This is a genomic window from Sporacetigenium mesophilum DSM 16796 (assembly GCF_059569055.1).
Genome location: NZ_JCANUR010000002.1, coordinates 57,672 through 220,364, shown reverse-complemented (window position 1 = coordinate 220,364; position 162,693 = coordinate 57,672). Strand labels below are relative to the sequence as shown.

Genomic DNA, 162,693 nt, shown 5'->3' with positions numbered 1-162,693 from the left:
CCAACTAGCTAATGGGACGCGGGCTCATCTCATACCGAAATTCTTTGATTAAGAAATGATGCCACTTCTTAATGTTATCTCGTATTAGCATACCTTTCGGTATGTTATCCGTGTGTATGAGGCAGATTACCCACGCGTTACTCACCCGTCCGCCGCTAGGACAAAAGTCCTCGCTCGACTTGCATGTGTTAGGCACGCCGCCAGCGTTCATCCTGAGCCAGGATCAAACTCTCATGATAAACTTGGCATTACTTTATAAATAAATGGTGTGTTAATTGACCTACTGTTTAATTTTCAAAGTTCAATACTTTTTCGCCCCTTTTCGAGGACAAATACTATCTTATCATTTTAAATTTCTTTTGTCAACTTTTTTTCTAAACTTTTTTATCCACTTTCGAGGACAAGTAATAATATACCATGCCATTTTATATACGTCAACACCTTTTTTTATATATTTACAAAAAAACTCACATGGACAATTAGCCCTGTAAGCTTTTTAATTCATATTTGACTGTGCCTTCCAATCTAAAAGTTGGAGATTATAACTTCTTATTACAGATATAAGTGTATCTGCATATATCTTTTCTCCAGTTTCGTTTTCTTTTGTACTATATCCAGCTTCTTCTAATGACTGAGCTTGTTGTGTATAATGACTTCCATTGAACAAGCCGTTATCTTCATATCTTTTATTTTCTATTAGAAACTTAGCATGATCTTCTAAAGAATCTTTTTTATTATTATATGCTCTAAAAGTCGCTATAGCTTTTTGGTTGTTGTATTCAGTGGTATCCATTTTAACAGTTTTTCCACTCCACCTTTTATCTGCTTTTATACCAAATAGGTTGTTTCCCTTTAGGCTTAAGTTAGATTTACCCCATCCCGATTCTAATATGGCCTGACCTACAGTTATAGAAGGCAATACTCCATAGTCATAATAATTTTCTATAGCTTCATCTGACAATTCTTCTATAAAGTTACTATAATCGGAGTTATTACCTAAAGAAACCTTTGACAATGATACATATTTTAAATCATCTACATATTCATGTACCTTCTTTTTATCTTTATATTCAAATTCCATTTTATCTAATACATAATCTAAACTATTAAGTTTATATCCACTACTTGCATCACTATTTTTATCTATAAACATATTAGCCAGTTCTAAGGTACCTTTTTTATTTACCCTGGTAAAGTCTTTTTCATATCTAACTGCATCAATAGCTGCTAAGTGCTGCCAATTAATTTGAAGTTTATCCATACTTACAACATCAGCATTTTCTATATAAAAAGCTACATCTAAATCATTTGAGTCTAAATGCGAATATAAGTCATATATATTTATAGCTAAATTGAATATCCCAACTAAAACTCCCAATACAAAAATCAATTTAAATGTATTTTTGAAAGTGTATTTACTTTTTTTTCTCTTTTTTAATCGCCCTATTTTTTTCCTTTTCATGAACTTCCCCCTATATAGTATAAAATATAAGTACTATATTTATATGATATCTATTATATAATAGGGCAAAGTTTATAAAAATAAAATACTAAAATATAATGTTTATTTTTGTATTACATTTAGGACATATATTATTTGAAACTAATGGTATGGCAGTGTACATTTCTCTATTTATTAATAGTTCATTACATTCATGGCAATAGGTGTTATTATCTACACCTGATACATTCCCAACATATACATAATTTAAGTGTTTTTTGGCAATTTCCATTCCCTCAATTATTTTATTTATCTCTGTAGGTGGATTTTCCATTTGGTAATTAGGGAAATATCTAGATAGATGAAGAGGAATATCCTTATTTATATTGCCTATAAATTTTGCTATATCTTCAATTTCTTCACTAGAGTCATTTTCTTTGTCTACAACTAATGTTGTTATCTCAACATGACAATACTTAGATGCAATTTCTATAGTTTTCAATACAGGATTTAATTTTGCTCCACATAATTTATTATAATAACTTTCATTAAATGACTTTAAATCTATATTCATAGCGTCTATATAGGGTAGTATATTTCTTAATGGTTCTTCATTTATATATCCATTAGTTACTAAGACTACTGATATTTCTTTATTGTATTCTTTAATTTTTTTGGCAGCTTCATATATATATTCATACCACATAAACGGTTCATTGTAAGTAAAGGCTACTCCTACGTTATTTTCCATTAAATCTATAGTCTCTATAAGTTTTTCTATATTTATATACTGAGTTTCTGGCTTATATTGAGAGATACTATAATTCTGACAAAAACTACAACTCATATTACATCCAAATGTACCTAGTGAAAATATATTATTTCCAGGTTTATAATGATATAGTGGCTTTTTTTCTATTGGATCAATAGATGCTGATGTTACCTCTCCATAGTTTATGGCCACGATTTCATTATTTTCATTTTTTCTAACTTTACATACTCCATATTGATTTTCTTTTAAAGTGCAATTATGAGGACAAACTCTACATCGAAGTTTATCACCCTCATTTTCCCAAAACATAACTTTATAGTTACTCATATTCTACATAACACCTTCTTTATATCTTATAACTTCAAATTTTTCTATATTATAATCATCATTTGGGTCTATTCCTGCCTTTTCACATGCTATTTGTAGTTGATAATCTACAGTATCTACCCCCTCTAAATCAGGAAGTAGTAGTCCTTTTCTCATCCCTTTAGATACTATAACTCCATATTTTTTAGGATTTAGTTCGTCCTTTTTAGCAGGTTCTGGGTCCGTTAGTACATCCACTGAAATATCTATATCTATTAATTCATGTTCTTCTACAGGATCAAACCTATAATCTCTTGTAGCTGCTTCTATTGCATTTTTAATGATTTCTTGTGCTACAGAGTCTGTAGTTGGATATATAGTACCTATACATCCTCTAAGTTGTCCATCTTTCTTCAAGGAAACAAATACTCCATGTTTTTCGTCAGTTATTTCCTTAGGTAAGTTGTCTGGAATCATTATATGTCTTTGATGTGTATAGTAATAATGTAGATTTTCCCTCGCTAATTTAGCATAAGGATTTGAATTTTTCATTTTATTATTCAACCTTTCAATTTTATCTTTAATAATTTCTTCTAGAAAATCTATATTTTCATTTCCAACATTAAATTTCATAATTCCATAACCTACTCCAAATGTACCTTCATAAGATAAAAGTTCTCCTTTTATGTCTTTTCCATTTAAAGATCCTAAAAGTATATAAATAGATCTAAGTCCACATTCTGCAGCTTCTTCAACCATACATTTATCCATGGCAAATACATCTTTTACATTTCCTTCTTGTAATAAATTTATTAACTCTTTATCAAACTTTTCTCCTTCTGGCGAATAAGAATATGGGCCTTCCTCTTTTAGCTTATGGGATAAATCTCCGCTAGCAATTATTACTGATTTTTTGTTTAGTTTTGATATAGATTCTTTAATTATCATACCAAACTTGTATAACTCTACATCAGAAAGCATTCCATATGTAATATGAACAATTTTATAATTAGTGTAATTTTTATTTATAAAATAAAGAGGAACCATAGCTCCATGATCTAGTTCATACCTTCTGTTATACTTTCTTAATATAGGAGTATTTAATCCTACAACTGGTATATCTTTTTCTTGTGATGTATTTATAATTTCTTCAGTAAGTTCTAAATCTATATCTATGTCCATAGTAACATCACTTACACCAAATTTACTAAAATTTCCACTTATATCACTTTCATTCGAAATAGATATAGCATCGCTAAACAACATTCCGTGAGGAGTTATTAATACTATAGTTTCTGGCTTTATTCCACTTATTTCTTTACTTATATTCATAAAAGAATCCAGAGTATCTTGTATCTTTTTTTCTTCTCCTTTTCCGACCTCAGCAATAGCAATAGGTGGATGTGGCATTAAATAATAGCCTAATATACTCATAAAATCACCTCTTATTTTATAATAATCAAAAAATCTCTTGCTCATAATTCTAATTTTTCTAGCAATCAAAAGAATCGTACTATTATGTACGATTCTTTATTATTAAGGTTTTAAAATTACCTTTATACAATCTTCTTTCTTGCCATCAAATATTTTGTATGCATGCTCTCCTTGGTCTAAGGATAATTTGTGAGTTATTATATCTGTTGGATCAAACTTTCCTTCTTTTATAAGCTTTAATATAGGTTGTACATATGAGTGGGCTGGACATTGTCCCATTTTCAAAGTAACATTTCTTGAGAAAAAGTCTCCAAGTGGAAAAAGGTTATATTTTGCTCCATAAACTCCTACTAAACCTACAGTTCCACCTTTTCTAACAGCTTGAGATGCAATTTCAATTGCAGACTTAGAGCCACCCTGTAACTTTAATACACTTTCTATTTTTTCTATAGTTGACATTTTACCATCCATACCAACACAGTCTATTACTGAATCTGCTCCACCACGGGTTATTTCCTTTAGATATTCCCCTGTATTGTCATGATCTTCAATATTAACTATTTCAACTTTATTGTGTTTTTTTGCATGGTTTAATCTATAGTCTAATGCGTCAACAGCTATTACTCTTTCAGCACCTTTGTAATACGCCCATTTCTGAGCCATTAATCCTATAGGTCCACTTCCTAGTACGACAACTGTATCTCCCGGTCTAACATTTGATATTTCTGTTCCCCAATATGAAGTAGGTAAAACATCAGTTAAAAATAATACCTGTTCATCTGTTAACTCTTCTGGAACTACCACTGGTCCAAAATTTGCATATGGAACTCTTAAATACTCAGCTTGACCTCCATCATATCCACCAAAAGTATCGCTATATCCATATATAGATCCTATTTCTCCATGTTCATTTGAGTTATCACACTGACTAGTTAAATCATGGTCACAAAACCAACAGTGACCACAAGATACAGGAAATGGTACTATTACCCTATCTCCTTTTTTTACATTCGTCACATCTTTTCCAACTTCTTCTACTATTCCCATTGTTTCATGGCCTAATATTGATCCTTTTTTCAACTTAGGTATAAATCCATGAATTAAATGTAAATCAGAACCACATATAGCTGTTGATGTAACCTTCACTATAATATCATCGCTTTTTTCTATTTTTGGATCTTCAACTTCTTTGTATTTTACGTCTCTTATTCCTTGATAAGTTAGTGCTTTCATATAGTTCACCTTCTTCATAAAATTTCTAATTCTAACATTATGGTGAACATATTTCATAGTAATTATTCCAAAAAAAATAAGAGAAGTCGAAGACTTCTCTTATATATTATACTTATGCATTTTTCTTACGAGACGATATATCAACCCATACAGCTAGTAATAATACTAATCCCTTAACTACTAGTCTTTGAGTTGTTGGAACATCTAAAAGTAACATTCCATTATTTAATGTAGACATTACAAGAGCTCCTACTATAGCTCCTATTATAGTCCCTTCTCCTCCTAATGTTGATGTTCCACCTATTATAGCTGATGCTATTACATCTAATTCCATACTTTGCCCTGCTGAAGCTGCAGCAGATCCTACTCTAGCTGTATATATAAGTCCACCTAGTGCACATAGTATTCCAGATGATATAAATATCCAAAGAGTTCTTTTTCTTATATCTATACCAGATAATTTTGCAGCTTCTTTGTTTCCACCAATAGCATATACATGTCTTCCGAATGTAGTTTTAGTTGTTAGATATGAATATAATCCTCCAATTGCCATTAGTATTAAAATAGAATATGATAATCCTAAATAAAGTGCCATTATTGAGAATACAATTCCAATTAACAATACAATTAAGCCTGTTTTAAGTACAAATAAATTTGTAGGTAGTACTTCAAATCCATAATTTATTCTAGATTTTCTCTTTTTAATTTCATAAACTAAGTAAGCTATTATAACTATAGCCATTATAATAATAGTTGTGTCATGAGGCATCATATCTTTTGGCATGTTTTCCATAAATAAAGTAGGAACATATCCTTGACCCATTAAGTTGAACTCACTGCTAGTTGCTATAGTTTCTCCATTTGTTATTCCAAGTAACAACCCATTAAATATCATCATTCCAGCAAGTGTTACTATAAATGCAGGTACATCTTTATAAGCAACCCAAAATCCTTGCCATATTCCAATTATAGCTCCTACTCCCAATGTTATAATAATAGTAGGTACTACTGAGAATCCCATTTTAGCTTGAAGTATAGCTGCAACAGCTCCTGTAAATCCAACAACAGCTCCTATAGATAAATCTATATGACCTGCAACTATAACAAGAACAACACCACATGTTAATATTGCTATATGAGCAGTTTGTAAAAATAATGTAGATAAGTTTCTAGGTGTAAGGAACTTATCGTTTAATGCAGTAAATATTAACATTATCCCAATTAATGCTATAAACATCGTATATTGTTTCATATTACTTCTTAGTGATGATTTTATTATATCTAATGTACTTTTTTTAGATTGAGTTTGAGTTGTCATTTTTTACCCTCCTTTAATGCTTCGTAGTTGATAAACCAGTTCCTCCAGTTGCATAGTGCATTATTATTTCTTGACTTGCATCTTTATAATCAAGTTCTGCATTTATTTTCCCTTCATGCACAACTAATATTCTATCGCTCATACCTAGTATTTCAGGTAACTCTGATGAAATCATTATAATACTTACTCCCTGATCTACTAAATCATTCATTATGTTGTATATTTCATATTTTGCCCCTACGTCAATTCCCCTTGTAGGTTCATCTAAAACTAATATTTTAGGCCCAGCCATTAGCCATTTTGCAATAACTACCTTTTGCTGATTCCCTCCACTTAAATTCCCTACTTTTTGTTCTATTGAAGGTGTTTTTACCTTTAGTACTTTTACATAGTCATTTGCTATTTTTATTTCTTCATTTTCGTTTATACCTTTAATACTTGATATTTTTTGTAAGCTTGCAAGAGTTGTGTTTTCTTTTATATCCATATTTAATACTAATCCCGTTTTTTTACGGTCTTCTGATAAATAACAAAGGCCTTTTTCTATTGAATCCTTTGGACCTTTTATCTTTACTTCTTTTTTATCTATATATATTTGTCCTGATTTGTTAATTCCATATGCTCCAAATAAACTCATCATAAGTTCAGTTCTTCCAGCTCCCATAAGGCCTGCTATTCCAAGTATTTCCCCTTTTCTAGCAGTAAAGCTTACATTATCTATAGCCTTTTTATCTGGAAGTTCTGGATTGTGTACAGTCCAATTTTTGACTTCTAGAACTACATCTGCAGGATTATGTTCTTTTCTAGGGAATAATTGAGTTAATTCTCTACCAACCATTCCTGTTATTATCTTATCTTGGTTAACACTTTCATCATTTTTATAACTATCTATTGTTTGACCATCTCTTAAAATAGTTATAGTATCTGCAATAGCTTTAACTTCTTTAAGTTTGTGAGATATATATATACAACTGATACCTTCTTCTTTTAACTTTCTTAATATGCTCAATAAATTTTCACTATCATCTTCATTAAGAGCCGCTGTAGGTTCATCTAGTATTAGTATTTTTACATTTTTAGATAATGCTTTTGCTATTTCTATTAATTGTTGCTTTCCTATTCCTAGGTTTATTACTTTTGTATCAGGCTTATCATCTAAACCGACTTCTTTTAAAAGTCTAGCACTTTCTTGCATTGATTTATCCCAATCAATAATTCCATTCTTTGAAAATTCATTTCCTAAAAATATATTTTCACATATATTCATTTGTTTAACTAATGTAAGCTCTTGATATATTATTCCAATTCCTACTTTTTCACTGTCTTTTATATTGCTAAACTTTTGTTCTTTTCCATCTAATATTATTTGACCTTCATATGTTCCATTTGGATATACTCCACTTAGAACTTTCATTAGAGTTGATTTCCCTGCTCCGTTTTCTCCAACTAAAGCATGAATTTCTCCTTTTTTAACCTTGAAATTTACATTATTAAGAGCACGAACTCCAGGGAATTCTTTAACTATGTTGCTCATTTCTAAAATGTGTTCACTCACCTAGGATACCCCCTTCTAAAACACCGTTAGACAACTTGAGGAATAACATAAAGTTATTCCTCAAATTTTAACAGTTTTTTATTTTAAATCATCAGCGCTCATATATCCGCTTTCAACTAATACTTTTTCTAAGTTTGCTTTAGTAACAACTTCTGGAGTTAATAATACTGATGGTACTTCAAACTTACCGTTATCTACTTTACCATTAGTTTCTATAGTTTCTCCATTAGCTAAAGCTATAGCCATTTTTATAGCTTCTTCACCTAATTTTCTAGTATCTTTGAATATTGTCATTGATTGAGTGCCTTCCATTATTCTCTTAGCCCCTGCTTTTTCAGCATCTTGACCAGTTATTGGCACTTTTCCTGCTAAACCTTGTGCAGATAATGCTTGTATAGCAGCTCCAGCAGTTCCATCATTTGGAGCGAGTATTGCATCTACTTTATTGTTGTTTGCAGATAATGCAGCTTCAACTATTTTTAAAGCATTTTCTGGAACCCAGTTTTCAACAGCTTGATCAGCTATAACTTTTATTTTTCCTGAGTCTATAAGAGGTTGTATGTGTTTCATAGCCCCTGCTTTGAATAATTTAGCATTGTTATCTGTAGGAGCTCCAGCCATTAATATATAGTTACCTTCTGGAACTTCTTTAGTTATAAATTCACCTTGTAATTCTCCAACTTTTTCGTTATCAAATGATAAATAATAATCTAAGTTTTCAGTATTAGTTATTAATCTATCGTAAGATATTACAGGTACTCCTTCTTGCTTAGCTTTATCAACTAATGTTGCAGCAGCTGCAGCATCATGTGGAGCTAATATTAAAACATCTATTCCTTCTGTTAATAATGATTCAACTTGAGTTATTTGTTCTTGCATGTTAGCATCTGCAACTTTAACTATTAACTCTACTCCTAGTTCTTTAGCTACAGCTTCCATCTTTTCTTTATCTTTAACCCATCTTTCTTCTCTTTGAGTTGGTAGAGAAAGTCCAATCTTTATCTTCTTTTCTCCACTATCTGATGAGTTATCACCAGTGCTAGTACATCCAGAAAGAAGACCTAGAACTAATAAAAAAGAACATAATAATGACAAAATCTTAATCTTTTTCATTATAAATACCTCCTATTTTTTATTTGTTACATACTATAATCGTTTTCCTCATTAAAATTGTACTACACTAATACTTTATATAATACGCTTATGTTCTGTAGTATTTTTTTATTATCTGAATAATTTTAACCTTCTATCTTATTTAGGTTTAATATATAGCAATTTTTTAATATAAAAAAATACTATATATTAAAAAAGCCTTAATATATTGCAACAATGCAATATATTAAGGCCTTATTTATTTCTATAAACTTCATTTTTCATGTGAAACCCATCTTTTATTATAGTTTCATCTATGTTATTTATATCTACTGGTATTGGTTGAATTACATAATACGGTACATTATATCTTCCGTCATATATAGTATCTTTAATATTCATCTCTTCACCTTTAGCCATAGCCATAGCCATATTAGCTGCTGCAAAAGCAAGTTTTTCTATTGGCTTATATACAGTCATAAGTTGAGTTCCTTCTACTATTCTTTGGCACGCAGCAAGATCTGCATCTTGAGCAACTACTTTAACTTGACCTGCCAATCTATGTTCTGATAGTGCTTTAATAGCCCCTCCTGCTAAACTATCATCTCCAGCTATAATGGCATCTATTTTATGTTTTTCTTGAATAAATTCATCAGTAACATTAAATGCATATTCAGTCATCCAATTTTCTGCCCATTTTTCACTTATAATATTTATGTCCTTATTATTTATTAGAACTTTATCGTATCCATTTTTTATAAGTGTTGTGTTATTATCAGATTTAGCTCCATTAATTATAAGATAATTCCCTTTGGGAGCATTATTTACTAGGCTAGTTGCCATAAGTTCTCCGACTTTTACATTATCAAATGATATATATAAATCGACATTTGAGTTTAGTATAAGCCTATCATAGGAAATAACCTTTATTCCATTTCTCTTTGCTAATTCAACGGCTTTAGAAGCTTTTTCTAAATCATTTGGAACAATTATAAGTACATCAATACCCTCACTTATAAGATATTTAACTTGCTGTAGTTGATCTTCGTCGTTGTTATTAGCATTTTGAATTAAAACATCCCCACCAAGTTCAGTTAATTTTGCCATTAATATATCTTTATCCTTGATCCATCTTTCTTCTTTTAATGTTCCAAGGGAAAAACCAATTTTTATTCTATTATCTACAATGTTTGAAACGTTATTATCATCTTTTTTTATACTAGTATATAGATTGTAATTTTTTATTGTAAAATAAGATAAAATTATAAGTACAATAAAAAGAACTACAGTTATCGCTAGCTTAATATATTTTTTCATCCTTACACCTCTTAGATTATATTATACTTGTTCTGTATTCAGTAGGTGTCATTCCCGTTGCTTTTCTAAATATCTTACTAAAATAATTAGGATCGTGGTATCCTATTTCATAACATATTGATTTAATACTTATAGTGTTGTCTTTTAAAAGTTCTTTTGATTTCTCTATTCTTAATTCAGTTAAGTAGTCAACAAAATTTTTCCCAATTGTATCTTTGAAAAACTTACTAAAATAATGATAGCTCATATTTAATTCTGTGGCCACATCATCTAAACTTATATCTTTGTTATAATTCTTAGTAATATAATTTATCGCTTCACTAATAATTCCGCTTAATTTGCTATTTTTAAAATTTTCAACATTTGATACAATGGATTTTATATAATTTTTAAAGGTGACTTTTAAACTATTTATATCATTAGATTCAATAATGTTTGTTATATATATTTGTTCAAATATACCATCTTCACTTATATGTGAGTTTATATTTCTTTTTATAGCTATTAATAATTCTAATAATTTTGCCTTTGTTTTATTTATATCATCAGAATAATTTAATGATAACCAATAAAATATTTCATCTAATATATTTAATGCTCCATTTAAATCTCCCATTAATGCTTTTTGAACCAAAGTTTCATCTTTGCTCTTAGGATATATATCTAAATTATTTAAAGATAGTAAAATATCTTCATAATGAGTTACTATTTTATCACTTGAAATTGACGTGGCAATATAGGCTTCATTATAAGACTTCAATAAATTTTCTACCCCATAAGTTCTTCCTATTCCTAATCTATAATTTATATTTACATTCATCTTTATTTTTTTGCTAACCTTATTTGCTATTTCAATAGATAAATCCTTGAGGCTATTATCATCCATAAATTCATCTATAATTACATATGATATTATTCGGTCATTAAGTGGCAAACTTACTATACAGTCAGTTATACTTTTTAAACTCAATGTAAATGTTTCATAAAAATCCTGTTTTTTTAGGTTATCTTTTATCTTGTCTACCTTAACACTTTCATTGTCATCTATATATGCCATTAAAACATATCCCGTATTTAATTTAACACCAAATATATCCTCATAAAATTCTGTATTAGCAATTTCTTCATCATCTATAATTTTTGAATAAATAAATTGATTTTCCATTATAGGTATCACTTTAGTAACTTTTTCTTTCATTATTATCTCTTGTTTAATAATTTCTCTTTCTTTTTGTATTACTTCATTTAATTCGCTTAAAGTTTTTATTATTTTACTTTTAGTTAACGGTTTGAGTATATAATCATGTACCCCTAAATTTATAGCTTCTTTGGCATAGTCAAAATATTCATAAGCTGTAATCATAACAAATTTAGTATTAGTGTTTATATTTTTAATTTGTCTAATTGCTTCTATTCCATTTATCCCCGGCATTTTTATATCCATGAATATAACATCAGGCTTTAATTGAACAGCCTTTTCTATAGCTTCTCTTCCTGATTTGGCAGTACCTACTATTTCTATATCTTCAACATATTTATCTATAATAAGTTTAATAGATTCTATAGATAGATACTCATCATCAGCAATTAAGAGCTTTAGCATCAATAACAGCCCCCTTATCATACGGTATTTTTAGTGTAACATTAGTCCCACTTCCAATTTCACTTTGTATATATACAATATCTTCTGTATTGTATATGTTATAAAATATCTTTAATCTATCTATTACATTTTGCATCCCTATACCAGTAACATGACTCTTAACTTCATTTGAAATTTTATTATTAGAAAGAATGGACTTTATTTGTTCTTCACACATTCCAGACCCATTATCTATTACCTGGATTAAAATATTGTTTTCTTCAATTTTAACAATTAATTTTATTGCTCCATCTCTCTCAAGGTCTTCTAATCCGTGGATATATGCATTTTCTATTATAGGTTGGATTATAGTACACGGAATTTGTATATCTAATATCGATTCATCTATTTCTTTTGTAAATTGAATTCTTTCTCCAAATCTAGTTTTTAGTATATACATATAAGTCGTTGTAATTTCTATTTCATCTCTTATAGTTACAGGTTCATCTATTTTTCTTAGGTTGTACCTAAATAAATCAGAAAATTTTTGTATAAATTCTGAAGTCTTCTCTGCATCTTCTATTAATGCAAGCTGAGATGCTACATTCAATGTATTAAAAAGAAAATGAGGATTTATTTGAGATTGAAGAGACTTTAATTCTGCATCCTTTAATAAGGTTTTAATTTTAAAGTTTTGCATTTCTTGTTCTTTTAATCTTTTTTCTACCTCTACCTGATCTTTTATCTCCTGTATATAATTTTTTATACTTTCTATCATGTTATTAAAAGCTTTTCCTAATATACTTATCTCATCATTTGTATTAACAACTACAGGGTCTATGTTAAGATCTCCCTCTGATACTCTTTTAGCTGCATTAGAAAGTTCTATTATAGGTTTTGTTATACGATATGTTATATAAACAGCTGTTATGGCGCTAAAAATTATAGAAAATAGTATAATAAATATATTTAATAAATTCATAAATTGCATCTTACTATATATAACGTCGTATTCATTTGAACTATCTTCTAGTTTACTGTTTAAAAGATCATTTACATATAGTTTTATATAACTATTTATTTCCTTTGCCCTTGTAAAGTGAGCAATATATTCACTGCTCGTTCTTCCACGTTTTGCTTGTACTGCTTTATCACTTTCAATTAATAAATTACCTATCATACTCCTAATATCTTTTAACATAAGTCTATCAGTATCACTTACAACTTCATTTGATATTTTCAACGAACTTTCTTGTAATCTATTGTATGTTTTATAATAACTTAATAATGATTCCGATGACTTAGTGCTAAGATATGTTTCTACTTGTGTTTCTAGTAAGTCTATATCATTGTTCAAATCATTAAGATATACATAGTCTGAAACTATAGAGTTCAAACTATTAGAGCTATTTACTGCATTCTTATATGAATAAATAGCTGCACCTGAAAATAAAATTAACATTATTAAAAAAAACAAAATAAGCTTTTTTCTTATACCTTTAAAATAAAATAACTCTTTATTCATATATTTAGCCCTCTATTTGATGTCTTTTTTTATTGTCATTTATCCTGTATAAATTATCCTTCGTTATTACTTTTAATCCAGTATCTATTTTACTAGAAACAACTTTATTTTCTTTTATTTCACTTAAAGCCTTTATACTCTCATAGCCCATTTTATAACCGTCACTTACTACAGTCCCATATACTATGTTTTTATCTATGTATCTTAATATCTCATCTGTATCTCCATATCCTATTAATTTTATATCTCCTGCTTTATTAAAATCAACTATAAGTTGCGCACTTCCTAAAGTATCTACTGATGTAGTTGTATAAATTGCATCTATATTTTTATTATCAGTAATTATAGACTGAGTTATTTCTTCAGCACTTAATATCCCCATTTTCGAACTATAAACGTTTTCTAGCTTAATGTCTGGATATCCCTTTATAGCACTTAAAAAACCATTTATTTTTAAATTGTGACTAGTTGAATCGTAATCATTATTTATAATTATAGCTATATTTGCCTTACCACCTGTAGCCCTTGCCATTAGTTTGCCTGCTTCTAATCCAAGCATATAACTATTAGCGCCTATGAAAGATTTTCTATCACTGTTTTCACTATCATTATCTATAGTTACTACAGGTATTTCTTTGCTGTAAGCTGTATTTATTAAATTTGTAAATTCCTCATCGTTATAACCATGTGTTACAATTCCATCTACATTGGAAGTTGTAGCTATATCTAGATACTGAAGCTCTTCTTGCTTATTTGTAAATTTAGGAAACTTAAACTCAACTGCAACGTTATAATCTTTAGCTGCATCTTCTGCCCCCTTTTTTATTTCATTCCAAAAAGGGTCTACTGAGTTTTGCCCTATAAAGTAAAAATGGTATTTTAGGTTTTTGACTGAAGTAAATTGAACTTCTTTATTTAATTTGTACAATGACACACTAAGAATTGTTATTGCAATTAATAATATAATTATTATATTGTCTTTTATCCATTTCATTTGATGACTTTCTCCTCAGGTGGTATTTTAGTTTAATATAATTATAACAAATAATTACATAATTAGTGATTTATTTATATTGCAATAAAAAAGAGCAATTCTGATTTATGCAGAAAAGCTCTCTATCTTTATATAAATTCATATAATTTTAATCATTCTCATCTAACCATTTAGTTAAAACGTCTATATATTTTTCATTTTCTTCAACAAATGGCATATGTCTCGAATATTGGAATAGTTCCCATTTACTATTAGGAATTTTATCATACATAGTTTTTGAAATATATGGTGAACTTAGATCTATCGCTCCGCTAGTTATTAAACAAGGTTCCTGTATTTCATGTAACCTATCTGTAAACTCATATCCAGCAAGAGTACCTGTAGGAGAAAACTCATTATGCCCCCATCCTACAATATATGCTTCAGAACCAGATTTTTTAGGTCTTCTTAAGCATTCTGGAGAATCTTCAGTCACCTTACCTGCAGCGTACATTTCCATAAATTTTTCTAATGCATCATTATACCCCTTACTAGAATAATCTCCAGTATTTACTGCATCAAGTAAAGCCTTTTGATCAGCTTCATTCATATACGATATTCTTCTTTTTTGCTCTTCTTCCCAAAGTTTTGCAGAAGAAAGAGTAGATGAAAGAATATACGATTTGATCCCCTTTGGTTTATGTTCAATAGCATACCAAATAGCCTGCATACCTCCCCAAGACTGACCTAATAGATGAATTTCTTCAAGTCCTAGATATTTTCTTAGTTCAATAAGCTCTTTTATCCAAATGTCAGCGTTAAATAACTCAGGATGGCCTTCCACAAATGAATTCCCACAGCCAATTTGGTCATACATTATTACCTGTCTACCACTTTCAGCTATCTTATCTAATACCTCAAAATAATTATGTGTAGAACCTGGTCCTCCGTGAAGTAATACTAATGGTTTCTTTCCTTGTGTTGCTTCACCTACTATACGGTAATAGGTTTTGAAACCTTCAAAAGGCATATATCCTTCAGTTATTTTCATATTTACCCCTCCAATTATTCCTTAAGAGAATTATATTCAATATGTACTTTAATCTTTATACTCATTACATAAATAGTATAACATAAAATTAACAATCTTTATTGTAAGCAATCACAAAATTAATTAAATATGTGTATTTGGCATTTCTTCAATAAAAAAGGTATTGACTATAAAGTCAATACCTAATTCATGGTTTTAATGGTGGAGGCGAATCGCAGGAATAATACCCACGATTATATATACTATAACATTTCTCTGATTAACCATTTGTCCCCATCGAATTCTACTATATATGTAGCATTAAATTCTTTTACATCTTCTTTACCCTCTTTTATTATACCTATTTTTTCATACACCTTGACTCTACATTCTCTATCATTAATTTCTTCTATATTCTGTACTTTAGCTTCATATAGAGTTTCACTTATTCCTCTCTCATAGTAATCATATATATTTTTTGAATGATCTTTATATAGTTTACCGTTATATACTAAGTGAGGAGTCACTATATAAGCATCGCCACTATTCACTGCTTTTACATAATCATATTCGTAATCTTGTATGAGATTTTTTATTTGATCTTCTATATCTCCTGATCCTCTGTTTGAATCTTCATTTAACGAATCCGTAGATATGTTAGTTTCAGCAGTTCCATTTATTATACTATTTGCCTCTTCTTTAGATATTTTAACTGCTGGACACTCCTCCGCAGCATCAATTACTACAGTTATATTATTCTCATCATCCCTTGCTACACTAATAAGTGAACCTTCATAATCTCCTTGGGCTGTAGCAGAAAAATAATCTTTTTCACTAAAACTTATTTTATAATTAATAACTTCCTTGTTTCCTTCTGAGAAATAACGTATCAGCTTATTAGATCCACTAAATTCTAATATATACTCTCCATCCATTTCTGAGTTTACTTTCCAAAATCCAGCTACTTCATAAGGCTCTAAAGTATTCGAGAACAAAAATTGGTCTTCTAAATATATTTGCGAATAACTTTTAGCATCACTTATCTCTACTTTATCTTGTTTACTTTTTATGTTGTAAGAATGTATTTCTTTATTTTTTGTTACATATGCTACAATTTTAGAATTACTTACATAATTTAGTACTTCAGTAGCTATTTTATCTTTCCCCCTGAATAGCTCATTATCTTTCATAAGATATACTATTTCATTATCATCTACTATACTAATCTTATCAGTATCCATTATATTATTACCTATCTTCACAGCTTCTTTATTATTTTCTTTAGTATAAATATCTCCGTCTTTATTTATATATATAATTCCATTGTCAATAAGTATTATATCTTGTACATCTGATGCTATTGTAGTTGATTTATCTTCATTTATCATCTTTTCACATAAAACATCTTCTGAATTTATATAATAAAATTTATCATCTATTCTTCCATATAACTTAATATCTGAAGCAATTTTAGATTTGTCATCTTTTTTAGGATATATATATAATTCTCCCTTTTCACCATTATAGTCATTTAGATAAGTAATGCTATCATCATCATAGAAGCCCACTGAGTAAATATCGATAGCACCTGAATTTATCTTGATTTTTTCATCAGAACCTATATTTTTTGTATATAATATCTCGTCATTAGTTAAAAAGGCAACCTTTTCTCCACTATCAGATATTATAAACGACTGTACATCACTTGATATTTTATTTTTCTCTCCTTTATTATCATATACATATAATTCATTTTCTAAATTTAAATAATATAAATAATTACCAGTATTATCTACCTCATAATAATAAACACTACTTGCAACTTTTTCCTTATCTTTATTTGGATACTTTATATATAGTGATTCATCTGATGTTATATATGCTATTGTTTCATTATTTGAAGATACTTCATATGGAGTAGTATCTGTTTCTGAAATGGATAATATCTCCATTAAGTCAGTTCCTATTTTTTCTTTATCTCCATCGCTAGAATATTTGTATAAATTATTCTCTTTATCTTGCATAATTATAGAATTATCACCTTCTAAGTACTCTCGAATAGAATCTCTATATATGCCTGATGCTATTTTTTCCTCATCTTTTCCTTCATATTTTATATAAACATCTGAGGTATAATAGGTATCATCTTCACCACTAACATCCTTCAACATTACAAAAGTATTATCTGCACCCTTTACTTGACTATCATTTCCTTTAGTATTTGAACATCCTGCAAGTAGCATTGTACAAATTAATGGTATAAAAACGTATTTTTTTAACATATTTGATTTCTCCCTTCTAGTATTAAATCCCATATCTATCTTATACTATACACATTGTAAAAATTTGTAAAAACTTGTCTAAACTTTTATTTTTTCTCTCTGTACATCAATATGCAAATCGTAAGCTATTTTATCATCAATCAAAGAAAAAACCACGTTGAATATCACTTCAACGTGGTCTTTATATACTAAAACTTCCTTAACATAGTCACCTATAAATTTTTTGCATTCGGGTAAGTTTCTAGTCATTACAAAATCTTTAAACTTAGAAAACATTACTCTTATTTGTTCTTCTGTTATACTTACTGTATCTATACTATCATTTTCTATCTTTAGTTCATTTAATTTTACACTCAGGTTAACCTTTACTTGCTCTAATTCATCTAACTTGTCTTTCAGCATATTATTGACAATTCCATTCATTATAGCATTTAATATATTACCTACCTCTTTGTTGACCTTCTCTAGCTGTAATTCTAAGCTCTTTAGCATCTCATTATTATTTTTATTTTTTGATTTTAACCTTTCATTTAGATCTTTGCTTAATAAAGGTATTGCCTCATCATTAAGTACATGCTTTTCAAGTTCAGTTAAAATGAACTCTTCCAAGTAGTTTCTATTTATCTCTCTGTTATTGCAATCTCTTTTTTGTTTTCTACACCCACACCTATATGAGATATAGTCATTTTCATATTTATCTTTTCTCTTATTACCTTGCATAGAATGTCCACATTCACCACATCTTATTATTCCTGTTAATAGATACAATGTCGTAGCCTTATGTGCTCCAGGTGCTTTCTTTCTCTTATTTAACATTTCTTGTGCTTGTTCAAATGTTTCCTTATCTATTATAGCAGGCATTCCCCCTTCTACCTTTATTATTTCTTCTTCAGTTTTGGTCTTATGACTATTTCTTTTCCCCCCTACTCCTTTTCTTTGAGCTTTGTTAAACACATAAACGCCTGTATATTTTTCATTATTCAATATACCATTTAAACTATTCTTCCCAAACTTATTGCCTATTTTAGTTTTGTATCCTAGGTCATTTAGTTCATCAATTATCTTGCTATATGGATATCCACTAATGTATCTATCAAATATAAGTTTAATTGCTTGCGCTTCTTGTTCATTTATTATATATGTCTTATCATAAGCTAAATCATATCCTAAAGGAGGTAGTCCTCCAGTATGTTTACATTGGAGAGCAGTCTCTTTCATTCCTTTCATCACTTCTCTAGCAAGATTTGCTGAGTAGTACTGAGCCATCCCTTCAATGACTGATTCCAGTATTACAGATTCAGGGCTATCATCTAAGTTTTCTAGCACACTTACTACTCTAGCTCCATTAGCTCTTAGCTTATTTTTATATACCGCTGAATCGTATTTATCTCTAGAAAAACGATCTAGCTTGTGTACCAAAACCATTTGAACTGTTCCTGATTCACAGTACTTTATCATCTTTTGAAACTCTGGTCTTTTATCAGATGTGGCAGATTTAGCCCTGTCTGTAAATACTTTTTCAATTGATATCTTATTCTTCTTAGCATACTCTTCTATAGCTCTTATTTGAGCATCTATTGATTCATCTCTTTGATTATCTGAACTAAATCTTGCGTATACTACTGCTTTTACTTGTGCCATAACCTTACCCCTCCCTTAGTTTTTAGCATTTTAAAGGAATTGCATATTTTCTTACAATCCCTTAGATTCAATTAATTTGCTTCGTCAAGTATCTTGATTAGTACTTCTATTAAGCCTTTGCTAATATATGTTTTACCCTTTACTGCTTCCCCTATATTTTCTTCCTTCTTTGCTGACTTAGAATATAAGCTTTTCCGACTGATATTGACTCTATATTCTGGTTTCATAATTATATCCTTCCTATATATAATATATATTTGTAAGCTAAGTTTCTTCGAATTAGGTATCTATTGATACTACACTCTATTTTTTTAATTGATTCTATATATACAACTTGTCTATGATTTCATATTCAACGGGAAAATGGGGTTTCCCGTTTTCCCGTATTATTTTCACTTAGCATCTCAAACAAATTATTTTTAAGATACTTGTGTAAGCTTCTCTAGTATATTTACTAGATACTTTACTGCTGTGTCAGACTCCAAAGTATTAGCTATATTACTTATCTCTTCTATATTTAGTGAATCTATAATTGCATCTCTTTTTTCTAATCGGCTTAGCCAATGATAATATTCCGCCTCTTCTTCATAACTTTGGTCATTAAATATTGTCATATCTTCATTTTCGATATCTTGTCTATATTCAAGTTCTGCATTAACTCTACAATCTTCAAATATTGCATATTCATAATCATACTTGTTATATTCCATCTTTATTACCCCCTAAGTATTTTATATTTAATATGAAAACTGCCTTTTTTCTTATAACACTTACTTACCTTTTTATCCGCTATTATTTAGGTATTTTTATAACATATACCTTAGTTCGCACGCCTACATCAGTCTTTCTTTCTCTTGTATATCTATCTGCTTCACAATCCAATTCTCCAGTAGATTTAAGTTCTTTTAGAACTGTTCTGCTAGACTCGAATCCACCTTCTTTAATCATATTGTCAAAATGATCCGTTAGAATCTCTAATTCTATATGTTCATCTTTTTCAATTAACCTTCCCCATGAATTCGTTGAATTATATTTTGGGGTTGGAGAATGTCCTCTTAATCTAGCAATCTGAGTAAACTTGCTTTTATTTGAACTTACATATTGTATTATGTAATCCATAGCAGATTTATTAAAGTTTCTATTTTTAATTGATTCTTTTTCTACATCAATCAATATATCTAATATTTCATTTCTTTGCATTTTTACACCAACTAGCTCTTCAAATAATTTCATTGTAGTTAGTAATATTGCAAGTTTTTTTATTCTTCTATCTGTAAAATTATCTTTAACTTGTTCTCTATCAAATGCAATATTCAGCATTCCTTTATGTCTTTCATATAACTCTTTTATATGTTTTCTTCCTTTTTCAATTACTAGTTGTGCAAATTCTATTCCAAGGTGTCCGTAATTTTCTAGAATTACTTGATTTATCTTTTCTGCATTTTTAGCATCTTTAGTCCACGTTAGGTTGCTTATTTCAATTACTCTTATCTGTATACCTGCATTTTTATTAGCAGATTCTATCAACGATCTTTCCCCTGTAGACAATATCGTTGTCAGCCATGAATCTTTTTGACTCAATTCTGAATCCTTATTTAGCCTGGCCTTATCTGTACCATTAGCAAACTTATATATGGTATCTGTAAAGTTATTTATTTTAGAGATGGATATTTCATCAAATGCAAAAGGAACCCCCTCTATACCTGTTAATTGCTTTATCAAAGCATTACCAGTTGCATTATATGTTGAAAACAAGCCATCTTTTTTAACATCAGGGTAACCAAACAACGATATAGCTAGCTTTACAGCCGTAGATTTCCCTGTAGTTGAATTTCCTTCTAGATGCACAATTGTTGTGTCTAGACCAAGTTCTTCACCTATATATCCTAATATTACAGATGACAATCCTAATATTATAGCAAACTCAAGTGGTGCATGGCCTAAAACCTCTTCATTAAACATCTGAATCCACTTATCTCTTTCGCCCTTAGGCTTCATCTCCATGTTTCCACTATACTTTGAATCAATTCCTACACAGTTGTATAGTTTATATATTTCTTTCCCTTTGTAATTGTCAAATCCAAGTCTTGAATGACAAAACTCTTTATTTGCACGATCTTCTTCATTTCTTAAATGTTGCGTTATTATATTTGAATTATTTTTCATAATATCTAATCCATATTTCTGAAATCGCATAAGATTAGTAGGATTCAAATATTCATCTCTTTCAAGTTCTAACTCATTTTCAGAATTAATTCCTATATATTTAATTTTAGCTTTAACTTCGTTTGTATCTATATTTGTTCTAATAGAAGATATCCAAATTTTATTGGATACCTTCTCTTGTTTGCCTTCATTACTTACATATATCCCATCATTATTTAATAATATATTGGGATATGGAACTTTTATAATATTGCTCTGTGACATACCAATCGCCCCCTTTTTAATAGTTACATATAATAGAAATTCATACCTTCATTATCTGAATAACCCACATTACCTAATCCATGTAAATCTAAATCATCCAAATCTAAATACTCATCGTCATCAATATATAAGCAATATTCTTCTGGCTCATAAGGTATTATATTTTCTATAGCCAAGACACCACTTTTGCCTTTTTTTACACTGATAATAATTTTTTCACCAATCACGTCGTCATAACAATATATAGCATCTATTAATTGGTTCACTAACTTACTATCTTGATGAATATCAAAGCTTCCTATATAGTTATAGTCAACACTCACTAATGAAAGTTTTATCACTTTCGTACCATCTTCCATCATTAAATCATTAATATCTAGTATTATCCCTATTTTAAAACTTGAACAGCAACTCATACTTTACTCCTCCTTGAATATTAAATTTAGTATTTCTTTAAAAAAGCTTTGTGCCCCCTTTTTGTGTTTTATTATCTTTTGCAAATACTAGTATAACTTTTTTTGTTTTAATCGATAATAGGACATTGCTTTTGAGAAAAAAAATGCCCCTAAACGCGTAAAGCCTAGTTATTTCAATGCTTTAAATGCCTTTTTTTACTTTATAAACTATTAAACACAAAAAAAATAACTCATTTTAGAGTTATTTTTTTTCGTCATTTTCTATGAAAATATTTATTTCTGTATTTTTTATTCTTTGATTGAATGAAGTACCTTTTAAAAGATTATCAATTTCTTCCTTACTCATATATGTTTTTTTATCTTTAACATTATATTTATTTTTACAATCCTCTTCATATATATTAATAGCTTCAATAATATTTTTTAAATCACCTAGTTTATCTTTATCATCTGCTTTATCAATATTAATATCTGATAATATATTGGATACTTCATTTAATTCATTCAATAAATCTTCTATTTTTTGCTTATATATTAGTAATAATGCAGTACTTTCCATAGGGCTTATCCATTTAATCGGATCTTGGTATTTTAAGCCATCTGTATATTTACTTTTTTCTAGATCTTTTAATGATCCTGTTACGCCACTTTGTAAACTTCCTCTTATATCTTTAAAAGGCTTTGCTATAGATTTACATACTGATCTATATATAGCTTCGCTCATGTTTTTATATAAATATTGATTATTATTCAAAAATGCCCCTACTTTTTCCTCAATTTTTTTAGGATCATAATAAAACTCTTTTATCAATATCGAAAACATTTCTATAAAAAATTCTTCTTTCAGTTTTTCAATTTTTTTATCATTCTCATGTTCATTATATTTGTTTTTTTCTATTTTTCTCAGCATTTTTAAGTATGCAGATGTTGAGTATTCTCTTAACCAAAGTTTAATTATTTCTTTTTCATCATTTGGAATATAATATTCTACGGGCTTCTTTTTTACATCTTTTCCAACTTTTCTTTCGACTTCATATTTTTTTTTATCAATTCCTAATAGATTTATTATACTCTTAAAATTCTCACGTTTATTCTTTATATAATTGATTTCATAATTCACATAAGCTTTACTAAATTCTTCTTCATATAATTCTTTTGCTAATTCAGCAAAGACAATACAATTCTTTTTTTTCATAGTAATTTTACCTCCTAATACTTGTTTCTTATACTCATGTAACTATTATATTTCTTTTATACATAAAAATCTAATATTGAAATATATTTTTTGTACTAAGAAGCATATATAACTTTTATAAAGTAATATTAATTAGTATTACATTAAACCCTAGATAGCCTGGTTTTTATAATTTAATCTACGACCTTCTTCAACGCTTGTCGAAAACTATTATCTAAAACATCCGATTTTATTCCTTTAAGAATTAGCTCTAACAATTTCTCCTCACTTAAATCTACAGGTCTAGCTATTAGTTTTTGTGGCCTATCTAAACAATCTTTATAAAGGCATAGTCTTATTTCTTCTCTATCAAGAGATTTTACATATATTCTTTCTAATGCGAAGGTTTCGCCCCCATCTTCTACAGTCACACTTTTCATTATTTTGCAATACTTTGTCTCCTTCTCACACAAATCCGTTTTAGTAGTTTTTCTCATATTATATTCTCCTTATCTTATTTATATTTACTAGGTATTAAGTCCCAGAGTTTATTCTTATCTACTCCACTATACGTAGATACTTTTGTGACAGCTTCTCTAGCTTTTATGCCACTAATTATTAAATCTATTATTTCTGCAATTAGTTGTAATATTTTGGTCATAATTATCTATCCTTTCTATATATGAATATATAATTGTAACTATCAGTTGTAGGGGTTAGCTTTACTGCATAGTCTGCTTCTTCCATAGATATATACAACGTCTTTTCAAAAGAATAACCTTGTCCACCAACTATGGAGACAAGGTTTTTAAAATTTTTTATTATATCAAACTGTATGATATTAACTTCTTCTTGTATCTTCTTTAAGGATATATCCCCTGTCTTATCTAACTCATATATAAGATCTGATGGAAAAAATTTATTTGAAGGTCTTTGTAAACTATCGTAAAAATCAAAACGTAAATTTCCTAACCACTTATCTTTGCTTATCTCAAACAATTGTTCCTGTACTAACTTGTATTTCATATGTTATCTCTCCTATTCTATTTAGTATTCTTCTGCCAATAGCATTGTTGAATGTGAAACTTCATCTATTACAAATATCTTCATATCTCTTTTTATATCTTTGCTTTTTACTATTATTATTTGTTTATATTCTGGTATCTCTTGATTATGTTGTATTTCAATTACCCCTAACTCTCTATCTTTTATTGATAGCTTAAATACTTGCAAATAGTCCAACTCTATAGGAGATTTCCTTATACTATCTATTTCAGACCACATTAATATCTGAATATCTATAGGAACTTAATCCACTATTCCTTTTGTAGAATATCTATTTTCCTCATTAAACATGTGTATCACTCCTTTTAGTTTTAGTACTTATTTAGACTCTTACTTACCTGTTATCATATATAGAGATATATCAAAAAGACCTAGTTTTTTACAAAACTAAGCCTTCTCTTGTGTTGTTATATCTTATTGTGTTCTTTAAAACTATAGAATAAGTCATTGCTTCCCACTATTATATGGTCAACTACTGGTATACCAAGAACCTCACCGCATTCCTTTAATCTTAATGTCATATCTTCATCTTCTCTACTAGGATTACAATCGCCTGTTGGATGATTATGGAAACAAATTATACTCGATGCATTACTTAATACAGCCACTTTAAATATTTCTCTTGGATGAACTATTGTCGCACTTAGATGTCCAATACTAGCTGTTTGAATACTAACAGGTTGTTTTTTTACATCCAAGCATAGTACTAAGAATTTCTCTCTATCACTATCTTTCAAGAAATTTTTTACCAAATTATAGGCTTCAGTTGGATTATTTATTCGTCTATTTGCATATAGAAACGATTTTTCTCTTACTATTTTTAAGGATACAATATCAACTCTTTTAGCTGATATTTTCTTTTGTTTTTCCATATTAATCCTCCTATATTTTCAACTAAATAAAAATAAACATCCATACATAATCGTACAGATGCCTATCGTAGTAATTCATCAGTTACTTCATTTTTAGATATTACGATAATACTATAATCAGAAGATAGTAAATACAAGGCATTGCTGTATATTTGGTCTTCTCTTGTTGATATCTTGTCAACATATTCTGGTAATATGCCTTTTATAATATTCTCTTTTAGATAGATTGCTTCTTCTACATCCTCAACTATACACACATATCCCCCTAAATCTCTACTAACATCTCTATCTTCACCATAATTCTCATTTAATATTTGAATAGATTCATCCACAATATTCATAACCTCTTTAGGATACTCTCTAATAAGATTTATATCTTTCTTTCTCCATAGATTTAACATACTTTCACATCCTCCTTATTTTTAAGTACTAAAAAAGGAATATTGCTCTTTTGCAATATCCCTTAAAGTTTATATGTACCTATAGAAATTATCTATCTAGCATAGATATTCTTCATTTATATAATATATATTTATTTTTTTAATTGTTACATTAGATAGCTTTTGCTTTAACGTATTATTAAACACTAATCAGATTTTACCTTAAATAGTATTACTTTTGTTGTTAGTGCGCTGATAAATTTTGTAGTTAGTTCATTGAATATTTTGCAGTTAGCTAGGTTATCACTTATTCTTCCCACTGAATACCTATTTCTTCAAATGATACTCTACTTTCATTTAACCCCTCTTCATCATCACTCTCAATCAAACTAATCTCCTCTATTGAAAGAGTTAAGACTGAATATGGATTATTTACTTTACGTTTATATACAGATTTTAGCAAATCACATTGCTGCTTTGACATATTATAATATTCTTTCCAAGCTTCTATTGCTTCATCCAAATCCATAACTTGTCTTGCCAAAAGAAATCCACCATTTCCAATCATTTCATTGCAGGTATCTGTAGAAAAAAGTTTGTTGTTTTCTCCCCAAAAAGCAGTTGTAATAGCAAGTATTACCCTTCCGTTCACGTTTTTTAGTAAGTATTAAAGTGCCTCAACTTCGGCTAATTCAAGATTATCTTGAGAAGCACCTTGAAAATATTTATGTACTTCAGAAAAATTGCTTGTAGAAATTCGCGCACTGTTATAGTCTCGGAAAAACTACGCAATTAGTAGTCTTGCAAAAAATATTCACCAACAAAATTTACTATAAATATGATCAGCTTTCCCTTTAGAAATTGTTGCACTTCTAAGTCTATTATACTTACCGATTTATAACCTATTGTATATGTATTGTTATTTCTATTTAAAAACAAGGCTACCTCACAAGAGATAACCTTGTTAATTCTTATTTTTATTCAATGTATATTTTCTACATCTCTTCTGAATCCCATGCTAATTCAAACTTAAAACCCGTTAGACTACTTTCTAGAACTTTATTTCTAAACTCATCAGATACAAATGCTCTTCTTCTAGGTTCGTCTATAATTTTAAAAATATGCTTTTCTTTTACAGATTCCTTTATAAATACATATTTTTCGAATCTCATAATTCGGCCTGAACTTTTAAAACTTATATATTCTGATTTATCATAGTCTATGCAATCTAAAATATTAATCACATTTATAGCAAAGAATTCTCCTTTATTACAATTTAAAGATAAAATTTCTACACTATCATTGATAAAAGCATCTAGCACTTCTAGTGCTTTCTTATTAAATACCGGAATACCAGGTATCAAACTCAAACATGTTACATCACTTAATGGTTTACGTCCATATATCTTTACATTCATAGGTTGCCATATGTTAGATTTACTATTACCATTGAATTCAAGACTTTCCAAATCTTCTTCGTCTTGAACTATTAAATTATTATACTCATCTACTTCAAAATCTAAATGCCAAATTTTCACTCTCTTATTCCTCCTGTTCTAGAATTTACCATTTCTTAATTGACTAGCAATATCATTAAGTATTTCTATTGCTTCTGATCTAGAATTAGCTTCTCCAAGTAAATCATTTACTTTTGTATAGTAGGCCTTAGTATGTAGTCGACTATGATATGATTTCGATAAAAACGCCCCATTGTATGCAGAATTTATGTCAATACTATACTTTTTTAGTATTAATCGAGCTTTTTTTGATCCCACTGCATTCCCTGCTACTATGTGATGTGCAGCATTAGCAAACCCAGGTACCTTTTTTCCCGCCTCAATCAAACTTTTTCTTAGTTTTGTTGAGCTTGACTTAGCTGTACCTTCTAAAGATCTATCTATAGCACGTAATAATTTAAGTGTAACCTTTTGTCCTGGTTTTGCCAACTGCCCCAGTCCAGTAGCTCCCGGTACAAGAACTCCAACAAGGTCTAGCGCAGCCGCTAAATAGTTCCTTCTCGCTATATTCATGGCTATAAATTGTAAATCTTGTTGTGTATCCGGTGAGGATGCAATGCTACAGGCATACATATATGCAGCAACAACTACAGCAGGAGCAATAAATCCACCTTCATCTGATTGATTAACAGGATTATTGATACAATACGCAAACACATTATGAGATAGCAAAACGCCTCTTGAACCTGCAATGTTATCTGCATTAATAAATCTACCCCATTCAGCGTTATAGTATCTACTTTGTAGGTAATATAATCCTGTTTCAGTATCATACCTATATCCCCTATATCTATATGGATTCTTTATACCTAATGTATCTTTTAAACTACCTTCTATTGATATGAGTTTACCCCATGAATCATAAGTGTAAGTTACAACTTGAGTTCCATTACCATCTATAAGGCCTATTATATCTCCTTGTACATTTCTTACATAGTAATATTCTACTCCATTTAACTCCATACTTACAAGATTATCATTACTATCATAAGTATAATAAATATTATCTGATCCATTAGTTTCAAATGTTACCTTATCACCTGCAACATGATACTTTGTCGTAACTTCGCCTACTTTTTTCTCTGTTCTAATTCCATCAGAGTTATATTTGTATAATATATTTAATCCATTTCCACTTAGTCCTGCTAACTGTCTTCCTTCTTCCCAATTATATGTCCATCCATTGTATGTTAATGGATTCCCTATTTGATCATAAGTTATTTCCCTACCATCAAAGTTAGTTAACTTATCCTTCCAGTTTGAATCATTATAGTTATAATCATTATAGTTATAATCATATGTTTTAGTTGGATTTGATGGTGTACCTGTTGTGTATGGATATTCTATTTTAGTTAAGATATTTCCTCCAACATCATACGTATAAACTATTGTTTTATTTAAAGCCTGGTTATCTTCTCTTTTTAGTTCATTTAGCTCATTATAGTAATACTTTATCACTTTTCCATTTTCTGTTATAGTTTCTATATTACCATTTTTGTCATATGTATAGGAAATTTTCTTTCCTCCATTATCAATAGACTCTACCTTAGTTGTTGTAGCTCCATTTATTCCACTTTTGTAGGTGTAGTCAGTTTTATACTGTATACCTGTGTCTATTGTACTATAGTCAATTCTTCCTATTGGGTCATATATATAACTCGTTGTTTTTCCTTTAGGCGTTATTAGATTTGTAGGTCTATTGTCTTTATCATATCCATAGCTTGTTGTATATGTATTGTTATTTACTTTTTCTACAACCTTGCTGTTATTGTTGTTTTTATCATACTCATAAGACACTGTATTCCCATTTGACTCTTTTATCTTAACAAGCCTATCTGATAAGTCATATATATATCTATAGCTTAATCCATTTACTAAATCTTCATGGTATCCTACATTTCCACTTGCATCATACTCATATTTATATCTTTCATGTGTATTATTTGAACTGTCTATATATTTTTCAGAAATAACCCTATCTTCGTTATCGTAAACATAGCTTATTCTTTGGTTATTTCCATATTTAGACTCTAAGAGTTTACTTGTTCTTGCTTCGTATATATTTGTTATTAAATTTTGAGTTCCAACTGAAACAGTTGTATTATTTCCTAAAGAGTCATAACCAAAGTTATAGCTAAATCCATTATGCGTTATAGTTTTTAGTTTATTATTTTCATATGAATAACTATTAGTTATATTAACTCCATCTGCAACTTTAGATACACTTTCTAGTCTATCTATATTGTCATATGAATAAGAAGTCGTTTTTCCGTTTACATCTACTAAACTATCTAGGTTCCCCTTAGTTTCATCGTAATTATAAGTTACAATATTTCCTTCTGAATCTGTTAGTGTTTTTGTATAGTTTCCATTTGCAGTATAAGTTGATGATGAATTTATAAATAAAGTATCATCTCCCACTTTAGCTGTTAAAGGATTACCATAACTATCATGTGTAAATGAATATACAACATTTTCAGCAGATGTTGCATTTAATAAGTTATGCTTTGAGTCATATGAATAATTAAAGTTATTTCCCTTAGGGTCTGTTGCCTTGATTAAATCGTTATTAGTGTTATATTGAAACTGTGATTGTTGCTTTGCTAAATCCTTAGTAGATATTATATTACCATTTGAGTCATATTGATAACTCTCACCAAATTCTTCTTTATATAACTGCAGTCCATCAAAGTATGCTGAATTTGCATTATTATAATACATTGGCTGAATTAATATTTTAGTATAATTACTATCAGCAACAACTACATTAGAAGTATATTGCCACTGATTTGAATCTTCATTAAAATGGGCTGCAACCCATTGGAAACTTCCATCTGTTCTTTTTATTCCGATTTCTAATGCGAAGTATCTTCCTGTGCTTTTAGTCGAAGGTACAGATTCCCCTTTTGCCCATCCTCCAAAAACAAATGTATCACCTGCATTTCCTGAAATATCGAATGTTTGATAAATAGTTTTATGCTTCTCTGCAACTCCATTGATTTTAAAGACATTACTATCTAGTGATAAAGGCTGTCCTGTAACAGTTGTTAGTGTATCTGAAGCATCAGATTCACTATTTTTATACCAGAAAGTTGGAATACCTGTACCATATTTTAAGTCAGGATTTTCTACTAAGTTATATCTATTTGCTATAGATCCATCTTCAAGCTGTAAATTATCAAAGTAAGCTATTCCTGTCTCTCCATTAATACCTGCCTTTACTCTTACCTCATTAGTCATTGCATCTGCTGGTAATGTAAACTTTACTTCATATCTATCCCAATTTTTTGTTCCAGTTACATAATCAGAATATACATGCATCCATGTTCCATCGCCTGCTTGATAGGTAATATATATAGCTGCTCCTTTATTACTTACATTTGAGATATTATTTGTCTTCATATATCCTGAGAGTGTATACGTTTTGCCCTTTTCTACAGCCAATGTCTGATAGTAGTTGTGGTCCCCTAACGTATTTGTTTTTTCAATCTTTAGAGATTGATTTCCTATATACTTCTCTTCTGTAGTAAAACTTATATTAGCGGTTGATCCCCAATAACTAAATTCGTACCAATTACCACTTTGTTCAATATTATGGTTAATTATATAATTTGAAACTGTTTTTTGTAGCTTTGATTGACTACTAAGTTTGTTTTTATTCCCACCATCTTCAAGATACTTATAATATTGAGCATTTCCATTATGATCCTGGATACTTACTGTATTTCCTTGATCATTAAATTGATATATATTTTTTCTTCCGTTATAATCTGTAAACGTAGTAGTATTATATCCATAAACTATATCTAATTTCTCACCTAAAGTTCCATTTGTATGTTTTTCTTCTATATTTTTAATTCTATATGGTGCAACAGAATAATATGAGTAAGACATTTTATACCCATCAGCATTTATTGCTCCTATTAAGTTGTTACTTGCTGTATACTCATATATTGTATATTTATTATCTGGATAGGTTATTTTATTAAGTTGATCTGATGTATATGAAAAAGTAGTAGTTCTTCCACTTGGATCAATGATACTTGAAAGTCTATTGTTTGCATCTATTTTTAATTCTGTAACTCTACCCGATCCGTCAGTTACTTTTGTTAAAATATTATTAGTATACTCTAAAGTTATCTTATTTCCATTATTATCTGTAATATAAGTTAAATAACCCGCTGAATTAAAACTTAATTGATTTCCACCCTTATCTTTTAGTTTATACTTTTCCACTGTAGTACTTGAATCTATAGTCATCGTTAAGTCAAGTCCAGATTCATCTTTATATACTTGGCTTACTGAATCATATGCTAAATAATGTTTTGTTGCATCTTCATCGGTATATACATAGTATGTTGTACCATTAATTACTTGATAGTTAATTGTTTGATTTAGGTTTAATCTCCATCCAAATCCATATCCTATATTGCGTTCTCTATTATTACTATTAAATACATGATTTAAAGAAATAGGCATTCTGTTTCCATTCATTTCTAAATCATCATGAACTAACACAAGATTTCCATTATAATCATTTAAATAACTAGTTCCAGCTCTTCCTAAATCTTGAGAATGATATGTCCAATAACTTTCAAGTCCTGAGTTATTTACATAATCTATTGTGACTTGTGGTCTATAAATCTCATATGCTAATGAAGTATTTGCTGAAAAATATTCATTATATCCAACGCTTTCATCATGATTCTTTAGCATTAATCCATAGTTATTTCCTGTTGAGTACCATTCTTTTACTATACTTGTTATATTCCATGAAAAAAATTGGCCTGATGTACCTTGTACAAGTTCATATTCATCAATCTTAGAGTTATATGAAGGCTTGTTGTTCCATGTTAAAGTCGATAAATCCCATGATCCTAATACCTTATGAGCATCTATTTGAACTTTATTAGAGTTAGTTGTATATAAAGCTAAATCTAAATTAGCATTAGTAATTAAATCTCCTGTACTCATCCCTGGTAATACGAAGGAAATATACGACCTATTTATACCTGAACTTGCACCCTTCCCTGTTTTTAACATCACACTATCCTTATAATTTGTAGTTGGATAGTTCTGAGAAACATGCGCATCATATATTTTACTTTTATCTAATGAAGTACTTACTGATGGGTCAATAACAACAGGATAAGCTCTCTCACTACTATTTATCCATTCATTATTTGGTGTTATAGTAAGTACATATCCTTTTTCATCTTGTTGTATGCTTACTTGTATATCTTTAGTTTCCTCTCCCTTAGCATCATACATAAATGGAGCATCTAAAGAAAATACTTGCTTACTTGGGTCATTTATATCATAAAATACTATACTATTATCTTCTAATAGCTTTGGAAGTATATTTTTTAACTCAATGTTAAATTTAAATATTGAATTCTCTATTTTATCTTTAATTATTATATCTTCTTTAACATCTTCGCCTGCAATGTTATATCTAAAGTCTACATTTTGATATACATCCTTAAAATCAACAATCGAATTAATATTATTTAAAGTCTTTTTCTTGTCATCTTCTGATAATGAATTTATATAATTACTATCTTTTGCTTTAACTTGACCAGTTGAATCTAGAGCATTATCAATACCCCAAGATAACTCATAATTATCCTTTTTAATCTTAACTAACTTCTTAGATTTTGTGTTCTTTGCCAGTTTTACTTTAAAGCTATTTTGTTTATTCTCTAAAACACCTTGATTATCTTCTTCAGAAACGCTTTCAATTAAAGAGTTGTCTATATCTTTCCATTCATTGCCTTCTTTATAGTGGACTGCTCTTGGATAAACAGCAGCCTCATAGCTACCATCTTCTTTTAAGAATCTTTTTACATTTTTTTCTCTTTCTTCTACTATTTCCCCAATTATTTTAGCTTTATTTTTTTCGGGTAATGTTGAATTTTGAGTTCCTCTAGGTTCAGGTAACTTAGATTTAGTCTCTTCATTTAATGTAGCATTTTCAATTGTATCATTTGCAGATACATTGTTTATTTGTTCTGCCATCACCTGCATTGGAAGTGATGTTATTAAAACTGTAATAACTAATATGAGTGCTAATAGCCTCTGATACTTCTTCAAAATACATCCTCCTTTTAGTCCCAATTAAATACAATTTAAATGTTAGTAATACTTTGTGTTTTTTGATATAATTTCTTTATTTTTTCCTTTTTCTAGTACGAGCCCACTTACATGATTTTACCATGCAAAACTCGACATTAAAATATGTTATGTGTGTAATTAGTCAATTTTTTAACAACATTTTTCGACATTATTTATCTTTTTACTCCTTATACAATCTAAAATTAATTATCAAAACTAAAGACCTATAATTTTTTAAATATCAAGTCCAATTTTTAATAATAGCCATATTTAGATGTATATTACACTAAAGTTTCTCTCAAAATACATATTAATTTGTATTTCTTCAAAAACAAAAAAAGGTATTGACTTTTTAGTCAATACCTAATTCGTGGGTTTCAATGGTGGAGGCGAGGGGAGTCGAACCCCTGTCCGAAAAGCTTTCACTTGCCTTACTTTTCCAGTTATATCAATGCTTGTAGCAATTATTATTTACAAGTCCCATTCGGAGTATCCGATTTGCTGTTACTTTTCATTTTATCATAACATAAACTTGGAGTAAACTAATAGGTGCAAAAATGTAAATATAGCAGACCTAATAGACTAACGGAATTCATATAAACCCCCTACTATCCGTAAAGCTAGTTAGCAAGGCTATTTTTACAATTTCTATATATCCTAAAGCTATTCTAATATTCTTTTATTCTTGTAAGAATCTCCATCTCATGCCCAATGCATTTATCCAAGTCCCTTCAAAATCTTTCTGTTCTGAATTTACCTCATCATCGTAAAACAGAATAGTTTTATCCTTTAATAAAATAGTTGCTGAAAACAATTCAGAAGTATAATTATCCTTTGCAGGTCTCAAGTTAAGTGCCAACATTCCTTCAAAAATAATTTCAATACTATCCGACCATTGACTATCAAATATCATTGAAACTCGCCTAACATTATCTAATACCAAACATCCTTCTTCATCTTTTTCATGACCACTTACGTAGTTTAAAGTCCTTAACACTGAATCATGGAATCCACCAAATGTTTTCATTATGTTATGTATATCTTCCTCAGACTCTACGTAATTCCATCCAGTTAACTTTGTGCAAATCTGTTTCTTGTATCCAAGCATCTCTTCAAAAGTTACTTTATTTCCAATAAATAATTCAATTAATAATTCTTTTTGTTCAAAAACGAAAGCATACCCTCTATAGCCGTAAATACCTTTATATTTATCATTAGTATTAAGTTTATCCATAAAATACTTCAAGTCAGGTTCTGTTTTATATATCCACGGTTCAGGTAATTCATTAGAACTTATAACATTAATATTTACTGGAAAATGTGGCCCACCATTTGATTTATCCAAATAATCAAACATCCTAAAATATCTCTTGCTATCTATTTCTTCAAGTACAAGATATTTTTCATAGTATCCAGTATTTATTATTGCATATACTTCCGAAACAAAATAATTATTAACGTCTTTATCATATACTCTAACTCTCATAAACAAGCACCATCCTTTCTAGCTATTAACGGATAGATTTTTCACCTATAGTATGTAATTCTACCTTGATGCTATATATTATATCAAAATGTCTGTTCATAATAAAAGATTCATGCAAACACTTATTTATAAGTTCATAATACAACTTTAAATAAACACATTTACATTACTTTAGTATACTTGTTATAAGTACACTTCTAATAAACAATTTACTGCTATACAACATTATATGGTTCAAAGAATAAGTAAGGGTTGGGGATGCCTAAGGATAGTTTTAAATCGGAATTAGGTGTTAAACAATATCACATACTCTGCTTCTATTTAAGGTTTCAATTTTTTGTTTTTCCGTATCTTAATTAAGGGTTCTTTCCTTTACAAGTCCCTTTGCTGTAATAATCTCCAATAATGCTTTTGTTCTTGCTACTTCTGCCTTAGTTGTTGGCATTAATGGGTACTAAGTAATCTATTATTAGTTGTCAGTAGGATAACCTATTTCTATAATATCATCTCGGATATCCTCTAAGGTTACCTCGTTATTTAAACTATTTATTATAACTTGGCTTAAAGGTTTGAGATTAAAAATATCTTTTACGATACCTGAATCAATATCAGTTTCATAATACTCTTCTGCCCACTTAGCATAACCTTCAGCACCTTGCTTAAGAATATTCAGTAAGTACAATTCCTCTGAACTATACTCTTTTCCCGAATGCCAACCTTTTTCATTATTAATAGTCCATACACAAAAGGAAGTTTCACCAGTAATAAATGCAGGTTCTTGCACAAATTGTTCAAACTCTTTAGGTATATTTCTCAATATTTTTGTATCTACCTTCCCCGTTTGTTGAAACAGTCTACCATGAGTTGAATAGTGTTCTAATCCTTTTATTATAAGTCCATATTCATTAAAAAGTGCAAAGTAATGCTGACCACTACCATCCCTCATTGATGCCATCATTTCATTTGTGTACCACTTTGAATTAAAGGAGTAATATCGATATTCCCATTCAGGCATAATAATTGCGTCTAACATAGCAATAGCTTGAAATATTCTCTTGCAGTCATCTATACTTGGTAAGTTATCTAATATTGTTCTATTCTCCATCATTTTTAATCTCCTAGTTATATTTTGAGGTTACTACGAAAAATTTTACAAATGTACATTCATTCAATTATACATCATATAATTGCATAATTTCAAATATCCACTAATTAATTGTATTCGGTAAACTCTTATAAAAATTCTTTTACCAGATGTCCCACTCTGGATATTTATCTTGTTATAAGAATAGGACTACTTTTATTAGGAATCCCTTAAAAAATCAAAAATGAGGAGAAGAGGAAAATGACAAAGGAAAAGAAAGAAGTTATGGGATTCATTAATTTTAAGTTAATGAAAGAGTATCAGCTAAAGGAAGTAGATTTAATAGTGTACTCACTTTTAGTAACAAGACTTCAGTATGTAAGTATGCTGAGGTTTAAAGGTAACGCAATTGAGGGTTTCAATATTGATGAGAATGGGTTCGGTAGAGTTTCTATGACATATGATGAAGCTTATGAGGATTATGGAATAACGAATGCAAGATTCACTAATGCAATCCGTTCTCTAAATACTAAGGGTCTTCTCTATTATAAGTCTATCCCAAGTACTAGAAAGCAAAACACAGAAGTTAACGTCTTCTATCCTGTAATAGCTGAAGGAACATTAGATTGGGTACAATGGGCATTCAGAGTTTGTAAGCCACATGGGGAGTTTCTTGAACCATCCTTAGAAGCAAATGAATTTACGATTGAAGATATACTTAACAAGGTTAATCACGATGAAGAGTTCTACACACCTATACCGATGCCTGAGATTTAATTCTAGTTTTCCACCCCTAAAACAGGGGTAAGGTATTAAGGTATTAAGGTAATATGGTATAAAGGTATATTACAAAACACTAACCTACTACGTAGGTATCTCACTTACGTTCGATAGTATATTTAATATAAGATACTTATTATATTATAAGGGATATGACGGAATGACTTGTATTAATAAAAGATGCAATTGAAAGTAGATATACGCCCCATCCTTTCCGAACTATCACCTTTAACGTATAGTAGTAATCCAAATGAAGCAAAATAAAGATATTAAAGGAGAGTAACTTATGAAAAAACTATTTAAGCCATCTGTTAATATAGAACACTTAATTGAAAAGTCAATACAACAACAGGATACTATCAATAAGCTAAAAAACGACGTAGAGTATTACAACGATTTTATAGAAAGGATACTGGAAGAATTAAATAAATTTGACACTAGCGACAATGAGTTTCTACAACAACTAAAAAAAGATTATTCCGATGCTGGTGAAATATTGGATAAAATTAAAGGGATTGATGAATAGAAATCATCTTTACTACAAATAAAAAAGTGGTAACAATTTTAGAAAATTCACCTAATGTCAAACACAAGTAAAAAAAGTAGAACCTAAAGTAACATAAGAAAAGAAAATGATTGATATTTATGGAACTGTTTCTTTTTAAAGGGAGGGGGATGCTTAAAATTCCTCCCTTTTATATCATTGGTATGTGTACATAGAAAATTTACGGATTTGTATTTAAGCAAAGTCCTATTTTTGCCCTTATAAAATCAACCCAATCCCCCTCTAGAATGAGTATTCCCAATGATTTTATATGTGTCAATATATGTCATCAAAACTCTCTTATATATAGTAATATCAAAAGTAAAAAAGTGGTGAGGAAATAAAATCCTTAACCACTCTTTTTTATGGCTTTTATTGAACTATAAATCAGATAAAGTATCTTTTTGTATAGCCTTGTGCAAATCATTTATATTGTTATGGTAGTATGCCATGGTTATTTCTAAAGAAGAATGCCCTGCTATTCTACAGACATCTAACGGATTACTGCCATTCTTTAACATATTGGTTAATGCTGTATGCCTTAACTTATGTGGTGAGGTACTTTTATCTAACCCTGCCTTCTTTCCGTACTCTATCAGTCGACTCTTGATATGAGATAAGGCGACCTTACTGTATGATACACTTGATAAAAATAAATACTCGCTGTTAACACCATTAGCAATTTCCACTAGCTTCTTAACATATGGTTGTAACTTATTGTTCAATGGTACAATCCTTTGAGTCCTATTCTTTGCAGTTTCTCCGTTTATGATTATATACTTATCCTTTAAATTCACATCTTTAACCCTTATATTGACAGTTTCATTTACCCTTGTACCCACGGATAGCATGAGAAGTATTATAACATAATCCCTCAATCCTGCATATGAAGTCATATTGATTACTTTGAGTAACTTCTTTATATCACTTTGAGTTAAAGGTTGTTTCACATTCTTAACTTCCCTAACCTTTTTTACCCTTTCATTTATTCTATCTTTAATATATCCTTCATCTTCCAAAAAGGCTAAATATACCTTTAAATATCGTATTCTGATATTGGTAGTGTTAGGACTAACCTTCTCTAGCATATAAGCAATGTACCCTCTAATCAGGGTAATGTCGTATCGAATTGTGGTGTCCGAATAATACTCATTTATATAATTATTCATGTAAAGAAAAGCCCTGTCGTAATCGTACAAAGTCCTTGTAGACAAGTTTTGGGACTTCTTATAGATGAGAAAATCTTTCTGCTTTTCAATAAAATCCAATACGGAGAAATGAGTTGCTGTTACCTCCTTATCAAACCGCATCGGAGTAACATTTTTTGTTAATTGTAGTCTTTTAGCCATTTTAACACCTCAAATAAAAAAGATTACAGGTATCGGACACAGAAGAATTTCTTCCGAATCGAACTTGTAATCTTAATCGTTAAAGTGCTGTAAACCATTGATAATACTAGGTATTGGTGGAGGCGAGGGGAGTCGAACCCCTGTCCGAAAGTCTTTTCCCCGGAACGTCTACATACGTAGCTACTATATTTAGTATCTCGTATCACACAACGCCTAGCAGCGGGCTTTGTGATCAACCAGCCTTAATTATTCCATCATTTAGTCAAGGCACCCTAAAGATAGTTCCCCGTCTAGATGACGCCCTAGCTTACTCCGCGGGAAGAGTAAGGAGGACGAGCAGCTATATTAAGCCGCTAATGCGTAATTATCGTTTGCGTTTGTTTTTTTTCTCCAGTTTTTACGTGACCCAGAGTAACACGGCACGCAGCCCCGAGTTCCAAACCCCCGTCGAAACCTTTACGCCCCCATGTTATATATTAAGTTCTAGTATTTGCCAGACATTTCTCTTTGTATACGTCTATCGGCATCTTTTTTAGCTAAATCATGTCGTTTATCGTATAACTTCTTACCTTTTGCTAAAGCTAGTTCAACTTTAACTTTTCCATTTTTAAAATACATACTTAAAGGTATAAGTGAAAAACCTTTTAAAGTCGTTGCACCTATTAGCTTTCTTATTTCATGTCTGTGAAGTAATAATTTTCTAACTCTTAAAGGATCTACATTGAATATATTTCCTTGTTCATATGGGCTTATGTGAACTTGTTTTAAGAATACTTCTCCATTGTCTACAGATGCAAATCCATCAGATAAATTTATCTTTCCTTGTCTTATAGACTTAACTTCTGTTCCTCTTAATTCTATTCCTACTTCATATACTTCTTCTATAAAGTATTCATGTCTTGCTTTTCTGTTTGTTGCTAATATTTTTTTACCTTCACCCATAAGATTCACCTTCTAACAACATTATATTGTATAAAAATATACCATATATCTAACAATAAGTCAAGGCTAATCACATAGACCTTGACTTACTGTTATTAATATTATTCTTCGCCGTCTTCTTCTACCAATGCAAAATCTATCTCTTTAAAATCAACATTTACATTATCTACTTTGATTTTAAGTTTATCTCCTATTTTATACATCTTCTTAGTTCTTTCTCCTATTAAAGTATATGATGAATCATCGAAAATATAATAGTCATCATGCATATTTACCACTCTTATTAAACCTTCTACTGTGTTATCAAGTTCTACGAATATACCAAATGATGTAACACTAGATATAACACCTTCAAAAACTTGACCTACCTTATTATACATATACTTAGCTTTAAATATATCGTGAACATCTCTTTCAGCTTCATCTGCTGCTCTTTCTCTTGTAGATGATTGAGTGGATGCATAATCTACTATAGCTTTAAGAGCGTCACTTCTTTTTGGAGTAATTTTGTCATTTAAAAACTCTTTAATAATTCTGTGTATTTGTAAATCTGGATATCTTCTTATAGGAGATGTAAAGTGGCTATAATACTTCGCTGCCAATCCAAAGTGACCTAAAGATTCTGGTGAATATTTAGCTTGCTTTAAAGATCTTAGCATAATAGTATTTATAGCTCTAGCTTCAGGTTTACCATGTAATTTATGAATTATACCTTGTAGGGCCTTAGGCTGAATATCTTCCAAATCTCCTTTTATATGATATCCAAATGTAGATATAAATTTACTTAACTGCTCCATTTTTTCTGCGCTTGGAGTTTCATGTATTCTATAAACAAATGGAATATTAAGCCAGAAGAAATGTTCAGCTATAGTTTCATTACTTATAAGCATAAATTCTTCTATTATTTTGTTTGATATTCTTCTTTCATATTTCTTTATATCTACTACTTCGCCTTCTTTATTTAAAATTATCTTTGCTTCTGGGAAATCAAAATCTATAGCTCCTCGAACTTCTCTTCTCTTCATTAATATTCTAGCTAACTTTTCAGAGTTCTCAAAGTCCTCAACTAGATTTGCAAAAGTTTTCATTAATTTTTCATCTTTATTTTCAAGTATGTCAGAAACTTCAGTATAAGTCATTCTAGCTTTAGAATTTATTATACTTTCTACTATTTCATAGTTAAGTACCTTTCCTTTATCGTTTATTTCCATAAATATAGATAATGTTAACTTATCTTCAAATGGATTTAAACTACAAACTCCGTTAGATAATTGTGGAGGAAGCATCGGCACAACTTTATCTACTAAATAAACTGAAGTACCTCTTTTTATAGCTTCTTTATCTAGTTTGTTATGTTCTCTAACATAATGAGTAACGTCAGCAATATGAACGCCTAATTTATAATTGCCATTAGGAAGTACTTCTATCGATATTGCATCATCTAAATCTTTAGCATCTTCACCATCTATAGTGAATATAGTCATATCTCTTAAATCAACTCTTCTATTTATTTCTTCTACAGGTATTCCCTCTGGTATTGAATCAGCTTCTTCTAATACCTTTCTTGGGAATTCCTCAGGTAATCCGTGTTGTCTTATTACAGATAATATATCAACTCCACGTTCACCTTTTTGACCTAATACTTCTATTATTTTTCCTTCTGGGTTTCTTCCAGGAGATGGCCATTGCGTTATTTCACAAACAACCTTATCTCCGTCTTTAGCCTTATTAGATAAAGATTTTGGTATATATATATCTTTATTAAACCTTTTATTGTCAGGAACTACAAATCCAAAATTTGAACTAGATTCATAGGTACCTACTACTTCTTTTATAGCTCTATCTATTATTTCAATTATTTCGCCTTCTGCACGTTTATTTTCAGTTCCTATTAAAGTTATTTTGGCCATAACTCTATCGTTATGCATAGCTCCATTCATGGAATTTGCAGGTATAAATAAATCCTTGGCTCCAACTTCATCAGATATTACAAACCCAAATCCTTTTGGATGAGTTGTTAGTTTTCCTACAAATAAGCCTACTTCGCTTGGAAGAACATATTTACCTTTTTGAGTTTTGTATATATACCCGTCTTGGTATAGTTCATCTAAAAAGTTATAAAACATTGGCATTTCAGTTGAATGTATATCAAATATAAGGGCTAATTCTTCCTTTTTTAGGGGATTATATCCTTCTTCTCCCATAAGCCCTAATACCTTTTCCTTTAATCCCGGTACCATAAGATTGTCCTCCTAAAAAAATTTATTTTATATAAAACCTATTAATTAATAATATGTTTGTTATATTTCATTATATCCATTATTTTTATAATCTCCATTTTTAACTTATTACATTATAATATATTAACACATTTTAATGGTAAATATTGGTTAAAATGTGAAATATAAAAAATAAGACAATCAGCATTATATTAACGCCAATTGTCTTAATAATATTTTGATTATTAGTTTTTACATGAAATTAGATATTATTCCTCCGAATCTCACGAATACAGGAGCAAATACTAACGATACTATTGTCATAAGTTTTATTAATATATTTATAGAAGGTCCAGAAGTATCTTTAAATGGATCTCCTACTGTATCTCCAACTACAGCAGCCTTATGAGGTTCGGAACCTTTACCCCCATGCTCGCCACTTTCTATATATTTTTTAGCATTATCCCATGCACCACCAGCGTTTGCCATCATTATAGCAAGTAATACCCCTGATACAAGAGATCCTGCCAATAACCCGCCTAATCCTTCAGTTCCTAAAATAAGTCCCACAGCGATAGGGGAAACTATAGCTAATATTCCCGGTATTATCATTTCCTTTAATGCTGCTCCAGTTGATATATCAACACATTTAGCATAATCAGGTTTTGTTGTTCCTTCCATAATACCTGGCATCTCTCTAAATTGTCTTCTAACTTCTTCTATCATTTGGAATGCCGCTTTTCCAACAGCCTCCATTGTCATAGCCGAGAATAAGAATGGAAGCATAGCTCCTATTAACATCCCAGATATAACTGTTGGTTGAGTTAAATCTATAGACTTAAGTCCTACCGCTGCAGTATAAGAAGCAAATAATGCAAGTGCTGTTAACGCTGCAGATCCTATAGCAAATCCTTTACCTATAGCTGCAGTAGTATTTCCTACTGAATCCAGTTTATCAGTTATAGCTCTTACTTCTTTTGGAAGTTCTGCCATTTCTGCTATACCACCAGCATTATCAGCTATTGGCCCATAAGCGTCAACTGCAACTGTCATACCTGTTGTCGATAACATTCCTACTGCTGCTAATGCTATTCCATACAATCCTGCTACTCCATAAGCAAACAATATACCAAATGCTAATAATATTACAGGCCATCCAGTAGACATCATACCTACTGCAAGTCCTGATATTATATTTGTAGCTGGTCCTGTTTCAGATTGAGAAGCTATTTTTTTAACTGAAGCATAATCTCCAGATGTATATATTTCAGTTAACTGTCCTATTGCTATACCTACTACTAATCCTATTACAATTGCCCAGAATGCACTTAAATCTCCAATTAATTGTTTTGATAAGAAGAAAGCTACTGCTATAGTTATAATTCCGGCAACATATGTACCCATTTTTAATGCTTTATGTGGATCTGAATTTTCATCACCTTTAACAAAGAATGTACCTACTATAGAACCAATTATTCCAACTCCAGCTAATACTAGAGGGAATATTGCACCTTTCATTCCAAAAGCTACTATTCCTAATGTTACAGCAGATATTAAAGAACCTACATATGACTCAAATAAGTCAGCACCCATACCTGCAACGTCACCAACATTGTCACCAACGTTATCAGCTATAACCGCTGGGTTTCTTGGGTCATCTTCAGGTATACCAGCTTCAACTTTACCAACTAAGTCTGCTCCAACGTCAGCAGCTTTTGTATAAATACCACCACCAACACGTCCAAATAATGCAAGTGTTGATGCTCCAAGACCAAATCCTGTTAATATATTAGCTGCAGTTGCTGGATCTTGTCCTGTTGCTAATAAAGTTAAAAATATTTGAGCAACACCTAGTAATCCTAGCCCAACTACTACCATACCCATTACTGCTCCACCAGAGAAAGCTATGCTTAATGCTTTGTTCATTCCACCTTCTCTAGCTGCATTGGCAGTTCTTACATTTGCCTTTGTTGCAACTTTCATTCCAAAGAATCCTGCAAGCGTTGAGAACGCTGCCCCTATTAGGAAACATACAGCTGTTAACCAGTTGATACCAAGGCCTAAAACAACAAATAATATACTTATAAATACTACAAGAGTTTTATACTCTCTCATTAAAAAGGCCATGGAACCTTCCTGGATATAGGTTGAGATTTCTCTCATTCTGTCTGTTCCTACGTCGACTTTATTTATCTTGTTTGCTAGTATATAGGCAAATACTAATGCCGCAATTCCAGCCAGTGGCGTGAAATAGATGTAGTTCATTTACTACTACCCCCTCTTTAGTTTTAAATATTTATATGAAGGAATATAAATTCCTCATACGCTAAATACTAAATCCTACACTTAAAAAAATAAAAAATAAAAAATAAAAAAATTAAATTTTAAAAATCTTCAGAATCTTAAAATTTTTATCAAAAAATCCCAACTATTTAGGTGGGATTATGTCATTACTGAAGAGCTACTAATACTATAGCGTTTATGAAATATAATATAGCTGATATTTTAGTTATTCTAGAAAGTATTGCTTCTTTTCCTTTTGGCTTAAAGTAAGCTGTTGTTTGGCTGCTACCTCCCATTATTGCTGCTGATCCTGCACTAGCTTTAGTTTCTTGAAGTAAAACACTTACTATTAAAACTAAAGTCAATATTAGTTGTACGCCCATAAATACGTTATTCATCTGTAATCCTCCTGCGCAGTTGTTTCTTACATAAATTAGTCTAACATATAAAAATATCATATTCAATATATAAAAAGAATAAAACTTTCTCCTTTTTCTTTTAAAAAATGACCATTTTATCACATAAAATACAAAAGCCCCCAGCATTATTTATCACTGGAAGCTTTGTCTACAAAATATTATTTTTTTAAGTTATAGAAAGATTGTAATCCACAGTATCTAGCACTGTCTCCTACCATTTCTTCTATTCTTAATAATTGATTGTACTTAGCAACTCTATCTGTTCTTGATGGAGCACCAGTTTTTATTTGTCCAGCATTAACAGCTACAGCTAAATCAGCTATTGTTGAATCTTCTGTTTCACCTGATCTATGAGATATGACAGCAGTATAACCTGCTCTTTTAGCCATTTCAATTGCATCTAAAGTTTCAGTTATAGTTCCTATTTGGTTAACTTTTATTAATATTGAGTTAGCAACTCCACTACATATACCTCTGCTTAATCTTTCTGTATTAGTAACAAATAAATCATCACCAACTAATTGAACTGTATTCCCTAATTTATCAGTTAGTAATTTCCATCCATCCCAATCTTCTTCATCCATACCATCTTCTATAGTGATTATAGGGAAGTTAGCTACCCAATCAGCATAAAAATCAACCATATCAGCTGGAGTTAATTCTTTTCCTTCACCAGCTAAAACATACTTACCTTTCGCTTTGTCATATAATTCAGTAGCAGCAACATCTAGCCCTAACATAACATCTACACCTGGAGTGTATCCAGCTTTAGTTATAGCTTCAACTATTAATTCTAAAGCTTCTCTATTTGACTGTAGGTTTGGCGCAAATCCACCTTCATCACCTACACCACAAGCTAATCCTTTAGCAGCTAAAACTGATTTTAATGAATGGAATACTTCAGCTCCCATTCTTAAACCTTCTCTAAAAGAAGCAGCTCCAACTGGTAATATCATAAACTCTTGTACGTCAACGTTATTATCAGCATGAGCTCCACCGTTTATTATGTTCATCATAGGAACTGGTAATTGTTTAGCATTAACTCCACCTATATATTGGAATAATGGTAATCCTAACTCTTCAGCAGCAGCTCTAGCTACAGCCATAGAAACACCTAATATAGCATTAGCTCCTAATTTACTTTTATTTGGAGTTCCATCTATTTCAAGCATCAGTCCATCTATACCAGGTTGATCAAAAGCATCCATACCTTCTAATTCAGGAGCTATTATTTGATTTACATTATCTACAGCTTGAATAACTCCTTTTCCTAAGTATCTTGTTTTATCTCCATCTCTTAATTCTACAGCTTCAAATGCTCCTGTAGATGCTCCTGATGGAACAATAGCTCTTCCTACAACTCCACTTTCTAAAACAACTTCAACCTCTACAGTTGGATTTCCTCTTGAGTCTAGAACTTCTCTAGCATAAACTAAATCTATTAATGACATTTTTATTTCTCCTTCCATCTTATGTAATTTATATAAATATTTTTATCTAACAATTAAACTATGACCACTCATCTCTTCAGGTTTTTCAAGTCCCATTAAGTCTAGTATTGTAGGAGCCATATCGCATAGTCTTCCATCATCTTTTAACTTAATATTCTTTATATCATCTCCCACTACAATAAATGGAACAGGATTAATTGAGTGTGCAGTTATTACACGGTGAGTCTCAATATCTTCCATCTCTTCAGCATTACCATGGTCAGCTGTTAATATAGCTCTGCCGCCTTTTGACAGTATTTTTTCAACTACTTTTTCAACACATGCATCTACTGTTTCTACTGCTTTAACAGCTGCATCAAATACACCTGTATGGCCTACCATATCAGGATTTGCATAGTTTACAACTATAAAATCGTACTTATCTTCATCTATTTTTTCTAATAACTTATCAGTTAACTCATATGCTGACATCTCTGGTTGAAGGTCATAAGTTTCAACTTTTGGAGATGGTATTAACATTCTATCTTCTCCATTATGTGGTTCTTCTAACCCACCATTAAAGAAAAATGTTACGTGTGCATATTTTTCAGTTTCTGCTACTCTTAATTGAGTTTTATTATTATTAGACAAATATTCACCTAATGTGTTTTTTAATGATTGAGGACAAAAAGCTATTTCTACATTAGGTATTGTTATATCATATTCTGTCATACATGCAAAGAAAGTTTTCATACAAGGTCTTTCAAATCCTACGAATTCATCGCAAACTAAAGCTCTTGTTATCTGTCTTGCTCTATCTGGTCTAAAGTTAAAAAATATTATAGAATCATTTTCTTTTATAGACCCTAAAGGTTTTTCATTTTCTATTACTACAGTAGGCAATATAAACTCATCGTTTTTGCCTTGATCATATGATTTTTTAACTGCATCAATAGCTGAGGTGCAAGTATTTCCTTTTCCATTTATCATTACATCATATGCTAATTGTATTCTTTCCCATCTTTTATCTCTATCCATAGCATAATATCTACCAGAAATAGTAGCTATCTTACCTACTCCAACTTCCTTCATATAATCTTCTATTTCTTGGACGTATTTTATGGAACTTTGTGGATCTGTATCTCTTCCATCTGTAAAAGCATGAACATAAACATTTTCTAAATTATTTGTTTTGGCCATTTTTATTAATGCTTTAAGATGATCTATATGAGAATGTACTCCACCATCTGATAATAATCCCATTATGTGAAGAGACTTATCTTTTGCATTATTCATAGCTTTTAATAGTATATCATTTTCAAAAAAATCGCCGTCTTTTATAGACTTTGTTATTCTAGTTAAATCTTGATATACTATTCTTCCAGCACCTATGTTAGTATGCCCAACTTCAGAGTTACCCATTTGACCTTCAGGTAACCCTACATCAAGGCCACTGGCCTTTATTAGTGTATTTGGATACGATTTTACTATTTTTTCTAAATTAGGAACCTTTGCAGATGATATAGCATTTCCTTGAGTTAAGTCGCTACATCCATATCCGTCCATTATAATTAAAGCTATTGGTTTTTTCAAAGTCTCAACTCCTTAGAAATTAACAAGTTCAACATAGTCTTTGGCTACTAAACTAGCTCCTCCAACTAATGCTCCATCTATGTCACTTTCATTCATTATTTCAGATACATTACTTGGTTTAACACTTCCACCATATTGTATTCTAACTTCTTCTGAGATTTCTTCATTATATAAATCTCTTACTACTTCTCTTATATAAGATATAACTTCATTAGCATCTTGACTACTTGAAGTTTTACCTGTGCCTATGGCCCAGATTGGTTCATAAGCTATAACTATATCTTCAACTTTATCACTAGCTACATTTTTAAGTGCCATTTCAGTTTGAATTTTTACAACTTCTTTAGTTTTATTACATTCTCTTTCTTCCAAAGTTTCACCAACACATAATATAGGTTTTATATCATGTTCTAAGGCTTTTAATATCTTTTTATTTACAGTTTCATTGGTTTCATTAAAATACTGTCTTCTTTCTGAGTGGCCTATAACTACATAATCCATACCTAATTCTTTTAACATTAACGGAGACACTTCTCCAGTATATGCTCCATTTTCTTCAAAATGCATATTTTGTGCGCCTATTTTTATATTAGTATTTTTAGTTACATCTTTTAAGTCTTTTAATAATGTAAATGGTGCGCATATAACTGCTTCTACATCCGTATTATTAACCCTATCTTTTACTTCATTCACAAACTCTATAGCTTCTTTTATAGTTTTATGCATTTTCCAATTTCCAGCTATTATAGGACGTCTCATATATATCATTCCTCTCATATTAAAAAGTAATATTATTTATTATCTAATGTAGCTATACCTGGAAGCTCTTTTCCTTCTAAAAACTCAAGAGATGCTCCTCCGCCTGTAGATACATGAGTCATTTTATCTCCAAATCCTAATTGATTAACAGCAGCAGCACTATCTCCACCACCTACTATTGTTGTAGCATCTGCATTTGCCATAGTTTTTGCAACTTCTAAAGTACCATTTGCAAAATTTGAGAATTCAAATACTCCCATCGGCCCGTTCCATATTACTGTTTTAGCATCTTTTATTGCATCGACATAAGTTTCTGTAGTTTTTGGCCCTATATCAAGTCCCATATATCCAGATGGTATGTTAGCATCATCTGTAGTTACAGGAGTAGCATCTTGAGAAAACTTATCAGCAACTATATTATCTACTGGTAATAACAAATTAACACCTTTAGATTTAGCCTTATCCATCATTTCCTTGGCATAATTTACTTTATCTTCTTCAAGTAACGAAGTTCCTATTTCATATCCTTGAGCTTTTAGGAATGTATAAGCCATTCCTCCACCTATTATTAATGTATCCACTTTATCTAATAAATTTTCTATAACAGCTATCTTATCAGATACTTTAGCTCCACCTAATATAGCAACAAATGGTTTTACTGGCTTTTCAACAGCTTCACCTAAGAATTTTAATTCTTTTTGTATTAAATACCCACATACATTTTCTTTAATATGTTCTGAAACACCAACTGTTGAACAATGAGCTCTATGAGCAGTTCCAAAAGCATCATTTACAAATACTTCTGCTAAAGATGCTAATTCTTTAGAGAAATTATCTTCATTTTTAGTTTCTTCTTTTCTATATCTAGTGTTTTGTAATAATACTATATCTCCATTTTGCATTTTTTCTACGGCATTTTTTGCATCTTCACCAACTACATTATCATCAGCTGCAAATACAACTTCTTTATTTAACATTTCTGATAATCTTTTTGCTACTGGAGCTAATGATAATTCTGGCTTAGCTTCACCTTTTGGTTTTCCTAAGTGGGAACATAATATAACTTTAGCACCTTTATTTAATAAATAATTTATAGTAGGTAGTGCTCCATTTAATCTATTTTCATCAGTTATTACACCATCTTTTAAAGGTACATTAAAATCACATCTTACTAAAACCTTTTTTCCTTGTACATTTATATCTTCTATTGTTTTCTTATTATATGTAGGCATTTTGTAGTCTCCCTTCAAATTGAGCATTTATATTGTATTTTTTAAAAAAGGCCCTGAGCCCGTAGTATACACTACAAACCCGGACCTTTTAGGATTTTATCTTTTAATACAATTTACTTTGAAATATTTGCAATATATTGTAAAGTTCTTATTAGCTGAGCTGTATATGACATTTCATTATCATACCAAGCAGCAACTTTAACTAATTGCTCTCCATTTACTTCCATTACTTTAGTTTGAGTAGCATCAAATAATGATCCATAATGAATTCCTATTATATCAGATGATACTAATGGCTCTTCAGTATATCCAAGAGTTTCATTAGATGCTGCTTTCATAGCTGCATTTATTTCTTCAACAGTAACTTTCTTTTCTAATGTACATACTAATTCAGTTATTGAACCAGTTATTACTGGAACTCTTTGTGCTCCACCGTCTAATTTACCCTTTAATTCAGGTATAACTATTCCTATAGCTTTTGCAGCTCCAGTTGAGTTAGGAACTATATTAGATGCTGCTGCTCTAGCACGACGTAAATCTCCCTTTGCATGAGTTGCATCTAATGTATTTTGATCATTTGTATAAGCATGTATAGTAGTCATAAATCCTTTTGCTAAACCAAAGTTGTCTTGTAATACTTTAGCCATTGGAGCTAAACAGTTAGTTGTACAAGAAGCTCCTGATACTACTGTTTCAGATCCATCTAAAATTTCGTGATTTACATTGAATACAACAGTTTTTAAATCTCCAGTTGCAGGAGCTGATATAAGAACTTTTTTAGCACCAGCTTTTATGTGTGCTTCTGATTTTTCTTTCGAATTAAATACTCCTGTACACTCAAGAACTACATCTATACCTAGTTCTCCCCATGGTAAATTCTCTGGGTTTCTATCAGAAACTATTTTTATTTCTTTTCCATTTACTTTAAAAGATTTTTCCCCTGTAACTTCTACTTCTCCATTAAAACGACCTTGAGCTGAATCATACTTAAATAAATGAGTTGAAGTCACAGCATCTTTTGAGTGATTTATTGCAACAACTTCAAATTCTGGGTGATCTACCATTAATCTTAGCGCTAGTCTTCCTATTCTACCAAAACCATTTATAGCTACTTTTATCATTTTAAAACCCTCCTATTATGTAAATAAAATTTAAATCATAGTAATTATTTTTCCAACATATCTAGTATTTTATAACATGTACTTTCATCTGTAATTAATACCATATCTGACTTTAATTTGGATATTGCTATAGCAGCTTCTGCTTTGTTGCTTCCAGCAAATATTGCTATTGTTTCTTTTATAGATTTAAAAGTTTCTAAATCTATTCCTACAGTATTTATTTCATGAACTATATCTCCATATTTATTAAAGTAATAACCAAAGGCTTCTCCAACAGCTTCCTTAGATATTATTTCATCTATTTTTTCTTGAGGTAATTTTCTTCTATGTGCCATTTCATCGGCTTTACCAATTCCAAATACCAATATATTTGTATTTTTGATATAATCTAATGTAGTTTTTATTTCTGGTTCTTCAGATAAAGTCTCCATAGCTTCTTTTCCTAAGATGTCAGGAATATGTAATAAGCTATAATGAGAATTTAACTTTTTACCTATACTAGCTACTATATTATTAGATTGTGTTTCAATTTCTTTACCGACACTACCTCTAGCAGGGACTATTCTAACATTAGGATACTTTTTATCAATTTTTAAGTTTTGAGCAAATTGTAACATTGTAGTTCCACCAGTTATAGCAACTATATCTTTATCCTTGAGTATATCTATAAAATACTCACAAGCACTTTTAGCTATATCTTTTAATAATGTTTCATTTTCATCATAATTACCAGGAACTACAATAACTTTTTTTACTTTAAGTTTTTCTTTTACTTTTTCTTGTAACCTAGATATTCCATTTATGCTATTCATAGCGTCTTTTAAATTATCAAGTAATATTAATCCTTCATCATTTATTACCATACCTGATACATCTACATTTATTAAACCTTGATTTTTTAAAAATTCAGTTTCTGATCTTATTATTCTTTCACTTATTCCTAATATATTTGACAATGACCTTCTACCTATAGGTTCACTTAAAGATATCTGCCTAAGTATACAATATCTCTTCTCCATTATTTCTAACACTTGTGGAATTAGTTTTTGTTGAATCTTTATAAGATTTTCCATATTCTTCTCCTTGGTACCCCAAATGTCCCTATGTTCACTTAATGTCCCAAACAAATTAAAATTCAGGGACATTAAATGACCCTATGTTCATTTTAAGTCCCTCAAGATAATTTTATTGTATATGAATGTTACACTATTTTCAATACTTTTTTGGTAATATTTTATATTTATTACCCGAAAACGTTTGCTTTTTACATTTTAATTATACACTAATTGCATATTAATTGTATACTAATTGTGGCATTTTTGAAATTATCCTATACTAATTCTATATTAAATCATTGTCATATACTAATTATATATTAATTCTGAGTTAATATTCCTTTCTTTTACTTGATGATGGTATATTTAATTCTTCTCTATACTTAGCTATTGTTCTTCTTGCTATTTTAATACCCTTTTGTTCTAATATATATGATATTTTATCATCGCTATAAGGTCTTTTTTTATTTTCCTCTTTTATTATCTCCTCTATAAACTTTTTTATGCTTGTAGAAGCTGTTCCTTCATCACTACTATATGACCCACTACTAAAAAAATATTTAAGCTCAAATACACCATAAGGCGTTAGCATATATTTTCCATTTACTCCTCTACTTATAGTGGATTCATGGAATCCTATATTTTCAGCTATATCTTTTAAAGTAAGAGGTCTTAAATGTTTAGACCCTTTTTCAAAAAAATCTTTTTGCTGATTAAGTATCTCTTTGGATATCTTTAATATTGTACTCTTTCTATTTTCTATATTCTTAATTAAGTTCATTGCTGAATTTAATTTTTCTTTTATGAATTCCTTAGCTTGATCATCTTTTTGAGAATTTTTTAATACTTCCTTATAAAAGTTATTTATTTTTATATTGTAGGTGTCCTTTTCATTTGTATAAACTATATATTCATTATCTATTTTTTCTACAATAACATCAGGAACTATATATGAATTTTTTATATATGAATACTTTAATCCAGGTTTTGGCTCTAGTTTTTGAATTTTACTTGCAAATTGTACACATTCCTCTAATGATATTTTATACTTTTTGCTTATTTCTTTATATTTTTTTAAAGCTAACAATTCTAAGTCATTTTTTATTATATTTTCTAGTAATTCATCTTTTATATTCATATTTTCTAATTGTATTAACAAACATTCTTCTAGATTTCTTGCTCCAACTCCACTTGGCTCTAACTGCTGAACAATCCTAATGCTTTTTTGTGCTAAATCTTCCTCTACATTAGTTTGCTTTATAATTTCATCTATATGCAATTTCAAATAACCATTTTCATCCAAGCTGTCTATTATGTACTCACATACTTCTCTTTCTTTGTTAGTTAACTTATAAAGACCTATTTGAAATTTTAGATGGTCGTATAAGGAGTCATAATGTCTTACCATATTTTCTAAATTATAATCTTCATTTTCATTATGATAAGAAGAGTTATCATAATTATGACTATTGTCCATATTCTTTATATATTTTTCCCAATCAATTTCGTTTGATTTGTCTATTTCAATAATAGGATTTTCTTCAGCTTCTCTTTTTACTTCTTCTTCTAACTCTATTACATTCATATTTAATATTGATAGCGATTGCTTTAGCTCAGTTGTTATAGCAAGTTTTTGAGTCTGAGTTAACTGTAAATTTTGATTTAAATTCATGTCAGCTTCCCCTTTATTTTTTATACTATATTTTAATTATATCAAAAACCTTCTATATATACTTAATTAAAAACAAAATAAAAGCCTATGATTTAATCACAGGCTTTATTTTATATTTAATTATGCTGTTACTGTAGCATATTTTTCATTAATTTTATCTAATCCTTCTTTTAAGTCAGCTATTATATCATCTACATTTTCTAAACCTACTGATAATCTTATTAAACCATCTTCTATTCCAGCCGCTAATCTTTCTTCTCTAGTATATGGAGAGTGAGTCATTGATGCTGGATGTTGTATTAATGTTTCACAGTCACCTAAGCTAACTGCTAATACACATAAGTTTAATCCATTTAATAATTCTTTACCAGCTTCTACTCCACCCATTACTTCAAAAGATATCATACCTCCTGGAAGAGACATTTGCTTTTTAGCTAACTCATATTGTGGATGACTTTCAAGACCTGGATAGTACATTTTTTCAACTGCAGGGTGATTTTCTAAGAATTTAGCTACTTCCATAGCGTTTTGGCAGTGTCTTTCCATTCTTATTTCTAAAGTTTTCATACCTCTCATTATTAAATAAGCATCAAATGGACTAAGTACTGCACCAGTCATATCTTTAACACCAAATAATCTAACTTGAGTCATGAACTCTACACTACCTACAACAAAACCTGCTATAACATCTCCATGTCCATTTAAATATTTAGTTGCAGAGTGAACAACAACGTCAGCTCCTAATTCTATAGGTCTTTGTATAAATGGAGTACAGAATGTATTGTCAACCATTACTAAGCAACCTTCTTTTTCATGAGCTATATCAGATATAGTTTTTATATCAACTATTTTTAAGTTAGGGTTAGCTGGAGTTTCTAAGTAAACAACTTTTGTGTTTTCTTTCATTGCTTTTCTAACATTTTCAGGATCAGTTGCATCTACAAAGCTTACTTCTACTCCAAATCTTGTTAAGCCATGGCTAAGTAATGCATAAGTACATCCATATAATGTTTCATCTGCTATTACGTGATCCCCTGCTTTTAATGCTGTCCATAAAGCTGAAGATATAGCTCCCATACCAGATGCCATAGCCATACAAGCTTCTGCTCCTTCTAATGCAGCTAATTTTTCTTCTACTTGAGTTAATGTTGGGTTTCCTAATCTTGAATATATGTAACCGCCTTCTTCTAGTGCAAATCTTCTTCCACCTTGTTCAGCACTATCAAATACGAAAGTTGATGTTGCAAATATAGGAGTAGTTAAAGCTCCTGATACTGGGTCTTTATGATGTCCTGCATGTATTGCTTTTGTTCCAAATCCCTTTTTTTCTAGATTATTCATATAATCTCCTCCTATTATTATGTTGTATCATTATTTAAAGCAAATACTATGCCAACTTTTTAACAATAGAAATTATATTTTTTAGAATAGAGTTTTTTCAATAGGTTTAATTATATTATATTTAATTAATATTAAATGTTTTTTAAACAAATAAAAAAATGGCAACTAAAATTGCCATTTCGCAATAGTTTTGTGGAAATATTTATTTCCAATGGTTTTTTTTATTTCCAACATATATTGTATTTTTTTATTTTATTTATTAGAGCTGTATGTGATACCCCTAACTTTTTAGCTGCCTTTCTTATAGAATCACTTGTGGATAATACCTTTTTTATAGTGTCTTTTTCCACATTTTCAACAACTTTTTGTAAGTTAATAACAGTTTCTTCATATTCTTTTATATTTATAGGCCTATTTTGCCTAAAATTTAACATTAAATTGTTTATATTCAACAATTTTCCATTACATAAATTCATAGATCTTTCTATAACATTTTCGAGTTCTCTTACATTGCCTGGCCATTCATAGTTCATCAATTCATTTATGAACTCACTGTCAAATCCTATTATATCTTTATTTATTTTTTTATTTAATTTATCTATAAAAAACTTAACTAGAAGAGGTATATCTTCTTTTCTTTCTCTAAGAGTTGGGATATATATAGGTATTACATTTAATCTATAATATAAATCTTCTCTAAACTTTTCATTTTTTATCATATTCTCTAAATCTCTATTAGTTGCAGTTATTACTCTAACATCTACAGTTTCTTCTTTAGAACTACCTATTTTTCTTACTTTACCTTCTTGTATTACTCTCAAAAGTTTGGCTTGCAGTATCATAGAAAGTTCACCTATTTCATCTAGAAATATTGTTCCACCATCAGCTTCCTTGAACAAGCCTACTTTACCACCTTTTATGGCCCCAGTAAAACTACCTTCTTCATATCCAAACAATTCACTTTCTATTAAATTTTCAGGAAGAGCAGCACAGTTTATAGTTATCATTTTTTTATTTTTTCTATCACTTAAATTATGAATTGCTTTTGCAAAAACTTCTTTTCCAGTTCCACTTTCCCCTCTAAGGAGTACTGTAGAATTCCCCTTTGATATCATTTTTATAATATCTTTAACATTTTGTAATTCCCTGCTATTTCCTATTATACCTTTAAATACATCTTCACCTTTGTTATATAAAACATCTACCATTTCTTTTACTTCGTTAATATCCCTTAACGAAGCTACTGCACCAACTATATTCCCTTCATCATCTTTTATACTTCTTCCTGTAGTTATATATTGTTTCTCATTATTAGAAGTAGTTTTCATTTTTATATTGTCATATTCTTCTCCATTATTTATTAAATTCAATATAGGAGCATCCTCTTGTATATCTAGTACTTCATCTATTTTTTTACCCAAAACTTCTTGTTTTTTACGATTAAATATATTTTCACAATAGCTATTAAATATTTCTATTTCTTTATTTTTATTTATAGCTATTATCCCGTCCTCTACAGAATTTATAACTGCAAATATTCTTCTTTCATTTTCTTCAAATGGCATTAGTTCGCATTCTTTTAGACCTATAACCTCTGATAATTTTGATATATTATTTTTTAATATATTTATTTTATCATCTACTATTTTTTCAGTCTTAATATAAACCTTATTTGGAAAAACCTCTACAGACGCTATATTTGTATCTAAATTAGCAACTTCTTTTAATATATCTAATGCCATACCAATTCTATCGTGAGTTTTTATTTCTAGTCTTAGAGATTTTTCCATTTTTATTCTCCCCTACATTTTTTCAAGTATTTTCTTTAAGTCTTCTTCATCAAAATTATATTTAACATTACAGAAATGACATCCTATTTCAGCACTTTTATCTTCTTCTAGTATCTCTTGTATATCATTTTTGCCTATAGTAATTAAAGCTTTCTCAAATCTTTCTTTACTACAATCACATTCAAATCCCACTTCATGTTTTTGTAGTATCTCTGGATTTAATCCTTCTAAAACTAAATTTAGTATCTCTTCTGGAGTCTTACCAGCTTCTATAAGTTTAGACATAGCATCTATTTTGCCTATATTTTCTTCAAGCTTACTTATTACTTCTTCTGTAGCATCTGGCATTAATTGAATAATAAATCCCCCTGCAGCTTTTATAGTTCTATCTACATCCACTAAAACTCCCAGAGCTACTGCAGATGGAGTTTGTTCTGAAAATGTAAAATAAGATGTGAAATCTTCAGCTATTTCTCCATTTACAAGTGGATATGAGCCGTTATATGGCTCTCTAAGTCCTAAATCCTTTATTACTTTTATACTACCATTATTGCCTACAGCTGCTCCCACATCTAGTTTTCCTGCATATTTTAGAGGAACATCAACATCTGGATTAGTTACATATCCCTTTACCATTCCCTTTGAATCAGATGTTGTAACTATACTTCCAATAGGTCCTCCACCTTTTATTATTATAGTTACCTTATCATTATCATTTTTCATCATAAGCCCCATAATAGATGTCGCTATTAATGTTCTTCCTAAGGCTGCACTAGCCACTGGGCTTGTATTGTGAAATGTTCTAGCTAATTCAACCATATTTGTTGTAGCACCAATAAACGCTCTTACTTGCCCATTTGAAGCAGTTGCTCTTATTACGTAGTCTCTCATATAACTACCTCCTTGTATTTTAAAAACCCTGACGCTAGTCAGGGCTATCTTGTCGTTACTTTATACATACAAAAAATACTCTTTCACCTTTACCGTTATCTTTCTCAAATGTGAAGTCTTTATACAGTTTAATATTTTCAAAACCAGAACTGTTTAACATATTAATTATATCTTCATTTTTGTATGCTCTTTGATAATGGGTTTCTTCAAATCTAGTAAACTTTTCACTTTCATTTTCTTTTGTAAAGAAGGCTAAGTCCATCTGAACTATATCGTCTTCCTCGTCAAAGAAATTTTCCCATAAATAAGCTATATCATCCCTATTTTCACCATATACATTCTGTCCAAGTATATTTGATAGCTTATAATAAGAGCTTATATCAAATATAAAGATACCATTTTCTTTTAGCAGATTATATATTTTATTAAATGCACTTTTAAGGTCATTTTCTTCTAATATATAATTGAACCCATCACATGCACATAATACACAATCTAAATCGTATAAGTCAAAATCCAAATAGGCTATATCTTGATTTAATAAAACTAGATCTATACCTTCTTTTTGGCTTTTTTCTCTAGCTATCATCAACATTTCTTCGGATATATCTATTCCAGCAATATCATATCCTTTTTTAGCTAAAGGTATAGTGATATTTCCAGTTCCACATGCTAATTCCAATATATTTTTTACTTTTATATTTTCATTTTCTATTATTTTTTCTATATAACTTACCCAAGATTCATAGTCTACTTCATTCATTAATTCATCATATATAAATGCAAAATTCTTATACTGATCCATCTTGTTTGTTTTGTGCCTCCATCATTTTTTTCTTTTGTTTTTTTCGAGAAGTAAGTACTCCTCCTATTTTTCCTGCCTCTTTAGCTGTAAGCCCGCCCCATCCAAGTTCACTTACTTTATCTAAAAGACCTAGCTCACCAGCTATCTCATATTTCATTATATCATTATCTGTCAATATTTTTTTCCTTTTTTCCTTTTTTTGTCTAGGTTTATTTATATCTATTTCTTTTAAATTTATATCTTTCATATACTACCACCCCTTCTTTTTTGTATTGTTGTCATGTATAAGATTTTTATACATGAAGGGGTAATCCAAAATCCAAGTATTTAAGATATACAGTTTTTATGTTTTAACAAAGTAACATAAGCATCTATGCCATTTAATAAAATATTTTCATCAAAATTAAAATTTATATTGTGAAGTCCGTTTATGTAACCCTTTTCTTCATTTCTAGACCCCAACATAAAAAACAAACCAGGAACTACTTTTTGATAATAAGAGAAATCCTCAGATATCATAAGAGGATCTAATATTACTATATTTTCTTTTCCAACAGCATTTATGAATTCTTCATATAAGTTTTCGTCATTATTTACAGCAGGATAATCATCTTTTATATTCACTTCTATTTTGCAGTCGTATGAATACTCATAGCCTTTAGCTATATTATTTATTCTTTCTTTTATTTTGCTATAAACTTCTGGTTTAAATGCCCTTATGGTTCCTTCAAGCCTTACATGTTCTGCTATTATATTTCTTCTCACACCACCATCTATTTTACCTATAGTAACCACTGCATTATCAATAGGTCCTATATTCCTTGATACTATAGTCTGTAAACTACTTATGAAATTTGAAGCTATTACTATAGAGTCTGTACCCTTTTGAGGCATAGCTCCGTGTCCACTTTTCCCTATTATATCTATATCTATTTCACCCGTCTGAGCTAAAAAATAGTTTGGTCTAACACCTATATATCCTTCATTTAATTCGGGGTATATATGCAGCCCGTATATTTCATCTATATTGTATATTTCAAATATCTTTTCTTTTATAAGTGGCAAAGCTCCCCCAGGACCTTCTTCAGCTGGTTGAAATATAAATACTATATCATCATTTAAGTTTTCTTTATTTTCATTTATATATTCTATAAGCCCTAGTAATATACTCATATGGCCATCATGACCGCATATATGAACAACTTTGCCATCCTCTGAACTAAGACCATCTATATCAGATCTAAAAGCTATTGTTTTATTTCCTACTCTTCCTTTTATCTTTCCTACTATTGCTGTTTCTAAATATGTTTCATATGTAACATTTATAGATTCTAAATAACTTTTTATATATCTTGATGTATTGTATTCTTCCAATCCTATCTCTGCTATAGAGTTTAATTTTTTACGATGATTTTTAATCTTATCTTCTAAATATAATACACTCTTATTTTTTATCATAACAAGCCCTCCACTTTTATAAATTACAGTCTTTACCACGCACCATTACTTTGCTATACTATTTAAAATACATTGCAGTGTATTCCTATTTTTTACTTTGTATACTATAATCATCCATATCATATATATATATATAGAATATATCATAATTTAGTATACGTCACTATATTATAGAGGAGGGATTTGTATGAAAAAAATCAATGTAGCACTAGTTGGTGCCACAGGTATGGTAGGAAGAACCTTTCTTAAAATTTTAGAAGAAAGAGATTTTCCAATAGACAATCTTTATCTATTTTCATCTAAAAAATCAGCTGGATCTAATGTTAATTTTAAAGGAAAAAACTATATAGTCGAAGAACTTACAGAAACTTCATTTGATAGAGATATACAAATAGCTTTATTTTCAGCTGGTGGAGATACTAGTACTCAATTTGCACCTATAGCTGCATCTAAAGGAGTTATAGTTGTAGACAATTCTAGTGCTTGGAGAATGGATCCTAACGTTCCATTAGTAGTTCCAGAAGTTAATCCTGAAGAAGTTAAAAATCACAATGGAATAATCGCAAATCCAAATTGTTCTACTATACAAGCTGTTGTTCCTCTGAAACCACTTCATGATGCCTATACTATAAAAAGAATTGTATATTCAACTTACCAAGCTGTTTCAGGTTCAGGAATGAAAGGTACTAAAGATTTGGAAGAAGGCATAAAAGGAAATCAAAATACATTCTACCCTCATCAAATAGCTTATAATTGTTTGCCTCATATAGATGTATTTACAGAAAATGGTTATACAAAAGAAGAGATAAAAATGATAAATGAGACAAAGAAAATATTAAATGATTATAATTTAAAAATAACAGCTACTACAGCTAGAGTTCCTGTTTTAAATAGTCACAGTGAATCTATAAACGTTGAGTTTGAAAAGGAATTTGAACTAAATAATATAACAAAAATACTTGAAAATTCACCTGGTGTCGTAGTTGTAGACAATACATCTAAAAATGAATACCCTATGGCTCTAACTTCTAGTGGCAGTGATGATGTATTCGTCGGAAGAATAAGAAGAGACTTCAGTGTTGATAATGGAATAAATATGTGGGTAGTAGCTGACAATATAAGAAAAGGTGCTGCTACAAACGCAGTTCAAATAGCGGAATTACTTATGAAATATGATTTAGTATAAATTATCTAAGATTAAATTTATAAAAATAATATATTATATTTGTGAAAGGGTGATTTTTATGTTATTTAAAGGTTCTGGAGTTGCTTTAGTTACACCTTTTAAGGATGGTAAAATTAATTTTGATAAGCTAGGGGATATAGTAGAATATCATATAGAAAACAATACAGATGCACTAATAGTATGTGGAACTACTGGGGAAGCATCTACTATGAGTGATGAAGAGCAATTAGCTACTATAAAATTTGTTATAGATAAAACTAACAAAAGAATTCCAGTTATAGCTGGTACAGGTTCAAATAACACAGCTCATTCAATACATCTAAGCCAAGAAGCAGAAAAACTTGGAGCAGATGGATTATTAGTTATAACTCCATACTACAATAAAACTACTCAACCTGGTGTTATAGCTCATTTTGATGCTATAGCTAAAAGCGTAAATATACCTATAATAGTCTATAATGTTCCTGGAAGAACTGGAGTAAATATAAAACCTTCTACTTTAGTAGAATTATCCAAAATTAAAAATATAGTAGCTGTTAAAGAAGCTAGCGGAGATATTGCCCAAATAGCAGAAATAGCTAGATTGGTTCCTAATGACTTCGCTATATATTCAGGAAATGACGATATGATACTACCTTTATTATCACTTGGAGGCAGTGGTGTTATATCTGTTGTAGCTAACATCTGTCCTAAAGATACTCACGATTTAGTAGATAAGTTCTTCAAAGGTGATTTAGAAGGTTCTAGAAAGCTACAATTAGATATGAAAGCTTTAATAGATTCGTTATTTATAGAAGTTAACCCTATTCCAGTAAAAACAGCTATGAATTTATTAGGCTTTGAAATGGGAGAATTAAGACTTCCTCTTGTTGAAATGGCTCCTAATAATTTAGAGATATTAAAGAAAGAATTATCAAACTACGGATTTAGATTATCATAGGAGGAAATACTATGTTAAAAGTTATAGTTAATGGATCATTAGGAAAAATGGGAAAGGTTTTAACTAATTGCATCAAAGAAGATTCTAACCTAGATCTAGTTTGTGGTGTTTCTAAGTACTGTGCAGAAAAAGTAGATTATAAGTTTTATAAAGACATGTTAGAAGTTGAAGAAAACTGCGATGTTATAATAGACTTTTCTCATCCATCTTCGCTAGATTCAGTCCTTGAATATGCTACAAGAACTAAAACTACCTTAGTAATTGCTACTACTGGATATAATGAAGAAGAATTAGATAAAATAAAAGAGGCATCAAAAGAAATAGCAATATTCCACTCTTCTAATATGTCATTAGGAGTTAATGTATTGTTAAAGTTAGTTAAAGATGCAGCTAAGGCTTTAGATGGATTTGATATAGAAATAATAGAAAAACATCACAACAAGAAAGTAGATGCCCCAAGTGGAACTGCTTTAATGATAGCAAATTCTATAAAAGAAGTTTTACCTCAAATAGAATATAACTATGGTAGATATGGCAGAGATGCTAAGAGAAAAGAAAATGAATTAGGAATACACGCAATTAGAGGTGGCACTATAGTTGGAGATCATGATGTTATATTTGCTGGAAATAACGAGATAATAGAAATAAGCCACAAAGCTCAGTCTAAAGAAGTATTTGCTCAAGGAGCAATAAAAGCAGCTAAATATATAGTAACTAAACAACCTGGTTACTATAATATGAATGACATGATTAGCGAATAACATAGGAGGTTTTAAACAAATGATAAACTTAAACGATTCATACGAAATAGCAAAATTTATAAAAGAAGCAAAGAAAAAAACACCTGTTACTGTTTATGTAAACGGTAACTTAAGCTTTAGTAATAGAGATAATATAAAAATATTCGGTTCAAATGAATCTTATATATTAATAGGAGATTTTGAAGAAATTAATAAAGTATTAGAAGAAAATAAGTCAAATATAACTGACACTCATATTGAATACGACAGAAGAAATTCTGCAATTCCTTTATATAACTACTTAAATGAGCATGCTAGAATAGAGCCTGGAGCTATAATAAGAGACATGGTATCTATAGGAAACAATGCAGTTATTATGATGGGAGCTGTAATAAACATAGGTGCTGAGATAGGCGAAGGCGCTATGATTGATATGAATGCTGTAGTAGGCGCTAGAGGGATAATAGGCAAAAATGTTCATGTTGGAGCAGGTTCCGTTGTTGCAGGTGTCCTTGAGCCGCCTTCTGCTACTCCAGTTATAATAGAAGATAACGTTTTAATCGGAGCTAATGCCGTTATATTAGAAGGTGTTAAAGTTGGAGAAGGTTCTGTTGTTGCAGCAGGGTCTATAGTAACAACAGATGTTCCTTCTGGTGCTGTCGTAGCAGGTTCTCCTGCTAAAGTAATAAAAATGAAAGACGAAAAAACGGCTGATAAAACTAAATTAATGCAAGGACTAAGATCTATAGATCCAGATGAAAATAAGTAGCAAAAAAATGATGGCATTTTAAATGCCATCATTTTCTATTTACAACATATAATTTTGAGCAACGGACCTGTCTCTCAAGGTCGTTGGCGACATGAGCAAAGCGAATTTTATCTTTCTTCGTCTGTAACAACGAAAACGTATGGTATGTTTCTATAATAATCTCCAAAATTTAACCCATATCCAACTACAAATTTATCTTCTATTGTAAATCCACAGTAGTCTGGAACTAGTTCATTCTTTCTTCTACTTGGTTTATCTAGTAATACACAGCATTTTACGCTTGATGGATTTTTAGTTTTTAAGTGATCCATAACAAATTTCATAGTTAATCCTGAGTCTGTTATATCATCTACAACTAATACATCATAGCCTTGAATATCATCTGTTATATCTGATAACATACTAACTTGTCCTGATGTTTGCTCTCCATGACCATAGCTAGATGTAGTCATGAATCCTATTTTAACAGGTATATCCATATTTCTTACTAAGTCAGCTGTAAATATAAAACTACCCTTTAATAAAGATATAACCATCAAGTTTTTATTTCTATATTCTTCTGATAGTTGTTTTCCAAGCTCTTTTAGTCTGTTAGCTATATCTTCTTCAGAACATAAAACTTCCCATTTTCTTGTTTCTATATCCATAGGTGTTACCTCCGTCAATTTAATTATATTAACTCATATTTTATATAAAAACATCACTTTTTGCAATATGTTTTCCTTATGTAGACTAAATGAAAATAAATAATACAATATATATTATTTCCATACTGCATAATATATATTGTACTATTTTATAATAACTATATAATTTTATTCATATCATCCATAATATTTATAATTACTTTATCAGTTATAGTCATACCTTGAGAACTTATTTTTCCTAAATTTATTATGCTCTCCTCAACTCTATTTCCAACTATTCCATTCATCGGTGGAACTACACAGTTGTATTTAGATATTATAGCGCTTTGTACAGCTGCCGATGCTGCTGATGCAAGTTTAAGTGCACACCCTGATTTAGCACCGTCACAAATCATTCCACTTAAATTTGCTATCATATTTTCTATTGAACCTTCTATTTGCTTATATTCTCCTTCCATAAGCCAAGTTATAGCTGCAGCTGCTCCTGTTGATGCTGCGACTCCGCAACCGCAAACAGCAGATAGTCTACCTGTATAATTTTTTATATAAGCAGTAACTAAGTGGCTTATAGCTAACGATTTAGCTATTTTTTCTTTAGTCTGAGGATACTTTTTATTATAAGCTATTATTGGCACTATAGCTGTTATTCCATGATTGCCACTTCCATTAGAACTCATAACAGGCATTTTGATTCCAGCCATTCTCGCATCTGATGCAGCAGCTGTCAACATCATAGCACTATTTATAAGGTCATCCCCTAATAAGCCATCTTCTATAGATTTTTTTAGTCCATATCCTACACCTATACCTATTTTTTTATCTAATCCATAGTTTGCTATTTTTTCATTCATGTTCATACCATCTAGCAAAAACTCTATATCTTCCAATTCCATATTTTCTATTTCTTGAATTAATTCTCTTATGCTCATTTTTTCTAATATGTTTTCTTTTTCAGTAGTTAAACAAACTTCTTTAATAATAAAATCTTCATTTAATAAAATTTCATTATTCTTAGATATATATACAAATTTATCGTGTTTATTTCTTATTATAGTTTTAACTGTATTATTATTTCCTTTTAACACAACTTCTATATAAATTTTTTCTTCAGTATCTAATGGATTTATCTTTATTATATTTTTATTCATATATTCTTCTGATATTTTAACTTGATCTTTATCTAAAGATTCTAATATTCTCAAACCATATTCAGAGTCTCCACCTATAAGCCCCATAGATGCAGCTACTTTAAGTCCTAATTTATCTGTTCCTGGTATACCGACACACATTCCATTTTTATATACATTAGGGCTAAGTAATATATTACAAGCTACAATATCTTCTTTTAATAACTCTCTAGCCTTAGAACAAGCAAGAGCTACAGCTACAGGCTCAGTACATCCCAAAGCTGGCTTTACCTCTGATTTTAATAAATCTATTAGATATAACGAATTCTTTGTATATGATTTTATCATTTTAAATACCTCCTAAAAATTTTATCTATTATACCTTATAGCAAAGTCCATGCCATAAATTTCTTTTAGATATACGAAGGCTTCAGCACATTGGCGAATAAAAATATAGTGTTTTTGTGTCAAATATAAAAAAAATAGTCTCAAAATGAGACATAGGTATCATTTTGAGACTATTTTATATTCCTTTAACTTTCTATACAAAGTTGCTTTAGATATACCTAAAGCTTGTGCTACTCTTTCTTTATCTTTCTTATAATCCTTGTATTTATGCAATGCTTTTAGTATTTCTATTCTTTCTAATTCATAAATAGGAGTTATAACTTCATTATTTCTAATTTCTATTTTATTAATATTATTTTTAATTTTATTTGGAATATCTTCATATCTTATTATTTCACCTACAGACATATTTACACTATACTCTATAATATTTTGCAATTCTCTTATATTGCCCGGCCAAGAATAGTTTATTATAACTTCTAACGCTTTATCTTCTATATCATATACTTTTTTATTTAGTTTAATTGAATAATTACTTATCATATTTTCTATTAACAAAGATATATCTTCTTTTCTTTCTCTTAAACTTGGTATATTTATAGGTATTACATTTAATCTATAATATAGATCTTCTCTAAATTGACCTTTTTTAATCATATCTTCAAGATTCTTATTAGTAGCAGCTATTATTCTAACATCTATATGTGTATTATCTTTTGCACCTAACTTGTTTACTTCTCTTTCCTGCAAGACTCTAAGTAGCTTTGCTTGAAGATGCAAACTCATATCTCCTATTTCATCTAGAAATATAGTTCCCTTATTAGCAATTTCAAATTTCCCCAATTTACCACCTTTTTTGGCCCCTGTAAATGCTCCTTCCTCGTACCCAAACAATTCACTTTCCAATAAATTATCCGGTATAGCAGCGCAGTTAACTGCTATAAATGGTTTAGCTGCTCTTGAGCTACTATTGTGAATTGCTCTCGCAAACAATTCCTTACCAGTTCCACTTTCACCAGTTATAAGAACGGTAGATAGTGAATGAGAAGCTATTAGTGCCTCTTTCTTGACCTGTTGCATACAATTGCTAGAGCTAATTATATTATCAAAACTTATTTTATAATCGCTATTTATTTGATTAAAGTTTTCTATGGCTACATTTTTATCTATAAAGTCAAATACATATCCCTTTAATTCATTATTCACAATTATAGAATTTATATTATAAACACCCTTTAATTCATAATTTTTTATTTTATATACAAAGCTATCACTCTTATGTTTATTGCTTATATCCATATCCGATATCTTTATGAAAAACAATAAGTCAAGTATATTTTTAATCTTTATATTTAATTGTAATTTAAACATATTTTTAAACTTTTCGTTGTATTTGTCTATATTTCCATATATATCTGTAGATACTACAGCCTTGTCCATATTATTTAATAAAGTCTCTAGTTTCTTTTTTTCTATAATTAGCTCTTCGCTTTTATTTTGTTCTTTTACCTTACTAGATATTAGATCTGCCATTTTTCTTAAAAAATCCATAAGATTTTTTCTCTTATTTTTTATGTAGATTCCTTGCTCATCGGTAAATGCAATAAGACCTATTACCCCATAGGATATACCATCACATATTATTGGACAACATACCTCTGCAACTTCCTTACAGTTTTGCTTTTTGTAACACATATTGCATAACTTATTAATTTTTGGGTCCTCAATTATAAATTCTTTTTGTTTTATTAAAGATTCCCTAAATGCCGAGTAATTATCTACTTTATTTCCTATCTGATGTGAATATTCACCTGTTCCTGCTACTCTAATGAGATTATTGTCTACTATAGTAACATCTATATCTAAAACTGACGATATAGCTTCAGCAATATTTTGAATATCTTCTCTTATCTTGGATAAATTTACCATATAAATCATTCCCTAGTCTTAGTTTTGGATAGCGTATTTCGTATATCTTTTAATACTACATATATTTTATTTAATGTATATTGTATTGACATTAATATTGTTAAAAACACCACAATCAAAACCCATTCATAATGTATGCTCATAAATTTCTCCTTATATATTTTAAATCTTTAGTATATATATATATTATTAAAAGACTAGGATTAATCCTAGTCTTTTTTGATTTAAATATTTTTTTATCTATATAAATATGTCTTTTATTTTTTATTTTTAAGATTTATTAAAAATAATTTATACTTATTTAATCATTTTCTTTAATATATAGTCATGAAATCAACTATACATATATTCAACATACTTAATTTTATAATTAATATATTCTTATTTAACGTTGTTTTCAGATAGTTTCTTTATCTTTGATATTGAAACCTCATAAGCTACTTTCTTTTCAACTTCTCCATTTTCTAATTTTTTTTCATATTCTCTACTTTGTACTCTTCCCCACATTTGGATTCTATCTCCAATTTTTAAATTTTTAGCAAACTTAGCATTTCTTCCCCAAACTATAGATGGTATGTAATCTGATTTATTATAAGGTCTGTTTATTGCTACTAATAAATCTGTTATTTCTCTTCCTAACGGAGTTTTTCTATATATAGGATCTTTACATATATATCCATCTAAAAATATATTATTTGGATCTTTAGATTCCTCTTCTGCACATACTAACTCTCTAGCGAATATAGTTAGTACAAGTTTATTTCTTCCATCTATATTTTTATTATAAGATCTTAGTTGGCCTGTTAATTCAACTACCTTAGCTTCGTCTACATTTATTTCTCCTATTAATCTTTCTGATATAGTTATAGGTAATGTATCACAAGACTCACTTAATCTATCTATTTTTATTTGAGTAGTATAAAATTTCTCACCGAATATTTCGTGGCTAAATTGTAATTCTCCGTTTAGTTCTCCTCTTAAACTTACAACATTAGTATCTTCTTTTAGTGTTATCATCCTTATTTCTCCCCCCATAATTAGTATTTCTTATGTTTTTTAGTTTTGTTTCTATATAATAAATATATTATTATGGGACGAGATTTATTCTTAAAATGAACAAATAATAAAAAAGCTCATTGACAATTCAATGAGCTTTTTTTATATTATTGGCTTATTTCTTCTTTATTTTTAGCAGCTGATCTTAACATTGTTACAGAAGTATAAGCTATAACGCCTATAACTAACCATGTTAATATGTTAAGTGGTAAAGATTTAACTATATAAGCAGCTATTATAACACCTATGATACCACCTATAGTTATTCCCATAGAAGTTTTTCTATCATAAGATGCTTCCTTTACAAATCTAACTCCAGCAACTGGCATTAAGAATGCACATGAACCCATCATTATTGGGAATGCAACGTCAGGAGACATTCCTAAGAAGTATATAAGAGCCATACATGGAGCATATAATCCTATACCTGCTGTCATAAGTGCACCTAATATAAAGTTACCAACTACACCTATAACTAATTTCATTCCTGTTAGTCCTATTGCAGTTCCACCACCAGGCATTACACCTAATTTGCTCAATAACATTATTATTGCAGTTGCAGCTAATGCCACACCCATAGTTACTTGTATTTTCTTTTCTGGTAATTTAGATATTATACCTGCACCTATCCATGCACCAACTACTGCAGCTGCAAGTAAACTTATTAAAGTTACAGGTTCAACTGATATAACTGTTATAAATATAAATGCTTCCATTACAACCGGTACTGTATGAGAAACGTTTAATGTTCCTGGTATAAATTTGTCAGCAGTTTGCTTTGTAAATTTTAAAAGTGCTGTCGTAGGTGCAAAAGACCCTATTCCTAATGTATCGAAAAAGTCAGTTACAAAACCTATACCTAGCGCTTTTCCAAAAGAATTGTCTTCTAAGTTGTTTTTATTTGCCATATAATCCTTTATAAATACAAAAGCGAACCAAATTGTTAAGATACCTAAAACACCTAAAATAGCTGTAATCATAATTTTTACCCCCTATTATCATAGTTTATTATTTAACAAATATTATGCCTCTGCATAATATTTTATTACTAGGATTTTGTTTATTTATTATCAATATTATACATTTTTTTACACAATACTACAATGTTATTTTTAGGAAATTTCTGAAATTTTAAAACTTTTTAAAAGTGCAACTAAACTTTTTATATTATTTAGTTGCACAGTGGCTTATTTTAATATAAACCCATATTTTACAGGATCTTCTGGATCTATAACAAAGTGATTAAATCCAGTTATAAAGGCAGCTCCAGTTATTTCAGGTATTATAGCATCATAATCTGCTATTTTATCTTTTCCAACTATTCTTCCTTTAAATAATGTTCCTAATATACTTTCGTATACAAATAATTCTCCTTCTTTTAACTCACCTTTAGTGTGTAATGTTGCAAGTTTTGCACTTGTTCCAGTTCCACAAGGAGATCTATCAACTTGACCTTGACCAAATATAACTACATTTTTGTAAGTAGCTTCTGGATGAGTAGGATCATCATATACTTCAACTAAATCTACTGTTTTTATATGACTTAAAGTTGGATGTTCTATTTCTATAGTTTCATTTATTATATCTCTCATTTTTAATGCTATTTCAGTTAACTTTTGAGCATTTTTAGGCTCTACTTTTAATCCAAATTGGCTTGCATGCACTATTGCAAAGAAGCTTCCACCAAAAGATATATCAAAAGTAACTTTTCCTATTTCAGGCATTTCTATTTGAACATCTCTTTTATATAAAAAAGCAGGAACGTTTATTATTGAAACTTCTCTTACTTTTCCATTTTCAACTTTAGCTTTAGCTCTAACTATACCAGCAGGAGTATCCATAACTACATCTGTATATGGCTCTACAGCATTAACCATTCCTGTTTCTATAGCAACTGTAACTGCACCTATAGAACCATGGCCACACATGTTTAGGTATCCTCCGCCATCCATGAAGATTATACCGAAATCAGCTTCATCATTACATGGTTGAGTTATTATAGAACCAAACATATCGTTGTGTCCTCTTGGTTCTAGCATAGTAGCAGTTCTTATATGATCTAAGTTATTTTCTAAGTGTTGTTTCTTTTCAGCCATTGTTTTTCCTGGTATATTAGGTATTCCACCTATAATTATTCTAGTAGGTTCTCCCATAGTATGAGAGTCTACAGCGTGTATACTATTTGTAATAAACATTTAAACAACCCCCTTATTTTTTATTTCTCATTTTTAGTTTAAGAAAAGCTAAAGCTTTTCTTGCATCTATTTCTGCAACAGTGTTTTCTCCAACAACTTCTGTTTCTATGCCTTTAGTAGATTTATTAAAATCTACTATTGTATCCATATATTTATTAGTTACAACAAATTTGGCTTGAGTTCCTACAAAACTAAGTCCTACTACAGGTATTCCTCTTTTTCCTATTTCTTCTATTGTATTTGCATAGTCTACATGAGAGTTACCCCATCCATCTGTAGATATTATAACTCCATCAGCTCTCATAGCCTCTAGCCATGCTGCTGTTCTTTGCCCTACAAAATACTTTTCTTTGTTATCTTGAGGAGTACCTACTACTATTATTCCCATTAAATCTATATCAGTATCATTACTCACTATATCAAGCAATGGATCTCTAAAATGATGTAGTGAAGTTTCTTTTGTCGATGGTCCTATACCCATTATATCACCACCTTAAGTCATAGCTCTTAGTGCGCCATCTCTATATTCATTAGGAGATATTATCATTGGGACATTTCCTATATCTATTATTGACATACCTCCAGAAAGTCCACTAGGTTCACTTGAAAATAATTGATTGTCATACATAGCACCTTGCCCTGCTATTTGCTTTACTATAACTACCTTTTTAGAATTAGATCTTATTTTATCGTGGAATTCATGAAATTCAGTTGCTTCTCTTCCATCTTTTTCTTTTAATAATTCTCTTATGTTCTGGATAAAATTATCACAGGCTCTAAACGCTGATAAAGGTAATTTTCTTTCATATGGCAAACCACCTTTTAAGGTTACATCAAAATGTATTATATAGTCATTTTTAGATGGAGTACCAGCTCTTCCAAATACCATTTGTTCGCTTAATATTCCTTCTGATGATCCAAATTCATGCATTTGCTTTCCTTCTGTATCAGCTCCTGTTAACATTACATAAACTCCAGTTAAAGTATGAGTTATACCTTCACCTAAATCACCTAAAACCTTTGTAGATATCGGAATTATATCCATTATTGTGTTTATTTCTCTATTGTAATCTCCAGGTTTTATTATATTAACTTCAATATTTTCAACAAGGTCTTCGTGTTTCACGATATCGTTTGTTAATTGACTATCAATAGTTAACATTCCTTTTTCAACTGAGAATTTATTTCCTATTTCTACTTTACCTATATGAAAGGACTTTATAACTAGTCTTCTTAATATTTTCTCTTCCATATAACCACCTATTTTTTTAAAACCCTTCTTTCTAACCGAAAGAAGGGTTTATTATTTTTTATACGTTTGCTACATACTCATATGGTAATGGAACTATTTTCCCAGCAGACGGTATTGCTATTAATTGTTTTAATGTATCTCTTAATATATTTGTTTGCATTTCTATGTTGTTTGGTTCACCAGCATTTGCACCCATTGGCACTAATGGAGCAACTGCTCTAGGAGTACCATTTTGTCTTACTACTGGAGGTAGAGCTGCTACTATTATTGTAGGTATCCCAGCTTCCTCTATTGCTCTCTGCACGATCACGGCAGATCTATGGCAAGTACCTCAGCCAGCAGTTAAGACACAAGCGTCTACGCCTTCTTCTTTTAATTTTCTAGCTATTTCTGGACCAGTTTCGTTAGTAAACTTATCTTGGTCTCCTCCACCACCCATGAAACCAAAGTGCATTGGAGCAACTTCTTTTATAAATCCTGCTTGAGCTAACTCTCTTAATCTATCTATAGGGAACATACAGTTTATATCTTTGTTAACATCCCCATTATCATACCCACCATGAGATACCATCATTTCAGATACCGGAGCATCTCCTGGTATTTCTCTATATGAGAAATCTCCTGCTAAGTTAAATCTCTTGTCGCTTTTTAAATGAACACCAGCAGCTGTAGCTAAAGCTATTTTCATATCTTTCAATTCTTTAGTCACAGGAGTCCATACTGGCGGAGGTGTTATTGGAACAAATATTTCTGATTGAAGTCCTTTTATTGTTGTAAGACTCATGATTACATCTCCTTCCTGTATTATTTATTATTTTGTTCTTTACGTCTATTGTTTTCTTCTATTATATCAGCGTATTTCTTATTTGGTTCAGGTCCTAGAACCTCAGGATAACTCATTACAAATCCAACTTCTTGACCAAGCTTTAATTCATAATCAGTTATAAGCATTCTCTTAGGCATCTTGAATTGTCCAAGTCTACCCTTAAGGTCTATAGTTACTCCACCATCGTTGATTTCAACTATAACGCCTTCATACATTCTTTCAGTTGATATATATTTTAATCTATCCATAAAGTATCACCTGGTTTCCATTAGCTTATTATTTATTGTCTTTTTCGTATATCTCTTTTCTCTTTTTACTCATTGGTAATACTTGCTCATTTTCAACTAATTCTATTTTTGAATCAGTTGCTTTTTCTATTAACTCTACGTTGTTTAATTTAACATTGCTATTCCATTTTCTTTCTGCAGGCTTAACTTCTTCTCCAGCCATAACAGATTTAACCATAGCTAATGCTCTTATAGCATCTTCTTTACATAATGTGTTATTTGATAATACTTCGTTTTCTATACCGTACTTAGACTTATTGTTGTCTACCATATACTTCATGAATTCATTACCAACAACTAGTGCACCTTGAACAGCAGAGAAACTCATACCAACAACAGCTATATGTCTCTTTCCTATTTGCTCTATATGAGAAGCAAAATCTATATGGTTATTACCAAATCCTTCTGTAGTAACTATAGCACCATCAACGCCCATAGCTTCTATCATCATACCTAATCTCTTAGATACATAGAATTTTTCAGAGTTAACTTGAGGTGATCCAACAAATATTACTCCTACTAAATCTATCTCAGGATCATTCATAGCTTCTATTACTAATGGCTCTCTATAGTAATGTCTAGAGTTTTCTTTAGAAGCAGGTCCTATACATGTTAATGCATGTATACCACCATCTAATACTTCAAGTGGAGATAACACAACTGGAACGTTTCCTAAGTCAACGTTTGGTTTAGCTCCTAATGTACCTACAGGTTCAACTGGTAATATTAAGTTGTCATGCATTGCGCCTTGACCCATTATTTCTTTTACTACTACTACTCTCTTTTTACCTGGTCTTCTGTATTGTACTATTTCTTCAGTATCTACTACTAAAGATTCTTCAGCTTGTTTTAAAGCTTCTCTTATTTCTTGAGTTATATAATCTGAAGCTTTGTGAGCAGCTAATGGACCTGGTCTTTCCATGTTAGTACCAGCTTTTATTATTACTTCAGTCTTTATGAATATATCGCCTTTATCAGGAGCACCTGGTCTTCCCCACATTATATTTGTATCTAATTCACCTTCAGATGAACCAAATTCTCCTATTTGAACTCCATTTTCATCTGTACCTGTTACCATCATTATAACGCCATCTACTACTCTTGTTGTTCCTTCTCCTAATTCACCTACTTCTTTAGTAGCTATAGGTTGAACATCCATTATAGTTTCACTATAAGTGTTGTATTTATCTGGAGTTATTATTTCAACTTTCATACTTACTACTAACTCTTCTGAGTCAACAGCTTCTTTGCATATTTCTTCAGGATTTCTTACATATAAAGTAGTTCCTTCTATCTTTGTTTGTGGGCCAAATTCTACTTTTTCTATTTTGAAATGTTTTTTAACTAAGTTTCTTATTGGCTTAGCTATTTCATTTTCTACTTTAACTTCATTTGAAACTTGTGCTGGAGTCGCTATAGGTGCACCTACTTGTGGAGTTGCTATTCCCATAGCTGGAGCTATAGATAAAGGTATTTCTAAGTTTATATCTCTTCCTTCACCTATATGTATCTTTATAGTTTGACCTCCAAATGATGCCATTGGTGCAACTGGTGCTACAGGAGCAACTGTATTTACCATTTCTACCATATCACCATTATCTACTTTTGCTTCTTCTTTAACTTCTTCAGTTCCTTGTACTGCATCTAAATATTCAGCAGTAAATGGAGTTAGAGCGTCTATAGTTTTCACTAACTTAGCACCTAAAACTTGACCTATCTTTAATCCATTATCAGGTATTTGTAATAAACCAGAATCCTCTAAATCTGGGAATATAGCTGGATCTTCTAGATTAGATGCATCTAATGTTATTCCAGCTTCAAATCTACAGCAAGACACGGCTGGATCTTGAGCGTGAGCCTTAGCTGTTTCTGCAGTTATTGACATATGATTTACCTCCTTGTGCTATTTTTTTCTTCTATATAATTTATGTCCGGCAGCTCTTAACACATGGTCTGTGCTGTGATATACAGGCATCCCTAACCTAGGGGCCACATTCATGACTGTGTTAGTTCAGTCCTCACAACCACCCATAATTACTGCCTGAGCTCCCTCACTTTTTAACTTGAGACATTTTTCAGCTTGACCAGGACATATCCCCGGCTGATCGCATCTATATCTCCCATTTACTTCTACCATTCTCTTACATTTTGTTTCCGATACTACTTCTGCACCCATTGAATGTGCTATTTCTCTTAATCTTTCTTCTTGAGCTCCACATTCACATGCAATAATTCCTATTTTTCTTATTTCATTTGGGAACGGCATAGCTACAAGTATTCCACCTAGAGTTTTAGTTATAGGGCTTTCTTCTTCACCATGTCTTCCAGTAAAAGGTCCACCTAAAACTATCTCTCCATGTGGCTCAACATAACCACCACATTCATCTATATAGTGTTTGATAGACATGCCTATTGGTACATTTTTAAATACTTTACCATTGTTTTCTGCACCCTTAACTCTTCCACCTATTGTTATATCTTTTGTTATAACAGGTTTTCTATCTTCTATAGCTTCAACTATATTTTTTATAGTTTCAACGTTAGATACAACAGAGTTTGCTTCTAGAGGGAGTTGCCCTGGTTGTAATGTTATTCCTAACAATTCTCTTATGATAACTCTTTCATCTCCAGCAGGATACATATCTGACAAGTATTTTATTTCTATGTTACTTTCATTTTTAGAAGCTTTTCCTAATGCTATTATTGCTTTTTTATACTTAGGCTTTATAGCTATATAAGCTTTAGAAGCATTGGTTATTTCCATCATATATTTTAATCCCCTTACTACTATTTCAGGGTTTTCTTCCATTACTACTACATTGTGATTTAAAACAGGTTCACATTCAGCAGCATTTGCTATTATGCATCCACCTTTTAAATCTACACTTAGTTTGACATGTGTTGGAAATCCAGCTCCACCAGCACCTACGATACCAGCTTCTTTTATTGCTTCTAGATAATTTTCTGTTTCTTTTATCTTTATATATTCTTCTGGTTGATTTTTATCAGCTTCTATAGTTATTGCACTTTCATCTATATTTACTACTTTCCCATATACACTTGCATGTATATTTGCTCCTAAGCCCTGAGGTTGTGCTATAAGTTGACCTTTTTTAACACTATCGCCTTCATTAACTATAGGAGTACAAGGTGCGCCAACATGTTGTTTTAATTGTATTGATACTTTCACTCAGTTCACCTCCTATCACTTTGGTTTACACTATATATATTAGCAACTCTCATGCCAACTTTAGTTTTTTTGTTATTTTTTTATAAAAGTTTTTTTGAATAGTTGGCATTACTTCTATAGAGTGTGTCTATTTTTAAGATTTTAAACTATAAATTTTAATTTTAATTTTTGGTATTTTTATTATTTTGTCAGATTACTGACACCTTTTCTCTTGTATACAGTATGGAATTTGTTATTTTTATGTCGAATTGTGTAATTCTCAATTGTCCATTTCTAAATTTTGTTAAAAATTTATTGCGTCGATTTTTAGACAGATGTCAGTTATCTGTCATATAATTTTATATAGCTCCATTTTGTAATACAATGTACTTCTAGGAATATTTAAGATTTTAGATGCTTTAGCTTTATTGCCTTGTGCAATTTCTAAAGCTTTCTTTATTCTATCGGTTTCCAATTGTTCTATTGCCTTGTTTAAATCCAGTGGATATTCTTTATCAGAACTTACATCTTCTATATTTTTTAGTATATAACTTGGTATAAGCTCTTTTGTTATAGTGTCTTTGGTACATAATACAACTAGATGTTCTATCGTGTTTCTAAGCTCTCTTATATTTCCCTTCCATTTATAGTTTTCCAATATATCTACAACTTTATTATCAATTTTTAACATTGGTTTATTATTTTGGTTGCATATTTCTTTTAAAAAGTTATGAATTAATATTCCTATATCTCCTTTTCTTTCTCTTAAAGGAGGTAAATCTATTTCTACAACATTTAATCTGTAATATAAATCTTCTCTAAATTGTTCATTATGTACTAGTTCCTCAAGATTTTTATTTGTAGCCGATATTATTCTTACATTTATAGGTATAGTTTTTTCTCCACCGATTCTTCTTACTTCTTTTTCTTGAAGAACTCTCAATAATTTAGCTTGCATGTGTAGAGGCAAATCTGCTACTTCATCTAAAAACACAGTTCCTTCACTTGCAAGTTCAAATATACCCATTTTCCCTTTTTTATTAGCTCCAGTAAAAGAACCAGCTTCATATCCAAAAAATTCACTTTCGAATAGTTCATTTGGAATTGCACTGCAGTTTACAGCTATAAATAAGCCCTTTCTCTCACTATAGTCATGTATAGCACGTGCAAAAACTTCTTTTCCTGTTCCACTTTCACCATATATAAATATACTGCTAGTAGTTTTTGATATTTGTTGAGCTATTTCTATAGACTTTTTTAAGCTTTGACTTTTACCTAATATATTACTAAAGCTATTATTTGATATTTTTTTCATTTCATTTTCTAGAAACTGTAACGTATTATTAGCTTTTTCTAATTCATTTGTTAATTTTGTAACCTCAGTAACATCTAACTCCGTACAAACAGCCCCTAAGAACTCACCATCTATAAATATAGGGCTTGCACAAACTAAACTATCTATATCTTTTCTTGGAGATTGAAATACATCACTAACAGGTTCTTTAGTTTTCAGAGCTTTAAGAGATATAGCATTGCCAAAAAATTCATACATAGACTTGCCGACTATTTCGGACGATTTTATACCGTACATATTTTCCATTACCTCATCCCAAAATACAACTACCCCATCGCTGTCAATAACACAAACTCCTTCTTTCATACTTTTTATTATATTGTTAAGTGCTTTACTAGTTCGCTCTAATCCCATATAAAAATAGTCTCTTATATGATCTTGCCTTATAACGCCTATTATTTCACCATTTTCTAATATAGGAAGAATACCTATTTGATGTTCCATCATTATATTTCTACATTCCATTAAATTAGCAAGTTTATCTATAGATATTACTTTATTTATCATAATATCTTTAATTAAAGTTTTATCTTTTTTTTCATCCTTCTTATATTTAGATATATCTGTCATTGACAATAATCCTATTATCTTGTTATATTCATTTACTACAAATATTTCTCTTAAATTATTTGTAAGCATCTTTTCTATTGCACCTTCTATATACTCATTTTTATTTATTGTTATATATCGTGTAGACATTATATCTTTAACTATTTTTTCATTAGTTAGAAATAACATAATTAATCAACCTTCTTTCTTAAATGGTTTGTATTAAGTAAAATTATAACACAATTAATTGCACAATAAAAAAGTGCCGATAATTAAATTATCGGCACTTTTTATTTATATTGTTTAATAATTGTTGGGGTTTCATAATCATCTATAGTATAGCTTTGCTTATTATGCTTTTTACTCCATAAAAACAAAGACCTAGTGTTATTAATGATATACACAGTAGTAATAGACTCAAAATTATTCCTTTGGTTTTATACATAAAAAATTTCATATTTAACCCCCTACCCATAGTCCATTGCAGAAATAAATTCTTACTAAAAATCTATTTTTAATTTTTTCAAAAAATTACTACAAAATTAAATTTATTAAATGGGCAGATTATTATTAGGAGGTGATTTATATGTCAATTATAAGAAGTAGTTATGACAACGTAAATGGAAAGCGAACTGAAACTGGAAGAGTTACTATAAAACTTGATACAAGAAGTTATTGGAGAGAAGCTCATAATATACATGAAGGTGTAAGAAAAGATAAAAAATTAAAATTTACTAGAAAAGTCAAATAACATATGTAAGGCTTCCTTTTATAGGAAGCCTTACATTACCTTTTTAATACATTTTTTCCTTTAGGACAGTTTTTTATACATATACCACAAACAGATCCTCTTCCTATATGGTAATAATGATTGTTCATATGAGAAGAACATGCTCTAGGATCATACAAATCTTCTCTAGTTTTAGTTGTGTCCCAGTTAACACCTTTTATCGCAAATGCTGGACATAATCTTGTACATATATTACATTCTCCACATTTGGATTCAGAAATAGGGTTATCATAATCTAATGGCATATTAGTTAATATTGTTCCTAGCCTAATTCTAGGTCCAAATTCTTCAGTTACAAGTAATGCGCTTTTTCCTACATATCCTAGACCAGATAATGTAGCTACCATTTTATGAGACAAAAGAGCTTTATATTCTCTTTCTTCTTTGTTATCATTTATAGATTGAGATGAAGGGATAGCTATAGCTAAATATCCCATTTGTTGAATTTTCATAGTTATTTGCAAAGTTATTTGATCTATAAAAGTATTAACTGTTCTGTAATGATGATAATAAGTATGAGTTGGCTCATTTTTTATATGACTGATAGTCTCATCGGACAATCTAATAGCTATACTTATACCGCTATCTAAATGCGATAGTTGATCTGGTAAATGACCTGATACATTTGCAAATCCAACTTTAGAAACTCCTAGATTTAATATATATTCTTTTAATTCTACGCTTTTATTCATAATATCACTTCTCCTTTTATAGTCAAAGGTAAACATAAATTATATTATATATGTTTATTGACAATAATAGAAATAATTTTTTATAATCTTCCTAAAATTTCCTAGAATTTTTACGTATAGATACTTACAATGAGGTTATATTAATATTAACAACATCAAAAGGTGTTGTTAATAAAAAAAAGACATCCACAAGGAGGCGTTTACTATGGCAAACAGAAACCAAAAAGTTGTTCCAGAAGCTAAAGCTGCATTAAATCAAATGAAGTTAGAAATAGCTAATGAATTAGGTTTATCTAATTATGAACAAGTAGACAAAGGTAACTTAACAGCTAGACAAAACGGTTATGTAGGTGGATATATGACTAAAAAGTTAGTTGAAATGGCCGAAAGACAAATGTCTGGAAAATAGTAAATAGACACCTATGGATTATCGCAAAAAGAAAGGCTGCCCTCAGGGTAGCCTTTTTATGTGCATAAAAATACATAAAAACCCACTTTCAATTTTATAGATTATAGTTTAATATATACATAGATACAATTTAGAGAGGATGATAGTATGTTTGAAAATTCATCTGAAGAATTAGCTTCCAATAAGCTTTTAATTTTATATATATTAGATAAGGTTAAAATGGATTTAACTAATTCTCAAATAACGCAATTTATTATGGAAACAGAACTTATGAATTACTTTTCTCTTCAAGAATTTTTATCCCAACTTATAGAATCCAATTTTGTTCAAATTTTTAGTGAGTCTAATAAAGAATTTTATTGCCTAACAAATAAAGGTATTCAAGCTTTAGAATATTTCTTAGGAAGAATACCTCAAGATATAAAAGATAAAATAGATGTATATACAGTAAAAAATAAAGATCAAATTCTAAATGATACTCAAGTTAAATCAGATTTTATTAAAGTAAGTGATAACGAATTCATAGTAAGTCTAAAAGTTATTGAAAATCAAACAAATCTTATAGACTTAAACTTAAATGTTTCTTCTAATAAACAAGCTAAGCTTATATGCGATAACTGGAAGAACAATGCTTCACACTTATATTCCGATATAATACAACTTTTAATTAGTGCAGAGTAAGAGCTTACATACATATTATTGTTGTAGGCTCTTTTCCCACTTTAATACTTTTTACAAAATTATAATTTTCAGTTTCAAATACCTTTATATCATTTTCTAGTGTATCAGATACAAATATATATTTTTTGTCTTTAGATATTTCAAGTCCTTGTGGATTTCCACTTATACCCATCTCATATTTTATATTATATGTGTCACAATCTATTACTTTTATATTTTTGTCTAATAAATCTGTAACATAAATTTCATTTTTATTATTGTTTAAACATATCTCCACAGGAAATCTAAACTTATCTATTATTTTTTTCAAATTCAAATCTTTTTTATCTAATACTACTATTTTCCCGTCTAATGTAGATGCATATATTAAATCATTTAATTCGTCTATTTTTATATGCCATGGTTTAAAGTTAAACTCAACTTTTTTATCTACAGCTTTATTTACTACATCTATTGATAATATAGATTTATTACAAGGCACAAATAACCTATTTGTACTTTTATCAAATGCAAAACCATGAGGCATATTGTCAACACAAATTACTCCTACAGGAAGTAGATTATCTTTATCTACTATATAGATACTATTAGAATCCTCATTAGATATAAATATCTCATTATTACATAAGGCTATCTGACTTAAATTTCCTCCTATCGATACACTATCTACTATTTTAGATTTATTTATATCTAATATGTATAAAATTCCATTAAATGAGCTTGGAATATAAAATAGTTTATCATTAGGATTAATGCAGAAATGGTGCGGATAAATACTTTCATCTAAGAATACTTCTTTCTCAACTTCTAGTTTTTCATAATTAATTACACTTATACTCTTAGACGCATAATTAGAAACAAATATTCTCAACTTTCCATCCTCCCCTCTCAATATGTTAAACTATATGTACTATACTAATATATTAGATATTGAGCTTGTTTAATTCTCTTTTTATTAATTTTTTTTGCAATTAAATAGAGCGGATAATATCCGCCCTACTTATTATTTATTCTTTATAATACTTCTAATTGTGCCTATCATATATAAAGATCCTGCACTTATTATAACTTCATCTTTATGTGAATTTTTTAATGCATAATCTACAGCTTTTTCTATACTATCTAACGCTATAACTTGTTTATTGTATTTTTGTATTTTTTCTTTTAATTCTTCAGGACTTAGAGCTCTTGGATTATCTGGTGTAGTAGTTATAGCCTTACTACATCTAGGTATAAGTATTTGCAGTACAGAATCTACATCCTTATCCTTTAACATACCAATTATTAATGTTATATCTTTATCTTTAAAATGTTTATCTATAGATTTTGCTAAAGAGTTAGCACCATCCTCATTGTGAGCACCATCTATTATAAATACAGGATTATCCTGTAATTTTTCTATCCTTCCAGGCCATCTAGTTTCATTCAATCCCTTAAGTACATCATCATCAGATATTTTTAAATTATATCTATCTTTTAATACTTCTATTACATTTAGCGCAACTACAGAGTTATTTATTTGATGTTCTCCTATTAAGCATATTTCAAGATTATTATATTCTTTTTCTAATACTTTACAAGTAAATATTTGAGATTCAATTGTAGATTTTGCAATTTCTACACTTCCAGTGTTCGCCATTATATACTCTGCATTTTTTTCTTTGCAAACTTCAAGTATAACACTTTGAGCTTCTTCTTCCTGTGGATGTATAACTACTAAACCATTTTCCTTTATTATTCCAGCTTTTTCATAAGCTATTTTTCCTATTGTATCTCCAAGTGCATCTATATGGTCTAAACTAACAGGAGTAATAACGCTTACTAAAGACTTATTTATAATATTAGTAGCATCATATCTTCCACCCATTCCAACTTCCAAAACAACATAATCTACTTTTTGTTTGTAATAGTAATAAAAGGCCATAGCTGTAACTATTTCAAATTCAGTAGGATAACTGTATCCTTCACTTACCATTTCATCTATTTTAGTTTTTATTAAAGTAACTATAGATGCTACTTCTTCTTCAGGGATATTATATCCATTTACCCTTATTCTTTCTGTAAATGTTTCAAGATAAGGAGACGTATATAAGCCTACATTATATCCAGCAGTTTGTAATATTTTTGTTATGAAAGAACAAGTTGAACCTTTCCCGTTAGTTCCAGCAACGTGTATTATATTTAAATTATCTTGAGGATTTCCCAACATCTCCAAAAGCTTTGATATATTTTCAAGACCTAATCTTATTCCAAATTTATGTGTTTCCTCTATATACCTTAGTGCATCTTCGTAAGTCATCATAAAAAAACCTCTCCCCCATTTTAAAAAGTGAATATACAGCTATGCCATATATTCACTTTAATTATATACTATTTTAGCTTAGATTTTAAGTTATCTAATCTCTCAATCACAGAATTCATCATTTCCTTGTACTTTTCTTCTTTAGCTTTTTCTTCTTCTATTAATTTATCTGGAGCCTTAGCTAAGAATCCTTGGTTAGAAAGCTTTCCGCTAACTCTTTTTAATTCTCCTTCTAGCTTAACTCTTTCCTTTTCTAATCTTTCTATTTCTTTTGCAAAATCAACTAATTCATCAAGTGGTATATATATATTAACTCCTTCTATAACAGTACTTACTGCATCTGAAGGTATGTTAGAGTCATCACTTGCTATTTCAACATTTGAAGCAGAAGCCAATGTTACAAAATAGTCTCTACCTTGTTCTATAGTTTCTAATTTTTCAGGTGTTGGAACTATTATAACTTTTGCCTTCTTAGAAGGTGGAACATTCATTTCTGCTCTTATATTTCTTATATTTCTTATACCTTCCATTAATAATTCCATCATAGACTCTTCTTTTATCATATTATCAGACTCTATGTATTCTGGCCAAGAAGATATAACTATGCTTCCATCTACAGTTGGAAGATGATTGTATATTTCTTCAGTTATAAAAGGCATATACGGATGAAGTAATTTCAATATTTTTTCAAGTACATAAGTTAATGTATATAATGCAGTCGTTTTAGCTTCTACATCATCTGAATATAGTCTAGGTTTTACCATTTCTATATACCAGTCACAGTATTCAGACCAAGTAAAATCATATACCTTTTGAAGTGCCATACCAAGCTCGAATTTTTCCATATTTTCAGTTGCTTCTTTTACAACATTATTAGCTCTTGATATTATCCACTTATCAGCTAAAGTTAAGTTATTAGATACACTTTCTCTATCTACATTTTTTATTAGTTCTTCATCTATGTTCATAAATACAAATCTAGATGCATTCCAAAGTTTATTTGCAAAGTTTCTAGCTGACTCAACTCTTTCCATGTGGAATCTCATGTCATTTCCTGGAGAGTTCCCTGTAGCTAATGTGAATCTTAACGCATCAGCTCCATAAGCTTCTATTATTTCTAATGGGTCTATACCATTTCCTAACGACTTACTCATCTTTCTTCCTTGAGAATCTCTAACTAAACCATGTATTAAAACATGTTCAAATGGCATTTCATCCATACAGAACGTTCCAGCAAATACCATTCTAACTACCCAGAAGAATATTATATCGTATCCAGTAACTAATACATTAGTTGGATAGAAATATTCAAGTTCAGGAGTTTTATTTGGCCAACCTAAAGTTGAAAACGGCCATAATGCAGAACTAAACCAAGTATCTAGTACATCTTCATCTTGTTTAAATGAATTGCTATTACACTTAGGACATTTATCTGGTCTTTCTCTAGATACAACTATTTCTTCACAGTCTTGGCAATAATATGCTGGTATTTGATGGCCCCACCATAATTGTCTAGATATACACCAGTCTCTTATATTTTCTAACCAATGTAGGTATGTCTTTTCAAATCTTTCAGGTACAAACTTAAGTTCACCCGACTTAGCTACTTCTATTGCTGGCTTTGCTAACTCATCCATTTTTACAAACCATTGTTTTGATAATCTAGGTTCTATTACTGTATGACATCTATAACATTCTCCAACATTGTGATTATGATCTTTTATATTTAATAAGTACCCTTGTTCTTTTAAATCTTCTACTAATTGCTTTCTACAATCATATCTATCCATACCTTTGTACTTACCAGACTTTTCGTTCATTGTTCCATCTTCATTCATAACGTTTATTCTTGGTAAAAAATGTCTTTGAGCTATTTCAAAGTCATTAGGGTCATGTGCAGGAGTTATTTTTACTGCGCCAGTCCCAAACTCCATATCAACATAGTCATCTGCAACTATTTCTAATTCTCTTCCAACCAATGGTAGTATAGCATTTTTACCAATTAAATCTTTATATCTTTCATCATTTGGATTAACTGCTATTGCAACGTCACCTAACATTGTCTCAGGTCTTGTTGTTGCTACTTCTATATATTTATCGCTATCTTGTATAGGATATTTTACATGATAAAAGTTACCTTCGTGTTCCTCATGTTCAACCTCTGCATCTGATAAAGTTGTTTTACAGTCTGGACACCAGTTTATTATTCTATTACCTCTATATATATGTCCCTCTTTATATAACTTCACAAAGAATTCAGTAACGGCCTCATTACATCCTTCGTCCATAGTAAATCTTTCTTTTGACCAGTCACAAGAGTCCCCTAATTGTTTCATTTGGTCTACTATTTTTCTACCAAATTCATTTCTCCAGTCCCAAGCTCTATTTAGAAATTCTTCTCTTCCTAATTCATACTTAGACTTTCCCTCTTGTTCTCTTATTCTTTCAACTACTTTAACTTCTGTAGCTATACTTGCATGGTCCGTTCCAGGTTGCCATAAAGTCTCATAACCTTCCATACGTTTCCATCTTATAAGAACATCTTGTAAAGTATGGTCCAGAGCATGACCCATATGTAATTGACCTGTTATATTTGGTGGAGGAAGCATTATAGTAAAAGGCTTCTTATCTTTATTTACATTTGCCTTAAATAAATCTTTTTCCAACCATTCATTATATAATCTTTTTTCAAAATCTTTAGGATCATAGGTTTTCGGTAAGTTCGTTTTCTCCATAGTAATTCTCCTTTTAAATAGATTTTTTCCAATAAAAAAGAGCCTTTCGCATCATTAAGGACGAAAAGCTCGCGGTACCACCTTATTTCCAGCAAAACTGGCTCTTGAATAGATTTAACGACTCCCGCCGTCTAAGCCTACTATTATTTCAACTTAGAAGCTCCAAAGCTACCTTCTGTAAATCATTACTTAGAAAATCTTCCACCCTAGGATTTTCATCTCTGTAAGTTGTATTTACATACTCCTCTTTTTCATAGCTTTTAAATATTTTTATTTATATAGATTATATATATCCTGATTATTATTGTCAATATTAATTATTTTTAAAACTATTTAGCCAATAATTTTGAGGAATATCTTTTTCGTTTATTTTCATAAGTACATATCCTTTAGATTTCAGATATGTTATCATTTGATCTAATGATTGTACTGTTTGATCTTTTTCATGCATTAATAAAACTACATCATCTTTTCCATTTAAATGATTTTTTACGTTATTTATTATATCCTCTGAACTAGCTTTCCAATCTTCAGTGTCTAAATTCCAATCCCAAATTTTATATTCTAATTCTACAAGAGCCTTATATGAATCATTTGGCATATATGGTTTACTTCCATAAGGTAGCCTCATAATATTGCTCTTAACCCCTGTTATGTTGTATAGGGTTTCCTTACATGTATCAAACTCTTCTACAGTGTGTTTCGAACTTTTATAAATTTTATGTATATTATGGGTAACACTATGAAATGCTGGAGTATGTCCACTATTTACTATGTTTTTTACTTGTTCTGGATAGCTTTTCATATTCCCATCTATCATGAAAAATGTTGCTTTTACATTGTGTTTTTCTAGTATTTTTATAATTTCATCAGTATATTTTGAAGGTCCATCATCAATTGTAATATATGCTATCTTTTCAGGTCTAGGTTTTGGACCTCTTTCATCAATCTCACTAGATTCCTTTATTAGTCTTGTTAATGTATTGTTAGCTAATTGCTCATCATTTATATTATAATTATCGTATGATAAAGAATAGTTTTTTGCTATATAGAATAATACAACAAAAGTTAAAAGAAAACTTCCTATTATTTTGATGTTTTTTCCCATACTACTGCTCCCCCTAAATATATTTCATAAATAATACGACAGTATTAGCTTACCATTTCCCCCAACAATCGACAAGTTACAGTTTTGTAAGTAGCCTTATTAAAATATAAAAAGCTAGATAACTTAGTATCTAGCCTTCTATATTTTTTTATTTAGTTATATGAATTTTCTTCTAAATATATCAGATACATTTTCTTTCTGATTATACGAATCTAAGAATTCTATTTTCTTTATGCCCAATGATGTTAAAAATTGAAGTACATTTATATTATCAAATGGAGTTTTCATGGAAGTTTCATTAGAGTACTTGTCTACATTTCTAGTACCCTCTTCTACACTTAAATTCCTTCTAGGTCCACCTACGCAGCCACCTATACATCCCATGCCTTCTATAAATGTAGCGTTAACTTCTCCATTTATTAGTTTTTCCAATCCCTCTTTACATTCTTTTGTGCCATTAAATGCTATAGCCTCAAATGGTATGTCATTACCCAGTGTTTTTACTGAAATTTCTATTGCTTTACTTACTCCCCCTACCCTTGCATAAGTTCTTCCAGCAAAGGAAGCTTCTACTCTATTATCTTCTTTCATATTCTTTACATCTATTTCTAATGCATTGAATATCTCTTCTATTTCTTTAAATGTCAAAACAAAATCTACTGCTCCTTTTATATCATCTAAGGTAATTTCTTTCTTTTTAGCTGTGCAAGGTCCTATAAATACAACCTTAGCAGTAGGATTTATTACTTTTATAGCTCTTCCACATGCTATCATAGGTGATACTGAAGGTGATACATTTTCTACTATTTGCGTATAATTCTTTTGTATCATACTTACCCATACTGGGCAACAACAACTAGTTATAAAATATTTTCCTTCATTAGTTTTCATATGGTGGTAATATTCATAGGATTCCTTAGCAGACAGTATATCTGCAGCTAGTGCTACTTCTATCATATCAGTAAATCCCATATGTTTTAATGCTGCTCTTATCTTTCCTGGACTAGCATCATGGCCAAATTGACCTACGTATGCTGGTGCTACTATAGCATAAACAGGGACTGTTTGATCTTTTAACATATTTATAATAGGAACAAACTCTACCTTATCTGATATAGCACCTAAATTACAATTATTCATACAGTCTCCACAACCACTGCAATTATTATTTTCATTACATTGCATATGTTTATCTCTTACATTACACTGTTCAATTCCATCTTCACTTATAGCTAATTCTGAACAGTTTTTACAAGCGTCAGTTATAACAGTTATTATAGGGTCTGATATTTCATTTAACCCTCTAGCCTTATTTACTATTTCCTTTAAACTTTCGTCTTTATATAAGTTGTTTATAGGATCTAAACCCATAACTACTCTTATAAAGTTTTTTAGTATAGCTCGCTCATTTTCATTTTTTACATCTTCCCCTAATATCTTGTCTGGCAATTTATCTATTTCTTCTATATTATCTTCCCAAATTAGCTTAACAATATGGTTAAATATTTTCATTTTATATTTTTCTAGTTTATTATCTATTATTTGAGACATATAAATTCCTCCTGTGTACCTTATTTCATTGGTTAAATTTCTAGTGTTGAGTCATCGATCCAATTCCATTCTTTTTTTAATTCCTTTATATCTTCTACTAATCTATATAATGCTAAGTCTTTTTGCTTAGCTTCTATCATCACATCATAATCTCTATTTAGTTTTTTCGTTTTTTCAATAAAGTTTATAAAATCATGAGGATTAATATAATCTGAATGTCTTTTATCTTTTTCTCCATCTTTTGGACTAGAGAAATGTATTTTAGGAGGTAGTATGTCATTTTTCCAAGTATTGAATATAGCTTCGATTAAGTCTTCTAGTTCATCATCATTACTATTACATACATGATGGTGAACATCTAATACCATAGGACAATTTAATTTTTCACATATGTACATAACTTCTTTTGCAGTAAATAATTTATCATCATTTTCAAGAATTAATTTTTCAGTTATGATTTTTGGAAAGTTATTAAAATTATGTATAAATCTATTTATAGATTCTTCTTTGCCACCTTGACCTCCGCCTATATGTATAACCATTTTTCCTTCTGGATAGTTTATATCTTCAAACAAGTTTATATGAAAAGATAAATTTCTTATAGTGTCCTGTACTACTTTTTCATTTACGCTATTTATAACATTAAATTGGTCAGGATGAGTATCCACTCTTAGATTACTTTTTCTTATTATTTTTCCTATATACTCAAGGTCTTTTTTAAAATACTTTCTATAATCCCAATTTACATCAGGATGAGTTGCAAGAGGTATCAAATTAGACGTTATTCTATAAAAGTGTATATTGTTTTCTATATTGTACTCTAATATTCTTTGTAAATCATTTAAGTTAGACAAAGTTACTTCTTTTAATTTTCTTAATTTTTCCTCTTCAGATATCATTTTTGAATATCTGGAATAAGTAACTGTACTTGATGATGTAACTTTAGGTAGTTTTAAAGCAATAGCTACGTACCCTAATCTTATGCGCATATTCATGTTCCTTTCATAAGGTTTATATCTATTTATTGTTCTCTAAAATTTCTACTTTATTCCATTATTTCATTTGAATTGTGTATTATACCTATTTCCTTAATTAACATACCTAGGTGATAATTAAATACAGGGCTTTCTTCATCGCCAATATCTCTTTTTAAATCAAATTTTTTATATAGCTTTTTTAATTCGGTATAATTCTTGTTACTTAAATAACATTTTTCATTTAATAAAGTTATAGATTGTAAGTGAAAGTATATTTCTCTACACACATCTATTGTTTTTCTAAGGTTTTCTATTTCTATATCATCATTTCTATATTCAAGTTCATCTGTAAATCGTTGATATGTTAATTCTAATTTTATTATTTCTTCATTAAAACTATCTATATCAATATCATTATCATATATTATTTTTTCTTTTATTAATTCCATAGATTTTTTTTCTATTGTCTTTAATTCACTTAACACATCTTTTAAATAATCCGGTCTAATAATAAAGTAGTTTACAACTAAAGCTATTATTATCCCTGCTGCCGTATCTACAGTTCTATTTATTGAATACAATAATACGTTTTGTTCACCAACACCTAGTAATATAGAACAAAATACTACAGATGCTATAGATACGGATTTTTTTATATTAAGCATATTACATATATATATTAAAGCTATTATACCTACACCAGTTAATATAGGATCTCCAGGATGTATCAATGCAAATAAGTATCCAATTATAGCCCCCACTACAGTTCCTTTTATTCTATTTGTACCTGCTTTTAATGAACCTTTTACTGTGTTTTGCATAGTCACTACACATGCTATAGCTGCATATAGTGGGTTTTGTAGTATTCCTATGGTTCCAACTAAAACAGATAAGGATACACCAATTCCTGTTTTTATAGTTCTCATTCCTATTTTCTGTAACTTCAAGCCATAACACCCCCTACTTATATTTTCTATATTATGATACCATTAATTTGAAATTTTTATAACAATATAAAAAATTCGCTTTGCTCATGTCGCCAACGACCTTAAAAAACAGATAAATTATAATTTCCTTAAATATAAAAAAGCCTTTTAAAAAGGCTTTGTATATTAATAAAAATATGGATAATTTTTATACTTTTTTCTTCTTTTTAAAATTTCTTCAATTAAAAGTATTTTAATAATATCTTTAAGGAGATAGTCTTCATAATATCTATAATAGCCGGCCGTATCTTCACCTTCATTTACTTTACGATAAAATTCTCTTGTATATGACTCATGAATATTATCTACCAATTCTTTGAATTTATCTTGTGTAGGAAATGGATACATATATTTATTTTTATCACACTCTTCGCAAATGTTTTTTACATGCTCAGTTAATATAGTATATATTTTCGGGTAATAGTTTTTTGATATAGTCTCACAGTAATCATAATAGTTATACATGTCCAAGCCTCCTCTCCTGTAGTACTATAGTATTTTATGATTTTTAAAAATATTTTGTTACAAAACTAATAAAAATTCGCTGTAATTAAAAAATAACCGTTGATAAATTATCAACGGCATATTGAAATATTTAATATTAATATCCAAAATATCCAGGGTAACCATAACCAGGATATCCATATCCAGGATAACTATATCTTCTTCTTCTTCTTCCAAGAAGTCTTTGTAGAAGAAGTATTAGACCTAAATCTCTAACAAATCTACGTCCATATTGTCTAGTTAATTCATCTTCTTCTTCTATTGATCTGTTATTATCTCTTTCATATCTATCCATTATCATATCAGTCATTTCTTCTATTCTTTCATCGCTAGGAAATGGATACATATCTTCGTTTTGATCATATCTATCACAAACATATATTACATGTTGTACTAAAACTCTATATACCTTTGGATAGTGCCTATTAGCCATTTGTTCACAGTATTGATAATAATTATATTGCATTATCTTACCCCCTGATGTCAATATATACTAGATATAAATTGTACAAATTATATCTAGTATATATTATGTTCTCTATATGTTTATTGTTAATAAAAAATAAAAAAGCTGGCATTTCTACCAGCTTAATCGAATTCTATCATTTCTCCACTAACAGTATATATTATACTTTCGCATATATTGGTTATGTGATCTCCAATTCTCTCTAAATATCTTCCAACAGCTAATAATTTAACCCCTTGATTGATATTTCTACTATCTCTGTGCATAGCAGCTAATGCATCTATATATACATCATGGTATAAATTATCAACTATATCATCTTCTAAAGCTATTTGGTATGCTAATTTGTCATCACCTAATATTAGTGCATCTTTAATTCTTCTTAGCATATCTGCACATATATCACTCATTTTAGGGATATCTATAAGAGGTTCTACATGTTCTTCATTTCCTATTTTTATAGTTTCCATAGCTATATTTACAGAATAATCGCCGATTCTCTCTAAGTCCAAAGCTATCGTACCTAAAGCATATATAGTTCTTAGATCTTTAGCCATTGGCTGTTTTAATGCTATAAGCTCTATGCTTCTTTCTCTTATATAGTCCCTTAATGAATCTATTTCATCATCTTTTTTAATAACTTCTCTACATGCATCTAAATCCTTGGCTACCATAGCCTCTACAGATTTTATAACTAATTCTTCACACTTCTCAATCATTTTAATTGTATAGTTTTTAAGTGTCTCTATATTTAAATCTATACCTTTTTGTTCCACTTAGATTACACCCCTATTCTATAGTTTTTATTATTATTCTATATCTTAGCCAAATCTTCCTGTTATATAATCTTCAGTTCTCTTATCTCTTGGAGCAGTAAATATCTTTTTAGTCTCATCAAGCTCTATTATTTCTCCCATTAAGAAAAATGCTGTATTATCTGATATTCTAGCTGCTTGTTGCATTGAATGAGTAACAATAACTATTGTAAAATTCTTTTTAAGATTTTCTACTAATTCTTCTACCTTTGCAGTTGCTATTGGATCTAATGCAGAAGTTGGTTCATCCATTAGTATTACCTCTGGTTGCATAGCTATAGTTCTAGCTATACACAGCCTTTGTTGCTGACCTCCTGATAAAGCCCAAGCTGATTTATCCAATCTATCTTTAACTTCATCCCAAAGTGCTGCTCCTCTTAAACTTTTTTCTACTATTTCATCTAATTCCTTTTTATTATTTATACCATGTCTTTTTGGTGCATACACTATATTTTCATATATAGATTTTGGAAATGGATTTGGCTTTTGAAATACCATTCCTACCCTTTTTCTTAATTCTTCTACCTCAATGTCTGAAGAATATATATCTTTCCCATCTAGTAGTATATTTCCATCTACTTTTGTTCCTTCTATTAAATCATTCATTCTATTTAAAGTTCTTAGAAATGTCGACTTACCACATCCTGAAGGACCTATAAATGCAGTTACCTTATTTTTTTCTATATCAATATTTATGTTTTTTAATGCCTTAAAATCCCCATAATAAAAATCTAGATTATTAACTTTTATCTTCGTGTTAGACATAATCTTGTCCTCCTTAACGTTTTATTCTATCTTGATATTTATTTCTTAATAATATCGCTGTTAAATTTGTCAGTATTAATAATCCAAGTAATAATATTATCCCAGCAGAAGCAACATTTTGAAACTCCGCCTGTGGCTTCCCAGCCCAAGAATATATTTGAAGCGGTAGTGTTGTAAATTGATCAAGTGGAGATGAAGGTGAGAACCATATAGCTGCTGCTCCACCTACAAGTAATAATGGTGCAGCTTCTCCTAATGCCCTTGATATAGCAAGTATTGTACCTGTAAGTATTCCTGGCATAGAGTAAGGAATTATAACTCCCATTATAGTATCCCATTTGCTAACACCTAAACCATAAGAAGCTTCTTTTAAATCTCTTGGAACTGTTTTTAATGCTTCTTGAGAAGATACTATTATTAAAGGCAATATTAGAAGTGCCATTGTTAACGATCCAGCCATAATACTTCTTCCTAATCCAAGTAATCTTACAAATAATGTTAGTCCAAATATACCATATACAACTGAAGGTATACCTGCTAGATTATTTATATTAACTTGTATTAAAGATGTAAATTTATTTTTTGATGCATATTCTTCTAAATATAGAGCTGTTCCAACTCCTAGAGGGAACGCAATTATTATTGTAATTAATATAACCCATATAGATCCAGCAAGAGCTGCAGCAACGCCTGCTTGAGATGGTATTCTAGATGTATAATTAAAAATAAATTGTGGCGTTAAATGAGAAATTCCATCTACAATAACTCTACCGAACAATGCAACTAATATACTCAATGAAAATAGTACTGAAAGTATTAATATGCCGTGGAATATATTATCATTACGCTTACGTGCTTTTATATTTGAATGACTCATTATTAATATTCCTCCCTCATTTTATTAGTTATATATCTTGCCAATATATTCATAGATAAAGTTAACAAGAATAACACTAAGCCAACTACATATAAAGTTTGAGATTCTATAGAACCTTGAGCTATATCACCTTGACTTACTTGGGCTATAAATCCTGTCATTGTCTGTATACTTTCAAGAGGATTTAAGGTAAGTTTTGGATTAGACCCAGCAGCTAATGCAACTATCATTGTTTCACCTATAGCTCTTGATATAGCCAGTATAAACGATGATATTATACCTGATATAGCTGCAGGTAAAACTACTCCTCTTACAGTCTCCTGCTTTGTAAGACCAAGTGCATACGCAGCTTCTCTTAAGCTACTTGGCACTGCTTGCATTGAATCTTCACTTAAAGATGCTACCATTGGTAGAGTCATTACTCCTACTGCTATAGCAGCACTTAATGCATTATATATACTAGTTTGAGGGAATATATTTTGTAAAACTGGAGTTATAGTAGTTAATGCGAAAAATCCATATACTATAGATGGTATACCTGCTAATATTTCTAATAAAGGCTTTATAAACTTTCTAACCCTTTTATCTGCATATTCACTTAAATATATTGAACTTAAAAGTCCTATAGGTATAGATATAAGTGATGAAAATACTACAATTAAAAACGTACCTGATAATAAAGGTAATATACCATAGTGTTTTGGATTTAATAAAGGAGTCCATTGTTTAGAAAATAAAAATTCTGTTAATGGAACCTGTTTAAAAAATGCTAAACTCTCATATATTAAGATTAAGAATATACCTATTGTAACGAGTACAGATATACTTCCAAAAGTTGCAAGAATATATTTAATTATTTTTTCTTTAGTCTTCTTCATCCCATTTCCTCCTGATATTTTGCATTGTTTATCTTAATTTATTTTACATCCTTAGATTAACACTCCTATATTTAATTTTTGTTAAATAGGCGTTATGTATATGTTAACTTTGTTAAGTGTATGTTAATTCAATATATTTTTTCTATAATTAGTTTGTCGTTTTTATTTTGTAATATACTATATTAAATTTGAACACTAGTAAATAAGAAAGGATACCCTAGGGTATCCTTTCTTATTTACTAGATGATATTTCTTTTAATTGCTTATCATAATCTTTATCTGGTAGTGCAACATAACCCGTGCTTGGAACTATTTTTCTACCTTCACCTAGATAATATTCAATAAAACCTTTCATCAAAGGCTTTTTATTCATATTATCTACATTTATATATAAATATAAAGCTCTTGATAAAGGAGCATATTCTCCACTTTGTATAGTTTCTTGAGTTGGTTCTATACCATTTACCTTAACTGATTTTAACTTATCAGTATTTTCGTAGTAATAAGCAAATCCAAAGAATCCTATTGAATATTTATCTCCTTGTACCCCAGTCACTAGCACATTATCATCTTCACTTGCCGTATAATCCGTTCTTATAGCTCCAGCTTCTCCTGTAATTTCTTCAGTGAAATATTCAAATGTTCCAGACTCGCTACCTGGTCCATATAATCTTATTTCTTCATTAGGCCATTCAGGTCTTACATCACTCCAATTTGTAACTTTACTATTTGGTTCCCATATCATTTTTAATTCTTCAGTAGTTATGTCTGTACACCAGTCATTTTGTTTATTAACAGCTATAGTTATTCCATCATTAGCTATAACTAGTTCTTTAATATTTGTATTAGCTTTATTTGCCTTTTCTAATTCTTCATCTTTTATATGTCTAGATGCATCGGCTATATCGATTTCGCCTTTTATTAATTTTTCTATACCTGCCCCTGTACCTCCAGCTCCTATAGTTATCTTAACTCCTCTATTTGCCTTTGAATATTCCTCGCCTATAGCCTCCGTTATTGGAAATACCGTACTTGACCCATCTATAAATATGGATTTTTCATTATTTTTAGAACATCCAACAGTTAAGCCACTTAATAACATAATCGATAGAGATATTACCAATAATTTTGTTATATTTTTTTTGAAATATCTATTGTTTTTTGCCATAAATTACACCGCCCTGTAAATATAATATACATTACTATAAATTCATTTTTTACTATGAGTAAATAATTTATACTCATACAATTTTTATATTGCTTTGAAATATCAGCATACATCTTATATGTTAACTAAAGATTAAGGTTATGTTAGAAGTATGTAAAGAATGTTAATAAAATGTAAAAAATCGCGTTCTTCATGTCTACAGCAGCTTTAAAAGTTAGAAATCTTGCTTAAGCTTATGTTTTAGATATCCTTGTAATTAAAAAAAGACTGCATTTATGCAGTCCTTTCTATACTCTTATTTAGGTTATTTTACCTCTTGAACTTCTTCTAACATTTTTGTATATTCAGAGTCGGGTAAAGCAACATATCCAACTTGAGATGCTATTTCTTTTCCAACTTCACCTAAATAGAACTCAACATAAGCTTTAACTTCTGGTTTTTCTAATAATGCTTTTTCACTTACATATATATATAATGGTCTAGATAATGGAGCATAAGTTTTGTTTTGTATTGTTTCGTGATTTGGAGCAACTCCGTTTACTGATACCGCAGCTAACTTATCTTGATTTTCATAGTAGTAAGAATATCCAAAGAATCCCATAGCATTTTTATCACCAGCGACACCTGTAACTAATACGTTATCATCCTCACTTGCTGTATAATCAGTTCTTATAGCTGCCTTTTCACCGTTGATTTCTTCAGTAAAATACTCAAATGTTCCTGATTCACTACCTGGTCCATATAATTTTATTTCTTCCTTTGGCCATTCAGTTCTTACGTCACTCCACATTTTAACTGTACTGTTTGGCTCCCATATTTTCTTTAACTCATCTGTTGTTATATCTTTGGCCCAAGTATTTTGTGGGTTTATAACTATTGTTATACCGTCATATGCAACTTCTATTTCCTTATATTTTATTCCGGCTTTTTCAGCTTCAGCTTTTTCCTCATCTTTAATTCCTCTTGATGCATCAGCTATATCTATTTCCCCTTTTAAGAATTTTTCAAAGCCTCCACCAGTACCAGACGTTCCTACCGTTACGTTAACTCCTTGGTTTTGTTTTCCAAATTCTTCTGCAACACCTTCAGATATAGGAAATACTGTGCTTGATCCATCTATTATTACCGTTCCTTTTAAATCAGAAGTATTTCCTCCTTGGTTGGAACTTCCACACCCTACCAATATACCTGCTGATAAAACTCCAACTAAACCTAATGAAACTAATTTACTCATGTTTTTCTTTAAAGACATAGTAATTTCCCTCCATATATTCTTAAGTTTTTATTTTACTTTCTTATTTGCTACATCATTAGAATACAGCTTGCATGTTAAGTAAAAGTTAAGGTAGAGTTATGTGTATGTAAAAATTGTTAATAGAGTGTAAAAATTCGCTGCACTCATGTAGCCAACGACCTTAAAAGCAGAGACCTTGCTCAAGAAGTTGTTGTTTCCTTAAATATAAAAAAGAGACGTTTTTAACGTCTCTTTTCATCTTCTAATTCATCGACTAAGTTTTTGAACACCTCTAAGGCACTTTCTATGGATTCTTTTTTCTCCATATCTACTCCTGCTTTTCTTAATTGGTTTAATGGATAATCAGATCCTCCACTTTTTAGAAACTCTAAATATCTATCTACTGCTGGCTTTCCTTCACTTAATATCTGTTGGCTTAAAGCGCTAGCTGCTGAAAAACCTGTAGCATATTTATATACATAGAAATTATTATAGAAATGAGGAACTCTAGCCCATTCTAAACCTATTTGTTTATCTACTTCCATACTATCTCCATAATATTTTTTATTTAAATTATAATATATTTCATAAAATTCATCTGATGTTAAAGGTTCTCCACCTTCTGCTTTTTCATGAGTGATTTTTTCAAATTCAGCAAACATAGTTTGTCTATATACCGTTGTTCTAAACTGCTCTAAATAGTAATTTAACAGATAGAAACGTTCTTCTTTTGATTTTGCATTTTCAAGCATATAGTTCATAAGTAACAATTCATTTAATGTAGATGCTACTTCTGCAACAAATATCTTGTATCCTGAATATAAATAAGGCTGACTAGTTTTTGAGTAATAACTATGAAGAGAGTGACCTAATTCATGAACCAATGTAAATAATGAATTTAAATCATCTTTATAACTCATTAGTATATACGGTACTGAATCGTAGCTTCCCCATGAATAAGCGCCGCCTTGTTTGCCTTCATTTTCATATACATCTATCCAACGCTCAGAAAAAGCTCTTTTTAAAACACTAATATAGTCTTCTCCTAAGGGTTTAAGAGCTTCTATTATTATCTCTTGAGCTTTTTCATAAGGTATCTTCATGTCTAACTGAGAAGCTAAAGGAACATATAAATCATACATATGGAATTCTTCTAATTCAAGAAACTCCTTTTTTAAGTTTAAGTATTTATTAAAAGTATCTAAACTTTCAGACACTGCATCTATTAAGTTATTATATACAGATACACTTATATCGTCTTTAAAAAGTGACGACTGAAGTGCAGACTCATATTTTCTAGCCTTTGAATAAAAGATCTCTTTTTTTATTCCGCCATACAATGTAGATGAAAATGTGTTTTTGTATGATTCATATGTTGCATATACATTTTCAAATGCATCTTTTCTAACTCTTCTATCTTTACTTTGAAGCATTTTAGTAAAGTTTTGATGAGTGAGCCTTACGATATCTCCATTTTCATCTTTTATTTCCGGAAACTTCATATCTGCAAAAGAAAACATTTCAAATACCTTGTCTGGAACAGATGCTATATCACCAACTGCAGCTAATAGTTCTTCTTCCTTTTCAGATAATGTATGCGGTTTTTCTCTTAATATATCATCTATGGATTTCTTATAAAATTTAAGCTTTTCATCCTTTAGATATTCATTTAGCTTGTCTTCATCCATAGATATTATTTCTGGAACCATATATGATACAGATGTAGACAACTGAGTAGCTAACATATCAGTTTTAGTAGCCCACCCCTGATTTGCATTTATTCTGGTATCTTCATGTTGTTTCATGTGAGTATATACGTATAAGCTTTGTAATATTCTAGACGCTTTCTCAGATAAGTTTAAGGCATTATATAAATTTTCTTTACTATCTGCTAGTTTCCCTTTATACTTTTGTATTTCCCCTATTATATCATTAACTTTTTTTATATCAGAATCTATCTTTTCTTTATCCGAATACATAGAATCTATATTCCATTTATATTTTTCTTCTATATTACTTCTCTCTATTCCCATATTATCTTTCTCCTTTTTTAAGAGTTAATTAAAACTTATAAGAAGAGCCCCTTCAGCTGCATAAGTTCCTATTATAGGACCTATTTCACTCATTAATATACTTTTGAAATTGTATTTTTCTTCTATCATACTTTTAAGCTTTAAAGCCTTTTCCTCACAATTTCCATGAGCTATACCTATTACTTTATTAGGTATATCAGTTATATGTTCCTCCATAATTTCTAATAATTTTCTAATACTTTTCACTTCACCTCTAGCTTTATCATGTGTCTTTACTAGACCATCTTCAACTTTAACTATTACTTTTAAGTTTAGGGCATTTATTATTTTTCCTGCAAAAGCATGGACTCTTCCACCTTTAACTGCATTTTCTAGTGTATCTAACGCTACATATACCCTTATATTTTCTTTTTCTTTTTCTATTATACTTACTATTTCATCTAAAGGTTTTCCTGAATTTATTAGCTCTGCTGCTTTTAAAACTAATATACTTATTCCCAATGATCCACTTAATGTATCTATTACTTCTATTTTTTTTGAAGAATTGCCTTCTAAATACATATTTTTAGCAATTAATGCATTATTATACGTACTAGACAATTTAGAGGATAAACATATTACTAAAATCTCTTCTTCTTCGCAATCAAACTTTTCTAAAAATCTGTCAGGAGATGGGCTAGAAGTCTTAGGAAGATTTGTGCTATTTTTCATTTTTGAGTAAAAAGTTTCATTGTCTATTTCAACTCCTGATACAAAACTTTCTTCTTCAAATAAAACATTTAGTGGAACTACATGTATATTATTCTCTTGTAATAAATTATTAGGTAAATCACAAGAACTGTCAGTTACTAATCTTATTCTTTTGCTCAATTTATACACCTCAATCTTATTTTTTTAATCATGTATTAATTTAATATTTTATAATAGTTTACTCTAAATAGTCTATACTAATTATATTTTTTACATCATCTAATTCTTTTATTAGCTCATTTAATACTATTCTTCTATCATGTAATATTGTAAAATTTATATTTCGTTTGTTATCTTCTGTTTCTGTTATATTCATATTTTTAACTATTATACTGTTTTCCTCTAATATTTCAAATATTAAAGGTACTATTGCTGTACTGTAAGTTTTAACAGTAAATACAGTCAATTTTCTTTTAAACAGCTTTCTATCTAGATATTTCAATATATATAATGTTGTCATTACAAATAACCATGCTAGTATACTTAATTCATAATATCCAAAACCTACCGCTATACCTATACAGGCTGTAGTCCATATACCAGCAGCTGTTGTAAGGCCTCTTATTCCATTAGATGTTTTTAGTATAGCCCCTGCTCCTAAAAAACCTATTCCTGACAACACTTGTGCAGACAATCTAGCTGGGTCTATATTATATTTATAACTAAATTCAGTAAACAGCATTATAGATGTTATAGACGATATGCAAGACCCTACTGCTACTAATATATGCGTTCTAAAACCAGCAAATTGATGAGATCTCTCTCTTTCTATCCCAGTCATCCCCCCTATTAAAAGTGCAACTAACAATCTTAATGCCATTTCTTTTGTAGACATCACATTCCTCCTTAATCCACTTTTATTTATAATATTTGTATATTTATAAAATAATGCATATTAATTAGTTTTATATTAAAATATAGATAGTGCTTATATTATATGATTACGAAAGTACAATAGGAGGTATGCATATGAATAAAAAAATAGGATTCATAGGATGCGGAAATATGGCTCAATCTATAATAGGTGGGATTTTGTCATCTAATTTAGTTAATAGTACAAATATAATGGCAAGTAACCCAACTGATACTAAACTTCAATATGTAAAAAAACAATATAATATTCTTACAACTAATAATAACATAGATGTAGCTAATTTTTCAGATATATTATTTTTGGCTGTTAAACCAAATAAATATACCGATGTAATATGCGAAATAAAAGATTATGTAAAACAGGATGCAGTTATTGTAAGTATAGCTGCTGGTATCACTATAGAATCTATAGAGAACCACTTTTTAAAGGATATTAAGGTAGTTAGAACCATGCCAAATACCCCTTGCTTAGTAAAGGAAGGGATGTCAGCTATAAGTTTTAACTCCTCAATAAATTGTGAAGAAAAAGATATAATATTAAGTATATTTGGATCTTTTGGAAAAGCAGAAGTTATAGATGAAAAACTAATGGATGTTATTCCTGCTGTAAGTGGTTCTTCGCCAGCTTATGTATATATACTTATAGAAGCTTTAGCAGATGGAGCAGTTCTTCAAGGAATGCCTAGAAATCAGGCTTATAAGTTTGCATCTCAAGCTGTTTTAGGTGCTGCTAAAACGGTATTAGAAACTGGAGAGCATCCAGGATCATTAAAAGATAAAGTCTGCTCTCCAGGTGGGACTACTATTGAGGCGGTATATGAGCTTGAAAAAAATAATTTTAGAGCTAGTATAATCTCAGCTATGCAATCATGTACCAAAAAAGCTATAGAAATGAGCAAAAAGAGCTGTTAATCACAGCTCTTTTCTTGTACATAATCACTATACCCACTGTATAATATGTTTACATTTGTTGGGTATGCAACCTTTATTCCTTTTTCTCTAAAAGTTATCAATATTTGTAGCCTAGCATCTTTTAATACATCAAAATACTTAAAGGGTTCTATTGAGCCTGTTATAGTATATTGTACTCCTACTGGAACATCTACTATATCGGTTACCCCATATACAGTAAATGGCTCTGATGGTTCATTCATCATGTTTTTGATTAAAAATTGTTTGTATTTTTCATTTAATATGTTACATACCTCTTCTAGTACCTCTATAATATAAATTGGGTCTTCTTCATAAGAAACCCTTACGTGAGCTACAGCTCTCATTTTGTTTCTACTGTAATTTCTTAATGATGTTATATTTCCATTTGGTATAGTGATTCTTCTTGAGTCCCAATCTCTTATACTGAGACTTCTTAGTCCTATTTCTTCTACTGTTCCTCTAAACTCTTCATTTATTATTACAAAATCTCCAACTTTCATCTGTTTCTCAAACAATATAAAAAATCCATTTAGTATATCTTTTAGAAAACTTTGAACTGCTAAACCTGCTATTAACCCTACTATACCCGCTCCAGTTACCAATGTTTCAAATTTATTAAAATCTATTATTTTAAATTCTCTCAAAATTAAGGTAACTGTTACAATAAATATGACATAATAAGAAAATGATATTATTATACTGCTCAAAGTTTTTTCATATTGTCTATCAAATCTAGTTATATCAAATACCTTAGAAGTTATATACCTTATAACTTTTAATATTGCATAAGCACCAATAATTATTATTATTGATTTGAACAAACTATATAGCAACATACAACTCACCTTTTAAATATGTATTTATAGCTATTTAGGATTATTGACTATATATTTTAATAGTATGCAGTTTTGGAAATAAAAAAAAGCCTTTAAAAGGCTTTAGTCTCTTGACAATTCTACATATTTATTTATTAATATATCTATTTTTTGGCTAGTTTCAACTAACTCTTCTTTAAATATATCAGGATACTGTATATATCTGTTAATTTCTTCTCTTAGAGCTTCTATTTCGTCTTTTATTTTATCTAAATCAACTTTTATCATGTTAACCACCATTAAATGTTTTAGTTTTAGTACTGTTTAGTAATATTTTACCAAAGTTAATTATAGTATGTCAATAAACCTTTTGCTGCATCTTAGATAAGTTGTTTAAAGTAAATTTTGATACTATACCAACGAAAATTCCAGTTGGTACAGATGCTATAAGCATATACGGCAGATAAGTAAAAATAAGTCCACTTTCTATTATCAAAGATGCCACCATAAGTTGCCCTATATTATGACATACAGCACCTACAATGCTTACACCTACAACCGAAAAACTTTTTATCTTCAGACATAAACTCATACCTAATAAACTTAAATAGGCACCAGATATACTAAATAATAAAGCCGATACAGGTCCCGCGAACATAGATGATAATATAACTCTAATAGTGATTATTATAAAAGTATCTTTAAATCCTAACAAAGATAATGATACTAATGTAATAATATTTGTAAGGCCTAGTTTAGCTCCTGGAAATAAAGCTATTAGCGGATTTGGTATATAGCTTTCTACTATATACAAAACTAAACTATATGCTATAAGCAAACTCATATGAGTTAACTTTTTAGTTCTCATAATCATACCCCTTTCAAATATCTTATGTCTACATTATAATACAAATTCTTTATTAATGAAACTAATTTCGTGAGTATTTTTATTCATTAATATATTAATAAAAAATTATTAATATATTATTATAGCAATCATTTAAAGATATTAGGATATTTACTACTATTTTTATATGTTTACTATATTTTTACAGTGTTAAACATTGACTTACTAGAGAATACGTGATATATTTTAAATGAGAATGAAATTCATTAGGAGGTATTAATGATGACTGTTTACGATTTGAAAATAGGCCAAAGTGGTACTATTAATTCTATAAAAGGTAATGCAAGATTAGCAAAAAGATTATTAGCATTAGGGTGTGTTGAAGAAACAGAAGTTAAAGTAACAAAAGTTGCACCATTTGGTGATCCTATAATCATAAGATTAAGAGGCTTTGATTTGGCTATAAGAAAAGATGATGCTAAAAATATATATTTAAAATAAGGAGGATACTACTATGACTACAGTAGCATTACTTGGTAATCCTAATGTAGGTAAAACTACAGTATTTAATGCTCTTACTGGTTCCAAGCAATATGTTGGAAACTGGCCAGGAGTTACAATAGAGAAAAAAGAAGGATTTGCAACCAATGATATAAAGGTTGTTGATTTACCTGGGATATATGCAATGGATACATTTTCTAACGAAGAAAAAGTTTCTAAAAATTTCTTGGAAAGTGGAGATGTTGACGTTATAGTTGATATAGTAGATGCATCTAACTTAGTTAGAAATTTATATCTAACTACTCAATTAGCTCAGTTTAATAAACCTGTAATATTAGTGCTTAACATGATTGACGTGGCTGAGTCTAAAGGTATACATATAGACTATAACAAGTTATCTAGTGAACTCGGGGTAACTGTTATACCTATAGTAGCCAGAAAAAATGAAGGAATAAATAATATTATAAGCACAATAGAATCAAATAACTTTAATAAAACCTCAATGAAAAAAGATTTTGGAAATGAAGATCAAACTTATAAGTATTTAGAAAAGCTTGTTTCAAAATGTACTAAGCAAGATTTTAGTGAAAAAGAAAGTATAACTGAAAAAATAGACAAAATAGTTTTAAACCCATTACTTGCTTATCCTGTGTTTTTAGGATTATTATGGTTAGTATTTGAATTTACCTTTAAATGGTTCGGCCAACCAATAGCTGATATGCTAGATGTATATGTAGCCGAAATCTTAATGCCTGCAGCTTCAAATATATTAAGTGGATCAAGTCCTTGGTTTGCTTCACTAATAGTTGATGGTATACTAGGTGGAGTTGGATCTGTTATAGTATTCTTCCCTATAGTATTTGCATTATTCTTAGGGTTATCTTTATTAGAAGATAGTGGATATATGGCAAGATCAGCGTTTTTAATGGATAGCTTAATGAGAAAAATAGGTTTATCTGGTAAAGCTTTTATTCCTCTTGTAATGGGATTTGGTTGTTCTACTCCAGCAATAATGGCTGCTAGAACTTTAGAAAGTGAAAAGGACAGAAAACTTACAGCTCTTTTAGCTCCACTTATGTCGTGTAATGCTCGTTTAACTGTTTATGCATTATTTGCTTCAATATTCTTCCCTGAAAAAGAATCTTGGGTAGTTTTATCACTATATATATTAGGTATAATAATTGCTGTATTAGTTGGCTTAGTATTAAAAAATACTTATTTTAATAAACAAGAAGAACCATTTATACTAGAACTTCCAGAATATAAAATGCCTCAACCTAAGAGTATAATAAAACATACATGGGAAAAATCTAAAGGATTTTTAGTAAAAGCAGGTACAGTAATATTCTCTATGTCTATAGTTATATGGTTAGTTTCATTCTTTAACTTTTCAGGATATACAACAGATATAAATAATAGTTTCTTATCTATTATAGGTTCTGTAATTGCACCTATATTTGCACCACTTGGATTTGGAACATGGCAAGCATCAGTATCATTGCTTACAGGTTTAGTTGCTAAAGAAGTTGTTGTTGGTAGTATGGGTGTTATATACGGAGATTTAACTACAGTTTTACCTCAACAATTTACAGCATTAACAGCTTATACATTTATAGTGTTTGTTTCATTATATACCCCATGTATATCTGTTTTGGCTACTCTGAAGAAGGAATATGGAAATAAAATGATGTTTACATCATTTATATATCAGCTTGTATTAGCTTGGGTAATATCATTTGTTGTTTATACTATCGGAAGTATATTCACAGGATCATTTGAAGTTTCTAGATTTATAGAATTAGCTGTTACAGCTGGAATACTGGCAATAGCATTTAAAATACTTTATGGAAGATTTGGTCCAAAATCTTCAGGTTGTTCAAGTTGCTCTGGTTGCCCTCATGAAAATAACTGTAGTACGAAACCAGAAACTACAGTACAAGAATTAAACAAAAAAGAAGCATAAATATATAAAAGAGATAGCCTAGGCTATCTCTTTTATATATTTATTTATTAAATACAGTATTTAAATTTTTTATATTTCCATTTCTATTTACAGTAATATTAACCTTATCCCCAAGTGAGTATTTATATAACACTTTGTTTAAGTCACTCATAGAACTTATATTATCATTTTCTATATTTTTTATTATATCTCCTGCTTTAATTCCTGATTTATAAGCAGTACTATTTTTTACTACTTCTACTACATAAACACCTTCATTACTTTGTAATTTCTCTCCTGTCGCTGCTTCATAAGTTTGAACATCTACACCCTTTATTCCTAACATAACCTTTTCAAAATCACCATTTTCTATTATTTGATCTATTATAGGTTTAGCAGTATTTATAGGTATAGAAAACCCTAATCCTTCTCCTTGAGCTGCCTTGGCTGTATTTATACCTACAACCTCACCTTTTGAATTTAACAACGGCCCTCCACTATTACCTGGATTTATACTAGCATCAGTCTGCATAAGCCCAGTCATAGCTGCATTTTCGGTTTGTATGCTTCTATCTAACCCACTTATAATACCTTGAGTAACACTTCTTTGAAATTCAAGTCCAAGGGGATTTCCTATAGCGATTGCTATATCTCCAATTTGAACGTTATCACTATCTCCTAAATCTGCTACAGGTAAATCAACTTTATCTACCTTTACAAGTGCTAAATCCATTTGAGGATCATTCCAAAGTACCTTGCCTTGAGAAGTATTTCCGTCATTAAAAAGAACCCCTACATCTACAGCTTCCCCATCTGATACAACATGTGAGTTAGTAAGAATATATCCATCAGAATGTACTATGACTCCCGTTCCAACCCCTTGTAACTCCTGAGGTAGTGAAAATATATTACTTCTATCTATTGTTACAGTAGTTATACCTACAACTGAAGGCATAGATTTTTCTGTTACAGCACGATATATATTTTCAGATTTTCCATCGCCTTGTACTACTATTTTTTGCTCACTATTATTTGTATTAGTTTGCTTGTCATCAATTATTATAGGTGCGGCATATAAAGTAATTGCACTTCCTATTACAGCTCCTAATATAGCTGCTATAAGTATTTTAGCTATACCTCTAAACAATTTAATCCATCCCTTTCTTATATGTACTTATCTTTATTTTATTTTGATAATATGAAGATAATATGTAGATAATATAAAAAATCATAATATTTTTTGAAATTTTAAAAAGAGAGATATATAGATATCTCTCTAAATTTAACTATATATTTAATCTTTTTTCTAATTCTTCTTTTTCCTTTTCATATCCTGGTTTACCTAGCAATGCAAACATGTTTTTCTTGTAAGTTTCTACTCCTGGTTGATCAAATGGATTTACACCTAAAATATATCCACCAATTGCGCATGCCTTTTCAAAGAAATATACTAAATACCCAAAGTTATACTCATCAAGCTTTGGTATATTTATTATCAAATTAGGTACATTTCCATCTGTATGTGCAAGTAATGTTCCTTCAAAGGCCTTTTGATTTACAAAGTCTACAGTTTTTCCAACTAAGTAGTTTAATCCATCTAAGTCCTGCTCTTCTTTTTGTATTTTTATTTCTTTTCTCGAAGTTTCAACATTTAATACAGTTTCAAATAGGTCTCTTCTACCTTCTTGGATATATTGTCCCATTGAATGTAAATCTGTTGAAAAGTCTACTGACGCTGGATATATCCCCTTGTTATCCTTTCCATCACTTTCTCCATATAATTGTTTCCACCATTCACCTATAAAGTGTAGGTGCGGCTCATAGTTCACTAATAATTCTATATTTTTTCCTTTTCTATTAAGAATATTTCTGACTATAGCATATTGGTAACAATTGTTTTCTTTTAAATTGTCTACTTTAAAATCATCATGTGCATCTTGTGCACCTTTCATGATTTCATCTATATTAAACCCTGCTGCAGCTATAGGCAGTAATCCCACTGCAGTTAATACAGAATAACGTCCTCCTATATCATCAGATATAACAAAGGTCTCATAACCCTCAGACTGAGATAGATTTCTTAGTGCTCCTTTACTAGAGTCAGTTGTAGCATATATTCTCTTACTTGCTTCTTCTTTCCCATATTTTTTTTCTATGTATTCTTTAAATATTCTAAATGCTATAGCTGGTTCTGTAGTAGTGCCTGATTTAGATATGACATTTATTGATATATCCTTGTCTTTTATTATATCAATTATATCCATTATATAAGTTGAACTTATATTATTACCTACAAAGTATACCTCGGGACCTTTTCTTTCTTCTTTAGATAGATTATTTCTTAAAGAATGTCCCATCATTTCTATAGCAGCTCTTGATCCTAAATAAGAACCCCCTATGCCTATTACCAATAAAACATCAGAGTCATTTTTTATCTTCTCTGCACACTTTTTTATTCTTTTAAATTCTTCCTTATCATAATTATAAGGTAGTTCAAGCCAACCTAAAAAGTCATTTCCTGGACCAGTTTTATTATGTAGCATTTCATGGGCAACTTTAACAAAAGGTTCCATATAATCCAATTCGTGTTGTTCAAAAAACTTTATCGCTTTAGAATAATCAAAATTTATCTTACTCATCTATTTACCTTCCCCTAATTGTAAAATTTTACTTTTGTAATTTTTATTATATCAAATTTATAAATTTTTCTTCAATATAAGTTTAATTCTTAACTAAATTTACTACATTATATATATCAGTCCTTCTATGTTTTAGTATTGGAAGTTCCTCTCTAACTTCATCTAAGTAGTCCAAGTCAACATCACAATACATAATGCCTTCTTTTTCATCCAATTCCCCTAATGTCTTTCCATATGCATCGCAAACTTTGCTATGACCATATACTATATATTTTTCATTGTAGTTTCTAGCTGGACTTACTGCAGCAACATACACTTGATTGTCTATAGCTCTTGCTTTTATTAGAGTGTCCCAGTGAGAACTTCCTGTAACTGTATTAAATGCTGCAGGAACTATTATTAAATTGGCTCCTTTATCTACCATCATTCTAAATATCTCTGGAAATCTCATATCATAGCATATTGCAAGACCTATTTTGCAAAATTCTGTATCAACTACTGTTATATCGCTTCCACTCGATATTGTATCAGATTCTTTTATTTTTAACTTGTCTTTTATATCAACATCATATAAATGAATTTTTTTATGTTTTCCTATTATATTTCCTTCTCTGTCAAAAGCATATGATGTATTATAATATTTGTCACCCTTTTTTTCACATATAGATCCAGCAAATACATATACATTATTTTCCCTAGCAGCTTCTGATATTCTTTGTAATGTATAGCTATTTGCCTCTTCTTCAGCATTTTTAATAAATAAAGATGTCCTATATGGCGTATTAAACATCTCACCTAGACATATTATATCTGAATTGTTTGCACTTGCTTTTTTAATAAATTCTACAGCTTTATCAACATTATATTTCTTATCTTCTTTAGTTAAAGTTTGACATAATGCCAATTTAAATTTATTTTTTTGATACATATTTATTCCCCCTAATATAATATCTCCATAAGAAATCTTTAGCTTCTTCTGCATAGTCTATATTTATTCTTTTTGAATGGACAATATCCTTTTCTTCTAGATTTTCTCCCTCTAATATATATATGCAACTGCTAGTACATAAATCTTCTCCATATAAACTTTTATTTATATTCATTGCAATACATAATTTTCCCGGTCCATTTGTTAAATCCTTCATTTTTTTGTTATTTATTTCTTTAAATCTATTAACCATCATATATTCTATTCCTTCTATAGGCTCAACTGCCCTTACTAAAACAGCCCCACCACCTCCCTTTGGCCCACCTACAACATTAAAACAATAATACATTCCATAAATTAAATAAATGTAGGCATGTCCCCCTTCTTCAAATATTATTTTTGTTCTTTCTGTTAGTTTGTTATTATTTGCATGAGCTGCTTTATCTCCTTGAGTCTTATAGGCTTCTGTCTCTACTATTTTACATACTATCTTTTTATTATCATATTCTCTAATTAGATACTTACCCAATAAATTTTTTGCAACTATTTCTGTATCATCTAAATAAAATTCTCTATTTAACTTATTCATATAAAATCCTCCGTAATTTATAATACTACAAAAAAGAGTTCTATATTATTCTTCATAATATAGAACTCTTTTATTACATTAACATTATTTTTTTATTAAATTACCGGCTTTTATAACTTGTTGAGCTATATTTACTGAGTGATCTGATACTCTTTCTAAATTGCTTATTAAGTCTAAGAATATAACTCCACTATCTACACTACATAAATTATTGTTTAATCTGTGCATATGGTTAGATCTACATGATTTTTCCATTAAGTCAACTTGCTCTTCCATTTTTATGACTCTATATGCTAAATCTATATCTCCATTTTTCATAGCTTCTAAAGAGTATTTATACGTTGATATAACCTTATTATAAAGATCTCTAAGCTCTTCAACACCTTTTTCAGATAACTTAACATCTTTTTCTATAGCTCCTTGGGCTAATTCAGCTATATTTTCTGCATGATCGCCTATTCTTTCTATATCATTAACTGTATTAAATAATTCATCAACAACTTCTCTAGCAGTTTCAGATAAAGGAGCCTTAGATAATTTTAGCAAATAATTTAATAAGTCTTTTTGTAATTGATTTATTAACTTTTCTGTTTCAAAAGTTTTGTTAACTTTCTCATTTGATTTTTCAAATAAACTATCCATAGAAGTTTCTAGAGCTTCTTTTGCTTTTTTACCCATTCTTAAAACTTCTTTTACTGTGTTTCCTAATGCTATTTCAGGTGTTTCTATCATTCTATCATCTAAATATTTAGTAGGTTTAGATTCATTTTCATCTTCTTTAATCGGTAGAATTTTCATAGATAGTTTAACTAATAACCCTGCAAATGGAAGTTGTATTATAACATTTATTAAATTAAATAAAGTATGCGAGTTTGCTATTTGTCTTGATATATCATTAGGATCTAGTGATGTAACTAAAGCCATTATAGGTCTATTTAACAACAGCATAAATAATATAGTCCCTATAACGTTAAATGATAAATGCATTATAGCTGCTCTTCTAGCGTTTTTGCTAGCTCCTATACTTGATAATAAAGAAGTAACACAAGTACCTATATTATCCCCATACAGTATAGGCAATGCTGCTGCTAATGGTAGGAGTCCTTGAGATGCTAAAGCTAATAGCATACCCATAGAAGCACTTGAGCTTTGTACTATTGCTGTTATACCAAAACCTGCTAAAACGCCTAATATTGGATGTTGTCCAAATCCTACTAAAGTATCTACAAACCCTTGATATTCTCTTAAAGGTTTTACTGCATCTTTCATAAATTCCATACCAGTAAATAATATACCAAATCCGATAAATATTTCAGCTATATGCTTTGTCTTTTGCTTAGATGAAAATAAGTACATAACTACACCTATTCCTAAAGCCACTGGAGCCATTCCTTCTAAATCAAATGACACAAGTTGGGCAGTCATAGTTGTTCCTATGTTAGCACCCATTATAACACCTATAGCTTGAGATAAATTCATTATTCCAGCATTAACAAATCCAACTACCATAACTGTAGTTGCACTACTACTTTGTATAACTGCTGTAACTAATGTTCCTATAAGAACCCCCATTATACGATTGCTAGTTAAAAGTTCGATTATTCTCTTTAATTTAGCACCCGCTGATTTTTGTAGTCCCTCTCCCATTAAATGCATACCATATAAGAAAAGACCCAATCCGCCTATTATGCCTAATGCTATTTCCACTTATAATTTCCTCCTTCAAATTTTAGAAATTTGTCTAAATTTGTTGCCAAAATTATTGTATCAAAAAAATAGAGTCAAAATGTTAAATCCATGTTAAATTTGTTAATTAAGTTAAATAAAAGTTAATTTTTTATGATTATTTACTTTTATATAGAGTACTTTTCTATTATTTTTTCCGCACATTTTATACCATCAACGGCAGCAGTTACTATACCTCCGGCATATCCTGCTCCTTCTCCACTAGGGTATAAATTTTTGGTATTTATTGACTCTAAGGTACTTTCATCTCTTACTATTCTAAGTGGCGCAGATGACCTAGTTTCAACTCCAGTCAATACAGCATCATGTAGGGCAAATCCTTGAAGTTTTTTATCTAAACTCAATAATCCTTCCTTCATAGTTTGCACAACAAATTCTGGTAGACATTCCCTTAAATCTGTAAGTGTATATCCCGGGTTGTAAGATGGTTTAATATTTCCAATACTACTTGATACTTTATCATTTAAAAAATCTCCTACTAACTGTACTGGTGCATTATAGTTTTTTCCCCCTAATTCAAATGCAAGTTTCTCATATTTTTGTTGAAAATGAATTCCCGCAAGAGGATGATTGCTTTCAAAATCTTCAGGTGATACATTTACTAAAAATGCACTATTAGCATTTTCTTTGTCCCTTGCATGTTCACTCATTCCATTAGTCACTACTTCAAATTCATCTGATGCAGATGCTATAACACTTCCTCCAGGGCACATACAAAATGTATATGCAGTTCTTTCATTAGATGCTTGATGTATAAGTCTATAGTCCGCAGCTCCTAATCTTGGATGATTATAAAATTCTTTGTATTGTGATTTATTTATAAGTATTTGAGGATGTTCTATTCTAGCACCTATTGAAAATGGCTTTTGTATAATCTTTATATTATTTCTATATAACATTTTATATGTGTCTCTAGCACTATGGCCTATTGCAAGTATTACTGCCTCTGTTTGTATTTTCTCATTTTCATTTGTAATTACTCCTTTTATGCAATTATCCTCTAAAATTATATCTGTAACTTGAGAGTTAAACCTTACTTCCCCTCCAAGTCTTATAATTTCATTTCTTATATTCTTAACCACGTTTTTCAATATATCAGTTCCAACATGTGGTTTATGCGAATAAAGTATTTCATCTGGTGCTCCAAATTTTACGAACTCTTCTAATATCTTACCAACTCTTAAATCCTTTGTTCTAGTAGTTAACTTTCCATCTGAAAAAGTTCCTGCTCCACCTTCCCCAAATTGAACATTTGAATTTTTTTTCAAAACTCTATTATTCCAAAATTCATTTATATCATTAGTTCTGTTATCTACATCCAAACCTCTTTCTAACATTAGTGGACTATAGCCCCTTTGTGCTAGTAACAATGATGCAAATAATCCTGCTGGTCCGCTACCTATTACTACAGGCCTATTTTTAAGTTTTTTCTCTCCCATATCAACATTTTTGTACTTAAAATCTGGAGTCATTGCTATATCTTTATCTTTTATTTTTTTTAGAGTGGATTCTTCATTTATAACTTCAACATCTATAGTATAAACAAAATCTATCTTTCCTTTTTTACGTGCATCTACTGATTCTTTGTATATATGGTATTTTATAAGTTCTTTTTCGTTTAATTTTAGCTTTTTTAATATATATTTTTTAAGTATGGATTTATCTTCATCAATATTAAGTTTTATATTTGATATTCTTATCATCTAAAAAATCCTTTCTATATTTATAATAATTTAACAACAAAAGCTAGGCTTGATAACCTAGCTTTTTATAAATTCTATATCTATATTTTCTCCGATAATATCTAAAAATAACAGTTCTTCTAAAATAAAATCTGTTATACCTTTCTTTAATTCGTCTACACTTATGTCTGTATTTAGATTACTTACAAGCGCTATAGCTTTTGACTTATCAAAGCCTTTTTCCAGGTATATCTCTTCTGTATTTAAAACTATCACCTTAAGATTACAAATAAAGCTATCTTTATTTCCTAATTCTATCTTATCGTCATATCTATATAGTTTGTACTCATACAAGTCATTATACGGGTTTATCTCTTCTAAACCTATAAACCTCATTATCTCAACTCCTAGTCTCTCTTAGTTATAAGCCCTCTTATTACCTTCATATTATTAAATACTTTTTCTAAAAAGCTTTCTGCTTCCTCATTATCAAGTAAATTTATTTCTCCGTCTTTTTCTATATCTATATTTTTAGACTCACAATACACCTTAGCTAAATCAATTAAATTCTGTTTTTCATCTTGTGATAGTTCATAATTTTTATAATCTATTATTATGTATTGTTTTGTTTTTTCACCTTGTTTTTCACTATATCCTATTTCTATATGGTAGATTACAGCATATAAATTTTCTGGTGATTCTACACCATTATAGATAGGTACTGCAGGATTTGATTTTATATAAGTAGTAGAAACTGCTATCTCTTTTCCTAAGCTTAAATTCATTACTATCCCTCTTTCTATATTTTTTATACATCTACTATTGTGTACATTACCGCATATATTAATCCATTAAATTATAGACTTTAAATCTTTATATCTTTTTCCTAGAGTGCTTGGACTTACATTGTATTTTTGTGCTATTTGATTTTGAGTTGTGCTTTCACCTTTTTCCTTCTTAATAAAGTACTCAATTGCTGAAGCCCAACCACTTTCAGAACCTTTTATATTTGAATTTATATTTTTTAACTTTTTCCATGTATCCATAGCTACTTCTAAGTATTCTTTTTCTATATTATTATTTAATAGTTCAGTTATTTTACATTTATTTTCTACATCTTTGTCATCTATTTCTTGCGTAATTGCAACTTCAGATTTTCTTGATTTTAAACATTCTCCAACTTTAGGCTCTAATAATTGTTGTATATACTTATATAAAATGTGTGTATGATATAATAAGAATGTTTTCATATTTTTATATACATCTATATATTGATTATAGAAGTATTCTATATCATTACATATAACATTTCTTATTGTTTGCGAAATACTTACAGTAGTATCTAGTAATATGCTTACTCCATTTACATTTACTATTCTAGCTATTACTATATCCCCTAATTTTAAATCTTGTAGTAAATTAATATCTTCAACACAAACCGTATCTTTTAACAAAATGTCATTTAAAAACACCTTTCCATCTTGTATTTCTGATATTTCATACAAACTAACGTAAGATTCAAATAAGTTTTTTAGTATATTTATTTCTACTTTATTTAAGTTATGTTTATTTTCTTCATAAAAAGCTGCAGTTATAACTTTGTTATCTGCCATTATATGATCTTGAATATAATAGGTATTAAAAAACTTATCAAATTTTTTGTTTAATTGTTCATCATCTAGTATATAAAACATTTCTTTAGCCTTTAAATATTCATCATAAAATTTGCTCTGTCTTGAATATTCATGTAGCTTCGAATACAAATCAACATAATCCTGTTGTGAAAGCTCAATCTTTCTATTTGCCCTTTCAACTACTATATCTTTATTTAAGCAGCACTTTTTATATTTTTTGCCACTACCACACGAACATAAATCATTTCTCCCTAACATTGTAACTTTCACTCCCTTATTACTAAATTAAAAATGCAATTATTAATTATATCACTTATTGGATAATTATACTATATTTAGACAACTATTTCATTATTCTTCCATATTTTGCTAGTTACCTTGAATATTACACCATCCCATATTCCATCTTTATTTTTTTGTATGCAGTCTTTTATTAAAATATCTTGTACAGTTTGATAAATTGTATCTAAATCGCTACTTAATAATCCTTTTAGCACTTCATATATTCTTTCTTCACAATAGTCTCTTATTGTATCACTTATATACTCTTGATGAAGATTATTATTTATTTCTTTATCCATATATACTTTATATCCCTTTATGTGCCTACTTCTCATAATATCGCTTATATGTATCTTTGTCTTATTTTTGTCTCTTAGTACAGCCTCACATGTTTTACTAAATTCATTATTTAAGTAAAAATTTGTATAACCAAATACATATCCTTGTATATATCCATATGTTACTATTCTTTGTCTTTCTTCTTGAAGATTTTCTACTATTTCTTTAGCTATATTACTTATATCTTTAATATTAGATAATTTTTCTTTTATCTTTTCTTCAAAAACGTCAGTTATATATAGTTTCCAAAAATATTTGCTCCATTTATCGATATCTACAGAATATAGCCTTTTGCAAAACTTAATATATTTCTTATTTCCACCATATAGGTAATCTAACTCCATTTGGTTTATAAAATTGTCCAATACTAAAACATTATTCTCTTCCACTAATACCAACCCCTAATGAAACTGTCTTTAATATTAACGTTCTATACAAAAATAAGAATTCCTCTGTAGTTTTACAAACTATAAACCATTAAACAAAGAGTGCAAATATCATAACCCTTAGTACTATCTAACATTATTGATTTTGTATATATACTTATACTAGAATTTTCTATTCTTTGTATACCTTGTAATATATCATTAATACTTCCTAATACTTGTATTTCTATATTTATAAATTTATATTTTTCAGTATATTCAACTTCCTGAAATTTTATTGAGTTAATTGTAGCGGATTTAGGAAATACATTTGAAAGTATATTTATTATTGTTTCTTGATTTAAATCTTTTAAAAGCATTTTTTTATTTTGACTTATTGCTTCCATTGATTTATTAGATTCTTCTTGTTTTTTTATAATTTTTAAATTATTTATCTCATTAGTTTTGGGTTTATATATATAGATATGATAGGTAGAAATTACAAAAAGGCTTATAAATACATTTATTAATACTCTCTCTCTTATATTTAACCTCATATTTGTTCTTCCTTTAATGTACATTTTATTTCAAATTGATTTATGTTTGTGGGATGGGCCGTTTTTATATTATCAATAAAAATGTTTTTAAATAATTTTGTTTCCTCTAGTTTTTTAGAGTATTGAGATATTAAATTTAAACTATTAGAACTACCTTTTATGTACATATAATTTTCATCTGAATATACTTCATCTATTTTTACAATGTTACTTTGATAGTATATCTCTTTAATTTGATTATATGATACTGTGGATTTGAGATTGTTTATTATGTTAGATTCTTCAGATTTGCTAATTGTTTGGAATATTTTATATTCATTATATAAAATATAGTTGTTTATATAAGTAGCACCTATATATATAACCACAATAATGAATATACTACTATGAATGATATTTTCTTTGTCTTTTTTAGATTTATTTTCTTTAAAGAAATTAAATTCTTTGTAATTTTTCATATGCTCAACATCAATCCTATATTATTTATATACCTATTTATATTTATTTCTTTGTTATATGTTATGTTATTAAGTTCTAAATTTTCAATTTTAAAGCTCTTAGCTAACTCTGATTTAATAAAATTATCATCTTCTCCATAAACATATATATTTTCAATTTTATAGTTACTATATTTATGTATCTCTACTATTTTTTCTATAATATTATAGTCTATTATTAAGGTTGTACTTATTTTCAATATACCTTTGGAAAATATACTTACACATACATACTTATCCCTAATCTCTATAGTCATAAAAGATTGTTCTTTTTTTATGTTGAAAAAATTGTTTGCGTATAGTTTATTTATATTATTTGTACCTGTGTCTAAAACTATAGGCTTTAATTTTAGCTCTTTTATTAAAGTCTTATAAAATGATGCAATATTTTTTGGAAATAATACAACATTTAGATTTATATTTTTACCATTGTCATCTTCTACTATTTTTTGTACTTTATACTGTAGTATATACTTTTCTAGATCAACAGGCATATATTGACTTAATTGAAACTTAATAACGTCTATTATATCTTTTTCTTTTTTTATATATGGAATCTCTATATTTCTAAATATTATATTTTCATTTTGACTACTACAAGATATATTTTTAATTTTTATTTTGTTTAAACTTAAGTACTCTTTTATAGAAGTACTTATTGATTTTTGATTTTGTATTTTAATCTCTTCTGTACTTAATACTTCTATGCTTCCCTTTTTTATCTTTGACGTCGCTAATCTTATATACTCATCGTCAATATCTAGAGTTATTAGTCTCTTTGTTAACACTTTATCCTCCTAATTACTGATTAGTGGCTGTTTGTTCTGTTGTAGGTGCTGGTTTTGGATAAAATACTGTTCCATCTACTTTTACAGTTATATTTTTTCCATCTATATCTATTACAAATTCCCCCTCTACACTTTGGGGTTCCAAAATCCCTTCCAAATAACCTTTATTTTGTAAAACCTTCAAATCTGTAGTTTCAACCCCAGCTTCTTTTGCCAATTTTGCTGCATTTGCTATATTGCTTGCTGCTACATAATCTGCGTTTACCTTGGCATTTTTTTGTACATCAGTAAACTTAACTAAAGCTACACTGGATAAAATCCCTAGTATCCCTACTACCATAACTAACTCTATTAATGTAAATCCTCTTTTAACTTTTCTGTTTTTTATTTTCATATTTTTTCTCCTTTTGTTTATTTTTCTCTTTTTACTTAAACGTAGTCATTACATCAAACATAGGTAACATTATAGACATAACTATACCTCCTATAACCAGACCCATAATAAGTATGATCATAGGCTCTATAAGACTTACTATCTTATTTAGCTTACTTTCTAGCTCAACTTCATAAAAATCCGAAATACTGCTTAATATATTATCTAGTTTTCCACTTTCTTCTCCTATGTTTATCATAGATATAAACATATTAGGAAATACGTTACATATACTAAGTGATTGATATAAACTATTTCCTAATTTTATATTCTCTTTAGATTTGTAAAGCATATCCTGAACTACCTTATTTTCTATTGTTTTTGCAGAAATATCTATTGCATCTACAACCTGTACCCCGCTTGATATTAATATGTAAAATGACCTACTAAATCTACAAGTTGTAATAAGATTTACTAGTTTATTTATATATGGTATTTTTAATTTTAGATTATCTATAAAATACCTACCTCTAGGATTCTTATTTATATACACATTCACTGACAATATAATAATCATCGGTAGAACAGATATTATGTACCAATGCTCTTTTATAACGTATGACATGTTTACTAATATTTTCGTTATAAATGGAGGTTGTATATTATTTTGACTGAATATATTTATAAAATTAGGTATTACATATACAATTAAAAATAAAGTTACACTTAAGGAAACTATACTCAATATGAATGGATAAACTAGAGAGGCTCCTATCTTACTTTTTAGTTTATTTTCTTTTTCATAGTAAATACTTAACTTGTCCATTACATAGTCTAGATTTCCACTAGCTTCTCCAGCTACTATCATATTTACTAAAAAGTTTGAAAATAGATTTTGTTTTTTCATAGATTGTGATAATGAATTACCTTGTTGGAGTTCTTTTTGAATAGATGATATTGCAGACTTTAGTTTATTATTGACTTGATTTTGTATTATATGAAGTGAATTAGTGAGGGTGCATCCTGAGCTTAATAATATATTTAGCTGTCTGCAAAATATATGCAAATCCTTACTACTAGGTTTTGAAAATACATATCTTTTATCTTTAGTGTTATCTTTTATATCTATAGGATAGTAATTATTGCTGTTAATAAAATCTACAAGATCATTTTGTGCTTTAGCTTCATAATTTCCTTTTATTTTTTTACCCCGTTTATCAAAAGCAGTGTACTTATATACCGGCATTTAATCCTCCTTTAATCATCTATATAGGATATAGCCATAAATTCTTCAACTGTAGTTTTTTTATTTATTACTAGATTCTTACAACTATCTTTTAAATTTGTCATTCCATATTTAATAGCTTCATTTTTAAGTTCATTGCTGCTTTTTGATTTTAATATCATATCTCTTATGCTAGAATTTATATTTACTATTTCGTATATAGCAGTTCTTTCCTTATATCCTTTATTATCACAGTTTCTGCACTTTTTAGTTCTAATTAATTTAATATCTTCTTTTATATCTAGTATTCTCTTTTCTTCATTTGATATATCATACTCTTCGCAACACATAGGACATGGCTTTCTAACCAACCTCTGAGCTATGACTCCTATTAAAGACGCTCCTAATAGATAAGGCGGTATATCCATATCTATTAATCTGTTTATTGCAGATATGGCATCATTAGTATGCATAGTGCTTATAACCAAATGACCTGTTATCGCTGCTCTTATAGCTATTTTTGCAGTTTCTGAATCCCTTATCTCTCCAATCATTATTATGTCTGGATCTTGTCTTAATATTGACCTTAGACCTCCTGCAAAAGTTAGTCCTATTTTTGTGTTTACTTGAATCTGATTTATTCCTTTTAGTTTATATTCAACAGGGTCTTCTATAGTTACAATATTTTTATCTAGATTGTTTAAATCCTTTAGGATAGAATATAACGTCGTAGTTTTTCCACTACCAGTAGGTCCTGTTACTAAAATTATGCCGTTGGGCTTTTTTATTATCTTATTTAATAACAATAAGTCATATTCGTCAAACCCTAGCTCTATTTTATCCTTCAAAAAATTTCTTCTATCTAGTATTCTTATTACAGCCTTTTCACCTATTACAGTGGGGATAGTAGATATTCTCAGATCCACAATATTATCATCTATATTTATATCTACTCTTCCATCTTGTGGCAACCTTTTTTCAGCTATATCCATTTTTCCTAATATCTTTATTCTAGCTATTAATTGATTATAAATATCATGTGAGTGTACTAATATTTCTTTCAAATATCCATCTACTCTTATTCTTATACTTACATTTTTCTCTTGTGGCTCTATATGTATATCACTGGCCTTTTCTATAATAGCTTGTCTTAAAATATTATCTAAAATTTCAATTGTATGTAAAGTATTATCATCTTGCTTAACATAATTTTTATAATAATAAATTATTGCTTCTGATAATATATCTTTATTATATTTTTTGAATTCTATATTCATATTTGTAGCTAACTTGAAATCTTGTAGGGCATATATGCTCTCACATTCAATTGCTACAATTAACTTTCCATCTTTTATATCTATTGGAATTGCATTGTGTTTTTTGGCTAAATTTTCAGATACTAAGAGTGGGATTTTTTCATCACATACAAAATTATATACATTATTCACTCTTTATATATTTAAACTCCTTTTCTATTTGTATTTTAGGTATATCTATAGAAGAACTCTCTGTTATATTAATGTACAACCTGTATTCTTTATTAATATGTTTAATAAATTCATTATCCTTAGATATATTTTTAGATAACATATTTCTATTTCCTATAACCTTTATTTCATAAGGAGGTGCTATAGGGGTAGCATTTATATTTATATGATTTCCAGCTAATACTATATCCGAATACTGATTTAATGTTTGATTATTTATAGATATTACCTCACCTCCATTTATTTTTAATTCATTTACTAAATCCACTAGTATATTTTTTGATTCTATTAAGTTAGCTAAATTCATCTCTTCTTCTACCGAGGAATCTATATTTATTATTATTCCTTCTCCAGTAGTATTTCCATAAGATAAAGTCGATTTAATACTATTTATATGATTTTGGTCTTTTTTATCTATATGTTTTTCTTGAAGATTCTTTAGTTGTTTTTCTATTTTTTCTTTTTGTTTAGATAACTTAGAAACTTCTTGTTCTTTAGAATCTAATTCGTTGTTTAGCACAGTATCTGTGTATACTAATGAGTTATTATTTTTATATGCACTTTTACTCATTATGCCTATTGTTATTCCTAGAATAGCGCTAATTGATATTATTAACATGTATCCCTTTTTCATACAGCATTTCTCCTTAATGTTATATTTTTTATTATAAGTATTATAACTTTCATTTCAATATTATATATACTTCAAATTATATAGTATTTTTATATTTCTTAAAAGAAAAAAGGAGCTTTTAAGGCTCCTTAATATTATTAACAATGACTTATTAAATATTATTTATTTGCATAGCTTAATATTCTATTTAATATAGTGTTCTTTATCTTTTCATTATTATCAAAATTCATATTTGGGACATAGTATGTTTCTAATATATCATGTTGCGCTTTAGCTCTTTTAATATTAAATAAGCCGTAACTTAGTAATTCGTCTAATATTTTCTTATCATATTCTATTTCATCTAAATATTTATCTATTTTATCTTTACAAATATATTGGTTTAAATCTATACTTTTATAATTTTTTTCTTTAAATAGTTTACTAGTAGTTATGGCTACCCCTAGACCTTCTATTACTATAGTCTCTATTTTATTTGGAGGTAGGAATGGAGTATGGTATATCTCAACATCTAAGCCTAACTCTAATGCTTTTTTATATATATTTGTCATTAATGTTGATTTTCCAGTTCCTAGTTCACCCTCTACAAAATAAATATTTTTTATACCTTGTAGTATAGTATTAGTGTGTTCTACATGTCCAACAGGAGTTAATGCACTTCCAAATAAGTGTCTTTCTTTAGGAATATTTCCTGAAGGTTTTATATCTTTTAATATTTCTTCTGCTAAGTTTACAGTTAAAGTATTAATACTTCCAAAGTCCATAGAATTTTTGTACTTTTCTTCTATACTTCTAACTATAGGATCACAAGCCGTTAGATATTTATATGCTCTAGCAAATAATCTCCCAACTTCTTTGTTGCAATCTAATATTTTCTGTCTATTTGCTTCCATTTTATCTATATCCCAAGATTCCCCTAAATTTATTATTTCATCTACAGCACCAGGATTTTTAGGATCTACTATATGAGGAGCCGTACCATCTACCATAGCTATTCTTAACTTTGGAACTACTATTCCATCTATTGAATTTTCGTCTGATGAGCAATGATGAAATTCAACATCATAGCCCATGTTTACTAAAGCATGACCTATTCTTTTCATCATAGAAGATTTTCCCACGCCCGGTCCACCTTTTAAAACAAAAAATCTATTTGCATCCAACTCTATCATATAATCATAGAATGAATAAAACCCTTTCGTAGTATTTCCACCTGGGAATACTCTTTTAATTTTTCCTGCCATAAAAAAACACTCCTTTTGAAATTAATATACTGCATATACAAAGTTTTTACCTAATAATATAATATTAATCTAAAATTTTTTTGTGATTAATTATTTAAATTAAAAAGAGCCTTGGTATGCACCAAAGCTCTCTGACTGTATATTAAGCATTTTTCTTTTTCATATATGAATAAACAGGCAATCCTAAAAGCGTTATAGCTAATCCTGCTAAAGCATTTACAGGTTGCGTCATTAATGTATTTATAACTACATATGTTCCACCTACTATAGCCACTAATGGTACTATTGGATATAATGGTACTTTATATGGTCTAGCTAAGTTTGGTTGATCTTTTCTTAACTTAATAACACCAACGAAAATCATTATATAAAATATCCATACTGCGAATATTGTTAAGTCTGCTAGTAAATCAAATTTTCCTGATAAAGCATATAGCGAAGCTATTATAGCTATTAACCAAGTAGCATTAGCCGGAGTTCCATTTTTGTTTAATTTAGATAACCATTTGCTTCCTGGGAACATTCCTTCCGTAGCTAAAGCATAAGGTATTCTTGATGCAGTTAATCCATATCCGTTTAATGCGCCAAATACTGATATTAATATACCTACTGTTATTAATTTACCACCAACTGGTCCAAATATAACTGTAGCAACAGCTGCAGCTGGAGTTTCAGTCATCATTAACTCATTAGCTGGCATAACCCATAAATAAGCTAAATTTATTAATAAATATACTGCCATAACTATTGATAAACCACCAACTATAGCTCTTGGTAAGTCTTTACCTGGATTTTTCATTTCCCCAGCTATAGCACCAACGCTTATCCATCCGTCATAAGCAAATAATGTAGCTATTAACACCTGACCTAAAGCTGTTCCCATGCTCACGCTTTCCCCTATCATAGGAGACATTATAGTATTACCATCACCTTTAATAAATCCAAATATTATTATTAATGCTAATGGTATTAATTTCCCTGCAGTAGCTACAGTTTGTATAGTACCACCCATTTTTGAACTTATTGTATTTATGAAGAATAAGAATAATATTGTAGCTATACCTATACCTACTTTTGCAGTAGTATTATCTGCTCCAAATCCTAATAAAACAGATGCTTGAGTACCAAATATAACTGCTAATGCAGCAGTTGTTCCAGGCAAGTATAAAGTTGTTTGCATCCAACCTGTTAAGAATCCCCATTTCTCTCCGTATATCTCTTTTAGATAGATCATCATACCGCCAGTTTTTGGTATAGCTGCAGATACTTCAGCTGCAGTAAGACCACCAGCTATTGTTATAATTCCACCAACTATCCAAGCTATTATTCCTAATCCTGGTGCTCCTCCTGTGGCATTATAAAGGGCATAAGGTTTGAAAAATACTCCTGAACCTATAACCATACCTACAACTGTAGATAAAGCAGCGGCAAAACCTATTGTCTTTTGTAAGCCTTGAGATTGATTACTTGTTTTTGCGCTCATTTACCGTTTTCCTCCATGTCATTATTATAATTATAATTTCGCGTATAAGGTAATTCCTTATGTATTTACTTCCTAAAAAACGCTGTCTTTCGACATTTTTTTATTTTAGCATGTAAAATTATAATCTGCAATATCAATATTATTTTTCAGAATATTTGATTTTACCTGAATAGATATTATATTTATTCCAAAATTTGATAAAAAAAAGGCCTTAGGATATTTTCCTAAGGCCTTCATATTTTATATTACTTTAAATTTTCTGGATTTAAACATTCTAGCTCTGGTATAACGAATAAACCATCTTTCCTTATTAATACATCATCAAAATATATTTCTCCTCCGCCAAATTCAGGAGTTTGTATACATACCAAATCCCAATGTACAGAAGATCTATTTCCATTATCAGCATCTGAGTAGCTATTCCCAGGTGTAAAGTGGAAACTTCCTTTTATTTTTTCATCAAATAACGTATCTTTCATAGGTTTTTCTATATAAGGATTAACTCCTATAGCAAACTCACCTATGAATCTAGCCCCTTCATCTGTATCAAATATCTTATTTATTCTTTCACTATCATTAGAAGTAGCATTTACTATCTTGCCATCCTTAAATTCTAAAACTATATTTTCAAATACAAATCCGTTATAAGGACTTGGAGCGTTATATGATAATATTCCATTTACGGAATTTTTTACTGGAGCAGTGTAAACTTCTCCATCTGGTATATTCATTTGTCCATCACATTTAACAGACGGTATATCTTTTATTGAAAATTCTAAATCAGTTCCTTGACCTACTATTCTAACTTTATCTGTCTTATCCATTAATTTTATTAAGCTATCCATAGCTTTGCTCATTTTAGAGTAATCTAAATTACATACGTTGAAATAGAAGTCTTCAAAAGCTTCTATAGAAGTTCCAGATAATTGTGCCATAGAAGCATTTGGCCATCTCATAACACACCACTTAGTATTAGTTACTCTTTCCTTAAAGTGAACTGGTTGCATAAACTTTTCCATAAATAACTGCATCTTATCAGATGGAACATCTGATAATTCATTTGTGTTTTCACCAGCTCTTACAGATATATAAGCATCCATATCCTTCATTCTTTCTAGTTCATACTTAGCCATTAAGTTTATCTGTTCTTCACTTGCTCCCATAAGTAAAGCTCTTCTAACACTATCATTTTTTATAGATACAAATGGAATTGCCCCTACTTTATGAACTTCCTTAACAAGTTCAGTTACTATAGGTAGCTCTAAACCAAATGCATCTATTAGTATTTTTTCTCCTGGTTTTAAACTAACAGAATAGTTTATTAAGTTTTTAGCAAGTATCGTTACTCTATTATCTATCATAATATTCACCTCTTATATGTAGTTAATAAATATATTTTTCACATATATTTTACAACTATTTACATATATTTACAAATACTTTTTAGTATTATTTTATTAATCTACAGTAATTTCATACCCTCTATGTTCATATTTAGTTATTATTTCTTCCCATAATTCATCTACGCCAGTCTTTTTAAGAGCTGATATAGGTAATATCTTTTCGTCTTTAAGTCCTAACTTTTTTCTTATTATACTAAAATGCTTTTGATATTGACCTCTAGATATTTTATCAGATTTAGTAGCAATTACTACACAGTCACATCCAAAGTGTTTTATCCAATCGTACATCATCTTATCATCGTCTGAAGGTTCGTGTCTTATGTCCACTAGCAAAAATATAGTGCATAATTCTGGTCTACCTTTTAGGTATTCCTCCATTATTCCGCCCCACTTAGCTTTTTCAGTCTTTGATATTTTTGCATATCCATAACCAGGTAGATCTACAAAGAAAAACTCTTGGTTAATTAAATAAAAATTTATAGTTCTAGTTTTTCCTGGAGTTCCACTTACCCTAGCAAAGTTTCTTCTATTTAATAATGTATTTATTGTAGATGATTTCCCTACATTAGATCTTCCAACAAAAGCTACTTCTGGAAGACCTTCATCTGGATACTGACTTCTACTTACTGCACTCATTACTATTTCTGAACTTCTAATCTTCATTTTGTTCACCATTCCTTACTAATGCATGTTCCAAAACCTCATCCATATGTTCAACTAATACGAATTCCACTTGTTTTTTTACATTTAATGGTATTTCATCTAAGTCAGATTCATTTTCCTTTGGTAATAATATCTTAGTTATTCCAGCTCTATGAGCAGCTAACACTTTTTCTTTTATTCCGCCAACTGCTAAAGCTCTTCCTCTTAGTGTTATTTCTCCCGTCATAGCAACATTACTATATACAGGTATTTTAGATAAAGCTGATATCACAGCTGTAGCCATAGATATACCTGCTGAAGGTCCATCCTTTGGAACTGCACCTTCTGGTAAATGTATGTGTATGTCCATTTCTTTATAAAAATCAGGATTTATATTAAAATCCTCTGCTCGCGATCTTATATAAGATATACCTGCTTGAGCTGATTCTTTCATAACATCTCCAAGTTTACCTGTTAATACTATTTGACCTTTGCCTTTTAGTACATTAACTTCAACAGTTAATGTTTCTCCTCCAACAGAAGTCCATGCAAGTCCAGTCACAGTACCTATTTCTGGTTTTTTACCTGCTAATTGATATCTAAACTTAATTTTACCTATATAATTATCTAAGTTTTTCTTTGTTATAACTGTTTGTTTTAATTCCGGATTTTCAACTAATTTTTTAGCAACTTTTCTACATATCTTAGCTATAGTTCTTTCTAAGTTTCTAACTCCGGATTCTCTAGTATAATGACTTACTACATGTTTTATAGTTTCCTCATTTATTTTTAGGAAGTTTTCTTTTAAAGAATGCTCTCTTATTTGTTTTGGAAGTAAATATTTCTTAGTTATTTTAACCTTTTCTTCTTCTGTATAGCCTGATACATTTATAATTTCCATCCTATCAAGTAATGGTCTAGGTATAGTACTTAAGCTGTTAGCCGTAGTTATAAATAATACCTTAGATAAATCAAAAGGAAGTTCTAAATAATGATCTACAAAGTCTTTGTTTTGTTCTGGATCTAGTACTTCAAGCATAGCTGAAGCTGGATCTCCTTTATAATCTGACGCCATTTTGTCTATTTCATCTAATAAAAATACTGGATTTTTTGATTTAGCTTCTTTAATCCCATTTATTATTCTTCCAGGTATAGCTCCAACATATGTTCTTCTATGTCCCCTTATTTCAGCTTCATCTCTAACTCCACCTAATGATATTCTTACAAAGTTTTTGTTTAGTGCTTTAGATATAGATTTTGCTATAGATGTTTTACCAACACCCGGGGGACCTACTAAACATAATATTGGACCTTTCATAGAATTAGATAATTGTCTTATTGCTAAATACTCTAATATTCTTTCTTTTACCTTTTCTAATCCGTAATGATCTTCATCCAATATATTTTTTGCTTCTTTTATATCTACTTTATCTTTAGTTTCTTTATTCCATGGTAATGAAAATATTGAATCTAAATAGTTCCTACTAACTGATGAATCAGGAGACATAGGAGACATTCTAGCAAACTTATCGATTTCCTTAGATATCTTTTCTTTAACTTCTTTAGATAATTTAAGCTTTTTTAGTTTTTCTCTGTATTCTTCAGCTTCTGAGCCTACATCTTCTTCTTCGCCTAACTCTCTTTGAATTGCCTTTAGTTGTTCTCTAAGATAGTATTCTTTTTGTATCTTGTTCATTTGTTTTTTAACTCTTAGTGTTATCTTTTTTTCTATTTTAAGTATATCTATTTCCTCTAGAAGAATTTTATAAACAGATTCTAATATAATTTTTGGATTAAATTCTTCTAATAATTCTTGTTTCTGAGATGATTTTAAATACATATTGGAAGCAATAGTATCTACAAATCTACTTGGTTCTTCTATATCAGCTAGAGATATTAATATCTCAGGAGATACTCTATTTCCAATATTTATGTATTCTTCAAAGGAATCAAATACATTCCTCATAAGAGCTTCTACTTCTGGATCATTCTTTATATCTTCATCATAAACAATTTCTTCTAATGAAGCTCTAAAATAGGGCTCTTCTTGTGTTATTTCTTTTATTTTAGCTCTTGATATTCCTTCTACCAATACCCTAACAGTATCTCCAGGTAGTTTTACCATTTGCTTAACTTTACATATTGTTCCTACATGATAAAAATCTTCTGTAGTAGGCTCGTCTATTTCTGCTTCTTTTTGAGACGTTAAAAATATTATCTGCTCGTTAAGCATGGCTTCATCTAAAGCTTTTATAGACATTTCTCTTCCTACATCAAAATTTAAAATCATATATGGAAACACCGCTAAACCTCTAAGAGGTATAAGGGGTAATTCATGTTCTATAACATTATAGTTGTTATCCACTAACACCACTCCTTAAAAAATGCTAGATATTTTACATGTTTTTGGAAATTAATACTAACACATTTAACTATTATATATTTACATAGCATAATTTTCAATAACAATTAATTTTAATATATGTTATCATAAGTCATATCTTCTTTGTTATTATGGTATAATATTAATACTTGTATACTTAAAATTAAAGTTCGTAGGTGATTTTTATGCTTAATTTATTTTTAACCTTTTTAAAAATAGGAGCTTTTACATTTGGCGGAGGTTATGCCATGGTTCCACTTATTGAAGATGAGCTTGTACATAAACAAGAACTTATATCTCAAGATGAATTTCTAGATTTCCTATCAATAGCTCAAAGTTATCCAGGTGCTTTGGCTGTAAATATATCTGTACTTCTGGGTTATAAACTTTATAAACTTCGAGGAAGTATTATATGTTTACTTGGGTCAATATTGCCATCATTTGTAATAGTTATAATACTATCATACTTGTATTTTCAAAATAGAAAATCAAAAATACTAGATTCTTTTTTTTATGGAGTTCGCCCTGTTGTTGTATCTCTTTTATTATATACCTTTTTTAATATGTTTAAAAACTTAGAAAAGACAAAAATTAATATAATTCTTTTATTAGTATCATTTTTATTAGTAGGAATATTAGGTTTAAGTCCTTTATATTTAATATTAGCTGGAGGAATATTAAGCTTATGTATAAAACATTAATTTTATTTATAGTATTTTTAAAAATAGGTATGTTCAGCTTTGGAGGCGGATATGCAATGCTTCCATTTATACAACAGGAGTTTATCCATAAATACAACTGGATAACAACTAACGAATTCTTAGACTTATTAGCTTTATCTCAGTCTACGCCAGGTCCCATAGCTATAAACAGTGCTACATTTGTAGGTTATAAAACAGGAGGAATATTAGGTTCTGTACTTGCAACCCTGGGAGTTGTTTTATTTTCTCTAGTAGGGTTGTCTCTTATATCTCGTGCATTAGTTAAATTTAAAGATAATCCTTATATTACTAAACTATTAAAGATTTTGAGACCTATAACTTTAGGATTTATACTAGGTGCTGGATATTTAGCATTGGGTGATATATCCTGGGATTTATATTCTATATTAGCTCTTATAGTATCATTTATTTTACTATATACAAAGAAGCTAAATTCTATATCTATAGTATTTGTATTTGGAGTAATAGGAATTTTCATAAATGCAATATAAAAAAGGAGCTTTCATAGCTCCTTTTTAAAATCATATTAAGCACTTTCTTCTTGGTCTTTTAGAACAAGTATTGGCTCTTTTTCGTTGTCGATAGTTTCTTTAGTTATTATTACTTTTTTAATATCTTCTCTAGAAGGAACCTCATACATTACTTCTAGCATAACATTTTCAACTATACTTCTAAGACCTCTTGCACCAGTACTTCTTTGTATAGCTTTTTTGGCTATCGATCTAAGTGCTTCATCTTCAAATTCTAATTCTACACTATCCATCTCCAATAGTTTCTCAAACTGCTTAACTAATGCATTTTTAGGCTCTTTAAGTATTTTTATTAATGCTTTTTCGTCTAATAAATCTAAAGTAGCTATAACTGGTATTCTTCCTATAAATTCAGGTATTATCCCAAATTTCAATAAATCTTCAGGTTGAATCTTAGCATATATCTTCCCTAAATCCATTTCTTTTTTACTTTCAATTTTAGCTCCAAATCCTAATGTTTTTTCATCAGTTCTTTTCTTTACTATTTTGTCGATACCATCGAAGGCACCACCTACTATAAATAATATATTAGTAGTATCTATTTTCAAGAATTCCTGATGAGGATGTTTTCTTCCACCTTGAGGAGGAACATTAGCAATTGTACCTTCTAAAATTTTCAGTAATGCTTGTTGAACTCCTTCTCCACTTACATCTCTTGTTATAGAAGGATTTTCAGACTTTCTAGATATTTTATCTATTTCATCTATGTATATTATACCTCTTTCGGCTTTTTCAATATCAAAATCTGCCGCTTGCACAAGCTTAAGTAGTATGTTTTCAACATCTTCACCAACATATCCAGCTTCAGTTAAAGATGTAGCATCAGCCATAGCAAATGGTACATTTAGTGTTCTAGCTAATGTTTGAGCAAGTAATGTTTTACCTGATCCTGTAGGTCCCATTAGTAGTATATTACTTTTTTGTATTTCAACATCTTTATTTTTGCTACTTCCTTTAGATTTTCCATATATTCTTTTGTAATGGTTATAAACAGCAACAGCTAAAGATTTTTTTGCTCTTTCTTGACCTATAACATAGTCATCTAGTGTTTGAACTATTTCAGCTGGCTTTGGAAGTGATCCACTATTTTCTTCAAAGTTATCTTCAGTTTCTTCTTGTATTATTTCATCACATAACTCAACACATTCATCACATATATAAACATTTGGCCCTGCGATTAATCTTCTAACTTGATCTTGATTTTTACCACAGAAAGAACACTTTAAATGTCTTTTATCATCATTTTTTGACACTCTTAACACCTCTCTTGGCTAAAGCCTTTTAGTAATAACTTCATCTATTAACCCATACTCTTTGGCTTCATCTGAACCCATAAAGTTGTCGCGTTCTGTATCCATTTCTATTTTTTCTAATGATTGCCCTGTTCTCTCTGCTAATATCTTATTTAGAGTTTCTTTCATTTTCAATATTCTCTTTGCATGTATCTGTATATCTGTAGCTTGACCTCTAGTTCCACCTAGTGGTTGATGTATCATTATCTCACTATTCGGTAGTGCGAATCTTTTTCCTTTTGCTCCTGAAGCTAGTAAAAATGCTCCCATAGATGCAGCCATACCTATACAAATAGTAGATACATCAGGTCTTATATATTGCATAGTATCATATATAGCCATACCAGCAGTTATACTTCCGCCTGGTGAGTTTATATATAAGTGTATATCTTTATCTGGGTCTTCTGCCTCTAAGAATAAAAGTTGTGCTACTACTAATCCTGCAGTAGTATCATTAACTTCATCACCTAAAAATATTATTCTATCTTTTAATAATCTAGAATATATATCGTATGATCTTTCTCCTCTTCCTGTTTGTTCTACAACTACAGGTACTAAAGCCATGGATTATACCCCCTCTTTGTGTTATAAATTTATTCTGTATATAATTTACAGTAGCCCAACTGGGCTACTGTAATATAATTAAGCTATATTAGCACTATTAACTATTAAGTCTATAGTTTTTCTTATAGCTAATTGTCCTTTTATATCTTCTATGTCTGCATCTCTTAAAGAAGATTTTAATTGTGCTACTTCCATATTATACATTTTACCCATTTCTTCGATTTCTTTTTCTAGATCTTCATCTGATACTTCAATATTTTCAGCTTTAGCTATAGCTTCTAATATTAATGAGCTCTTAACTAATTTTTCTGCTTCTGGTTTTCTTTCAGTTTTTAATTCTTCTATAGTTTTACCACTCATTTGTAGTAATTGTTGTAAGTTTAACCCTTGCATTTGTAATTGATAATCAAGTTCCATTAACATATTATCTATTTGAGTTTGTACCATAGCTTCTGGTACATCCATTTCAACAGTTTCAGCTACTTTATCAACAACTCTATTTCTTAATTCGCCTTCTGCTTTTTTAGAATTACTTTCTTCTAAATTTTTTCTAACATCTGCTTTTAATTCTTCTAATGTTTCAAATTCGCTTACATCTTTTGCAAACTCATCATTTAACTCTGGTAATTCTTTTACTTTTATATCATTTACTTTTACCTTAAATACAGCTGGCTTTGCAGCTAAGTTTGGTGCATGATATTCTTCTGGGAAATTAACATTTACATCTACTTCTTCACCAACATTAACTCCTACTAATTGTTCTTCAAATCCAGGTATAAATGTTCCTGAACCTATTTCTAAGCTGTAGTTATTTCCTTCTCCACCTTCAAAAGCTTCACCATCAACAAATCCTTTGAAGTCTATAATAGCTGTATCTCCTTCTTGAACAGGTCTTCCTTCAACAGTTACTAATCTAGAATTTCTATTTTTCATATCTTCTAATCTAGAATTTACCTCTTCATCAGTTACATTATACTCAACTTTTGATACTTCTATACCTTTATAGTTACCCAATTTAACTTCTGGTTTAACAGCTACTTTAACAACCATAACTAATCCGTTATCTTCGCTTAATTCTTCTATATCTAACTCTGGTCTATCTACAGGTTCTATGTTTAACTCCTTTAGTGCTGCTGGATATACTTCTGGGAATAACATATCTATAGCATCATTATAAAATACTCCCTTACCATATTGAGCTTCTATTATCTTTCTTGGAGCTTTTCCTTTTCTGAATCCTGGAATGTTATATTTTCCCTTGCTTTTGTTGTAAGTCTTATTAATAGCTTCTTCAAATTGAATATTGTCTATAGCTATTTTCAAAGTAACATCATTATTTTCTCTTTTTATAAATTCTGCTTTCATTAATTTATTCCTCCTAAGTTTTCTTTTTATGTAATAAAATTTATTTACATTTCTAAAATTTAACTATCTTATTATACCATATAACTTTTTTTATTTACAAGTAACTACTATCTCATCTTATTTCTTAAAAAGTATCCACCTTTAACAGTTTTAACATCCGATATAGTTACAAAGCACAATGGGTCGTAGAAATTTATGCATTTTTCAAACTTATCCAAGGCTTTCCTATCTAAAACTACTTGCAATATATGTTTTGTTCCTTCTTTACCTCTTCCTTCTACAACAGTGACTCCAAATTCATGGTTTCTTAAATACTCTGAGAAATCCTCTACATCCTTACCAGTAAATATTTGAGCTGTTATAAGACCTATAGCAATTCTAGATTCAAGCATTATACCCAAAACATTACCCGTTGCAAATCCTAAAGCATAGGATAATACATTACCAAAATTATCCATATTGCTTAATACTTTGTTTATGGCAAAAAGATATATAAGTATTTCTACTATTCCAATAAGAAATGAAAGTGCTTTTTTACCTCTTACCACAAAGAGAGTCCTTATTGTAGCCAATGTTATATCTGCACATTTGGCCGCAAATATAAATAAGTATCCTAACATGTATTCCATAAATATTTCTCCTACTATACAACTCTATAATTTTATTTTTTCTATTTTTATATTATTATTTTCTATATTTAATATTAGAAAACTTCTATAGCTAACTTCTCTTGGCAATGAGACACTTCCTGGATTTAAAAATAGTATATCATCTTTTGTTATATTAGCAGGAACATGAGTATGCCCAAATATAACTATATCTGCGCCTATATTTTTAGCTTTATTTTCTAAGTCTATTAACCCATTGTTTACGTTATATTTATGTCCATGACATACAAATATATTATATCCTTCAGTTTCAAATAAAATTTCATCTTCTACATTTTCAATATCACAATTTCCTTTTACCCCTATTACTCCTACTTTAGTCATTTTATGTATATATTTTGAGTCTACAAAATTATCTCCAGCATGAATTATAAGATCGCAATCCCTAAGATACGTTATGGCTATATCTATATACTCAGTAATTTTATGTGTATCACTTAAAACTCCGATTTTCATTATCTTGCTCTCTTTATGAATTCTTCTCTCATTTTTTGCAGAGAATTTGCTCTATGACTCATAGAATTTTTTATACTTGATGGTAATTCTCCAAATGTTTTATTGTATTTATCTACTATAAATAAGGAGTCATATCCAAATCCATTATTTCCTTTTTCCTCAAATCCTATTTTACCTTCACATGTTCCTCTAACTACGAACTCATTTCCATTAGGCATTACAACTGCTATTGCTGATACAAATCTTGCTGTTCTCTGACTCATAGGCTTATTTCCTAACATTTTTAACAGTTTTTTTCTATTGTCTTCATCACTTGCATTTTCACCTGCAAATCTAGCCGAATAAACTCCAGGCTTCTTGCCTAATGAATCTACTTCTAATCCTGAATCATCTGCTACTGATATCATTCCTGTAATTTTTGATACTTCTCTAGCCTTTTTAAGAGCATTTTCTTCAAACGTATTTCCATCTTCCACTATTTCCATTCCTTCTAAGTTTACATCTTTCATAGAATGAATTTCATAATTAAAATCTTTAAGTATGTCTGATATTTCATCTAGCTTATGTTTATTAGATGTAGCTATAACAACTTGATTTGTAGAAATAGGCCCTAATATTAAATCTGCTACTTCTCCTAAAGCTTTTCTTTGAGCATTTAATAATTCTTTATTTCCTATTTCACCTAATTCTAGTAATTTATTTAAATCACTTCTTGTGAAGGGAAATTCTTCTCCAGTTCCTTGAAGTTCAACGAATTCTCCTTTGTCTGTCATTATAATGTTCATATCTACCTGAGCCTTTGAATCTTCCTCATAGCATAAGTCTAGTAAATATTCTCCATTAACTATACCAACACTTATAGCAGATACAAAATTTCTTATAGGAATAATAGACATGTTTTTTGATTTGGACAGTTTATATAATGCATCTACTACAGCTACAAATGCCCCTGTTATAGAAGCAGTTCTTGTACCGCCATCAGCTTGTATAACATCACAGTCTATCCATATAGTTCTTTCCCCTAGTTTATCTAACTCTATAACAGATCTTATAGCTCTTCCTATAAGTCTTTGTATTTCTTGAGTTCTTCCATCTATTTTTCCTCTAGCAGCTTCTCTAATCTTTCTTTGGTGAGTAGATCTTGGAAGCATAGAATATTCTGCACTTATCCAACCTGTACCACTATTTTTAAGAAAAGGAGGAACCTTTTCTTCTATTGATGCTGTACATATAACCTTTGTCTCTCCCATTTCTATTAAAACAGAGCCTTCTGCATATTTTGTATAGTTTCTAGTTATTTTTATATCTCTTATTTGATCACTTTTTCTTCCATCAATTCTAGTCATGCTATCAATCCTCTCATATAAATATACTCCCAATGATACCATATGTAATATTATACTAACTATATTACTTTGTAAAGTTCATCACTTTCAGGAGGTTTTATTTCATGCACCCCTAAATTATTTATTAATAATTTTGTATTATTATCAGTTAACTTACCTATGATAGAATATTCAATTCCCTCTTTTCTAAAAGACGTTTCTAGTATATCTAATTTTTCGCCTTTAACTCCTATGATCATAGATCCACTAGATATCAACCTTAAAGGATCTATATTATAATGTTTACATATAATTTTAGTACTATTATGTATATTTATTTTATCTTCGTATATCTCACATCCTAATTTTTTAAGATGACATATTTCCCATATAGCCCCTAGTATACCACCTTCAGTTACATCATGCATAAATGTTGTACCTATTTTTCCTGCTATTATTCCTTCTTTGACTACACTTATATTATTTAATAAACTTTTTCCATCTTTTATTAATTCTTCTCCATATACATTTTTTAATTCATCTTCTTTTTCAAAACATATTATTCCTGTACCTTCTATGCCAGCGCCTTTAGTTAATAATATGTAATCTTCACTTTGTGCCTTTTCCATATTATTTAATTTACACTTAGGGGCTTTACCTACTCCTGTTGAAGAAATTATTATTCTATTTACAGCTGTAGTTATTTCAGTATGCCCTCCTATTATATCTACATTTAGTTTTCTTGCTTCATCAGATATATCCTTCATAATTTTATTTATTTCATACTCAGTAGTTCCTTCTGGTGCCATTATAGTTATCATTATTCCTAATGGCTCTACCCCCGTTGTAGCTATGTCATTACAAGTTATGTGTACTGCAAGCTTTCCTATTTCTTCTGATGTTCCTGTTATAGGGTCTGTACTCATAACACATATTTCTTCACCAAAATCTATTACAGCACAGTCAGCTCCAATATCAGGATTTACTATAACTTCATTTCTATTATTTTTTATATTTGAAAATACTAATTTTTTTAATTGATCTATTGTTAGTTTACCTACTTGCATAATTTCCTCCAAGCGATACGTTTTATATACAAATAAGACTGTCGATATAATCAACAGTCTTATTTTACTTAAAATAACTACATATTATTTATAACTTCCATTACTAATTTATTAGCCATTTGAGGATTAGCCTTACCTTTACTTGCTTTCATAACCTGTCCAACTAAGAAACCTATAGCTCTATCTTTACCATTTTTGAAATCTTCTACAGACTGCATGTTTACTCTAAGAACTTCTTCAACTATAGATTTTATAGCTCCTTCATCTTGTATTTGAACTAATCCTTGATCTTTTATTATATCATCTGGATTTTTGCCAGTTTCAAACATTTCTCTAAATACTTTTTTACCTGCATTATTATTTATCTTACCTTCAGATATAGTTTTTAGAAGATTTGCAAAATCTTCTTTAGAGAATTTAACTTCATCTATAGTTATTCCTTCGTCATTTATTCTTCTTAGTAGTTCAGTCATTATCCAGTTACTTATCATTTTTGGGTCATTAAATAATTCAACAACACCTTCAAAATAATCAGCTATTTCTCTATTTGATATTAATATATTTGCATCGTATTTTGGCAAGTTATATTCTTTTAGGAATCTTTCTCTTTTTTGTTGTGGTAATTCTGGCATATTTTCTTTTATATAATCTATAAATTCTTGATCAATCACTATATCTACAACGTCTGGTTCTGGGAAGTATCTGTAGTCTTGTACAGATTCTTTACTTCTCATAGATATGGTTGAATTATTAACATCATCCCATCTTCTAGTTTCTCTTACAGTATTTTCACCATTTTCTAGAAGTTTAGCATGTCTTATTTCTTCAAACTCTGCTGCTTTTTGAGCACCTCTAAATGAGTTTAGGTTTTTAAGTTCTACTATATTAGACTTAACTCCATCTTCTCTTATTATATTTACATTTACATCACATCTAAGAGAACCTTGTTCCATTTTAACATCAGATATTTCTGTAAATAATAATGTCTCTTTCAATTTTTCTAAGAACAAGTATGCTTCTTCAGGAGAATTCATATCTGGTTCTGTAACTATCTCAATTAGTGGAACTCCACTTCTATTAAAATCAAGTAACGTATCTCCAGTAGTATCATGTAGAGATTTGCCTGTATCTTCTTCAATATGTATTCTTCTTATTCTTATTTCCTTAGTACTTCCATCTTCTTTTTCTATTTCTATATAACCATTAGAACATAATGGTATATCGTATTGAGATATTTGATATCCTTTAGTTAAATCTGGATAAAAGTAATTTTTTCTATCCATCTTTGTATGTTTAGCTATTTCACAATTAAATGCAAGTCCTGCTTTTATTCCGTACTCTAATACCTTTTCATTTAGTACAGGTAAAGACCCTGGAAGACCTAAACAAATAGGACAACAATTTGTATTTACATCTGATCCAAATTCATTTTTACATCCACAAAATATCTTTGTGTTAGTAAGTAGTTCTGCATGTATTTCAAGACCTATAAGAGTTTTACTATTCATATCTTCACCTCCAACTATAAACTAGCTCTTTGTTTACTAAAATCTGTAGCAGATTCAAAAACATGAGCTACATTTAATAATGTATTTTCATCGAAGTAATTTCCTATTAATTGCATACCTATTGGTAGTCCATTTTTAAATCCACATGGTATAGATAGTCCTGGAAGTCCTGCAAGACAAGAAGGTATAGTACAAGCATCTTCCATGTACATAGCTAGTGGGTCATCAGTTTTTTCTCCAAGCTTGAAAGCTACATTAGGAGCAGTTGGAGCTATAATTATATCAACATCATTAAACGCCTTAACAAAATCGTGTTTTATTAACGTTCTAACTTGTAATGATTTTTTATAATAAGCATCGTAATAACCTGCGCTTAATGCATATGTACCTAACATTATTCTTCTTTTAACTTCTTCTCCGAATCCTTCACTTCTACTTTTTATGTATAATTCCTCTAATGAATCGTATTCAGATGCTCTATATCCATATCTTATACCATCAAATCTAGATAAGTTTGAACTTGCTTCACTAGGTGCAACAACATAGTATGTTGCTATTGCATATTCAGTATGAGGTAGGGATACTTCTTTAACTTTAGCCCCTAAAGATTTTAAAACTTCTATCCCACTTAATACTGCTTTTTTAACATCAGAATCTATACCTTCTCCGAAGTATTCCTTTGGAATTCCTATTTTTAAATTTTTTATACTTTTATTTAAATTTTTAGTATAATTGCTAACTTCTACATTTGCACTAGTTCCATCCATTTCATCTTTTCCAGCCATTTCATTTAAAACTAATGCACAGTCCATAGCACTTTTAGTAAATATACCTACTTGGTCTAATGATGAACCAAAAGCTATAAGTCCATATCTAGATATTCTTCCATATGTAGGTCTAAGTCCTACTAAACCACACATTGATGCAGGTTGTTTAACAGAGCCCCCTGTGTCAGAACCTAATGAGTAATAAGCTTGTCCTGATGCTACAGCTGAAGCAGATCCACCTGAAGATCCACCAGGAATTCTTTCTATATCCCATGGATTCTTAGTTTTCTTAAATGCAGACGACTCTGTAGATGAACCCATTGCAAATTCATCCATATTTGTTTTTCCAACCATGACAGCGCCACTGTTAAATAATCGATCTACTACAGTTGCATTGTATGGCGGAACAAAATTTTCTAACATTTTAGATGCGCAAGTTGTCTTTATCCCATCTGTACATATATTATCCTTAACGGCCATTGGAACTCCTGCTAATGGAGATAATTTTTCTCCTTTAGCTCTTTTTTCATCTATAGCTTTAGCCTGTTTTAGCGCTAACTCTGATGTTAAAGTTAAAAAAGAATCTACTTTTGGTTCTACTTCATTTACTCTATTTAATATTTCATTAGTAAGCTCTACTGAAGTTATCTCTTTTTTAGATAATTTGTCACTTACCTCTTTAAGTGTTAAATCATATAAATTCATACTTTCACTCCTTTCAAATCTTATTCTAAAACCTTAGGAACTTTGAAACATCCCATTTCTTTTTCCGGTGCATTTTGAAGAACGCTTTCTCTATCTAGAGAATCTTTTATTTCATCCTCTCTTAATGCATTAGTTAAGTTTATTGTGTTATAAGTTATACCTATATTTTCAGTATTTACACTTTGTAGTTGATCTACATACTTTAATACATCACCTATTTTATTAGATATTGCATCCATTTCATTTTCTTTAACTTCTAATCTAGAAAGATATGCAATATGCTTTATCGTTTCTTTATCTATCATGAGATTTCACTCCTTTCAATTTGATTCATAACTGTAATATTAAACATTATAAATAAGATTATACATTTTTTACAATAAATAGTAAATTGTACATACTATATTTTAGATAATATCTCTTCTATTTCATCTTTAGAATTCATTTTAGTAAGCTCAATAAATTTCTCTTCATCTATTACCTTTATGCCCAGGTCATTTGCTTTTTCTAGTTTTGAACCAGCTTCTTCTCCAGCAAGTACAAATGTAGTTGATTTACTTACACTTGAAGTAGCCTTGGCTCCTAATTTTTCAATTATATCTTTTGCATCATTTCTCTTAAGAGTAGGAAGGGTTCCTGTAATTACTATTTTCATACCTTCAAATACTTTGACTAAATCATTTTCCTCTACTTTTAAGCTCTTAGTATTCACCCCTACATCCTTAAGTTTCTTTATTATATTTAAATTTTTTTCTTCCTTAAAGAATTCAACTACACTTTCTGCCATGGTTTTTCCAAATTCATCTAAGTTTATCAAGTCATCTATATTAGATTTTGATATATTGTCTATATCTTTAAAATTATTTGCTAGTATTTTGGCGCCCTTTGAACCTATAAATTTGATACCTAGCCCATGTATGAGCCTTGAAAGGTCATTGTTTTTAGACTTTTCTATTGAATTTATAAGATTTTGAGCAGATTTATCTCCCATTCTTTCAAGATTTATAAGTTGATCTTTTTTTATATAGTATAAGTCTGCTACATCTTTTATAATATTTTGATTTAACAATAAGCTAACTATAGATTCACCAAGTCCCTCTATGTTCATTGCATCTCTAGAAACAAAGTGAATTATCCCCCTCCTTATTTGTGCAGGGCATAACATATTTATACATTTAACCGCTGCCTCTCCTTCTACCCTCATAGTAGGCTCTCCACATACGGGACATACTTCTGGCATTTTAAATTCATTTTCATCACCTGTACGTTTTTCAAATACAACTTCTACAACCTGAGGTATTATATCTCCAGCTTTTTGAACTATGACAGTATCTCCTATTTTTATATCCTTTTCTCTTACATAATCTGCATTATGAAGAGTTGCTCTACTTACTGTGGAGCCAGCAAGTCTTACTGGTTCAAGAATAGCAGTAGGTGTTATAGTTCCAGTTCTTCCAACTTCTACTATTATATCTTTTACCTTAGTTTCTTTTCTCTCAGCTGGAAACTTATAAGCTATTGCCCATCTTGGACTTTTAGCTGTATACCCCATTTCTTCTCTTTGAGATAAATTGTTTACTTTTATAACCATTCCGTCTATATCAAAATCTAAATTTTGTCTGTTATCTGTCCAATATTTTATATAATCTATAACCTCATCAATTGATTTACACACTTCATAATTTGGACTTACTGTAAATCCCAAATTGGTTAGATACTCCAAGCTTTCGCTATGAGTTTTAAATTCTTTATTATCTATATACTCTAAATTAAAAATGAATATATTCAAGGGTCTTTGTGATGTTATCTTAGAATCCAGTTGTCTAAGAGATCCTGCTGCTGCATTCCTTGGATTTGCAAATAAAGATAATCCCTGTTCTTCTTGTTTTTCATTTAATTTTTCAAATTGTTTTCTAGGTATATAGACTTCACCTCTAACACCTAGTGTATCTTTTTCAATTAGCTTTAATGGTATAGTTTTTATTGTTTTTAGGTTTTGAGTTACATCTTCTCCTAAAACTCCGTCACCCCTAGTTGCTCCTTGGACAAACTTTCCATCTTTATATGTAAGACCTACAGATAATCCGTCTATTTTAAACTCAACTACATATTCAATATTGATGTTAGATATTTCTCTTGTTTTTCTATCAAACTCTCTTAAGTCATTTTCTGAATATGCATTTGATAAACTAAGCATTGGCATTTTATGTATTACTTGATTAAATTTGCTAAGAGGTTTACCCCCAACTCTTTGTGCAGGAGAATCTTCCCTTTTATATTGAGGATTTTCTTCTTCTAATTCAATTAATTCTTTTATGAGTTTGTCATATTCATAGTCTGATATTTCTGGACTATCTTCTATATAATATTTGTGATTATGGTGATTTATTAAATCTATTAATTCATCTATTCTTTTGTTTATTTCCATATTTCCACCTCTTATATATGTCTTTCGGTATTATATCTTTATCTCTTAATATATAATAAATTTTCAAGTTATATCAAGGGTCTTTGTCTATATTGTGTAGTTTTTATAATTTTATTTATTTCCTTATAATTAAAAAACAGGTGCATTAGCACCTATTTCTAATATCCTTTATTTAAATTTACAACATTTATTAATTCTTCATTATTTATATATCTTCTTAAATTCTCGTATATTAAGTTAAATCTTCTTTCATTTCTATATTCTGATATCCAACAATTATGAGGAGTTATTATAACGTTATCAAAATCCCACAAAGGGCTATCTTGAGATAAGGGCTCTTCTTCAAAAACATCAAGGGCTACCCCTCTAAATTTACTTATATTGTTTATAATATCTGTTTCATTTAATATGTTACCTCTTGCTACATTTATTAGAACTGACCCATCTTTCATAAGCTTTAATTTTTCATCATTTATTAAATATTTAGTAGTTTCTGTAGAAGGAATTGTTATTACAATTACATCACACATTTTTAATACCTCATCTAATTTTTCCATTGGGAAACACTTGTCAAAATATTTTGTATCTCTTCCATTGGTATTAACTCCATATATTTTCGTTTCAAATCCTTGAAGTCTTTTAGCACCTTCTAAAGCTAATGTTCCAGTTCCTATAAATCCTATACTCTTCCCATATACTTCTAATATGGATGTGTCCACTTTCCATTTTTTATTTTTTTGATTATTGTAAAGCTTCGTAGTATTTTTATATATTTGCAGTATATTCATTACTATCCATTCACCTATAGGTATACTATAACCGCCTTTGTTGTTACAAAGTACAACGTCACTATTTTCTACGCATTTAGTTGGTACTTGATCAATTCCTATACTAGACAATTGTATAAGCTTTAGATTTTTCATTTTGCTAATATCTAAATTACCAAATGGATTATAACAAGCTAATACGTCTATATCTTCATTTTCTATATTATTACTTATATTTCTTTCATCTTGATATATAACTTCATAACCAAGTTCTTGTATCTTATTCATTTTTTCTTTTCCATAATCATAGGTAAATAATACTTTCATACAACTCATCTCCTATATATTTTTATTTATATTATTTTATTTACCCAAAAAAATCAAAAGTCCTCTAATTTTCATTAGAGGACTTAATCTATTTTAAATGAATGTATGATAGATTAATACTACATGTAGTTTTTTAATATAATGATTTATAATCTATACATTCATTTGTATATATAGTATCCTAGATTTTATAAAATTATTCAGTTTAAATATAGTCTAATTTTCATATATATAGCTTATCATATCTTTATAATTATGTTTTGCATCTTCATAACCTATCTCATATAATTCTCTTAATGCAGTTTTGTTTTTTCCAAACATATCTATTTTAATATCTTTAGATGGCTCTATTATAAAAGCCTTTCCTTGGTGCTTATAGTCCTTTACCTCATCTATTACTTTATTGTAGAATTCATGATAATTAAGCAATATTTCTAGCATCTCCTTATGCTCATTATACATACTTGAGGCAACCCATTTTAATATACGATCTATTTTAGCCTTTTTCATATATTTCAGGTTCTCTGTCATAACTACTATGTTTTTTTTATTCCCATCTCCTATAGACTTTTTTACCGGTATTGGATCTGATACTCCTCCATCTAGCAAATGCATATCATTTACTATTACTTTTTTAGAGACTACAGGTACACTACTTGATGCCCTTAATACATTTTGTATATCACTACAGTTGTGTTTTTCTAAATATATAGGCTTTCCTGTATAACAATCTGTAGCTACAGCTATGAACCTTTCATTAGCATTCATAAGTGTATCTGTATCTAATACATTGTGTTTTTTAGGCATTTCATCAAATATAAAATCCATATCAAATATGTTTTTAGTTTTAATTAAATTTCTAAAACTTAAAAAATTAGGTCTGTCAACAAAATCTAATATGGACTTTTTACCATACTCCTTTTGTCTAGCTATATATGCACTTCCATTACACGCTCCAGCCGACACTCCTATTACATAAGGGAAATACAAATCATTTTCTATAAAATAGTCTATAACTCCAGATGTATATATACCTCTCATGCCTCCGCCTTGTAATATTAATCCTGTTTTTTCCATAGCTTCACCCTCAACCATACAAGATTTATATATTACAAGTTTGTACATTTTATAGATATAAATACATATTTTTATATAATAAATATAAACTTTGTTACTTTAATCTAGTGCTTATATGTCCATCTATATACTTTAATTTTGCTCTGCAACAAGCACTTATACTGTTTTTAAGTAAATTATCTACCCTACTTTTTCTTTGCGCAACTGCTACTAATTTATCACAGTTACTACAAAGTATATGATATTCTTTTTTATCGAAATCACTTAGCTCATCTATAACAGAACATGTACCCCAAAACTTAGAGGATATTCCAAGGTTAGAACACACCCTTTTAAATCTATCGTTATGACCATTGTTTTGTTGATCTACAATAGTACAATAAAAATGTGCAAATTCGTGACCTATAATATGTCTAACCGTATCCTCTTTACATGTACCATTTAATAATCTATCAGAAAATACAAATTCTACTGGAGTAAATATAATTTTCTTATCATTAAGTTTCCTAGAAAATTTGAAAATACCCAAACTCCTAGTCATTTTTTTACTTATTCTAATAGGAATACTATCTATATCCCACTTTTTATAATTTAAATTTGCTATCTTAGAAAACTTTAATAGCTCTAACCTTATGTCTTCTTCTTTCCATATTTTAAAATTTGAATTCATAAAATTTAATTTACCTTCCTTTAATGTTTATATTATATTTTATCAGAATTTTTGTACTCAACAATAAAAACTAATATATAGATATAATTAAAAAGCTTATAGAAAAATCCTATAAGCTTTTTAATTATATCTATATATTCTCGCTTCATATGGTCTTAGTACAAAGCTAGTTATACTATTGTGTTGCTTAACATTATAGTTTGATAACATCAACTTATTATATGATAATTTTATATCATTGTATTTGTAATTTGCTTCACGATCTGTTAAATTACATATAATAACAACCTTTTCATCATTTAAAATACGAGTGTAAGCATAAATTTGCTTATGGTCTTCTAATATCAAATAATATAATCCATAAGTAAATACATCATTTTCCTTTTTAATAGAAATCATTTTTTTATAAAAATTAAGTACAGAGTTTGAATCTTTTTCTTCATTTAAAACATTTATATATTTGTAGTTTTCATTTATTCCTATCCACGGCTCGCCAGTTGTGAAACCTGCGTTTTTAGACCCATCCCATTGCATAGGTGTACGAGAGTTATCCCTAGAAGTTGCCCATATCTCTTCCATTATTTCCTCATGTGAAATTCCCTCTTCTTTTTTAATTTTGTACATGTTTTTAGTCCTTATATCCCTATATTCTTCAATATTTTTAAATTTAATGTTAGTCATACCTATTTCTTGCCCTTGATATATAAACGGTGTTCCTTGCATTAAAAAATACATAGTTGCTAAAGCTGTTGCACTTTCGCGCCAATATTTTGTGTCATCACCTAAAGTAGATACTGAACGAGAAATATCATGATTTTCAATATATAAAGCATTCCATCCTTTGTTTTCTAATCCTTTTTGCCATTTTGTTAATATATTTTTTAATTCTAAAATATCTAACTCTTTACTGTTTCTTGTATTCCATAAGTCTAGATGCTCAAATTGAAACACCATGTTAAACTTACCTTGTTTTTCTCCAACCCAAATATCTGCATCTTCTACTTTTACCCCATTTGCTTCTCCAACAGTCATTATGTCATAATTGGAAAATGTGTTCATTTTTATATCTTCAAGATATTTATGAATTCCTACTACATTCATATGTTTATTAAATGAAGGCACATACTTTAATTCCTCTGGATTAGGCATGTCTTCTAAACCTTCTTCTTTATTTATATGACTTATAGCATCTACACGAAATCCATCGATACCCTTATCTAACCACCAATTAATCATATTATATATATTATATCTCATATCCTCATTTTTCCAGTTCAAATCAGGCTGTTTCTTTGAGAACAAATGCAAGAAATATTGTTTTGTTTTTTCGTCGTATTCCCATGCGGAACCTCCAAAAATACTTTCCCAATTGTTAGGTTCTTTTCCATTTTTACCACCACGCCATATATACCAGTCTCTTTTTGGATTATCTTTAGAAGAACGAGATTCAATAAACCATGGATGTTCATCACTTGTATGATTTATAACTAAATCAATTATAAGCTTCATATTATATTTATGTACTTCATTTAAAAGGTCATCAAAGTCATTCATTGTGCCAAATTCATTCATAATATCTTGATAGTCACTAATATCATACCCATTATCATCATTTGGAGATTTATACATTGGACAAACCCATATAACATCTATTCCTAAGTTTTTTAAATACTCTAGCTTTGATACAATACCCCTTAAATCTCCAATTCCATCTTCATTTGAATCCATAAAGCTCCTTGGATATATTTCATATACAACTGATTCTTTCCACCATAACTTTTTCACCCTAATATTCCCCCCTTTCACCCTAACTTAAAAATAATATACATATTATTTTTATAAATAAAAGCTTGAAGAAAAATTTCTCCAAGCTTTTATTTAATAATATTATATTATATGCACAATCTAGTTTTAATTTGCTAATGTAAAGTTAGTATCTGTTAAAACAAAATTATCTTTTAATCCAGAAGTTATATATACTTTATCATCTTTCGTTACAAATACAACTTCTACATCTTCAAGTGTTTCAGCCTTTTTTAAACCTTCTTCAACGCCTAGTGAAAATAAAGAAGTAGATAAACCATCGGCATCTATAGATTTTGTCGTAATAATAGAAACTCCTGCTATAGAATTTTCAATAGGATACCCTGTAAAAGGACTTAAAATATGATGATATTTTTTGCCATCTTGCTCAAAAAATCTTTCGTATATACCAGAAGTTACAACGGTCTTATCTTCTACTCCTATTATTCCTATATATTCACCTCTACTAGTATCAGGATTTTGAATACCTATTTTCCATGGTTCTCCAGTTGTCTTACTTCCCATAGTAAGTATATTACCACCTAAATTTATAATAGCATGCTCTACTCCATTTTCTCTTAAAACCTCAGCAACAGAATCTGCACTATACCCTTTTGCTATTCCTCCAAGGTCAATTTTCATACCTTTTTCTTTTAACTTAATTTTTTTATTAGATTTATCAAAGAGAATATCCTCATGATTTATTAAAGACTTTGCTGATTCAATTTCTTCTTTAGAAGGTACTCTAGGATTTTCTCCTGCAATGTCCCATAACTGAACTAGAGGGCCAACTGTGATATCAAACTTTTCATCTGATATCTTAGAATAGTAATTACCTCTTTCTATAACATTATAAGTTTCATCAGAAACCTTAACATAATCAATTCCTGCTTTTTCATTAATCTTATTTACTTCACTACCTTCTATATTAAGGCTCATTTTATTTTCTATTTCTCTTATTCTATCTAATGCTTTGTCTAATACCTTTTCAGATACTGAATCATAAATTGTAATAGTAACTACAGTTCCAAGTAAATATTCGGTCTTTGCAATAGGTTCTGATGACCCTGACGTTTCTTCTTGTTTTGCACAACCAGAAAGCCCTAAAACTAATAATACAAAAACAAGTAAGATGCTCATCTGTCTTTTGATTTTTTGCATATTTATGCCTCACTTTTCTAAAGATATTTTTTAAAATAATCAAAAATATTATATCATATATCTATTATTTCTTTATAGAAGTAATAATGGCCTTAGAGAAAAATCTCTAAAGCCATTTAAATTTACTTTTTATATTCAATTTATTTTTTTTGTGCTATAGCTTCTTTAGCAAGAGTTTTGAATAATTCTGAAGAACCTGTAGCTCCAGAAACTGTATCTACTTTCTCTATATCTTGAGTTTCTACTAAAGCTTTTTCTAATTGTTCTGCTGCTTCTTTAGCACTTACTTTAGATACCTTTTTCATTTCAGTGTTGTATCCTTCATCTTCTTTCTTAGTTTTTCCATCTTTACCTATTTCATTGTATACTACTGTTGCTATTTTTCCATCTTTATAAGTTATTTCAACTACACCTTTATATCCACGATCATCAGCTTCGCTTTCTGCTTTGAATGTTTCTTCTGCAGTTTCTGCAGTTTCAGTAGTTTCTTCAGTTGTTTGCTCTGTTGTTTCTTCCTTTGGCTCTTCCTTAGTGCTTGTACATCCTACCATTAAAGATCCAGCTACCATAACTGCAGTTCCTAAAGCTAATAATTTTTTCATTTTCATAAAATTTTCCTCCCTCAATTTAATCTTCGTAATAAATAGTAAATTTATCCGAAAATAGTAATACTTTATTAACAATTATACTATATTTATAATATATCATAGGTATATTTGGCCGTCAATATACAAAGTAAAAACGTTTATCATGATTTTAAATGACATTTATCGTCTATTTTTATTGATAATAATCCATTAAGATTGATATTTTTTTAATTAATGACTAATATCGTCATCATAGTTGAAATATCGACTTATGCATGTTATAATTGTATCAGGTATTATAAGTAGAAATCGACATTTTTTGTCGAATATAACTAATTTTTTTTAGATAACCGGAAGGGGGATTTATAATGGATAACACGAAAAAAATTGTTGTCTTAGGAGCTGGATATGGCGGTATATTAACTGCTAAAAAGCTTGCTAAAAAGTTCAAAAACGATAGCTCTGTTGAAATTACACTTATTGATAAGAACGCTTATCACACAATGTTAACTGAGCTTCATGAGGTTTCAGCAGCAAGAGTACCAGAAGATTCTATTAGAATTGATTTAAAAAAGGTGTTTGCTGGAAGAAAGGTAAACGTTGTACTAGATGAAATAACTGAGATGGACTTCAAGAATCAAGTTTTAAAGTCTAATAAAAATTCTTACAAATATGATCATCTTGTAATCGGAACAGGTTCAAAACCTACTTACTGGGGAGTTCCCGGAGCTGAAGAAAACAGTTTCCCATTATGGTCTTTTGAAGATGCTGTTAACCTAAAAGAACATATACTTAATATGTTTAGAAAAGCGATGGTTGAGCCAGATGCAGAAAAAAGAAAAGCTCTACTTACATTTGTAGTAGTTGGATCTGGTTTTACTGGAATAGAAATGGTTGGAGAATTAGGCGAATACAAGGATCGTCTATGCGCAGATTTCCACATCGATCCAAGCGAAGTAAAACTTTATGCAGTAGATGGGGCTCCTAAAATATTACCTATTTTCCCAGACAATCTTATTAACAAAGCAGTTAAAAGATTAGAAAAGCTAGGTGTTGAAATAATAACAAGCTCTCCTACTTCAGAAATAGGAAAAGATTATGCAATATTAAAGGGCGGTCGTAATATACCTACTCATACAGTAATCTGGGCAGCAGGTGTAGAAGGTTCTGATACAGTAGGAAATACTGAGTTAAAACAAGAAGGAAGAAAAAGAATTGTTACAAACGATAAATTACAATCATTAGATTATGAAAATGTATATGTTGTTGGAGATAATATATTCTATATTCCAGAGGGAGAACAAAGACCAGTACCTCAAATGGTTGAAAATGCTGAGCATTCATCTGGATTAATAGCACACAACCTTGCAACAGACATTACAGGCGGAGAAAAGAAATCTTATAAGCCTGTATTCCATGGTGCTATGGTATGTATAGGTGGAAAATACGGAGTAGCTCAAATTGGAACTCCTGGCAAGATGTATGAATTCTCTGGATTCATAGCTATGTTTGTTAAGCACTTTATAAATTTAGTTTATTTCTTCCAAGTAGCTGGATTTAATAAATGTTGGTCTTATCTTATGCTTGAATTTTTCCATGTTAAAGATAACAGAAGTTTTGTTGGTGGACTTTTATCAAAAGCTACTCCTGTTTTCTGGCTTGTTCCACTTAGACTTTTCGTTGGATACAAATGGTTAACAGAAGGATTAGCTAAACTTCCAAAAATTATGGCAGATCCAAGTAATATATTCTTAATACCAGCTTCACCTGCTGCAGCTACTTCAGGTGCATCTCAAGCAGCAGAAGCTACATCAAAAACTGCTGAAGCTATAACAGCATTACCAGTTCCAGATTTCATAGCAAATATGGTAAAATGGTCTATGGATATGTTCTTCTATACACCAGACGGTGGATTTACTGGATTAGCTCAAGTTTTCCAAACAGGTATGGTTTGTGCTGAAATAGTAGTTGGTCTTTTATTAATAGCTGGATTATTTACTCCTCTAGCTGCAATTGTATCTATATTAATGGGTATAATGATTTGGTCTTCAGGTATGGCTCCAACTGAAATGTTATGGTTCATATTCAGTGCTGTTGCATTAATAGGTTGGTCAGGAAGTGTACTTGGACTTGATTACTATGTTTTACCTTTCATAAAAAAATGGTGGAATAAAACAGGCTTCGCTAAGAAAACATATTTATATGTAGATTAGAAATTTATGTCCTTTCGAGACTACTTTGTTTCGAAAGGGCTTTTGTTTTAAAAATCATATAGTAAGGGTGATTTCATGAATAACGTTTGGAACAAGTATCCAATAATCAGAAAAGAATTAGAAGATGTACAAAAAATAATGAAAGAAAACGTAAAGTCTAGTGAAAAATACATCGAAAAGCCCCTTTTAGAGCTAATTGAGTCTGGAGGAAAGCTTCTTCGCCCTGCTTTTCTTTTATTAGGTGGACGATTCGGCCAGTATGATAAAGATAGATTATATCCATTAGCTGCTGTAATTGAACTTCTTCATATGGCTACGTTAGTTCACGATGATATTGTAGATGATTCTCCTTTAAGAAGAGGAAATAAAACTATTCAATCTAAATACGGTAAGGATTATGCTGTATTTATGGGAGATTTCTTATTTTGCAGATGTTTTTCAATGCTTTCTAACGAACATACAGCTGAAAATATGAAAAATATTTCTAATGCTATTTCACGTATATGTGTCGGAGAACTTAGACAGTATTATTTAAGACGTTCTCAAAGTATATCTCTAAAAAAATACCTAAAGGTTATTTCTGGTAAAACAGCAGCATTATTTGCATTAAGTTTATATGTAGGTGCTAGTGAAAGTAACTGTCCAGAAAGACAAGCTAAGGCTCTAGGTAAAATAGGATATAATGTCGGTATGGCTTTTCAAATAATAGATGACATTCTAGATTATACTGGAGATGAAAAACTTTTAGGAAAAAGTATAAAAGGCGATTTAAAGGAAGGTGTTTATACTCTTCCATTAATTTATGCCTTACAAAAGGATAAGAGTGGAGAATTAAGAAATCTTATATATAAAGAAGATATAAGTGATGATGATATACTGAGAATTTTAGATCTTGCAAAAGAACATGGCGGTATAGAAAAATCAAGAACTTTAGCTAACTTATATACTCAAAAAGCTTTTAATCAATTAAATAAGCTTCCAGAATGTGAAGCGAAAGATATACTTTTAGATATTATAAATACTATGTTAAAAAGAAACTACTAAAAATTCGTTACACTCATATCGCCAACGACCTTGAAAAACAGGTCCGTTGCTCAAGTTCATAAGATGGAAATTATGGTTTCCCAAATATAAAAAGGTTATATTCTTCAACTTTGAAGAATATAACCTTTTTTATTTTTATTCTAAATCAAAAATATATTTAATTTCTTCTTCACTTAATTTAGAAATTATAGTTTCTCCTGGCTTAATTATAGAATCAATTAATTTCTTTTTCCTCTGTTGTAATTCATAAATTTTTTCTTCTATCGTATCTTTGGTTATTAACTTCATTACATGAACAGTATTTTTTTGTCCTATTCTATATGCCCTATCAGAAGCCTGTTCTTCTACAGCAGGATTCCACCAAGGATCAAAATGTATAACAGTATCAGCACCTGTTAAATTAAGACCAGTTCCTCCTGCCTTTAGAGAAATTAAAAATACGTCTCCTTCTCCCTCATTAAATTCCTTAACCAAACGTCCTCTATCATTAATATTAGTTGAGCCATCTAAGTATTTATAATCAATGTTATTTTCAAGTAACATATCTTTTATTATACCTAACATAGATGTAAACTGAGAAAATATTAAAATTCTATGTCCGCCGTCTATATTTTCTTTTATAAGCTCTTCTAATAGTAGTAATTTTCCACTTTCACCTTCGTAATTTTCAATAAACATAGATGGATGACAACAAATTTGTCTTAATCTAGTTAGCCCTGCAAGGATTTTGATATGACTTTTTTCAATTCCATTAGTATTTATTTCTTCTTTAATTTCACCTTTTATCTTATTTAAATATGCTAGATAAATTTTCTTTTGATCGTCTGTAAGTTGAGATACTATTTCACTTTCAATCTTTTCCGGAAGTTCATGTAAAACATCCTTTTTTAATCTTCTAAGTATAAATGGATTTATATATCTTCTCAATTCTTCTAATGATTCTTTATCTTGTTCCTTAACTATTGGTTTTTCAAATTTCTTAACAAACTTACTATGTGAGTAAAGTAATCCCGGCATTATAAAATCGAAAATTGACCATAACTCTGTTAAGGAATTTTCAACAGGAGTTCCTGTAAGAGCAAAGTAGTTTTGTGCTTTAATTTCCTTAACACTTTTTGCGTTATTAGATAGTGGATTTTTTATATGCTGAGCCTCATCTAATATACAAAATCTAAAATCAAAGTCATTGTATAAGTCTACGTCCCTTCTAATAAGGGGGTACGATGTAATAACAACATCATATTCATTTATACTATTTATTAATTCTTCTCGCTCTTCTTTATTACCTGATATAATAACAGTCTTTAAATTTGGTGTGAATTTTTGAATTTCTGACAACCAATTGTATACAAGAGATGTAGGAGTAATTATCAATGATGGTTGTGTTCCATTTTCATTTTTTTCTGAAAGTAAGAATGATAAAACTTGAATTGTCTTACCTAGACCCATATCGTCTGCCAAAATTCCTCCAAATCCATAATTATTAAGAGTTTTCAACCATTTAAAACCAAGTTTTTGGTAGTTTCTTAATATATTATCCATATTTATAGGAATATTATATTCAATATCTTCGGGCTCTCTTATGTTCTGAACTAATTCCTTGAACATAAGATCTCTCTTTATTGTTTTAATATTACATTCTTTTAAATATTCATCGATATACAAGGCCTTATATTTAGGTAGAGTTATCTTATCATTTGACATATCATCTATTTCTAAGTAATCTGCAAGTTTTTGTAGTTTGTTTAATTCATCACTTTCAATAGAAAAAAATGTTCCATTTTTCATCTTATGATATTTTTTCTTTTCCTTAATTGATTTAAATACATCTTTTAATTCTTCATCCGTCATTCCTTCAATTGAAAATTTGAACTCTAATAGATTATTTTCAGGCTTTAATCTTACCCCTCCTGAAATTGAATAAGATTTGTTTATTTTTAATGTTTTAAAATCATCAGAATAATATATATTACAAATATTACCTAGCAAATCAAGTTTATTGTATATAAAATCAAATATTTTATCGTCGTCGTCTAAATATATATATTCATTACCCACTTTAAACTCTGAATCTTCAAAATGTGAAAGTATCTCATTTTCCTTTTCTATATCTCTTAAAATTATTTTATTATTATTTCTTTCATTCCTATATTCTCTTTTAAAAGGATTTATTATAATATCGCCATATGCAAATTCTACATTAGAAGCAATTCCCTCATTAATTTTATCTAAAAATATATTTATTTTTAATCCAGGATCATATAATGTATCTTCCACTTCCTTATTAAGACTTATATTCCCTATTTTTTTTATTGCTGGATAGACATAAGAAATAAATTTTTCTTTATGTTTTTGAGGAATTCTAATAAAATTATTATTTTTAATGCCTATTGATTCAATGAATGGTTTTAAGTTTTGGCTTTGATTATTAGATATTTTATAAACTTTATTATTAGAAAAAATATATCTCCCATCTTCTACCAAAGGTATAATATTATTTTCTGTATTTATCTCTAGCTTAAAGTCGTTATTTTCTTCAGCTAGTATAAACTTAATATCTATATCTTCCTCTATAATTTCGATATCATTATATTTATTTTCATTAATAATAATATTTAACTTTGTATTTTTCGATAACTCAAAAAATCTTTTAATTGTCGCTTGTGAAAGATATACTTTTTTTCCTTTAAAAAGACTTGGATTCCTAAGGGAAAATGACATTTCATCTAAGGAGTTTTCAATATCATAAATCTCTATCAATAAATCTATAATATTTTTATCTTCATCGGTAAAATAATGTATACTTGGATCAAACGTGAACTCCTTTCCAAAGTACAACTGTTCATTATTTATAATACTTTCAATAAACTTTTTTGTGTTTTTAACAATATATAGTTTACTTTCTCCTATTTTAAGATTTAAGTAGGTTTCTCTTAAAAAACCATTACTTCCATAGTTAAGTTCGTAATCATATTCCATATTAACTAATACTTGATCTTCACTTTTTCTGTATGTAAAAAATTCTAATATATTCTTAGAAATATACTCTTCTTTTACCTTTTCAGCTCTTTTTGACTTTCCAGTTTCATAAAGTTTAAACATCGTAGCTACTATATGTTTACAGTTACCATTATGATCATTATAAGCAGGACACTCACAGGCTGCAAAGTCAAGTTTACCATTTTTGTCAAACTCGACTTCTACATCATAGTCATATGTACCTGAAACAATAGCCTTAACTATATTAGTTTTTTCACCAAAATCTTTTATTTTGACTCTTCCTTCACTACAATATTGTTTACCCTTATTTATTGTAATCTCTTTTGAAGCATTACTATATATATCATCTAATGTTATATGTACCATATTTCACCTCTGACTTTATTTGCTTATGTGCTTTATTATATCACTAATCTTATTTATACTAATATCTTTTTCAATAACTTTTTACACCAACACAACTTACATTAATGGCAAAATAAAACAGCAGGAAATCTCCTGCTGTTTTGGTTTAAATTATTTATTTTAAATGTGAATCTTTAATTATGCTGCAGGGCTCTTAACTTGATTAGCAACTTTTTTATCTTTTATAATAGGACCTGGCATAGGATATACCGGTTTTCCGAAAGCTGTATTAACTATCATAGCCGCAGAAAGATAAATACCTAATATACCTGCTATTAATAACGACCAAGCTGGTATAACTGCGAAACTCTTTGATAAGATTCCTAAATCCATTAAAGTAATAAATGGAAGTGCTATATCTAATGCAAAAACTATTAAACTTAATACAAAAGGCGTTTTTAAAAATGCTGGTGTCCATAACCATATTACAATTGTCAATACTAACCATGCCCAACCATCAATACGAGCATCAAGTACGATATTATTTGTAGCCATTTGGAATTTCATAATCATTTCAAGACCGCCTACTAACATAAAGAAGGCACTAAAGAATAAAAATGTGTTTCCACCTGTTGTATTTCCGCCTTTTAAATCAATTAGCGCAACCACAAGTTGTACTACAAATCCTCCTAATAACCAGATACCTAATAATGGCAACGCATCATGTGTTACTTTCCCAGATAATAGGGCAAAAAATCCGAAACATGCTACTGCCAAAGCAACTAGCCCTGCTGGAGTAGGATTAGACCACTCCTTAATTTGATTTCCTTGATTCACTATAAAGTCCTCACTTTCATAATATAATGTATGATTTCTAATTAAGATGCTTTTTTGACCATCTCTTCATAAAAAAATTATATACAATTTTCTGACTTTAATCAATGAATTTCGACATTTTATCTCTTAAAAAAGAGTGGTTTAACCACTCTGTAAATTATTGTTATATTTTTTCTATTAATACTTCCATTATTCCTCCACACACCATTCCTTCATCCTCAGCAACAGAACCTGTCATATCAACTTTTTGAACTTTATATCCGCCATTTCTTATAATATCTCGAGCTGTATTTATTACTTCTCCTTCACTACATCCCCCACCTATACTTCCTACAATTCTACCATCAGGATAAACAATCATTTTAGCTCCTGCTCTTCTTGGAACTGAACCTTTAGTTAAAACTATAGTAGCCATAGCCCTTGGTTCATTAATATCTTTTGATAACTCTTCTATTATTGAGCTGTCAAATTCTAAGTAATTAACCTTCTTACTTCTTTTATAACTAATAAGCTGTGCTAGTATTGATATAGCTATTTCTTCAGGAGAAACTGCGTTAATATCTAATCCTATAGGCGCATTAACCTTATCTAATTGTTCTTTAGAGTATCCTTCATTTAGCAATTGTTCCCTAGTAATTTTAATACGTCTCTTTGAGCCTATCATACCAACATAACCAGTATCATACTTAAGTGTTTGTTTCAGGCAAAGCATATCATGTCTATGACCCCTAGTTACAATAACAACAAAAGACGACTTATTTATATTAAGCATTTCAAAGCATGTTTCAAAGCTTTCACAAATTACATTTTCTGCATCTGGAAACCTATTTGGATTTGCAAATGAAAGCCTATCATCTATAACAGTTACAGAAAACCCAACCTTGGAAGCAAACTCAACTAAAGGTTTTGAAATATGTCCGCCACCTAAAACAATTAATTTAGGTTCGGGGAAATATGGTTCGATTATAACAGTCCCTTTATCCTGATTATTTATAAATTCCAATTTACCTGTTTCAAGTACATTCAAAGCCCTTTTGCGTAAATCTTCTTCTAAATTCATTAATTTTGTATATAAATCATCCTCTGTAAGTAATATTTCATTTCGTGAGTACCCATTATTTTCACCATTATAATTTGAAGTTGTAATCATAACAGCTTTTTTCCCATTATTTAATATATTTAATAAATTTTTATAAATGTTTTCATTTGAATTTAAGTTCATTGTATTTGCTCCTTTGTATATTGACGTTTCCCTTTTATTTTATCAATATAAGTACGTAATTTCAATAAACTTAAATTATTATATAAGTATTTACTTTAATCCAAAAACAAAAATTCCCTCAGCGAGGGAATATAGTTTATATCTATTTATATTTATTCAATTGGGTCTAAATATTACTAATTAATCTTATTAATAACAAACAACAGGAGTACCAGGTTTAATATTATCGAATATAGCATTCGCTACATTATATGGTGAATTTATACAACCATGAGAACCATTTGTATTATAGATATTTCCTCCGAATACACTTCTCCAGCTGGCATCGTGAATTCCTATACCTCCATTAAATGGCATCCAAAAGGTAACAGGAGCAGCATAACCAGGACCTCTAAGTACAACATTTCTCGCTTTATATTTTAAAATATATACACCTGGGGGAGTTGCATTATTATCTCTTACATTACCTGTAACTATATCTCCTTGTACTATTAAGGAGCCATTTTTATAAAACCACATATGTTGATTTGTTAAGTCTATTTCTACATAGGTGTTTCCTATGTCATTTTTCCCATGAGAAAATGCAGTATTATTATATTCTGGTTCTTTAGTTATAGTTTTACCTTCTTTTATGGCTGAAATTAAATTTTGTGTTTCCTTAGTTATATTAATACTCCATCCATAATCTCCACCATCAATTTTTATATTTTTCTCTGACGATGTTACAAAATCTCTTATCTTTCCAACTGTATTGTAATTTTTAGAAAGTCCATCTACATAATCTTTTACTTTTTCTTCATCAACTATAACTTCAAATTTTTCATTAACCTTAAGCCACTTGTTTATTATAGAACCATCTAAAGTTTCTTTCTTATCTCCAAAAGTATATACAACTTTCGAAGATACATATTTATTAAGTGTATCTCTAACCTCTATAGTCTTTTTTGACTTTGAGTTATACTCTGGCTCTATATAGCAACCTGATGATTCTAAGTTTATTTCAAATTCACCATTATGCAATAAATTAGCCACACTACTATATAAAATATCTTTATCTACCTTATTCCCAGGGTCTCCATCTACAATTGTATAGCTATTATCTATATACTCAAAACTTGGATTTTTAGGTTCAATTATATTACTACTATTGAAATAAGATAATTTATCTATTTGTTTTTTTAATAGATTCTCATTATATGAAAATTCTACTATCATTTCAGTATTTTCTTTATTAAAACACTCTAGAATCCAGTTAATAGGGTTCTGTTTATCTTTAAATTTCTCAATAAATTTTTCATCTGAATTATACTTTAAGCTTATATCAGTGGCTTTTATTTGTTCAACTTTACCTTCTCGATCTTTAAGATTAAATGTATAATCTGAAAGGGCAGATGTCATAGCTTCCTTTGCATCCTCTACATTTTTTCCCGATATGTTAATATTATTGATTTTAGTACCAAAATTAAAATGACTAGTAAAGTATATAGATATTCCAAAATATATAATAAGTAAAGTACATATAGAAATCCCTACCCCAATAGCTATTTTTCTATAATTTTTTATTTGTTTTTTTACGGGCTCATCTATAGTATCTTCTATAGGCTTTTCTACTAGTTCTTCTTTTGAGGTTTCTATATATTCTTCTATAGATTCTTTTGTCACTTCTTCTGTTAGGGTTTCTATGTCTTCTTCTATAGTTTCTTTTACTGACTCTTCTGTTAGATTTTCTATATGCTCTTCTATAGGTTCTTTTAATATCTCTTCTGTTGGAATTTCTTGTTCTTTTTTCATAGAACTCACCCCTAATATTTAAAACAAAATTTAGAATTAATACTTTAATGATTTTGATATTAATAAACATTAAATAACTCTATATTTAATCTTATGTAATGATATTAATACTCAAGACAATTATCTTAGAAATTATAAAATTTTATAAATATCAAAAATCCCTCAAACAATAGTCTGAGGGATCACAAAACATAATTAAATTCTATTTAATTCTAATCTATTTTTTTGTAAATGCCACATGTTTAAATGGACTCCAACACCCTCTCAACGAACCTTTTTGCTTCTTTAAAATCTTTATCATTGGGATGTCTCTGTGATAATCTGCCTAGAATATCAAAAATTTTATTATCAGAAAATTCCCGAGCCACAAAGCTACCCTTACATGCAAAACTACCCTTATTTATGGCGCCTTTCGATACTAGAGATTTAATTAACTTATTGTTATAAAATTTCATGCCAACTCCACTAGTTGAAAACACAAAAACATTTTTATTTTTCAAATTTAATTTATCAACTAGTTTAAATATCTTCGGCGACATTCTCTCTTTGTACACTCCTGAACCAAACCCAATCAAATCGTAATTTTCTATGTCAATGTCACTGAAATCCCTTATATTTATTAGATCCGAATCGATTTCTTTTGCAAATATCTGTGCAATTTTTTCAGTATTATTCTTATAATCAGAACAATATATAATCAAGGATTTCATAATCTATTCCCCCTGAAATCAACCTATTTTTTCTCTATCAACGCCACACACTCCACGTGCATAGTGTGTGGAAACATATCTACCGGTTGTATTTCAACACACTTATATCCCTTTTGATCTAAATACTTTAAGTCCCTTGCCAATGTTGATGGATTGCATGAAACGTATACAACTCTATTAGGTTTCATAGAAACTATTGTATCTAAAACTTTTTCATCGCATCCCTTTCTTGGAGGGTCTACAACTACTACATTTGCTTTTTTCCCTTCTTTATATAATCTTGGAACTACTTCTTCTGCTTTTCCTGCATAGAATTCAGTATTATTAAGATTATTTAAATCAGCATTTCTTTTGGCATCTTTTATAGCATCTTCAACTATTTCTATTCCATATACCTTATTTGCCTTTTCAGCTAAGAATAAAGATATAGTACCTATTCCACAGTATATATCAAATACAACGTCATTTTCTTTTAAATTTGCATATTCTAAAGCCTTATTATATAAAACTTCTGTTTGAATAGGATTTACTTGGAAAAATGATAAAGGAGATATTTCAAATACTAATTCTCCTATATAATCATTTATTCTTCCATCTCCATATACAGTCTTATTATTTCTTCCAAGTATAGCATTAGTTTTTTCTTTATTTATGTTCAATACTAATGTTTTAAATCCTGGAATATTTTCTTTTAAAACATGTATTAACTCTTGTGTGTTAGGTAGCTTATTTCCGTTTATAACTAAAACTACCATAACCTCTCCTGTTTTGAATCCTATTTTAGTTACCAAATGTCTTATAAGTCCTGTATGATTACTTTCATCGTATACACTTATCTTATAGTTATCTATGTATGTTTTTACTATCTGAAGTATTTTATCGTTTAGGTCATGTTGAATAACACATTTGTTAGATGGTATTATTTCATGGCTTTTCTTTTTATAAAATCCTAATACTGTTTCACCATTTTTCTTTCCTATTGGAAACTGAGCCTTATTTCTATATCTAAAAGGTACATCCATTCCAATAGTTTCATGTATAACAACATTTTCTAATTTGCCTATTCTAGATATAGTTTGTTTTACTTCATTAGTTTTTATATCTAACTGTTTTTTATAATCTAACTCTTGTATTTGACAACCACCACATTCTTTCAGTGATTCATCACATTCCCTATTTACTCTATATGGTGACTCATCTATTATTTCTACTATTTCACCAACAGCATATTTCTTTTTAGAGTTAGTTATTTTCACTTTAAGTTTATCTTCTATTAATCCTCCTTCTACAAATACAGTAAAACCATTGTATTTTCCTATTCCAACTCCACCTTGTCCTACATCTACTATATCAACTATATATTCTTTATTATCTATTAACATAGGGAAATCTCCTTTGTGTTTAATTTAATCCATATCAAGTTATTTTATCAAAATACGGTTTTTAAGTCAAAAAAATGAGAGGTATAAACCTCCCATTTTTAATATATTTTGCCCATATTTTATTATTATACAAATAAATCCTTACATTTATACCCTCTATAAAGTTGTACTAAAGCAAAAACCAATAATGCTACTCCTAATAGAGGTGCTCCATAAACCAAAATTTTAGCTATTGTAACTGAAACTCCATCATCTGTTACAGCTCTTAGTGCTCCATTATAATCTTTTAAAACATTTATTCCATTATTAATCCACATAAAAGCAGTCATAAGTGCAACTGGAACAACAGACATACTCATGTAAAACCCCGTTATAGATCTGTTTTTAACACCTTTTAATCCTAAATAGATAGGAACAAAAAATAAAACCGGAAGCATATACCCATAGTATTGAGGAGTCAAGGCTAAAAATAATATTGATGCCAATACAAAAGCTGAAATATACTTACGTAAATACTTTGAAGTGCCTTGAAAATCATGTATAGCAGCTTTTAAATATCTTATATACGCTTCTATACTATCACCTATTTTTTTATTTTGTGCATTCTTATTATTTCTAATTTCCTTTAATAATTCATTTCCCTTACTATATAAAGCATCATATTCATTTTTTAAATTATCAGGAACCTCTATTGTTTCATACTTATCTTCTATATTTTTTAGATCAGCTATGTATTTTTCTTTCTTACTTTCTTTTAAACCTGATACATTTTTTAATTCATTTCTTATTTGCTTTATACTCGATATAAGTGTATTACACTTCATTTTTATCCCCCCATTGTTTTTGTTTATATATTATATGCTTGTATCTTTTGTATTAAAACCCTCATTTTAAAAATGAGGGTTTTTTTATTTTATTTTATTTATCTCCTACTATCTTCTTCAAACTTATAAATATAGTTATACATATAACAGTCCAAACTACGCCCATAAATATCCATCCAGCACTAGTCACATCAATTCCCCCTTTATTTAAACTGTTGTAACCTTATTTTCTTCAATTTCTTTACTATATTTACTCTTTATAGATTTATATGCTTGAATAAATCCTATTACTAATACAGATAGTATTACTATTCTTGCTCCATTTACCCAAGGTACTAATTGAGGGCTATTTGCAACAAAGCTTGGTACTATATTAAAGTATCCAGCTTTTATAAAGTCTATTGTAGAGAATACTAAGAAAACTATTAATGTAACAGGAGTTAAGAACTGATGGAATAATTTAAAGAACCACTTTGGAACTTTCCATAATCCACCTTTATTCATTTCTTCTAATGCACTTTCTCCTACTATCCATCCTATTAATATAGTTTCAAGTAATCCTAAAACTATTAATAGATAAGTTCCTATTAAGTTATCTACTTCTGTAAAGTACGCTAAGTCAGCAGTTTTTGTTAATATTGGCTCTAAACCAACTGGAAGACCAACTAATATATATCCTGCAAATACTATCATAGATGCTTTTTTTCTATTTACTCCCATATCTTCTTCTAATATAGCAACTAAATAGTTGTACATTGCTATAGCAGAAGTAAACCCAGCGAAGAATAATAACAAGAACCACATAGCTCCAAATAATTGTCCTCCACCCATAGTTCTAAATACGTTAGGTAGTGCCATAAATGTAAGACCTACTCCACCAGTTACACC

The 162,693-nt window shown here is 29.5% G+C and carries 145 protein-coding genes, 1 rRNA gene, 1 other RNA gene, 1 pseudogene and 1 other annotated feature (1 of these 149 cut by a window edge); of the genes and pseudogenes, 16 read left to right on the top strand and 132 right to left on the bottom strand.

Translation table 11 applies throughout. The features are described 5' to 3' along the window. The 31 genes from BS62_RS04145 to BS62_RS03995 form a co-directional block, all read right to left on the bottom strand. Nucleotides 1-239: ribosomal RNA gene (locus BS62_RS04145) — 16S ribosomal RNA — on the bottom strand; the annotation flags it as partial. 257 nt (nucleotides 240-496) lie between these two features. Further along, nucleotides 497-1,462, bottom strand: a complete 966-nt coding sequence (locus tag BS62_RS04140; protein WP_496489984.1) for a glycoside hydrolase family 73 protein — start codon at nucleotides 1,460-1,462, stop codon at nucleotides 497-499. An 88-nt stretch (nucleotides 1,463-1,550) separates the two neighbouring features. Continuing rightward, the gene (gene amrS, locus BS62_RS04135; protein ID WP_496489983.1) at nucleotides 1,551-2,540 is read right to left on the bottom strand and encodes an AmmeMemoRadiSam system radical SAM enzyme; all 990 of its coding nucleotides are present in this window, start codon (nucleotides 2,538-2,540) and stop codon (nucleotides 1,551-1,553) included. A 3-nt stretch (nucleotides 2,541-2,543) separates the two neighbouring features. Next, on the bottom strand, nucleotides 2,544-3,953 hold the full coding sequence (gene amrA, locus BS62_RS04130; protein ID WP_496489982.1) for an AmmeMemoRadiSam system protein A: 1,410 nt from the start codon (nucleotides 3,951-3,953) through the stop codon (nucleotides 2,544-2,546). Between the two features lie 102 nt (nucleotides 3,954-4,055). Continuing rightward, entirely contained in the window at nucleotides 4,056-5,186 is a 1,131-nt protein-coding gene (locus BS62_RS04125; protein WP_496489981.1) for a zinc-dependent alcohol dehydrogenase, read from the bottom strand. 112 nt (nucleotides 5,187-5,298) lie between these two features. Then, nucleotides 5,299-6,504 (bottom strand): sugar ABC transporter permease, encoded by a 1,206-nt coding sequence (locus BS62_RS04120; RefSeq protein WP_496489980.1) that lies wholly within the window; start codon nucleotides 6,502-6,504, stop codon nucleotides 5,299-5,301. A gap of 13 nt (nucleotides 6,505-6,517) precedes the next feature. After that, complete coding sequence (locus BS62_RS04115) at nucleotides 6,518-8,059, bottom strand: xylose ABC transporter ATP-binding protein (protein ID WP_496489979.1); 1,542 nt, start codon at nucleotides 8,057-8,059, stop codon at nucleotides 6,518-6,520. A gap of 78 nt (nucleotides 8,060-8,137) precedes the next feature. Then, a complete protein-coding gene (locus BS62_RS04110; RefSeq protein ID WP_496489978.1) occupies nucleotides 8,138-9,172 on the bottom strand; it encodes a sugar ABC transporter substrate-binding protein in 1,035 nt (344 codons plus the stop codon). 234 nt (nucleotides 9,173-9,406) lie between these two features. Then, entirely contained in the window at nucleotides 9,407-10,468 is a 1,062-nt protein-coding gene (locus BS62_RS04105; protein ID WP_496489977.1) for a sugar ABC transporter substrate-binding protein, read from the bottom strand. Between the two features lie 16 nt (nucleotides 10,469-10,484). Continuing rightward, the gene (locus tag BS62_RS04100; protein WP_496489976.1) at nucleotides 10,485-12,071 is read right to left on the bottom strand and encodes a response regulator transcription factor; all 1,587 of its coding nucleotides are present in this window, start codon (nucleotides 12,069-12,071) and stop codon (nucleotides 10,485-10,487) included. Beyond that, nucleotides 12,049-13,575 carry a sensor histidine kinase gene (locus BS62_RS04095; protein WP_496489975.1) on the bottom strand — a complete coding sequence of 509 codons (1,527 nt, stop codon included), beginning with the start codon at nucleotides 13,573-13,575 and terminating at the stop codon, nucleotides 12,049-12,051. The genes BS62_RS04100 and BS62_RS04095 overlap by 23 nt, the downstream gene beginning before the upstream one ends. 4 nt (nucleotides 13,576-13,579) lie before the next feature. Then, nucleotides 13,580-14,569: a substrate-binding domain-containing protein gene (locus BS62_RS04090; RefSeq protein ID WP_496489974.1), complete on the bottom strand. Its 990-nt coding sequence runs from the start codon at nucleotides 14,567-14,569 to the stop codon at nucleotides 13,580-13,582. A gap of 148 nt (nucleotides 14,570-14,717) precedes the next feature. Continuing rightward, on the bottom strand, nucleotides 14,718-15,599 hold the full coding sequence (gene pepI, locus BS62_RS04085) for a proline iminopeptidase (RefSeq protein ID WP_496489973.1): 882 nt from the start codon (nucleotides 15,597-15,599) through the stop codon (nucleotides 14,718-14,720). A gap of 242 nt (nucleotides 15,600-15,841) precedes the next feature. Then, a complete protein-coding gene (locus BS62_RS04080; protein ID WP_496489972.1) occupies nucleotides 15,842-17,860 on the bottom strand; it encodes a TcaA NTF2-like domain-containing protein in 2,019 nt (672 codons plus the stop codon). Between the two features lie 78 nt (nucleotides 17,861-17,938). Further along, a complete protein-coding gene (locus BS62_RS04075; protein WP_496489971.1) occupies nucleotides 17,939-19,501 on the bottom strand; it encodes a recombinase family protein in 1,563 nt (520 codons plus the stop codon). 71 nt (nucleotides 19,502-19,572) lie between these two features. Further along, nucleotides 19,573-19,728 (bottom strand): hypothetical protein, encoded by a 156-nt coding sequence (locus BS62_RS04070; protein WP_496489970.1) that lies wholly within the window; start codon nucleotides 19,726-19,728, stop codon nucleotides 19,573-19,575. Between the two features lie 192 nt (nucleotides 19,729-19,920). Then, nucleotides 19,921-20,211, bottom strand: coding sequence for a hypothetical protein (locus tag BS62_RS04065; protein ID WP_496489969.1), 291 nt, complete (start codon nucleotides 20,209-20,211; stop codon nucleotides 19,921-19,923). Nucleotides 20,212-20,293: 82 nt separating this feature from the next. Then, nucleotides 20,294-21,931: a DUF927 domain-containing protein gene (locus BS62_RS04060; RefSeq protein WP_496489968.1), complete on the bottom strand. Its 1,638-nt coding sequence runs from the start codon at nucleotides 21,929-21,931 to the stop codon at nucleotides 20,294-20,296. Between the two features lie 23 nt (nucleotides 21,932-21,954). Beyond that, nucleotides 21,955-22,347, bottom strand: coding sequence for a hypothetical protein (locus tag BS62_RS04055; protein WP_496489967.1), 393 nt, complete (start codon nucleotides 22,345-22,347; stop codon nucleotides 21,955-21,957). 241 nt (nucleotides 22,348-22,588) lie between these two features. Next, complete coding sequence (locus BS62_RS04050; protein WP_496489966.1) at nucleotides 22,589-23,542, bottom strand: hypothetical protein; 954 nt, start codon at nucleotides 23,540-23,542, stop codon at nucleotides 22,589-22,591. 173 nt (nucleotides 23,543-23,715) lie between these two features. Continuing rightward, nucleotides 23,716-24,018: a hypothetical protein gene (locus BS62_RS04045; protein ID WP_496489965.1), complete on the bottom strand. Its 303-nt coding sequence runs from the start codon at nucleotides 24,016-24,018 to the stop codon at nucleotides 23,716-23,718. Nucleotides 24,019-24,035: 17 nt separating this feature from the next. Next, on the bottom strand, nucleotides 24,036-24,182 hold the full coding sequence (locus BS62_RS04040; protein ID WP_496489964.1) for a hypothetical protein: 147 nt from the start codon (nucleotides 24,180-24,182) through the stop codon (nucleotides 24,036-24,038). A 2-nt stretch (nucleotides 24,183-24,184) separates the two neighbouring features. Continuing rightward, nucleotides 24,185-24,547 (bottom strand): hypothetical protein, encoded by a 363-nt coding sequence (locus BS62_RS04035; protein WP_496489963.1) that lies wholly within the window; start codon nucleotides 24,545-24,547, stop codon nucleotides 24,185-24,187. Between the two features lie 21 nt (nucleotides 24,548-24,568). Then, a complete protein-coding gene (locus BS62_RS04030) occupies nucleotides 24,569-24,817 on the bottom strand; it encodes a DUF960 family protein (RefSeq protein ID WP_496489987.1) in 249 nt (82 codons plus the stop codon). 176 nt (nucleotides 24,818-24,993) lie between these two features. Continuing rightward, nucleotides 24,994-25,458, bottom strand: coding sequence for a JAB domain-containing protein (locus BS62_RS04025; protein WP_496489962.1), 465 nt, complete (start codon nucleotides 25,456-25,458; stop codon nucleotides 24,994-24,996). Nucleotides 25,459-25,520: 62 nt separating this feature from the next. After that, nucleotides 25,521-25,859, bottom strand: a complete 339-nt coding sequence (locus BS62_RS04020) for a hypothetical protein (RefSeq protein ID WP_496489961.1) — start codon at nucleotides 25,857-25,859, stop codon at nucleotides 25,521-25,523. Between the two features lie 286 nt (nucleotides 25,860-26,145). Continuing rightward, nucleotides 26,146-26,382, bottom strand: a complete 237-nt coding sequence (locus tag BS62_RS04015; protein WP_496489960.1) for a hypothetical protein — start codon at nucleotides 26,380-26,382, stop codon at nucleotides 26,146-26,148. A gap of 451 nt (nucleotides 26,383-26,833) precedes the next feature. Continuing rightward, on the bottom strand, nucleotides 26,834-27,376 hold the full coding sequence (locus tag BS62_RS04010; RefSeq protein WP_496489959.1) for an imm11 family protein: 543 nt from the start codon (nucleotides 27,374-27,376) through the stop codon (nucleotides 26,834-26,836). A gap of 18 nt (nucleotides 27,377-27,394) precedes the next feature. Then, on the bottom strand, nucleotides 27,395-33,448 hold the full coding sequence (locus BS62_RS04005) for a DNRLRE domain-containing protein (protein WP_496489958.1): 6,054 nt from the start codon (nucleotides 33,446-33,448) through the stop codon (nucleotides 27,395-27,397). A gap of 700 nt (nucleotides 33,449-34,148) precedes the next feature. Continuing rightward, nucleotides 34,149-34,955, bottom strand: a complete 807-nt coding sequence (locus tag BS62_RS04000) for a hypothetical protein (protein WP_496489957.1) — start codon at nucleotides 34,953-34,955, stop codon at nucleotides 34,149-34,151. 469 nt (nucleotides 34,956-35,424) lie between these two features. Then, nucleotides 35,425-36,063 carry a hypothetical protein gene (locus BS62_RS03995; protein WP_496489956.1) on the bottom strand — a complete coding sequence of 213 codons (639 nt, stop codon included), beginning with the start codon at nucleotides 36,061-36,063 and terminating at the stop codon, nucleotides 35,425-35,427. Between the two features lie 237 nt (nucleotides 36,064-36,300). Here BS62_RS03995 and BS62_RS03990 point away from each other — a divergent pair, with 237 nt between their 5' ends. Further along, nucleotides 36,301-36,816 carry a hypothetical protein gene (locus BS62_RS03990; protein WP_496489955.1) on the top strand — a complete coding sequence of 172 codons (516 nt, stop codon included), beginning with the start codon at nucleotides 36,301-36,303 and terminating at the stop codon, nucleotides 36,814-36,816. A 289-nt stretch (nucleotides 36,817-37,105) separates the two neighbouring features. Then, a complete protein-coding gene (locus BS62_RS03985; RefSeq protein ID WP_496489954.1) occupies nucleotides 37,106-37,345 on the top strand; it encodes a hypothetical protein in 240 nt (79 codons plus the stop codon). A 398-nt stretch (nucleotides 37,346-37,743) separates the two neighbouring features. Here the strand turns inward: BS62_RS03985 and BS62_RS03980 are convergent, their stop codons facing one another. The 19 genes from BS62_RS03980 to BS62_RS03890 form a co-directional block, all read right to left on the bottom strand. After that, entirely contained in the window at nucleotides 37,744-38,712 is a 969-nt protein-coding gene (locus tag BS62_RS03980; protein WP_496489953.1) for a tyrosine-type recombinase/integrase, read from the bottom strand. Between the two features lie 114 nt (nucleotides 38,713-38,826). Continuing rightward, nucleotides 38,827-39,178, bottom strand: a transfer-messenger RNA (tmRNA) gene (ssrA, locus tag BS62_RS03975). A 17-nt stretch (nucleotides 39,179-39,195) separates the two neighbouring features. Continuing rightward, a complete protein-coding gene (smpB, locus tag BS62_RS03970) occupies nucleotides 39,196-39,654 on the bottom strand; it encodes an SsrA-binding protein SmpB (RefSeq protein WP_496489952.1) in 459 nt (152 codons plus the stop codon). 101 nt (nucleotides 39,655-39,755) lie between these two features. After that, nucleotides 39,756-41,894, bottom strand: a complete 2,139-nt coding sequence (rnr, locus tag BS62_RS03965) for a ribonuclease R (protein WP_496489951.1) — start codon at nucleotides 41,892-41,894, stop codon at nucleotides 39,756-39,758. A 231-nt stretch (nucleotides 41,895-42,125) separates the two neighbouring features. After that, nucleotides 42,126-44,138 (bottom strand): sodium-translocating pyrophosphatase, encoded by a 2,013-nt coding sequence (locus BS62_RS03960; RefSeq protein WP_496489950.1) that lies wholly within the window; start codon nucleotides 44,136-44,138, stop codon nucleotides 42,126-42,128. Nucleotides 44,139-44,323: 185 nt separating this feature from the next. Beyond that, the gene (gene secG, locus BS62_RS03955; protein ID WP_496489949.1) at nucleotides 44,324-44,554 is read right to left on the bottom strand and encodes a preprotein translocase subunit SecG; all 231 of its coding nucleotides are present in this window, start codon (nucleotides 44,552-44,554) and stop codon (nucleotides 44,324-44,326) included. A 179-nt stretch (nucleotides 44,555-44,733) separates the two neighbouring features. Continuing rightward, on the bottom strand, nucleotides 44,734-46,026 hold the full coding sequence (gene eno / locus BS62_RS03950) for a phosphopyruvate hydratase (RefSeq protein ID WP_496489948.1): 1,293 nt from the start codon (nucleotides 46,024-46,026) through the stop codon (nucleotides 44,734-44,736). Between the two features lie 42 nt (nucleotides 46,027-46,068). Continuing rightward, nucleotides 46,069-47,598 carry a 2,3-bisphosphoglycerate-independent phosphoglycerate mutase gene (gene gpmI, locus BS62_RS03945; RefSeq protein ID WP_496489947.1) on the bottom strand — a complete coding sequence of 510 codons (1,530 nt, stop codon included), beginning with the start codon at nucleotides 47,596-47,598 and terminating at the stop codon, nucleotides 46,069-46,071. Between the two features lie 12 nt (nucleotides 47,599-47,610). Next, on the bottom strand, nucleotides 47,611-48,357 hold the full coding sequence (gene tpiA / locus BS62_RS03940) for a triose-phosphate isomerase (RefSeq protein ID WP_496489946.1): 747 nt from the start codon (nucleotides 48,355-48,357) through the stop codon (nucleotides 47,611-47,613). Between the two features lie 32 nt (nucleotides 48,358-48,389). Next, nucleotides 48,390-49,589, bottom strand: a complete 1,200-nt coding sequence (locus tag BS62_RS03935; RefSeq protein ID WP_496489945.1) for a phosphoglycerate kinase — start codon at nucleotides 49,587-49,589, stop codon at nucleotides 48,390-48,392. Between the two features lie 113 nt (nucleotides 49,590-49,702). Further along, nucleotides 49,703-50,710: a type I glyceraldehyde-3-phosphate dehydrogenase gene (gap, locus tag BS62_RS03930; protein WP_496489944.1), complete on the bottom strand. Its 1,008-nt coding sequence runs from the start codon at nucleotides 50,708-50,710 to the stop codon at nucleotides 49,703-49,705. A 44-nt stretch (nucleotides 50,711-50,754) separates the two neighbouring features. Then, nucleotides 50,755-51,783: a sugar-binding transcriptional regulator gene (locus BS62_RS03925; protein WP_496489943.1), complete on the bottom strand. Its 1,029-nt coding sequence runs from the start codon at nucleotides 51,781-51,783 to the stop codon at nucleotides 50,755-50,757. A gap of 313 nt (nucleotides 51,784-52,096) precedes the next feature. Next, nucleotides 52,097-53,437 carry an RNA polymerase factor sigma-54 gene (rpoN, locus tag BS62_RS03920; RefSeq protein ID WP_496489942.1) on the bottom strand — a complete coding sequence of 447 codons (1,341 nt, stop codon included), beginning with the start codon at nucleotides 53,435-53,437 and terminating at the stop codon, nucleotides 52,097-52,099. 120 nt (nucleotides 53,438-53,557) lie between these two features. After that, nucleotides 53,558-54,778: a methionine gamma-lyase gene (megL, locus tag BS62_RS03915; protein ID WP_496489941.1), complete on the bottom strand. Its 1,221-nt coding sequence runs from the start codon at nucleotides 54,776-54,778 to the stop codon at nucleotides 53,558-53,560. Between the two features lie 221 nt (nucleotides 54,779-54,999). Continuing rightward, a complete protein-coding gene (locus BS62_RS03910) occupies nucleotides 55,000-56,568 on the bottom strand; it encodes a sigma 54-interacting transcriptional regulator (RefSeq protein WP_496489940.1) in 1,569 nt (522 codons plus the stop codon). 12 nt (nucleotides 56,569-56,580) lie between these two features. After that, nucleotides 56,581-57,459: an Hsp33 family molecular chaperone HslO gene (hslO, locus tag BS62_RS03905; RefSeq protein ID WP_496489939.1), complete on the bottom strand. Its 879-nt coding sequence runs from the start codon at nucleotides 57,457-57,459 to the stop codon at nucleotides 56,581-56,583. 55 nt (nucleotides 57,460-57,514) lie between these two features. After that, entirely contained in the window at nucleotides 57,515-58,264 is a 750-nt protein-coding gene (locus BS62_RS03900; protein WP_496489938.1) for a class I SAM-dependent DNA methyltransferase, read from the bottom strand. Further along, on the bottom strand, nucleotides 58,251-58,511 hold the full coding sequence (locus tag BS62_RS03895) for an alpha/beta-type small acid-soluble spore protein (RefSeq protein ID WP_496489937.1): 261 nt from the start codon (nucleotides 58,509-58,511) through the stop codon (nucleotides 58,251-58,253). Before BS62_RS03895 ends, BS62_RS03900 begins: the two co-directional genes overlap by 14 nt. Nucleotides 58,512-58,591: 80 nt before the next feature. Then, nucleotides 58,592-59,722: an N-acetyldiaminopimelate deacetylase gene (locus BS62_RS03890; protein ID WP_496489936.1), complete on the bottom strand. Its 1,131-nt coding sequence runs from the start codon at nucleotides 59,720-59,722 to the stop codon at nucleotides 58,592-58,594. Between the two features lie 187 nt (nucleotides 59,723-59,909). On the opposite strand from BS62_RS03890, the gene BS62_RS03885 reads away from it, so the two are divergent. From BS62_RS03885 to dapD, 4 genes are read left to right on the top strand one after another with little or no spacing between them, the layout of a single operon-like run. After that, the gene (locus tag BS62_RS03885; RefSeq protein ID WP_496489935.1) at nucleotides 59,910-60,908 is read left to right on the top strand and encodes an aspartate-semialdehyde dehydrogenase; all 999 of its coding nucleotides are present in this window, start codon (nucleotides 59,910-59,912) and stop codon (nucleotides 60,906-60,908) included. A 58-nt stretch (nucleotides 60,909-60,966) separates the two neighbouring features. Beyond that, nucleotides 60,967-61,848 carry a 4-hydroxy-tetrahydrodipicolinate synthase gene (dapA, locus tag BS62_RS03880; RefSeq protein ID WP_496489934.1) on the top strand — a complete coding sequence of 294 codons (882 nt, stop codon included), beginning with the start codon at nucleotides 60,967-60,969 and terminating at the stop codon, nucleotides 61,846-61,848. 11 nt (nucleotides 61,849-61,859) lie between these two features. After that, nucleotides 61,860-62,609 (top strand): 4-hydroxy-tetrahydrodipicolinate reductase, encoded by a 750-nt coding sequence (dapB, locus tag BS62_RS03875; RefSeq protein ID WP_496489933.1) that lies wholly within the window; start codon nucleotides 61,860-61,862, stop codon nucleotides 62,607-62,609. Between the two features lie 19 nt (nucleotides 62,610-62,628). Further along, on the top strand, nucleotides 62,629-63,357 hold the full coding sequence (dapD, locus tag BS62_RS03870; protein WP_496489932.1) for a 2,3,4,5-tetrahydropyridine-2,6-dicarboxylate N-acetyltransferase: 729 nt from the start codon (nucleotides 62,629-62,631) through the stop codon (nucleotides 63,355-63,357). 107 nt (nucleotides 63,358-63,464) lie between these two features. Here dapD and hpt read toward each other — a convergent pair whose 3' ends face one another. The 13 genes and pseudogenes from hpt to BS62_RS03805 all read right to left on the bottom strand — a co-directional run bounded on the left by hpt (nucleotide 63,465) and on the right by BS62_RS03805 (nucleotide 78,553). Next, nucleotides 63,465-64,004, bottom strand: a complete 540-nt coding sequence (gene hpt / locus BS62_RS03865) for a hypoxanthine phosphoribosyltransferase (protein ID WP_496489931.1) — start codon at nucleotides 64,002-64,004, stop codon at nucleotides 63,465-63,467. A gap of 158 nt (nucleotides 64,005-64,162) precedes the next feature. Then, on the bottom strand, nucleotides 64,163-65,479 hold the full coding sequence (locus BS62_RS03860) for an L-cysteine desulfidase family protein (protein ID WP_496489930.1): 1,317 nt from the start codon (nucleotides 65,477-65,479) through the stop codon (nucleotides 64,163-64,165). A 159-nt stretch (nucleotides 65,480-65,638) separates the two neighbouring features. Further along, nucleotides 65,639-67,417 (bottom strand): sigma-54 interaction domain-containing protein, encoded by a 1,779-nt coding sequence (locus tag BS62_RS03855; protein WP_496489929.1) that lies wholly within the window; start codon nucleotides 67,415-67,417, stop codon nucleotides 65,639-65,641. A 372-nt stretch (nucleotides 67,418-67,789) separates the two neighbouring features. Continuing rightward, a complete protein-coding gene (locus BS62_RS03850; RefSeq protein ID WP_496489928.1) occupies nucleotides 67,790-68,425 on the bottom strand; it encodes a single-stranded DNA-binding protein in 636 nt (211 codons plus the stop codon). 146 nt (nucleotides 68,426-68,571) lie between these two features. Then, nucleotides 68,572-69,444: a sulfite exporter TauE/SafE family protein gene (locus BS62_RS03845; RefSeq protein WP_496489927.1), complete on the bottom strand. Its 873-nt coding sequence runs from the start codon at nucleotides 69,442-69,444 to the stop codon at nucleotides 68,572-68,574. A 207-nt stretch (nucleotides 69,445-69,651) separates the two neighbouring features. Further along, on the bottom strand, nucleotides 69,652-70,659 hold the full coding sequence (locus tag BS62_RS03840; RefSeq protein ID WP_496489926.1) for a proline racemase: 1,008 nt from the start codon (nucleotides 70,657-70,659) through the stop codon (nucleotides 69,652-69,654). A 13-nt stretch (nucleotides 70,660-70,672) separates the two neighbouring features. After that, nucleotides 70,673-71,911: pseudogene (gene prdD, locus BS62_RS03835) on the bottom strand (proline reductase cluster protein PrdD). Nucleotides 71,912-71,969: 58 nt separating this feature from the next. Beyond that, complete coding sequence (gene prdB, locus BS62_RS03830; protein WP_496489925.1) at nucleotides 71,970-72,695, bottom strand: D-proline reductase (dithiol) protein PrdB; 726 nt, start codon at nucleotides 72,693-72,695, stop codon at nucleotides 71,970-71,972. 20 nt (nucleotides 72,696-72,715) lie between these two features. Continuing rightward, nucleotides 72,716-72,985, bottom strand: a complete 270-nt coding sequence (locus BS62_RS03825) for a CBO2463/CBO2479 domain-containing protein (protein WP_496489924.1) — start codon at nucleotides 72,983-72,985, stop codon at nucleotides 72,716-72,718. 28 nt (nucleotides 72,986-73,013) lie between these two features. After that, nucleotides 73,014-74,909 (bottom strand): D-proline reductase (dithiol) proprotein PrdA, encoded by a 1,896-nt coding sequence (prdA, locus tag BS62_RS03820; protein WP_496489923.1) that lies wholly within the window; start codon nucleotides 74,907-74,909, stop codon nucleotides 73,014-73,016. A gap of 18 nt (nucleotides 74,910-74,927) precedes the next feature. Next, nucleotides 74,928-76,214, bottom strand: coding sequence for a proline reductase-associated electron transfer protein PrdC (gene prdC / locus BS62_RS03815; protein ID WP_496489922.1), 1,287 nt, complete (start codon nucleotides 76,212-76,214; stop codon nucleotides 74,928-74,930). A gap of 328 nt (nucleotides 76,215-76,542) precedes the next feature. Then, nucleotides 76,543-78,285 (bottom strand): sigma-54 dependent transcriptional regulator PrdR, encoded by a 1,743-nt coding sequence (prdR, locus tag BS62_RS03810; protein ID WP_496489921.1) that lies wholly within the window; start codon nucleotides 78,283-78,285, stop codon nucleotides 76,543-76,545. 142 nt (nucleotides 78,286-78,427) lie between these two features. Continuing rightward, a complete protein-coding gene (locus tag BS62_RS03805) occupies nucleotides 78,428-78,553 on the bottom strand; it encodes a hypothetical protein (protein ID WP_496489920.1) in 126 nt (41 codons plus the stop codon). 129 nt (nucleotides 78,554-78,682) lie between these two features. Between BS62_RS03805 and BS62_RS03800 the strand changes: the two genes are divergently transcribed. Continuing rightward, nucleotides 78,683-78,847, top strand: a complete 165-nt coding sequence (locus tag BS62_RS03800; RefSeq protein ID WP_496489919.1) for a hypothetical protein — start codon at nucleotides 78,683-78,685, stop codon at nucleotides 78,845-78,847. Between the two features lie 35 nt (nucleotides 78,848-78,882). On the opposite strand, the gene BS62_RS03795 is transcribed toward BS62_RS03800, so the two are convergent. Continuing rightward, nucleotides 78,883-79,578, bottom strand: a complete 696-nt coding sequence (locus BS62_RS03795) for a 4Fe-4S double cluster binding domain-containing protein (RefSeq protein WP_496489918.1) — start codon at nucleotides 79,576-79,578, stop codon at nucleotides 78,883-78,885. A gap of 205 nt (nucleotides 79,579-79,783) precedes the next feature. Between BS62_RS03795 and BS62_RS03790 the strand changes: the two genes are divergently transcribed. Continuing rightward, nucleotides 79,784-79,987 (top strand): small, acid-soluble spore protein, alpha/beta type, encoded by a 204-nt coding sequence (locus BS62_RS03790; protein ID WP_490141729.1) that lies wholly within the window; start codon nucleotides 79,784-79,786, stop codon nucleotides 79,985-79,987. A 147-nt stretch (nucleotides 79,988-80,134) separates the two neighbouring features. Then, nucleotides 80,135-80,668 (top strand): DUF4364 family protein, encoded by a 534-nt coding sequence (locus tag BS62_RS03785; protein ID WP_496489917.1) that lies wholly within the window; start codon nucleotides 80,135-80,137, stop codon nucleotides 80,666-80,668. 4 nt (nucleotides 80,669-80,672) lie between these two features. On the opposite strand, the gene BS62_RS03780 is transcribed toward BS62_RS03785, so the two are convergent. The 18 genes from BS62_RS03780 to BS62_RS03695 form a co-directional block, all read right to left on the bottom strand. Beyond that, nucleotides 80,673-81,539: a YncE family protein gene (locus tag BS62_RS03780; RefSeq protein WP_496489916.1), complete on the bottom strand. Its 867-nt coding sequence runs from the start codon at nucleotides 81,537-81,539 to the stop codon at nucleotides 80,673-80,675. 132 nt (nucleotides 81,540-81,671) lie between these two features. Continuing rightward, a complete protein-coding gene (locus BS62_RS03775) occupies nucleotides 81,672-82,970 on the bottom strand; it encodes a bifunctional folylpolyglutamate synthase/dihydrofolate synthase (protein WP_496489915.1) in 1,299 nt (432 codons plus the stop codon). A gap of 68 nt (nucleotides 82,971-83,038) precedes the next feature. Next, nucleotides 83,039-85,705, bottom strand: coding sequence for a valine--tRNA ligase (locus BS62_RS03770; protein WP_496489914.1), 2,667 nt, complete (start codon nucleotides 85,703-85,705; stop codon nucleotides 83,039-83,041). A 53-nt stretch (nucleotides 85,706-85,758) separates the two neighbouring features. After that, nucleotides 85,759-85,969: a binding site (T-box leader), on the bottom strand. 49 nt (nucleotides 85,970-86,018) lie between these two features. Continuing rightward, nucleotides 86,019-86,813: a polysaccharide deacetylase family protein gene (locus BS62_RS03765; RefSeq protein ID WP_496489913.1), complete on the bottom strand. Its 795-nt coding sequence runs from the start codon at nucleotides 86,811-86,813 to the stop codon at nucleotides 86,019-86,021. Nucleotides 86,814-86,969: 156 nt separating this feature from the next. After that, the gene (locus BS62_RS03760; protein ID WP_496489912.1) at nucleotides 86,970-88,364 is read right to left on the bottom strand and encodes a [Fe-Fe] hydrogenase large subunit C-terminal domain-containing protein; all 1,395 of its coding nucleotides are present in this window, start codon (nucleotides 88,362-88,364) and stop codon (nucleotides 86,970-86,972) included. Nucleotides 88,365-88,396: 32 nt separating this feature from the next. Beyond that, nucleotides 88,397-89,353: a UV DNA damage repair endonuclease UvsE gene (gene uvsE / locus BS62_RS03755; protein WP_496489911.1), complete on the bottom strand. Its 957-nt coding sequence runs from the start codon at nucleotides 89,351-89,353 to the stop codon at nucleotides 88,397-88,399. Between the two features lie 56 nt (nucleotides 89,354-89,409). Beyond that, complete coding sequence (locus tag BS62_RS03750; protein ID WP_496489910.1) at nucleotides 89,410-90,288, bottom strand: FUSC family protein; 879 nt, start codon at nucleotides 90,286-90,288, stop codon at nucleotides 89,410-89,412. A 165-nt stretch (nucleotides 90,289-90,453) separates the two neighbouring features. Continuing rightward, entirely contained in the window at nucleotides 90,454-90,792 is a 339-nt protein-coding gene (locus BS62_RS03745) for a hypothetical protein (RefSeq protein WP_496489909.1), read from the bottom strand. Nucleotides 90,793-90,928: 136 nt separating this feature from the next. Further along, nucleotides 90,929-91,297 carry a hypothetical protein gene (locus tag BS62_RS03740; protein ID WP_496489908.1) on the bottom strand — a complete coding sequence of 123 codons (369 nt, stop codon included), beginning with the start codon at nucleotides 91,295-91,297 and terminating at the stop codon, nucleotides 90,929-90,931. 122 nt (nucleotides 91,298-91,419) lie between these two features. Beyond that, nucleotides 91,420-92,073 carry a phosphate signaling complex protein PhoU gene (gene phoU / locus BS62_RS03735; RefSeq protein WP_496489907.1) on the bottom strand — a complete coding sequence of 218 codons (654 nt, stop codon included), beginning with the start codon at nucleotides 92,071-92,073 and terminating at the stop codon, nucleotides 91,420-91,422. 45 nt (nucleotides 92,074-92,118) lie between these two features. Continuing rightward, nucleotides 92,119-92,877: a phosphate ABC transporter ATP-binding protein PstB gene (gene pstB, locus BS62_RS03730; protein ID WP_496489906.1), complete on the bottom strand. Its 759-nt coding sequence runs from the start codon at nucleotides 92,875-92,877 to the stop codon at nucleotides 92,119-92,121. Nucleotides 92,878-92,890: 13 nt separating this feature from the next. After that, nucleotides 92,891-93,754, bottom strand: a complete 864-nt coding sequence (gene pstA, locus BS62_RS03725; RefSeq protein WP_496489905.1) for a phosphate ABC transporter permease PstA — start codon at nucleotides 93,752-93,754, stop codon at nucleotides 92,891-92,893. A gap of 2 nt (nucleotides 93,755-93,756) precedes the next feature. Next, nucleotides 93,757-94,632, bottom strand: coding sequence for a phosphate ABC transporter permease subunit PstC (gene pstC, locus BS62_RS03720; protein ID WP_496489904.1), 876 nt, complete (start codon nucleotides 94,630-94,632; stop codon nucleotides 93,757-93,759). A 232-nt stretch (nucleotides 94,633-94,864) separates the two neighbouring features. Further along, nucleotides 94,865-95,800 carry a PstS family phosphate ABC transporter substrate-binding protein gene (locus BS62_RS03715; protein WP_496489903.1) on the bottom strand — a complete coding sequence of 312 codons (936 nt, stop codon included), beginning with the start codon at nucleotides 95,798-95,800 and terminating at the stop codon, nucleotides 94,865-94,867. 304 nt (nucleotides 95,801-96,104) lie between these two features. Then, on the bottom strand, nucleotides 96,105-97,052 hold the full coding sequence (locus BS62_RS03710; protein ID WP_496489902.1) for a PstS family phosphate ABC transporter substrate-binding protein: 948 nt from the start codon (nucleotides 97,050-97,052) through the stop codon (nucleotides 96,105-96,107). Nucleotides 97,053-97,276: 224 nt separating this feature from the next. Beyond that, a complete protein-coding gene (pepF, locus tag BS62_RS03705) occupies nucleotides 97,277-99,067 on the bottom strand; it encodes an oligoendopeptidase F (RefSeq protein ID WP_496489901.1) in 1,791 nt (596 codons plus the stop codon). Nucleotides 99,068-99,091: 24 nt separating this feature from the next. Continuing rightward, nucleotides 99,092-99,937 carry a DegV family protein gene (locus BS62_RS03700; protein WP_496489900.1) on the bottom strand — a complete coding sequence of 282 codons (846 nt, stop codon included), beginning with the start codon at nucleotides 99,935-99,937 and terminating at the stop codon, nucleotides 99,092-99,094. Between the two features lie 58 nt (nucleotides 99,938-99,995). Continuing rightward, on the bottom strand, nucleotides 99,996-100,652 hold the full coding sequence (locus BS62_RS03695) for an MgtC/SapB family protein (RefSeq protein ID WP_496489899.1): 657 nt from the start codon (nucleotides 100,650-100,652) through the stop codon (nucleotides 99,996-99,998). Between the two features lie 134 nt (nucleotides 100,653-100,786). Between BS62_RS03695 and proC the strand changes: the two genes are divergently transcribed. After that, nucleotides 100,787-101,602: a pyrroline-5-carboxylate reductase gene (proC, locus tag BS62_RS03690; protein ID WP_496489898.1), complete on the top strand. Its 816-nt coding sequence runs from the start codon at nucleotides 100,787-100,789 to the stop codon at nucleotides 101,600-101,602. Here proC and BS62_RS03685 read toward each other — a convergent pair. From BS62_RS03685 to BS62_RS03675, 3 genes are all read right to left on the bottom strand, one after another. Then, nucleotides 101,599-102,459, bottom strand: coding sequence for a mechanosensitive ion channel family protein (locus BS62_RS03685; RefSeq protein ID WP_496489897.1), 861 nt, complete (start codon nucleotides 102,457-102,459; stop codon nucleotides 101,599-101,601). The genes proC and BS62_RS03685 overlap by 4 nt on opposite strands. A 102-nt stretch (nucleotides 102,460-102,561) precedes the next feature. Next, nucleotides 102,562-102,726 (bottom strand): aspartyl-phosphate phosphatase Spo0E family protein, encoded by a 165-nt coding sequence (locus tag BS62_RS03680; protein ID WP_496489896.1) that lies wholly within the window; start codon nucleotides 102,724-102,726, stop codon nucleotides 102,562-102,564. Between the two features lie 70 nt (nucleotides 102,727-102,796). Beyond that, nucleotides 102,797-103,306, bottom strand: coding sequence for a Gx transporter family protein (locus BS62_RS03675; RefSeq protein WP_496489895.1), 510 nt, complete (start codon nucleotides 103,304-103,306; stop codon nucleotides 102,797-102,799). Nucleotides 103,307-103,567: 261 nt separating this feature from the next. Between BS62_RS03675 and BS62_RS03670 the strand changes: the two genes are divergently transcribed. Together BS62_RS03670 and feoB are read left to right on the top strand one after the other, a co-directional pair. Continuing rightward, the gene (locus BS62_RS03670; protein ID WP_496489986.1) at nucleotides 103,568-103,786 is read left to right on the top strand and encodes a FeoA family protein; all 219 of its coding nucleotides are present in this window, start codon (nucleotides 103,568-103,570) and stop codon (nucleotides 103,784-103,786) included. Nucleotides 103,787-103,799: 13 nt separating this feature from the next. Beyond that, entirely contained in the window at nucleotides 103,800-105,749 is a 1,950-nt protein-coding gene (gene feoB, locus BS62_RS03665; RefSeq protein WP_496489894.1) for a ferrous iron transport protein B, read from the top strand. Nucleotides 105,750-105,789: 40 nt separating this feature from the next. On the opposite strand, the gene htrA is transcribed toward feoB, so the two are convergent. The 22 genes from htrA to lon form a co-directional block, all read right to left on the bottom strand. Next, nucleotides 105,790-106,875, bottom strand: coding sequence for a serine protease HtrA (gene htrA, locus BS62_RS03660; RefSeq protein WP_496489893.1), 1,086 nt, complete (start codon nucleotides 106,873-106,875; stop codon nucleotides 105,790-105,792). A gap of 139 nt (nucleotides 106,876-107,014) precedes the next feature. Further along, entirely contained in the window at nucleotides 107,015-108,367 is a 1,353-nt protein-coding gene (locus tag BS62_RS03655; RefSeq protein ID WP_496489892.1) for a glucose-6-phosphate isomerase, read from the bottom strand. A gap of 82 nt (nucleotides 108,368-108,449) precedes the next feature. Beyond that, nucleotides 108,450-109,295 (bottom strand): carbon-nitrogen hydrolase family protein, encoded by an 846-nt coding sequence (locus BS62_RS03650; protein WP_496489891.1) that lies wholly within the window; start codon nucleotides 109,293-109,295, stop codon nucleotides 108,450-108,452. Next, nucleotides 109,279-109,884 carry a DNA-3-methyladenine glycosylase gene (locus BS62_RS03645; protein WP_496489890.1) on the bottom strand — a complete coding sequence of 202 codons (606 nt, stop codon included), beginning with the start codon at nucleotides 109,882-109,884 and terminating at the stop codon, nucleotides 109,279-109,281. Before BS62_RS03645 ends, BS62_RS03650 begins: the two co-directional genes overlap by 17 nt. A gap of 84 nt (nucleotides 109,885-109,968) precedes the next feature. After that, nucleotides 109,969-111,591, bottom strand: coding sequence for a Na/Pi cotransporter family protein (locus tag BS62_RS03640; RefSeq protein WP_496489889.1), 1,623 nt, complete (start codon nucleotides 111,589-111,591; stop codon nucleotides 109,969-109,971). Nucleotides 111,592-111,737: 146 nt separating this feature from the next. Continuing rightward, entirely contained in the window at nucleotides 111,738-113,333 is a 1,596-nt protein-coding gene (locus tag BS62_RS03635) for an NAD(P)/FAD-dependent oxidoreductase (RefSeq protein WP_496489888.1), read from the bottom strand. A 57-nt stretch (nucleotides 113,334-113,390) separates the two neighbouring features. Continuing rightward, nucleotides 113,391-113,708 (bottom strand): hypothetical protein, encoded by a 318-nt coding sequence (locus BS62_RS03630; protein WP_496489887.1) that lies wholly within the window; start codon nucleotides 113,706-113,708, stop codon nucleotides 113,391-113,393. An 11-nt stretch (nucleotides 113,709-113,719) separates the two neighbouring features. Beyond that, entirely contained in the window at nucleotides 113,720-114,097 is a 378-nt protein-coding gene (locus BS62_RS03625) for a hypothetical protein (RefSeq protein ID WP_496489886.1), read from the bottom strand. Between the two features lie 66 nt (nucleotides 114,098-114,163). Next, complete coding sequence (locus tag BS62_RS03620; RefSeq protein WP_496489885.1) at nucleotides 114,164-115,204, bottom strand: YecA family protein; 1,041 nt, start codon at nucleotides 115,202-115,204, stop codon at nucleotides 114,164-114,166. 77 nt (nucleotides 115,205-115,281) lie between these two features. After that, nucleotides 115,282-115,956 (bottom strand): hypothetical protein, encoded by a 675-nt coding sequence (locus BS62_RS03615; RefSeq protein WP_496489884.1) that lies wholly within the window; start codon nucleotides 115,954-115,956, stop codon nucleotides 115,282-115,284. Between the two features lie 71 nt (nucleotides 115,957-116,027). Next, the gene (locus BS62_RS03610; RefSeq protein ID WP_496489883.1) at nucleotides 116,028-116,489 is read right to left on the bottom strand and encodes a hypothetical protein; all 462 of its coding nucleotides are present in this window, start codon (nucleotides 116,487-116,489) and stop codon (nucleotides 116,028-116,030) included. Beyond that, a complete protein-coding gene (locus BS62_RS03605; RefSeq protein ID WP_496489882.1) occupies nucleotides 116,486-116,947 on the bottom strand; it encodes a hypothetical protein in 462 nt (153 codons plus the stop codon). The genes BS62_RS03610 and BS62_RS03605 overlap by 4 nt, the downstream gene beginning before the upstream one ends. After that, entirely contained in the window at nucleotides 116,944-117,774 is an 831-nt protein-coding gene (locus tag BS62_RS03600) for a hypothetical protein (RefSeq protein WP_496489881.1), read from the bottom strand. Before BS62_RS03600 ends, BS62_RS03605 begins: the two co-directional genes overlap by 4 nt. A gap of 13 nt (nucleotides 117,775-117,787) precedes the next feature. Further along, nucleotides 117,788-118,168 carry a type IV pilin protein gene (locus tag BS62_RS03595; RefSeq protein WP_496489880.1) on the bottom strand — a complete coding sequence of 127 codons (381 nt, stop codon included), beginning with the start codon at nucleotides 118,166-118,168 and terminating at the stop codon, nucleotides 117,788-117,790. Nucleotides 118,169-118,199: 31 nt separating this feature from the next. Beyond that, a complete protein-coding gene (locus BS62_RS03590; RefSeq protein ID WP_496489879.1) occupies nucleotides 118,200-119,393 on the bottom strand; it encodes a type II secretion system F family protein in 1,194 nt (397 codons plus the stop codon). An 11-nt stretch (nucleotides 119,394-119,404) separates the two neighbouring features. Then, a complete protein-coding gene (locus tag BS62_RS03585; RefSeq protein ID WP_496489878.1) occupies nucleotides 119,405-120,820 on the bottom strand; it encodes a GspE/PulE family protein in 1,416 nt (471 codons plus the stop codon). Next, nucleotides 120,813-121,493, bottom strand: coding sequence for a DUF881 domain-containing protein (locus tag BS62_RS03580; RefSeq protein WP_496489877.1), 681 nt, complete (start codon nucleotides 121,491-121,493; stop codon nucleotides 120,813-120,815). Before BS62_RS03580 ends, BS62_RS03585 begins: the two co-directional genes overlap by 8 nt. Nucleotides 121,494-121,651: 158 nt before the next feature. Further along, entirely contained in the window at nucleotides 121,652-122,737 is a 1,086-nt protein-coding gene (locus tag BS62_RS03575) for a PRK06851 family protein (RefSeq protein ID WP_496489876.1), read from the bottom strand. 142 nt (nucleotides 122,738-122,879) lie between these two features. Continuing rightward, nucleotides 122,880-124,220, bottom strand: a complete 1,341-nt coding sequence (locus BS62_RS03570; protein WP_496489875.1) for an APC family permease — start codon at nucleotides 124,218-124,220, stop codon at nucleotides 122,880-122,882. A 245-nt stretch (nucleotides 124,221-124,465) separates the two neighbouring features. Continuing rightward, entirely contained in the window at nucleotides 124,466-125,581 is a 1,116-nt protein-coding gene (locus tag BS62_RS03565; protein ID WP_496489874.1) for an aminopeptidase, read from the bottom strand. A gap of 96 nt (nucleotides 125,582-125,677) precedes the next feature. Further along, a complete protein-coding gene (yihA, locus tag BS62_RS03560) occupies nucleotides 125,678-126,286 on the bottom strand; it encodes a ribosome biogenesis GTP-binding protein YihA/YsxC (protein ID WP_496489873.1) in 609 nt (202 codons plus the stop codon). Continuing rightward, nucleotides 126,276-128,630, bottom strand: a complete 2,355-nt coding sequence (gene lon, locus BS62_RS03555) for an endopeptidase La (RefSeq protein WP_496489872.1) — start codon at nucleotides 128,628-128,630, stop codon at nucleotides 126,276-126,278. Before lon ends, yihA begins: the two co-directional genes overlap by 11 nt. A gap of 203 nt (nucleotides 128,631-128,833) precedes the next feature. Between lon and BS62_RS03550 the strand changes: the two genes are divergently transcribed. Further along, complete coding sequence (locus BS62_RS03550; protein ID WP_496489871.1) at nucleotides 128,834-129,349, top strand: chromate transporter; 516 nt, start codon at nucleotides 128,834-128,836, stop codon at nucleotides 129,347-129,349. Continuing rightward, nucleotides 129,334-129,861 (top strand): chromate transporter, encoded by a 528-nt coding sequence (locus BS62_RS03545; protein WP_496489870.1) that lies wholly within the window; start codon nucleotides 129,334-129,336, stop codon nucleotides 129,859-129,861. The genes BS62_RS03550 and BS62_RS03545 overlap by 16 nt, the downstream gene beginning before the upstream one ends. Nucleotides 129,862-129,896: 35 nt before the next feature. On the opposite strand, the gene clpX is transcribed toward BS62_RS03545, so the two are convergent. From clpX to BS62_RS03460, 17 genes are all read right to left on the bottom strand, one after another. Further along, entirely contained in the window at nucleotides 129,897-131,153 is a 1,257-nt protein-coding gene (gene clpX / locus BS62_RS03540) for an ATP-dependent Clp protease ATP-binding subunit ClpX (RefSeq protein WP_496489869.1), read from the bottom strand. Between the two features lie 18 nt (nucleotides 131,154-131,171). Beyond that, a complete protein-coding gene (clpP, locus tag BS62_RS03535; RefSeq protein WP_496489868.1) occupies nucleotides 131,172-131,756 on the bottom strand; it encodes an ATP-dependent Clp endopeptidase proteolytic subunit ClpP in 585 nt (194 codons plus the stop codon). A gap of 78 nt (nucleotides 131,757-131,834) precedes the next feature. Then, on the bottom strand, nucleotides 131,835-133,121 hold the full coding sequence (gene tig, locus BS62_RS03530; protein ID WP_496489867.1) for a trigger factor: 1,287 nt from the start codon (nucleotides 133,119-133,121) through the stop codon (nucleotides 131,835-131,837). A 107-nt stretch (nucleotides 133,122-133,228) separates the two neighbouring features. Continuing rightward, nucleotides 133,229-133,750 (bottom strand): DUF2179 domain-containing protein, encoded by a 522-nt coding sequence (locus BS62_RS03525; protein WP_496489866.1) that lies wholly within the window; start codon nucleotides 133,748-133,750, stop codon nucleotides 133,229-133,231. Between the two features lie 24 nt (nucleotides 133,751-133,774). Further along, the gene (locus BS62_RS03520; RefSeq protein WP_496489865.1) at nucleotides 133,775-134,245 is read right to left on the bottom strand and encodes a metallophosphoesterase family protein; all 471 of its coding nucleotides are present in this window, start codon (nucleotides 134,243-134,245) and stop codon (nucleotides 133,775-133,777) included. Beyond that, nucleotides 134,245-135,591: a ribonuclease PH gene (rph, locus tag BS62_RS03515; RefSeq protein ID WP_496489864.1), complete on the bottom strand. Its 1,347-nt coding sequence runs from the start codon at nucleotides 135,589-135,591 to the stop codon at nucleotides 134,245-134,247. Before rph ends, BS62_RS03520 begins: the two co-directional genes overlap by 1 nt. A gap of 59 nt (nucleotides 135,592-135,650) precedes the next feature. Next, nucleotides 135,651-136,637 carry an AIR synthase family protein gene (locus tag BS62_RS03510; protein ID WP_496489863.1) on the bottom strand — a complete coding sequence of 329 codons (987 nt, stop codon included), beginning with the start codon at nucleotides 136,635-136,637 and terminating at the stop codon, nucleotides 135,651-135,653. A gap of 77 nt (nucleotides 136,638-136,714) precedes the next feature. Beyond that, nucleotides 136,715-138,145, bottom strand: coding sequence for an Asp-tRNA(Asn)/Glu-tRNA(Gln) amidotransferase subunit GatB (gatB, locus tag BS62_RS03505; RefSeq protein ID WP_496489862.1), 1,431 nt, complete (start codon nucleotides 138,143-138,145; stop codon nucleotides 136,715-136,717). Between the two features lie 14 nt (nucleotides 138,146-138,159). Further along, nucleotides 138,160-139,617 carry an Asp-tRNA(Asn)/Glu-tRNA(Gln) amidotransferase subunit GatA gene (gatA, locus tag BS62_RS03500; RefSeq protein WP_496489861.1) on the bottom strand — a complete coding sequence of 486 codons (1,458 nt, stop codon included), beginning with the start codon at nucleotides 139,615-139,617 and terminating at the stop codon, nucleotides 138,160-138,162. 20 nt (nucleotides 139,618-139,637) lie between these two features. Next, a complete protein-coding gene (gene gatC, locus BS62_RS03495) occupies nucleotides 139,638-139,922 on the bottom strand; it encodes an Asp-tRNA(Asn)/Glu-tRNA(Gln) amidotransferase subunit GatC (RefSeq protein WP_496489860.1) in 285 nt (94 codons plus the stop codon). 95 nt (nucleotides 139,923-140,017) lie between these two features. After that, on the bottom strand, nucleotides 140,018-142,045 hold the full coding sequence (gene ligA, locus BS62_RS03490) for an NAD-dependent DNA ligase LigA (RefSeq protein ID WP_496489859.1): 2,028 nt from the start codon (nucleotides 142,043-142,045) through the stop codon (nucleotides 140,018-140,020). 158 nt (nucleotides 142,046-142,203) lie between these two features. Further along, nucleotides 142,204-143,139 carry a phosphoglycerate dehydrogenase gene (locus BS62_RS03485; RefSeq protein ID WP_496489858.1) on the bottom strand — a complete coding sequence of 312 codons (936 nt, stop codon included), beginning with the start codon at nucleotides 143,137-143,139 and terminating at the stop codon, nucleotides 142,204-142,206. Between the two features lie 216 nt (nucleotides 143,140-143,355). Continuing rightward, the gene (locus tag BS62_RS03480; protein ID WP_496489857.1) at nucleotides 143,356-144,216 is read right to left on the bottom strand and encodes a patatin-like phospholipase family protein; all 861 of its coding nucleotides are present in this window, start codon (nucleotides 144,214-144,216) and stop codon (nucleotides 143,356-143,358) included. A 94-nt stretch (nucleotides 144,217-144,310) separates the two neighbouring features. After that, nucleotides 144,311-144,886, bottom strand: coding sequence for a SprT-like domain-containing protein (locus BS62_RS03475; RefSeq protein ID WP_496489856.1), 576 nt, complete (start codon nucleotides 144,884-144,886; stop codon nucleotides 144,311-144,313). Nucleotides 144,887-145,006: 120 nt separating this feature from the next. Further along, nucleotides 145,007-146,671: a glycoside hydrolase family 13 protein gene (locus BS62_RS03470; RefSeq protein WP_496489855.1), complete on the bottom strand. Its 1,665-nt coding sequence runs from the start codon at nucleotides 146,669-146,671 to the stop codon at nucleotides 145,007-145,009. A 126-nt stretch (nucleotides 146,672-146,797) separates the two neighbouring features. Continuing rightward, nucleotides 146,798-147,850 (bottom strand): FAD:protein FMN transferase, encoded by a 1,053-nt coding sequence (locus BS62_RS03465; RefSeq protein WP_496489854.1) that lies wholly within the window; start codon nucleotides 147,848-147,850, stop codon nucleotides 146,798-146,800. 140 nt (nucleotides 147,851-147,990) lie between these two features. Beyond that, nucleotides 147,991-148,458 carry an FMN-binding protein gene (locus BS62_RS03460; protein WP_496489853.1) on the bottom strand — a complete coding sequence of 156 codons (468 nt, stop codon included), beginning with the start codon at nucleotides 148,456-148,458 and terminating at the stop codon, nucleotides 147,991-147,993. A 347-nt stretch (nucleotides 148,459-148,805) separates the two neighbouring features. Here BS62_RS03460 and BS62_RS03455 point away from each other — a divergent pair, with 347 nt between their 5' ends. Beyond that, nucleotides 148,806-150,650 (top strand): FAD-dependent oxidoreductase, encoded by a 1,845-nt coding sequence (locus BS62_RS03455; RefSeq protein WP_496489852.1) that lies wholly within the window; start codon nucleotides 148,806-148,808, stop codon nucleotides 150,648-150,650. Between the two features lie 75 nt (nucleotides 150,651-150,725). Next, nucleotides 150,726-151,694 carry a polyprenyl synthetase family protein gene (locus tag BS62_RS03450; RefSeq protein WP_496489851.1) on the top strand — a complete coding sequence of 323 codons (969 nt, stop codon included), beginning with the start codon at nucleotides 150,726-150,728 and terminating at the stop codon, nucleotides 151,692-151,694. A 135-nt stretch (nucleotides 151,695-151,829) separates the two neighbouring features. Here the strand turns inward: BS62_RS03450 and BS62_RS03445 are convergent, their stop codons facing one another. From BS62_RS03445 to BS62_RS03410, 8 genes are all read right to left on the bottom strand, one after another. Further along, a complete protein-coding gene (locus BS62_RS03445) occupies nucleotides 151,830-155,060 on the bottom strand; it encodes an SNF2 helicase associated domain-containing protein (RefSeq protein ID WP_496489850.1) in 3,231 nt (1,076 codons plus the stop codon). Between the two features lie 177 nt (nucleotides 155,061-155,237). Beyond that, nucleotides 155,238-155,876, bottom strand: a complete 639-nt coding sequence (locus BS62_RS03440) for an acetate uptake transporter family protein (protein ID WP_496489849.1) — start codon at nucleotides 155,874-155,876, stop codon at nucleotides 155,238-155,240. A 163-nt stretch (nucleotides 155,877-156,039) separates the two neighbouring features. After that, nucleotides 156,040-157,098 (bottom strand): XdhC family protein, encoded by a 1,059-nt coding sequence (locus BS62_RS03435; protein ID WP_496489848.1) that lies wholly within the window; start codon nucleotides 157,096-157,098, stop codon nucleotides 156,040-156,042. Nucleotides 157,099-157,287: 189 nt separating this feature from the next. Further along, nucleotides 157,288-158,889: a L,D-transpeptidase family protein gene (locus BS62_RS03430; protein WP_496489847.1), complete on the bottom strand. Its 1,602-nt coding sequence runs from the start codon at nucleotides 158,887-158,889 to the stop codon at nucleotides 157,288-157,290. 242 nt (nucleotides 158,890-159,131) lie between these two features. Beyond that, nucleotides 159,132-159,599, bottom strand: coding sequence for a flavodoxin family protein (locus tag BS62_RS03425; RefSeq protein WP_496489846.1), 468 nt, complete (start codon nucleotides 159,597-159,599; stop codon nucleotides 159,132-159,134). A 23-nt stretch (nucleotides 159,600-159,622) separates the two neighbouring features. Beyond that, a complete protein-coding gene (rlmD, locus tag BS62_RS03420) occupies nucleotides 159,623-160,981 on the bottom strand; it encodes a 23S rRNA (uracil(1939)-C(5))-methyltransferase RlmD (protein ID WP_496489845.1) in 1,359 nt (452 codons plus the stop codon). Between the two features lie 125 nt (nucleotides 160,982-161,106). Further along, nucleotides 161,107-161,805: a hypothetical protein gene (locus BS62_RS03415; protein ID WP_496489844.1), complete on the bottom strand. Its 699-nt coding sequence runs from the start codon at nucleotides 161,803-161,805 to the stop codon at nucleotides 161,107-161,109. Between the two features lie 207 nt (nucleotides 161,806-162,012). Continuing rightward, nucleotides 162,013-162,693, bottom strand: the end of a protein-coding gene (locus tag BS62_RS03410) for a sodium:neurotransmitter symporter family protein (RefSeq protein WP_496489843.1). The gene runs 894 nt beyond the window's last position; only the last 681 of its 1,575 coding nucleotides appear in the window; the start codon falls outside the window, past its right edge — the gene reads right to left on this strand; its stop codon occupies nucleotides 162,013-162,015.

Bases quoted from the DNA above. Each gene is read 5' to 3' on its own strand.
- BS62_RS04140 (WP_496489984.1), bottom strand. From the start codon at position 1,462: ATGAAAAGGAAAAAAATAGGGCGATTAAAAAAGAGAAAAAAAAGTAAA.
- amrS (WP_496489983.1), bottom strand. From the start codon at position 2,540: ATGAGTAACTATAAAGTTATGTTTTGGGAAAATGAGGGTGATAAACTT.
- amrA (WP_496489982.1), bottom strand. From the start codon at position 3,953: ATGAGTATATTAGGCTATTATTTAATGCCACATCCACCTATTGCTATT.
- BS62_RS04125 (WP_496489981.1), bottom strand. From the start codon at position 5,186: ATGAAAGCACTAACTTATCAAGGAATAAGAGACGTAAAATACAAAGAA.
- BS62_RS04120 (WP_496489980.1), bottom strand. From the start codon at position 6,504: ATGACAACTCAAACTCAATCTAAAAAAAGTACATTAGATATAATAAAA.
- BS62_RS04110 (WP_496489978.1), bottom strand. From the start codon at position 9,172: ATGAAAAAGATTAAGATTTTGTCATTATTATGTTCTTTTTTATTAGTT.
- BS62_RS04105 (WP_496489977.1), bottom strand. From the start codon at position 10,468: ATGAAAAAATATATTAAGCTAGCGATAACTGTAGTTCTTTTTATTGTA.
- BS62_RS04100 (WP_496489976.1), bottom strand. From the start codon at position 12,071: ATGCTAAAGCTCTTAATTGCTGATGATGAGTATCTATCTATAGAATCT.
- BS62_RS04095 (WP_496489975.1), bottom strand. From the start codon at position 13,575: ATGAATAAAGAGTTATTTTATTTTAAAGGTATAAGAAAAAAGCTTATT.
- BS62_RS04090 (WP_496489974.1), bottom strand. From the start codon at position 14,569: ATGAAATGGATAAAAGACAATATAATAATTATATTATTAATTGCAATA.
- pepI (WP_496489973.1), bottom strand. From the start codon at position 15,599: ATGAAAATAACTGAAGGATATATGCCTTTTGAAGGTTTCAAAACCTAT.
- BS62_RS04080 (WP_496489972.1), bottom strand. From the start codon at position 17,860: ATGTTAAAAAAATACGTTTTTATACCATTAATTTGTACAATGCTACTT.
- BS62_RS04075 (WP_496489971.1), bottom strand. From the start codon at position 19,501: ATGGCACAAGTAAAAGCAGTAGTATACGCAAGATTTAGTTCAGATAAT.
- BS62_RS04070 (WP_496489970.1), bottom strand. From the start codon at position 19,728: ATGAAACCAGAATATAGAGTCAATATCAGTCGGAAAAGCTTATATTCT.
- BS62_RS04065 (WP_496489969.1), bottom strand. From the start codon at position 20,211: ATGGAATATAACAAGTATGATTATGAATATGCAATATTTGAAGATTGT.
- BS62_RS04060 (WP_496489968.1), bottom strand. From the start codon at position 21,931: ATGTCACAGAGCAATATTATAAAAGTTCCATATCCCAATATATTATTA.
- BS62_RS04055 (WP_496489967.1), bottom strand. From the start codon at position 22,347: ATGAGTTGCTGTTCAAGTTTTAAAATAGGGATAATACTAGATATTAAT.
- BS62_RS04050 (WP_496489966.1), bottom strand. From the start codon at position 23,542: ATGAAAAAAAAGAATTGTATTGTCTTTGCTGAATTAGCAAAAGAATTA.
- BS62_RS04045 (WP_496489965.1), bottom strand. From the start codon at position 24,018: ATGAGAAAAACTACTAAAACGGATTTGTGTGAGAAGGAGACAAAGTAT.
- BS62_RS04040 (WP_496489964.1), bottom strand. From the start codon at position 24,182: ATGACCAAAATATTACAACTAATTGCAGAAATAATAGATTTAATAATT.
- BS62_RS04035 (WP_496489963.1), bottom strand. From the start codon at position 24,547: ATGAAATACAAGTTAGTACAGGAACAATTGTTTGAGATAAGCAAAGAT.
- BS62_RS04025 (WP_496489962.1), bottom strand. From the start codon at position 25,458: ATGGAAAAACAAAAGAAAATATCAGCTAAAAGAGTTGATATTGTATCC.
- BS62_RS04020 (WP_496489961.1), bottom strand. From the start codon at position 25,859: ATGTTAAATCTATGGAGAAAGAAAGATATAAATCTTATTAGAGAGTAT.
- BS62_RS04000 (WP_496489957.1), bottom strand. From the start codon at position 34,955: ATGAGAGTTAGAGTATATGATAAAGACGTTAATAATTATTTTGTTTCG.
- BS62_RS03995 (WP_496489956.1), bottom strand. From the start codon at position 36,063: ATGATGGAGAATAGAACAATATTAGATAACTTACCAAGTATAGATGAC.
- BS62_RS03990 (WP_496489955.1), top strand. From the start codon at position 36,301: ATGACAAAGGAAAAGAAAGAAGTTATGGGATTCATTAATTTTAAGTTA.
- BS62_RS03985 (WP_496489954.1), top strand. From the start codon at position 37,106: ATGAAAAAACTATTTAAGCCATCTGTTAATATAGAACACTTAATTGAA.
- BS62_RS03980 (WP_496489953.1), bottom strand. From the start codon at position 38,712: ATGGCTAAAAGACTACAATTAACAAAAAATGTTACTCCGATGCGGTTT.
- smpB (WP_496489952.1), bottom strand. From the start codon at position 39,654: ATGGGTGAAGGTAAAAAAATATTAGCAACAAACAGAAAAGCAAGACAT.
- rnr (WP_496489951.1), bottom strand. From the start codon at position 41,894: ATGGTACCGGGATTAAAGGAAAAGGTATTAGGGCTTATGGGAGAAGAA.
- BS62_RS03960 (WP_496489950.1), bottom strand. From the start codon at position 44,138: ATGAACTACATCTATTTCACGCCACTGGCTGGAATTGCGGCATTAGTA.
- secG (WP_496489949.1), bottom strand. From the start codon at position 44,554: ATGAATAACGTATTTATGGGCGTACAACTAATATTGACTTTAGTTTTA.
- eno (WP_496489948.1), bottom strand. From the start codon at position 46,026: ATGTCATTAATAGATTTAGTTTATGCTAGAGAAGTTCTAGACTCAAGA.
- tpiA (WP_496489946.1), bottom strand. From the start codon at position 48,357: ATGAGACGTCCTATAATAGCTGGAAATTGGAAAATGCATAAAACTATA.
- BS62_RS03935 (WP_496489945.1), bottom strand. From the start codon at position 49,589: ATGCCTACATATAATAAGAAAACAATAGAAGATATAAATGTACAAGGA.
- gap (WP_496489944.1), bottom strand. From the start codon at position 50,710: ATGATAAAAGTAGCTATAAATGGTTTTGGTAGAATAGGAAGACTAGCG.
- BS62_RS03925 (WP_496489943.1), bottom strand. From the start codon at position 51,783: ATGGAAAATCTTATAAAGATTCAACAAAAACTAATTCCACAAGTGTTA.
- rpoN (WP_496489942.1), bottom strand. From the start codon at position 53,437: ATGAATTTAAATCAAAATTTACAGTTAACTCAGACTCAAAAACTTGCT.
- megL (WP_496489941.1), bottom strand. From the start codon at position 54,778: ATGAATAATCTAGAAAAAAAGGGATTTGGAACAAAAGCAATACATGCA.
- BS62_RS03910 (WP_496489940.1), bottom strand. From the start codon at position 56,568: ATGGAAAAATCTCTAAGACTAGAAATAAAAACTCACGATAGAATTGGT.
- hslO (WP_496489939.1), bottom strand. From the start codon at position 57,459: ATGAGAGACTACGTAATAAGAGCAACTGCTTCAAATGGGCAAGTAAGA.
- BS62_RS03900 (WP_496489938.1), bottom strand. From the start codon at position 58,264: ATGGATCAGTATAAGAATTTTGCATTTATATATGATGAATTAATGAAT.
- BS62_RS03895 (WP_496489937.1), bottom strand. From the start codon at position 58,511: ATGAAAGATATAAATTTAAAAGAAATAGATATAAATAAACCTAGACAA.
- BS62_RS03890 (WP_496489936.1), bottom strand. From the start codon at position 59,722: ATGATAAAAAATAAGAGTGTATTATATTTAGAAGATAAGATTAAAAAT.
- BS62_RS03885 (WP_496489935.1), top strand. From the start codon at position 59,910: ATGAAAAAAATCAATGTAGCACTAGTTGGTGCCACAGGTATGGTAGGA.
- dapA (WP_496489934.1), top strand. From the start codon at position 60,967: ATGTTATTTAAAGGTTCTGGAGTTGCTTTAGTTACACCTTTTAAGGAT.
- dapB (WP_496489933.1), top strand. From the start codon at position 61,860: ATGTTAAAAGTTATAGTTAATGGATCATTAGGAAAAATGGGAAAGGTT.
- dapD (WP_496489932.1), top strand. From the start codon at position 62,629: ATGATAAACTTAAACGATTCATACGAAATAGCAAAATTTATAAAAGAA.
- hpt (WP_496489931.1), bottom strand. From the start codon at position 64,004: ATGGATATAGAAACAAGAAAATGGGAAGTTTTATGTTCTGAAGAAGAT.
- BS62_RS03860 (WP_496489930.1), bottom strand. From the start codon at position 65,479: ATGATAAAATCATATACAAAGAATTCGTTATATCTAATAGATTTATTA.
- BS62_RS03855 (WP_496489929.1), bottom strand. From the start codon at position 67,417: ATGATTTATATGGTAAATTTATCCAAGATAAGAGAAGATATTCAAAAT.
- BS62_RS03850 (WP_496489928.1), bottom strand. From the start codon at position 68,425: ATGATAACACTAAAAGAAGATACTAATGTTGTAAGTTTAAGAGGAGAA.
- BS62_RS03845 (WP_496489927.1), bottom strand. From the start codon at position 69,444: ATGATTACAGCTATTTTAGGTGTTTTAGGTATCTTAACAATTTGGTTC.
- BS62_RS03840 (WP_496489926.1), bottom strand. From the start codon at position 70,659: ATGTTTATTACAAATAGTATACACGCTGTAGACTCTCATACTATGGGA.
- BS62_RS03825 (WP_496489924.1), bottom strand. From the start codon at position 72,985: ATGGATAGATTAAAATATATATCAACTGAAAGAATGTATGAAGGCGTT.
- prdA (WP_496489923.1), bottom strand. From the start codon at position 74,909: ATGTCAATAACTGCAGAAACAGCTAAGGCTCACGCTCAAGATCCAGCC.
- prdR (WP_496489921.1), bottom strand. From the start codon at position 78,285: ATGTTATTTCTAACTAATGAAAAAATAGTTAAAGATATAATGTCTACA.
- BS62_RS03805 (WP_496489920.1), bottom strand. From the start codon at position 78,553: ATGAAATTTTTTATGTATAAAACCAAAGGAATAATTTTGAGTCTATTA.
- BS62_RS03800 (WP_496489919.1), top strand. From the start codon at position 78,683: ATGTCAATTATAAGAAGTAGTTATGACAACGTAAATGGAAAGCGAACT.
- BS62_RS03795 (WP_496489918.1), bottom strand. From the start codon at position 79,578: ATGAATAAAAGCGTAGAATTAAAAGAATATATATTAAATCTAGGAGTT.
- BS62_RS03790 (WP_490141729.1), top strand. From the start codon at position 79,784: ATGGCAAACAGAAACCAAAAAGTTGTTCCAGAAGCTAAAGCTGCATTA.
- BS62_RS03785 (WP_496489917.1), top strand. From the start codon at position 80,135: ATGTTTGAAAATTCATCTGAAGAATTAGCTTCCAATAAGCTTTTAATT.
- BS62_RS03775 (WP_496489915.1), bottom strand. From the start codon at position 82,970: ATGATGACTTACGAAGATGCACTAAGGTATATAGAGGAAACACATAAA.
- BS62_RS03770 (WP_496489914.1), bottom strand. From the start codon at position 85,705: ATGGAGAAAACGAACTTACCGAAAACCTATGATCCTAAAGATTTTGAA.
- BS62_RS03765 (WP_496489913.1), bottom strand. From the start codon at position 86,813: ATGGGAAAAAACATCAAAATAATAGGAAGTTTTCTTTTAACTTTTGTT.
- BS62_RS03760 (WP_496489912.1), bottom strand. From the start codon at position 88,364: ATGTCTCAAATAATAGATAATAAACTAGAAAAATATAAAATGAAAATA.
- uvsE (WP_496489911.1), bottom strand. From the start codon at position 89,353: ATGCGCATAAGATTAGGGTACGTAGCTATTGCTTTAAAACTACCTAAA.
- BS62_RS03745 (WP_496489909.1), bottom strand. From the start codon at position 90,792: ATGTATAACTATTATGATTACTGTGAGACTATATCAAAAAACTATTAC.
- BS62_RS03740 (WP_496489908.1), bottom strand. From the start codon at position 91,297: ATGCAATATAATTATTATCAATACTGTGAACAAATGGCTAATAGGCAC.
- pstB (WP_496489906.1), bottom strand. From the start codon at position 92,877: ATGTCTAACACGAAGATAAAAGTTAATAATCTAGATTTTTATTATGGG.
- pstA (WP_496489905.1), bottom strand. From the start codon at position 93,754: ATGAGTCATTCAAATATAAAAGCACGTAAGCGTAATGATAATATATTC.
- pstC (WP_496489904.1), bottom strand. From the start codon at position 94,632: ATGAAGAAGACTAAAGAAAAAATAATTAAATATATTCTTGCAACTTTT.
- BS62_RS03715 (WP_496489903.1), bottom strand. From the start codon at position 95,800: ATGGCAAAAAACAATAGATATTTCAAAAAAAATATAACAAAATTATTG.
- BS62_RS03710 (WP_496489902.1), bottom strand. From the start codon at position 97,052: ATGTCTTTAAAGAAAAACATGAGTAAATTAGTTTCATTAGGTTTAGTT.
- pepF (WP_496489901.1), bottom strand. From the start codon at position 99,067: ATGGGAATAGAGAGAAGTAATATAGAAGAAAAATATAAATGGAATATA.
- BS62_RS03695 (WP_496489899.1), bottom strand. From the start codon at position 100,652: ATGTCTACAAAAGAAATGGCATTAAGATTGTTAGTTGCACTTTTAATA.
- proC (WP_496489898.1), top strand. From the start codon at position 100,787: ATGAATAAAAAAATAGGATTCATAGGATGCGGAAATATGGCTCAATCT.
- BS62_RS03685 (WP_496489897.1), bottom strand. From the start codon at position 102,459: ATGTTGCTATATAGTTTGTTCAAATCAATAATAATAATTATTGGTGCT.
- BS62_RS03680 (WP_496489896.1), bottom strand. From the start codon at position 102,726: ATGATAAAAGTTGATTTAGATAAAATAAAAGACGAAATAGAAGCTCTA.
- BS62_RS03675 (WP_496489895.1), bottom strand. From the start codon at position 103,306: ATGAGAACTAAAAAGTTAACTCATATGAGTTTGCTTATAGCATATAGT.
- BS62_RS03670 (WP_496489986.1), top strand. From the start codon at position 103,568: ATGACTGTTTACGATTTGAAAATAGGCCAAAGTGGTACTATTAATTCT.
- feoB (WP_496489894.1), top strand. From the start codon at position 103,800: ATGACTACAGTAGCATTACTTGGTAATCCTAATGTAGGTAAAACTACA.
- BS62_RS03655 (WP_496489892.1), bottom strand. From the start codon at position 108,367: ATGAGTAAGATAAATTTTGATTATTCTAAAGCGATAAAGTTTTTTGAA.
- BS62_RS03650 (WP_496489891.1), bottom strand. From the start codon at position 109,295: ATGTATCAAAAAAATAAATTTAAATTGGCATTATGTCAAACTTTAACT.
- BS62_RS03645 (WP_496489890.1), bottom strand. From the start codon at position 109,884: ATGAATAAGTTAAATAGAGAATTTTATTTAGATGATACAGAAATAGTT.
- BS62_RS03635 (WP_496489888.1), bottom strand. From the start codon at position 113,333: ATGATAAGAATATCAAATATAAAACTTAATATTGATGAAGATAAATCC.
- BS62_RS03630 (WP_496489887.1), bottom strand. From the start codon at position 113,708: ATGAGGTTTATAGGTTTAGAAGAGATAAACCCGTATAATGACTTGTAT.
- BS62_RS03625 (WP_496489886.1), bottom strand. From the start codon at position 114,097: ATGAATTTAAGCTTAGGAAAAGAGATAGCAGTTTCTACTACTTATATA.
- BS62_RS03620 (WP_496489885.1), bottom strand. From the start codon at position 115,204: ATGTTAGGGAGAAATGATTTATGTTCGTGTGGTAGTGGCAAAAAATAT.
- BS62_RS03610 (WP_496489883.1), bottom strand. From the start codon at position 116,489: ATGAGGTTAAATATAAGAGAGAGAGTATTAATAAATGTATTTATAAGC.
- BS62_RS03605 (WP_496489882.1), bottom strand. From the start codon at position 116,947: ATGAAAAATTACAAAGAATTTAATTTCTTTAAAGAAAATAAATCTAAA.
- BS62_RS03595 (WP_496489880.1), bottom strand. From the start codon at position 118,168: ATGAAAATAAAAAACAGAAAAGTTAAAAGAGGATTTACATTAATAGAG.
- BS62_RS03590 (WP_496489879.1), bottom strand. From the start codon at position 119,393: ATGCCGGTATATAAGTACACTGCTTTTGATAAACGGGGTAAAAAAATA.
- BS62_RS03580 (WP_496489877.1), bottom strand. From the start codon at position 121,493: ATGAAAAAGGGATACATGTTAATAATATCAATTAGCGCTATTCTAGGA.
- BS62_RS03575 (WP_496489876.1), bottom strand. From the start codon at position 122,737: ATGGCAGGAAAAATTAAAAGAGTATTCCCAGGTGGAAATACTACGAAA.
- BS62_RS03570 (WP_496489875.1), bottom strand. From the start codon at position 124,220: ATGAGCGCAAAAACAAGTAATCAATCTCAAGGCTTACAAAAGACAATA.
- BS62_RS03565 (WP_496489874.1), bottom strand. From the start codon at position 125,581: ATGATAGATAATAGAGTAACGATACTTGCTAAAAACTTAATAAACTAT.
- yihA (WP_496489873.1), bottom strand. From the start codon at position 126,286: ATGAAGATTAGAAGTTCAGAAATAGTAATGAGTGCAGTAAGTAGAAGT.
- BS62_RS03550 (WP_496489871.1), top strand. From the start codon at position 128,834: ATGCTTAATTTATTTTTAACCTTTTTAAAAATAGGAGCTTTTACATTT.
- BS62_RS03545 (WP_496489870.1), top strand. From the start codon at position 129,334: ATGTATAAAACATTAATTTTATTTATAGTATTTTTAAAAATAGGTATG.
- clpP (WP_496489868.1), bottom strand. From the start codon at position 131,756: ATGGCTTTAGTACCTGTAGTTGTAGAACAAACAGGAAGAGGAGAAAGA.
- tig (WP_496489867.1), bottom strand. From the start codon at position 133,121: ATGAAAGCAGAATTTATAAAAAGAGAAAATAATGATGTTACTTTGAAA.
- BS62_RS03525 (WP_496489866.1), bottom strand. From the start codon at position 133,750: ATGGAATACATGTTAGGATACTTATTTATATTTGCGGCCAAATGTGCA.
- BS62_RS03520 (WP_496489865.1), bottom strand. From the start codon at position 134,245: ATGAAAATCGGAGTTTTAAGTGATACACATAAAATTACTGAGTATATA.
- rph (WP_496489864.1), bottom strand. From the start codon at position 135,591: ATGACTAGAATTGATGGAAGAAAAAGTGATCAAATAAGAGATATAAAA.
- BS62_RS03510 (WP_496489863.1), bottom strand. From the start codon at position 136,637: ATGCAAGTAGGTAAACTAACAATAGATCAATTAAAAAAATTAGTATTT.
- gatB (WP_496489862.1), bottom strand. From the start codon at position 138,145: ATGAATAGTAAAACTCTTATAGGTCTTGAAATACATGCAGAACTACTT.
- gatA (WP_496489861.1), bottom strand. From the start codon at position 139,617: ATGAATTTATATGATTTAACACTTAAAGAGGTAAGTGACAAATTATCT.
- gatC (WP_496489860.1), bottom strand. From the start codon at position 139,922: ATGATAGATAAAGAAACGATAAAGCATATTGCATATCTTTCTAGATTA.
- ligA (WP_496489859.1), bottom strand. From the start codon at position 142,045: ATGGAAATAAACAAAAGAATAGATGAATTAATAGATTTAATAAATCAC.
- BS62_RS03485 (WP_496489858.1), bottom strand. From the start codon at position 143,139: ATGAAAGTATTATTTACCTATGATTATGGAAAAGAAAAAATGAATAAG.
- BS62_RS03480 (WP_496489857.1), bottom strand. From the start codon at position 144,216: ATGGAAAAAACAGGATTAATATTACAAGGCGGAGGCATGAGAGGTATA.
- BS62_RS03475 (WP_496489856.1), bottom strand. From the start codon at position 144,886: ATGAATTCAAATTTTAAAATATGGAAAGAAGAAGACATAAGGTTAGAG.
- BS62_RS03465 (WP_496489854.1), bottom strand. From the start codon at position 147,850: ATGCAAAAAATCAAAAGACAGATGAGCATCTTACTTGTTTTTGTATTA.
- BS62_RS03460 (WP_496489853.1), bottom strand. From the start codon at position 148,458: ATGAAAATGAAAAAATTATTAGCTTTAGGAACTGCAGTTATGGTAGCT.
- BS62_RS03455 (WP_496489852.1), top strand. From the start codon at position 148,806: ATGGATAACACGAAAAAAATTGTTGTCTTAGGAGCTGGATATGGCGGT.
- BS62_RS03450 (WP_496489851.1), top strand. From the start codon at position 150,726: ATGAATAACGTTTGGAACAAGTATCCAATAATCAGAAAAGAATTAGAA.
- BS62_RS03445 (WP_496489850.1), bottom strand. From the start codon at position 155,060: ATGGTACATATAACATTAGATGATATATATAGTAATGCTTCAAAAGAG.
- BS62_RS03435 (WP_496489848.1), bottom strand. From the start codon at position 157,098: ATGAACTTAAATTCAAATGAAAACATTTATAAAAATTTATTAAATATA.
- BS62_RS03430 (WP_496489847.1), bottom strand. From the start codon at position 158,889: ATGAAAAAAGAACAAGAAATTCCAACAGAAGAGATATTAAAAGAACCT.
- BS62_RS03425 (WP_496489846.1), bottom strand. From the start codon at position 159,599: ATGAAATCCTTGATTATATATTGTTCTGATTATAAGAATAATACTGAA.
- rlmD (WP_496489845.1), bottom strand. From the start codon at position 160,981: ATGTTAATAGATAATAAAGAATATATAGTTGATATAGTAGATGTAGGA.
- BS62_RS03415 (WP_496489844.1), bottom strand. From the start codon at position 161,805: ATGAAGTGTAATACACTTATATCGAGTATAAAGCAAATAAGAAATGAA.